Origin of the sequence: Mesorhizobium sp. KR9-304 (assembly GCF_040049215.1) — a bacterium.
GTDB lineage: Bacteria > Pseudomonadota > Alphaproteobacteria > Rhizobiales > Rhizobiaceae > Mesorhizobium_K.
In genome coordinates, this window is sequence record NZ_JBDZDN010000005.1 from 114,511 (window position 1) to 278,555 (window position 164,045).

Genomic DNA, 164,045 nt, shown 5'->3' on the forward strand with positions numbered 1-164,045 from the left:
CCGAACCCCGTCTGCAGGATCTCGCGAGCAACCGCATCACGATCTCGACCATCGAACGACACATGCCCAATCGTGACGTTGAAGACGGCGACGTCCCGGCTGTCGGCGCGATTGTCGAACAGGTGTTCCCATTCGCCGCGCAGGCCTGTCAGTCCATCCTTTCCAGAAATGCGCTCACCGCGCTCGTTCTCGACAGCGAGTTGCCCTTCGCGGGCAGCATAGCTGATCATGGCGCCAACGCGACCGCCGCCGCCATAAGAGGCGAGCTTGACCACGGCAGGCTGGCTGCCACGCGCCAGCGCCTCGAAGCGGCTACGCATCGGCCGACCCACCCCCTTGCCGGCCCGCAAGCCCGCCCGCCCGGCGCGGCGCCTGCCACCATCAACAGACGCTTCCGGCAGGCGCGATGCCCCTCCCCTTTTCCGCCAGTCCCAGTCGAACTCCGACGTCTGCCCCATCTGGAGCTCGTGCAAGAGTGCCGCGCGGCGGCGCTCCCAATCGCGTTCGAAGGCTCCGAGAAAAAATTCCATCAGCCGGCCTCACCACGGCGAGCGGTGGCAGCGTTCCTCGTCATCATCGCCAGTTCGGCCGCGACAGTTGTCGCGATCGCCCGGGCGTCACCGACCGCTGCGACAAGATCGGCGCGTTCGACCGACCGACCGGTGTTAAGGGCACGTGCGACCTGGTTGAGGTTGTTGCCGACGGCGCGCATGTCCTGACCGAGCAGCTGGATGATTGCCCTATCGGCAGGGCTCAGGAAGGGTTTTTCGCCCGCGCCCTCCAGGGCAAGCGAGCGGACGAAGGCGGAAACAGACAGGCCGGTGCGGCTCGCAACCGCCTCGACCGCCGAGAACTCGTCCTCGGAAAAGCGGATGTGAGCGACCTTTTCGCGCCTGGTACGCCCTCTGGAAGCCGCTCCGTTCGACCCTGTCATCGTCCGTCTTCCCGGTGCTTGCGGCCGCAGGCCGCGGATCGAGGGCCTGTCCCTCGATCGTTAGGAAAAATGTATCACATTTTTCCGTATCCTGCCAAGCAAAAAGGTAACAATAGAGTCGTGATAGCCACATGTCACTTTCCAATTCATATCCAATGTGATTATATTTCTCCATGTTTATGTGATCGTGTGCTCGTGGGTTTCCACGGCTCTACGGCCACATGGACATGTGTGAGTAGACACACACAGTCATGGAGACATGTGTCATGCCGATCGTGATCGCGGCTATCAACGGCAAGGGCGGCGCGGGAAAGACCACCGCGCTGATGAACATCGCCGGTGAATACGCCCTGAGAGGTGGGACCGTCGCGATGCTCGACATCGATCCGCGCAACAATCTGATGAAATGGTGGAGCGACTGCCACGATAAGGACAACCAGGCCGAAGGTATCGATGTGTTCGGCCCGAAGGCGGGAAGAGCGATCGTTGCGTTCTTCGAGAAGCAGGCGGACGGATTCGACTATGTGCTCGTCGACACGCCCGGCGAGGACACTTCGATCATCGATCCGGTTGTCGCCCATGCCGATCTGGTGATCTCGCCGGTGCAGCCATCGAAGCGAGAGGTCGTCGGCGCAATCGAGTGCTTCGAGTCGGTGCAACGCATCAACGATGCGCATCGACGCCTGTGCCGGCATGGCGTGCTGAAGACACGCATCACCATGCCGGTGCGACATACTGAACTCTACCGCAAGATCCGCCCCATCATCGTCGACCAGGCGGGGACCTATCTGTTCCGGACCGAGGTCCATGAGCGCAACGTCTACAAAGACATCCATAGCGGGCTCGGGACACTCCAGATGCAGGAGGTGACACCCGCCGTTGCCAAGGCACGGCGGGAGACTGTTGCGCTGGTCGAGGAGATCGACGGCTTGCTGGCGAGGGAAGAGGAATTCATGGGATGATGCGAGGGGAGAAACTGACGCTGGATGAATTCGTCACCGCGCCCAGAAAGGCGGGAGCACCGCGACCGGCCTCGCCTGCTGCCGATAGGCCACAGGCTGACGACAGTGCGAAAGACGAGGCGGTCGTCATGCCATCAGAGCAGCCAGAAACCGCGAACTCTCAGGAGACGCGCACGGATGCGCGCAAAGCGCTGCGGCGATTGAAGCGCGAGCGGATGCAGGGTGTGCAGAGTTTCGTCAACGTCCATCTCGATCGTGGGACCAAGAAGCGGCTGAAGCTCGCTTCGTTCACATCCGAGGTTTCCATGCAGTCGCTGATGGAAACCGCGATCCGAAAATTCCTCGACGACAACGGTTTTTGATGAGCCGAATGCCGTTGTTACCGCATTGGCTATAAAAAGGGTCGTCGCAACGACAATTTCGGCGATTCTTGGAATGATTCCGATATGCGTCTATAAGGGCCGGTGGGACAGAAAAGGGCGGACGCACCGGGCAGGGACAGGACCTGAAAATTTCTGGTCCGGAGAAGCGCCGTGGCGTACCGGGGTATTCGATGGCCGACAAGGATGATGATGCGTATCGCGTGAAGCGCGGTTTGGTGGAGACGACCGAGCCGGATTTCGAGCGGCCGTTGTGGCGCAAGCCCAGTTTCGACGGCGTCGTCTCGCTAGACGACATGGACAAGGCGCTGAGCGAGTTTCTGGGGACGACGCGCCGCAAGGTGGGGTTGAATCGCGAGCAGCTTGCCGAGTTGCTCGGAATTTCCGCTCAGGTCTATGGTCGCTATGAGCGGGCGGAGTCGAAGCTCAACGTCACACGGCTGGTCCACCTCTCGGAGATTCTGGGCTTTGCCCCGATTGAGATGATCTACGCGGCCGCGCCGCATCTGTTCGGAAAGACGCCGAAGGAGAGCGAAAACCGGATCAGGCTGATGCGGCTGATGTCGCGCATGCGCCCGGAGGCGGTCGACTCGCTGCTCACGCTCGTCGGCGAATTGTCGGGCGACAACGAGGTCTCGTCGGGCGTGTCCTGAAGCGGAACGCCCACGTTTCAGGCAAGTGACGCGCCGGTGGTCACGGCTGCGAGAGGATCGTCACCCGAATGGGCGGAGACCGCGTAGCGGGCTCCGTGAGCGGAGCGTCAGCGAAGCGAGTAGAGCCGCCCGGCGCAGCCGGCTCGCCCAAAGTCCTTGCGCCGCGGCCGACCTGCAGAAGCTCGATCGAACATAAGCGCCATGAATCGGTCGAGCTGGATCGATTCACCGAACTTGTTGGACGTGACATGGCTGCATCGGCAATTCTGCCATCATGCAAATGACCGCCCGACATGAATGTCAGCTCCGTCGCATCGACCCGGCGAGAAACATGGCGCGGTTCTACCTGGTGTCGGTGGGACGCAGTCTGTTCGGGGATTTTTCGGTTATGCGGGAATGGGGCCGGATCGGCACGATCGGGCGCATGCGGATCGATCTCTTCGAGGACGAGCACGCCGCGCGGGGTGCGGTCGAAGCTATCGGGGGCGGCAAGCGCAAACGTGGCTATCAGGATGTCTAGGACCTGGCCTGATGAGCTGCAGGCGGCGTTCGTGAGCCTGGCGACGTACAAGAAAGAAGGCCGGCGACGGATGGCTCCGTCGCCGGCCTCTGTTTCGTTCGTCCTGGTTCGTTCGTCTATTCGGATCGGATTCGTAGCAGCAAGTCTTCGAGAGGAGCTGGGAGACGGCCGTCTTCGCGGGCCTTGTCAGCGGCGAGTTGCTCGGCGACGCCGGCGGGCAGGGCCACGAAGTCGTAGCCTTCGGCGAGTGCCGCGCGGTGGAGTTGGTCCAGCGCCTCGAACTCGTGATCGTAGGTGCCAAGCCACAGCGCCGGGTCGTCGGTCACTTCGTGGGGGAACGCCTGCACGAATAAAGTTCGAAGCGGCGGGTCGTAGCCGATGATCGCGTCCGGGTCCGTGCGGCCTTGGCCGGTGACGGTGATCGTGTAGCGGCTCATTGCATCCTCCTTTCTTGGGGAAGCCGGCCCCTTGCGGGGCCGGCCACCGATCGCTCACTGCGGGTTGTTCCAGAGGATGACCTTCTTGTTCTCCTCGCCGCCGGGGGCCGGAGCGACGTTGCCGAAGATCACGCCGATCTCGGGCGCCTCGAGCTTGACGGAGAGGTACTCCTCGCCCGACCGCTGCGACCTGCGATACCAGCCCGCGCCGATCTCGAAGCCAGTGCGCTTGTTGAGGATGCGGTAGTCAGGCGCTTCCTCGCTGGCCTTGTTGGGGTTCGGGACGACGGTGATCGGGGCGTTGACCCGGAGCGTGGCGAAGACGCCTTCCATCGAGCCGTCTGCCTTGGTGGTGAGGTTAGCGATCGTGGTAGCCATGGTGATGTCTCCTTCGGTTGCATCGGGAACCATTCCCGATGGCGTCGAAGGAGAGGGCCGTCCTGCTGCGGTCATCTCGGCGCAAATTCTGGAAAATTCTATTTTCTAAGAGACCGCGGGCAGGCCCTTCGCCTGCCTGCAAACAAAAAATCGAAATCGAATTTTCCTGAATTTTCGTCGAGAGTACCCCGTCAGGGGTTGACCGCAAAAGCAGGCGGTCCTCTACAAAGGCGACATGAAAAGGGAATGGCTCGCGTTGCAACCGAAGCCGGGACGAACATCGGTGGCCGCCTCGATCGCGACCCACTGATCACCAGCCAGCGGCCGCTGGAAGCTACTTGCCAACTCCCGTCGTCGCGTCCTCACCACCCGACATCAGCCCCTTCAGCGAGAACGCTCTGGCTCCGCAGCCTTGGCAAGCACGGCCTTCAGGATCAGGGGCGGCTGACGCACAAGCCGTCGCATTGGAGCAGAGAGGCGGCTCCGCCAAGCGCGGGTGGCCGCGTGATCGTTCTTCAGGAATGCCGCCCGGCTCCGGGCGAGGACAACAAGAAGGTCATCTTGGTGAGGTGCGACGTGAGCGTCGTGCCCGTCTCCGCAAGGGGCTGGCCTCCTGCCAATGTCAGAGGGGCAGTGAGGCTACCTCCGAGCTGATCGCCAAGCGCCATTCGCCGTGAAGGCGCAGCCCACGTCTAGCGTCACGCTGCCAGCACTTCCCGTTCGTCCGGCGTCATCCGGGCGATGACCTGGCGCGCGACGTCTGTGCCAACGTGGTCAAGCATGGCGCGCCAATCAGCTATGTTGTAGGTGGTCGCCACCCTGCCCCGCATCGTGTCGTAGACAACGCATGGCGAGGCGACGAGGGCGAGGCGCAGCACGTTGAGGAAGGTGCCGGGTGACGCGCCGTCCCAGATCATCAGGCCGTAGTCGGCTCGCCGCGCCATTTCCCGGTCCTTCACGGCGTGAACGGCGAAGCCTCGGGCGCCGGGAGGCGGGGGGACATGATAAGCGGCCCAGTCGCCGAGGTTGTGGCGGGGTTCCTTGCCGGCATGGAACACGCCGACATGCTCATAGCCATAGCCAGCGAGCACACCTTGCACCTCGGCATCGGCTCCCGGCGCGTCGCCGATCAAAACGCCGTGCTCGTGCGAAACTATCGAGCTGATCCGTTCGATCGCGGGTTCGGGCAAGTCGACGATGTCCCGCGAGCCGCCGATGAATACCATCGCCATGGTGTCTCTCCTTCTCTCCAACAGAAACCACCTCGCTCCCGCCTTCCTCTCCCCTCCTGGCACATGCAACGACGTGGCGGATGGCATCGAGCTCGCAGGTGCGACAGGCCGCGAGCGGCGCGTCGCTGATGAAACCGACGCTCACGCGCCGTCCTCCGTGAAGCGCCAGACCGGGATGCCGAAGCGGCGAGCCTTGTCAGCCAGGTTTTCGGTGATGCCGGAGCCGGGGAAGACGATTAGCCCATAGGGCATCACGGACAGGAGCTGGTCGTTGCGGCGGAAGGGTGCGGCCTTGGCGTGCCGGTTCCAGTCCGGCTTGAAGGCGATCTGCGTCACCTTACGGTTCTCGGCCCAGCAGGCGGCGATGCGCTCGGCGCCGCGTGGGCTTCCTCCGTGGAGCAGCACCATGTCGGGGTGCTTCTCGCGGGCCTTGTCGAGCGCATCCCAGACCCGCTCGTGATCGTTGAAGTCGAGCCCGCCCGCGAAGGCGATCTTCGTGCCGGCCGGGATGAGCACTTCGGTCTCGGCTCGGCGGCGTGCGGCGAGGAAGTCGCGAGAGTCGATCACCGCGGCGGTCATCGCCTGATGGTTCACCTTGGAGCCGGTGCGCGGCCGCCAGGCCGACCCGGTCTGCGCCTCGTAGAGGTCGGCCGCCTCGTCGCGCATGATTTCGAAGGCGTTGCGGCGCTCGATATAGGTAATGCCCTCGGCCGTGAGCCGTTCCAGCTCGACGGACTTCACCTCGGAGCCATCCTGCTCGCTCTGGCTCGAGCGCTGGGCATGCTCGTTGCGGTCGAGGTCGCGTGCGATGCGCTCGGCCGCGCGATGGAAGACGTTGGCGAAGCTCCAGAGCAGGTCGTCGAGGTCGGGTTCGAGCCTGGTGTCGCCGAGCATGCCGGCGAAGGTCTCGACGATCCCGGCGAGGCCGGCGCGGATCACCTCGTCGTCGGGCAGCGGGCGAGGATCGGGCTCGTCCTGATGCGGGCGATGGCCGTACATCTGCAGTTCGAGGATGACGCGGTCGGTCGGCGAGGAGGCGTGGTAGGGCTCGTAGCCGTCGTCGAAGGGAAGCTCGTAGGTCATGGCGTGTCTCCGTCGGTTGTTGCCGCGCCCATCGCGGCCTGACAGCGAAACCCGGCCGCGCCCCGGGCGCGGCCGCACCGAAGGCCGGAGCGAAGCGGAGGACGGCGCAGCCGTTGCGGCCGTGACCGGGGGGTGGCAGGGATCGCCTCTCAGGCAGGCCGCGGGCGCGGCCTCTCCGGCGGACCGCCGCCATGCCTGCGAGACTTCCGGTGACGCCGGCTCTGCCCGCCTGCCGGCCAGGGGCCGCTCATCCGGACGGCAGGAAAAGGCCGGCATCCTCCGGGACGAGCTGATCGCCGAGCCATGCGGCGAGATGGGTCGGGCCGAGATGGCGCAGATCGTCGTTGAAGTCGCCAAGCTGCGGCCGCAGCGACAGAGCGAGAATCCCGGCTTCCCCTGCGCGCTGGCTGAGACGCTTGATGCCGTGCCGGCCGGCGGCGTCCGCATCGGCCGCGATGTAGAGGCGACGGCAGCCAGGCGGGAAGCACAGGCCGGCGAGGTGATTGGCCGAGGTGGCAGCGGCCACCGGCAGCGCCGGCATCACCGTGCGGAGCGAGGCCATCGTCTCAAAACCCTCGCCGGCGGCCATGACCGGGATGGGTGTGCCGGGATCCAGGCCGAGCCAGATGCCGTTGCCAAGGAGGTGACCGAGTGAGCGTCGGGGATCGGCGACCTGCGCCTTGCTGGCGCCACCGGGGTCGAGCCAAGTCCTCTGCAGGCCGGTGATGCGCCCGTCGAGGTCGGTGACGGCAGCGATCAGAGCGGGCAGGGTCAGCGTCTCCCCCGTTGGGAGATCGCGATAGTAGCAGCCCGGGTGGAAGCGCAGGGTGCGCTCGGGGCGGGCCAGCAGGATGCCGCGGTCCGCGAGGTAGCGTTCGGCGACCGTGCCGGCGATCGGCTTCGACATCGCGAAGAGGCGACGCGCGGCATCGGGCGAGCCGCGTGCCGCGGCGGGCTCGCGCTTCGCGCCAGATGTGAGGGACTGGGTTTCCGGCCGCGGCATGGCCAGAAAGCGCCGGGCCTCGTCGGCGACCTCGCGGAACTCGGTCAGTCCGCAGCTCGCCTCGATGACGTCGAGGAGGTCACCATGCTCGCCGGTCGATTCGTCGGTCTTATGTTGAACTGCACATAAGGTCGAATATGTTGCGGCGAGGGTTATGTTGCGCCCCCGCGATTGGGCGCTGTCCCACAGACGATCGACGGCCTTTACGCAACATAACGTCATCGCGCGGGAGGTTTCGTGATGTCCCGCGGCGCTTCCGAACTGTCTCGCCGCCTGTCTCGCCATGCCGAAGCGGTCTGCCGGCACTATCTGTCCAACGGGCGGCGCCAGGGCCGCTACTGGACGGTGGGCGATGTGCGCAACACGCCCGGCCGATCGATGTTCGTCCGGCTCAGCGGGCCGGAATCCGGTCCCGGCGCGGCCGGACATTGGACCGATGCCGCCTCGGCCGAATATGGCGATCTCCTCGACGTGATCCGTGAGAGCTGCAGTTTCATCGACTTTCGCGATGTCGCCGAGGAGGCACGTCGGTTCCTGAGTCTGCCGCGTCCCGAACCGCGGCGAACCCCAAAGCCCGTTCGCACACCCGTCCCCGCCGGATCGCCGGAACCGGCGCGGCGGCTCTTCGCCATGTCGCGACCGATCAGCGGGACGCTGGTCGCCACCTATTTGCGCAACCGTGGCATCAGGAACTTGCGCGGCACGGGCAGTCTGCGATTCCATCCATGCTGCTACTATCGACCTGAGGATCATGGCCCGACCGAGACATGGCCAGCGATGGTCGGCGCTGTCACCGATCTCGAAGGGAGGATCACCGGCGCGCATCGCACCTGGCTTGCCTGCGACGGTTCAGGCAAGGCGCCGGTCGACACGCCGCGCCGGGCCATGGGCGGTCTCCTCGGCCATGCCGTCCGCTTTGGTGCTGCCGACAACGTCCTCGCGGTCGGCGAAGGCATCGAGACGATGCTGTCTCTGCGCTGTGCGCTGCCTGCCATGCCGATGGCGGCCGCGCTCTCGGCCAATCACCTTGCAGCCCTTCTGCTCCCGCCAGCGCTGCGTCGGCTCTACATCGCCCGCGATGCCGACGCCGCAGGCGAAACGGCGCTCGCGGCATTGACCGAACGCGCCGAAGCAGCAGGCATTGAGGCGCTTGCCCTGTCTCCACGGATGGGCGACTTCAACGAGGATCTGCGTGCGTTCGGCCTCCCCGCGCTGCGAGCGACACTGCGCATCCAACTCATCCCGCAGGATGTCGTTCGCTTCACGCCCGAAGAACGGCCAAGACAGGGTGACGGCGCATCTGCCGCTTCCTAAAAGCAGACCTCGCCGACGGCGAAGCTGGAGGCCGAGGTGCACAGACTGCTGACATTGCTCGGGGCAAAGCAAAGTCGCGTTTCGGCCGGTTGCAGGACCTACGGGGGTGGCAACTAGTGGTCCAAGATACGGCAAAGATGGATCCTTTGTTGCGGCATGGCCTATTGGGGCCTTGCCGTGTCTCCATTGCTTCCTCCGTGTGGTGTCTTTCTCTCATCCGGCTATCGCCACCTGTATGGCGTTCGAAAACATCGATCGTTCCAACGGTTTGAGCAGGTATGCAGCCGCGCCTGCCTCGAAGCACTTTTCGCGCATGCCGGGCTGGTCCAAGGCGGTGATGATGATAACGGGCAGGTTCATGCCTCTCAACCGTACGCGAACGAGCACCTCCAGGCCTTGCAGGCCGGGCATGTGGAGATCCAGCACGGCGCAGCTGGGCTCAAGTTCACCAAGGCTCGCAAGGAACTCTTCGCCCGAGGAAAAGCCGACCGGCCGATAGGTGAGAGAAAGGACGAGGCGGCACAGCGCGCGACGAACCAATTCGTCATCATCGACAATCGCGACCACTGCGCCCGTGTCTCCCATCGGCATGTTCTACAGCAATGGGTGATCATCGCGTAGTTGGCCTAGGGTCCAACCCCCGTGGGCGGCTCTGGCCGGGACGGCTTGCCTTGCCAAGCGTTCACGGACGAGACCAGCCGAACGAGGTCAGCCACCGTGCGGACGCCCATTTTTGCCATCATCCGGCCGCGATGGACCTTGACCGTCTTCTCGACGGTTCCCAGGTCGGCGGCGATCTGCTTGTTGAGCCGCCCTGCCGCGACATGCGTCAGGACCTCGCGCTCGCGCGGCGTGAGGCTAGCGAGCCGCTTCTCGATCGATTGCCGCCGCTCGCCTTCGCGACGAGCCTCCAGGTCCCGATCCATGGCATGAGAGACTGCGGCCAGAAGCACCGACGCCTCGACCGGCTTGGTCAGGAAGTCGACGGCACCAGCCTTCATCGCCTTGACGCTGACCGGGATATCGCCCCGCCCGGAAAGGAATATCACCGGACGATGGACCGCACCCGACAAGAGGGACTGCTGGATGCCCAAGCCATCCATCCCCGGAAGCATCAGGTCGACTATGGCGCAGCCGGGAACGGCGGGGTCGTGATGGCTGAGGAAATCCTCGGCGCTAGAATGAGGCTTTACCAGATACCCAGTCGAGGAAAGCAGTCTCGCCAGGGCCACGCGCACGCGTTCGTCGTCATCGACCAGGTACACGGTGGAAGCGACGTTTCGCATGTCGGGCCCTCAGAATGGCGGCAGTGTCAGAACCGCCCTCGCGCCGGTATTGTAGCCGTCGTCGAAGATGAGCGTGCCGCCATGAGCCACTGCGATCGAACGGCAAATAGCCAACCCTAATCCTAGCCCGGTCTCCTTGGTCGTCACGAACGGCTTGAAGGCGCTCAGCTTCAGTTCGGCCGAGAATCCCGGGCCACAGTCCGACACCGACATCTCACGACACCCATCATCCCGCTTTCGCGTCTCTATTTCAACTCGCCTGTCGACGGCGGCCAGGTGCGCCATCGCCTCGGCAGCATTCAGCACGAGATTGAGAACGAGCTGCTGAAGCTGGGTGACGTTGCCTCGAACCTTCAGTTCCGTTTGCGAGGGGTTGAAACTCACCTTCGTCTGGCGAGCGACGAGTTCGCTGTGCGCCAGTGCCAATGTCGCTACGATCGCGTGGTTGAGATCCACCGGATCGAGCTTCGCCTCACCCTTGACCATCAAACTGCGCAGTTGCGCGATGATCGTCGTGGCGCGCTTGTCGTCCGAAATGATGTCGTCGAGGATTTCTGCCAGTTCCTGCTTGTCGGTGGGGTTCTGCTCAAGCAAGCGGGCTCCAGCCTCGGCGTTCGCAAGGATCGACGTCAGCGGCTGGGTCAGCTCGTGCGCAAACGAGCCGGAGAGCTCGCCGAGCTGGCTGACCCGCGCAAGGTGAGCGAGCTCGAGGCGCTCCAGGGCAAGCTCTTGCGTGATCCTCCTGCGGCGCCTGTACTGAACGATCAACGCCGCGATGGTCGATGTCTGAATGGCTAGCACCGCAGCGATAGCTAAGATCTGCAGCTGGTACTGTTCCCATGCGGACGGCTCGTAATAGCGAATGTCGGAGCTCTGCGGCAGTAGTCCGCGGTCGATGCCCCACCGCACCATTTGACGCCAGTCCACGATCGGCAGCGCCGACGAGACGACAACCTTGCGGGCGGTCACGTTTCCGGCCATTGCCTCGACCGCAAGTTTGCCCATGTCCAGGCCGACCGAGCGGAAGCTCTCGATGTTTCCGCCGAGGATGCCGAAGCCTATCAGAGTACTGTAGACGCCGTACGAAGGCGCGCCCGATACGGCTGCAAGCTGGCTGGCGACATCGCGCGCGACGAATCTTTTGCCGCCGGCGTCCTCGACCAAAGACAGCATCAGCAGGATCGTGTCCGGGGAAAGTTCCCGCACCCTGGCCGTAAAGCCGTCTATCGTGAGATCGGACAGGTATTCGACCTTCATCACCGGCGGCAGGTCAGCCAATTCCGAACGTGCGGTCGCCTCCCAGCTCCGATCGAAGACGCTCGACCCGGTGAGGACGACGATGGTTCTTGCGTCCGGCTGCAGCTGTCGCGCGAGATCGATCGTTCCCTTCACATCGAAATGGCTGACGACCCCCATTATGTCGGGAGGTAGTGTCTCGCGCTTCACCGTTACGTCTCGCACTCCGCCGAATATCGGGCGCGCCTTCGGAGCGATCTCGTCTCGATGATCGAGGATGAACTTCAAGGCCGCAGGACCGACTGCAATGACGACATCAAAGGAAAGCCCTGCATATTTGGCAGTCAGGTTTGCCACGTTGCGCTGGATATTGCCCGGGTCCGAAAAACGCTGAAGGTCGAGATATTCGCTATAGATCTCGAACCTGGTCGTGATTCCCTCCTCCAGCGCGGTTCTCAGGCCTTCCGCGATCTCGATGGCCGCGGGAGACGTGCTGTCGTTTTCCCAGACGATCAGGATCCGGTGGGCCGCGGGATCTGCGCCGGCCTCGGCCGCACCGGCCAGCGACGCTACGGCGAACCACGGCGTCACGGCCAGCCAGCCGAAAGCGAGCAGGCGACCAGCCAGTTGCAGAACCCTGAACAAACAGCTTCGAGAGCTGCGCCCGCTATTGTTCCACGACACCATTGCCGACCCCGCGCGTCCATTGGTCTAGCGGGCGATCGCGTCGTCGTTCATATCGACTGATGATCGCCTCGACCTCGACCCCTCTATAGGCCCTTGGTCCAACTATCCCAGCGTCAATCTTCGATGAACAATTGAGCGGTTCGCGGTCACTTTTTCTTCAGACCAGTGCCACGGATACCATCGCCACGACCATAGATTCCGTGAGGGCAACGATGACAAACAGACGAAGCTTTCTCCTGGCCGCTTCCACTATTGCACTTGCATCCGGATCGGCCAAACCCGATTCCGCTCAAGCGGCCGAGGAAATGGCCGACTTCCTGTTCGTTCAGACAGCAAGCGCGATGACCTTCGACAAGACGACGAGCAAGCTGACGCTCGAAGGCATCGGCGCCACGACCTTGTTTTTCGCCGACCGTCCCGAGCGCATTGCCGGGAACATGAAGACGACGGCTTTCGTGCCGTTCTGGAGCACGGGCAAGGACAGCTTCCTTTCCGATCCGCCGAATGCCGACCTGTCGATCCTCGAGGGGGATAAGCTCCGGCAGGTCGTGGTCGTTCTGGAGAATCCGGAACTGAATGGCACCAGCCTGACCTACACGGTGAAGGTGGTTGGCGGCGAGATGCCGGAGAAGGGCTCCGAGCTTTCTGTGTTCATCGACATCATCGGCATGCCGCTGACGCCGCTCTCCTATGCGGGCGTGGCCAGGCGCGGCTTCCGGCGGGCGGTTCTCTACTAGCATCCGCCCCAACGCGAAGCGCCTCCGTACTGCCGGCCGGCGAAGGGACATGGCAGCCGCCCGGTATCAATGTGGCGCAATGGTTATCTGCACCACGCTGACAGGTGGCCCCGGATGGGGCGCCGCGTAGAATTGCAACAAAGGATGTTCACCATGAAACGCTTCCTGAAATTAGCCGGCGCCACCGCGTTTGCTGCCCTCGCCCTACCCTCCGTCGCTGCGATCGCGCAGGTGTCACAAGAGATCGTTAGATCTCTTGGCGCTCCCGACAGGATCGAGACGAGCATTGGCACGCTGGAGTTCAAGGACGGCGCTCCGAGCGCCGAGACCGCGAAAAAGGTGTTGGACGCGCTCGAGTTCACCAACGCGCTCAACGTCTACAACAACAGCTTCCGCGGTGCTTCGGCCCTCGGGTTCCACAAGGGCCTCCAGAGCGTTGGCGCTGATTACAATGACGTCGTCATAACATCCGAACTGGCGGACTCGGCGAACCTGTTCCTGACCGGAAACGCCGACACAGTCTATTACATCTCGGTCATCGACCTCTCGAAGGGGCCGATGGTGATCGAACAGCCGTCCGACGGCTTGGGCACCATCAACGACATGTGGTTCTCGTGGATCATTGACGTCGGATTCCCCGGCCCGGATCGCGGGCAGGGCGGCAAATACCTGATCGTCGGCCCTGACTACAATGGACCACTGCCCGAGGACGGATATTTCGTCGCCCATTCGAAGACCAACCATGCGCTCTATGCCTCGCGCGCCTATCTGGTGAAGGACGATCCAAAGCCTACGGTCGCGAACATCAAGACGAACCTGAAGATCTATCCCTACGCGGCGGGCGGTTACGGTACGAGCATCGCCCAGGCGCTGACCGGCGTGGTGCGCCTCGGGGAAAATGCGAAGATCCCCGACACCAAATTCGTCGAGATCAGTGGCGTGTCGATGAACACCATCCCGCCCAGCGATTTCGGTTTCTACGAGTGGATCAACGAGAACGTCCAGGCCGAGCCCGCGACCAGCTATGATGTGGAGCTTTCCGGCCAGCTTGCCGCCATCGGCATAGTCAAGGGCCAGGAATTCGCGCCCGACGAGCGCATGAAGAAGATCCTCACCGACGCCGCCGCCGTCGGCCAGGCGGCCGGCCGGGTGCTGAACTGGCGCCCCGACGCGGCCCACCCGGACTGGGCCTACTATCCCGATTCGATGTGGGGAAACATGCTCTGGGAGGGCGGCGCCTTCTTCGAAACCCCGCCACCCATCTTCAAGGACGGCGAATTCAAACCACTGCCGCCGACCGGTGCCCGCACCCTCGATTCGCGCACGGCCTTCTACTACGGCTATACGCTCGACAGCCCTGGCATGATCATGAACATCCCCGGCGTGGGATCGCAGTACCTGCTAGGCTACCTCGATTCCGATCGAAACCCGTATGATGGCGCAAAGACCTACAAGGTGACCTTGCCCAAGGACATTCCCGCCAAGGCGTTCTGGTCCTTCACGCTCTACGACAACCAGACGCGCTCGATGCTGCAGACGCCGCAGAAATATCCGCGCGCCGGCAGCCAGAGCTATCCCTCTCCCGCCGCCGAGGCCGCCGCCGACGGCACGACCACGGTTTATTTCGGTCCGACCCAGCCCGAAGGCGTGGCACGTGGCAACTGGATCCAGACCGACCCCGGGAAGGGCTGGTTCACGGTCCTGCGCCTCTACAGCCCGTTGCCGTCGTTCTTCGACAAGAGCTGGCGGCCGAGCGAGATCGAGTTGGTGCAAGGATAGAACTGGTTAGCGCAGTGCCGGCGGCGGACGCCTGCGCCGCGCCGGCGGTTCTGCCGATGGCCTGCAATTGCAGGCCGACGAAAAACATAGGAGGTTGAAAAATGAAGCCCTCGAGCAATCCTTTCACGGAAAGCAGATCATTCGCAAAGAAACTCGGAGGAGCCTTGGTGGCTTCAGCCCTTGTCGCCGTGGGCTCGCCGGAGTTGGCGGCAGCGGATGTCACGAAAGCGGAACTTGAGTCGATCTCGATCCCCGACAAGGTCGACACTTCGATCGGCACGTTGGAGTTCTTCGACGGCATGCCGATCGGCAACACTGTCCAATCCGTTTACGACAACCTCGACAGAATGCGTGCCACCGACGTCTTTCTTGACAATCTGGGTGCCGTGTCGATCAACAGCGTTCTCGACGGATTTGCCAGAGAAGGCGCGGACGCGCCGAACAAGATCGCGGTATTCGAGCAGTTGATGGATTCAGCGACCCTTGTCGTTACCGCGAACACCTCGACCCTTTATGCGTATTCGGGGACGGACCTCGCCAAGGACGGACCGACGGTCATCGAAGTACCGCCGGGGATGCTTGGCTTTCTCGATGATTCCTGGCAGAGATTTGTCGGCAATATCGGCGTCACCGGCCCGGACAAGGGCAAGGGCGGCAAGTACCTCGTGCTGCCGCCGGGCTACGAAGGTGACGTGCCTGACGGATATTTCCTGCTGAAGCCTTCGACCAACAGGAATTTCCTCTTCCTGCGCGGCTTTATCAACGACGGCCTGGAGCCGGCAGTCCAGAACATCACCTCGGGCCTCAAGATCTACCCGCTCAAGGACGCTGCCAACCCAGCGCCGACGGAGTACGTCAATGTATCGGGGAAGTCTTTCAACACCGTTTTCCCGAACGACCTGAAATACTTCGAGATCCTTGACGCGATCATCCAGCGCGAGCCGATCGATGCGATCGGGCCAGAAGTCCGCGGCGAGATCGCTTCGATCGGTATCGTCAAGGGTCAGAAGTTCGAGCCCGACGACCGGATGAAGAAGCTGTTGGCCGAAGCGGGCACGCTCGGCAACGCAACCGCGCGCGTCATCACCACTTATCCGCGCATCGAAGGGGTCCAGATCTATCCCGACACCGACAGTTCCTGGATCATGGGATTTGCAAACAAGAATACCTCGTTCGAGGCGGATGGAGCCATGGACCTCAGTGCGAGGGTTCTGTTCTACTTCAATGCCGGCGGCGTGACCCCTTCCATGGCGGTCACAAAAGCCGGGGAGGGGTCGGATTACGCCATGGCCAGTATCGATGCCGACAAGAAGCCGTTTGACGGGTCCAAGACCTATAGGCTGCATCTGCCGCCGAACGTGCCGGTGAACGATTTCTGGGCCGTCACGATGTATGATACGCAGACCCGATCGCAACTCCAGACGAGCCAGAAGTTCCCTACGATCGGTAGCCAGACCGAGGGAATGGCGAAGAACGCGGACGGGTCCTACGACATCTATTTTGCTCCGAATGCGCCGGAAGGCAAGGAGGGCAACTGGCTTCAGACTGTTGCCGGTAAGAGCTGGTTCCCGCTCCTGCGGATGTACGGGCCATTGGAGCCCTGGATCAACAAGACCTGGCGGCCGAGCGAAATCGAGCTGGTGAGGTAAAATGGAAGGCGCGGCTGAGATGCGGATCGAGTCGGGTCGGCGGCTTGCTGCGCCCTCGTACGCCAGCCGCGCCGCGGCAGGGGTATCGTGCGCTGGGCGTCGACTACAGCGAGGATGGTTTCCTGTTCGACGTAGTGCAGCAGGGACCAATCGCGGGACTGACGATCCGATTTTGACTTCCGGCGGATGCGCTGGTGAGACATGGGGCCAAACGTGAGAAACATCGCAGCGGCTGTGATTCTGACTAGAGTGAACCCGGACCTAATGCCTGCTCGGACAAATGTCCTGAGCCCGGAGCAGGTTCAAAAGTGAAATGTGAGGGAATCATGCGGAAATCTTACAGAACCACGGTCTTGCTCGCTTCAGCAGCATCGTTGCTGATCTGTGCGTCGGCGAACTCTCAAGAAAGGCAGGCATTTTTTGGCGAGACGCATGTCCATACGGGCTGGTCGTTCGACGCCTACATCTTCGGCAACACCAAGACCTCGCCCGCCGACGCCTACAAATACGCCAAGGGGCAGACCATCAAGCACCCGCTCGGCTACGACATCAAAATCGATACACCGCTCGATTGGATGGGTGTCACCGATCATTCCGAGTATGTCGGCACCGTCGCTCTGGCCAACACGCCGGGCTCGTCTATCGCCAAACTGCCGATTGCAGAGAAGCTGATCGTTCACTCGCCGGCCGATATCCAGCGCATCTACCTATGGCTCGGTGGCACGATCATCGACAAGAAGCCGATCGAAGAGCTGATCTCGCCCGAAGTGGCGGGCTCCGTCTGGAAGCAGAATGTCGACATCGCCGACGCAGCCAACGAGCCGGGCAAATTCACGGCCTTTTGCTCCTATGAATGGACGTCGACCCCGAACAACCGCAACATGCACCGGAACGTCTTCTTCAAGGACTGCGCCAAAGTTCCGGTTGCGCCCTTCAGCTCGATTGATTCCAGCGATCCGTCGGACCTCTGGAATTGGATGGACGGACAGCGCAAGGACGGCAATGAGCTCCTGGCGATCTCGCACAACGCCAACCTCTCCGACGGACACATGTTCCCGACCGACGTCGATGAGAAAGGGCGCCCAATCGACGCCGCCTGGGCAGCATCGCGCGACCGGAACGAGCGGCTGACAGAAATCAAGCAGATCAAAGGCGCCTCGGAAACCCATCCGACACTGTCGCCCAATGACGAGTTCGCCAATTTCGAGATTCTGACCTATCTGCTCGGCGACCCGGCGGGGCGCTTCCCCCAGGTCTCCGGCAGTTATGTCAGACAGGCCTTGAAGGATGGTCTCTCGATGAACGAGGCCCGGGGGTACAACCCTTATAAGCCCGGCTTCGTCGGCGGATCGGATTCTCACAACACCGGCGTGCCGTATCGCCAGGACAATTTTTATGGCGGCCACGGGTTGAATGATGGCGACATAAAGCAGCGCATGTCGGGCTACGTCTTTGCCGGCCTAGACGTTCGGCTGGAGAATCCGGCAGGACTGACGGGCATATGGGCTGAAGAAAACACCCGTGCCTCGCTGTTCGACGGTATGGCCCGCAAGGAAACCTTCGCCACCAGCGGACCGCACATCAAGGTTCGCCTTTTCGGTGGCGCCGACCTCGCCGCTGCCGCCGACCAGGAAGACTGGGTGAAGGCAGCGTATGCCGGCGGTGTGCCGATGGGCGGAGACCTGCAGCCGCTCGGCGATGCCAAGGCGCCGTCCTTCATCGTTTGGGCGCTGAAGGACCCGACTTCGGGCAATCTCGACCGTATCCAGATCGTCAAGGGCTGGAGCAAGAACGGTCAGAGCTTCGAAAAGATCTTCGACGTCACCTGGGCCGGAAACCGGACGCCCGACCCGTTCACAGGCGTTGTGCCGCCGATCGGCAGTACGGTGAACATATCGGATGCCAGCTATACCAATACGATCGGCGGCGTCGAATTGAAGGGGACATGGACGGACCCCGAATTCGATCCCAGCCTCGACGCGTTCTACTACGCGCGAACCCTTGAGATTCCTACGCCGCGCTGGACAACGATCCAGGCCAAGGAGCTTGGCATCGCGCCTCCGGACAACGTCGCGGCGACAATCCAGGAGCGCGCCTGGAGTTCGCCGATCTGGTACACCGCAACCCAGGAGTTGAGAGCGGCGACCAAAGGGACCACGGTCGCCGATCTGAAGTCGCAGGGCGCCACTGCATTGGACGACAAGGCGCTCACGGATCTGATCGTCGGCAAGTCAAGCTGGGTGCGCAACAACGTAACCGGCGATGTCTTCAGTATCGCGTGGACCGCCTCGGGACAGCGTCTGATTGCCAACATCAACGGCGAAGTTCCGAAGCCAAGCGAGATTGGCGACGTGCTGCATGGCGGCCTGACCGGCCAGGGAACCGCATATGCGATCAAGGATGGAACCATCGTGACCACCCTTGGCAACTTGCCGTACGAGGCGACCGTCTACAAGCTCGGCGACAAGTACTTTGCTGCGCGTAGCAACGAGTTCGGTTACGCCAACTATGAGGTTGTTCCGACGCCGCAAATGCTCGACCCGGTGGGTCAGCAGAAATCGCCGTTCTGAGAAGTCCCGGCGAGCGGTCAGGGCCATCGCCCGACCGCTCCCGACGGAGGACTGGCCTATGCTGTCGAGTTGGCGATATACGCGAATCCTGGGCCTCTTGCTCGGCCTCGGAGCCTCGATGGCTCTTGCCGTCGGCGAAGGGCGGGCCTGCGCGATCTGTTTCTCCGGGACCATAGTCACCCCTGGACAGAAACTTGATTCCGCCGATCAGGCAGTTCTTGCCGTTGCGGCGGCCAGCGAGGGCCAGTTCCACGTCATCGCGGTCGTCAAGGGCGGTGTCGGAGTTGGTGAGGTCATTGCGGATTCCGTTGTGACGCCTGGTGCCGCAGAAATCGCAATGTCCATGGACGGCCAGACTGCAACGCCGAAAGTATCGTCTGCGGCAGTCGGTGAGCCATTGTTGCTCGTCCGCAGCAGGACATCCGAGACCTGGACCAGCATCGGAACGATCGGGGCGGAATACGCCGGCTGGTTGCGGCAGCTGGCGGCGACCAAGCACGGCGACGACAATCAACCAGCACGGCTGTGGCCGTCGAAAGTCATGGCGTGGTCGCCCCTGACGGATGCCGAATGGCGGGAACGTCTTGCACTCGTCTGGCCCCATCTGGAAGACAGCCAGGCGCTGGCGGCGGAGATTGCCTACGGCGAACTGATGCGAGCGCCCTATGGAGCGATGCGCACGCTGAAGCCAAGGCTCGAAGCGGAAACGCTCAGAAACTGGATCGCCGATCCGAATCTGGCATCCCGGCGGTCGGTGTATACGCTGCTGCTCGGTATCGGCGGGGACCAGAATGACGCTGCCGAGCTCGAGAAACTGATCGACCAGGCGCTGCTGGCGCGAGACACAGCGAACCTTTCAGCGATGCTTGCCGCCGATCTGGAATTGCGAGGACCAGCGCGCCTCGACTGGCTTCAGGCGGCGTTTTTTGACGATCGCCAGCGCACGCTGCCTGAGATCGATGCGGCGCTGCTCGCGCTGAGCGTACACGGAGCAGCAGACGCAACGGTGCCACGCGAAAGAGTGGTCGAAGCCTATCGCTCCTTCATCAAAGCGCGAAAGCCGATGGCCGGCTTCGTTGCGATGGAGCTGGCTAACTGGAAGGCGTGGGATGCAACGGCGGACTATGTCGACATCATAAGGTCGAAGGCCGTGAAGGACCCCGCCGGGCAATTTGCGATTCTGAGCTACCTGAAGAGCAGTCCTCTGACCGTCGGGCAGGCGGCGCTGTTGCCAGCTGAATGACGCCTATGGCCACTTAATCAACGGACAGATCGCTGCACAAAGCGCTTCCAATGGGGACGACGGGTAACATCATGCCAAGACATGGATTGCGGCAGATTCTGAGCGAGCCGCTGCTGCATTTTTTCGTCGTCGGAGTTCTCCTCTTCGGTGGCTACCGCTTGTTCTTCGCCGAGCCGGAACAGGCAGCCGACCCGCAGCGCATAGAATTGACTGCCGACGACATCCGCCAGCTCGCGCTGACCTGGCTTGCGCAAGGGCGGCCGGAGCCGAGCCCGGATGAAATGCGCAGCCTCGTGGAGCAGAAGGTTACGGAGGAGATCCTGTTCCGGGAAGCGATCGCGCTGGGCCTCGATCAGGATGATCAGATCATCAAGCGGCGCCTGGCGCAGAAGATGGATTTCCTGGCGGCCGATCTGGCAGCCCTGGAAGAGCCGACAGATGCCCAATTGGCGGATTGGTATTCGAAACATTCCGACCGCTTCGCGCTGCCCCCGCATGCCAGCTACCGGCACCTCTATTTCTCTCCGGACAAACGCGGGGAGAACGCACGCAACGATGCGGCCGCGGCACTTGCCGTCCTGGCCGGCAAACCCGCGGATGCGCCTGAAGGAAAAGCGCTGGCCGATACATTCATGCTGCGCAACTACTATGGCGACACCACGCCGGAACAGACTGCCAAAGAGTTCGGCCCGGCTTTTGCGGATGCGCTGTTTGGCCTGAAGCCCGGTGCGTGGCAGGTGCCGCTCCAATCCGGTTATGGCTGGCACCTCGTCTGGTTGGATTCCATCGAGCCCGGCCGCGTTCCGCTCTATGAGGAGGTCAAGCCCGATGTGAAAGCGGCGTGGCTCGATGACCGCTATCAAGAGGTCAAGCGCACGGCGCTTGAAGAGATGCGTTCCCGCTACACGGTGGTGGTCGCTCCGCTCGATGCAATCGACCTGCGCGACATGAAAAGTCCAGTGCCGACCGGGGCGACCCTGGACGCTGCATCCCAATGACGGCGCAGCATTTACACAGCGCAGGCCTTCGCCTCGCCATAGCGGTAGCGATGCTGGTACTGGCGTTGGCCGGCACAGCGGGCGCGCATGAGATACGGCCGGCCTACCTTCAGATCGATCAGGTCGGAACAAGCCGTTTCAGCGTGCTGTGGCGGACCCCGCTGCTGTCGGGCATGCGCTTGCCGGTCGTCCTGCAATTCTCGGACCGCGTCGAGAACGTCACCGAACCGACGGACCGCCAGCTCCCCGACTCGATCGTAGAGCGGCGGATCGTTGACGCCGCCGGCGGCCTGCCGGGCCAGCGGATCGATTTTGTCGGACTTCAAGCGACGATAACGGACGTACTGGTGCGTGTGAAACTGGAGGACGGAACGGTAACCACGACGCTTGTCCGGCCGTCTCAGCCCTGGATCGATATCCAGGCACGGCAAAGCTCGTTGCAGGTGGTGAAAGTGTTCGTCGTCAGCGGCATCGAACATATTCTGTTCGGCTTCGACCATCTGCTGTTCGTGGCGGCGCTGATGCTGATCGTCCGCCGTTGGGGCATGCTGCTGAAGACGGTAACCGCCTTCACCGTCGCTCATTCGATTACGCTCACCTGCGCCACGTTGGGTTGGGTCAACCTCCCGTCGGGACCTGTCGAGATAATGATCGCCTTCAGCATTGTGCTCGTCGGTGCGGAGATCATCAGGATGGAGCGCGGCGGAACGAGCATGGCCATAGAATGGCCGTGGATCGTGGCGTTTTTCTTCGGGCTGCTCCACGGTTTCGGTTTTGCAGGAGCGCTTGCCGATTTTGGGCTGCCTCAGGGCGACATTCCGCTCGCCCTGTTCTCGTTCAACGTCGGTGTCGAACTCGGGCAGCTGATGTTCATTGCGGCGATCCTCTTGGCAGTCAGCGCGCTGCGCAGGATCGTTGAAGTGCCGCGAGGCACTATCGTCGCATCCGCCTACGTCATCGGCATAGTGGCCGCGTTCTGGACCATTGAACGTCTGCACTCGACTTTTGCGTGACCGCTGGCGCAGTCCAACCATTGAAATTCAACGCGCGCCCGTTGCTCCCGCCACGGCGCGGCCTTGCGCTTTGGAAACGCACGTGGCTGTGACGATGAGAACATCAATTTCGATCCAATGCTTACAGTGGGGGTGTAGGTGCGTCGCCAATGGCAACTCGGCTTTGTGCTGTCGGGAGTTGGCTGAAGGGGAAAGGCTCATGCTGCCCGGCAGTTCTTGACGCGTCTCGCGAGGGAATCCGCCGGCGGGCATGCCGGACAAAACCGCGCCGATCTTCTAGAGGGCGATCGCTGCGCCGCGTCCACCACCCAGAGCAGGAGATCTCGGCGGAGGACGCCACAACACAACCCCCTGACTCACAACGATTTCAAAAAGGCCATGAGATCTTTATCCTCCTTCCACGAGCGAGCGGGGTGTGCCTGACCGACTTCGCAAAGAGCTACAGCGTTGGCTTTCAGCGTGAGGTCTATTTCGGCATAGATGTTGGTGGTGCTGATCGAGACATGGCCGAGCCAGGCGCGGATGGTATTGATGTCCACGCCGGCGAGAACGAGGTGGCAGGCCGTCGTGTGCCGGATCACATGCGGGGTTATCGCCCTTTCAGCCAATTTCGGCACTCGGGCCGCGCAACGCCCGATAAGGCGATAGACCCCGAAGCGGGTAAAAGGCGTTCCTAGCCTGCTGACAAATACGGCGTCATCGACCGAGCGATAGAGAACCTCGTCTGCCAGAACTCGTTCGGTTTCCGGCCACAGTGGGCACTGGCGCGTCTTGCCGCCTTTCCCGTGCAGCGCAGCAATATCGTGACCGCCATTCCCGCCCCCGATTTGCAGATCGCGCACCCTCAATTGCGTAGCCTCGGAGACACGCGCCCCGGCGTTATAGAGAAAGAGGAGAAGGGCGTATTCGCTGCGGCCGCGCTTGGTCTTGCGGTCGGGCACGGCGAGCATGGCCTCCACTTCCGCCCGGGTCAGCCATCCGACCGGTGGTGGCATGGATTTCTTCGACTCGATGGCCCGGATGTGACCGCACCATTCGACATGCGCCGGATCCCGGCTGCCGATGAAGCGAGCAAATGCCCGGATGGCGGAGAGCCTTTGGTTGCGCGTCCGGGCAGAGCATCCGCGATCTTCCTCGAGATGTGCGAGGAACTGCAGCACCAGCCGGGAGGTGAGATCACGGACGGCCAGCCGGTCCACGGGCTTGCGCAGCTTGCGGCTGACAAACGGTAGGAGAAGGCTGAAGGTGTCCCGGTAGCTCTTGCGGGTGTTCCGAGCCAGATTGCGTTCAGTGACGATAAATTCGCACAGGAAGCGTCGGAGCCATGGGCCAAGTGTTACCTGCTCAGGCATCCTGGCCTCCCTGCACGTAGCGAGCAAAACGCAGCGACGCCTGCTGCAGAAGCTCCGGCGTCATCGACAGATAGACCTTCGTGCCCTCCAGATCGGAATGACCGAGATAGGTGGAGAGAACGGGCAGCAAACGTTGCACATCAGCACCTTGGCGATACCAGGCGGTCAGGCTGTGAACCGCGAAGCTGTGCCGAAGGTCGTGCATGCGCGGGATCTGTCGCCCGCCTGCCATGCCATGGATCGCGGCGATGCGCCGCAGCGCGTCGAATGCGGTCTGGACGGTGCTGCTAGCGAGCCGGGTGCCGTCCTGGTTCGTCAAAAGGAAGGAAGTCTCGCCGTGCGCAAGCTCGCCGTACCGCCGCCGGGGCATGTAGTTCGCCAGCACCGTTCCAAGCTGGGGTCCGATCGGAACCAGACGGCTCTTATAGAACTTCGTGGCGCGTATGGTCAGAACGCGTTCCGCCAGATCGACGTCCGCGAGTGTGAGACCTGTCGCTTCACAGAAGCGTAATCCAGCTCCGTACAGCAGAAGAAGCAGAGTCCGGAACGTCGCCGCGTCGAACTGAACCGCACCGAGCCGGCTGCGCTCCAAAGCCGCAGGGTCAAGGAGCCGTCGCAACTCATTATGCGAGTAGATATACGGCGGCGTCCGGGGCGGCGATTTCGGTTCGTTGGTCGGGAGCGGTGAGCGCGTCGCATCGCCACGGCTGATCGCATGGCGCCAGAAGCCGGCAATGGCGTAATACTTGTTCTCACGATGTCGGGACAGTGACCTCCTACCTGCCAGAAAGGCCAGCACCTGTGTCGTGGTGACCGCGTCGCAGGTGCCATCTCCATCGGCATATCGGAGGAAGTGACGCAGGAGGTTCGCCCCGGTCGTGAACTTGGCGCCATGGGCCTGTCGCCAGAGGACGTATTGCTCGATAGCGTCGCGCAACGTCATGCCAGCCCCTCCAGATCGAGGGCCGCCACCTCGCGAAGTGCCGTGAGATTGACCTTTGCGTAAATAGCGGTGGAGGATGGGTCGCGGTGCCCGAGAAAGTCCCCAATCACCTTCATCGACATGCCCTGATCCAGAAGATGCTGGGCTGCAGCATGGCGCAAGGCATGTGTGCCGCGTCGGCCTGAGACGATGCCAATGCCGGCCAGCCGATCACGGACCATCTTGCCTAAGGCCGCTCTGCCAAGCGGTCGGATGGGAGCGTGCGCTGTGAAGAAGAGGTTGCGCCCGAAGCCGGTAGGCCGCGCCTCCCGTACATACCGCAAGATGGCATGTCCGACCTGATGCGACAGAGGCCAGAGATGGGTCCGACCGGGCTTCGGGCAGCGGACACGGAGCCTATCGTTCTCCCAGTCCAGATCGTCCAGTTGCAGGCCACGGACTTCCCCGGCTCGCAGTCCATAAGCGATGAGAAGCATCAGGATCGCCGTGTCGCGCTTGTCGACCGCACGATCCCCCACAACAGAAGCGAGCAGGTGCAGAACATCCGCGCGCCCGAGGCCCTTCGGCACGCTCTCATCGGCCATAAACCGGGGCGCCATGATTCCCGCAGCCAGCCCCGCTCGGCACCAACCGCGCGCTTCGGCAAACAGAAAGAAGGCCCTCAGACGCTGAGCGTAGTCATGTTTCGTTCGACGGCTCCAGGCTCCTCGCCTGTGCTCGGCCGCAATGACGTCGTCGATGTTGGTTATCCGGATGTCGTTGAGGGCGACATCTTTTCCAGCCAACCGGCAGAAGAAGTGGTCCGCGGCGGCGCAGTAGGCTTGTATGGTCGCCGTGGAGAGGCCACGTTCCTGGCGCAGCCATTTTTTGAAGATCGCGACCTCTGCGCCGTACAGATGGCGCTGGTGTTCAGGTTCATCGAGCCATCCCAGGAAGCGCAGCCATTGTATTCCGCGACTGACAAAGTGTGCTTTCGCCTTGGGCGAAGCTGTCCCAGCATATCTGTGACCCTTTGGCAGAGCCCAGATTGCTGCTGCGGCTTCTATTTGGGGAACGCTGACTCCGTCGCCTTCTCGCAAATGCAGTAGTCGAACGAGACTGAGTTGATCGTTCGCATTCTTGCGTAATGTTGTTCGGCGAGCACCCAGTTCATTCAGGTGTCGAAGGTACTGAGCGCGTTGCTCAGACAGGGGCGTTGCTCGATATCTCGCAGCGGTTTGAGGAAAGAAGATTGCTTCAAACATACTCGTGCCTCCATGTTGGTGGAGGCTCAAGCTTCCGCACCGCGCACCTTGACGAAAGCTCTGTTGCGTAGAAGGTGCTCAATTATCTGTAAGTAAAGCAGCAATCCTGCGGCGCGAGTTGGATGCGCAGTGTCGTTCGCAGCGCGCGGATGCCTAATGTGCGCAGGTCCTCGTTAAAGTCGCCCATCCGCGGAGACAGGGCAAGCGCCTCAATGCCTGCTGCTTCGGCGCGTTCGGTCAATGCCGCGAGCGCCGTGTCGCCAGCGGCGTCGGCGTCGCGGGCGATGTAGAGCCGACGCAGCGTCGGCGGGAGCAGAAGGGCTGCAAGGTGGTTGGCCGAGAGCGCGGCCGCCATCGGCATGGCCGGCAGCGCACAGTGCAGCGACAGCATCGTCTCGATGCCTTCGCCGACCGCGAGGACGTTGTCGGCAGCACCAAAGCGGACGGCATGGCCGAGGAGACCGCCCATGGCCCGGCGCGGCGTGTCGACCGGCGCCTTGCCTGAACCGTCGCAGGCAAGCCAGGTGCGATGCGCGCCGGTGATCCTCCCTTCGAGATCGGTGACAGCGCCGACCATCGCTGGCCATGTCTCGGTCGGGCCATGATCCTCAGGTCGATAGTAGCAGCATGGATGGAATCGCAGACTGCCCGTGCCGCGCAAGTTCCTGATGCCACGGTTGCGCAAATAGGTGGCGACCAGCGTGCCGCTGATCGATAGCGACACGGCGAAGAGGCGCTGCGCCGCTTCGGGCGATCCGGCGGGAACAGGTGTGCGAACAGATGTTGGGGCCCGGCGGAGTTCGGGCTGCGGCAGGCTCAGAAAGCGCCGCGCCTCATCGGCGACATCGCGAAAGTCGATGAGACCGCAGCTCTCGCGGATGATGTCGAGGAGATCGCCATATTCGGCCGTTGCGGCATCGCTCCAATGCCCGGCGGCGCCGGGACCGGATTCCGGCCCGCTGAGCCGGACGAACATCGATCGGCCGGGCGTATTGCGAACGTCGCCCACCGTCCAGTAGCGGCCTTGGCGCCGCCCGTTGGACAGATAATGGCGGCATACCGCCTCGGCATGGCGAGCCAGGCGGCGCGCCAGTTCGGAAGCGTCGCGGGGCATCACGACACCTCCCGCGCGCTGATATTATGTTGAGTAGAGGCCGTCGATCGCCTGTGGGACAGCGCCCAATCGCGGGAGCGCAACATAACCCTCCGCGCAACATATTCGACCCATTTGCCGGCCCGACCCTTGGCGTTCTCCTTCAGCCGGACATGCATGGAGCGGCCGCGCGAATTGCGGACATCGCCAACGATCCAGTGGTTGCCGGACCGATGGCCGTTGGAGAGATATTCGCGGCACACTGCCTCGGCATCTTCGCCAAGGCGGCGTGCCAGCTCGGAGGCCGAGCCCGTCATGATCCCCTCCCTTATGCCGAGGCCGAACGATCGGTGACGCCGATGAGCGGGTGGCGATCCAGCAGCATCGCGAGGATGGAGGACCCGTCGGCGCCGGTCGGGATGAACAGGCGCAGCTTCCAGGAGATGATCTCCGAGATCAGGCCGAGAGCCTTCAGCCGGGGAACAATAGCGTCAGTGAAGCCGATGATTTCGATCCGGTGATCGTTCATGACACGGCTGCGGCGAAGGATCAGTCCGTCGGCGAGCTGCAACCCGATGCGCCCGTCGATGAGGCCGGCCCACGCATCGTCCACGGACAGCGAAGGAACATGGTCTATGCCGAGGTTGCGGAACATGGTCGCCACGAGTGCTGGCGCGATGTGGCGGCCAATGATGCGTTCGCCGGCATCGGTCTGGATGCGGTAGACACGGCAGTCATGGTCGGGCAGCCGCCGCCAGATAGGCAGCAGCAGGCCGGTGACGATGTGGAACGTGCTCGTGACCAGCTCCGGGACTGAAGCGACCTCCGTCTCCCAGAGTTCGCAGAAGATTTTCCGGTCGGCCGGTTGCCAGTGAGTCTCGGCAAGGGCGTCGAGGCCGAAGCGCAGCTCGTCGGTCGGTCGCAGGAGGCGTACGCGGTGCTCTATCGCCCCGTCGTCGAGCATTAGGCTCGCGGTCGGCAGCTGTATCGCCGCGCGAGTTGAACGCGTGTTCACCAGCAGGACCGATTGCGGCTCCGCGCGGACAATGTCGAGCGCGTCGACCAGTCCGAGTGGGCGGATGCGGTCCTTGCGCGCAACCGTGACGACATGCGACTGCGCACCCGAGACCGGATGCGTGTAGACGGTGCGGCGCTCGGTGACGACGATGCTCTCTGCCGTGATCGTCTCCAGACCCTTGTCGTAATTGCCGGCGGCGATGGCGCCCTCGACCTTCGCCGTCATCAACTGCTCGAACGCCTCGAACAGCAGGTTCTGGGTCTCGATGCGGAGCGCCAGCAGGCGGTTGAGCCAGGTCGTGATCGGCGGCAGCTCGTCGCGGAGACCACCCTCGTCTTTCGTCAACGACAGGCCGGTGACCGCCTCGAAAGTCGTGAGCGAGCAGCCCTCGATCCTGGCGTGATGGAGCAGATGATAGAACTGCCTCAGTGCCGCGCGCGCATAGGGGCTTTCCAGATTGTCTTCCGCGCGAAACAGCCCTGCCCCGCCGGTCTGGCGCTGCCCGCGCGTGATCGCACCCAGCGTGTCGAGCCGCCGGGCGATCGTTGACAGGAAGCGCTTGCCCGCTTTCACATTGGCGGCCATCGGCCGGAACAACGGCGGTTGGCGCTGATTGGTGCGGTGGGATCGGCCGAGACCCTGGATGGCGTTGTCGGCGCGCCAGCCGGCTTCGAGCAGATAGTGCTTGCGAAGCCTCTGGTTCTTCACGCCGAGATCGGCGTGATAGGAGCGGCCGGTTCCGCCGGCGTCGCTGAAGACCAGAACGCCCTTGTCATCATCCATGAAACTCTGGGTCTCGGCGAGATTGGCCGAAGCGGGGCGGTTCTCGACGGCGAGCCGGTCGATCCTATTGCTGCCTGTCTTCTTGACGATGCGGCGCGAGCGGCCCGTCACCTCGGCGACGATCTCCGTGCCGAAGTGATGGATGATCTGGTCGAGCGCGCTGCCCACGGGCGGCAGCGAGGCGAGCTTCTCGATCATCTGATCGCGTCGGCGAACCGCCTCCCTGCACTGGACCGGGTTGCCGTTCTCGTCGTGGACGGGGCGCGAATAGACATTTCCCTCGGCGTCTGAGTATTCCTCGAACAGCTGCGTCGGGAAGGAGTGGGAAAGATACCCAAGGACGTACTCGCGCGGGGTCACGTCGACATGCAGGTCCGACCATTCCTCGGTCGGGATCTCGGCGAGCCGACGCTCCATCAGCGCCTCGCCGGTCGACACGATCTGCACGACCGCCGAATGGCCGTCGGCAAGGTCCTGTCCGATCGCACCGATCAGCGTCGGCGTCATCATTGACGTGATCAGATGGCCGAAGAAGCGCTGCTTGGTGCTCTCGAAGGCCGACCGCGCGGCCGACTTGGCGTTGCGGTTCAACGTGGCCGAGTCGCTGGTGATGTTGGCCGCCTCGAGCGCCGCGTTTAGATTGTTGTGAATGACTTGGAAGGCGTCGGCATAGGCATTGTAGATGCGGATCTGCTCATCGGTCAGCTCGTGCTCGAGCAGGTCGTATTCGACGCCGTCATAGGAGAGCGAGCGCGACATATAGAGGCCGAGCGATTTGAGGTCGCGGGCCAGAACCTCCATCGCCGCCACCCCACCGTCCTCGATTGCCGCGACGAACTCGGCCCGGTTGGCGAAGGGGAAGTCCTCGCTGCCCCAGATGCCGAGCCTCTGGGCGTAGGCGAGGTTTTCCACCGCGGTCGCGCCGGTCGCGGACACGTAGACGATGCGGGCGTCGGGCAGAGCGTGCTGCAGGCGCAGCCCAGCCTTGCCCTGCTGCGACGGAGCGACGTCACCACGCTCGCCCTTGCCCCCGGCTGCGTTGGCCATGGCGTGCGCCTCGTCGAAGACGATGACACCATCGAAATCCTTCCCGACCCAGTCTATGATTTGGGCGATGCGGGACTTCTTGCCCTCACGCTCCTGCGAGCGCAGGGTGGCGTAGGTGGTGAAGAGGATGCCTTCGGCAAGCCGGATGGGGGTACCCTGCCGATAGCGGGAGAGTGGTTGCACCAGGAGCTTCTCCTGACCGAGAGCCGACCAGTCGCGTTGCGCGTCCTCCAACAGCTTGTCCGACTTGGAGATCCAGACGGCGCGTCGGCGGCCCTGCAGCCAGTTGTCGAGGATGACGCCGGCGACCTGCCGGCCCTTGCCGCAACCGGTTCCGTCGCCGAGAAACCATCCGCGACGGAAGCGGACAGCGTTCGCAGCACCTTCTGGCGCGGCCGAGACGACATCGCAGGTCTCGTCGACGGTCCAGGCGCCGGTGAGATGGCCGGAATGGGCCTCTCCAGCATAGATGACGCTTTCGAGCTGGGCGTCCGACAGCAGGCCCTCGTCGATGATCGCATCAGGAAGAAACGGTCGATAGGAAGGCTTCGGCGGCGCGACGGCGGCCATTGCAGCCGACTGCACGAGCGGCGTCGGATGCGGTTTTGCGCGGGGAATGTCGATCGACTGGAGCGCGTATGGTTCGTAGATCGTGTCGGTGAGCTGGCCGCTCTCCTCCGGCATCCAGTCGCGCAGCTCATAGGCGAGGGGAACGGCAGGCGTGGCGTCTGCCACGACCGGTCGGGTGGGCTTCGCCCGGGCAACCGGACGGGCCGGCCGGATGGTCTTCGCGACAGACGCCGCAAGTGTGATTGGTGCGGCACCCGGAGCGGATCGTGCGGCCATCTGCATGGCGGCATTGCGCAGGATGCCGGTCGAAAAGGCGCCGATCCAGTCCGGAAAGTCGCCCGGTGTGCGGGGCGGCAGGTCGGATATCCAGGCGAGCAGCGTTTCAACATCAAAAGCCTTGCCCGGCGACGAAATGAATCCGGACGGGTCGGTCGCAGGAATCTTGTCGATGATCGTCAGGCGGGTTTCGGCGGTCGTGCCGTGGCGGGCATAGACGCGGCCGTCGATCGCAGCGGTGAACATGATCCTGCCCTGCTGCTGGAGACGCTCGAAGGCGGGTCGCCATTTCGGGTTTTCGGGGGAAAGGCCGGCGCCGGTGATGGCGACCAGGCGGCCGCCGGGACGCAGGCGGGCAAAGGCGGACGACACATGCCGCCATGCTGCATCGGCGACATGGCCGTCGACATAGGCGCCGACGGTGAAGGGCGGATTCATCAGCACGACGGACGGCTCGATCGCGGCATCGAGGTGATCGTCGATATGGGCAGCGTCGTGCCGCGAGACGGCGACACGCGGAAACAGCAGGCCGAGGAGATCGGCACGCGTCGCGGCAAGCTCGTTGAGCGCGAGCGAGGCCCGGGCAACTTCGGCATGGACGGCAAGCAGGCCTGTACCGGCGGACGGTTCGAGAACGAGGTCGGAAGAGGCGATCGCCGCGACGTGAGCCGCGACGAAGGCAAGCGGCTGCGGCGTCGAAAGCTGCTGCATTGCCTGGCTCTCATCAGAGCGCCGTGTGTGGGTGGGAAGAAGTTCGGCGATCCGCTTCATCATCGCCAGCGTCGCCTGCGGCGTGGTCGACCGGGACAGGATCGCTGGTCCGAACCGGCGCAGAAACAGCACTTGGGCAACCTCGAGTGCCTCGTAAGCGTCCTTCCAGACCCAGAACCCTTGCGCATCGCTGCCGCCAAAGCTGTCCGTCATGGCAACGCGCAGTTCCGCGGTGGTGACGGGCTTGCCCTGTTCAAGGGAAGGCAGCAGCTGCATTGCCGCCTGATGGATCGCCTGGGCGGTGTCGATGGCGTCGGATGCCAGCGCGACATGGGGATCGGCCGTCCGGACGACGGCCGATGTGGTCGTAACAATGTTCATGGCGATGTCCTTCGCGAGAGGGGAGTGGCCCCGCGCCGGCACTCTCTCAGCGCCAGCCGGGCGCATTCCTCCCGGCCCCGCTCTGCCTCTGGGGCTGACGCACCAAACGGGTTGCGCTCTGCGCAAAGCCATGACTCAATGCGCGGACAGGGATGCGGCGGCGACCTGGAGCTGCGGAGGTGATGCGACGATTCAGAATTGGAATTGAGGTTTACGAGGAGGGGGCGCCTGACCTGCAGGCGGCGCTGGCGAACGCCTATGCCCGCAGGGAGCGTCCACTATGCCTCTGCCGCGAGCCGGGCTGCCCGATGTACATCGCCCGGATCGGCGACCTTCATCTGATCAAGCGCATGCCGCTGAGCGGCGGCGGACATGATCCGTCCTGCAATTCCTATGAGTCACCCTACGAACTGTCCGGGCTCGGTGCCCTGTTGGGCAGCGCGATCCAGCTTGATCCACAAAGCGGCATGGCGGCGTTGAAGCTCGATTTCAGCCTGTCGAAGACGGGCAGTCGGGCCGCGTCCGTACCCGCAGGGCAGAGTTCCGTCAGCGTGACCGGCGATCCCAGGAGGATGTCGCTGCGTGGCCTCCTTCATTATCTCTGGCACGAAGCCGAATTGACGGTCTGGACATCCCGATGGGCTGGCAAGCGACATTGGTGGAATGTCCGTTGGCACCTTCTCGAGGCTGCCGGGCAAATGACGGTGAGGGGCGGACCGCTCGCGGACATCCTGTTTGTGCCCGAGCCGTTTCGGGCCGAGAACAAGGAAGCGATCGAGCAGCGTCGCAACGTAGTTCTCGTTGCGGCGCTACCGCCGAAATCCGGTCCACGAAAGCTGCTGGTGCTGGTCGGCGAAGTGAAGGAGATCGTGCCCGCCCGATCCGGTCAGAAACTTGTCATCAGAAACCTGCCCGGATTTCCGTTCATCGTCGATGATTCATTGCACCGGCGTTTGCAGGCACGATTCGAGCGGGAACTGTCGCTGTGGGAAGCGGATTCGAGTTCACATCTCATGGCGATCGCAACCTTCGGACTGAACCCGGCCGGTCTCGCCATAATCGAGGAAATCGCGTTGATGGTCGTGTCCGAGAACTGGATTCCCTACGAGACGGTCCCGGAGAAAAGGCTTGTCGATGCACTTGCTCGTCTGCGCGAGAAGAGCGTGAAGGGGCTGCGCTACGATCTGCAACCCGACCAGCCGATCGCCAATGCATTGCTTCAGAACAGGGCGGTGCCAACCGCGCTCTTCGTCGTCCCGGCCGGAGCGGACGAAGCGTTCAAGGCTTCGCTGCAGGACATGATTGCGAACCGGGCGGAGATGGATGCGTGGACCTGGCGGGTCGGTGACGGGGAGATGCCGGCCCTTCCATAGGCTGGGAACAACATCTCAGATTTCCATCAATGTCGTGAATCGATTGGCGGCCATCGAGTCAGACAATGCGTTGGACAAGAATCCCCGCTGTCTTGGACCATGACGGTATGGTGAGGGGTGACCAGCGACAGTCTTTTTCGGTGAGTATGCTGCGGATTTGCGAAGATCCGCGGCGCGAGGACAGTGGGCGCCTAGTCGTTGTCAGCGTTGAACTCGGCATGCCATTTTACTTGTCCGAACCCCGCATTGCATCGGCGAGCGAAACGCTGGAAAGCTGGCTTTCGCATCGGCGTCCGTCCGGGGCGGCACCGCGGTCGATGGTTGCTGCGGGTGGACGACAAGCATGGGCCAGCGTAGACGTGACCTGATCCGGCAAGCGGATCGATTCCCATCCTAAGGTAGTTCAATAATGAAGCGGCAGAGCCGACCCTTCATCGTCGAGGTGAAGAAGAAGCGCGGTGAGTCCGCGCGGCAGCATTCGATCTGGGGAAATCTCGATCTCGCAGCGATTGGCGCGGAGACGGCGTGGGAACTGACGAAGATCGAGGCGCCTGTGGTGCCTGTCACGGCGATCGACGCCACCCCGAAACCGGATTTTTCGCAGCCCTCGACGTCGTCCCAGCCGCTTTCTGTATCGGAGATCATCCCCGACGCCGGTCTGTCGGGCGTCGAACCCGAACCTGCGGCCCCTCTTATGGCTGAAGAGCCGCCGCGGAACCAATTGTCTCGAAGGCGTCGAATGAGCGCAGAGCACCTTCCGCGTGGGGAGCGATGGAAGCGTCGACTGCCCAAAGTGCTTCGGAAGGGCAAATAAATCTTGCGACCCGCCCTTGTGGGGGATGTTAGCTGTTATGGCGAGTCATCCGGCGGGTCGCGGCTTTCTTCGATAATCGCCCTGGCCTTCTCGACCGCCGCGATCGCCTTCGGCAGCCAGCTCTCGAAGTCTACTTTGGAAAGGCCCATCGGCTGGGCGACAGAAGCAAGCTGGTCGAGCATCTCACGGAAGTGGTCGACCATGCGGTGCGTCGTGTCCCGGCAGTGCGACGGCACTGCGATTTCTTCGCCCGCATAGGCAGTATCCGCTCCTTTCCAGATGCCCGTGATGTAGGTCGGGCCGGCGCATTCATAGTCGGCCAACTCGCTTTCCCAATCGTCGTCCTCGATGGCACGGCGGCAAGCTTCTTCAACGGTCGCGGCATCGTACGTGCGCTGTCGGTAGTAGGGCATGCGATACGTCGCTTCGACGGTGAATTTGGGCATGGCGTCTCTCCTGTTCGGGAAATGAGGTCGGGGTCGTCCACCGTGTGCCCGGTGACAGGCACTGGGGTTCAGGCTTGCTCAGGCCGCCGATCGTGCGTCGAGTGCGTTGTCGCCGCCCCGGAGCTGGTCAGCCAAGGCCGCCGCTGGGCTTCGATCCAGGCCGGGTGGGGCGGAGAAGCATTCGGCCCGGACTTGGCGCCGCCGTGTCGGGATCGGCAGTGGGAGCGGCCTTTCGATGCTGTTCGAACCAGGCGTCGAATTCGGCCTTGCGGCGCGCGTGTCTGCCGGGCCAGTTCGGGAAGTTTGCGTGTGGGAATATCGGCAAGCCGCTCGGCCGCGGCTTCGATGGTGGAGAGGCTGAGATAGCGCTGGAGATTGGCCGCGAGGCGGGTATTCTTCCGCGAGCGGCGCAGGATCGCGGTTGCGACCTCGTCGCCGTCATAGTTTTCGAAGCAATTGTCGAAGGCGCGGGTCGGGCGTCGCCCATGGGCGATGACCTGGGCCGCATAGTTGACGCGACCGCGGAAGTTCTCTGGATCGTTGAGGCGTGACATGGGATTTCTCCTTGGCTGGCGAGCCGCTTGCGCAGGCCCAAGAAATGCGAAAGCCAGCCGGGCCGTGCATTGCGAGGTAGCTTCGAGAATGTGGGGGAACAGACCAGCGTCAGATCTGCTGATCGTTCGAGGACTGGTTGATCATGTCATCGAGCCAGTCCGCGGCGGCCTGTGCAGCCCTTTCGGCATCGGCGCCGTTCTCGCGTCGGGCGGAACTCCCGGCATTGATCGCGCGGCAGGCCGCGGCAGGAATCGCGAGGATGGCGTTCATCATTTCATGGGCCGCATCTCTCGAGACGAAGTCACCGATCGCGGTGGTGGTGCTGCGGTCCACGCCATACAGCGACCAGAAAGCGCGGAACTCCCTGCCCCCTTTCCGCGATCGGACGAGGTCTGCTTCGAACTCATCCTCGTCACGATAGGAGGTCACCTGACGATCGCGCTCGATGCAGGGCCTCACCTCGTAATATTCGAAGGCGAGCGTATCGCGTATCGTCGGCGAAAGATGGTCACGGAACGATGGACTGCGATTGGCGGGCGGTGTCGCAAGGCCTCCTTTCGACACGTTGAGATCGGCGCCGCAATCGGCGCAGATGTCGTCGCCCCGGTTCCAATGGTTCGAAGGGCAGCTTTCCGGCCCATGTGCAAAGCTTGGGCTGTGCCCTGGTTTTTCGTCGAGGAGATAATCGACCGTGAGCGGGCCGTGCTGGCGATGATCGGCGATCAGGTCCTCGGCGGAGTTCCAGACGATGATGCTCGACACGCCGGGCTGTTCGCCGAAACTCGACTGGGCGAGGTCGGCGGCGACAAAGTCGCGATCGACCGGACCGGGCTCGGGTGTGTAGGCGTCTTCATCGATGACGAAGGCCACGAAGAAGGCTTTTCTGGCCATGGCGGTTTCCTTTCCAGAATGGATTTCGCGCGTGTTCGCGATCGCCGACGGATGGGCGAGCGGTATGGCGTCGCAGGTTGGTGATGTTGCGCCAGCAATCCGGCGGCAGCGCGCCGGACTAGGGTCGATCTACGTCGTAGCGCGGGGCACAGCCCGCCTCGCCCGGATAGCGGCCATTTTCGTCGCAGACCATGATCTGCAGAACACTGTAGCGGTCATGACCGAGATATTGGTCGACCTGGATAGTGTAGCGCGAATGAGCTCGCGCACCGGTCTGGCGGATCTTGACCGGAATTGACCATCCGATATCGACGAGGCCTGTGGCGAGCGGCTTGCCGTCTTCCCGCATCTTGGCACCGAGTTCATTGAGCAGACCCGCGGCTATGTGGGACGGGAAGTCGCCGATCAACAGAAGCTCGGGCAGACCGCGGTCGGTATTGCCGATCGTGTAGGTGAAGCCCGGATCGGGCCTGTCCCCGAACACCTGGAACAGATGTTGTCCGAATGCCTCGATGTTCTGCCTGACTTCTCGCATGCGACCTGATGCTATCATCGGTTCCTCCTCCAATTGGGATGGTCTCAACTTGCCGTCGAGTCTGCGTTCACGCCTGCAATCCTGATCGGCGGTGCGCCTACATGATCAGAATTGTTCTGGACTGCTGGGCTTGCACCGATCGGGCACGGCCGACGACGAAGACCTCGTCCGTGTTGGCCTCGAACAGCATCAGGATGCGGTCGCCGATGGCGACACATTCGTTGATCCAGTGACGATCGGAACCGCGGTACTTTGTTGCCCGGTTGGGCGGCACGTAGACGATGGTGAAGTGCGACAGCGTCTCGTCCGTCGGAGCGACATAGAAATATCCCTTCACCTCGATCACGACACCACCAGTGCTGTAGGAGGTAGCGACCGTATCGCCGGGACGTACGAGATCTGCGACGGTTGGCGCCCTTGGCGGTGTGCGCCGATATCGGCGGCGATCCGGGACACCCAGGCCGGCGGTATAGTTCGAGTGCGCCTCATAGGTGCGCCCGTCCGCCAGTGGCGGCTGCTTACGAGGGGTCCGCATCGTTGCCCCCTCTCCTCTTGGCATGTGCACGTATACCTGCCATGCGGCTGTTGATCTCGTCGTCTGACAGGTCCTCGAGCAGTTTCAGGATCGTGCCGTTGCCACCGTTGTTGACGAGAACGACGCGTTTGCCACGGTGCTCCGCGGGCCAGGCGGCAGGATCGATTTCGCCGGCAATTCCCTTGAAGTCGGGATGCGTCGCGTTCCAGATCGCCTCGAGCTTTTCCGCGCGGGTCATGCTGTCGCTCGCGCCGGTCTCGTGGGCGATGATGGCGGCGCGCATCTTGTCTGGGGACTGCCGATCCGTGAGGTCGCAAAAGCCGTGAAACCAGCGTTCGCGGCCCCGGATCCGGATCGCGAAGAATACGCTGGTCACATTGCCGGCCTTGAACTCCGACATGCCGAACATGCCGGTGCGCATGAAGAGCGGCGGCAGCAAATCGAGCATGAAGTGGTATTCTGACGCGGTGATCGCAAACCACTCGCCTGAATAGGGAGTGCCGGAAAGCGGATCGATGCCGGGAGTGTCTTTGTGTCGGCTGAACAGTTGGAACATCTGCTCGCGGGTGGCGACGCCGTCGAGCACCTTCCTGAAGGGTGGATGTGCGGTCATGGGGTTCTCCTGAACGCAGGTCGGCCACGCGCGGCATGAACCGCGTCGTCGCAACTGGCTTGGTATTGTTTTGGCTGTCGACTTGCCGAGCCTGCGGCCGGCGCGTACACCGGCGATGATGGGGTTTGCAGGGTTCAGGCGGCGCGTCGCTCGGAGGAACGTGAAGCGTCTCGACCAACCCCAGTGATGGCGCGGACGGCGGCGGCGAGCGCCGGGATGTCGTCGAGCATACCGAGCGCGACGAAGTGGTTGGCTCCGCCGGTAAAATCCTTGCGGCCCTTGCAAGTGCGGATCAGGATTCCGTGACCCGAGGACATCCCGAACTGGCCGACCTGGATGTAGGCGCGCTGATGGTGCAGGGTAATCTCACCGGAAACGGCAATTCCCGCCTTGTTTGAGCGCAGGTCATAGCTTCCGTGCGGCAGTGCAAGTTCGGCGGCGAGTTTCTTCAGCCGTGAGCGGGCTGTCGTGTGAAAACGTCTCTTCTGCTGCTCGTCATAGGAGCAGCTTCTGTTCCAGTCGAACATGTCGATCTCCATGAAATGAAACGGGCCCAGGATCGCTCGCGCGGTCCTGGGCCCGTCGTCGGGGTGGTTCTATGGGGTGAAGCGATCAGGCCGCCGTGCGGCCCTCGATAACATCGGCGCCGACCTCGTCGGCGGAGACTTCCTCGAGATAGGCCCGACCATACTGGTTGTTGGCGAGCCAGCGTTCGGCTGCCTCTCGGTTCTGGGCAAGATGCAGGAGTTCCGGGCTGTCGCCGAGTTCCTGCAGGACGCGGACCATGCCGATCGAGGGACGCTCGACGATCTCGAAACGCAGGTCACTCTCGACGGACCAGGTGCGCCTGACCGAGACGATGATGATGCCGCCCTGCCCGAAATCGCCCTCATGCAGGGTGAAATGGACGGGCGAGCTATAGGTCGCCCGCTCGCGCGGCGGTTCCTTCTCGACCAGGCGACCGACGCCGTTGCGACTCTCCCACGCAGCGAGTTTCTTGGTGAAGCGAGCCGGCGGTTTCGCGGTGCCGTCGCTGTACTGGATAACGCTCCCCAGAGGAGCGGATTCGTACACGATATGCGCGGACATACGGATTTCTCCATGCGGAAAACGAAAAAGGGCCCGGCGGGAATGCCGGGCCCGGTGCGAAGCGGGAGGCCGATTACTCGGCGGCCTGGAGGTGGTCCGCCTCGTCGCCGTCGATGGTCACCGGCTCATCGGAGGACGGATCCGCATCGTCGGCGAGGAAGGCCGGCAGCTCGGTGACATCGCCGTCGAGAGCCGCCTCGTCCGACATGTCGCCGGCGACCACGTCGCCAGCATCGGTAGCCACTTCATCGACCTCGAGGCGCAGCGGCTCGGGCAGCCAGTTCGATCCTTCGAGAAGACGGGCGGCTTCACGGGCCATGATGTCCTTCTTCATGTGGTCGATCAGCTGCGCGGAGTCTGCGCCACGAGCTTCACGGACAGCCTGTAGAATCCGCGCCTTGGTGAGACGCCCGAGGAACTCGACCGTCGGCGTCCAGCCGGCGTCGACCATGTCGAACTGGAGCGAACGGCCGAGCACGTCTGCATGCTCGAGCGCCTTCGGTCGCCTGTTCCAGGGTTCGACCACCGCATTGAGGGTCAGCGAGACGCAGTGCGCGAACAGCGCCTTGCGGCTTGCCTCGTCGAGACCGAGAAGGAAGTCCCACAGGTCTTCCGCTTCATCGGGCAAATCGCGGTCCCAGGCTTCGTGCCGCTCGGCTATCTCCTTGGCCCAGGACGTCTCGGCAAGACCCTCGACCTGGCTGAAGCTGCCGCTCTTCAGGCTGATCTCCAGGCACGTGTCCGGCGCGAAGCGATAAAAGACCTGCAGGACGAAGGCATGGAGTGCCGCGACAAAGGCGATGTCGGCGTCATCGGCGAGCGCGTTGCGCAGAGCCAGCGTGCGCTGCGCGGTCAGGTCGAAGACGAGCCGATCGGGCAGCGGCTTGATGCCGTCGTCCTCGCCGTCGTCGCCAGAGGTGTCGTTCACCGGCTTGCCGTTGACGACAACACCATCGCCATCGTCGTCGCCATTGGATCGGGTTCCGCCGTCGGCGCCCCCTTCCTCGCCCTCATCGACGTCGCCGGTTTCGGTCCGCGGCTCGTCCTCGAACCGCACGAAACCGGCGTCGACCTGGAGCTTGCCGTTCGCGGCAAGCGTAACGAACACACCGGCAATGGCCTTCTGGGCGGGATCGTAGCTTTGAGGACGGTCATCGATCGCATCGAGCTCGGCGCCCAGCAGGTCGAGCTTCGCCTCGATTGCTTCGTCGGCATCCTCGGCCTGGGCATAGTCCGCATCCAGCTTGTCGTATTCCGCCTTCAGCGCGTCGTAGCGTTCGATCTCCTCGGCGCTGAGTTCCTGCGCCTCGGCATAGACGCGCCGCATGCCGGAGGTGTGGCCATAGGGAAAGCTGATCGCCGCCTCGACCCATTTCCAGCCTTCGGCGCGGATCGCCTCGGCATCCACCTTCAGCCTGTCGAAGACAAGCTGCTCGAGAAGTGCCGCATCCTGGAACCAGCCGCCGGAATCCTGCTCAAAGAGATCGCGCAGGATGACGCCGCCGGCAGCCTCATAGGCTTCGGCGCCGATATAGACGGCCCGGCGATCGTCGGCCCGGACCGTCGTCTCCGTCAGCAGGCGCCTGATGTAGTAGGGCTCCTGCATGTGCGAGCTGGAAATCCGCTCCCAGACCTGCTCCTGGCGCGCATGATCGTCCGAGATCGAGAAGGCCATGATCTGTTCGAGCCGGATTTCATCCTTCTCGTAGAGATCGAGCAGCTGCGGCGACACCGAGGCGAGCCGCAGGCGCTGCTTCACCGTCGCCGGCGACACGAAGAAGCGCGCGGCGATCTCTTCGACGTCGAGACCCTGGTCGCTCAGCGTCTTGAACGCCCGGAACTGGTCGAGCGGATGCAGGTTTTCGCGGTGGACGTTCTCGGCCAGCGAATCCTCTTCCGCCGATGTCGCCGTGCTGCGATTGACGATGCACGGGATCGGCTCGTTCTTTGCCAGCCGCTTCTGCTTGATGAGCATGCCAAGCGCGAGATAGCGGCGGCCGCCGGCGGGCACTTCGAACGTGCCGGTTTCCTCGCCGCTTTCTTCAAGAACAGGACGGACGTTCAGGCTCTGAAGCAGCCTGCGTCTGCCGATGTCCTCGGCGAGTTGCTCTATGGATACGCCGTCCTTCACCCGCCGGACATTCTTCTGCGACAGCATGAGCTTGTCGTAGGGAATGTTCTCCGCGGCGTTCATTGCGATCTTCTGAATGGCCTTTGCCATGGTCAGGGTCTCCATGACGGGCGGCCCGGGGCCACTCCCCGGACCTCCAAGCCCGTCAGAAAACCTCCCCTCCCCCCTCTGCCTCTTCCGGCCTCGCGCCAGCGCACGCCGGCTGCGGCAATGACATGATGGTCTGTGGGACGGCGGCGCGGACTTATGATCCCGGCTCACGGGGCTCGGTTCGACCCAGCCTGCCATTTCCGCCCAGCGTGTCGGTGTGATCCATGAGGATGTGGATCAGCGCGTGGTCAACAAGAGCCATCGGGCTCTGGGTAGAAAATCACATAAGTGTGGCACCGCGACGGGCGGCAGCAAGCCTTCGTTGCAACCCTGAAACCGTCACAAAAAGAAGGCGCCGTTCTCGTGTTTCGGAGAACAGCGCCAGAAAGTGACAGGTCGCCGGTGTCTGCAACGTGTTTCCGCATGGCTGGCGTGATGTAGATCAGGCGCTGAGATCGAGGAGCTTCTTGGCCTTGCCTTCCATTTCCAGGCGGATATCCTGGTGATGCTTGTCGCGGGCGACCCGCGTGATGCCCTGCACGAAGTCGAAAACCGATTCCGGCGGCCGGCCCTCCTCAGCCAACACGATATCGATAATCTTCGTGGTTTCAGCCTTGGAGAAACCGCGCCTGCGCAGGAAGCTCTGGCGGTCCTCATCGTCGCGGGCGACGATCCGCTCCCGCGCGGCCTTGATGCCATTGACGAACGGCAGGGGCGAGGATTCGGCGAACCGGATCAGCGCCGGCTCCGCTTCGGCGGCGAAGCGGGAGGCGGCATATTTGGAATGGCGGATGGTGATCTCCTCAAAATCTTCCACGCCCCAGAGGTTCCGATTCTGGCACACTGCACGAAGATAGAAGCTCGCGATTCCAAGTGTCCTGGCGCCGACTTCAGAGTTCCAGCAGTAGAAGCCGCGGAAGAAAATATCCGGATCGCCGTTCGGCAGCTTTCCGGCCTCGATGGGGTTGAGGTCGTCAACCAGAAAGAGAAAGACGTCACGGTCGGACGCATAGAGCGTCGTGGTATCCTTCGAGATATCGACGTTGGGGTTGTAGATTCCCGTCGACCAGTCGAGTACGCCGGGTACCTTCCATCGCGTGTCGCCGGTGCCGTTGCCGGCAATCTTCTGCACCGCTTCCACGAGTTCGCGGTCGAAAATTCTCCCGTAATCTGGCCCTGTCACGGCTCGAAGCTCAAGACGGCCGTTCTCGATTTCCAGCGTCTTGACCTGTTCTGCGCGGCGCGTGGAAAGGCCATATTGCAGATTGATGCCTGCGAGCGCGGCCGGGAGCTGGCGCAGATAGGTGGCCGGCGCGCCGACCAGACTGGCGAGCTGACCGAAACTCCAGTGCGTTGGGGCGACAGGCGCATGCGCGCCTGGAAGCATCAAGGTCAACCGTTGGGGATTGTCGCGGGAGGCTTCGACGCGGATGGCTTCGCTTTCCACGATGCGAGTCTTGCTACGCTCGGATCGCCGCTTCACGGAAGTGTGGAGATCGGTGAGCGAGAGAAAGCGTTCGTCGTCTGGCCTGTTGAACCATTCCGACGACACGCGGCCGATGCGCTGGCCGCGGCTGACGTCGACCTTATAGCCGTTTGGCGCGATGCGCGTTGGCGCCTGGATTTCCATATGGGTCATGGTCGTTCTCCGCGACGGGCGCCGGGAGCCTCTCTCCTGGCCTCGACCCGCCACCGCATCCCGGCCTACCCTTTGCCTCTAGCCACGCCAGCCGCGCGCGAAGCACGCGATGCGGCAGCGCCCCCGCGTCAGAGATCGTACGCAGGGGGAGGAGGCCGGCCTCCGTCCAGATCGCTGTGAAGCATTGCTTGCCCTCGAATGTCCGCAGGGTTGCTTCGCAGTTGAAACCGTGAATCAATGAAGACAGGGGATGCGGCGGCGTCCGGATCGATGGAGGCGATGCGACGTTTCAGGCTGGCTGACCGGCTTATTGAGGAAACAGCCCCGGATTTGCACGACGCGCTTGCCAATGCATATCGGCATCGGATCCGGCCTTTGTGCCTGTGCAAGGAACCCGGCCTTGCGATGTACATTGCGCAGATTGGCGACCAATTTATGGTCAAACGGATGCCGCTTTCGGGAAGCGAAACATGATCCGGCATGCGCTTCCTATGATCCGCCCGGCGAATTGTCCGGGCTCGGTGTCCTCATGGGCAGCGCCATTCAGGTCGATCCAGAGAGCGGCCTGTCAGCGCTCAAGGTTGGTTTCAGCCTGACGAAGGTGGGCGCCCGCCAAGCCCCCGGTTGCTGGGGCGAACAGCGCGCAAAACGTGGCTGGCGACACGAAGAAATTGTCGCTGCGCAGCCTCCTGCATTATCTCTGGCATCAGGCCGAACTGACAGCCTGGACGTCGCGATGGACGGGCAAGCGCCATTGGTGGAACATTCGCTGGCATTTGATCGAGGCTGCGCTGCAGATGACGGTAAAGGGCAGCATGCTGAGCGATGTGCTGTTCGTGCCCGAACCGTTTCGCGCTTCGGACAAGGCGGCGATAAAGCAACGTTGGGCCGCGGCGCTGGCGCCTGCATTGCCGCCAAGAAGCGGGCCTCGGAAACTGATGGTCCTGGTAGGCGAGGTTAAGGACATCTCGCCGGCCCGAACGGGTTACCGACTGATTATCAAGCACATGCCTAACTTCCCGTTCATGCTGGATGAGGGGTCCCACCGCAGGCTTCGGGCACGCTTCGAAAACGAAATGATGCTGTGGAACGCTGACGAAGCTTCGCATCTGACGGCGATCGCGATCTTCGGGCTCACGCCGACTGGGCTGGCCGTCATAGAAGAAATGGCCTTGATGGTGGTTTCGGAGAACTGGATCCCATACGATTCCGTATATGAAAAGAAGCTCGTCGATTCACTCGCCAAGCGGAACGCGCGAAGCGTAAAGAGCCTCCGCTACAGCTTACCTTTAGAGCGGCCGAGTGCAGCAGCCATGCTGCAGCGTCAGCCAGGTCCGGTTGCGCTCTACATTGTTCCGCCAACAGTGGACCGATCCTACGAGGAAGCGCTCGAAGTGCTCATTGCGGCGCGCCCGGAAGTCGATGCATGGACGTGGCGGGTGGCCGAAGGGGAAATGCCGCCTCTCATGAGACGGTAGAAATTTATCTGCGCAATAGAGCGCACTTCAAATAATCGGTGAAATTGCCAGAATGGGTCAGTAAGCGTACGTAGCCGTGATAAATGGAGATGGCCGAGTTCGCTGCCGATTTCAGCTGGATGTGGGCGCGAACTCACGGTCGAAGACCTCCGCCGATGATCATCCCCCTGCACCACATCCTGTGACCGATTTTTACATGTATCCTGCGTCCACCCGCTTCACTCTCAACAAATCGATCCGCATCCGCTAAACCGGAACGGGGGACGATTTCCCGTCATACCGAACAGCACATGAAACCTGGCCGGCCGGGTTTCAGGAGGAGATGCCGGCCATGGACCTGCGGCAACTGAGGTATTTCACGCAAGTTGTCGAAAGCGGCTCCTTCTCCAAGGCCGCCAACACGCTGCATGTGGCGCAGCCGGCGCTGAGCCAGCATGTGCGCCACATGGAAGAAGAACTGGGCGTCGCCTTGCTCTACCGCAACGCTCAAGGGGTGACCGCGACGGAAGCCGGCGGCCGGCTGCTGCGCCACGCCAAGCAGATCCTGGCCGAATTCGCCGAAATTCCCGACAGCGTGCGTGGCGAAGCCGTGGCGCCGCGCGGCGATGTGCGCTTCGGCATGCCGGGAACGGTCAGCGAATTGCTTGCGGCACCGCTGATCGAGGCCGTGCGTGAACGTTATCCGCAGGTCCGCATTCGCGTCGTCGAAGCCATGAGCGGCTATATCCTCGGCTGGCTGCGGCGTGGCGACGTCGACCTTGCCATGCTCTACTCGACCTCCGATCCTAGTGGACTGGCCGTGCATCACGGCCTGTCGGAAGAGATCTTCCTGTTTGCCGCCGCCAACACCAGCGACGGACCGGCCGGCGACGCGGCAAGCGTCGTACAGGCGGCCAGCATGCCGTTGGTGATACCGGGACCGGGTCACGGCTTGCGCGAACTGGTCGAGGAAGCAGCGCTGACGGCGGGCGTGCCACTGACGCCTGCTATAGAGATCGATTCCTACAGCCAGATCAAGAAAGTGGTGATGCGGGGGCTCGGCTTTGGCATCCTGCCGTTGATGGCCATAAACCGAGAAGTCGAGGAAGGCGTCTTCCGCAAATGGCGCCTGCAAGAGCCCAGTATAACGCGCAAGGTCTACCTCGCCTATTCGACGGAACGCCCGCTGCTCAACGCGCCGCGCGCCGTCGGCCAGTTGGCATGGGAAATCCTGCGTCAACTGGTTAAGGATCGTGCCTGGATCGCCGAACTCTCGGATGAAAGCCAGCGCCCCGACCTGTTCCGCTGAACGGGCCATCCTTCGCGGCGATGCCATCACGCAAAACGCTATACCCGCCATTACTTATTCATATTTGACTTCACACCCCCCTCGGCGACAGTTCGACCCATCTTGAAGAAGCAAGGACGGGTCATGAGCGGCGAGCTGGAGGGAACGATCGTTGTCGCGCTGGAACAGGCGGTGGCAGCGCCACTGGCAACCTCCCGGCTGGCCGACGCCGGCGCGCGTGTCATCAAGCTGGAGCGTCCCGAGGGCGATTTCGCACGCGGCTATGACGACTATGTGCTCGGCCAGTCGTCGTATTTCGTGTGGAACAACCGCGGCAAGGAATCCTGCACGGTCGACCTCAGGCAACTGGAGGACCTGGCGCTGGTGGAGAGGATGATCGCGGGTGCGGACGTGTTCGTGCAGAACCTCGCGCCCGGCGCGACCGAAAGGCTGGGCATCGGCAGTGCCGCGCTGCGCCTGCGCCACCCTCGCCTGACCGTCTGCGAGATCATCGGCTTCGCCACCGGCACGCCCGACGAGCAGCGCAAGGCCTACGACCTGCTGATCCAGGCCGAGACGGGGCTTTCCGGCATCACCGGCTCCGGCCTGTCGGGGCCGACGCGGGTCGGCATCTCGATCTGTGACATCGCCACCGGCCAGGCGGCCTATGCCGCGATCCTGCAGGCCCTGCTCAAGCGCGAGAAGACCGGCCAGGGCTCGCATATCCAAGTGTCGCTGTTCGACACCATCGCCGAATATCTCAACGTGCCTTATCTCGGCCGCCGCTATGGCGGGCGCGAGCCGCAGCGCCTCGGCCTCGCCCACCCTTCCATCGCACCCTACGGCGTGTTCAGCGCCAGTGATGGCGACGTGCTGATCGCGATCCAGAACGAGCGCGAGTGGAAGCTGTTTTGCGAGCACGTGCTTGGCAATGCCGGCCTTGCCGACGACCCCCGCTTCGATCGCAACATGATGCGAGTGCAAAACAGGATCGAACTCGACCGCAACGTGCAGGCGGCGGTGGCGCGGCGCACCGTGGAGGGACTATGCCGCCTGCTCGACAAGGTGCGCATCGCCTATGGACGGATCTCGACCATGGAGGATTTGATGGCGCATCGAAGTGCAACGACAGCCTCCGTGCAGACTCCGGCCGGACCAGTCGAACTGCTGGCGCCGCCGGTCGTCCTCAATGGCCGCCGGCCGGTGCTTGGCAGGGTGCCGGCACTGGGCGAGCACAGCCAGTCGCTGCGCACCGAATTCGGCGGCGCCGGCAATGGCCGCGAGACGCTCGCGGGAGCGGTCGAATCATGAGCCTGACTCGAGACCTGATCCGCCTCATTCGCGCCAAACCGCGCGACAGGCTGGACCTCGACCAGGCGGCGCTCTTCGTGCTCGACACGCTGGCCTGCGCGCTCGGAGCGCTGAACACCGAGCCGGCCCGCATTCTCAAAGCAATCGCGCCGTTGGAGACCGCCGACACGCCACGCAGCGCTTTCTATTTCGGCGGGCTTTCGCACATCCTCGAAATGGATGATCTGCATCGCGACTCCGTCACCCATCCGGGCTGCGTCGTCATCCCGGCAGCACTTGCCGTCGCCGCGCGCGACGATCTCGGCGGGGTCGCCTTCCTGGAAGCGGTGCTGGCTGGCTACGAAGCCTGTTGCCGCGTCGGCATGGCCGCCGGCAAGGCGCATTACCGGGTCTGGCACGCCACATCGACCTGCGGGCCGTTCGGCTCCGCCATGGCGGTGGCCGACCTCATCGGCCTGTCCGAGGACCAGGCCGTATGGGCGCTGGGCAATGCCGGCACGCAATCCTCCGGCCTGTGGCAATTCCTCGAATCGGGCGCCATGAGCAAGCATCTGCACACAGCCCGCGCCGCCGAATCCGGCGTACTCGCCTCGCTGATGGCGGCGCAGGGTTTTACTGGGCCTGACGAGATCCTGGAGGGCAAGAAAGGCTTCTTCGTCGGGCTCTGCCCGGACCCGCTTCCCGAAGCGGTGACGGCCGGGCCGGAGCGGCCTTGGGAATTGACGCGAACCTCGATCAAACCCTGGCCCTGCTGCCGCCACACGCATCCCTCGATCGATGCAGCGCTTTCCCTGCACGATGAGATCGGTGGCGCTGAAATCGCGAAAGTCACGATCGGCGCCCATCAGGCCGCACTCGACGTCTGCGACCGTCATCAGCCGCAGGATCCCTATAGCGCCAAGTTCTCGCTCCAGCATTGCGTGGCGGCGGCGCTGACCGACGGCGCGGTCGTGCAGTCGAGCTTCGACACGAGCGCCCGCACCCGGCTGGCCTCTGCCCGCGCCAAAGTTGAGGTCGGGCTCGCCGCCGGCATCGACGCCGCTTATCCAGCCTCCTGGGGCACGGAATTGAGCGTCGAAACCAATGATGGGCGCCGCTTCACCACAGCACGTCGCGACGCCAAGGGCGATCCGGAAAATCCGGTCACCGCGCTGGAGCTCTCCGCCAAGGCGCGCGCGGTGTTGGCAGACGGCGGCATCGGAGAGAACCGCGCCGAGGCGTTGATCGCCGCCGTGCTGGCGTTGCCGGACGACGCGCCGGTCCGAGCGCTCGACCTGTTCCCCAACGACAAGGGCGGGCCCGACGCCCGGTATCAGTGATGTCCGAAGCGCAAGACCACAAGGATATCCGCGACGCGGTGCACAAGCTGTGCGAGCGGTTTCCGGGAGAGTACTGGCGCAAGCTCGATGCCGAGCGCGCCTATCCGGCCGAGTTCGTCGACGCGCTCACCGAAGCCGGCTATCTGGCGACGCTGATCCCGGAAGAATATGGCGGTGCCGGCTTGACGCTTTCGGCCGCCGCGGCGGTGCTTGAGGAGATCCAGCGCTCCGGAGGCAATGGCGGCGCCTGTCACGCGCAGATGTATGTCATGGGCACGTTGCTGCGGCACGGCAACGAAGCGCAGAAGCAGCGCTATCTGCCGAAGGTGGCGAGCGGCGAATTGCGGCTGCAGGCATTCGGCGTGACGGAACCCGGCAGCGGCACCGACACGAGCTCTTTGCGCACCTTCGCGCGGCGCGACGGCAACCACTATGTCGTCAGCGGCCAGAAGATATGGACGAGCCGGGCTGAGTATTCCGATCTGATGCTGCTTCTGGCGCGCACCACGCCGCGTGACCAGGTGGCCAAGCGTACTGACGGCCTCTCGGTCTTCATCCTCGACATGCGCGAGGCGACCGGTAACGGGCTGACCATCCGGCCGATCCGCACGATGATGAACCACGCCACCACCGAGGTCTTCTTCGACGATGTGCGCGTGCCGGCGGAGAACCTCGTCGGCGAGGAAGGCAACGGTTTCCGCTACATCCTCTCCGGCATGAATGCCGAGCGCATCCTGATCGCAGCCGAATGCGTGGGCGACGCCAAGTGGCTGATCGAAAAGGCGTCCCGCTATGCCGGCGAGCGCAACGTCTTCGGCCGGCCGATCGGCGCCAACCAGGGCATCCAGTTTCCCATCGCGCGCGCCTACGCCAATATGCGCGCGGCCGAGCTGATGGTGCGGGAAGCAACGCTCCTCTACGAGCAGGGCAAGGATTGCGGTGCCGAGGCCAACATGGCCAAGATGCTCGCCGCCGATGCCTCCAACGAGGCAGCCAATGCCTGCATCCAGACGCATGGCGGCTTTGGCTTCGCCGAGGAATACGACATCGAGCGCAAGTTCCGCGAGACGAGGCTCTATCAGGTCGCTCCGATCTCCACCAATCTCATCCTTTCCTTCCTTTCCGAGCATGTGCTCGGAATGCCCCGCTCCTACTGACGACATCGGAGACCACAGCGATGTCCGATCATTTGCCTGGCCAGCTCGCAGACTGGATCGGCCGCACCAGCCGGTCGCAGGACGTCGTCACCGAGCGGCTGGATGCAAGCTTCAGGGCCGTGCTGGCCCCCTATTTCGCTCCGGTCTCCGACGGACAGGTCCCTCTCGGCCTGCACTGGTGTCTTTGCCCTGCAATAGCTGAGATGACCGAGCTTGGCTCCGACGGGCACCCGGCCAAGAACCGCGACCTGCCGCCGGTTCCGCTGCCGCGCCGCATGTGGGCCGGCGGCATGATTGAGACGTTCGACGCGCTGCGCGTCGGCGACGCAGTCACGCGCATCTCTACCATCAGCGACGTCACGCACAAACAAGGACGCAGCGGTGAACTCTGGTTCGTCACCGTAACCCACCAATACGAGACCGTTCGCGGGATCGCGATCCGGGACAGGCAGGATATCGTCTATCGCGGTGCGGCAGACCAGAGCCCGGCAAAGGCCAGCGCACCTATCGCTCCACCCTCACCCAGTCCAAGCAACCGGCACTGGACCATGCAGACCTCGCCGGTGCTGCTGTTCCGCTATTCGGCCATCACCTTCAACGGCCACCGCATCCACTACGACCATCCTTATGCCACCGGCGTAGAGGGTTACGACGGCTTGGTCGTGCACGGACCGATGCAAGCGACATTGCTCTTGAACCTTGCTGCGGTGGAAACCGGCCGGACGCCACAACGCTTCAGCTATCGCGGCGTCGCGCCAGCCATCGCCGGCGCCGAGTTGATGGTCTGCCGCGATGCCAACAATGCGCAGGACTACTGGACCGAGAGCGACGGCAAGCTGCACATGAAAGCGAAAGCCGAATTGTCATGACACCGGCCAGCCAAGGGCGGATGCACGGACTTGCCGCAGTGGTGGCTCCGTTGTTCGTGCCGGCAAGCCGGCCCGACCGTTTCGCCAAGGCGGCGACCTCGGGAGCCGATGCGATCATCGTCGATCTCGAAGATGCGGTGCCGGCGAACCTGAAGGACGAGGCGCGTGCCAATCTCGGCACGATTTTCGGGCTTGCCGTTCCGGCTTTCGTACGCATCAATGCCGAGGGAACGCCCTGGCACGAGGCCTACCTTGACGCGCTCAGCGCGCTTGGCATCAGACGCATTTGCGTTCCCAAGGTCGAAGACGCCGACGTTCTCGGTCGCATCGCTCAGATCGAGACGGCCGCAGGCCTTGAAGGCGCGCAGGCGATCGCGCGACATCCGCAGGTGTCGCAACTGGCATTCGGGCCGGCCGACTTCTTTCTCGACATGGGCATGCTTGCTTCTGCCGAAATGACGCGGCACGTCCTGTGCCGGCTTGCCATCGCCAGCCGTGCCGCCGGCATCGCGGCCCCGCTTGACGGCCCCGCCTTCACGATGGGCGACGCTGCCGTGCTGGCAACGGAATGCCTGACAGCGGTTGCCTGCGGCGCTGGTGGCAAATTGTGCATCCATCCCGCGCAGCCGGGCGCCGTTCTCGAGCATTTCCTGCCCGGTGCATCGGAAGTCGAGTGGGCTCGGCGTATCGTCAGTGAGGGCGGCGACGACGGCGCGCGGGTCGTGCAAGGCCAGATGATCGACGCGCCGCTAATCGCAAGGGCGCAACTTGTCTTGCAGCGCAGCCGTGGACGCGGCACCCAGATGGCACGGCACAATCAGGAGATCCGGACATGAATGACAAAACCAGCCAGGCGCCGGTGCAGAAGGCGAAAGGCGTGTTCATCGACAATCAGTGGCGACCAGCCAAATCGGGCCGCGTTATCGATGTCTATGCACCGGCCGAAGGCGCGGTGTTCGCGCAGATCGCGGCGGGCGGCGCCGAGGACATCGACGCTGCCGTACAAGCTGCCCGTCGGGCCCATGAAGGCGCCTGGGGCCGGCTGACGGCGGTCGATCGCGGTCGCCTGCTGTCGAAGCTTGGGCAGTTGATCCTCGACCACGTCGACGAACTCACCCTGATCGAGGCGCGCGACACCTCCAAGCCCTTGCGGCAGGCTCACGCCGACATCCTTGCCTGTGCGCGCTACTTCGAATTCTTCGGTGGCGCGGCCGACAAGTTCCATGGCGAAACGATCCCGTTCATGAACGGCTATTTCGTCGCCACCGAGCGCGAGCCGCATGGCGTGACCGGCCACATCATCCCGTGGAATTACCCGGCGCAGATGTTTGGCCGCACGCTGGCGCCGGCACTGGCGACCGGCAACGCCACTGTGCTCAAGCCGGCCGAGGACGCCTGCCTGACTCCGCTGCGCATTGCCGAACTCGCCGCCGAGGCCGGCTTGCCCGAGGGCGCGCTGAACATCGTGCCGGGCATTGGCAGCGAAGCCGGCGCTGCCTTGATCTCGCATCCGGGCGTCGATTTCCTGTCCTTCACCGGCAGCCCGGAGGTCGGTGTCATGGTGCAGACCGAAGCCGCCAAGAACCATATCACCTGCACGCTGGAACTCGGTGGAAAATCACCGCAGATCGTCTTCGACGATGTCGACCTCGACGCTGCTTTGCCCAGCCTGGTCAACGCCATCGTGCAGAATGCCGGCCAGACATGCTCGGCCGGCTCCCGCCTGCTGGTGGAGAAGAAGGCCTATGACCGCGTGGTCGAAGCGGTCATCGCGCGCTTTTCGACGCTGAAGGCCGGGACGCCGGAGATGGACCTCGACCTCGGCGCGCTGATCAATCCGCGCCAGAAGAAGCGGGTCGAAAGCTTCTGTGCCAGGGCCGCCGATGATGGCATTCCGCTGCTCGCGCAAGGCAGTGTCGCCGACGGCGCACCGCAAGCCGGCTATTTCGTCGCGCCGAAGCTCTACGGGCCGGTGCCGCGCGCCAACACGCTGGCACGTGACGAAGTGTTCGGACCGGTGCTGTCGGTGATCCCCTTCGACGACGAAGCCGACGCGATCGCCACCGCCAACGGCACGGATTTCGGCCTGATCGCCGGCGTCTGGACGCAGGACGCGAAACGCGCCACGCGTGTCGCCCGCAAGGTTCGCGCCGGCCAGGTCTATGTCAACGCCTATGGCGCCGGCGGCGGCATCGAGCTGCCCTTCGGCGGCGTGCGCAAGTCCGGCCATGGCCGCGAGAAGGGCTTTGCCGCCCTGCACGACTTCACCACGATGAAGACCATCATCGTCAAGCACGACTGACAGACACCAAAAAAGTGAGGAGACGACAATGAGACTGAACGGCAAGAGTGCATTGGTGACCGGAGCAGCGTCTGGTTTCGGCGTCGAGATCGCGGCGACCTTCGCGCGCGAAGGGGCGAAGGTCGTCATCATGGACCTCAACGGCGATGGTGCCGAAGCGACTGCCAAGTCGATCGGCGCGTCGGCGCGCGCCATCAAGGGCGACGTCACCAAGGCGGCCGACATCAATGCCGCCGTCGCGGCGACGATCGACTTCGGCGGCAAGATCGACATCGTCGTCAACAATGCCGGCTGGACCCACCGCAACAAGCCGATGCTGGAGGTCACCGAAGAAGAGTTCGAGCGCGTCTACGACATCAATGTGCGCTCGATCTTCCACATGTCGCGCGCGGTGGTGCCGCCGATGCAGAAGCAGCGCGGCGGCGTCATCATCAACATCGGCTCGGTGGCCGGCATCCGCCCTCGCCCCGGCCTCAGCTGGTACAACTCCACCAAGGGCGCGGTGAACCTGTTGTCGCGCTCGATGGCGGTGGAGTTCGCGCCTAACAACATCCGCGTCAACTGCGTCGCACCGGTGATGGCCGCGACCGGCCTGATCGAGCAGTTCATGGGCGTTCCCGACACCCCGGAAAACCGCGCCCGCTTCATCGCCACCATTCCGCTCGGCCGCTTTTCGACGCCGCGCGACATTGCCAATGCCTGCCTCTATCTGGCATCGGACGAAGCCGACTTCGTCACCGGCGTGGTGCTGGAGGTCGATGGCGGCCGCACCGTCTGATCCGGTTCGAAAGGCCAATGCAAAACCCCCGGATCGATCATCCGGGGGTTCCTTTTTGGAAGGCGGTGCACGGCAAATGTCGGCGGCGACATGATGTGCCGGCGCCGTTGGAATCCGGTCAGTGCACGGCGGCGTACATCAGCTTTTCCTCTGTCGCCTCGATCGGCGAGAACTCCTCCACCACCTTGCCCTGGCGCGCCACCAGCAGGCGATCGGAAAGCTGCATCACTTCAGGCAGGTAGGATGAGATCACCACCACGGCCTTGCCCTCGTCGGCGAGCCGATTGATGATCTGGTGAATCTCGGCGATGGCGCCGACATCGACGCCGCGCGTCGGCTCATCGAAGATGATCAGCTCCGGCTCCTGCACCAGCGACTTGGCGATGACCGCCTTCTGCTGGTTGCCGCCTGACAGTTCGATGACGCGCGCACCCTTGCTGACGGCGCGCACCTGCAGCGATTTCACCCATTTGTCGCCGACCTTATCGACCTCGCTGCCCTTCAGCCAGAACTTGCCGCGCAGTTTGGCGAGCAGGCCGATGAAGATGTTCGACTTGATCGACATGGTCTCGAAGAAACCTTCGATCTTGCGGTCCTCGGTGATGTAGGCGACGCCATCGCGCACGCTTTGCGCCGGCACGCGGTAGCGCACGCGCTTGCCTTCCAGGAACACCTCGCCGCCATTGGTGTAGTCGCGCTTGATCGCGCCGGCGACAACCTTGAAGGTCTCGGTGCGGCCCGAGCCGACCAGCCCGAAAATGCCGGTGATCTGGCCGGCGAAGACGGACAGCGAATTGTTCTTCACCACATTGCCGACACGCAGGTTGCTGACGCTGAGCACACGCCGACCGGCCGGCCGTACGGTGGTCTTGCGAGTGCCGTAGAGTTCCTGCGACAGGGTGCGGCCGACCATCGCCTGGACGATGCGGGCGCGGTCGAAATTCGCTGTCTGGTCGGTCACCACCAGCCTGCCGTCGCGCAGGATGGTGATGCGGTCGGAGATCGACAGAGCCTCCTCCAGCGCATGCGAGATGAAGATGACGGAGACGCCACGCTGCTTCAACGTGTTAACGAGTTCAAAGAAGTGGGCCTTCTCTTCCGGCGTCAGCGTGGCGGTCGGCTCGTCGAAGACGACAATGCGTGCCTTAAGCAGCATGGCGCGGGCGATCTCGACCATCTGCTTCTTGGCCGCGCCCAGCGAGCCCACCAGCACGGTCGGATCGACCTGGAAGCTCAGCGACTGCATGAACTGCTGGGCGGCGATGTTGATGCCGCGCACGCGGTTGAAGAAGCGCTCATTGCCGAGGAAGAGGTTCTGCGCCACCGTCATCGACGGCACCAGGCTGGTTTCCTGGAACACCATGGCAATACCAGCCGACAATGCTTCGGACGGCGTGCGCAATGCAATGTCCTTGCCGTCGAGCAGGATCGTTCCCGATGTCGGCGCGACAACGCCTGCGATCATCTTGGTGAGCGTCGACTTGCCGGCGCCATTCTCGCCGAGCAAGGCGTGGACCTCGCCCTTCATCAGGGCGAAATCGATGCTCTCGACAGCGGCGACGCGTGCATAGACCTTGGTCAGTTGGCGCAGTTCGAGGATCGGGCTCATTCGTTCGTCCCCTTCGCCCATGCCGATTGGATGTCCGACGCCGAAAGCCGCAGCACGCGGCCGGCGCCCTTCGACAGCAGGAACAAATCATCGCCGCGCTGCACGACGGCGACAATGCCGTGATTGCGGCCGCCGGTGCGGCTGTGAACGGAATAGAGCGGCAGGAAATCGGCATTGAAGCGCACCGCCAGTCCATAGGAACGCGGCGGCGCCCATGGCTTGAGGATGCCCATCTGCTTGACGCTGCCGCCCTGCAGCGGTTCCATGTAGTCGTCGCCGGAGCTGAGCGCCGGAGCGACCCAGTATTTCGGCTCGATGCTACGCATCATCTCATGCCGGTAGTCGTCCTCCTGCAGAACGAATTCGACGAGCTGCGTACGGCAGGAAAACAGCGTCAGCCAGAAGCCGCCATCCTGCGTCGGCGCGAGCCGCGACGGATAGCCCGGCAGCGCTGGAACGGCGACGCGGGCGCGGCCGTTTTCGATGACGCTCAACCGATGCCGCCAGCTTTCGCTGACCAGGATACGTCCCCGCGCATCGGCCATCGCGCCGAAGGCATAACCAAGACCGGAGCCCAGCGTCGTGGTGCGGCCGGAAGCAGTGTCATGGCGCAGCAGCCGTCCTGTCCGGCCGCCTTCCATCAGATCGTGGCTCCACTGGGCGTACGGGCGGCTGGCCGAGCCATCGGCTATCAGCAATCCACCATCCGGCGTGGCGGACAGCGCATTGACGGAGACGAACGACTTGCCGTCGGCGCTGTCCAGCGTGCGCCCGCCGATGACGACCGCATTGCTGAGGCCAGCCGCCAGCTCACCGCTGGAGGTGAAGGCAAGCGCCGTCACCGGTTGGTCGAAATGCGCCGCCACGGTGAAGTCGCCGGCGTCCGATAGCTTCAGCACGTCCTGGCCGCAGGCCGCGTAGAGCGTGTTGTCGGGACCCAATGCCAGATCTTCGAGACCCTGGCGCTCGGCAACGATCGTGGCGATCTCGATCATGTTGTTCGGCTTCAGAGCGCCGTCGAGGATCGGCACCGAGAGGCTGGAGCCACGGCTGAAGACTGACGAGATCAGAGAGGAGACAGCATCAAACATGGTAGCGCCCGCTCGACATGAATTCGGGATCGGCGCCATCCACCTTGACCCTGCCGATGCGGTTGTTGGAAATGCCGCCTATGTACAGATAGCCCTTATGCTCGCGCATGGAGGTGATCATCGGGTGGTTGGCGCCGCCGAGGTCCCACAGGGCGTCGAGTATTTCGCCTTTCTCGTTGAACTTGACGATGCAGCCGGTGTTGATGTTGGGCGCCAGCCACTCGTCGCCGGGCAGGCGCTTGGACATGCGGCGGCGGAAGGCCGGCTTGCGCATGGCGAGATCGAAGGCGGGGCTGCGCATGCCCATCAGCGCCAGCCAGTAATTACCGTCGGAGGCCAGGTTGATGTTGTCGGGGTAACCGGGCAGGCTGGCGATGACGGTTTCTGTCTTGCCTGCCTTGGGCCCGTCGAACCAGTAGCGCTTGATCGAACAGTTCCAGCTCTCGGCGAAGATGATCGACTGCTTGTCCGACGCCAGCACGACACCGTTCGGGAAGATCAGGTGCCGGAGCACGGTGTGCGTCTTGTTGGTGCGTGGGTCGTAGCAGATGATGCGGCCATTGCCGCGACCTTCCAGGCTGTCGGTTGGCCATTCATGCATCTCGTAGCGGATCGTCGCCTCGGAGAAATAGACGCGGCCGTCGGGCGCGATGTCTAAGTCGTCGGCGAGGCGCAAACGGCTGTCGTCGACCACCGACAGCAGCGACCGGTTGGTCTCGTCGGTGACTTTTTCGACCGTGCGATCGGGCCTGACACGATAGAGGCCCATGCCGCCGATGCAGACATAGAGCGTGCCGCCGGCATCGAAGGCCATGCCGAGCGGCTGGCCGCCGATGCGCGCATAGACCTCCCGGCGTTTGTAGTCGGGCGCGAAGAAACGGATGATCTCGCCGTGGCGGCTGCCGCAATAAAGGTTGTCATCCTTGTCGAGGATGACGTCTTCCGGCGACTCGACCTCGCCAAGGCCGATGGTCTCGACATTGCGCAGCCTGTCGTTGAGCGCGAAGGGCGAAGCGGCATCCGTTGGCGGCGACTTCGGCAGTTCCAGATAGGAGGGGCTGACATACAACTCCTGCACCGCCTTGTGGCGGTTCTTGAACCAGCGGATGTCGAGCATGGCGGCCAGCAGCAGGATCGTCGCCAGAATGACGCGCGAGGAGCCTGCGGGCGTGGCGAGCCGCAGTAACCCGTTGCTGATGATCAGGATGATGAGCGTGCCGAGCACCGCCTTGGTGACCGAGCCCTTGCCGCCGCCAAGCCGGATGCCGCCTAGGATCGCCGCGGTGAGCACGGTGATCTCGAGACCCTTGCCGGTGTCGGCGCCGGGGCTGGCGAGACGCGAGGCGTAGAAGATCGCCGAAATCGCGGCGAAGACGCCCGACGCGACATAGGACATGGCAACGACGCGGTTAACCGGCAGGCCGATATTGTAGGCCGAGCGGCGGTTGCCACCGATGGCCATCACATACCAGCCGGGGCGCAGGCGGGTCAGGAAGATGTGACTGGCAATGGCAATCACGGCGAAGACCCAGACCACAGCGGGGATCGACAGGAAATCGCCATTGCCGAGAAAATCCCAGGCGGGCACGTCGGGGATGACGGACGAAATCGCCACCGCGAGCTGGAAGTTCAGGAGGTCGTGGATCGCCTTGTAGACAATCAGCGTCACCATGGTGGTGAGGAAGGCGCGCATCCTCATATAGCCGATCAGCACGCCATTGACGGCGCCGAGCACGGCGCCAAGAAGAAGCGTGATCGCGATGGCTGCAGGGGCCGGCAGGCCGAGCACATTGATGCAATAGAGCGCGGTCAGATTGCACAGCGCAAAGATCGAGGCGACGGACAGGTCGATGCCGCCGACAATCAGCACCAGCGACATGCCGAGCACGACGAAGCCCAGTTCGCTGGCCTGCCGCAGCGTGTCGGACAGGTTGGCGGGCGAGATGAAATTATCGATGCGCGAGCTGAAGAAGGCGATCGTCAGCAACAGCACCAGCAGCGGCACCGCCGTCTCCATCCACTGTTTCTGCAGCAGTTCGCCGAAGACATGGTCGGGCCAGTAACGGTACCGCAGTTTGGTAAGGGTATTGGACATGAAGGGGAAACGCCGTCTGCTTTGCGTGAACGAAAGACCCAGGTCGGGTGTTCCAGACGAGGGGCGCCATTGACGCCCCTCATCTGCGCGGTTGGCCTAGCGGATCGTGTCCAAGGTCCAGCAGAACTGGTTCTTGATGTTGGCCTTGTTGTAGATGACCAGCGGCGTGTAGAGGATGGTCTTGGTGGAGCCGACAGGGTTCTTGTCCTGCAGCGAAGACAGGATCAGATTGTTGAGGTCGCGCGCCTGGCCAGGCACGTCATAGCTGACATAGTGCTGCCACATGCCTTCCTCAATGCCCTTGCAGGCCAGCTCGCCGCCACCGCCAGAGGAGGAGACGAAGACCTGGTCGCTCTTGCCAGCTTCCTTGATGGCGGCCGCTGTGCCGACATCGGTGTTGTCCCAGACGCCGAGCACGCCGCAGAGATCGGGATGCTGCTGCAGCACGACCTGGGTGATCGACTTGGCCTTGGCGGATTCGTAGTCGCCGGTCGACTGGACGGACACCACCTTCACCTCGGGCGATTTGGTAAGGATGTTCTCATAGCCCTTCAGCATGTAGGCGGAGAATGGGCTGGAGGGCGGGCCAGCCAGCACCAGCACCTTGCCTGAGGTACCGCTGCCGCAATGGGCGACGACTTCCTTGGCCTGCAGCTCGCCAAGCTGCTCGACATCGGCGCCGACGAAGCCGGTGGTCAGCACATTGGTTTTCATGTTGAGCTGGATGACATGGATACCGGCCTGCTCGGCCTTGGCCAGCAGCCTGGCGTAGGACTGCACGTCGGGGTTCTGCACCACGATGACATCAGGCTTTTCGGTGATCAGCGATGTCAGCGTCTGCGCACCGGCAGCGGTGTTGAAATTGGAGTTGCGGACCTCGTATTTGTAGCCCAGCGCATCGGCTTGCCGCGACATCATCTTGGACCAGCCCTCGGTCAGGTCCAGCCCCATGAAGACCGGCACGAAGACGACGCGCTTGCCCTTGAGGTTTTCGTAATAGGCGGCGCGCGCCGGGTCGCTCATGCTGTTTTGTGCCTGTGCGGCACCAGTGAGCATGCTTGCCGCCATTGCGACGGCCAGCCCGATTTTCTTAAGTCCGATCATAGTCTCCTCCTTATGGTGTTTATTGGTGGATGTTCCCGGCTGAGCGCGTCAGCGACGCGTCAGATATCTCCCTGCTGGGCCGTCTCCTCGTTGCGCGGGTTGACGATGCTGTCGATGGAAAGGGCCGCCAGCAGAACCATGCCCTTGATCAGGTTCTGCATCTCGAACGACACGTTCATGATGGTCATGCCATTGACGATGGTGCCGATCAGCAGTGTGCCGATCACGACGTTGAGGACGCCGCCGCGGCCGCCGGAAAGGCCGATGCCGCCGAGCACGACGACGAGGATGACGTCGTAGATCCAGGTCAGGTTGAAGATGCGGGTGTCCATGCCGGCGGACGAGGCCGAAAGCACCAGTCCGGCGAACATGCCCACGACGCTGGCGATGATGTATTGCAGCACCAGGATGGGGCGCACCGAAATGCCGGCGATACGGGCGGCGTTGGGGTTGTCGCCGCTGGCGTAGATGAAGGCGCCAAGCCGCGTCCTGCGCATGAAGATGCCGACGATGATGGCCGCCACGATAAAGGCCAGCACCGAATAGGGAACGCCGAACAGGCTGCCCTGCCCGATCCAGCTGATGGCGGCAAGCTGCGCCGGCCAGGGCACGATCTCGTATTCGAACAGGCCGCTCTGGCCGATGCCGGCGACGCCGATGCCGACCGCCAGCGTGGTGAACAGCGACGGGATTTCGGCGTAGGCGATGAGGAAGCCGTTCAGCACGCCGATGGCGACGGCCAGTGTCAGGCCGCAGAGAAGCGAGGTTGCAATGCCGTAGTCCTTCGAAGCCAGCATCAGCACCACGGCGGAAGGCACGGCGAGCGAGGCGATCATCGAGAGATCGATACCGCGTCCGATGACGACCACCGCCATGCCAAGGCCGAGGATGCCGAGCACCGAGACCGTGCGCATGAGCGTCAGCAAATTGCCGAAGGTGAAGAAGCCCTTGAGCAGAATGCTGAAGGCTAGGAAGATGACGGCAAAAAGCAGCAGCACGATCATCTGCTGATCGAAGACGACGCCCTTGAGAAAGGATGAAGGGCTGCGGCCAGGTCCGGCCCCGACCGGCGCCTGCGCCTGACCGCTGTCGTTGAGTTCGGCTCCGCTCATCTCTCGCCTGCCCTGTCGTACCAAAAGAACGGTTCGCCGCGCACCTTGCCCCGGCTCGTCAGCTTTGCTGAGTGTGCCGTGCTTGCCCGGAAAGTTCCCGTTGACGGTGGCATGTCGGCAAAAGCCGATGATCTGGTCACGCTTCCACCCCTCTTTCCGGCCGTTTTTTCCTGAATTGTCCTGGCCACATGACGCGAACCGGCAATCTGTTGGCGAAACTGTCGCGAAGAACGCTGTGCAGATCAAAGACTGTGTTGGTTTGGCCGGTATAAGGAAACGTTCTGGCGACGGCGCCACAAGCCGTGCGTTCGTACAAGGCGGCAGCCTGAAGCGCTCGGGACGAGCCTCCTCGCGACTGGTGCGACGATGCCTGAAAGCCGGTAGCGGCCCGATGAAAGCTCATCCGACGCTCCTCCCGGGCGGTGACAAGATTTCAAAAACAGTAGCAGTGGCTCGGTTGGCGGTCAACAAAATTGACTGGTGATTCATAAACCAACCTTTTTTCGCTGATTGTACCGACATCACCGCTCTTGGAATTGCCGGCATATTGTTATCCGCGCGATCAGCTGTGGCACTCCGGCTGCCATATGTGGCCTCCTTGCGCCAACCCTGGTTCAAAATCGATCCATCGCCTCCAACCGGATCGATGGCGATAACGAAATCCGGCTTGACACGAAACTGCCAATTATTGACTATCGGTGCAATATTCAAAAATATCGCATGGGAGGAAACCTTGCGTCTGTTCGAACCCGCGACATCGGCGCCCTCTCCTTGCGAGGCTGCCCATTCCCTCGCCATACCGAGGGACCGGCCATGAGCCACCCTGTCGTCGTGGTCACCGGCGGTGCCAGCGGTATCGGCGCCGCATGCAGCAATGTTCTTTCCAGCGCCGGCTTCCATGTCATCGTTGCCGACGTCAACGAAGCGGCAGGCCAGCAGGTGGCGGCCGAGGTCGGCGGCGACTTTGTCGCCATCGATGTCGGTGATGCCAGCGGGGTCGATGCCGCGGCCGAGGCTATCGAGGCGCGCTTTGGCGCGGTGTCGGGGCTGGTGACCAGCGCCGGCGTCATCCAGGCGCCGCTGAGGCCCGAGGAACTCGGCCTCGATCTGTGGGACCGCGTCGTCCATATCGACCAGCGCGGCACCTATGTGACCTGCCTGGCCTTCGGCCGCCGCATGGCCGCGCGCAGCACCGGCGGCGCCATCGTCAACATCGCCTCCGTCGCCGGCTCGCGCTCGATGCCGCTGCACTCCTACGCGCCGGCCAAGGCCGCCGTCATCAGCATGACCGCCTGCCTGGCTTCCGCCTGGGGACGCGACGGCGTGCGGGTCAACTCCGTTTCGCCCGGCTATACCGCGACACCCGGCCTGCAGACCGAAATCGATGCCGGCCGTCGCGACGTGTCGCGGCTTACCGGCAACGCCCCTCTCGGACGCCTGGTTCAACCTTCCGAGATCGGCCAGGCGGTCGCCTTCCTGCTTTCGCCTGCGGCGTCCGCCATCTCCGGCGTCGACCTGCCGGTCGATTGCGGCTGGCTGGCCGGCTCGACCTGGGCGACCTATGGCGGGCTGCCGTCACTGCACCAGGATCGCGCCGGATGAAGCGGCCGGCGGCAGACAAGCATATTGGCGGCAATTCGCGACTGCTCGACCTCCACCGCACCATGCTTTTGGTGCGGGCGGCGGAAACGGCGCTGTCGAAACTGTTCGCCGATGGCGAGATCCCCGGCTTCATCCATTTGTCGCTCGGCCAGGAGGCGGTCGCCGCCGGCGTCTGCTCGGCGCTTGCCGCCGGCGACACGATGGCCACCACCCATCGCGGCCATGGCCATGTCATCGCGCGCGGCATCGATCTCGACGGTTTCTTCAAGGAGCTGATGGGACGTGAAGGCGGGCAGTGCAAAGGCCGCTCCGGCTCCATGCATGTCGCCGATATGAACCTTGGCATTCTCGGCGCCAACGGCATCGTCGGCGCCAGCGTGCCGCTGGCGCTTGGCAGCGCGCTGGCTCATCAGACCCGGCAGACCGGACATGTCGCGGTCGCCTTTTTCGGCGACGGCGCGATGGCCGAAGGGGCGTTGTACGAAGCGTTGAACATGGCCGCGCTGTGGTCGCTGCCGCTTGTCTCCGTCTGCGAAAATAATGGCTGGTCCGAATTCTCGCCGACGGCCCGGCAGTTCAAGGGCAGACTGGTCGATCTCGCCGGCGCTTTCGGTATCAGGCACATCCTGGCCGATGGCAACGATGCCGAAGTAACAGCGGAGGCAGCGCAAGAGGCGGTCGATCATGCCCGCGCGGCCGGGCCGGTCGTGCTGGAATGCATCACCACGCGTTGGCGCGGCCATTTCGAAGGCGACCCGCAGAAATATCGCGACGCCGACGAGATGGCGACGATGGCCGCCGGCGACCCCATCGGGCGCAGCCGCGCCAGGCTGGCCGAGATCGGCATCGCGGCATCGCACCTGGACATGATGGCCGCCGAAGCGGAAGCGTTGGTGACTGGCTGCGTCGATGCCTCGCGTGCCGATCCACTGCCGGATTTCGACGCCACCCTAGCGGATGTCTACACGCCGTTGGGGGCGCATTGACATGGCCGACAGCCGCTACGTCCGTGCCATCAACAAGGCCCTCTCTGACGCCATGGCGGCCGATGAGAGCGTCATCCTCATGGGTGAGGACATCGCCGATGCTGGTGGTTCGTTCAAGGCAACACGCGGCCTGCTCGAGCAGTTCGGCCCGATGCGAGTGCGCGACACGCCGATCAGCGAGAACGCCATCGTCGGCGCCGCGGTCGGTGCTGCGCTGAGCGGACTGAAACCGGTGGTCGAAATCATGTTCATGGACTTCGTCACACTGGCGATGGACGCGCTGGTCAACCAGGCCGCCAAGTCGCGCTTCATGTTCGGCGGCCAGGCCAGTGTGCCGATGGTGGTGCGGCTGCCGCATGGCGGCGGATTGAACGCCGGTCCGCAGCATTCGCAATGCCTGGAGGCGTGGTTTGCCCACATACCCGGCCTCAAGGTCCTGTGCCCGGCAACGGTGGAAGACGCCTACAGCCTGCTGCGGGCAGCGATAGACGATCCCGACCCGGTCGTCTTCGTCGAGAACAAGGCGCTTTACGCGATGGCCGGCGATCTGCCGGACCAGCCGGGCAAAGCCATGATCGGCCAGGCCCGCGTGGCGCGCGAAGGAAGCGACGTGACCGTGGTGACCTATGGCGCGACGCTGTTCAGCTGCCTGAAGGCGGCCGACGAACTTGTCGGCCATGGTATCTCGACGGAGGTCATTGACCTGCGTTCGCTGCAGCCCTGGGACAAGGAAACGGTGCTCGCTTCCGTTGCCAAAACCCATCGCGCCGTGGTGGCGCATGAGGCGGTGCGCAGCTTCGGCATCGGCGCCGAGATCGCCGCCGTGATCGGCGAAGAAGGGTTCGACGACCTCGATGCACCGGTCGGGCGCGTCGGCGCGCCGTTCATGCCAGTGCCCTTCGCCCGCTCGCTGGAAAGCCGCTTCATCCCCGACGCAGCCGCCATCCGGACGGCCGTCCAGGCCTGTCTCGTCTAGGAGCCGCCAATGCCCGAACCCACGATATTGCGAAGCACAAAGGGCCCGGTGGGCACGCTGACCATCAACCGGCCGCAAGCGCTCAACGCACTGGACATCGACACGCTGTTGGCCTTGGAGCGGGAACTGACGGCACTGGAAGCGGATGCCTCGGTGCGCGTCATCGTCTTCACCGGAGCCGGCGACAAGGCCTTCATCGCCGGCGGCGATATTGCCGACCTCAACTCCCGGCAGGGACTGGCCCACTATCTCGAATTCGCCGAGATCGTGCACCGGGTGTTCCGCCGCATCGAGCTCTGCGACAAGCCGACGCTCTGCGCCATCAGTGGCTGGGCGCTGGGCGGCGGCACCGAACTGCTGCTGGCCACAGACATTCGCATCGCCGCCGATCATGCCAGGCTCGGCCTGCCGGAGATCACGCTCGGCCTGTTCCCTGGTGCGGGCGGCTCGCAACGCCTCATCCGGCAGGTTTCGCCGTGCAAGGCGAAGGAACTGATGTTCATCGGCGACCGCATCACCGCCGCCGAGGCGCTCCAGCTTGGCCTGATCAACCGCGTCGTCGAGAAGGAACGGCTACTGGAGGAGACGATGGCGCTGGCCGAACGCATCGCAGAGAAGTCTCCGCTGGTGCTGAAACTGCTCAAGCGCACATTGGCCAACGGCGCCGACATGCCGCTGCCCGCGGCACTGGCGCATGAGCAGGCGATGATCGGCTTGGTGCTCGACACGCGGGATGCGCATGAAGGCTGCGCCGCATTCCTTGAAAAGCGGCAACCAACCTTCGAAGGCAGGTAGGCGCGGCATGGCCACCGACCTGCTGATGCCAAAGCTCGGCCTGACGATGACGGAAGGCGTGCTGCTGGAATGGAAGGCACGGCCGGGCGACGCAGTGGCCAAGGGCCAACTGCTCTATGTCGTCGAGACAGACAAGATCGCCACCGAGGTCGAGGCCGAGGCCGACGGCATTCTGGAAGCGCAGCTGGTGGCCGACGGTGAAACGGTCCCGGTGGGCGCAGTGGTCGGACGGTTGGCCGGCGCAGGCGAAGCCGGCACCACATCGCGCCAGGCAATGCCAGCTACAGCCGAGGCACCGATTGCGAAGTCGGCGGTGGCGCCGGGCCTTATCAAGGCAGCTGATCTGCCCAGCCAACAAAGCCGGAACTCGGAGCGCATCGTTGCGACGCCGCTGGCACGGCGCATCGCCAAGACAAATTCCGTCGACCTCGCGGGCCTCGCCGGCAGCGGACCGCGCGGCCGCATCAAAGCCATCGACGTCGAGCAGGCACTAAGCGCCCGGCCAGCGTCGATGCCGGCCACCGTAGCGGGCATCACGCGCTCAAAACCGTCCGCCACACAGGCGGCGATGGCGCGGCGGCTGGTCGAGGTGAAGCAGGGCGTGCCGCATTTCTACCTGTCCACCGAAATCGAGGTCACAGCACTTCTTGCGCTGCGGCAAACGCTCAACGCCGACACGGAGGCGGCGCGCCTGACGCTCAATCATTTCGTGCTCGCCGCCACCGGTCGGGCGCTGCGCGACAATCCGAACATCAACCGGGTCTGGGCGGATGGCGACTTGGTCGCCTTCGCCGATACGGACGTGTCGATGGCGATCGAAACCGAACGTGGGCTGCTGGTGCCGGTGATCCGCAATGCCGGCTCGCGCCCCTTCGACGCGATTGCGGCTGACGCGCGGGCGCTAGTGGAGCGCGCCCGCTCCGGCCGCCTCTCCGCCGCCGACATGGAAGGTGGCGCGCTCGCCGTCTCCAATGCCGGCATGCATGACGTGACCTGGGTGACCTCGATCATCAATCCCGGCCAGTCGGCCATTCTCGGTGTAGGCAGCGTGCGCAGCCTGTTCCGGCCGGATGGCGACGGCAGACCTGAGCTGCGGCGCGAATTGGGCATCGTGCTGTCGGCCGACCATCGCGTCCACACCGGCGTCGAGGGGCTCGCCTTCCTGTCCAGCCTGAAAGCCTATCTCGAAACCCCGATGCGGCTTTTGCGCCAAACATGATCCAGGAAACACGATGACCGTTGAACTCACCGAAGACCAGAGCATGATCGTGGAAACCGCCGGCAAGGTGGGCGCCAAGTTCGGCCTGGACTACTGGCGCGACAAGGACAAAAGCAAGGAATTCCCGACAGAGGCCTGGAAGGCGATCTGCGAGGCGGGCCTGTGCGGCGTGGCGCTGCCGGAGGCCTGTGGCGGTTCCGGGCGCGGCATGCTCGATATGGCGCTGATCATCGAGACGCTTTCCGCCACCGGCGCCGGCTCGACCGTTGGGCAACTCTTCATGTGCAACCCGATCTTCGGCGGCGTGGCCATCGTCAAATACGGCTCGGAGCGGATGAGGACCGAATTGTTGCCAAAGCTGATTTCAGGCGAGCTGCAGTTCTGCATGGCGTTGACCGAGCCGGATGCCGGCTCCAACACGCTGGAGATGCGCGCCTACGCCGCGCCGGACGGCAATGGCTTCCGGCTCAACGGGCAGAAGATCTGGATCACCAACGTGCCTGAAAGCGGCAAGATGCTGGTGGTGGCGCGCACCATGAAATATAGCGAGGCCGCGCGCCGCAGCGACGGCATCTCCATCTTCCTCATCGACACCGGCCGCGTCGGCATCAGTCATGCCAGGATCGATAAGCTCGGCACCAACACGCTCGCCTCCTCCACCGTGTTCTTCGAGGATGTGCGCATCGAAGGCGACGAGCTGATCGGCACGCTGCACAACGGCTGGCCGGAGCTTCTCGACATCCTCAACGCCGAGCGCATCGCGACCACGGCCGGCCTTGTCGGCACCGTGGACCTCGCGATCAAGTTGGCGACCGACTATGCACGCGAGCGGAAGGTGTTTAGGGGCAAGCCGATATCATCCTATCAGGGCCTGCAGTTTCCGCTGGCGCAGGCCTATGCCGAGATGGAATGCGCGCGGCTGATGAACCGGCAAGCGGCCACCCTGTTCGACCAGGGCAAGCCGTTCGGCACGCAGTCGAACATCGCCAAGCTGATCGCGGCGCAAGCCTGTTCGGCGGCCACGGAGCGCGCCATGCAGACGATGGGCGGCATGGGCTATGCAACGGAATTCCATGTCGAGCGGCTGTGGCGCGACTGTCGCCTCTTTCGCTTCGCGCCGGTCTCGGAGGAGATGATCCTCAACTATATTGCGGTGCATCAGCTCGGCATGATGCGCTCCTACTAGCCTAAAACAGCACGGCCGCCTTCTGGGAGGAACATGTGGTCAATCTGAGCTCGTTCATTTATTTCCACGCTCTGCGGCAGGCGGACAAGCCGGCGCTTGTCTATGCCGGCGCTCCTGTCAGCTATGGCGAACTGGACCGCAGGATCGTGCGCGCGGCAGCCTTCCTCGCATCCAAGGTCATTGGCGCGGACGACATCGTGGCGGTGTTCATGAAGAACAGCGCCGCCTTCGTCGAGATCGCTTTCGCCACCAGTCATCTCGGCGCCGTGTTCCTGCCGGTGAACTTCCGCCTGTCTGGCGAAGAGTGCAGCTACATCGTTGCCCATGCCGGCGCCAAGCTGCTGCTGGCCGACGAGGAATTCGCCACCACGGTGGCCGGCATCGACAACGTCGTCTTGCTCGATGTCGCGGCACAATCTGATTCCAGCCGGCTCGCCGCACCCGGCCTACCCGCACCGGGTTCGCATCCGCGCAAGCCGGAAGACCTGTTTCGGCTGATGTACACGTCGGGCACCACCGACCGGCCGAAAGGCGTGATGCACAGCTACGAGAATTTCTACTGGAAATGCATGGACCATGTCATTGCGCTGGGAATGAGCGAAGCCGACAGGCTGCTGGCGGTTGGGCCGCTCTACCATGTCGGCGCCTTCGACCTGCCTGGCATCGCCATATTGTGGGTGGGCGGGACGCTGGTCGTGCAACGCCAGTTCGACGAGACCGAGACGCTGGCGTTGATCGAGGCCGAGCGTGTCACCTGCGCCTGGTTCGCGCCGATGATGGTGGGCCGCATGCTGGCCCTGGAAGGGGCGGAACGGTACGATCTTTCCTCGTTCAAATGGTGCATTGCCGGAGGCGAGAAGACGCCGGAAAACCGCATCCGCGACTTCACCCGGCTATTCAGGGCTGCACGCTTCATCGATGGCTACGGCCTCACCGAAACCTGTTCCGGCGACACGCTGATGGAGGCGGGCAAGGAGATCGAGAAGATCGGCTCGACGGGCCGCGCGCTCGCCCATGTCGAGATCACCATCCGAGACGACGAAGGCGAACTGCTGCCTACGCGAACGGAAGGCGAGATATGCCTGCGTGGACCGAAGGTGACGAAAGGCTATTGGCGCGATCCGAAGAAGACCGAGCAGAGTTTCTACAGTGATTGGTTCCGCAGCGGCGATGTCGGCTACCTCGACGAGGACGGCTTTCTTTTCATCACCGACCGCAAGAAGGACATGATCATTTCGGGCGGCGAGAACATCGCCTCCTCCGAGATCGAGCGAGTGATCTACCAGATGAGCGAAGTGGCCGATTGTGCGGTCATCGGCCTGCCGGACCCGAAATGGGGCGAGCGACCGGCGGCGATCATCGTGGCGCGGGCCGGGCAGGTTCTTTCGGTGGAAGAGGTTCAATCCCGCTGCCGCGCGGCCCTGGCCGGCTTTAAGGTGCCAAGCCGCATCTTCTTCCGCGACGCGCTGCCCAGGAACCCTTCCGGAAAGGTGCTGAAACGCGTGCTGCGCGACGAGCTTGCCGGCGGCATCGAAAGCGAGGCCAAGTCATGACCAAGGAAATCGCGACACTGTCGCAGCGCATCGGCGCCTTCGTCGCCGGCCTGTCCCTGGAAACCCTGCCGGCCGAGGTCACGGAGAAAGCGCGTGTCTGCCTGCTCAATGGTTATGGCATCGGGCTGGGTTGCCATTCGACGCCCTATGCTGGCGTGGCTCGTCACGCTGCGCTGGGCTTCGACGGCGAGCGCCCGGACGGCGCGACGCTGCTGGGCGACGGCCGCAAGGTCGCCGTCAACGCTGCCGCTGTCGCCAACTCCGCTTTGTTCCACGGCCGGGCCCAGGAAGACACCTGTGGCGCTGCCCATCTCGGCGCCATCATGATTCCGTTGCTGACGGCCCTGCTTGAAGCCAAGAAACTGCCAACGGAGCGTCTCATCCCGGCGCTCGTTGCCGGTTATGAAGCCGGCGGCCTGCTCGAAAAGGCCTTTTCGCCTGTCACCACGCCGCGCGGCCTGCGGTCGTCGCCGCTCTACGGCACCATCGCCGCTGCCGCGGCCTCCGCCAGATCGATGGGGCTAGACGCCGCAAAGACGGCAGCCGCGATCGACTATGCCGCCTCCTTCACCGGCGGCATCCTGCAGAGTTTCTCAGAAGGCACCGACGAATGGCGCTACCAGGTCGGCGTCGCCGGCCAGACTGGATTGACCGCCACGCTGCTCGCCGCCAATGGCGCGGTTTCGGCGCCTCACTCGCTCGAGGGCCGCTTCGGCTTCGCCCGTGCCTTCGCCGGAGCGGATTGTGACGTCGAGGACCTCGCCGGCAGGCTTGGCCGGCACTGGGCAATCCGGCGCGTGACGTTCAAGCCCTACCCTGTCTGCGCCTTCAACCAGACGCCTGTCATTGCGGCCCTTGCGCTGAAACAGAAGGTCGGTCAACGCGAGTTCTCAAGGATTAAGGTGCGGATGAACCCCCTGGAGACGGGCTATGCCGGCATGGATTCGAGCGGCCCGTTCCACACCGTCTCCGGCACGCTGATGAGCATTCCCTTCTGCATCGCGCTGACCCTGGTGCGCGGCGAGCCGACGCTGAAGATGATGACGACCTATGATGACGAAACGGTCAACGCGCTGATGTCTAATGTCGAGCTTGTGCCCGACCAAGGCGTGGCGCGGCTCTGCTGCACCATCGAGGCCGAGCTTGCCGACGGCAAGCGGATCGATATCGAGCAGGTCATGACGACGGAAAATTTCAACTACGATCGCTCCACCGTCTCGCAGCTGGTGCGCCGCATCGGCGTGGAGCAGGACGTGCCGGCGAAGGCCTACGATCTGATCGAGGACTTCGCCTTCGGCCTGCCGGGCAAAGGCGTAGAACAGGTTCTTACGGCCTTTGGACTCTGTCCACGCCCTGCGTGAGCCATAACGGCGGATGTCGTCGCGAATCAACGGAATCTGCTAAGATTCTCCCGGCCAGAGCAGCGAACCGACGAGCCCAGGGGAAATGACTGAAACCGAAAAGGGACAGCCAGTGGTGGTGAGACGGGCGCGCAGCCATAAGCCCAAGCGAGAGGAGAATGCGGAGGCAAAGTTCAACGCGCTCCTGCATGCGGCATCCGAAATCGTCGGCGAACACGGTTATGTCGATGCCAGCATTTCGCGCATCACCGAGCGTGCCGGCGTCGCGCAAGGCACGTTCTACAGCTATTTCGAGAGCCGGCAGGATCTGTTCGACCAGTTGCTGCCCAAGCTTGGCGCCGAGATGCTGGCCTTCATCAAGGAGCGCACGCGCGGCGTCACCGACGTTTCGGAACGGGAGCGAAAAGGCTTCATGGCCTTCTTCGACTTCATCGTGCAGAATCCCGACTTCCTGCGCATCCTGAACGAGGCCGAACAGCTGGCGCCGAAAGGGCATGAAGCGCATTTCCAGCTTGTCGTCGCTGGCTACCTCGCCAATCTGCACCGAGATTGGGCGCGTGGCGAATATCCCGGCTACGAGGAACGCGAGTTGGAGGTGATCGTGTACATGCTGCTGGCGGCGCGATCCTATCTGGCGCTGCGCTACGCCAAGGACAAGGACGGCATCAGGCCAATCCCCGGCTGGGTCACCGACACCTATATGAAATTCATCACCTACGGGCTGAAGGGAGAGAGTCAAAATCCGTGAGGTATTAGCTGCGGTACCGTCGCCTTCTGTGGTTGCCTCCCGTTATGCAACAGGTTTCTGACCTTTTGAACGTGTGATCGAGTGCGGTCTTCTGTCAGGCCTTGGTTTGCGGCACTTCCAAAAGCGGCTGGCCGGTATGGTGATCTGCGGATCGGGTCCAAATCTTAACTCCGAGCTTCAATACTCAAAGGCGACGGCTGGTTTTCCCTGTCCTGATCGGTTCGATCATGCGCCCATTCAGGTCATCGACTTCTCACACCCCCTTACCGGCGATGGCCTCCGATGAGCAGCGTCAAACTCACGCCGCCATGGCCAGTGCCGGATCTCGATAATCTTCCTGCTTCGTCAGCATGGCCCAGATTTTCCGGGCCATCTTGTTCGCCAGAGCGATTGCGACCAGCATTCGCGGCTTCTTCGCCAGCATCCGGGCCAGCCACGATCCCTGCACCGGAGGTTTTCGGCTGGCCCAGTTCACACGCGCCATCGCGCCAATGATTAGCAGCCTGCGGATGTCGGCCTGCCCCGCCTTCGACACTCGACCGAGCCTTTCCTTGCCGCCAGATGAGAACTGTCGGGGCACAAGTCCGAGCCAAGCTGCAAAATCACGACCGCCCCGGAAGGTGTTCATGTCGGGCGCAAAAGCCTCGACGGCCATCGCTGTCATCGGCCCAATACCCGGCACGAGGCAGGTCTTCGCCTACGTGGCAGCCTGACATTATGGGTCACGCCGGAAGCCTGGCCGGGTGGCACGCTCCCCGACGCAAGACCCGGGGAGGCCAAGCCCGGTATTCCGATCTTGCTATCGAGACGACCCTGACGCTTGGAACTGTTTTTGGAATGCGGCTGCGCCAGACCGTGGGATTGCTACACTCGCTGCTGGGTCTCATGGGGCTGAATGTGCCTATCCCCGATCATACGACGCTGAGCCGTCGGGCGCTGAAGTGGGAGCCATCAGCCAGACGAAACCAGCCTCTGCCGGACGCCCGCTGCACGTGCTGGTCGACAGCACGGGATTGAAAATATACGGCGCCGGGCAATGGCTGGAGGAGAAACATGGTGCCAGATCACGCCGTCACTGGCGCAAGCTCCATCTGGCAGTGGATGCCAATAATAGCGAGATCATTGCCTATAATCTGACGAATCAGGACACGGATGGTCCTTCCCAGGTGGAGCCGTTGCTCGATCAGATCGCCGGCGAGATTGACCAGTTCACAGCCGACGGGGCCTATGATGGCAAGCCAACCTATCAGATGATCCTGCAGCATAGCAGCACCGCGAACGTCGTCATTCCACCTCGGTCGACGGCAGTGGAAAGCGGTGATACCGGACCGCCTGGTCAACGCGACAAGCATTATCGCGATCGCAAGCGACGGTCGGCTGCGATGGCAGGCTGTTACCGGCTATGGTAAGCGGGCTCTGGTCGAAACCGCCATCGGGCGGTACAAGGCACTGATCGGACGACGCTTGCGGGCTCGTTCGTTCGCCGCTCAGCAGACCGAGGTTGCCATGGAGAGCAGCAGGCGATCGCGGCCTTCCCATTTCGAGTCGTCGGGCCGGTAGTTCATGGCGCGGAAATAGAGCACCGACAGCACGTCGGCGAGGCCGAGCGCCTGAGCGATGTAGCCCTGCCCCTGCACGGCAGCCATCCTGACCGCATTGACCCGGATCCGCCGCGCGTGTTCGGCAAGAGCTGCGAGCGCGGCCTGGCTGTTCGATATGGGTTTGGATGTCATTTCATTGTCTCAGGCGCCGCCCAGCAGGAGTAGCGGGACGCCGCGCCTTGGTTAAGCCGAAGACTGGCTAAACTTGTCAGCCTTGTCTTGGCGAGTCAGTTCGTTGCCGCCTCCAGCAGTTCGGCATACAGGGCGGCATCAACGGTCGGCAAGTACTTTTCCACCACCGGCCTGGTCGCCTGGACGAGCGCATCGTGGAATTCCGGCGACACTTCGGTGATTTCGAGGCCGGCCGCCTTCATTCCTTCGAGTGCTGCGGCGTCCCGTTCCTTGAGCGCCTGGCGCATCGTCTGGACTATCACGTCGGCGCCTTCCTGGAAAAGCTGCTGCTGCTCGGGCGTCAGGCCTTCATAGAAGGTCTTGCCGACGAGGAAGATGTTGGTGTCGTAGATGTGGCCGTCGAGCGTAACGAATTTCTGCACCTCGTGCAGCTTGCTGGCGTAAATGTTGTTGAGCGGGTTCTCCTGTCCGTCCATGACGCCCTGCTGCAACGCCGAGAACAACTCGGCGAAGGACAGCGGCGCGGGATTGGCGCCGAGCGCGCGGAAAATGTCTAGGTGCAGGGGGTTTGGCTGCATGCGGATCTTCAAGCCCTTGAAATCGTCGAGCGACTTGATGGCATGCTTGCTGTTTGTCGTCTGGCGGAACCCGCTGTCGACGATGGCGAGCCCCTTGTAGCCATAATTGTCGAGCCGCGCGAGCAGCTTGTCACCCCACTGGCCGTCCGTCACGCGGTTTGCCGTTTCCTGGCTGGAGAACAGGAAAGGGAAGTTCATGATGTTGAAGTTCTTGTCGATATTGCCGAGGTCGGCCGGGCTCGGGAAGATGCCGTCGACGGCGCCGATCTTGACCGAATCGAGCATCGCCTTGTTGTCGCCCAGTTGGGCGCCCGGATAGATCTCGACCTTGATCGCGCCGTTGGTCTTTTCCTCGATGAATTTCTTGAACGCTTCCGACCCGGTGTTCTGGATGTGCGTCGCTGCCGTCGCCAGACCGATGCGCATGGTCTTGGTGTCTTGCGCATGCGCAGCGCTGAAATAGAGCATCGGTCCCAGCACCAACACCATTCCTGCAATCACTAGATTCTTCATGTGTACTTCCTCCCTGTAACGAGCGGCCTCTTGCCGCCTTTCCGGTTCAGTTCAAGTCTGTGGTGAACTCTTCTCGGCGGCGAGGCGCTCGGCCCGGTCCCAGTTGCCTTTCGGATGCTGGACGGAAAACTTGCCGCCGCTGATCTCGAGTGCGGCGCCGCTGATGTAGCCGGCCTTGGCCGACGCCAGGAATACGACCGGCGCCGCCACCTCCTCGACCGTTCCGGGGCGGTTGAGCGCGATCTGCGACATTGCCAGCGCGCCGCTCTTGGCGATGGTTTCGGCATTCATGGCGGTGGCGATGAAACCCGGCACATAAGCGTTGACGCGGATGCTCCACGGCGCAAATTCTGCCGCCATGCTGCGCGTCATGTTGACGACCGCGGCTTTGGTCGCGCTGTAGAATCCATAAGGGATAGGCGGGAATGACAGATGCGAAAGACGCGGCATTGAGGATGACGCCGCCGGCGTCCTGCCTGCTCATGCGTTCGAAGGCCGCTTGCGCACAGAGATAGACGCTCTTCAGGTTCATGTTGACGGTGTCGTCCCACCGATCCTCGTCAAGCACGGTGAAATCGCTGGCTTCGTGGATTGCGGCGTTGTTGACGCAGACATCGAGCCTGCCCCACAAGCGGTCGACCTCGGCGAACAGGCGTCTCGTACCCTCGACGCTGGCGATATTGGTGTAGAAAGACGCAATGCGCATGTCGGGCGTCTGCAGATTTTTCTCGGCCTGCGCGAGCCGCGCAGTGTCGACGCCATTCAGGAGCACACGCGCGCCCTCGTCGAGGAAAGCTTTCGCGATGGCATAGCCGATGCCGCGGCTGGAGCCTGTGATGACGACCCTTTTGTCCTTCAGTCCGAGATCCATGTCCGCTTCCGATCAGGCCCAGCCGGCGCCGCCGGCAGTCACGCCGCCGTCGATGATGATCGCCTGACCGGTTACGTAGCTCGATGCCTTGGACGACAGATAGATCGCCATGCCGAGCAGTTCTTCCGGCTCGCCTGGACGCTGCAGGGCGATGCGCTCGGACATCCAGCGTCGCTTCTTCTCGTCGGCCCAGACAGCCGCCGAAAGCGGCGTGCGCATGAAGCCGGGGATGATGCAGTTGACTTGGATATTGCGGCTCGCCCACTCGACGGCCATCACTTTAGTGAGCTGCTTCACCGCGCCCTTGGTCGCACCGTAGACGGAAACGTGCGCGAGGCCGATCTCGGAATTGATCGAGCCGATGTTGACGATCTTGCCGCCGCTTGCCGGCATCATCGGGACGATGGCCTGCGACAATTGATAGAGACCGCGCAGATTGACGGCCATGATGCGCTCGTAGGTGCTTTCATCGACGTCGAGGATCGGCTGGCGCTTGTTGATGGCGGCGCAGTGACGAGAATGTCGACGCGACCGAAGGACGATGCGAGTTGGTCGCGCAACGATAGGATCGACGCCTGCGAGGCGAGATCGACGAAGAAGCCTTCAGCCGAACCGCCGCTGTTCTCGATGGTTGCGATAACAGGGTTGAGCGCGTCATGCTGTATGTCGCAGAGCGCCATCGTCGCACCGGCGCGCGCGAGCCCTGTGGCGAAGGTTTGGCCGACGCCGCCGGCCGCACCCGTCACCAGCGCGACCTTGCCCTTTAGCGAGAACATCTCGTCGAGGATTGTAGCCTGGCTTTTCATGGACAGCGGGGGGCTAGAATACGGAATGAAAAATGAGAGGACGGGGACAATGTCCAAGCCCGCAGGGCGACCGCTGTTGATTGTTCCGATGGCAACCTGCTTTTCCTCCCCGACGGCGGCTGCTTTCATCGAAGCGCGCCTTGCGGGAAGACTGATCTTATAGGATAGTGCGCAAATAGCACAACTGTTGTCAAGCATGATGGTATGAAAGGTCTGTCGTTTTGAGGCGCTCCCCGGTAGCGCGCGAAGCGAGAAGGGGATTTCGGCTGGAGAGGATTAGCCGAGATGTGGACCGCGTACCGTCAATCGGGAGGATATTCATGCAAGTGAACCATCCGGCCTCGTCCGTCGAGGAGATGGCGCAGGCCTTCGAGGAGGATGCAGCGCCGCCGGCGGACCTGTCGCGGTACGCCTTCGAGGACTGGCTGACGCTCGCCGTCTTCTGGATGATGGCCGGGTCGGTGTTCCTGCAGTTCTTTACCCGCTACGCGCTGAACAACAGCCTGTCGTGGACCGAGGAGGTCGCCACCAACCTCCTGATGATCGTGGTTTTCATGGGCGCGGCGATGTGCGTGCGGACCTCGCGCCATATCCATGTCGACGTGCTCTACCACTTCCTTCCCAAGGTAGCCGGCCGCGTCCTCGCGCTTGCAGTCGATGTCCTCGTCATAGGCTTCTTCGCCTACATGTCACTTCTCATCTGGCGCTTCGTCGACATTGTCGCGGACCAGCGCATGATCTCGATAGACGTGCCCCGCTCTTTCCTCTTCTACACGCTGTTTGCAGCCTTTTTCCTGATGCTTTTAAGGTCGATCCAGGTTTTCGTCGCCGACGTCAGGCGCGGCTACACGGTGCTCGAAAGTCCAGAAGCTTTCGACGGCCTCGGAGAATGACATGCTCGTTCTGATCGGTTCCTTTCTCGCCCTCATGCTCATCGGCGTGCCGGTTGCGGTGTCGATGGCGGGCTCCTCGCTGCTCTACCTTGCTGTCTACGGGCTGGCGCCCGACATCATCGTGGCGCAGCGCATGCTGAATGGCGTCGAGAGCTTCCCGCTGCTCGCAGTGCCCTTCTTCATCTTCGCCGGCAACCTGATGAATATCGCCGGCGTCACCGGCCGCATCTATACGTTCGCGCTGGCCGTCGCCGGCTGGATGAAGGGCGGGCTGGCGCAGGTCAACATCGTCGGCTCGGTGATCTTCTCAGGCATGTCGGGCACAGCGATCGCCGATGCGGCCGGCATCGGCACGATCGAGATCAAGGCGATGAAGGACCACGGCTATCCGGTCGAGGCGACGGTCGGCGTCACCGCAGCGTCCGCGACGCTTGGGCCGATCTTCCCGCCCTCGCTGCCCTTCGTCATCTACGGCACGATGGCCAACGTCTCGATCGGCGCGCTGTTCATGGCCGGCATCCTGCCGGGCTTGGTGATGACGCTTTTGATGATGATCACCGTCGCGGTCTTCGCTCATCTGAAGGGATGGGGTTCCGATACGCCATTCAGCCTGGCAAAACTCGGCGCCGCGGGCATCGAGATTCTGGTGGTCATAGGCTTCCCGGTACTCGTCTATTTCCTGGTGCTCGTGGGACTGTCGCTCAACCTCGCGGTGGGCATCGCGCTCGTGGCGCTGATTGCGCTCGACTGGTATTTCGACTTTTCAGCCGTGATGGCGCTGATGACGCCGGTGATCCTGATCGGCGGCATGACCATGGGCTGGTTCACGCCGACCGAGGCCGCTATCGGCGCAGTGGTGTGGTCGCTGTTCCTTGGCCTCGTGCGCTATCGCTCGATGACGTTGCGCAACCTCGTCAAGGCAAGCTTCGACACGATCGAGACGACTGCCTCGGTGCTGTTCATCGTAACGGCTGCGTCGATCTTCGCCTGGCTACTTTCGGTGAGTCAGGCCGCGCAACTGTTGTCAGATGCGATCCTAACCGTCACCGACAATCCGTGGATATTGCTGGTCCTGGTCAACCTGCTGGTGCTATTCATTGGCTGCTTCCTCGACACGACCGCGGCGATCACCATCCTAGTGCCGATCCTGCTGCCGATCGCACAGCGGCTCGGAATCGATCCCGTGCATTTTGGCGTGATCATGGTCTTGAACCTGATGATCGGCCTCCTGCACCCGCCGCTCGGCATGGTGCTGTTCGTGCTGTCGCGGGTGGCGAAGCTCTCAATCGAGCGCACGACCATGGCGATCCTTCCCTGGCTGGTGCCGCTCTTCATGGCGTTGATCGCGATCACCTTCATTCCCGAGATCACGCTCTGGCTGCCGAAGCAGTTTGGCCTGATCCAGTAGCGGCCGAGTTTCAGGCGGAGAGCAGGGCAGTCCTGTAAGGCGGCAGGTCGAGCCGACCGGTCTTTTCGGTTGCTGACCATGCCGCGTGGGACTGGAGCAGCCGGGCCTTGCCTAGTCCGATCGGGAGGGAGGAGATCGCCTCGCTGGTCAGGTTGGCGACGAGCGCACGAAGGCTTTGATCGGAACCGTAGGCGACGCCGTAGATTCCGGGTATGCCAATGGCAAGTGCATGACCTTGCGAACCGGCGGCGGAGGTAAGCTCTGCGACGATGGCTTTGATGGGACGAGGCGAGCCGTCCCCGTTCATGATGCCGAACGGTCCGACAGGCGAGCCGAGGATGACCGCCTCGACGCCCGACGCCGATGCATGTGCGGCAGCCGCGACCGCATAAGCGGCGGCGAAGAGCGCGGACTGGCGCGGGTCAATGGTGGCGGACGGCACGCGGCCGTTCGACGGATTGGGTTGGGTGGCGGAACCATACGGATTGTGCCTGACGCCGATCGTGCACGGCCCCAGCCAGACGGGTTTTCCGGGACAGAGCGCGCGAGCGCTCTCGACCAGCGTCGGATAGACCGAGAGCGTCTCGGCGACCGAAGTGTCGTCCGCCGCATGGACAATTGCGGCGACGCTGAAGAAGACGAAATCGCCAGCTTTGCCGGGCGGATTGCGGTTGAACTCAGTGAAATACGACGGCGTGCCCGCGCCGATCTTTCCCGCAAAGCCCGCATGTTTGAGCGCTGCGACCAGTTCGTCGATCGGCGCTTCGCCGTCGGGAAGCGTATTGCTCGGCCGCGTCTTGAACTCGCAGCGCGGCGAGACAAGCAGGGCTGTGGGTTTCAGGCCGGCGGATTTCATCAGGCGTAGAGCCTCGGCGGCTTCAGCTTCCGGATTTTTGGCCGGAAGCACGAGTTCAACGGCGACGGAGGCGCGGCCTTGCTTAGCGAAGGCGGCGATGCGCGACAGTTCGGTGGCGGCGCCAGCTTTCTCCGGATCGAGCCGCGCGACCAGGATTTGCGGGGCGTCGTCAGGCGACAACGTACCGATGCCGGAGTCGTCGACGCACAACGCGATGGCGGGCATGCGTCCGACCGGCGCGCCGAGCGTGAGGCTGGAACAATCTTGATCCAAGGAACCGCGCGACGAAGGCTGGCCTTCGACGCTGACGACGATGCGCTGGCGATCGGAAGCACCCTTGGCGATGACATAGGGGCGCGGCTTGGAGAGCGGACGCACATAGGTCTTGAACGAGGCGTCGGCCCAGTTGCGCTGGTCTTCCATCTCGAAGGCGTCGCCCTCCATCTCTACGGTGCAGGTGACCCCCGGCGCGGCCTCGTGAGTGATCGCTGTTATGTCGAAGGCGGGCTGGTCGGCGCTGATGCGCAGCGGGAAGAAGGTTTCTTCGCGTGTGCCGTCGCTGTGAATGAGGCTCATGCGCGCGCCAGCGGCTTCCGCCGCATGCAGGATGACGAAACCGGTACGGTTGGTGAGAAAATCGGCAAGGGCGACGCCGTCCGCCTCCATTGCAAGCCGGCCGGACGGCTCGCCGCGGATGCGCATTGTGTAGGAAAAACCCGCTCCCGGCTCGCCGCAGAGCCCGTCATAGTCGACGGCGAAGCTGGTCTCGCCTTGCGCGATGCGCAAATTGGAGAGGGCAGGCTTGAACGTGCCCCAGGATGCGTCTCGGGCGAGATAGTTGATGGCGCGCACGATTTCGACACCGCCGAAGCGTATGTCGCGCAGATTGCCGTCCTCGAGCATCGCCGACAACGGTCCCGCGACGAGGCGGTGGCGCTCGGCAGGCGGTTCCTCCGTGCCGAACAGTTCCAACGGACCGACAGTGCCGGCGCTGCTCATCTCAGGCCTTGGCGTTCTGGTCGACGGTGAAGGCGTTTACCGTCTTCTTCCGTACCAGCGTGCGGGTCTGCTCGTCAAAGCTCTTGAAATGGGCGGAGGCGAGATGGACGTCGAAAGCGGCCTGGTCGGTATAGATCTCGTACAGGAAAACCTCGTGTGTGTGAGCCACCGGAAATAGCACGTCGAAGCGAATGCAGCCGGGTTCGAGCGCAACCGACTGGCGTGCGTTCTCGGCGACGAGGCGGTGGAATTTTTCGGCGGCGCCGTCCTCCAGCTCGAAGGTGACGGTGATGGCGTAGCCGTTCGCTGCCGAATTTTCGCGTTCCATTGATGGCTGCTGCAACGTCGTCACCGAGCGCCTCCAGGGCAACGCATCGTCAGCTCCACCGAACTAGCTCCACCGAACGGGCGCGACCGCGCGGTGTTCCGCCGCCGCCTTGTAGGCGGCGTCGACCAGCGCGTAGGTCTTCAAATTGTCCTCGCCGCGCGTCTCGGCGGGCACGCCGCGCTGCAGGCAGTCGAGGAAATGGCGGCAGGCGCCCATCGCGCCTTCCTGGCTGACATGCCAGGGATGCGAGGTCCAGGAAAGCAGCGGCGCGCCGATGTCGCTTGTCGTGGCCTTGCCGTCGCTGGTCAGCTTCATTTTGCAGCCGGCCGTCACGATGATCGAGCCGCGCGGACCCTCGATCTCCAAAAGCGTTTCGGGGAACCAGTCGTCGGCGCGGCGCGCCTCGTAGGTGGCTTCGACCACGCTGACGGCACCGCTCTCGTGGCGGAGCAGCATGGTGGCGGTATCGTCCTCGGCCTTGACCCTGGGATTGCGGCGCTGGATCTCGCAGGAGATGCGCGAGACATCGCCGAGCAGGAAGCGTGACACGTCGAGCACATGGACGCCGACATCGGCGATGACGAGCTTCTCCTCGTCGAGGAAATAGGGCTGGGTCTTGTAGACGTCGAAGCCGGTGCGAAAGGTGATGCGCGCCCAACTCGGCTCGCCGATGGCGCCCGAGTCGATCACCTTGCGCACGGCGCGCAGCGGCGCCTGGAAGCGAAAATTCTCGTGCACGGCGAGCCAGACGCCGGCCTTTCTTGCCGCGTCGACGATGGCCGTGGCGTCCTCCCAGGTCGGCGCGAAGGGTTTCTGGACAATGGTCGAGACGCCATGCGCGATTGTGGTCTCGGCGATCGCGCGATGCGTGTCCTGGCGCGTCACGATGTCGACCGCGTCGAGCTTTTCCGTGGCGAGCATTGCCTTCACGTCGGTGTACCAGGGCACGCCGAACGTTTCGCCGGCGGCTTTCGCCTTGGCCGGATCGACATCGCAGACCGCGGTGAGCGCGGCGCCAAACGGGGCGAGGTCGCGCCAGGCGTTGAGATGGTTCTGCGCGTAGAAGCCGCAGCCGATGACGCCAATGCGGATGGTCGTGCCCATAAGATCAGCCGGCGACGATCGGCGTTCTGAGGATGCCAATGCCGGCCGCCTCGATCTCGACCACGTCGCCGGCCTTCATGAAGATTTGCGGGTTCTGGAAGACGCCGACGCCGGCCGGCGTGCCGGTGGTGACGATATCGCCGGGTTCCAGCGGCATGAAGCCGGAGAGGAAGGAGATGAGCTGAGGCAGCGGAAACAGCCAGTCGGACGTGCTGCCGTCCTGCAGCGTGCGGCCGTTGAGGCGGGTTTTCAGCGCCACATTGTCCGGCCGGGTCAGCTCATCCGATGTAACGATGCAGGGCCCGATCGGCGCGTAGCCGGCGAGGTTCTTGCCGATGGTGATCTGGTTGTCCTTGAACTGCACATCGCGCGCCGAGATGTCGTTGAGCAGCGTGTAGCCGAAGATCGCCGGCATCACGTCGGCCTCCTTTGCCTTGAACAGGCGCTTGCCGATGACGGCGGAGAACTCGACCTCGTAGTCCATCTGGCTGGTGCGGTCGGTTTTCTCGACCGGTGTCTCGGGGCCGACGACGGAGCTCGGCAGCTTGGCGAAGAAGAAGGGTTCGGTGGGCATCTTGGCGTTGGGATTCTCCAGCGCATGGCCTTTGTAGTTGATGCCCGAGCAGAGAACTTTTCCCGGCCGGATCGGCGCTTCGAGCTTGACGTCCGACAGCGAATAGCGCGGCGCCTTGGCGAGACCGGCGCGCACCTTGTCCAGCGCAGATTTGCCGCCGTCGATGACCTCCAGCACACTGTTGGTTATGCCGGCTTCCGTGAGGCAGGCGACCTGATCGCCCTCCAGCACGCCGGCGTGAAAATTTCCGCCCGAGCGGTGCGAGAATGTGACGAGTTTCATGCGGCCCTACCAATGAGATGCGTTTCGACGCCTGCCTTTTCGTGACGGTCTAATTGACCGATCATGGTTGAAGGCAGGGGACCGGGGATGGCTATCATGCTGGCCGCCCTTGATGGCTCCGGAGGCAGAACCACCCGGTCCCGACGCCCGCCCCGACCGCTGATTAGGCTCTGCGGATCATCGCTGTGTAGGGCGAGGACGGCGTGGGAGGGTTGCCGAACGGAGGACACATCAGGGAGGAGATCGTGAAGCTTTATGTCGGCGTGGATGCCGCCAAGGATACTCACTGGGCCTGTGTGATCGACGGCGACGCCAGGCCTGTCTTCAGCCATGCTGTCGCCAACGATCCGGAAGGCATCGAGGCGCTGGTTGGCGAACTTTCGATACTGGAGGCCGACGCCACGACGGTCGCGCTCGATCTGCTCGGCGGCTCGGCGACGCTGTTGTGCGCGATGCTGGCCGAGGCCGGCTTGCGGGTCGTCCACACGCCCGGCCTTGCGGTCAACCGCGCCCGGCAGGGCATGCGCGGCGGCGAGAACAAGTCTGACCCCAGGGATGCGGCCACCATCGCCGATCTCGCCCGCACCCGCACCGATCTGCGCCCTGTCGAGGTCGAAACTGAGATCGATGTCGACATCCGCCTGCTGGTCGGCCGCAGGCGCGAGGTCGTCGTCGACCAGACCCGCCGTCTTTCCCGGCTGCGTGACCTGCTCTCCTCGCTCTTCCCGGCGCTGGAGCGACGCATCGACGTCAAGACCAAGACCGGCCTCGTCTTCCTGAGCCTGTTCGCCGCGCCACACGAGCTGCGCAGCGCCAAGTCCGACCGCATCGTCCGCCAGATCGCAAAGGCGGCTCCTCACATGCGCGGCGTCGAACTCATGGCCCGCGACGCCATCGCGCTGGCAAAGGCCCAGACCATCGATGTTCCCGGCGCCGCCACCCGTGCCAGACTGGTCAAGGACCTCGCCGCCGAAGCGCTCGCCGCCAGGGCGCAGCGCGACCCTGACGCAGCCCTCATCCGCAGCCTGCCGGGGATGGGGGCCGTGCTGACGGCAGACATCGCATGCGTCGGCACCGGACGCCGCTTCCGATCCGCAGACGCTCTCGCCGCCGCCGCAGGCCTCAATCCTGTCTTGCGCCAGTCCGGAAAGTCCCGCGCCATCCGACGCTCCACAAGCGGCGACAAGAACCTCAAGCGCGTCTTCTTCCAGTCCGCCTTCAATGCCCTCGCAGACCCCGAAAGCTGTGCCTTCTACCAACGAAAGCGCGCCGAAAGGAAACGCCACAACCAAGCCGTCATCGCACTGGCTCGTCGGCGCGTGAACGTCGTCTGGGCTATCCTCCAAACCAGAACCCCATTCACCCCAAACTTCAAAAATGCAGCTTGACTGATCCATTAGGCTGCCTCCGGTATGAAGACGGCCTTGTGCAGGGCCATCGGATTGTCTGCGAGTTTTGCGAAGATCGCCGGCGCTTCGCCGAGCGCGAAGGAACTGGCGATCTTCGGATAGTGGATTTTTCCCGAGGCAAGCAGGTCGAGCGCCTCGGGGAAACAGTCGACCGAGGCGCGCGATCCGTAGATCGTCACCTCCTTGCGGGTGAAGTCGAGGCCGGGCAGCGTGATGCCTTGCCCCTTCTTGACGAGGCCGAGGATGACGATGCGCCCACCTGCGGCGACGAGGTCCATCGTCTGCTCCATGGCGGCGATAGCGCCTGTGGCTTCGACGACGACCGGCATGCCCTCGCCATTGGTCAGTTCCAGCACGCGCTCGATGAGGCCGGCGCCGCCGGCGATGGGAGTCGCGCCGAGATCGGCCGCGGTGGAGAGGCGTTCGGCCGAGAGGTCGGTCGCGTAGACTTTGGCGCCGCGCGCGCGGGCCACCTCGACAACGGCAAGCCCGATCGGGCCGGCGCCGAGAACGAAAACGGTGTCCTCGGCGGTGACCTCGCCGCGGCGGCAGCCTTGCACGCCGATGGCGACCGGCTCGGCGAAGGCCGCCTCGAAGTCGGTGAGGCTGTCGGGCACCACGTTGAGGTTGGATGCCGGGGCGGCAACGTAGTCGGCAAAACCGCCTTCGCGGTGGACGCCGATGATGGTGAGGTTGGCGCAGCAATTGCGCTTGCCGATGCGGCACGGGTAGCACTTGCCGCAGCCGATGAAGGGATCGACGACGACGCGCGTGCCGACGGCGGGTCCGGCAGCACCGGGACCGTAGGCCTCGACCACGCCTGCGATCTCGTGGCAGCCGATGCGCGGATAGCTCACATAGGGGTTCTTGCCGGTGTAGATATAGAGGTCGCCGGCGCAGAGTCCGGCGGCCTTCACCTTGACCAGCACTTCGCCGGGTCCGGGGGTTGGCTTGGCGACATCGGCCATACGGATGGCCTGCGGCGCATCGAAGATCGCGGCGCGCATCAGGCCGCAGCCTTTGCGGGGCGGAGCACCTTGCCGGCCGCGTCGAACTCGATCCACTCGCCAGATTTCAAGAGATAGGGGTCGGCGATTTTGCTTCCACGCGTCTTCGCTTCGCGATGGTGCTTCATGTATTCGGCGACGTCGCTGTCGCCGTCGAGCGTGATGTAGTGGCAGGGCAGCACGGTCTCGAGGCCGAGCCACTGCGTCGCGAGCACGCCTTCATAGGGGCTCATCTCGCCGGTCAGCATCTCACCCGGCATGGGATTGAGGTGCAGGATCTCCTGCGGGTTGGCGATGCCGATGCAGCCGACATTCGGCTTGTAGAGCTCGCCCTGCAGCTTGAGATCGGTGAAGATCGCGGTGTCGCCATAATGGTAGAAGCGCAGGCCGTCGGCATAGACGATGAAGGCCATCGGCACGCCGGAGATGAAGCTGCCGTCCTTCAGCCTGATCTGCGACCAGTGATGGCATTCGAGCGGCTGGATCTCGATGCCGGCGACCTTGACGCGGATGCCCCAGGTTGTGGCGCGGATCTGATTGGCCGGAATGCCGCGATCCATCAGCCAGGCCTTGACCTCACCGCCGCAGACGACCGGGCAGCCGTATTTGGTGGCGATCTTGTCGGTGTCGCCGAGATGGTCGAAGGCCGCGTGGCTGACCACCACGAGATCGACCTTGTCGAAATCGCCCGACTTGGTGAGCGCACCCGGGTTCTGGTCGAGGAACGGATCGCACAGGATGCGCATGCCCGAACTGGTGATGATCTCGAAGGCGGCGACGCCGTGGAAGCGTATGCGGGTGGCGGGCGCGGTGGTCATGGTTGTTTCGTCTTCTTTTCAACAAGCAAAGGCAGGCTCGCGAGGCCGTGGCGGTCGCCGCGTGTCTTGAGGCGTGGCGCCTCGTCGGGATCGGGCGCGAGGCTTACCCCGGTTTCGACCAGCATGCGCAGCGTCGCACCCATCTCCATGCGCGCTACCGCGGCGCCGGCGCAAAGATGCGGCCCCGCGCCGAAAGTCAGATGCCGGTTCGGCTGGCGGTCGAGGTGCATCTCCTCGGGAGCGTCGAACACGGCCGGGTCGTGATTGGCCGCGCCGAAGCCGAGCGCAACGATGTCACCGACCGCGATGTCGCGGCCATGCAGACACATATCTTTGGTCGCGTTGCGACCGAAAATCTGGATCGGCGAGGAGTGTCGCAGGAATTCCTCGACCGCCAGCGGGATCGATTCGGGGTCGGCGAGCTGCGTCAACGCGTCAGGGTGGTCGGCGATCCACTGCAGCATCAGGGACAGCGCGTCGGCAGTGGTCTCAAACCCGGCGCCGAAGACCACGGTCAGGAACGAACGGATCTGGATGTCGTCGAGCCGTTCGCCGTCGATTTCGGCCGTGATCAGGGTACTGATGAAATCGTCTTGCGGCCGCAAGCGGCGCTCGGCGATGAGGACGTCGACATAGGCCACGAGTTCCCTGCTCGCCGCAGCACCTCGCTCCGGATCGGTGACGTCGAACATGCGGGTAATCCACTCCACCCAGCGCTCCGAATCGGCCAGCGGAATGTCGGTGAAGGCCGCCAGCGCGGTAATCGCGACGGGGACACAAAATTCCGCGACGGCGTCGACGCTGCCCTTGGCCGACATCGCCTCCAGCCTGTCCCGGATAAAGGCTTCGATACGGGGAGTGATAGCCACGACGCGTGCGGGAGCGAAGACGGGATTGACCAGCGCACGGTAGCGCGAGTGCTGCGGCGGATCGATCTCGATCGGCAGTTGCGGCTGCGTGCGCGGCGTGATGACAGGTATCGCGGTGACACCGACGACGCTCGATGTGAAGCCGCGCCAGTCGAGCGCGGCGGAGCGCACGTCGTCATAGCGGGTGAGCAGCCAGAAGCCGCCATGCTTGCTCGAATGCGCGACCGGGCATTCGCGGCGCAGGCGCTCGAAAGCGCCGAACGGATCGGCGACGAAGGCGCGATCGTGGATGTCCACGTCGTCCATCTGTGCTGCTTTTCGCGTGTCAATCATGACCGGCTCTTGAAATCCGTTTTCCAAAGGGCCTCCGGCGACAGGGAGTCACCGCCGGAGGCTGGGCGAGGAATATCCTCGCCCAGTGAGAGTCTTACTTCACGTTGAGTGCAGTCAGCACCTTGTCGACATTGTCCTTGGTGACAAGGAGAACGCCGGTGTCGACGGTATCAGGGATCGGACGGCCACCGTCAGCGGAACCGAGACCGGCCGACTTCAACGTGTTGGTGTTGTAGTCGTGCAGCAGCTTCACCGCATAGTAGATGAAGAGCTCGCGGTTCTGCACGACAATGCCGTCGACCCAGCCTTCCTTGGCCGTATTGAAGAAGTCGGGCGTCTGCTCCATCGCCGTGACCTTGATGTCGCCCGGGTTCTTGCCGGCTTCACGCAGCGCCGTGACGATGCCCGCGCCGGATTCGGAATCGAACCCGGCAAGGCCGGCGATGTCGGGGTTGGCCGCCATGATCGCGGCGGTGACCTGCGCCGCCTTTTGGGCGTCGCCGCCATCGTCCTCGTTGGCGACGATGTTGTACTTGCCGCCGCCATTGGCCTCGATGTATGCGGTGAAGCCGGCCACGGCCTCGCGCATGTTTCCGGCGTTGATGATCGACATCATGCCGAGTTTGCCGCCGTCGGGCAGCATTTCCATCATCTTCTTCGCCTGGGCGACGCCGACCTGGGTCCAGTTCGTGCCGATATAGGCGAGACGGCCGGAGTCCGGCAGGTCGCCGTCATCGACGACGGTCGGCACGCCCTGCTCCATGCACTTCTTGACCGATTCAGTCAGCGACGGGTCCCAGCCGCCGACGACCGAGACGCCGGACGGCTTCTGCGCGCAGACCTGGTCGACCGCGGCGATGAAGCCCGGCACGTCGAAATCGGTCGGGCCGGCGACGACCACGCGAACGCCGAGCTCCTCGGCGATGCGCTTCATGCCGACATAGTCGTACTGGACGAACAGCGGCAGGTTCGCCTTGTTGGAAATCCAGTAGTAGGTGTATTTCGCGTCGGCCGGACCGTATTCCGATTCCTGCGCCGAAGCAGGAGCCGAGAAGCCGGCCGCCGAGACTGCAAGTGCCGCGGCTGCGAGCACTGATTTCATCATCGTTCTCATTTCATTTCCTCCACAGAACAAGCATTCCCAGTTGCAGTTCCTCCCGGTTGCCCGGACCTAGTTGAGCATCGGACGATGCTCTCCGACCCCTGTGGGGATCGACTTCACACACGGCCGCTTGACTTGAAGCGGTCGAGCGAGACTGCGAACAGCAGGACGAGGCCGACAACCATGCCCTGCCAGAAGACGCCGATGGCGTTGATGATCATGGCGTTCTCGATGAGCGCGATGAACAGGACGCCGAGTATGCCGCCGATGATCGTGCCTTCGCCGCCCTTGAGGCTGGCGCCGCCGAGCACAGTCGCGGTGATGACCTTGAGCTCGATGCCGACGCCGGCATTGACGACGGCGCTGTTCAACCGCGCGGCGCCGAAGACACCTGCGATGCCCGCCAGCGCGCCCATGATTATGAAGGCGACCAGCGTCAGGCGGTCGACACGGATGCCGGAAAGCTGGGCGGCGCGTGGATTGCCGCCGACGAAATAGAACTGGCGGAAGAAGCGCGTGCGCGACACCAGCCAGCTGCCGACCAGCACGATGACCAGCATCACCCAGAACGGCGACTGGATGCGCAGGAAAGGATCGGAGGCGCGACCATAGGCGGCGAAGGCGTCCGAGATCGGCGTGACGCCGGTGCCGGCGGTGACGTAGGTGAGGCTGCGATAGATGGTGAGCGTGCCCAGCGTGGCGATCAGCGCGTTGATGCCGATGCGCGTGACGATGAGACCGTTGACGAGACCCGCCAGCGCGCCGACGGTGATGCCGACGAGGATCGCGATCTCGGCCGGCCAGCCCCACCATCCGGCCACCACGCCGGCCCAGACGCCTGTTAGCGCAAGCGTCGAGCCGCAGGAGAGGTCGAAGCTGCCGGCGATCATCAGCAGCATCATGCCGCAGACGAGGATGCCGACCGGAGCGAGGTTGAGCAGCACCGCACGCAAATTGGGCGCGGTCGGGAAGTTGTTCGGATAGACGACGCTCATGACGATGGCGAGCGCAGCGACAAGGATCAGCAGCGTCAACTCGCGGGAATCGGCGAAGCGACGCACCAGGCGCATGAGCAGCGATTCGCGCTGTTCCGCGGCCTCCTGGGTCTGAACGGCCTGCGTCATTTCTAAACCTCCGCAGCAGCCGCTTCGCGCCGCGCTTCGGCGACGGAGGCGGTATATTTCGTGGCGAGTCTCAAGACCTGCTCTTCGGTCGCCGTGTCGCCCGGCAGTTCGCCGACCGTGTTGCCTTCCGCCATCACGATGATGCGGTCGGCCAGGGCCAACACCTCGGGCAGGTCGGACGAGACGACGACCAGCGCGACGCCGCGCGTGGCGAGGGCGCGAAGCAGGCGATAGATTTCCGAGCGGGCGCCGACGTCGACGCCGCGCGTCGGTTCGTCGACGATCAGAAGCTTCGGCTCGACCGCCAGCCATTTGGCGAGCAGCACCTTCTGCTGGTTGCCGCCCGAAAGATTGCCGACAAGCTGGTGCACGCTCGGCGTGGCGATCCTGAGTTCGTCGATGAATGTCGTTGCGAGCGCTTCGGCTTTGAGCTGCGAGAAGCGCATACCGGTCGAGACCTTGCGCATCACGGTGGCCGAGATGTTGCTGACGACGTCCATCGCGGGAAAAAGTCCGGACCGCTTGCGATCCTCCGGCACCATGCCGATGCCAGCCGCCTTGCCGTCCCATGGGCCTGTCGGATCGAACGGCCTGCCGCCGATCCTGATCTCGCCGGAACGGCGGCGGCGGGCGCCGAATATGGTCTCGCAGAATTCCGTGCGACCGGCGCCGATGAGGCCGGCGAGACAGACGATCTCGCCCGACCGGACGGTCATCGAAGCCGACTGGACAAAAGGCGGCGCGCTGACGTTCTTTGCTTCCAGAACGACGTCGCCAAACCGGCGCTGCTGGTCTTCGCGCTTGATGTGGACCTCTCGGCCGACCATCAGGCGGATGAGCTCTTCGGTGGAGGTTTCCGAAACCTTGCGCACGCCGGCAAACTTGCCGTCCTTGAGCACGGTGACCGAATGGCAAAGCGCAAAGATTTCCGCCAGCCGATGCGAGACATAGATGATCGAGACGCCGCCTGCGGCGAGTTTTCGCACAACCGCGAACAGCTTCTCGGTCTCGGTAAGCGTCAGCGCCGCGGTCGGCTCGTCGAGGATAAGCACGCGCAGGTCGCGCGAAAGCGCCTTGGCGATCTCGACGATCTGCGCCTGGGCGGGAGAGAGCGATGCGACCTTGAGCTTCGGGTCGATGGCGACGCCGAGCTCGGCGATCAGCCTTGCGGCGCGCTCGCGCATGATGCGCTTGTCGACCTGGCCGAGCCAGGTGGTGGGCTGACGACCGGCGAAGATGTTCTCCGCCACGGAGAGCTGCGGCACCAGCGAACCTTCTTGGTGGACGATGCCGATGCCGAGGTTCCCGGCCGCGCGCTCGTCGATGTCGCCGACTTCCGTGCCGTCGAACAGCACGGTGCCGCTGCTGCGCGAATAGACGCCGGCGACGATCTTGCCGAGGGTGGATTTGCCCGCGCCGTTCTCGCCGAGCAGCGCGCGGATCTCGCCGGGCTCGACCGTCATCGAGACATCATCAAGCGCGCGCACGCCGGGAAAGGTCTTCGTCAGGTTGCGGACTTCGACGCGCGGGGCCACGGCCCTCAGCCTTCTGCAGGCAGGCGGCGAATGCAGCCGGCCTGGCAAACGGAGGTTTCGGTGCGGCCGGACACCGCTAGTTGGCCTTCGCCTTGAGGTAATGCTGCTCGGCGGCCTGCACCATCCAGACCATCGCCTGATTGTGCGGGGTGGCGATGCCGACGCGTTTGCCCGCCTCGACGATGGCGCCGTTGATCACCTCTATCTCGGTCTGGCGCTTTGCCTCGACGTCCTGCAGCATCGACGCCTTGCCGCCGATCGCCTTTTCCAGCAGGCTTGTGATCGCGTTCCAGCGTTCGGCGTAATCGAGCGCGATACCTTGGGTATTGGCGACTTCGACGACCTCGCTGAGGATCGCGGCCATTTCGAGCTGGGCCGGCTCGAATGCGACGAGTTCATGCGCGAAGAAGCGCAGCAATGCCGAGGTGGGCAGCGTGCAGGCGTTGAGCGCCAGCTTCTTCCAAACCTCGTCGAGGATGCGTTCGGAAATCGTCACGTCGAAGGAAGCTTCGCGGAAGGTTTCGGCGACGGTTTCGAGGCGCTTCGACGGCTTGCCGCCGAGCTCGCCGATATAGGTCATGCCGACGCCCGGATGCTTGACCTTGCCCGGCGCGAGAAGCGTGGCGCTGTGATAGGTGAGGCCGACCAGAACCCGGTCCTCGCCGACGATCGAGGCGATGCGCGGCGCGTTGCCCCAGCCATTCTGCAGGCTGAGCACGGCAGTATCGGCGCCGATCATAGGTGCCGCCGATTTGATCGCCGCCTCTGTGTGGTAGCACTTGACGAAATTGACCACGAGGTCGACCGGGCCGACGCTTTTCGGGTCGTCGCTTGCGCGCACGGCAAAGCTCGGCTGGCTGCCGTCCTTCTCCTCGATGGTCAGCTTGTTGTCGTTGATGGCGCCGATCGCCGCCTTGGAGACGTCAATCAGGGTGACGTCGTTTCCGGCGCGCGCGAGATAGCCGCCGAACAGGCCGCCCATAGCTCCGCCGCCGCCCAGAATGGCGATCCGCATGCGATTTTCCTCCACCAGCTTGGTCTTGGTCGGCCGTTTTGTTCGGACGGGCACACGGCAAAGCTGTGGAGTCGGAACCCCCGCTCTTGCCATCCGAACCGTCTTGGTATTTGATCCTTGCAAGCTATTGCATCATTGTCAAGCATGATGGTATGAAAGGTCTATGGTCGATTCAATCATTATAGAGCGCAAGAAACTGTTCGAGCACGTCGCGGCTCATCTGGAGGCCCAGATTCTGGCCGGCAAGCTGCGCCCCGGCGATCAGCTTCCGCCGGAGCGGGACCTGCAGACCTCGTTCGGCGTCGGACGCCCGGCCATACGCGAGGCGCTGATCTCGCTGCAGAAGGCAGGGCTGGTTGAACTGAGCAATGGCGCCCGCGCCCGCGTGCTGATGCCGACGGCGAGCCACATCTTCACCGGCATGGCGCCGGCGGTGCGCCAGATGCTGTCGAAGGCCGAGGGGCAGCGGCATTTCCAGGGTGCGCGGCTGTTTTTCGAGGTCGGGCTGGCGCGCGAGGCTGCCAAGGCCGCGACGGAAGACGATCTTGCCGCACTGAAGCGAGCGCTCAACGCCAACAGGAAGGCGATCGGCGATCGGGAGCAGTTCACCGCGACCGACATCGCCTTCCATTTCGAGCTGGCCAAGATCGCGCGCAACCCGATCTTCATCGCGCTGCACGACCAGATATCGGACTGGCTGACCGAACAGCGTGTGGTAACCCTGACGGCGAGCGGGCAGGAGCGCACTGCATACAACGCACACAAAGCGATCTACGAGGCGATTGCCGCGCGCGACGCCGACGGCGCGGAAGCGGCAATACGCAACCATCTGGAGCAGCTGGCCAGCACGTTCTGGCAACAGCGGGGTGAAGGCGGATAGAATGAGCGGACTGATAGGAATGAGCTTCTGACTGCTTCAGCGGTCAATTTCGACAACGCTCCGCCCGCATAGGCAACGTCCATGCTCCTTGGTGCGATAGCCGACGATTTCACCGGTGCCAGCGACCTCGCCAACACGCTTGCAAAAGGCGGCATGGCGACGACGCAGTTTGTCGGCGTACCAAAAGGCGGCGCGACTACCGATTGCGAGGCGGGCGTTGTTGCCCTGAAGACCCGCTCCATTCCGGCGGCAGAAGCGGTCCGACAATCGATCGAGGCCGCAGACTGGCTGAAGGCGCAGGGCTGCGAACAGTTCTTGTTCAAATACTGCTCGACCTTCGATTCGACGCCGAAGGGCAATATCGGACCGGTGGCGGAAGCCTTGCTCGAGCGACTCGGCGCTGATCTCGCCGTGGTCTGCCCAGTCTTTCCGGCAACCGGCCGACGGCTGTACATGGGCCACCTTTTCGTCGGCGAGAAACTGCTGTCGGAATCGGGCATGGAAAAGCATCCGCTGACCCCGATGACGGATCCGAATATCCGCCGCTGGCTGCGCCTGCAGACCAAGGGCGAGGTCGGGTTGATTACCCTCGACACGGTGCGCGCGGGGCCTGAAGCTTTGGCAGATGCGTTCGAGGCCGAGCGCAAGAAAGGCGTGCGTCTCGTCGTCACCGATGCCGTCGCCGACAGCGATCTGATGGCGCTGGGTGCATCACTCGCCGGCTACAGGCTGGTGACCGGCGGATCCGGCGTCGCGCTTGGCCTGCCCGAAAACTTCCGCCACGCCGGCAAGCTTGCCGGAAAGTCTAAAGCGAAGACTGTCGCCAGGGGACCGGCCGTGGTGCTGTCAGGCTCGTGCTCCACAGCCTCGCAGCGCCAGGTCGGGGTGTATCTGAAGTCGCATCCAGGGCTGGCGATCGATCCGCATGAACTGATGGATGGTTCGATGACGATCGACAAAGCAGCCACTTGGATCGCCGGCCAGAACGGCGCCGTGCCGATCGTGTATTCGACCGCCGATCCCGCTTCCGTCGCAAAGGCCCAGCAGAATTTCGGTCGTGCCGAGCTCGCCGCGAAGGTCGAGCATTTCTTCGCCGGCCTTGTGAAGCGGCTGGTGGATTCAGGCGTTCGACGCGTTGTGGTGGGCGGTGGTGAGACCTCCGGGGCTATCGTGGAAGCGCTCGGCATCACCAGCATGAGCATCGGAGAGGAGATCGACCCAGGCGTGCCGGCGCTGGTCGCCGAGCGGAACGGCCCGCTCGGCCTGGCGCTGAAGAGCGGCAATTTCGGCAACGACGACTTCTTCGAGAAGGCGGTGGAGCGGATCGGCACGGCATGAGCGAACGGGACTGTCAGGAATTCCGTGTGCGGGCAGGCATAATGGGTAAAAAGGATTCCCACTATGACCCGACGCAAAGAACCTGCGATACCAAATGATTTACTCGACCAGCTTCTGGCAGGAGGCGCAGCCAGTGCTGCCTTCGAACAGGGCGGCCTGCTAGATTCGCTCAAGAAGGCTCTGACCGAGCGCGCACTAAACGCGGAGATGGACCATCATCTGGCGAGCGGCGAAGACGCTGGCAATACGCGTAACGGCTACGGCCGCAAGACCGTGACGACGGAGACCGGCAAGCTGGAGATCGACATACCGCGTGATCGCCAGGCCAGTTTCGATCCGCAGCTGATCGCCAAGTATCAGCGTCGCTTCCCCGGCTTCGACGAAAAGATCGTGTCAATGTATGCGCGCGGCATGAGCACCCGGGAGATCACCGGGCACCTGCATGATCTGTATGGCGTCGACGTGTCGCCGGATCTGATCAGCACGGTGACGGACGCCGTGCTCGATGAAGTCGCCACTTGGCAACAGCGCCCGCTCGATCCGGTTTATCCGCTCATTTTCTTCGACGCGATCCGGATCAAGATCAGGGACGAAGGCTTCGTTCGCAACAAAGCTATCTACATCGCGCTCGGCATCCTGCCCGATGGCACCAAGGAGATTCTCGGCATCTGGATCGAGCAGACCGAGGGCGCCAAGTTCTGGCTGCGCGTCACGAACGAACTGAAGAACCGTGGCGCTGGCGACATCCTGATCGCCGTCGTCGACGGGCTGAAGGGCTTCCCCGAGGCGATTAACGCCGTCTTCCCGCAGACCGTGGTCCAGCTACTCCTGTGACGACGAGCAAGTGGCGGAAGGGATTGTCTGCTACGGCGCTTCGGTTCCGGATTCCCAGAACCGGCCCATAGCGGGTGTTGCCGTCAGCTTGCTTGCAGAAAAACTGTCGGAAGCCGACACCAAGCGCATCATCGGAAACGTGCAGCGCATAGCGGCCCGGCTGTCCCAACGAATGGGCGCCGATCTTAGTGTCGCTACCCGAGGTGCCCACAAGATGTTTGAGGGCGCCTGATAAATCAACTGCAGGAACCGATCCAGAATCCTTGCCTGCAGAGGTATGGATCTAAGAGCCCAACCGAAAATTAAGTTGAGTGATTTCACTGGAAAATGCCTTGCAGAGCATGGATGGGCCGACCATCGAGATCGTCAAGCGGCCCAATGGGGCAACGGGCATCGCCGTCCACCTGCATCGCCGTACTGCGATCGCACATTGGAAGGCCATTGCGGGTGTGGCCGAATGATCCAAGCTCATCTGTCCATAATGCTCTCGGCGAATTTAACCTGACATCACCGTCCCGCTCGCTGCGAGGCATCAGTCAGTGACGAAGTTATTGACCGGCTCGTCCGAAACAATGCCGATCGATCACTTCATCTGATTGGCCGGCGAGACACTCGTCGCCGCTCGACGCGCTCCGGTTGCTAGTCGCGCTCCAATTCGCTTCTGCAGAACGTCGAGAAGCACCGCAATGATGATGATCAACCCGGTCGCAAAGTCCTGCCAGAAAAGATCAATTCGAGCCAAGTTCATGAAGTTCCTTATCAGAACAATCACAAACACACCGACAATCGTGCGAAGGATATTTCCGTGGCCTCCTGTCAAACTCGTGCCGCCGATTACCACGGCCGCAATCACCTCGAATTCGAGCCCGCGCGCCGTATCCGCTTGAATTGCGCCGATGCGGGCGAGAAGCACGTTACCCGCGATCGACGCCGTCAGGCCGACAAGGACGAAGGCCGCGATTTTCACCGCATCGACGCTGATGCCGGACAACCGCGCCACCTGATGGTTCGCGCCGACGGCATACACCTTCTTGCCAAACGGCGACCGCGTCAGCAGGACCCAGCCGATGATGAAAACGCCCACCGCCAAAACGAACGAGACGGGAATCCCCGCCAGCCGTGCACCGCCAAACCCGGTGAATGAATCCGGCAAGCCCGAGATCACTTTTCCTTTCGTCACCACGAATGCCAAGCTTCGTGCCATCATCATCGTACCAAGGGTCGCAATGAATGATGGGATCTTGCCTTTGGTCACGATCAACCCGTTAATGATCCCGATGGCTGGCCCGACCACCATGGAGAGCGCTACACCCGCAAGCCCCCCGTATTGCGTCGTGACCACGGCGCAAATCGCCGCCGTCAGCGCGACGGCCGAGCCGATGGAGATGTCAAATTCCCCGGCAATCATCACCACGGTCATGCCCGCCGCGACGATGAGCATCGGCGCCATCTGCGCCATGAGATTGGTGATGTTCACCCATGACAGAAACGCCGGGTTGATGAGCGTAATGGCCACGGCCAAGGCAATCAGGACGGCAAGAGATTGAATCAGTCCATACGACCCGCTCAGGACAGTGGCGAGCCGTTCAGGCCGGCTGGCGCTTGCGGCGTGGCGTTCAAACTCGGCCATATCTAATCTTTTCCTGCCGTGCTGCGATGGAGAAGGGACTGCTTGTCGATAGCCGCGCCCGCGAATATTTCGACGATGGTCCCCCGAAACAGCACGATCACCCGGTGACAGAGCTGAACCAATTCGTCCAGTTCGCTGGTGAACAGAATGACGCCAACGCCGCCCGATGCGATACGCGCAATTGTGTTGCGGATCTCATGCTTGGCGCCGATATCGATCCCGATCGTCGGCTCGTCCAGCAGCATGACCTGCGGCGTTGTCGCCAGCCATTTTCCAAGCAGCACCTTTTGCTGGTTTCCGCCGCTGAGCGACTTCATCGCCGACATCGCCGAGACCGCGCGAACCTTCATCTGGCGCACAACCATATCCCCTGACTCCCGCATTGCGGGCCGATCGAGCAGTTGCAAAGGTCCCGTCGCGTATTCATTCAGCCGTGGAAGGCATACGTTGTCGACGATCGAGAAGTCGGGAAGGATGCCTTCGCGTAAGCGATCATTGGTCAGCAGGGCAACGCCGCGTTGCAGGCTGTCCAGAGGGCTGCGCAGCGACGCTTTGGTTCCACTAACGAAGAACTCCCCTGTCTGGCGCGTGCCACCGGCACCAAATATCGCTCTTGCCAGATCCGACGCGCCGGAGCCTGACAGTCCGGTTACGCCCAAAATCTCCCCCGCTCCCAGATCGAAGCTGATATCCACCAGCCTGCCGGGAACGCTCAGTTTACGGACCGACAATGCCGGCGCCTCCACCCCCTCGGCGGTAAACGGCGCGGGCCGCTGCATGTCGCTAACGAGTTCCTGCCCAAGCATGGCCGTTACGATTTCATTCGCGCTGGTCGAGTGCTGCTGGTATTCCGCAACCCTGGCGCCATCGAGCAGTACGGTCGTTCTATCGCAGACAGCAAATATCTCGTTGAGGTAATGCGATATGAAAATAATCCCGATGCCCTCTTTGGCGAGCGATCGGATCAATTTGAGAACGATTTCGACCTCGCCTTGCGTCAGGGCCGCCGTCGGTTCGTCGAGCAGCAAGACGTCGAGTTCGTGACTCGCCGCCTTGATGATCTGCACCATCTTGCGTTCGTCATAGGTCAGTTCGGCCACTAGCGTGTTGGGTGACACGTCCAGTTCGTATCTGTCCAGCAGTTCCGTAATGCTTGCATGGGTCTCCTTGCGCCGTATCAATCCCCAATGCCGATGCACGAGCTCATTGTTGAGCCGGATGTTGTCGGCAACCGAAAGTGTCGGGATCAGGTTGATGTCCTGATGGACCGTAACGATACGCCGGCGCAGCGCGTCGGCGGGGCTCCTGAAGGCAACCGCCTCACCGTTGAGCAGCATGCGGCCGGCATCGGGACGTTCATATCCGGCGATGATCTTCGCCAGGGTGCTTTTGCCCGCCCCGTTGGCGCCGACCAGACCATGCACCTCGCCACGGCGGAGTGAGAAATCGACCCCCTTCAGCGCCTGAACGCCCGGGAAGCCTTTCGCAATCTGGATGCAATCGAGAAGAACGCCACTCATGCTTCGCGCCTTATGTCATACGTGCCCAGACGCGCGCCACGCCTGGGCACATAGCGGGAGGAGCCTAGTTCGAGCCGGCGATCTGCGGATTCTGGGCGAAGTCCGCGGCATTCTCTCTCGTCAGCTTCACGGGAAGAATTTCCAGTTTCGGCTCGGGAACACCTCCTGTCAGCTTGGTGAGGACTGCATTCATGCCTTCATAACCCATCCTGAAGGGATCCTGCACAACTGCGCCCTGTATCGCGCCATCCTTGATGGCCGCGTAGGACACGGGGTCGATATCGAAGGTAACGAGCTTCACATCTGTCCTATTGCTTGACGCGAGCGCCGACGCCGCGCCAAGCGCGATGACTTGATTGCCGGAATAAGCGCCAGCCAGGTCGGGCATTGACGTCAGGGCGTCTTCCATCGCCCGGCGGCCGTTTTCGAGGCTCAACGTCAACGAGATCTCAGGCTGCACGCTCAAGCCGAGTTCCCGGGCCCGGTCTTCGAACCCGCGCTGGCGGTCGACCAGCGCCTGAATACCCGGGCTGTGATTGAAGGAGACGACCTTGGCGCCCGGTGGCAATGCGCCGGCAAGAATTTCCGCGGCCATCTGTCCGCCCTTGTAGTTGTCGGTCACGATAAAGGTTTCGACAACCCCTGAATTCAACCCCACGTCAGTGATGACCACCGGCTTGGCGCTAGGGTTGTAAAGGTCTTTCACTGGCTTCGCCAAAATGCTGCTGTCGCCGGGAAACATGATCAGGCCGTCGACACCCTGCGCGTAAAGGTCTTCCACGTCGGCAACCTGCTTGGTCGGATCGGTGTCGCCGCCATTGGTGACGATCAGGTCGACATTCACGCCCTTGGCCTCCCACTCGGAGATCGCCTTCCTGGCCCCATCCGTCATCGTGATGAGAAAGGGGTTCGTTCCCCAGAACTGCGAATAACCAATGGTGAATTCTTCCGATATCGCAGGCGTCGCCAAGCTCGCCAGTGCACCGATGAGGACTGCACTCAGGATTGATTTTATAGGCTTCATTGTCTCCTCCAGAGCGGCCATTTCCAAGGGCACCGACCGGCCAACTCGGCGCCGCCATTATACCTAATCCAGCACTTGGTACAAGACATCGATCATGAATGATTGATGATCTTGACTAGCGTGGCACAGCCACGACGCGGCCCACAACCACCGAAGCGCCGTGAGGTATGGGAAACGGCCCCCAGCTTGCAGGAGGCCATTTTGGCTTGCGTTGCGCTGCTGCAGGCGGCGAAGTCGTCGGGTCTTGCCGGACTCTTCTTAGTAGGTTGCCCGGCCGCCGGAGAGATCGAACACCGCCCCGGTCGTGAACGAATTGTCTGCGGAGACCAGCCAGCCGACCATATTGGCGACTTCACCCACCTCGAGGAAACGTCCTCTCGGAATCTTCGACAGCATGTATTCCACATGCTCTTTGGACATCTGATCGAAGATTCGCGTGCGGGCAGCTGCCGGGGTGATGCAATTCACGGCTATGTTGAATGCTGCGGTTTCCTTGCCCACGGACTTGGTAAGGGCGATCACCCCAGCCTTGGACGCGGAATAGGCCGACGCATTGGGATTGCCTTCTTTCCCGGCAATTGAGGCGACATTGACGATGCGGCCATAGTTGCGTTGCTTCATGCTTGGCAGGACTGCGCGGTTGACGTGGAACGTCCCCAGCAGGTTGATGTCGATTGTTCGTCGCCACTCTAAGGGATCATACTCCTCGAGCGCGGCATTAGGGCCGGCAATGCCGGCGGAGTGAACCAGGATCGAGACGGGCCCAACGCGCTTCTGGGTTTGGGCGAGAGCTGCCTCGACACTGGGGAGGTCGGCGACGTCGACTTTCTCCGCTATCGCCCCGAGGGTGGCGGCCGAAGCATGCGCCAATTCTTCGTCGATATCCCAGATGGCGACACGCGCGCCGCAAGCGATCAGCCTGCTTGCAATTCCAAAGCCCAGTCCCTGGGCGCCGCCCGTTACCAGCGCCACCTGTCCGGCATGATCATTGTTCATGCGAATTCTTCCTGTTTGCGGGGTTTTCGGGCGAAGATGCCGCAGACTGGAACCGCGACAACAATTCCGCTCTCGTTATATTACGACGGAAGTAATGCTCAAAGATCGCGCCCGCCCGACTCTGGAATGTCGGATATTGGGCTGATGTCGGGCGTATCCATGCCCGCTCGAGGCTCGCTCTCGTCGAAGAAAAATATCCACCATATTGCTGATCGAGATGCGCGTCGTCCCATGCTTTGGTGAGCGCGGGTTGACCATGATGGGCTGGGATTATCGTTCCCTGGGCCTCCTCGCTCATCGCGAATTCCACGAAGGACAGCGCTTCCGAGGGGTGCGCGCTGAAGGCGGAGACCCCAAGGCCGGCGCCGCCAAGCATGCTGCCGGCATGGCCCTCATTCGGTCCGAAGAAGCTTCCGAAGGACAGCCTGCTGACGATATTGTTCTCGGCGTAAGTGGCGTATCCGAAAACCCACGGGCAAAAAGCATACTGATCGGATTGGACCATCGCGTCATGCACGCCGATGGAGTTCAGCTCGCAACTGCGCGGATCGCAAAACGAGAAGACCTCGTCCATCACATCGAGCATCTCGCTCAGCACGGTGGGCTCATAGGCAAACCCGGCGGCGTCTTCGGCAATGGGATGCCCCAGATTTGCCATTAGGCTCGCCGCGGTGGTGAAGGCGTGGGGCGAGGCCAACGGCATCACAATCCTGCCCGATGCATGCCGGCCAAGCTGAAGCAGTTCGTTCAGGGTCGAGGGCATGGAATATCCAAGGCGATCCAGCAGGTCCATTCGCGCTGCGGAATGCACGCAGGCCGCATCAATCGGCGCGACCCATAGCGCGTTCGACCGCCGATAGGATCGCAAGGACGGACCGCAATAGAGGGCGTCCGCGCCGCTGCCCAGGCAGCGGGGTAGGTGTTGGTCCAGTGGAACGAACAGCGCCTCCTCCACGATCTGCCCACTGAACGGATGATCCACGATGAGAAGATCAAACGCCCTTGCCACCTCGGACAAAGGCTGGTCTTCGAAAGCCGTCAGCGGTCGGATCGTCCAATCTATCGAAACATGGGGATGAAGGAGCGAGAAGCGGCTGCTGAGCGGCGCCAGTGGGCCGGTTGCCCGGCGATGCCCCCATCCCAATCCCTTCAAGGCGATGGTGCTCATTCCTTGCGCGCCCTGAATTTGGATGGCCCTTCGCCATAGGCGCCCATGGCCATGGCGAACCCCATCAATTCCCGTTCCATGGCCAGCCCGTTTGTGAGGCCACCCTCCATAGCGGCGCGTATACCCGCCTTGTTGGTCATGAGCGCGATTTCCGAATTGGCCGCCATATCCTTTGCCAGGGCCAGCGCGGTCTCGAGCTCGGCGCCCTCTTCCACCAGGATCTCAACCACACCGATCCGATGGGCGTCGGCCGCATCGATGGGCTGCCCGGTGAACAAGATCCGCGAGGCGTGCCCGTAGCCGACGAGCCTGGTCAGTCGCTGGGAGAAGCCTCCCGCGCCCAGCCAGCCATGCTTCACCTCGGGCGCTGCGAACCGCGCCGATGGCGAGGAGACGCGAATATCGCAGTTCAGCGCGATCTCGAAGCCGCCGCCATAGACCCAGCCTTTCAGCGCGCAGACGATGGGCTTCTCGAAGGCGTCGAACTCCCTCGCGTAGTTGATGGCATTGCGAAACCCCCAGGGACTGCCGAAGCCATCCAGGGAATTGAGGTCGGTGCCGGCGCAGAACGCCTTTTCCCCGGCGCCCCGAACCACGACCACCCTGACGTTTTCGTCCGCCGCCAATCGCTGGAGGCCGTCGCGGATGGCAGCGGCCATGTCCGGGGTGATCGCGTTGTGCTTGTTGGGCCTGTTGAGGACCAGATGGGCGACGCGATCCGCCCCAATTTCGATGAGGATGTCGGAACTCATGCCACGACCTTCCGTTTCCTCAGGCTGGCAAGCTCCTCCTGCGAGAGGCCGGCGCCAAGAAGGATTTCGGATGTGTGCTCACCCAGCGAGGGCGCGCCAACGATCTTGGGTTCGGGGTGCGTGGAAAACCATACCGTGGGTGCCGTGGTCGTGATCTTGCCGGCCCGCTTATGCTCATAGGACTGAAAATAGCCTTCGAACTGCGGATGCCCCTTGATCGCCTGGTAGTCGAGCACCGGGCCGGACCACACGCCTTTGTCGGTGAAGGCCGCGACGGCTTCACCCACCGTCAGCTTCTCCATCGCGTCGGCCAGGATGGGATAGATTTGGTCGCGCCACTGCGCCAGCGTGTCATTCGAACCGGCGACCTCGGGACGAGACCGCGCGAGCGCGTCCAAGGCAGGGGACGCGATAATCTCCGCGATCACGCCCAAGTCGGACTGGGCCACCGCCAGCCACCCGTCCCTGGCCTTGTAGACGCCGTAAGGGGGCTCCATCCATGTCGACGCATAGGGCTGCTTGCCGCGGGGCGCCGTATGACCGGTCGTAAGATAGGTCGAGATTTCCTGGATCTGAACCTCGAGGGCCGCACCGAGCAGGGAGACCTTGATTTCGGCGCCCTTGCCGGTGCGCGCCTTCTGCAGCAGGCCCGCCAGAACCCCTTCCGTTGCCAGATGGGACGCCATCACGTCGACCATGTAGACAGGCGAGGGATGCGGCGCCCCCCCTTCCTGGCCGGCATTCCAGGTGAGGCCCGAAAACGCCTGGACCAACAGGTCCTGCCCTGGTCTTTCGACCATCGGGCCGGTGTCGCCATATCCTGATATCGACACATAGACGAGCGCCGGATTTATCCGTTGCAGCGAAGCGAAATCGATGCCTAGCCGGGCGGCTACCCCCGGACGGAAGTTCTGCACCACCGCATCGGCGGACTTGACCAGCCGGTGGATGGCGGCAATCCCGTCGGCCGTCTTGAGGTCGATGGCGACGGACTTCTTGTTACGATTGAGCGTGAGATAGGGGGTCGTTTCACCGCCGATGAAGATCCTGTTCATCGGCGCCGCGCGCGTGAAGTCGGGTCTGGTCGGCCCCTCGATCTTGATGATCTCGCAGCCCATGTCGCCCAGCCTCTGCGTCGCCAGCGGCCCCGCCATGGCCAACGTCAGATCGACAATGCGCAATCCCTCAAGCGGCCCCGAAGACGCTTCCTGCTCCGACATGATATTCTCCATTGATTATTGGTGATCGTCATGGAACGTCTTTGCTCCCGACGATCAGACCCGGCCCTCGATCGGCGGATAGTTGAAAGAGGGTTCCGGATATTCATCGACCGGCTGTTGTTGCACTCGCCCGATCCGGCCGGCGCAGGCCGCGATTTCCGCGGCGCCGTTCAGCACGGAGAATGTCGTTTCATAACGACGCTCCTCGCCATGCTCGAGCCAGATCAATTCGTTGCGTTTACGCGCCTCGAGATTGCCAGTGACATGGTTGGTCGAAGGCTCAAAGCCCAGCGCATAGAGCCCTTCCTGCAGATTCTGCCACTCATAGTGGCAGGGAAATTGCGACTTGACCGTCGTTAGCTCGAGGCCGATGCCGATACGGTCGTTGACGAGGGCAACAGAGACGTGACCGGTTTCGTCGGCGGCGAGTTCGTGCTCCCAGACCTGCTCGTGGAATGCGGTCTGTGGCGCGGCCTGCCTGTGGTATCCCACCCCTCGGCTGCGATAATTCTCGCCCGCATGGGCGGCCCAGACAACGTCGCGGATCGGCGCGATATAACGCGATCCCTCATCGAGGATCGGAAAGCCGAGATTGATATGATAGCAGTACATATGCGGCGTACGGTAGAAACCATGATTGACCACGCGGTCGATCAGGCGAATATCCTGCCCGTCGACATCGGCCTCTATCCGGCGGATAAGATGCAAGTCCTCGCCGAACACCGTCGCCTGCACGACGATGCCTTCCGCCCATAGGACGATTTTGTCGTCCACCTTGGTTTCGCCATATCCAACCAGCCGGGCGGGGATATTGGCCACGCGGCCGTGCAGGGAATGGTGCACGCTGTTGCGCGGACCATAGACGTAATTGTCCGCGGGCACCTCGTTCATATACAGAATATGGTCTAGGCCGCAGGTCACGAGCAGCCCGGAAAACGAGCGCACCCAAGATAGTCCGTCCTCGCCCTCATATTCGTGCAGGCCCGGATTTCTGAAGCCGGTCGGAGAGTGCCATCCGATCGGAATGCCTTTGAATTCGCAGTCGCCAATGTCAAAGGCGCGATCCACCAGCACAGTGAACATCAGCCCGGCGGCGGTTCGAAACGCCAGCATGCGTATGCCGCGCTCGACGCCATCGCCCAGCGTCATCAGGCGAACGCCGGCAAATTGTGAAAGAGCCCCTGCGCGGCGGGCCAGTTCCCTTTCGTCCATCTCCTGATCGAAAATCTTCATTTTGCTGAGTCCCTTAGCTTGAGCCATGTACCTACACCGAATGGACGGCCGCTACATCTTGATGACATGGTCGGTAAGCTCTCGAAGCGTCGTGTCCTTCTTGTCCACCTCCAGGACCTTGCGTCCATGGCTCAGCACGACAAAGCGATCGCAAACTTCGAAGGCATGGTAGAGATTGTGGGTCACAAGCACGCTGGCGACCCCTTCGTCCCGGAGGCGCCGAACATAGTCAAGCAACGCATCCGTTTCCCGAACCGAAAGCGCGCTGGTGGGCTCATCGAGGAGCAGCAGTCTGCGCTTAAAGTACACGGCGCGGGCAATCGCGACCGATTGCTTCTGACCCCCGGACAACGTCCCCACTTCCTGATCGGGATCGCGAATGCCGCTTATGCTCACGGCGTTCGTCAGGATCTCTCGGGAAATCCTGCGCATCTCGCCAAGCTTCAGCAGCCCGATTGGATTGGCGATCTCTCTGGACAGAAACAAGTTCCTGACGATGGACAACTGGTCGATGAGCGCGGCTTCCTGGTAAATGGTCTCGATGCCGCAGTTCTCGGAGTCCCTCCGCGAGCGCAGGGCGACCTCCTTTCCATCCAGGTAGATCGCACCTGAGGTTATCCGCTCCGTTCCGGACATCAGCTTGATCGTCGTGGACTTGCCCGCGCCGTTGTCGCCAAGCAGACCAACGACCTCGCCACGAGAAATCTCGAAGTCAAGATTTCTGACCGCTTCGTAGCGCCCGTAGGACACGCTCACGTTCTCCAGTCTGAAGAAGCTCTCGGAGGGCGACGTCATGTCCTGCCCCTTACCGCACGATTGCCAATCACAGCTGCAACCAACACCGCGCCGATGAAGACATCGAGATAAAAACCGGGCGCGCGCAGTAGAAGCAGAACATCCTGGATGGTGAAAACCAGCCAAGTGCCCACGATCATGCCAAGGACAGAGCCACGTCCTCCGGTGAGAGCGACCCCGCCGATGACGCAGGCGGCTATTGCCTGAAGCTCCAGGCCACCACCCTGCCCCGGCTGGGCCTGATGAATCCGCGCGGTTGCCAAGACGCCCGCAAATGCGGCGCAACCGCCGGCTATGGCGAAGGCAATCAGCTTGGTCCTGGTCGGCTGGACGCCGATCGCAACCGCGGCGTTCCGATTGCCACCCACCGCGAGCAAGTGGTTTCCGTACCGATGTAGGTGCACAAGCGTACCGAGCACGACACCGATGATCAGGAGCCAGAACACGCCGGCGCTGATCTGAATATCCCCCAGCAGAATCCCATCCGAGAAGACGGCGTTGAATGGCCCCTCGGGGCGGAACGGCTCGCTGGAGGGGCCATTATAGTATAGCACGCCGCCCCGCCACACCAGCATGGCGCCCAAGGTGACGATGAAGCTTGGAATGTCGAAGGTGAGGGCCACCACCCCGTTCAGCAGGCCGATTGCCGTTCCAGCCAGGATCGCCAGGGCCACCGAGAGGAACGGATCGAGGCCGCTATTGAATGCGGACGCCATGACGACGGCGGAGAAGGTGTAGTTCGACCCCACCGAGAGATCGAACTCCCCCGCAAGCATCAGCACTCCCACCCCCATCGCCATTATGGCTAGGGGCGGGATGGCGCGCAGCGCGACATTGATATTGGAGGCGCTGAGATAGCGAAACGAATCCGGCGCAACCAAAGCCCAGATGACCAAGACGAGCTGAAGCGCCACGAACATCGAAACAACGCTGTGTTCCCGAATGGTGTGCGGCAGCCAACTCACGATCCTAATCCCTCGGGCGCGGGAATTGGGGCCCAGGGCCTCAATTCAGAACAGCCGGTCCTGCCGGTCATCGATACACGCCCAGCAGGCTGTCGATATCGATCCCCTCCACGCTGGCGCGGTCGGTGAGGCCCTTGCCGCCGGTGGAAATCGTGGCGGGATAGAGGCCGTACCGGGAGTAGTTGACGATCTGAACCACGGGGTAGAACCCCTGCTCATAGGGCTGCTGATCCGCCGCCGCGATGATCCGGCCGGACTTGATGCCGTCCATGATCTCGGTGGACATGTCGAAGACCGCAACCGGCACCTTCGACAGCCCCACCTCGTCAAGCGCCTGCACGATGGTCCGCCCGGTAACCGAGCCCAGGGTCACGGCCGCAGCGATGTCGCTGTGACCCAGCAGGTATTGCACCTGCCCGTCGAGGACGCCCGAGGGGTCGAGCCCAAGCCCGATCATGTCCGAGGTCGCCCCGACTTCCGCCAGCGCCCGGTCCACACCCTGGCGCCGCAACGTCGCATAGGATGCCTCGGCGAACTCGACCGACAGGAAAACCCGGTCCCCCGATTTCAGCCCGGCTTCTTCCACCAGGCGCTTGCCCAAGGCATAGCCGGCGGGCTCGAAGTCCTGGCCAACGAAGGAGAAGCGGCAATTGCCATTCCCGCCTTCCGGATCGTCGATATTGAAGGCGATGACGGGAATCCCGGCCTTGACGGCGTTACATACGGATTCGTCATAGGCATCGGGCTCCGGCAGCACGACCGCGATGCCATCATACCCCGAGGTGATCGCCGTCTCGATGAGATTGTTGATCTTCACCGGATCGCTGTCGCCCCATTGAAAGTCGACATCGGCGTCGAGCAGGTCGGCGGCGTCCTGGGCTCCCTTCACAATGATGCTGAAGAGAAGGTCGCCGGGGGCGATGTAGCTGATGAACGCGATGCGCTCCCTGGCAATTGCGGGGGCCGCCAGGCCCGACGCAAGCAGGGCTGCGGCCGACAGGACTCCTAATCTATTCATTTCTTCCTCCCTTTGGCTCAATCTTAGATAACTGATCATCAATGATCATTGATTGCATCGGTATGGTTGTCAACCCCGGTGAAAGTAGGTAACAGTCATCATCGATCATCAGTGGCTTATCGTGTTCCGTGGAGAAAAGCTTGGCCGGTCGCGCATCGCTCCCCAAAATCTCCACGGAGAGTATTGCGGAGCAGGTCTATCTCAATGTGCGGACCGGAATCATGGACGGCCGCTTCAAGGCTTCCGAGCGCATTGTCATCGACCACATCTCACGGGAGATGCAGGTTAGCCTCGGCCCGATTCGCGAAGCCCTAGCCCGGCTCGCGAGCGAGCGTCTCGTACAGCTCGAGAATAACAAGGGTTACCGCGTCGCCCCGCAGCTGACACCGGAGGATCTGAGGATGTGGCGCGAGGCGCGCCTCATTCTGGAATGCGATGTCTGTGAGATCGCCGCCGGGCTGGCGGCCAAGCGCGATATTGCCCGCCTCAGAAGCATCAACAACCAGATCATAAAGCGGGAATTCGGGCCCGGCGCCGCCAACGTATTGGCGTATATGTCGATAAACGACGCCTTCCATAGGCAGCTAGTGGTGATCACGCGGAATACGGTTCTGCTGCGCATGTACGACGCGATGCACTATGGGCCGCAGGTCACCCGAGATCAGGCCGATGAAGGCGTGACAGACGCGCAGCAGATATTCGTCGAACACCAGGCGATCATAGACGCCATCGAGGGGCGCGACGCCAAGGCCGCTGCTGAGGCGATGCGGGTTCACATCATTGACGGGATGACGCGAGCCGAATTGCGCGCCGTCAGTCACGCCCAGAGGACTTAGGAGCGGCGCATGAATCGAGCGCGAATTGCGGTTATCGGAGCGGGGTGGTGGGCGGCTCAATCGCATTTGCCGCATCTGCGCATGCGGCAAGAGGCTGTGGAGATCGTGGGGGTCTCGCGTCTGGGTCGCGATGAACTGCAGCGGGTGCAGGAAAGGTTCGCGATTCCGCTGGCGGCCGAAGATTTCATGGAAGTGCTCCAACGGACGAAGCCAGACGGAGTCATCATTTCGTCACCCCATGTGGACCACTTCGATCACGCCGCCGCGGCGCTGAACCTGGGCGCCCATGTCATGATCGAGAAGCCGATGACCACCACCGCCCGCGATGCGCGCAAGCTCGTCGAACTGGCGCGGTCCGCAGGCAGGAAAATTATCATCCCGCATGGTTGGAACTTCACCCACTACACGCGCAAAGCCGCCTCGCTCTACGCGGCTGGTGCGATTGGCGAGTTACGTCACGCCACATTGCAGATGGGCTCGGCACTGACCGATCTCTTCGGCGGCGATCAGCTGTCCGAGACGGCCGGTCACTTCTTCAGGCCAAGCAGCTCGACCTGGGCGGATCCCAAGCGCGCCGGAGGCTATGGGTGGGGTCAGCTGGTTCACGCCCTTGGCCTGTTCTTTCGCATTGTGCCGCTTGATCCGACGGAGATCTATGGCCGCCTTGGGCGGTCAGCTGTCAACGTAGACTACTACGACTCCACCATCGTTACGCTTGGTAACGGAGCCACCTGTGTGATCTCCGGCTGTGCGACACTCCCAAAACACCTAGGCTATCACATTGATTTGCGCTTGTTCGGTGATAAAGGAACCATGCTGTTGGACCTTGAGCGTGAACGGCTGGAGGTGCACCAACATAGCGGAGAGCGGATCGTTCATCCCATTGGACCGGGCGAGGGAACTGCAACTTACTCGATCACACCTGCCATCGACCAGTTTATTGACGTGTGCCAAGGACGTGATGTTGAGGTTGATGCTGATGGACTCGTTGGACTTCGGAGCGTAAAGGTATTAGAAGGGATGTACCGATCCGCAGAGGTCGGCGTACCTGTCGCAATTTCGCGCGATTTTTGAGACAGAGTTCACAAGAAGTATTCGTCCGCACACGGTTCCGTCCGGAATGTGGTTGGAATTCGCCGCGGGAACATGAAGTGTAATGGTGATGTCGGGTTAAATTCGCCGAGAGCATTATGGACAGATGAGCTTGGATCATTCGGCCACATGTTGATTTCCGCTGAGAGCTGACCCGGGATGTTCGCCGAGAAGTGACCCGCCTTCATGTATGGTTTGGGTCTCAGGTTTTGGTCAAGGGCGCGGCTTTCTCCTTCCTTTTGGCTGGGGCCTGGGCGGAACTGTTTTTGAAGCGGAAGCTGTCGTTTCCGGTCTCCAGGATGTGGCAGTGATGGGTCAGCCGATCGAGCAGCGCGGTTGTCATCTTGGCGTCACCGACGACTTCATGATGCCTTCCTCCTCGATCGTCTATTGCGTTGTGCGCGGATACGCAGAGTTTCGATCAGTTCGTCCGTGAGCTCGATTTGCCACGGTTGTCCCTTCGCCAGCTGCCGGCCTTCAACCAGGCCACGGGCCCGGTATTTGAAGATGGTCTGTGGCGTGACGCCGAGAGCGGCGGCAGCCCCTTGGACGGAATAGGTTCCGTCCGGCCATCGATCAGGGTTGGCACTCATGCCGTTGATTTTGACCGTGGGAACGCCCCAACGTCTCCGCAACAGCCAGACATTGTCACCCTTGAAGGCGCAGTTCCGCGCCGCGATGAAGCCTTCCGCGTTCAGCCTCGACGCAATTTCCTTGTCCATCTTGCCGGCGGCGTTCAGCTCCGTCACCCGCGCGCGCAGCCTGTCGATATCGATGTAGTGGCTATAGGTGTGAACGCATCTCTGGAGAGAGTGCTCGCTTGTCGCTCCCGTTTGCCACAGGATCTTGAGCCAGACCTACCCCTGCAGGCGCTTTTGGTCGAGGACGACCTCGCAGATAATGAGGCGCAGGATGCTCTTGCGCTCGGCCGCCGTCGTCGACGAGGAATGCCAGATGCCGGGCAGATCTTCGCCCAGCTCCAGCAAACCGTCGCGGTCCGCCTCGCTCAGGACCAGGGGCTCGTCAGACCGCCACCTTTCGTAATCCTGTTCGACCGCCTCGGCAGCACGCAGCTTCTCTTCCCAGCCGCGCTCCAGCGAACGCGCCACCAAACGGTTTTCGGGTTCGACCGCGTCATACTGGCGTCGCGCCCTTCCCGCCTCGTAGCGCGCCCGTTCGCGTCGCAAGGCCCACTGCCGCTCGAGTTGATGCGTTTCCTCCTCGATGTGGCCGAGTGCGGCGACGGCGATCGCGATCCTGTCCGGCGTCAGGGCTTCGAGCAGGATGTTTTCGACCTTTGCGTCGACCGGCAGCGCGCGCACTTCCTGGCATAGCGGCCCACCGTCGTGGCTGCGGTCGGCGCGGCATGTGTAGACGGGATAGTTCCCCGCGGGACCGCTGTAGCGCAGACTCATCCGGCGACCGCACCGCCCGCAGACTGCGATGCCCTGCAGCAGCGCGGCACCTTTGCGCGGCGCACCCGAATGGCCGGCTTCGTAGCGGTTGATATTGTTCGCCAATCGCCTCTGGTTCTCCATGAACTCCTCCCAGTTAATGTAACCAGGATGGGCGGCTTCAAGACAGACCTCCCAGTCCGCGATCGGGACCTTGGTCGTCCGCGGGTGATAAACGCCATGGCGAAGCCGCCCGCCTGTCAGTCGCCGCCGGCCATAGACATAGGCCCCAGCATAGCCGGGATTGTGGAGAATGCTGAGCACCCGCGGATTGCTTGCCTCACGCCAGACCACTTCGTGTGGTGCCGGACCGAGAAGGGGGCGCATCGGCAGCGGCAAATTCTCGTTTCGCAGATAGCGCATCACCGCCCGCGCGCTCCCAAGCTCGCGGAATTTGCTGAAGATCAAGCCGAGCCTCGCCTGCACCTCCTCATCGGGATTGAGGATGATCTGGCCTGAACGGTCATGAGCCAATCCAGCGGGGAGGCAAAGGCGCAGCTCGCCGCGCGCCGCTTTCTGGCGCTCACCCTGATGAAGGCGCTGCTTGATCTGATGCAGCTCCGCTTCGCTCATGATGCCGGACAATCCGAGCAACAGGCGGTCGTGGTAAGCGCAGGGATCGTAAAGCCGTTCGCCATCGGCGATGATGACGCCGAACAGCGAGCACAAATCGAGGAGTTGATGCCAGTCGCGGTTGTTGCGGGCGAGCCGGGATGCGTCAAGGCTGATGACCAGTCCGGCGTTTCCCAGTCCGATCTCGGCGATCAGCTTCTTGAAGCCCGCTCGCTCGACGGCGCCGGCCCCGGATTTGCCGAGATCTTCATCGATGACGTGCACGCGCTCATGTGGCCAACCGAGAGCGACGGCGCGATCGACAAGACGATACTGCAACTCCGTGCTTTCCTGATGATGACGTACCTGGTTCACGGAAGATTGGCGGACATAGATGTAGACGAGCTTGCCGCGATGCTCGGCCGTGACGCGCTCGTCTGGACTATTCGACGCTCTCAACATGCCGATCCGCCTTCGTCGGGGCGCGGGTCGGCCGCATCCGCAAGAGCAGTTGCGCGAGGCTCTGCACGATCTGTTTCCGCGTTTCCGCCGACAGATCGAGCCACGGACGCGGGAGTGTCGTGCTCGGGTTCAGAAGCTTTGTGAGGGACTGGGACGCCACGCGGTACGGATTCGATTGCACGTTCATCGCGAATCACCTCCTTGGAACGGGAGGCAACCGTGCTGTTCAAATGGCGCATCAATGTGAGCAGCGTTCGAACGCTGACGCGAGACGCAGACTTTGATGCGTTCCGCTCTTCCGGGGACGGGACCGCAAGGTCGGTCGCCGAGCGGCGAATTGAACGGCGGCGCCCGTCAGGTAAACGAACGACGACGAAGGCCGGACCGCGCCCCGACCGGCTAGATACGAGTTCGAGACGCTGACCCGCAAGCCCGTGGCGCGGATCGACGACCGTTAAATGAGACACCACCCCGTCGAGAATGGCGGCAGCCTGTGATGCTTGGTTCGCCAAAGACGGTAGCCCATTCGCTGAAGCTGAGGTTGGTGGTGATGACGACGCTGGTGCGCTCGTAGAGGGTGCTCAGCAGATGGAACAGCAGCGCTCCGCCTGATGCGCTGAAGGGCAGGTATCCGAGTTCGTCGAGGATGACGAGATCGGAATGAGCGAGGCGATTGGCGATCTGACCTGCTCTGCCTTGGGCCTTCTCCTGTTCGAGCACGTTAACGAGTTCGACGGTGGAGAAGAAGCGGACGCGCTTGCGATGATGCTCGACCGCCTGCACGCCGAGAGCTGTGGCGATATGGGTCTTTCCGGTGCCTGGGCCTCCGACAAGCACTACGTTGTTGGCATCCTCCATGAACTCGCAGCGATGGAGCTGGCGCACGAGGGCTTCATTGATCTCACTGCTGGCGAAGTCGAAGCCGGCCAGGTCGCGATAGACGGGGAAGCGGGCTGCCTTGAGCTGATAGGCGGTGGATCTGACCTCCCGTTCTGCCATCTCGGCCTTCAGCAGTTGCGACAGGATCGGGATGGCGGCCTCGAAGGCGGGAGCGGCCTGTTCGGTGAGCTCGGCGACGGCCTGCGCCATGCCGTGCATCTTCAGGCTTCTGAGCATGATGACGATGGCGCCGCTGGCGGGATCATGACGCATGGCGCACCTCCCTGGCCTGGCGCAGCGCATCGTAGCGCTCGACATTGGCCTGCGGCTCCTTGGCCAGGCTCAGCGCCTGCGGTGCATCCACGACAGGTGTCGAGAGCGGCCTGCCATCGACCAGCCTGTGCAGCAGATTGAGGATATGGACCTTGGTGGGGACGCCGGCCTCGAGTGCCATCTCCACTGCCGCCAGCACGGCCTGCTCGTCATGCTGCAGGACAAGGGCCAGGATCTCGACCATCTCCCGGTCGCCACCGGGCTTCCTGAGCAGGTGCTGCTGCAGCCGTTTGAAGGCTTCGGGCAGTTCTGTGAAGGGCGCGCCGTTGCGCAAGGCTCCCGGCTTGCGCTGGATGACCGCCAGATAATGCCGCCAATCGTAGACGGTCTGGCCAAGACGGTCGTGCGACCGCTCGATGATACGGCGGTGCTCGCAAATGAGCTGCCCTTCGGCGGCAACAACAATCCGTTCCGGATAGACCCGGAGGCTGACAGGCCGGTTGGCGAAGGATGCCGGCACGCTGTAGCGGTTGCGCTCCAGATGAACCAGGCAGGTCGGAGAGACCCGCTTGGTGTATTCGACGAAGCCTTCGAAGAGGCGAGGCATCGGCATCAGGAACTGAGCCTCCTCGGCCCGGATGTCCTCGACCGTTCCGGGTCTGAGGCCATGGGAATCTGTTGCCACAGTTCCCGACACCGCTGCTCCAGCCAGTCGTTCAGCGCCTCCAGCGATGGAAAGCGCGGCATCGGTTGCCATAGCCGGTGGCGGGCGTCCTGGACGTGCTTCTCGACCTGTCCCTTCTCCCAGCCCGAGGCCGGATTGCAGAACTCGGCCTCGAACAGATAGTGGCTGGCCATGGCCGAGAAGCGGGCATTGACCTGTCGTTACTTGCCGCGGCCGATCCTGTCGACCGCCGTGCGCATGTTGTCATAGATCCCGCGCCGGGGAACGCCGCCCAGAACCCGGAAGGCGTGGTTGTGTGCATCGAACAGCATCTCGTGCGTTTGCAGCGGATACGCCCGCACCATGAAGGCACGGCTGTAGCTGAGCTTGAAGTGCGCAACCTGCAGCTTGGTGCGCTCGCCGCCGGAACCGCCCAGTCCTCCGACCAGTCGAACTGGAACGCCTCGCCGGGGTCGAACGCCAGCGGCACGAAGGTGCCGCGCCCGCTCGTTTGCATCTCGCGTTGACGATCCGCTTTCCAGGCACGCGCAAAGGCGGCAACCCGGCCGTAGGAGCCCTCATAGCCGAGGCTCATCAGGTCGGCATGCAACTGCTTGATCGTGCGCTTCTGCTTGCGCGGCCTGTTCGCTTCCGTCCTCAGCCAGGCAGATAGCCGCTCGGCATAGGCATCGAGCTTGCTCGGCCGCTCCGGCACCCGAAAGCGGGGCTCTATCTCACCCGATCGCAGGTATTTGCGGATCGTGTTCCGCGACAGTCCCGTGCGCCGCGCAATCTCCCGGATCGAAAGTCCATCCCGCAAATGCCAGCGCCGGATAACGCTCAGTAACGCCATGTCTATCACTCCAATGTCCCCTGCGATCATCAAGCAGGGGTGGGTTCAAACATGGGTCACTTCTCGATGGAAAAATCCCTCAATCCCGGGTCAGTTCTCGGCGGAAATCAACAACCTGTTCGCGAACCGCTGGCTATGGGCTGCCGTCGGCCTGTCGCTCGCCCTCCATACGGCCGTGATCTACCTACCTTTCCTGCAGGAGGCCTTTTCAACCGTGGAGATGGATCCGGAAGACTGGGTTCTTTGCGCGGCTACCGCGAGTACGGTGCTATGGTTGCGAGAGCTGAGCAAACTCGTCGACCGGCTTCTGTGGCGCCGTCAGACACTGGAGAAGACATGATGATCTCGAGGGAGATGACGCCTGCGGAATGTATCGATGTCCTCGGCGCATCGCGGCTTGCCCGGCTGGCCTGCGCGCGGGACGCGCCAGCCCCCTATCTGGTTCCCATCCACTATGCCTACGCGGCGAGGGCCTCCCGGCTGTTGAAGCGACCAATCTGCCTCCAGACGTTACCCTCGCCAATACGCCGCTGCAGCACCCACCGGTCGCCATCGCTACTGACGACAACAGCCCACTCGCGATTCAGGCGTACGACCATCTGCTCTTCGGTGCTGAAGTCTTCGAGAGGCTCCACCGACTCTTCGGTGCCCTGGTCGCGGTAACGCGTACGGCCGAGCAGTGACAGCATCGCGTGCAGTTCAATCCAGGCGTCTTCGGTGCAGTCCTCGTCATGGAGGTTCTTGACGACCACCGGGGCGAGGCGACCGGTCAGCCACGCTTCCACGATCGCCTTCGCGGTGGAAAGGTCCGCGCGGTAACCCATCGCCTCGATGTCGTTCGGTGAGACGGAGTCGCTGCCCATCACAGCTTCCCATCGCACCCGGTAATCGCTCGACCAGTGCGGTCCCCGGTCCACAACGTTGGCGAGCTCCTTCTTGCCATTGACCAGCTTGTGCGTGACCGAGTTGACCTCGACCCACTTGGCCTTCCAGGCTGCGAGCGGTGTGCCCTGAGGGAAGCCATGCTTCTCCTGCAGCCGGTCGACGGTCGCTACCGGGTCGGTGATGCGCCGAGTCCCGCCGACCTGGTTGCGGTGAGCCTCGGACCTGCAGACAGGCGAGCAATACAGGGCGCGCCTAGTCCGGGCATAGAAAGGCTCGGCCTGCCGTGGGCAGGTGGGGTTGGCGCAGACAACGGATGGCATGAGGTGACTCCTTCGGAACCAATGCTCCCTTGGTTCGCGCTGGGTAGTCAACTCGACAACACGGTGATGGACTCATCGGCCGGTGCGGTCCGCACCAACGCCACAGCCGTATCGGAATCGCACCGCAGCGTGGACGGGGCGCTGACAGCGATGTGCGGGCAACGTCGGGGCCGTGTTGGGCTCTGTCGCCCTCGTCAGCCCCGACGGTCGAGCACCGGCCGGACCGCATGCGCCACAGAGCCCATCGGTTCAGCGCCTCTCCAGCACCGGCAAGCAGACGTCCAGGTCGTTGGTCGCGAGGTGCGCATACCGCATTGTCATCTGCAGTGTCTGATGGCCCAGCCAAGTCTGCACGCGCCGCAGGTCCACGCCGCCTTGGACGAGTCGCGATGCGCAGGTGTGACGCAGGACGTGGGGCACCACATCGGCATCGTCACCCAGACCAACTTCTGCCTTGGCCTCGTGCCAGACGATCCGAAACTTGTATTGCTTCACGCCGATGAACGGACCCGCCGTCCGACCACCCTGCGCCTGGACTGCTGCCTTGGCGCGCTGCGTCAACGGGACGGTTCGGCTGCGGCCGGACTTGGTCAGCCAGAATGTCGCCCTACCAGCGTTGATGTCGTTCCATCGCAGGCCGATAGCCTCACCGAGCCGTGCGCCTGAGTCGACTAAGAAGACGGCAAGATTCGCATACGATTGGGACCGAGTTCGAATCGCATCGAGCAGCTGGTCCTCTTCCCCGTGCTCCATGAACCGGATTCGCCCTGCCCGCTCCTTCAGGCGTGGGAACTCAGGGAGCGATTGAACGTCGCCCATCTTGAAGGCCTTCTTGAGCAGCTTGCTCAGCGCGGCCAGCTTTCGGTTGATGGTCCCGTTGCTGTTACCCCGGGAGCGTAGCTCGCCGATGAGTGCGTCGAGGCGGTCTTGAGGGAGGTGGGTGAGGCGTTCAGAGTTGAAGATTTCATCCAACTCTCGGATGAAGCCCGCCACGCAGTAGGCGTGGAAGTTCTGCTCCCACAGGATGTGGCAATAGCGGCGATGCAGTTCGAGGAGTGAGTACGCTGGTCTCGGAGGAGATTCGGTCTCGCCTACTTGGGTCGCTGTTTGCATTCGTCACTCCCGGTCTGGTGGGAATGGCAATGCTTCCTTCCTGGACGAAGGCAACCAGCTTAGCGGCCGACCACGCTTTCTCCAGTGGATTCAAAGGCCTCGGCGACTCGGCGCAACGGCCCTCTTAACAAATGAGAGCGCCCCATGTCTCTCGACACGGGGCGCTTCAAGTCCCGCAGCTAGCTGATTATCAGCCGCCGAAGTTCGCCTGAAGGCGGAGGAAACCACCCCATGCATCGGCGTCATCGTCATCCGAGTCGAAGTTGTCGGTGTAGATAACTTCGGGAATGATGTGGAAGTTTCGAACCAGCTCGTAATCGACGTTGACAACGGTCGAGAAATTATCAGCGTCGTCGTAGCCGATTTCGAGGTTACCCGTGGCCTGCTCGGTGAACTTCCAAGCGCCGCCGGCCCAAAAGGCCCAGTCGCCGCCCCACTGGGCGTAGTAATTGAACGGCGTACCGTCGTCCTCGTTGCTTTTCCAGCCAGCCATCGCGAAGAGTGTGACGGCGTCCATCGCGTTGAAGTCGACGCGACCCTTGACGGCGAACTCTTCCCACACAGAGTCGTAGCCGACGACGCCCGACACGCCGCCCCAGCCGCCGGTGTAGCCGAGGCCACCGACCACGTGAGGCATGTAGGAGTCGATCGCATAGATGTCTGCGGAGACCAAGCCCACCGGAGTGCTAATCAGACCGCTGATATCAGACCAGCCCGTGCCCGTTTCCAAGGCAACACCGGCGGTGAAGCCGTTGCCGCCGTTGAAGGTGTAGGACAACTGATGGGTCTGGAACGGACCGTAAGGGATGATACCGTCGTTCGAGACGCCCGACGAGTAACCGGTGAAGGTCGAGAAGTAGGAGTCCGTCACGCCAGCACGGAAGCCACCCAGCTCCAAATAACCATGCTCAAGAACAACATAGTTGCTCGAAGTGCTTACGCCGCCGAACGAAGGGTCGAGACCGCTCAGGTCGGGCTGCAAGCCCAGGAGAGCAACACCGTCGGTCTGGGTGTCATAGTTGAAGTTGACCTGGGCGTAGACGCGCAGGGTGCCCAGCTCGGTCTCGGAACGAGCGTCAACGCGGAGAGCGAAGCGGGCGCGCTTGAAGTAGGTGTCGTTGGTGTCGAGATCGTCGAAATCGTCGTTTATAACCGCGTCATAAAAGTCGCTCTTGTCGATCACGTTGTTGAGACCGTTTGTGTCACCCACGCCCACGTCGTAACGCAGGTAGCCGGAAACCTTCAAGCAGGTCTCGGTGCCAGGGATGTAGTAGAAGCCGACGCCGTACGTGTCGCAGATGCGCACATATTCCATTGGTTCCGGCTCGGCGATGACGACAGCGTCGGCAGCGCGCGCACCGGAGACTGCGACGAGGGCCGCAGCGGAGCCGAGAAGCAGGCTCTTGATGTTCATTTTCTGACCTCCAGTCAAAAGTTAAAAAGCGGGTCTGGGTATTTTTTGCTGAAGGACAGCGTTCCCTGCCCCATCCCCAATTACCGAAAAAGAGGCGCACCGCGCTGCTTCTTCAGAATCGACATTACTCATTTGATCGAGTCGTTCAACTCTGCGGGAGTGTCTGAAGGGGTTCTGGTGATCAGTAAGTGGGTCAGTGTTGCCGAAACAGCACATCACAGGCGAGCGCGCTAACGTTTCGGCAGTTTATACTAACTAACGCCGTTGGGTGTGGTGTGGTGGCAAAATTCTGAAAAGCCACGTACGGCCGCCGCCATCGCACCTGCTCGCGGCTGGAAGAAGCGTGGAACGGATCGACGAACTCATACAAAGTCTGGTTCCGCGAGCGAAAGACCAACGATACGTGCGCATTTCGCAACGCCTGGCGCGCTCATCAGAAGGCGACAGACGGAGATCTAACGATTGCCAGGATGACTTTGTTGTACGTAGTAATCTGCTCGTCCAGTTGCCCCTACGTCGTCAGAATGGGCGCTACGGCATCTGCAGGTCAGCAGTAGACCCGTACGGGTTCGATCGCTTTACATACACGAAAACAGTACCGCCTCTCCGGACGATTGGGGCGAGCCCCTCTGGCGCCGCTACGAGACCGCATTGTCGTCGAGCGAAGGAGCCTGCGCGTGCGTCGGGACGGCTTCGAGAGCTATTGCCTTCGTCGAAGCGTTTCGAAAACACCTTTGGTCGAATTCGAGGGTCTCAGCCAATTCCAGCTGGCTCGTATTCTGTCGTGCGAACCAATGACGCTTGTCAGTATCCTCGACCGGCTCGAGGCCGGCATATGACGGGGAACCTGGACCGTGCGCCGAACATTTAGGGGTAGGCCCGGGGCTCTGGGACTATCATACTCACCGGAAGTGGACGTTCTTCGATGCGTTTTCTCTCTCGCGTTCTCGTCTCTGGATTGTTATTCGGATCTCTTGTGTCTGCCTCCGCTCAGGACAAAGACCCCCAATCGAAGTTGCCGCCACCGGACGGCATCAGGCTTTCGACTGTGATCGAGCAAGTTGAAGGACGGCCGGGTTTCTATGGCATCGAAAGCATATCGTTTGCTGAGGGTGAGTACCGTATCGTTTACTTCATGGCGGATGGCGCGGAAGTGCGCATCAACTACGATGCGAAAACGGGCACCAGCCGGCCGCCGCGGCGCGGCCTGTTCGGCAACTAGGTGTGCGTTTCAGTAGGTTGTCCATTCGGACCGGACCGAGGAGACTGGAGTTACCAAGCTTCAACATCCACCGGAGGGTCCGAATGAACATCCCCAAGAATGCTCGTCTCACGCCGTTGCGTCGAGAGGAAATGGCGCAGGCGGTGATCGAAGGTCATCTTTCGCAAGCCCAAGCAGGGTTGAAATTCGCGGTGACGGCGAAGGTCGTGAAGCGATGGTTCGAGCGCTACAAGGCCGAAGGCCGTTCCGGCATGGTCGACCGCTCGTCGCGGCCCAGATACAGTCCGCATGCGACCGAATGGGCTGTGGCCGATCGGATCTGCGGCGCCAGCGCTTCACCGGCGGCACATTGCCCGCGAGGCTGGTGTCTCGCCGGCCACCGTCAGCCGGGTGCTCAAGCGCGCCGGCCTGTCGCGGATAAGGGACATCGATCTGGGCGAGCCCGTCACGCGATACGAGCGCGCCCATCCCGACGAGATGATCCACATCGATATCAAGAAGCTCGGCCGTTTCGACCGCATCGGCCACCGCATCACCGGTGATCGCACCGGCCAAAGCAATGACCAGATGTCCCGTAAAGGCGGCGCAGGCTGGGAGTTCGCCCACGTCTGCATTGACGATGCCTACCGCATCGTCAATGCAGACGTGGGCGAAAAAGGAAGGCGCGGTCGCCTTTCTCAGGGCTGCCATCGCCTACTATGCCAGCCTCGGCGTCACCATCACACGGGTCATGACCGATAACGGCGGCTGCTATAAAAGCCGCTCCTTCCGCGCCACCTGCAATGCCCTCGGCCTCAAACACATCCGAACCAAGCCCTACACACACCCAAGACACACTGATGTGATCGAGAAGAGCTTTCTGATCGATTTTGCGATATTCTCCTGTTGCGCATTGGTGACTGCGGGGCGACGAGCAGGATCCGAGGTGAGAGCCCTGCCGCGCAGCCTTTATCGTCGCACCTCATTTGCGGCATCCGTGCGCGCCTTCTTCGGCCCTCGTTGGTTCCAGCCGGAGACGAAACGAGCGTAAGCGCCCTCGGCCTGCTCCACCCAACGCCGCTCTTCTTCCCGGCGGCTCTTGATGTTGTAGGCGTTTGATCTGTCCGCACTGGCTCGACGATCTGCTTCCTGAGCTGTAGCGGCTTCGCCGTCCGGCCCGCTTCAGCTTGTCGCGCATCGCCTTGGCGAGCGGTCCGGTGATGGTTCGCTTCGCTTGTCGACGCGGATGACCATTCTCTGGCTGTCGATGCCGTGGGCTTCAGCTGAACCGCTTCCGAGATGCGCAAGCCGGCGGCATAGCACGTGGTCAGGATGGCATGGCATGGCGTGGTCTCCAATCCGCGCTCCAACGCCAGATGATTCGAGGTTGATCACCCCCGGAGACTACGCCAACCTCATTTTCAAACCAAATCCCGGACGGCACCTGCCGGGGCAGTGGGCACGAGACTGGTGTCGGGCGCCGTAGCAAGGTGCCTGCGCGAGATCAGCGTATAGAACATCGGCACAACGAAGAGCGTGAAGAGCGTGCCGATCAGGATGCCGGAGAAGATGACCAGGCCCATTGAATATCGGGCGGCGGCGCCCGCGCCCTGCGCGGCAATCAGCGGCACGACGCCGAGCGCCATCGCAGCCGTGGTCATCAGGATCGGCCGCAGTCTCACCCTCGCCGAGGCAATGATCGCCTCCATCTGGGAGAGGCCGTGCTCCTCGCGCTGCTGGTTGGCGAACTCGACCATCAGGATGCCGTGTTTGGTGATCAGGCCGATCAGCGTGATCAGGCCGACCTGCGTGTAGATGTTCAGCGTTCCTAGCCCGAGATTGAGCGGCAGGAGCGCGCCGAAAATCGACAGCGGCACCGACATCATGATGATCAGCGGATCGCGGAAGCTCTCGAACTGGGCGGCGAGCACGAGATAGATGACGACGACCGCCAGGACGAAAGCGATGGCAATAGTATTGCCCTGCTCCTTCTCCAGACGCGACTGGCCGGAATAATCGATGAAGAAGCCGGCCGGCAGCAGCGGCCGCGCGATATCCTCGATGGTTTGCAGTCCGTCGCCGGTGGTGACGCCCGGCACCGGCAGCGCCGAGATGGTCGCAGAGTTCAACTGGTTGAACTGCTCGATCGCCGCCGGCGAGGCATTGGTCGAGACGGAAACCACCGCCGACAGCGGCACCATGTCCCCTGTGACCGACCGCACGTAGTAGCTGCCGAGATGCTCCGGGTTGCCGCGCAGCTTTTCCGGCACCTGCATAATGATGTCGTAGCTGTTCGAATCACGGTCGAACTGCGCGACCGCGCCGCCGCCGACGAGCAGGCTCAGCGTCGAGCCTATCTCGCTGATCGGCAGGTTGAGCGCCGCCGCGCGGTCGCGGTCGATGCTCAGCGTGACCTGCGGCGCGTCGAAGGCCAGCGTGTTCTGCACGACGATGAAGCGGCCAGATTCCTGGGCCTTTTGCTTGACCTGCTCGGCGATCTCGTAGACTTGGCTGGGATCGCTGGTCGACTGGATCACCATCGAGATCGGCAGACCGCCGCCGGCCCCCGGCAGCGAGGGCGGCGCGAAGACGAGCGCCTGGACGCCGGCCACCTTCGAGAGCCGGCCCTGGATGTCCTGCTGCAGTTCCTTCTGAGAACGTTCCCGGTCCCCCCAGTCCTTGAAGGCCCAGAGTGCGATGCCGCTGTTGGTCTGGCCGCCGAAGCCAACGACGGTGAAATACGCCCTGAGTTCCTCGATCTCCTTGGTCAGTTCCATCATCTGGTCGGCATAGAGCGAGGTATATTCGGTGGTCGCGTAGCGCGGTGCCGTCACCAGCGAGAAGAGCGCGCCGGAATCCTCTTCCGGCGCGAGCTCGCTCGACGTCTTCACGAACATGAAGCCGGTCACGGCGACCAGCGCGACGACGATCATCAGCGTCACAGGCCGGTATTTCAGCGAGCCCGAGACGAGACGTTCATAGCGGCCGGCGACCGTGTCGAAGGTGCGGTCGACGATACGCTGGAAGCGGCCGTGCTCGCCGCCCTTCAGGATACGCGCGGCCATCATCGGCGTGATGGACACGGCGACAAGGCCGGAGATTACGACGGCTCCCGCCAGCGTCAGCGCGAATTCGCGGAAGAGCGACCCGGTGAGGCCGCCGGTGAAGGCGAGCGGCGCGAAGACGGCAGCAAGCGTGATCGTCATGGCGATGACGGGCGAAAAGATTTCGCGCATGCCCTGGAACGCCGCCTGCATCGGCGACATGCCTTCCTCAATGTGACGCTGGATGTTCTCGACCACGACGATGGCGTCGTCGACCACAAGGCCGATCGCCAGCACCATGGCGAGCAGCGTCAGGAGGTTGATCGAATACCCCATCAAAAAGAGGATGAACAACACGCCGATCAGCGACAGCGGTATGGTCACGATCGGCATCAGCACCGAACGGAAGGAGCCGAGGAACAACAGGATGATGACGACGACGATGGCGACCGCCTCGGCGATCGTCTTGAACACTTCCTCGATCGAGGCGCTGATCGTTTCGGTGGAGTCGTAGACGAGCGTGATGGTCATGCCCTCGGGCAGCGAGGCCTGAACGGCCGGTAGTTCCGCGATCACGGCAGAGGCCGTGTCGAGCGGATTGGCCGATGGCGTCGGGAAGATGCCGATGAAGGTACCGGGCTCGCCGTTGAACTTGACGACGGTGTCGGTGCTCTCGGCGGCCAGTTCGACATCCGCCACCTCGCGCAGGCGCACGATCTTGCCGTCCGCAGATTTCAGCGGCAGCGCGCCGAAACTTTCCGGCGTCTGCAGCGTCGACTGCATGGTGACGGAATAGGTGACGTACTCGTTCTTCGTCTTGCCCGGCGCGGACAGAAAGTTGGCCGATTTGAGCGAGGCCAGCACCTCGGACGCGGTGATGCCGCGCGCGGCCAGCTTGATAGGATCGATCCAGATGCGCATCGAGTAGTTGGCGGCGCCCAGTATCTGCACCTCGGCGACGCCCTCGACGGTCGAGAGACGCGGCCGGATGACGCGTTCGATATATTCCGTCAGCTGCTCTGCCGTCATGTTCGGATTCTGCATCGCGAGATACATGATCGCGAACTGCCGGCCGGTGCCCTTGACAATGGTCGGGTCCTCGGCGTCCGGCGGGAGCTGGCTGCGCACCTGCTGCACCTTGGACATGACTTCCGTCAGCGCCGCGTCGGGATCTGAACCGAGCTGCATCTGCACCGTCACGACGCTGGCCGAGGGACGGCTCTGCGAGGTCACGTAGTCGATGTTCTCGGTGGTGGCGACGGCTGCCGCGATAGGCGCGGTGATGAAGCCCTGGATGAGGTCGGCCGCGGCGCCCGGATAGGGCGTCGTGATGGTGACGACGGTCTCCTCGACCTCCGGGTACTGGCGCACCGTCAGATTGAACAGCCCCTGGAACCCGAGCAGCAGGATCATCAAGGCAAGGACCGTCGACAGCACTGGCCGACGGATGAAGATATCGGACGGGCTCATGGCAGCATCGCAGCCTGTGTCGCGCGCGTCGTCGGGTCGATCGTGTTGTCGATGACGACGACAGCGCCGTTGGACAGGCGGTTCTGGCCGGCGGTGACGACCTCGTCGCCCGGCTTCACGCCTTCGGTGACCTCGACCCGGCCCTGGTTCCTACGGCCCGGCTTCACGAAGATCTGCCGCGCGACGAGCACGGGAGCCTGCTCACCGTCGGCCTTCTCCGGCGCAGCCTGCCCTTCCTGCGCAGCCTCCTGCCCGGCGGCCTGTCCGGCCGATCCGGCGGGAGCTGTCTCCTCCTTGGGGTGGACGACATAGATGTAGTCGCCGTAGAGGCTGCTCACCAAGGCGGTCTGCGGCAATGCGATCACGTCGCTCTCGACGGGCAGCTCAACGCGAACCTGCACATACTGGCCGGGGCTGAGAAGCCCCTCTGGATTAGTGATCTCGGCCCGGACGGCCACCAGCCTGGTCGCCGGATCGACCTTGGGGTCGATGCCGACGATTGAGCCCGTGAAAGGCATGTCGTTGGATGTCACGCCGAAACGCACCGGCTGGCCCATCTTCAGCAGGGAAAGCTGCTGCTCCGGCACGGAGAAGTCGGCGCGCATCGTGTCGAGGTCCTGGAGCGTCGCCACGACCTGCGAAGGCGAGAGGTACTGGCCGACCTCGATGCGCGGAATGCCGATCGTGCCGCTGAACGGCGCCTTAAGCTGGCGCTGGTCGAGCACCGCCTGGAGCTTCGCCACCTGCGACTTCGAAGCCGAGGACGCGGCCCGCGCCTCGTCGACGGCGACGTCGGAGCCGACGCGCCTCTTCTGCAGTTCGATGGCCCGATCGAGCCGTTGCTGGTCGAGCGCGGCCTGTGTCCTGGCCGCCTCGAGGTCCGCACGTTGCACGGCGTCGTCGAGTTGCACGAGCACGTCGCCCTGCGTCACCTTCTGGTTGGACTTGAAGCGGATTTCCTTGACGATGCCGGCAGCCTCGACCGTCAGGTCGACTCCGTGCGCCGCATTGACCGTGCCGATGGCCTCTATGCCTGGAGTCCACTCGATCGGCTCGACCTTGACCGTCGAGACAGTGATCGGCGTGACTGGCATGTTGGCGAAAAAGTCCTGGATCGCCTGGTCGCGGAACATATTGAAGCCGACGATGCCGCCGCAGACCACGACAACGAGAACAAATGCAATGACTAAGCGGAGGATCATGATTCCGGCCGACGCACCCGACGTTGCGGTTGTAGAATTGCTTAGGGTGCCTCCTGCGGAGCTTCCCGCCAAGCGTCGGCCACCTGCTGACATTACTGTACCGTCTGGACGGCAATGTCAATCGAGACTACAGTTGGCCTTCGGAGGAAAACAATGACAACAGCGATATTGGGCAGGCCGAATTCGCGCGGCAAAATTATTGCGGCAGCCGTCGAACTGGCCAAGGAGGTAGGGCCGGGACATGTGTCGCTCGATGCCGTCGCTCATCGCGCGGGCGTCTCGAAGGGCGGCCTTCTGTACAATTTCCCCTCCAAGAAGAAGCTGCTTGAGGCAATCGTTGCCTATCATCTCGATAAGTTCGAGAATGGTTTGCTCGAAAAGACGGAGATGAAGCAGGGCAAGCCGGACAGCGTCATCGCAGCCTGCGTCGAGCTCTACGAGACGGATTGCAGGGAGGGGCTGCCGCCGGCATCGGGTTTCTTGACGGCTCTGGTTGAAAATCCCGACCTTTTGCTTCCTGTCCGGCAGTTCAGCCGCCGGCTGGTCGACAAGATTCGCTGCAACGCTTCTGATGAATGTTCTGCGCTCGTCGTATTCCTGGCGCTCGAGGGGCTGCGTTGCCTCTCTCTGCTCGACATCGACGTGCTGACCGAGGAAGAACGATACTTGGTCGTCGGTAAGCTTCACGATATGGCGAGACAAGGCTGAGTCGTTTCCGCTTGAGCGTGTCGTCCAGATGAGGTGGGCGCACACAACCGTGTCTTTGATGTCGGCTGTCATGCCGTGCCTGGGGGACAGCGGACGGACCGCGGGCGGGCGCAGTCGAGCATGCAGTTGAGAGCGGCGCAGCCGATAGCGACCTCGGTCTGCTGGGCCGAAAGGGAACGGGCCCGCAGGCGGCGGCCGATCAGCCCTTTGTAACGCCCGATGGCGGTCTCGATCAGAGCGCGCTTGCCATAGCCGGTGGACGCCTGCCATTTCAATACTCCGTCATTTGTGATCGCCCTGATGTGACCATTCCTCTAACCGGGTGGTCCGGTAGCACCCCCCGTCCCCGCCGTGATACGGGGCGGAATTACAATCCTTGCGGCAGCACTGTGTTTCTGGACGGCACCGTAGGTGGGAACGCCGTCATAGGCTACGTCGGCCGTGAACTGTCCGATCTCTGCATCAATCCGATCGAGCAGCGGCTCGACCTGCGAGGGATCGTCGGTACCCTGATCGGGCCTCGTTGCGTTATTGGGCTTTCCAGGTGGGGGGAACTTGAAGTCCGCGAAATGGCGCTCGGTGGCGCCGATTTGTGGTCGGAAGGATTAGAGTTTGGTCTCTGTGCGGGATTTCGGGCGCAATACGGCCCTGGATCAGGCTGCGATCGTGACCCAGCGGCGCATGTTGAAGGCCATCGCGGCGACGAGAACCTGTGCGGCCGCTTTGGCCAGCCCGCGGTAGCGGATGACACAAAGCCGCATGCGATTCTTCCAGGTGGCGAAGGTGGTCTCGACGGCGAAGCGCTGCGTTGCGATCAGCCGGTTGAAGCGCTTCAGGCGCACCGGCAATTGCGGATGATGCTTGTTGGGCCGGCGCATCAGCCGCGCCTTGATGCCGCGCTCTTTCAGCGCCAGTTCGCGCGCCTTGGTGTGATAGGCGGCATCCGCCAGCACCGCGCCCTCGTCGCCGCAGATCAGGCCGTCCGCCTCGACCGTGTCGTTGACGGCCGTCGTGCTGACCCTGCGGATCAAGCCGGAACCCTGGTCGACACCGACATGCGCCTTGTAGCCGTAGGAGAAGCCTGCCTTGCCCTGTCGGCGCGTGAAGCCGGCATCGGGATCGCCCCGAGGTCGTCCTCTCATCCGCCGCTCCACCGGGCGGCCGCGCCGCCGCCGTCTCGATCACCGTGGCGTCCAGCATCGTGCCGCGCCGCAGGATCAGGCCGGCCTGATCCAATTGACGGTCCAGTTCGCCGAACAGCTTCTCCAGCAGTCCAGCCTCGACGAGAAGATTGCGGAAGCGGTTGAGCGTGGTGTGGTCGGGTACCCTCTCCTCGAGCGCAAGCCCGACAAAGCGGCGGAACGACAGCCGATCGGCGAGTGCGTCTTCCAACTCGCTGTCCGACAGTCCGTAGAGCGATTGCAGCAGCAGCGCCTTGAACATCACCAGCACGCTGGCCGGCCCGGCGCATTGGGCTGGCGCAGCCGAGCCAGGACCTTCTCGAACCGATACCACGTCACCAGCAACGACAGCCGATCCAGCCGGCCATTCCGGCCTACGCCCTGCGGCAGCAGCGCCTCCACGAAACTGAATTGACCCTTGGCTTCGTCGTCATCGCGAAATCCCCATTACAAAAACTGGGAATCACAACCCGCCAATTTTGCAAAAAGGCCCGAGATCGGTCAGGCTGTGAGCGATGATTTCGCCACTGTCGGCATTGAGCGCCAGATGCAGCTTGTGCCAGGTCCGGAACGATTTGGTGCTATGCTTCTCCTCCCACCATTGGCCGGCGCCATAGACTTTCAACGCGGTGCTGTCGACCACGACATACAGCGGCCGTCCTCGGGATGCCGCTGCCGTTTGGCCGATGGCTCCATCTCTGCGCCCTGCGGCTCAGCGTCGTATGATCGGGAACCGGCAGATCAAGACCCATCAGATCGAGCAGCGAGAGCATCAATCCCTCGCTCTGGCGCAGACGAAGCCCGAACATGCAGCCCAGCGTGAGCACCGTCTCGATGGCGAGATCGGAATAGCAGAGCTGACCGCCGCGGGTTTTTCGTCGTGGTGCCCCCCACGCGGCCAAGGCTTCCGGCGGCACCCACAATGTCAGGCTGCCGCGAGGGCGAAGCCCCGCCTCGTACTGCGGCCAGTTCGTCACCTTGTACTTCATCTTCGGTATTCGGTGACGGCGACACGCATTGTGTTTGAAAGGCATCAGGCGACGATCGTCTCGTTGGTGATCGCACCGGCCTATCGGTAAATCCTTAAAATGCGATCCATGCACCAAAGCCGCTTAAATAGTTAAAATCGTCACCACGGCCTAGGCAAAATACAGGTGCGCTGAGTGAACACCAATCTTGTTAACAACGTATCAACCAGCGCACGATCAGACCGCCTGGACACTCTGGCGAGATACTTCATAAGGAGCAACAAGCTTTTTGAAGCCCTTCGCCTGGAGTTCGTTCAATGATCTCTCGCGAGTCGAGATCCGCATTCCCTTCAACGGTCAATTCGAGTTGGCCCCGGGTGTGAGGCCTCTCAACCGGATAATCACCACCGCTCTCGATTCCATTTTCGGACTTGTTGTGCTAGCAAATCTTTAGGCTCCCGTGGCTACGATCGGTCTGAACGTCGACTTCACATCGACGCCCCGCCAGGGCAATCTGTCGTCTGCCACGCAAAATACGGCGCATTGTCTGATCAGGTAGCTCAGTGCGTAGGCATGCTGGAGGAGAGGAACCCGGGATGATATTCGAGTTAGGAAGTGAGACGTTCATGGTCGGTACGCGCGGACCGCAATCAATCCGTATCATGAGCTCAAAGTTGTCTTCCACAGCCGGCGAGCCCAAAAGTGAAAGTCCCCTCGTTGGTCAAATTTCTGGCCATTCCGCCTTTTGCCCGGTTCCTGAACATTGAGCCCCGGATTGCCGCCGATCGCGTCATCCTGAAGCTTTGCTTTGCCGAGCATCACATTGGAAATCCGATGATAGGGGCGCCGCACGGCGCCATCGTCGCCAGTCTCTGCGAACTTTCGGCGCTAAGGTTGCTCGCCTTCAAGGCGCGGACGGCCTCCTTGCCGCCGCGATCGCGGAGTGGGTTAGTCCAAGGCGTATTGTGACGACCATTGCTCGATTGAGCTTTGTGTGAAAATCCGGATTTTTTTTCGAAATATAAAACGCCTGTAAATAGTTGTTTCACTCATTCTTGTCGTAGAGTTCACGACTGCGCTGTATGTCAGGCCAGTTGGCTTCCAGCCAACCGATCAGCGTGCGGACCGGAATGAGAAAGCTCTTTCCTCTTTCGGTCAGCTCATACTCGACCCGAGGGGGAACTTCCGCGAACACTTCACGGATGACAAGCCCGTCGCGCTCGAGGTTGCGGAGAGTCGTCGTCAGCATGCGCTGCGATACCCCTCCAACAGCGCGCATCAATTTTGAGAACCGCAGTCGACTCCCCGGTGCCTCAGCCAATCGTGCGATCACGAGAAGGCTCCACTTGTCAGCCATCCGGTCCAGTAGCGGTCGCACCGGACAGAGGTCGGGAGCGATGGGGCCGGCGGCATCGATCGAGATCTCAACGTTCACGGCTTCACCTTCATGGTTACACGCAGGTAACATACTTATCCGCACGTGCCTACTTCCCATGGCGTTGATTACGAATAGGATGAAAGTATCAAAAACGCACTATGGAGGAAAGCGATGTCGGCAAGAAACTTGAATATCTCGTTGTGGGCCGCCCAGATCCTGCTCGCCATGGTGTTCGGGGCGGCCGGCTTCATGAAGGTGACCATGCCTCTACCCGACCTTGCGGCGATGCTGACCTGGCCGGGCAATGTTCCGTCATGGCTGGTCCGGTTTATCGGTACGGCGGAGCTGGCCGGTGCGATCGGTATTCTCGTGCCTGCCTTGACCCGCATACAGCCATTGCTCACGCCGCTGGCGGCGCTGGGATTTGCTATCATTCAAATCCTGGCGGTGCCCGTTCACATATCGCAAGGCGATATCGCAATGGTCGGGCCAATCAACGCCATTTTGCTGGCGCTGGCGCTGTTTGTTGTCTGGGGCCGCTATCGCAAGCTTCCGATCCAGCCGAAAGCAGCGCTGACGTGAGCAGGATGCCCACCCTGTTCATCCCGCATGGTGGCGGACCATGTTTCTTCATGGACTGGGATCCTCCGCACACCTGGGACCGGATGGCGCGCTTTCTGCGCGGGGTACAGGCCAGCCTGCCGGAAAAGCCCAAAGCCGCGCTGGTAATTTCGGGCCATTGGGAGGAAGCGCAGGTCACGGTGCAGACCGGCACCAAGCCGCAGCTGCTGTTCGACTATTACGGATTTCCGGCACATACTTATCAGTTGAGCTTTCCCGCACCCGGATCACCGGATCTGGCGGCGCGGGTCATGGATCTGGTTGGGTCGGCGGGGTTTTCGGTGCGAGGCGACGCCGCGCGGGGTTATGATCACGGGGTATTCATCCCGCTGAAGCTGGTATTTCCCGAGGCGGACGTGCCGGTGGTGCAACTGTCGCTGCGTGCCGATTACGACCCGGCGGCGCATCTGGCGATGGGAGCCGCCCTGGAGCCCCTGCGTGACGAGGGCGTGCTGATCCTGGGCAGCGGCATGAGCTATCACAACATGGGCGTGCTGATGAAGAGGATGCGCGGCGGGACGCAGGACGTGGAGCCGGCTTCGCAGGTCTTTGACGACTGGCTGACCGGGGCGGTGACCGACCCGGATCCGAGCGCGCGCAATGCGGCGCTGATGGACTGGACGCGCGCGTCCGCTGCCCGCGATGCCCACCCGCGAGAGGAACATTTCCTGCCGCTGCATGTGGTGGCGGGAGCCGCCGGAGCCGATATCGGCGTCAAGGTGCTGAACGATGTGGTGATGGGCGCGGTCGAATCCGCATTCCGTTTTGGCTGATGCGACTCCAATTCAAATCTGAACCTCAAGGAGCAAGATCATGACAGCAATGCAGAACGGGCCGTTTCTGGTCACCGGGGCCTCGGGCCAGCTAGGCCGCCGGGTTGTGGAACTGCTGCTGGAGGGCGGAGCCGGACCGGTGATCGCTACGACGCGGTCGGTGGATAAACTGACGCGGCTGGCCGCGCAGGGCATCGAGGTGCGCAGCGCCGATTTCAGTAATCCGGTGGGCCTCAAGAATGCTTTCGCCGGAGCCAAGCGGTTGCTGATCATCAGCACCGACGCCCTGGAGCCCGGAAAGCGCCTGGTTGCTCACAACGGAGCGATCGAGGCCGCGGTGGCCGCTGGCGTTGAGCACATCGTCTACACGTCGCTTACCAACCCTGGCCCGGACTCGCCGATCACATTTGCCGTTGATCACCGGGAAACCGAGGCTCTCTTGGTTGAAAGCGGCATCCCACATACCATCCTGCGCAACAACCTCTACACCGATCTGTTCCTGATGAGCGCACCGCAAGCCATCACATCTGGCCAACTGTTTGCCGCTACGGGCCAGGGCCGAGCGGGCTATGTCACCCGCGAAGATTGCGCGAGGGCGGCAGCGGCCGCTTTGATGCACGAAACCGAAACAAAAACCTACGACGTCACCGGTCCGGACCTCGTCTCACAGGCCGATCTCGCTGCGATACTGTCGGACCTATCCGGCAAGACGATCACCTATGTCCCGATTACCGTGGATGACCTTCGTGCCGGGATGATCGCCAATGGATTGCCGCCGTCCATGGCGGAGGCCTTCGCGTCCTTTGACGAAGCAATTGCAAAAGGCCATATGGCCGTCAGCACCAATGCGGTGAAAGATCTCACCGGGAAAGCGCCTGCCAGCGTGCGCGATTTCCTCGGCAAGAACGCCGCGTCGCTGCTGGAACCGGGCGCCGCTTGAGAGCCTGGACGCAAAATGCGAGGCTCGCCATCTCGGGCCTTGCTGACTGACTTTTCAGTCACTATAGTCTTTCTATGGCTGAGAAATTTCGAGCGGCACGTTCCGACGAGGAACGGCAAGCACGGCTCCAATCGATATTGAACGCGGCTCTGGACGCCTTCGCCGAGAAAGGTCTTGGCGCAACGCGTCTTGAGGATATCGCGACCCGGGCGGGCATCGCCAAAGGCACGATCTATCTCTACTTCCCCTCGAAGCAGGCGGTATTCGAAGAGCTGATACGGTCCACTATCGTGCTGCCTGTCGATATCTTGCGAACTGAATTGCTGGCGCAGGATCTATCGGCGCAAACGGTATTTGGTCTCCTTTCCCACTGGGTGCGAAACGAATTTCTCGGTACGAATCGCGAGGTGATCGCGCGGCTTATCCTGTCGGAGGTCGGCCGATTTCCGGAGATTGCGGCGTTCTGTCACCGGGAACTCGTGCATCCTGTCATGGAGTTCCTGAAGCAAATCGCGCAGCGCGCGTGTGAGCGGGGCGAATTCGGATCGGATGTCCTGGTTCGCTTTCCACAGCTTGCGGTCGCATCCGTCCTGGTGGCTATAACCTGGAACGATCTGTTCCAGGACGTCGAGCCCCTCGATTTGGGAGCCATGATTGAATCCCATCTCGACCTGCTGCAGCGAGCCATGCGATCGGATCTATGATAATGCGTCGGGCCGGCCTTGTGATGATAGCAGCAGGAGTGGTGTTGCCAGCCCTCTTTCTGACGAATCCGAGAAGCGATGCGTCGCTGTTCCGATTCCAAGGTTATGTCGAGGGTCAGACGATCTATGTTTCCGCGGAAGAAGCGGGAGCGATCTTTCGGATGCACGTAGATTCTGGCGATGACGTTCAACGGAATCAGACGTTGTTTAGACAGGATACTGCTCTCAAGGAGATACAACTTCAGCAGGCAGAAGCTCGTTTGCGCGAGGCGCAAGCAAGATTGCGGAACGTCGAGGCTCCCCAACAGAGGCCTGAAGAGATCGAGGTTCTCAGGGCGTCGGAGCGCCGCGCCGCAACGGCAAGTCAGCTCTCCGCCATCGAACTCGACCGTCAGCGCGAACTCTTCCGCAAGGGGGTAGCGTCGAAGGCTCTTGTCGAACAGGCCGAAGCGGCACATCAACAGAATAGCGCTGCCCAGGAGGAAATTCGGCGGCAGATTGTTGCAGCCGGGCTCGGTGGCCGTGACAACGATATTCGCGCGGCCAAAGCCGCTGTCGACGCGGCAAAAGCCGCGCTGGCAGAGGCGTCAGAACGGATCGCCAAAGCGGAAGTCAAGGCCCCTGAAGTGGGCCGTGTGGAGGATGTCTTCTACCGCGCCGGCGAGGTCGTCGCGGCAGGCACCCCTGTGCTGGCCCTGTTGCCTGACGGCAATCTGCGGATTCGTTTTTTTGTGCCCGAGCCCGCTCTTTCTGCCCTTTCGCTCGGCGGCGCTATCCTGGTGAGCTGTGACGGATGTGCGCCCGACATCGAAGGCCGCATTACTTTTATCGCCAGGGAAGCCGAGTTCACGCCGCCAGTCATTTTCAGCGAGGAAGAACGTTCCAAACTTGTATTCAAGGTAGAAGCACGCCTCATCGACAATGAGCATGCCCTGCCCGTCGGACTTCCGGTCACCGTAGCTCCAACAACTGATGCGGTAGCGGTGAAGAGATAATCATGGACTCCCACCCCCGGTCTCCACAACAAATCAAAGCCTCCGAGGCGTTTCCGGAAGACATCGTCATCGAAGTTTCCGGCCTGACGAAATCGTTCAACGGCCGAACCGTCGTCTCTGACCTTGGCATGGAGGTCCGTCGCGGCCTCATCTACGGGTTCCTAGGCCCGAACGGCAGCGGCAAGACGACGACGATACGCATGCTTTGTGGCCTGCTTACTCCCGACGCTGGCCGTGGGACGTGCTTGGGATACGATATCCTCACTCAATCGGATGAGATCAAGCGCCATGTCGGCTACATGACGCAGCGCTTCTCGCTTTATGAGGATCTTTCGATCCGTGAGAACCTCGAATTTGTGGCCCGCATTCATGGGCTGGACGATCCGAGGGGAGCGGCGGGAGATGCCTTGCATCACCTCGGTCTGGAGAACCGGGCGCATCAGCTTGCTGGGGAGCTGTCTGGCGGCTGGAAGCAGCGTGTCGCTCTTGGCGCCAGTATTTTGCCAGGTCCGCAACTTCTTCTTCTGGACGAACCGACCGCTGGTGTCGACCCGAAAGCGAGACGCGACTTTTGGGACGAAATCCATCGTCTTGCGGGAGAGGGCCTGACAGTGCTCGTTTCGACGCACTACATGGACGAGGCCGAGCGCTGCCACGAGATAGCCTATATCGCCTACGGCCGCCTGCTTGCCGAGGGAACAGTGGCTGAGGTCGTTGCGCAGTCGGGTCTTGAGATGTGGACCGTGACCGGCATAGACTTGCGTCAACTTGCCGAGACGCTTCGAGAGCGGCCCGGGGTCGACATTGTCGCGCCCTTCGGTTCGGCGCTGCATGTGGCGGGGAGAGACCCCGCGCTGCTCATGCGCGCCACTGAGGCGGCAAGAGCTGACGAACGCTACAGCTGGCGTCGCGACCAGCCGACGCTCGAAGACGTATTTATCGACCTGATGGAGCGCGGCCGCGACAACTTCGAATGACCTCGCCGCTGACATATCCGCGAACCACGCGGGGACCCGTGGCGGCATGGCGGCGCTTTGTGGCGGTCCTTGTCAAGGAATTCATCCAGTTGCGACGCGATCGGGTGACGCTGATTTCGATGATTTTCATCTCTCTGGTCCAGCTCCTTCTTTTCGGGTATGCGATCAACACCGATCCGAAGGAACTTCGAACAGCCGTGCTGGCGCGGGACGAAAGCGTCTTCACACGGTCTTTCCTCGGCGCGATGCGGACGACCGGCTATTTCGACATTCGCGAGAGGGTGGCGAGTGAAAGCGAACTTGACGACTTGATCCTGTCTGGTGCCGTCCAGTTCGGAGTTCAAATACCATCCGACTTTGGTCGCCAGCTCGTTCGCGGCGAGCGTCCCGCGCTTCTCGTCATCGCCGATGCCACGGACCCTTCCGCCACGGTGAACGCTGTCGGGGCTCTGGAAGGGATCGCAGCGCGGGCTTTCGAACGCGATCTCATCGGACCAACCGCGGCTCTCGCCTCGACGCCTCCGCCCTACGAGATCCGAATTCATCGACGGTACAATCCGGTCGGGGACACGCACCTCAACATCGTTCCAGGGCTAATGGGCACGATCCTGTCCATGACGATGCTCATCTTCACCGCGCTTTCAGTCACGCGCGAGATCGAGCGCTCGACCATGGAGAGCCTTCTGGCGATGCCGATCAGGCCGGTCGAGATCATGTTTGGAAAGATCGCCCCCTACGTTCTTGTCGGTGCATTCCAGATGGTGCTCATCCTGTCGGCGGCCTGGCTGCTGTTCGACGTTCCGATCGTCGGAAGTCTTGCACTGCTGTTGGCGCTCACGACGCTCTTCGTCATCGCAAATCTTGCCGTCGGCTACACGTTTTCCACCGTGGCCGAGAACCAGTTGCAGGCCGTTCAGATGTCCTTCTTTTTCTTTCTGCCCAACATACTCCTCTCGGGCTTCATGTTTCCTTTCAATGGCATGCCCGACTGGGCCCAATGGATTGGCGAGACGCTGCCAATGACCCATTACCTCAGGATCGTTCGCGGCATCATGTTGAAAGGGGCAGACCTGTCGCATCTGGCAATACCCGTCGGCGCGCTAGGCCTGTTCACGCTGGTCGCGATGGCGGTGGCTGTCAACCGGTTCCGGCAAACGTTGGACTGAGCGGGACTCGCCGCTCTCCTTGGGCAGGTGGGAAACGAGGGCGCTCGTAGCCGACCGGAGACCTCGAACCACGCTGGTTCTCGGACCTTGGACACGCGTTGAGAGCAACGAGCGCTGACCGGTGCCCCATTCCGCATTCACCGGCTTAAGAGACCGCTGAATTTCGGCGGCTTTTCCCAGCGGCTAAGGTAAAGAACCCGACTGCCATGGGCATCACGTCATCGCAGTGTCGCCTGGCCAATCTTGCTCGGCGCCGTTTCCGCCCGGCCTCGGCCGTCAATAATCCCTGCGAAATTATTGTCTCGATCATGAGCACGCGAGAATAGGGTTGTGATCGCGGTCATACAGATGTCAAACTTGCTGCCCGATCGGCAGTGTGATTCGGGGGAATTCGATGAGCGATATCAAAACCAGCCTCAGTGCAGCCCTTGCTGATGGCGTCAGTGAGCGTAGCCCATGCGGGCGAAAGCGCCCCCTTCATCTATCTCGCGACGCAAGACCCGTTCGTCAGCCCTGAAGCGCCAAACGCGAAGGACGATATCCATGTCTTCAGCGGCGTCTTTGCCGGCGGCTCTTTCGGCAGCGTCGTCCAATTCTGGGACACCGACTACACCGACAATTTCATGATCGGCGGCATCTACGGCCGCGATTTAAAAGATCTCGGGACACAGAGGGCTGTTCGGCAATTAGTCTTGCTAGTTATGGCCGGCGAACTGAGAAATTGACTCCTAAGTCCCACCGGAGAATGTTACCAAGCGTGGTGCCGCCGATATGATCCGCGCAACTCATCCAGTCGCCGTGGAGGATCATCCGCTCGGCGCTGCCGGTGCGTCCCGTGCTTCGTAGCGCCAAAGGGATGTGGTGTGGCGCCAAGCCGATAGCCACGAGTGCTCAGCATTTTTTCAAAATCCTGCCAATGCTGGAGCGTATTGTCTATGGCCGCAGGCGGGTGGAAGGCGGGCTGCGGTGTGCTGCGGATGCGGGACTTTCCTGGCCGCTTGCCGAGGATGTCAGCGACGCGGCTCCGGAGGCCGCCCTCTACAAGGCGGCAGCCACGAAGACCGGCCATCGCCGCGCCGGAGCCGGACTGGTCGGAGGCCTACCGGGAGCTGAAGCGTAAAACATGTGACGCTGCAGGCGCCAGCCGGTCAGTTACCGCTGCAGCCATTTCTGAGATCTCTACCGTGGCTGGGGAGCTCTAATCTGCCTGTTACGATGCGGCAGGATCATGATTCCGGGGGAGAAGCTGTTCATCGACTACGGCGGCGGCACAGTCCCGGTGGCAATTTGACCGGCGGCAAGACGCGGGCGGCACATATCTTTGTCTTCGAGCCTGTCCTATGCGAAGGCACGCTGGGGAAATCAGAAGGCGTTGTTGGACGGATGAAGGGACTAGGACACCTCTCACCCGCAGCAATGGTGTTCGCGGACCGCGGCCTCGGGAATAGTGCCGGCACGACCCATGCCCGCAACTGAACTTGTTTCGGCCCGGGAAGGTATGAGAATCGCACTATCCGCAAGCAGAGACACCGCTAGCGGACGGACCAAAAATCGAAGGCGCGGCCGGAAAAGTCGATCGATCGGATAGGCCACCTTTCGCGTCACCACCACCGTCTTCTCGGCTGTCGTGCGCCTCATTTGAAGCCTTCCTAGCCAGCGGCAGCCACAGTGACCTGATGGGGTTGACGGCCTCCGCTCCCGGCATCGAGGTGCCATAGTGTGGCTGTCGAAAGTCACGTGAGGGAGAGCCGTCCATGGAAAAGATTACCACAATCGGTCTGGATATTGCCAAGTGGATACGTCAAACTACCGGCCTTTGGAGACCGGTCGGGACCCGATGGGGTGCGGCACGTCCTGATGGGTGGTGATCGCTTCGGTTTCAGCCGCCGGGGCCGGTGCAGGGCGCCGGGTTTCGGCGACGCGGTGGCGGTTAGGCATATGTCGCTCAAGGATATTGTCGTTTTGTTGATTCGGCACCGGCGAGCACAAGTCGTCTACGAATCGCCGTCGATCTGGCGCAACGCTACGCGGCCCACCTGATCGGCGTTTATGTCGTGCCCGCTATCAGTCATGTTCATGACGGATTTGTGCGTGGCGAAGCGGCAATTCGCGCCGTCGGAGAACGCTGGCGCCTGGAGGAGGAACGTTCGGTTCTCGGGATTGGACGACATTTTGCCGATATTTCAAGGTGCAACGACCTTCCGGCAGAGTTCAGGCTCATCCTGAACAGCCAGGACGATCGGAATGTTGTCCTCAATTCGCTGTACGCGGATCTCGTGATCGTCGCTAAGACGGAGCCGCACGACCTGCCGCCACATTGGCTTCCCGATCGCCTCCTGCTCACGAGTGGGTTCCGGTGCTGGTCGTGCCGACGGGTTGGGCTTCGGACACGGTCGGGGATCCGATTGTGATCACCTGGAATGCCAGCAAGGAAGCGCGCCGGGCGATCACGGATGCATTGCCGCTGCTGTCGACTGCCCATTCCGTGAAAATCCTGATTGTCGATGCTGCCGTCACCGCCGACCGCCATGGCGAAGAGGCCGGCGCCAACATCGCGGGTCATCTGGCGCGACATGGCGCCAAAGTTGAGATTGAGCAACTCAGTTCAAACGGCACCCCTGTTGCCCAGACCATCCCGAACGCTGCTGCTCATCACCGGGCTGACCTGATCGTCATGGGCGCCCAGAGCCACAGCAGGTCGCGGCAATTGCTGTTCGGCGGCGTGACGCGGGCAATCCTGAAGGAGACTTCCGTTCCCGCGATGACGTCGCACTGAATTCGGCGACGCGGCAGCACAGAAGTGCGGCCGAAATTGCAAGACACGAGTGACCAAGCACATGACGGAATGAGGATCGTGAGGCTGCGTATAACGGAGATGATAAAGCGGGTGATCGCACGCCAGCGCCGACACAGCACAAACCGCTTTGCGGGCGAGAGTGACGGCTCCAGGCTTGTGGCGTTGGGTATTCTGCTCGTCACATTCGGCGCGCTGACACTTGCGAGTACATTGGCGATCATGCCGCTTCCGGGTCACTTTGGTGGGAGCTCGGCCTTGTTTGGCGGCATTGCGATCATCCTTTTCGTCGTAAGAACCGGAACCGGTGCCATCTACTTCGACTGGATTGTCTTGGCGGTATCCTCCATAGGCGTGGGCATAGTCTTGTACTTCGACGAGCAGATTGCCGACACCCTCTCGTTGATCCTTGTGTGCACCTTTCTTGGATCGTCTGTTGCTGCTCGGCTATGGATCGGCTCAACGGCCTTCCCGCGTAAGGCCGCGAGCTGGATTCTCGCCTCTGGCTGCTTGGGCGCGATCAGCGGACTGTGCGTCGTTGCAGTGTGGGTCTTTCGCATGCCGCCGGCGTCATCGGTTATACTCGCCCTGGATGGACTGTTTCAGGGCCTTGCTATCATTGGATTTGGCGCCTCCCTTAGAGAAACTCGATGAGGCAGCAGGCGCAGCGGCTCCCAAGATCTACGTCCCAGAGCTACGCTGTGGCTGGATTGATGATTTCTTCGACGACCTAGAGGCAACAGAGGGGCGCAACCATCCGCGACCCGCCGTCTCGGAGTCACCCACTTACAAACCCGACAAGGAAGGCGGTTTGGCTGAGGCTGATCGTAGCTTCGCCGACAATCCAACACAGGTGGTCCCGCCCGGTGAGACAGCTTGGCGCTTGGCTAACGTGGATCCGGGTTGTTTCTACGCCGCAATGGGTTTCCTCGAAATCGCCTATCGCAACCGCGACGCGACATCCTCAACACCAACGCGACTACTCTTCAGCCGGCTTAGCCAAGCCCAGTCCAGCAACATCTTCCCTCAGCATGCGCAGTATCGACCTTACCGGGGCAAGCGAACGCATCGAACGGCGATAGGTGACCCCGCTCCTGATCGTCCACTCGTAGCCGCGCACCTTCAGCGCCGACAGATCTGTATTGATGTCCAGGTGGAGGAGCGGCCGAGGCAAGCTTGTAAGGAAGCCGTCTCGCCGCACGAGTTCCAGGGCCAGTTCGAGCGATTCGGTGGACACGACGGATTTCGGACCGACAATCCCTCTTGATTTGAAAAGCCGGTCAACCTGCTCCCTAGCGATGCTGTCGTAACTGAGCATTACCCAAGGACGCCGCGCGAGTTCCTGCAACTGGACTTCGGCTTGCGCGGCGAGCGGAGCGGTGCTCGATGCCACGATGCAGTTCGGCTGGTCGTAGAGAAAGAGTTCCTCTAGCGTTTCGCCACTCGCCTCGTCCGGCTTCCGCAAGCCGCCCGCGTAGAGGCTGATCTCGCCGGCCTGCAGCGCCGGGATCAGCAGGGTTCCCACCCCCGTCCGAACCGAGACGCGCAGATTGGGATAGTCGCGTGTAAGCCGGGCCAATAGGCGTGGCATAAACACCACCGCGTAAGTCGGGCCTATGCCGATCCGCAGTTCCCCCTGCGCTCCGTCACGCGTCGCGCCGAGTTCAATCAAGGATCCGTCCCATTCGGCCTGGATATTGCGGGCGCGCCGGTAAAAGACCTGCCCCATCTCGGTGAGAACGACGCCGCGTGCCGACCGGTCGAAAAGTGGCGTGCGCAGATGCTCCTCCAACAGGCGCAGCGATTTCGACAGCGCCGGCTGGCTGATGTTGAGGCTGCGCGCCGCGCTCTGGACGCTGCCGAACTCGGCCACTGCCAGGAAATGCCGAATACGCCCGATCTGGTCCATCGATTTCAGTTATACCTGATATATCGAGAACTATTACCCTCTCCGCTCCGGCACGTCTAGCATGGACGCGAATGGGAGGAACTCTATGCGGGCGATCTTCGTGCTCTTCGATTCGCTCAACCGCACCGCACTCGGCTGCTATGGTGGCGAGCAGGTTGCAACGCCGAATTTCGATCGCTTTGCGCGCCGTGCCGTGACCTTCGACAAGCACTATGCCGGCTCGCTTCCCTGCATGCCGGCGCGCCGCGACATTCACACCGGACGTCTGAACTTCATGCACCGGTCTTGGGGTCCGCTCGAGCCTTTCGACAATTCAATGCCGGAAATCCTTAAATCGTCCGGCATCTACACTCACCTCATCAGCGATCATTTCCACTATTTCGAGGACGGCGGCGCGACCTATCATAGCCGGTATCGGTCCTGGGAATTCATCCGCGGCCAGGAGTACGACCCGTGGATCGCCATGGTCGAGCATCCCATTAAGCGCTTCAAGGAGATGTATTCGGATAAGCACTACAACGTGCCGACCGAACCCAAGCGACGCCAGCACCAGGTCAACCGCGAGAAGGTCACGCTGGAAGAAGAGTTTCCCGGCCCGCAATGCTTCGAGCGGACGTTCCGCTTTCTCGACGACAATCGCGGCGCCGATAACTGGATGCTGCATCTGGAGTGCTTCGATCCGCACGAACCCTTCCACGCACCCGACCGATACAAGGACGCCTATCGCACCGCCTACAACGGCCCGATCCTCGACTGGCCGAAATATGCTCCCGTCCGAGAGAACGAGACCGAGATCGCCGAGATCAGGGCCAACTATGCCGCGCTGGTTGCCATGTGCGACGCCTATTTCGGAAAGCTGCTCGACTATTTCGACGAGCACGATCTGTGGAAGGATACCTGTCTCATCCTCACCACCGATCACGGGTTCCTGCTTTCCGAGCACGACTGGTGGGGCAAGAACCTGACTCCCTACTACGAGGAGATTTCGCATATCCCGCTGATCATGCATTACCCTCACTTCGCTGACCGCGCCGGCGCGCGCATTGATGCGTTGACGCAGACGACGGACCTGATGCCGACGCTTCTCGACATGTTCGACCGGGCCTGCCCGCCCGAGGTCACCGGCCGCTCGCTGCTGCCGCTGATCGCCGGCGCGCCGGGTCCAGAAGCCATCATATTCGGCATGTTCGGTGGGCCGATCGGCGTCACCGACGGCGAGTACAGCTATTTCCGCTATCCGGAGAACCTGTTCGACGAGCGGCTCGGAGAATACACGCTGATGCCGACCCACATGACCGGCTTCTTCAACGGCAACGAGATGATGACTGCCGCGCTGGCCGAACCGTTCGACTTCACCAAGGGCCAGAAGGTGCTGCGGTATGATGCGCTGAACGAGGCGCGGCGGCCACCCGGGCTGGACGGCACGAAGTTCGGTGCCTTCAAGTCCGCGATCTACCACAATGCGAGCGATCCAAATCAGCTCAATCCGATCCACGATCCGGCGGTGGAGGCACGGCTCCGTCGGGCGGCGATCCGCATCCTGCGCGAGCATGATGCGCCGCCGGAATATTTTGCCTGGATGTCGCTCGATACGGCCGCGGTGGAATAGTCGAACCCAAGGGAGGAAATCGCAATGCAACCTGTCATCCTAACATTCTCGCGTCGGAGCGTGCTGCACGCCTGTGCGGCGGCTTGCATCGTTGCGGCAGGCGCCGGCATAGCCCTTGCCCAGGGCCAGCCGCCGATCACGATGGCGATCAACCAGTCGCCATGGCTCAAATCGTTCGTTGCCATGGTCGACGAATACGAGAAGGAGACCGGGAACAAGGTCGAGCTCGATGTCACGCCATTCGGCGGGCTCCTTGAAAAAATCCGCAACTCCGTGCGAGGCGCGCAGGGCGCTTACGACATCGTCAACGTGAATTCGCTCTGGCTGTCCGAGATCTATTCGGGTGAGTTCCTCGCCCCCCTAGGCGACGTCCAGGCAGGCTATGCGCTGCCCGAGGGCGTGCTGACCTATGGCGACACGACAAACTGGGACGCCGCGGCCGGCACATTTGCCAGTGGCGGCGCGCTGATGGGCGTGCCGGTCAACGGCAACGTGCAGGTGCTCTACTACAACACTGACATCTACGCGAAGCTTGGCCTGCATCCGCCGATGACGTGGGACGAACTCCTCGCCAACGCACAGGCAATCCAGAAAGAAGGCGAGGCCTATGGCTTCGTGCCGCGGGCCGCTCGCGACTCGATCGTCTACAACTTCACTCCCTACCTCTTCAGCCACGACGCGGCCTTCTTTAAAATCACCGGCCCCGACGAGGCCGATGTCGTTGTCAACAGCCCCGAAGCCCTCACGGCGCTGGAAACCTATGCGAAGCTGGCCACGGAATCGGGCCCTCCCGGACCCGGCAACATCGCGCAGGGCGAACTGATCCAACTTCTCGCCACCGGTAAAGGCGCACAGGCGATTGCCGTCATCGCCGCCTGGGGACAACTCGAGGACCCCAATTCCTCACGCGTCGTCGGAAAGATCTCCGCCGCGCTGCTGCCCGCCGGCCCGGCCGGCACGGTCGCATCGAGCGCTGGCCACTGGGTGGCCGGCATCCCCAGGAATGTCGCGCCCGAGAAGCAGAAGGCGGCACTGGCGTTTCTCGACTGGTTCGCAGCCAAGGAGCGTCAGGTCGACTATGTGCGCGCCGGCGGTGTACCGGTCAGGGGCGACATAACCGGCGCGGATCTTGGCGACGAGGCGGCGTTCCGCTTCATCGACGCCTATTCGCAAAATGCCCAGCACGCGGTGATGGGCCTCCCCTTCGCGCAGGCCGCGGAAGCCTCCGACGCCATGGCGCTCAGTCTCAACCGCGCCGTCATCGGCGAGATGACGCCTGCCCAGGCGCTCAACCAGGCCGCCGCCGACCTGGCCGGCGTCCTGGAGCGCAACGGTTTCGCCGTCACGAGGCTTCCAAATCTGTGATGATGTGAAGCGACGCCGGCTACGACCGGCGTCACTCCCCCGGGCAGGATCGATGCGATGATTTCTCACGGGCCAAGCTACAAGGAGCGGCGCAACAAGCGCTGGATCGCGATCTCGCTGCTGCCTGCGGTCGCCCTGTTCATCGTTCTGACCGCGTTCCCGGTCGTCAATCTTCTGGCGTTGAGCTTCTTCCACGTCGAATGGCGCGATGCGACCTCGGCTTTCTCCTTCGTCGGCCTCGACAACTACCACCGGCTGTTTTCGACCGAAAAGGTGTTCTGGGACGGTGTGTGCAATACGGCCCTCTTCGCCGTGACCGCCGTGTCCTGCCAGATGGTGCTCGGTTTCTCCATGGCGCTCGCCGTCCGGGTCGCCGTATCCTACGGAAGCGCCGTGCTGACAGGCATCTTCCTGCTACCGATCGTCGTTCCGCCGATCGTCATCGGCACCATGTGGCGCCTCATCATGGGGCGTGAGTTCGGGCTCGCCAACATGCTTCTCGGGCTTCTGGGACTCGGGCCGGTCGACTGGCTCGGCAACCCCAGCATCGCGCTCGCCTCGGTCATCTTCGTCGACATTTGGCACTGGACGCCCTTCGTCTTCCTGCTGATGCTGGCCGGGCTCGAGTCGCTCGACGGCGAGGTCATCGAGGCCGCCCGGATGGACACGAGGAGCCGTTGGCAGCAGATCCGCCACGTCGTTCTGCCCATGATGATGCCGACCATCGTCGTCACGCTGCTGTTCCGCGTGATCTTGTCCTTCAAGGTCTTCGACGAGGTCTACCTGCTGACCTCCGGCGGCCCGGGCACCGCAACGGAAGTCGTCAACTTCTCGATCTACCGCACCTTCTTCCGCCAGGACCAGGTCGGATACGGCTCGGCGATGTCGATCGTCACGCTGTTTGCGATCAGCGTCGTCATCGTCCTTGCGCGCGGCTTTGCGCCGCGCCGCGCCGCGCGGCGGAGTGCTGCGTCATGAGGTTGCGTCTCGGGCTCGCCAACACCGTCGTGTGGGGCTATGCGCTGGTCATCCTCGGACCGACGCTCTGGGTGCTGTCCAACGCCTTCAAGTTCAAGATCGACATCATCACCGGCGCCACCATTTCTCCATTCACCTGGATCAATTTCAACGAACTGCTGTTCTCCCGCCAGTCTGATTTCCTCGCGAACCTCCTCAACAGCGCGGTGATCGGGATCGGCTCGACGGCGATCGTCATCGTCGTCGCGACAATGGCGGCGTTCACGCTGACCTGCCTCGACGTGCGTCCTTGGATGCGCTGGGCGCTGCTCGGCTGGGCGCTGCTGTTCCACATGCTGCCGACGCTCACGTTCGTGGGCTCCTGGTACCTCATGTTCTCGTTGGTCGGACTGCATGGCACCTACTTTGCCGTGATCATGACGCATGCCGTGCACAACCTGCCGATGGCGCTGTTCCTGATGATCAGCTTCGTCGGCGGCCTGCCGCGCGAACTGATCCAGGCGGCAAGGATGGATGGCTGCAGCTACGGGCAGGTGTTCTGGCGCATCGCCTTCCCGCTCGTGCGCGGCGGCATGATCGCCGCAACCGCGCTCACCTTCATCTTCTCGTGGAGCGACTTCGCCATCTCGCTGACCCTCACGTCGCGCGACACGATGACGGTGCCCGTGGCGATCGCCACCTTCGCGCAGGAATACGACATCCGCTACGGAGAGATGGCCGCCGGCACGCTGCTCTCGATCGTTCCTGCGCTGTTGCTCATTCTGCTCGGCCAGAACTTCATCGTGCGCGGCCTGCTTGCGGACGCCGTGAAATGAGCGTTTTGAAGCCGATGCGGCCCGGCGGGCGCGGGAGACATTGATGGCCGACGTCACTATCCAGGGATTCCAGAAATTCTACGGCAGCGTCGAAGTCATTCCACCGCTCGACCTTGAGGTCCGAACGGGCGAGTTCGTGGTGCTTGTGGGCCCGTCGGGAAGCGGCAAGTCAACGCTGCTGCGGATGATCGCTGGCCTGGAGAAGATCGACGGCGGAAAGCTCTCGATCGACGGCGAGGACATCACCGGCCGCGATCCCGGCGACCGCGACATGGCGATGGTGTTCCAGTCCTATGCGCTCTACCCTCACATGACGGTGGCGGAGAACATGACCTTTGCCCTGCGAATGCGCGGCACAGGGGACGCGGTGATCCGCGAGCGCTTGGCCGAGGCGCTGCGCATGCTCTCTCTCGAAGGCTACGAAAACAGGAAACCGGCGCAGCTTTCTGGCGGCCAACGCCAGCGCGTCGCCATGGGGCGCGCTATCGTGCGCCAACCGCGCGTTTTCCTATTCGACGAGCCGCTGTCGAACCTCGACGCCAAACTGCGCGCCCGCACGCGGCTGGAGCTACGCGAACTGCATGACCGGCTCGGCGCGACATCGATTTTCGTCACGCACGATCAGATCGAGGCGATGACGATGGCCGACCGCATCGTATTGCTCGACAGTGGACGCATCCAGCAGATCGGCTCCCCGCGCGAGATCTACGAGGAGCCGCGCAACCGTTTCGTCGCGAGCTTCATCGGCTTGCCCGAGATCAACCTGCTTGAGGGTGGCCTCCATGTCGACGGCGACACGATGCTCTTCAACGGTCTGACCCTGCCCGGAAGGAAAGCGGAGATGCCGACCGGCGGTGAATATACACTTGGCATTCGACCTGAAGCCTTCGACGTCTCGGCCACGCCGCTTGCCGGGACCGTGTCTCTGACGATCCGCGCGGTCGAATATACCGGCTCGGACGTCTTTGTCTTCGGAACCATCGATGCCGGACAGTTGACCGTCAAGCTGCCGGCCGAAGGGCATGCCCTGAGAGATGGCATCGGGGCCGGCGCCATCATCCATGTCAGGCCGACGGCCGAGGGGTGGCATCTCTTCGACAAATCGGGTCTGCGCGTGGGGAAGAAATAGAGCCGGTATCGATGACAGCCAAACGAACCGGGACACCTCTTTCGAAAAAGGCGCTGAGCGCGCTGGTCGGTGACTTGAGGCAGGTCGCCAGCGTCAGGCGGTTCCTCCTCTCGGACGGGTCCGAAGCAGGCATCGAGACGCTTGCCTTCTCGACCGGTGGGGGGCTCGATTTCTGGGTCACCGCGGGACGGGGGATGGACATCGCTACCCTGTCGTGGCGCGGCATTCAACTCGCCTGGCAGAGCCCGGCAGGTTTTCGGCTTCCGCCTGCCACGGCCGGGACAGGCGACCGGACGTTCAACCGCGCCTTCGGGGGCTTTCTCAATACTTGTGGGTTCGAGCACATCCGCCAGCCGGCCGAAGGAAATCCCCTGCATGGCTCGGCGCCCTTCACGCCGGCGCGCCTCAACAGCTACGGCGAGGATTGGAACACGGCTGAACCTCTCCTTTATTGCGAGGGCGAACTCGTCGTGTGGGCGTTTGGAGGCGGCGGCCATCGGCTTCATCGGCGCATCGAGGCCCCAATTGGCGGCTCGACGCTCCGCATCGTCGATGCAGTCGAGGTGATCGGGCCCGATCCGGCGCCGATCATGGCGCTCTATCACTTCAACCTCGGCTATCCGCTGCATCAGGAAGGCACCGAAATCAGCCTCGACGGCGTCGTGGTGACAGGCCCTCTGCCACGGCACGAGCCGGCCCCCGCGCAATCGACTCTGCACACGGCTTCTCCTGGGCGGGCAGTCTGCCGCGTCGACGGTGGCGGGGCGACCATCGCGTTCCACTGGTCGACCGATACCTTGCCCTGGCTTCAACTCTGGCGAGACCTGCGGCCTGGTTGCGGAGTGCTGTCCGTCGAGCCCTGCTCGATTGCCAGGTCGGAAGACGGTAGGTCCACGAGCACGCCCTGCATAGAACCGGGCCGGCCGGTTCGGTTCGAGATCGAAGTTATCCTCGCCGATGCAGTTCACGCCCGTACCCCGGTAACATTCAATGATCGCGAAAATTGCTCCAGGAGTTTGCGCGGCCTCCGCATGTGGCCCCGCGTGGCAATTGCAACGCGGGCGACACTGCGGCTGGCGGCGACGATCGTCGGGCGTGTGAAGGTTTGGCGCGCATCGTCTCACGGCTCGATCTGGAACGGAGGATCACGGAATGGATCAAGCAGACGCACGCCGCGGCCCTCGAAATCCTTGGTGTTGCGGGTCACGAGGACGAGACCGTGAACCCGCGCAGTCGCAGCGAGCGCCATGTCCCACCGGTCCTTGTTCTTGGCGCCGAGCATTCGCGTCCATTCCTCGACGATCGTGGCGTCGACGGGAATGATGCGGTCGATAAAGGCCTTTTCGGCGGCTGCGACGGCCTTGAGCAATTCCGCCGACCTCTACGGGTCGCGACGCTTCAGCGCTTCCGCGCCGCGGCGCTTCTCGAACAGGGTGACGACGCTCAGCCTCAGATCCGCATCGTCGACGGTGGCGAGCCATTTGCGCAAATTCGCATTGCCCCGCGCGCCGAATTCGCGGAGCACATTCTCATCGATCAGATAGGCGGTCACGGAATCCTGCGCGGCACGACCTCCGTCGTCGGCGCTTTGTCGTCGAATGCGCCAAGGTCGGCCAATTCAGCGAGAGCGCGCTTCAGGCTCCGGGGGGGATAGGGCCGTCCGCGCTTGGGATAGGCCTTCGCATATTCGATCGCGGATTCCACCTGCTCGGGAGTCAGCGATGGAAAGTCCGCCACGATCTCAGCGATAGACTGCGTGCGGGCCAAGGCCGCCACCATGTGAACGGGAATGGTAGTGCCCTTAATGAGCGGGTCGCCTCCGTCGTCGGCCTCCACCCACCGGCGGAGCTCCTCGAGGCGTCGGAGCCGGCTCTTGAGGTCGGCGTCGACTTTGCCGAGATCGAGTACGAGCTCTCCAAGCGTGAGGCGATGGGCATCGGCGGAAAGCTGACGGATTGCCTCGTAGAGGCGCCGCCGTCCGGCGGGCGTCAGATCCTTTTCGAGCCGGTCGGCAACCAGGAGGAAGCGCATCTCAGCGGGTCCCAGCAGGCGCTGCACGGCACTGCCGACCCGGCGCTGGCGCGCGCGGATGAGACCGGTATCGACGGCCTTGTTGAGCGCGGTGGTCGACCGATTGAGAACGTAGCCGGCCTCGGTAAGTGTGAACGCTTCGGCGGCGGACATGCCTGTCTCCTGTTCTAATCTATCCCCAGTATAGGGATTAATTAAATGAAGTGCAAGCCGACGGGTTCGCCCGTTCGCGAGACCGGAGATCATCGCGGCTCGAAGGCTCGGGCGATCGGGCTGTGCGGCACGACGAACCGCGCGGGCTCATCGACCCAGAGCTTGGCGATCTGCATGAGCTGCTTAGCCGCCGTGCCGGAGAACTGATGCTTCTTCACGATATCGGCGCTGAACCGCTTGCTCCCTGGCTGTCGGCCATCGCCGCCGCCGATCGGGTCTATGTCGACATAGAGACGCTCCGGCCCCCCTTTTCCCTTCAGCATAGCTGTATCTCTTCCCCGGCGACGCGCCACCTGAAAACTTGGCATCGCTCGTCGGCGAGCCCATCAACGTCGAGCGGATCAGGGCAAACTGGAATGACATCCTGCGTCTCGTCACGACGATCCGTTCCGGCCAGGTCCGGCCATCGACCTTGCTGGCGAAATTGTCCGCATTCCCGCGCCAAAACGGACTGGCGCTCGCGTTGCGCGACATTGGGCGCATCAATCGATCCATCTTCCTGCCGCAATGGTGGCAGAACCCTGAAATGCGCAGGAACGCCACCGCCGGCCTCAACAAGAGCGAGGCCCAGAACACTCTGGCCCGGGCGCTGTTCTTCAATCGTCTTGGAGAGCTGCGGGACAGAACCTTCGAGAGCCAGTTCTACAGGGCGTCCGGGCTGAACCTGCTCATCAACGCCATCGTCTATTGGAACACGCTCTATCTCGAGCCGGCGTTCGTCGAACTCAATCGCGAAGGCGTCACCACACCGCCGGACGTGATCAAACACATCACGCCGCTCGGATGGCAGCACATCAGCCTGACCGGCGATTACATCTGGACCCCGGCTGACAACCTCGACCTCAGGCCGCTTCGGCGAGAGACGTCGATGCTGGCCGCTTGATCACTATATGCTCTCAAATGTCGGACAGATTCACCACTTTCGTGTCGTGACGCCAACCTGCGCCGTTAAGAGGCCGCCGTCCGCCGAAAGTCAGGATCGCCGCTACTGTCGCTTGGCAGTCCCGTACCGGCTAGGGCAGCACCCTGACGCGTCCCCGGAGCTACCCCAATCGGCCAGCTCCGCGACTTTTGCATCGCTTCTGCCGCACCGTTTGAAATTGACATGTCGGGTATCTCACTTGCAGACACCGCAATGACGTTGCCATTCCAGGAATTCTCGTCAACTCCCGGAAGCACCGAAGGGCATCCGGCGCGCTTCGCGGCCGCAAGCGCGGTGTCGCAGCCCGTGTCGGCACCGGGCGTGATCTCTTCGGTCGCAAGGCGAGACATGGCAGCTGTGGTATCGCGACCCGGATCCGACCCTTCCCTGAGGGTATCGCTCATGAACGGCTCCGGCGCGTCCCATCCGCCGTGAGCCCCAGCCCGGAAAATCCTCCAGCCGGGCGGTCCTAAATCGGGGTGCACCTCAGTGATCGACGGACTCTCCCAAATCTGGAGGAAGTTCAGGGTCTCAGGTCCGATAGCTACTCTGTGTGCTTTTGACTTTGGTCAAGCCCCCGCGCGATTTCAATGACGGCGTTCGCTCGCCCCTCCAAAAGGGCGTCGAGAGGCGAGCTGCCGCCAAATGCCGGATGAGATTTCACTAGCCACTGCCAAGCAAGACGGCGATCGCGAAATATTTCGACGAGGTCTGCAATGCCTTGCACTGGTCTCCCGTCAATAAACTGCTTTAACGGGAATACCGGCTTACGACTGCTGCGGGTGTCAAGTGCGATGACTTCGTTCAGCTTTTGCCATCTATAAAGAGTAGATCGTGGTATGCCGAAATGCCTCTCGATCAGTGTGGGACCCGCAACAGGCCCAGCCCATTCGTCTGCCAAATGAAGCCGCCCTGCCGCGGGTGGGGGGGCTGCCACTTCAAATTTCCTAATCCGTTTATCGACGTCCTTTTTTGCCTCACTGGTCAATTGAGATACAAACTCCGTTCCAAATTCGGCAATGTCATCTTTGATGGTCAGTAGTGCCCGTTGCATTGATTGCGGTTGAGAAGCCAATTGCGACCCAATTACAGCCGCCAACTCCGCAATCAAGTGGACAGCGTTAGGATACAAGGTTGGATCATGCTCAACCAGTACTGAATGAATTGTAGTGTAAAGGCGTCTTTCAATATCTTCGCGACGGGCTAGCTTCAGTTTATGCCTCTCCCTGGAGAATTTGCGCTCGTCAGCCAAGGGATTTTCTCTCGTGGAACTTGCTGTCGACCCCGTGCAATCGGACAGGGCCAAGTTGGATTTGATCCGCGATGAACTCGCGGGGTGAACGATACTCAAGCGCCTTCTGCGGACAAAGGCGACCCCGATATCCGAACCACAAGGGCAGCTTTTGTATCACCGTTGTAGCGTCTGGCAAGGAGTGAAAGCGTACTATTCATGTTTCATTATCGATAATAAGGCCCGGCCACTCTCGGCTCCAGTCCAACGATGCGGGCCAAACCAGGGTTTATTATGCGATGTGGGCGAAACCATTCTCGGAGAGCCCCCCGATCTTTTCCGACAAGCGTTTGACTTTGGTCGAATCGACCCCGGCAGCGACGACGATGAGGTCGCGACTGCGTCGCCTTAGTGGCGACATGCGAAATAGCTTCACGCGGTTGCCGCAGTTGAGCGATAAGGCGGGCCCGACGCCAAAATCCCGTATCCGGTATTCGCGAAGCTGCTCGGCACCGGGTCGAGGACAGTCACTCTGGGACCCTATAGCTCGGTTTGAGTCTGTCGAACTCCGCGTCGGATACCTCCATTCGTCCGATCAGCATGCTGCAGTCGAGATGGTCGATGAGGTATGTGGCGACGGACCCTGACCACCAGCGCGCCAGGGTCCCGTGCTGGCGATGCCCGATAACGACCAGATCGGCGTTGATTTCCTTCGCGACGGCGCGAATTTCCGGGCCGGGATCGCCCATCGCAAGCCGCGTGTCGGGTTCAAATCCTATATCCCGCAACTGCCGTTCACCTTCGGCGAGGATGTTTTTATAGACCTCGCTCTGCTCGCCCACGACTCCGGGATAAACACCTTCGGCAACGACAATCCCGGTGGAAATCTGCACAACCGCCAGGAGACACACCTGGGCCTCGCAGAGCCGCGCCAAGCGTGCACCCTCGCGTAGTGCCAGACGACCTTCGACGGACCCGTCATAGGCGAGGAGAATGCGTCGATACATGCGTACCTGCGTTGCCACATTGCACCAGAACCAGAGTTGCGCTATGTCGTTAGCATACTATCAATAAGAAAGCTATCAAGTGGGCATCGGCCAGGAATTCGCCATGGAGCTTGCACGGGTTGGGCGTCGTTGGAGAACCGGCCTTGATGCGCGCGTGAAACATCTCGGATTGACGCAAGCGCGATGGATCGCGCTGCTGCATCTGCGGCGGGCGGGGGCGATGTCGCAAAGGAATCTCGCCGAGCAGATCGGGGTTGAGGGACCGACCCTGGTGCGTCTCCTGGATGCGCTCGAGCAGCGCGGTCTGATCGAGCGCGTCGATTCCGATGATGACCGGCGCGTCAAGAATATCCATCTCGCGGAAAGCGCCAAGCCGCTTATCGAGGAAATCACGCGCATTTCCGATGCGTTCAGGGAAGAACTGCTCGAAGGCGTTCCCGCGAATGATCTGGCGGCGGCGCACCGCGTGCTGGGACTCATCGGCGACAGGCTGGAAAGATCGTAGAATGAACATGGAAGCAAAGCCGTCGCAATTCTCCGGGGCGGCGCACTCAGCTGCTGGCACTGTCGAGACACCACCAGCTACGAAGAAAGGCGGGCTAGGGCGCAGGTTGGTTCGCACGACGGCGCTTTTCGCGGTGCTCGGCGTCGTCGCGTATTTCACCTATCCCTGGCTGGCAGCGCGGTGGACGCACGTCTTTCTCGACGATGCCCGGATCGCGGCAAATATGATCGCCGTCAGCAGCGAAGTGTCCGGCAGGATCATATCGCTCCCCGTTATTGCGGGCGACAAGGTCGTTCGTGGACAGGTTCTGGCTACCATCGATGCGGCATCCGCCTCACAGGAACTGAAGGGCCTGGAAGCACAGGTTACAGGCGTCAAATCCCAGCAGAACCAGCTGCGTGCCCAGCAGGGTTTCGTTCGAGGTCAGGTCGCGGCGAAGCTTCAGGCGGCCCAAGCCCAGATTGCCGCAGCTCAAGCCTCCCATGCCGCCGCCGAGGCCGCGCTTCAGAATGCGCAATCTCAATTCGGCCGTGTAAAGGCGCTCGCAGGTCGAAACGTTCTATCGGCCCAGCAGCTCGAAGACTCGGATGCCCGGTTGGCTGCCGCCACCCAGCAGGAACGGTTGACCGCGGCCGGGATTCTGACAGCCCGCGCCAATCTCGAAGTCGTGAAGGCTGAAGAGGCACAGCTTGGCGTCCTCGACCAGCAGATCGCGACCCTTGATTCGCAGGTCGAGGCACTTTCGGCGCAGATCGAACAGAAACGCATCGACCTCGGCCGCCGCGACATCAGGGCAGAGTTTGACGGCGTTATCGATAGCACCTTTATCGATGCGGGGGAGTACGTATCGCCCGGCACGCGGCTCCTGATCTACCACGACCCGAGCACAGTCTGGGTCGACGCCAACGTCAAGGAGACGGACTTCAGGCGGCTGACGGCCGGCGCGCCGGCGCAGATTACTATCGACGCGTATCCGGATCGGGAATTCCGCGGCGAAGTCGTCCGGATCGGCGAAGCCGCCACCAGCCAGTTCGCTCTGCTGCCGAGCCCCAATCCGAGTGGCAACTTTACCAAAGTCACTCAGCGCCTGCCGGTGCGGATATCCATCGAACAGCAGGATGGCCTCCTGCGCCCCGGAATGATGGTGGAAGTCAGCATCGATGTCGATTGAAGACCTGTTCGACAGCTACGGTCCGGCCTATCGCTGGCTCGCAACAGGCACTGTGATGATCTCGGCCATCGCCGTCGTTCTGTCGACGACCATCGTCAATGTCGCGATCCCCGGCGTCATGGGCGCTTTCGGCATCAGCCAGGTCGAGGCACAATGGATTTCGACCGGCTTCCTTGCAGCAATGACGGCGACCATGCTGCTTGCCGATTGGGCCAACAAGGCATTCGGCCAGCGAGCCAGCATGATAACGGCCCTCGCCCTGTTTGCCGCAGGGTCCGTTCTTGGCGGCGTCGCGCCGAACGAAACCGTTCTAACCATTGCAAGGGTTATCCAGGGCGCTGCCGCCGGCATCGTTCAGCCGCTCGCCATGGTCCTTCTGTTCCAGGTCTTTCCGGCAGACCAGCGCGGCGCCGCCATGGGTATATTCGGCATCGGCGTTGTGCTCGCGCCGGCGCTCGGCCCATGGATCGGCGGGATACTGATTGACGCTTTCAACTGGCGCTACGTCTTTTATCTCGGGATTCCGTTTGCCGCCCTCGGCATTTTCTTGTCAAATCTGTTTTTGCCGACTCGCGCCGACAAGGGTCCTCGTCCAGGATTCGACTGGTTCGGCGTGCTCCTTTTGAGCGTGTTCCTCGGTGTTCTCCTGAATGCGCTGACGAACGCTCAGCGAGAAGGCTGGACGTCCGATCCGATCCTCGCGCAATTCGCGATTGCTATGATCGCGGCCTCAAGCTTTATCTGGTGGGAGATAAGGGCGGCCAAGCCCATGCTCGACATGCGGCTTTTCAGGCAGCTACCGTTCGCCTCGGCTTGTCTGGTCGGCTTCATCATGGGTGCGGGTCTGTTCGGATCCACCTATCTGGTTCCGCTGTTCGTGCAGACGATTCAGGGTTTCACCCCTACCCAGGCCGGATTGCTTTTGATGCCGTCGGGATTTGTGCTGGTCTTTGTCTTCCCGATTGCCGGACGCATGTCTGATAAGCTCCCATCCGGCTGGTTGATCGGCTCCGGGATGGCCATTTTCGCCTATTCCTCCTACCTGACGGCCGACATCGACATCAACACCACCTTCTGGATGCTTGCCTGGCTCACCGTTCTTTCGCGCATTGGCCTCGGGCTGGTGTTTCCTTCTCTGACCTCTGCATCGCTTAAGGTTCTTCCAAGGGAACTGGTCGCGCAGGGATCAGGCGCGATCAATTTCATTCGCCAGCTTGGTGGCGCGTTCGGGGTCAACCTGTTAGCCGTGTTCATGGAACGGCGCACCGTCATGCACGCTGACGCGTTCGCCGCGACCCAAACCACCGACAACTCCGCCACGATGACGTTGCTGAGCCAGGTCGCTGCAATGGTCAAGACAGCGGGTGTCCCCGACTTCCAGCAATTGCCGACGGCCGCGTCGTTTCTGGCGCAAACCATCATCATTCAGGCCAACACCGCCGCGTTCCGGGATGGGTTTATTGTTGTGACGATCGTATTCCTGGTCGCTCTATGGCCGACGTGGCTGCTGCACCGTGCCGAAGCACGGCACCGGCTTCAATCCCACGCGGCGCCTGTGGAAGGCGGGGCGTAAAAACAACCATCCGGTCAAGTGCTTTTGCTGAAGGCGGAGGGCTACCCGGTGCGCAGTCCGTAGTAGCTTCTATGGAGAGGCGCAGTCTGGAGCCAAGCCGTTCGCAAAAAAGGCGTTAGCGTTAGCGGGACGGCGACGGACCGCGTAACAGAAAATGCAACCCTGCCATCGGCGCCACCAGAATTGTTTGGCGAAGGGGTCATATCTGTTGCTTCCAGTTCGCGCCACGCGCCTGAAGCGCCTGCCGGCCAATTGGGCGATTGAAGTCGCTTGCCACTCTCGGCACTGAACGAGCAAGCTGAGCATATCAATGCCGGTTCAGATCCACGCGCCCAGACTGGTCTAACCATAACTTCCGTAGGGCTCAGTACCCTCACAATTGCGATGTCCGTCGCCTTCGCACGGCGTGTCAATCGCCGGCCAGCGCTTTTCCAACGAGAACGAATGGGCTTGAGATTGTCGAACCAATTGATTTGAAGACGAAAGCGCCGGCCTGCCGTAGCGGTTGTCCGGCGTTCAAGTCTCCCGTTTCCTCGAGTTGCGCGTAAATCGAGGCAACAAGCGCATAGCGGTTGTGATTCAGGGGATCCAACGTGTCGAGAGACGAAATATCCACGAAGGCAATATTGGCTTGTCGCGCGGCTTCCTCGACGCGGGGATCGGTGACATCGAGAGCGCCCACGCGCTCGTGCTGCCCCGCCAGACGCTGCGAAACCAGAAGGGCTCGGTCGTCCGGCGAAACGAGTACGATCAACGGCATCTCCATCGGGCCAACGACGTTCATCTGGGCACGGAACACGTCAGCGTCAATGTCGGGTGCGGCGAGCACCACCTGAAGACGGTCGAGAACACGATCCTGGCCTGTCAGACGCAGTTGCCGCAGCGCCTCGACCGTCAGCAGGCCGCCCATCGAATGTGCGAAAAGATTGATCTTAAATACATTGCGATCGCGGGCAAGGGCGGCGAGCATCTCCACGAGATAGTCGCGCGAATAGATAACTGCGTCGCGGTCGGCAACATACCCTGCAACCGTGGCCTGCGAGGGCCATGCGAACAATATGGATGAAGTTTCCTGCTGGCTGTCCCCGACCATCTGCGCAAGCCGGAACAGCGCCTGCTGGAAATTCTGGTTGTAGCCATGCACAAAGAGGGAGACCTCGCCTTGCGTCGATCGCGCCGAGGCCGAGAGTCTCGCGAGAAACTCGCGCTCGTCCAAACCCTGCTGATCGACGACCGCGACCGTCCTTTGCGGGTCCGGTCGATTCCGTGGCCAGTCAATTTTCCCCGGCTGCCTGCCAGGCGGCAGCGAGATGTCGAAGGTGGCGTAATTCGTCTGCCGCGCGCGTTCGCCAGTGAACCGGGTGACGCCGGGCGCCTCCCTGGCGCGGGTGGTTGCTGTGTAGACGGTGACTGTCTGCGCTCCGTCGACCTGGGCTTGCACCGGCTCCAAAATTTCGGGACCCGGCCGGCTTGCACAGGCGGAAAGCGAGACGCCGACGGCAAGTAGCTGGAGGCCAAACACAACCTCGTGCAAGAGGCGCAGCAACGGAGCACGAAAATCTGCCCAGGATCCTTGCATGTTCGGGAAGACCTTCAGTCTGAACAAAATCTTTTCCTTTTCAGGAACGCGAACGTTTCTGCCTAGTCATCCTGGCCATAACAGCAACGATCCGTTCAAGATAGCTTGTCCTCGACGATATCGTCTTCTGGTTGTTCTTCACCGTTGTCCTCTCCGCTCGCCAACCCGACCGGAATATCTCCCGCCAGCAACTTTTCCTTCGACAGTAGCCCTGCGTCCTCGAGCGCCTCGAAATACGGCAGCTGGCGCAGCGTGTCGAGCCCGAACTCCAGCAGGAACTTTTCGTCGTGACGTAGGTGTAAGGCGCGCCAGGCGTCGGACTGCGCGGTCCGGAGGCGATCAGCTTTGCGCCGCGCAGATGGCCGATCAGGTCGCGAGAGATCTCTTTCCCAAAAAACGACGACAGTTCTCCACGCGTGATCGGTTGGAAATACGCGATGCACATCAGCACCAAAACCTCGGACTGCGTCAGCTCGGCCGTCTTCTCGCCTCCGCCAACCGCCTCACGGATGGCGTCGGCATAGGCAGGTCGGGTCAGGTGCCGAAAACCGCCGGCGACGGCGACCAGATCGTAGGGCCGGCCGCACAGCTCCTCGCGAATATCGTCGATCAACAGGTCGATGCTGCAGCTTTTTCCGACGATGCGGGCCAGCGTTTCGTGGCTGACCGGTTCGCTGGCGGCAAAGATCGATGCTTCGACGCGGTTCATCCATTCGCCCCAGCGCGCCTCCGGCGGCAGGTGATCCAGCTCCCGGTCAAACAGACGGTCATCTGACCGATGATCATCTGACCGGCCCTGCTCTCGCCTTTTGCGCGCCGTCCCGGTCATTGGTCTAGATCCCGTAGATGCGGAAGGCGGTGCGGCCCGACAGTTCACGCACGGCGCCGAGTTCTACCAGCCGGTCGAACAGGCGGCGCAGCCCGCGGTCGCTCATCCCTGCGATCTTTTGCGATGCCACGGTCGCATCGTCAGACAAAAGTTGCTCCACCACAGTGTCCGCCGCCTTGGCCCGGAGTTTTGGCGCGACAGCAAGCAGTTTTTCCGCGCGGCGCCAGAGCTCGGCGGAGAGGTCTATGGCCAAACCGGCCGAAGCTGCGAAATTGGCCAAGATGTGGAATGTTGCGCGAACGGATTGATCGGACCGGCTGGCTGGGGGTGTCTTTACCGCGAACTCCACAACGGCGGCAGGCAGATCATCGACACGCCTCTTAGGGGCGACATCATCGGCGTCAGGGCCGTCGACGGGCCGAACTACGCCACTCTGTCGGCGATATCGGAGCTGTCGCTCTTTGAAGTTCCGAAGTGGGCACTGGACCGTGCGATGCTCCTGCACCAAGCCATCGGTAATATGCTGACCCGCGCCATCGCGCGCCAGAATTCCATCTTAGCGGAACACCTGATCAATGCCGGGCGACGCAATGCGATAACCAGGACCGCCCACCTTTTATGGCCTGGCCGCCCGAGGGAGATTCGATTGCCCACTCACCCAGCAGGATCTTGCCGATATCCTTGGCCTCACGGCTGTTCATGTCAGCCGGACCTTTGGGGAGTTGCGGAAGGCCGATATCGCTTCGTTCAAGGCTGGATCTGTTGAGATCATCAACGGTACCACACTGATGAAACTGTCGAGCTTCGACAGCGAATATCTACGGCTGACATAGCTGGCCGGACTTTACTCGAACGATTTCACTTTCGAAGTGAGTCTGAGCCGAAATCTAATGTTTAGGAAATGGTGGCAAGCTACCCCCGAGCCAACGACTGGATGGCTCAGAGTTGTGCAGGACAAAGCAGTTTCAGGGCCCGGCGATTGTGTCAGATCGAATGCACCTCGATGCGCTGGACGATCCAGCGATCACTGCGGAAGTTGAGCGACTTCTAGCGCGCCGCACGCGTGACATCCGCCTCACAGGCGAGATCAACCGGCTGTTTCGAGCACGTGTCTGGTCGCAAACGGCGAAGATCATCCGCGCCTGGATGATTTGGGTGTCCTTCTTGGATGTGCTGACCTTGGCGCTCTACATGCTGCTGCTTCCAAGGGCGATCGCGCTATCCATGCTTCTGCCTGGAGCCATCATCCCGCCCGTCGTTATCGCCGTCGTCCTCATCTGGCGAAAGCCGCGTGCCCTCTGGCTCCAAGGGGCAACGCTGATCGCGGGCATGTTCCTCATCCTGTTGTCGGTCGCACTGGTCGGCGCAAGTGCCGGTGGCGAATTCTACGAGCGGCACCTGAGCATCATGCTGTTCGTCGCGATTACAGCCATCATCATCTTCAGCATCCCACTCGACTGGACGGTGACGCTCGCCACTTTGGCACTCGCACTCTATCTCGCTTTTCAGCTACAGAACCCGGGGCTCGAAATCGGGAGTGCGGTGGCTGCGACCCTATTTTTCGCCAGTGGCGTTTTTGCAACGGTTGCCGCGCGACGCACCATGACAATTCTCGCTCAGAAAACATTCCTTCTTGAGCTTCGTGACCGACGTAGGGTTGCCGAACTGGCGGCAGCGAACGACCAGTTGAAGCTTCTCGCGAGGACCGATCCGCTCACTGGCCTCGCCAACCGGCGCTGGATGACCGAAACCCTCGACCACCTCTGGGGCGGTCGCAGAAAAATCCCCGGCGGCGCCGCTATGCTCATGTGTGACATCGACGAGTTCAAAATGCTGAACGATCGCCTCGGCCATGCCGAGGGCGATCGTTGTCTGGTCAAAGTGGCGGGTATAATCCAAGCCAACGTAAGGTATGATCGAGATCACGTAGCGCGCTATGGCGGTGAAGAATTCCTCGTCCTTCTTCCTGGACTAAACGAGCAAGAGGCTATCGTGGTGGCCGAGCGGATTCGCGAGAGTGTCGAAGCCGCCGCGCTTCCCAACCCTTCTTCTCGGGCGTCCCGCCACGTCACCATCAGCATTGGAGTTGCGGTTCAGTCGCAGACTGAAGTGGACACCTCACCGGAGCAACTCCAGCGTCACGCGGATGCGGCGCTCTATCTTGCCAAGCAAGCCGGCCGCAACCGAGTCCTACTCCACAAACCGGAGACGTCGGTGCGCAAAAATGGCCCAGCGGCGCGCTGATGCCTTGAGTGCGTCTGCTTTGCCAGCCGACCAAAAGCCAGCATTCCCAGCGGCCCGCCCGAGGTTCGAATTGCGCGCCACAACACGAACACGACTTGCCGGTGAGCGGGCCATCCGTCCACACGGTATAGCGCTCTCCTGCCGGCAGGTCGCTGAAGATCAGTCAACGAGGGGCTGCGATTACCGGTAGTGGCGGCGTTACCCAGCCGCTGGAGCCGCTTCAGCCAACATCCTCATCGCCGGCTGGATCGTCGAGCGCCCCCGTCAAGTCTCCCGCCAGCAGCTTTTCCTTCGAAAGCAAGCCTGCGTCTTCGAGCGCTTCGACGTCGGGCAGGTCGCGCAGCGAATTGAACCCGAACTGCAGCAGGAACTGTTTCGTCGTCACATAGGTGTAGGGCGCGCCCGGCGTCGGGCTGCGGGGCCCCGAGGCGATGAAGTTTTGGCCGCGCAGCGTGCCGATCAGATCGCGGCTGATTTCCTTGCCGAAGAATGTGGAGAGCTCGCCACGGGTGATCGGCTGGAAATAGGCAATGCACATCAGCACCAGTACTTCTGACTGCGAGAGGTCTATTCCGCGCTCATCGGGGCCGACGGCCGTGCCAAATGCACTGCGAATGGCGTCGGCGTAGGTCGGCCGCGTCAGGTGCCGAAAACCGCCGCCGACGGCGGCCAGGTCGTACGGGCGGCCGGCGAGCTCGGCGCGGATGTCGTCGATGAGGAGGTCGAGATTGCATTCTTGCCCAACCACACGCGCCAGGACACTGCGTGTCACCGGCTCGCTGGCCGCGAAGATGGTCGCCTCGACGCGGTTCATCCATTCGCGCCACCGGACTTCCGGCGGCAGGTGGTCGAGCTCCCGGTCGAACAGGCGGTCATCTGATCGGCGGTCATCCGATCGGCCTTTTCCCCGTCGCGCACGCGCGCCCTCCCCCATCGGCTACAGCCCGTAGAGGCGGAAGGTGGTGCGGCCCGACAGCTCGCGCACGGCGCCGAGGTCGACAAGGCGGTCGAACAGGCGGCGCAGGCCACGATCGCTCATGCCGGTCTTTTTGTCCTCGCGCGAAGCCGCGAGTGCGTCGTCAAAGAGCAACCGCTCGACGACGGCGTCCGACCCTTTCGCCCGCAGCTTTGGCGCGACGGCCAGCAGACGCTCGGCGCGGCGGCCGAGCTCCGCCGCAAGATCCACCGCCTGCAGCGCTGCCCGGGCATAGCCGGCGAAGATGCGTTGCCGGGCTGCTTGCGGCGATTGCCGTTGTTCCATGGGCGACGATCGACCGCTGCCTGCCGCCGGTGACGGGTGAGTGCCGAGCAGAGGAACCGCGCGCGACCATCCGAGCTGATCGGCCAGAACGGCGTCGGCAAGCCACGGCCCAAGCGCGCGCGCAGCACGGCCGTCATGGCGCTCCAGCACGGCGATCGCGTCGGCCGCGGCGGCGAGCGCATTGCCGACCGCGCCGGCAAGCGGCCGGATGTCGTCGCCGATCTGGCCGGCCGCCGCCGCGTCGAGGGGGCCCCCCAGATCGGCGGCGACATCGGCCAGGACCGAGTCGCTGAGCAAAGACGCGACCGGACGCGATGCCAGCGTGCGCCAGGCCAGCAGTATGCGGCCGGCCGGACCGACCTCGTCGCCGGGACGGGTGAGCAGCAGCGCGTCGCGCAACGCCGCGGCGTCCTCGACCCGGCCGGCCCGCTTCGCCGTCACCGCGGCCGCCGCGAGTGCCAGGCGGTGCCGCCAGGCGCCGGCCGCTTTTTCTTTCCGGCGCACCACGGCGTCGAGGGTCGCCAGCGCCGCGGCGGCGGCAAAGGCAGCGTCTTCAAGCGATACGGGACCAGCGACCGCCGCGCGCAGCCAGCTCGGCACCGGCGCGGCCGGCGCCGCCGGGCCAGCACCGCTGACGGCTACTGGCGCATGGCCAAGCAATTTTGGGCGGAGAATCATCGCAAAGAGGATGAATCAGTGCGGCGCTTTTGGCAACGAAAATGGGACAAACCGCCGCGCCTGTCGACATTGTTTTATGTCCGGTAAGCTTCCATTATCGGACATATTCTGATAAGCTCCCAAATCATGCAAAATCCCCCGGAAAACACGCCCAAAATCGACGATGCGGCCGATGGCCACCAAGATGGCGTCACGACACGAAAGTGATGAATCTGTCCGACTTTTGAGAACATAGGGTGATCAAGCGGCCAGTATCGACATTTCGCGCCGAAGGGGCCTGAGATCGAGGCTGTCTGTCGGGGTCCAGATGTAATCTCCGGTAAGGCTGATATGTTGCCATCCAAGCGGGGTGATGTGCTTGATCACGTCGGCCGGCGTCGCAATGCCTTCGCGATTGAGCTCGGCGAAAGTCGGTTCGAGATAGAGCGTATTCCAGTAGACGATAGCGTTGATGAGCAGGTTCAGCCCGGACGCCCTGTAGAACTGGCTCTCGAAGGTTCTGTCCCGCAGCTCTCCAAGACGATTGAAGAACAGCGCCCGGGCCAGAGTATTCTGGGCCTCGCTCTTGTTGAGGCCGGCGGTGGCGTTCCTGCGCATTTCAGGGTTCTGCCACCACTGCGGCAGGAAGATTGATCGATTGATGCGTCCGATATCGCGCAATGCGAGCGCCAGTCCGTTTTGGCGCGGGAATGCGGACAGTTTCGCCAGCAAGGTCGAAGGCCGCACCTGGCCGGAACGGATCGTGGTAACGAGACGCAGGATGTCATTCCAGTTTGCCTTGATCCGCTCGACGTTGATGGGTTCGCCGAAGAGCGTGGCGAGGTTTTCGGGAGGCGTGTCGCCCGGGAAGAGATAGAGCCGGCGATCCTTGAGGCCGCGCAGCCGGGGCACGAGCTGGAAACCGACAAGATGGCAGAGAGCGAAGCTCATGTCGCTGACCCCGCCGGTATCGACATAATGGGTTTCGATGGCGAGGTCGCTGCCATGATAGAGCAGACCGTCGAGGTCATAAATGGCCTCGCTCGCATTGGCATTCATGGCGATGATGTGGAATGCGCCATACTGGTCCGAGGTGAAGCGATAAAACTTGGCGCCGGGGTTAGGGCCATAGCGGGCGTTAAGGTCGCCGATCGCCTCGGCGTGCCCTCCCGCTGGAAAATACTGCCCGTCCGAGGATGAGGTGGTTCCGTCGCCCCACAATTTCGTGAGAGGCAATTGTCTCTGGGCGTTGACAAGGATGGCATGCGTGCCGGTGTAACCCTCCTCCCGGATATGCCAGTCGTGCGCCCAGGCGAGCTGGCGCATCGTCAGCCCGGGGGAAACATCCGCCATTCTGGTGAGACCGAGATTGATGCCGTCCGCCAGAACGGCGGTAAGCAGGGCAAGCTTGTTGTCGGCCGTCCGCCCGGTGCGCAGATGGGTGAAGGCGTTGGAAAATCCCGTTCGGGCGTCCACCTCAAGCAGCAGGTCGGTGATCCGGATCGCAGGCAGGCGGCCTTCCACCTTCGGTTTCAGCGCCTTCGCGATGTCGGGAAACATGGCCTTATGCGGCGTGACGCTGAAACCCGCGCCGGTCAATTCGACATCGTCGAGCTCACCCGCTGCTGCCAGACGGGAAAGCGCGCTCAACCCGTCGTTCAAGGTCTGGCGCTGTTGCTTCAGATAAATTTCTACATCGGTATCGACTGCAACCGGAAGCGGACCTTCCTCGCGCATCAACTCGAATGTCGGCGCGGGAATGAGGAAGCTCTCGAAGGACTGGAAGCGCTTTGCGCCCTCCACCCAGACATCGCCGGCATCGAGGCGGCGTTTCAATTCGCTGAACAGGCTGAGTTCATAGGCCCTGCGATCGATCTTGCCATCCTGCAGGATCAGAGGCATCCAGCCTCTCGGTGCAAAGGATATGGGAGCCCTGTCGGGTATCGCTCTTTTCCCTTTGCGGTACAGATCGGCGACCATCGATAGCGCGCGCAGGAGATTCGCCGCCACGGCGTGGCCACGAAACACGAACGTCGACAGGAATTCCGGCGCCATTTTCCGGATTGTCGGATAGCGCTGGAGCATTTCGATCTTCCCATCGATGCTGTCCGGGGCGATCAGCGTGTCGATCGCCTGGACACTGGTCGCGAAGACCGGCCATTGAATGACCGCTTCGAGCGCCCTGCCGATATCCTCGCCTCTCTCCTTGGCCTCGATGATCGCGTGGCAAACTTTCGAAACGTCCTTGAGCGGCTTCTGAACCTCCCGGACGGAACGGGTGATGCGGGCGGTCGCCTGATTGTCGGCTCGCCGCGTCATGGCGCCGATCAGTTTCTTGAACACGTCGATTGCGCAGTCGGTCAAATGGCGAGAGAGGTGTAAAGCCGTCGCAGCCAGCACGGCGTGCCGGCGTTCGGCGTTGAGGTCGCGCAGATGCTGCGCGCTCATCCGCATCCCTTCCGCGGCGAGTTCATCAAAAACCTTGGCCGGAATGCGCTCCATCAATTCCATTGGCAGGTTCAGTGACCGAAGAAACTGCACGCGTTCGGCTATCCTGTCGAGATTGATGGCGGTAGGCGACAATGCCGGTGTTCTCGCCCACGCGAGGATGGTCACGTTCGTCCCCGCACGCGGGTCGAGAAGTTTGTCGAGGTCACGCTTCTGGCCCTCCGAAAGCCCGCCAGCCAGGGCCCGGTGAGCGATGCGGATGCCGCGCCGGATTGCAACGTGGATGATGGCTTCGAGTGCTCCGCGCGCCGGCAGGAGAATTCGCCGGCGTCGCAATTCCTCGACGACCATGTCCGCCAGAGCATCGGCCCGGCGCAGGGTTTGCGCAGCCGGCGTCAACCAGCCGGTCAGTGCGCGCACGTCCGAAGGCGCAAATGGGCACATCTTCATTTTCTCGAACAGCAGAGCGAGGTGCTCGCGGCGTGTCTGCGGGCGCTCGAAATATCGGTCGATCTCGCGATGATCGGCGCCGATCTGCCGGGCCAGGAACCGCAAGACGCCGGAAGGCAGGATCTCACCATCCGCGAGCGGCCTGCCTGGAAAACGCAAAATCGCCAAAACGCAGGCCAGACCCAGTCGGTTCGATGCACGATTCTGCCGCATGATCAGATCGAGCTCCGGCTGGTCCAGGGTGTAATGCTTGGCGATCTCCCTTTCGTCGTCGGGGATCGCTGTCGCCTGGCTCCACCATGTTTCGCTCAGCAGTGCTCTTCGCGCCATTCATCATCATCCATCTCTTCGCGGAGGCTGCACCGAAATGGAAAATGCATGTCCGGCAAACGACCGTTTCGCGGCTTCCACAGATTTTGTCCGCAAACCTTGCCACGCAACGGCAAATTGGACATTGTCCACCTTCAACGAGAAAACGGACAAATCATACCTCATGACTTCGATCGGCTACGCAAGGGTCTCCACCAGTGATCAGGATACGGCGCTGCAACTCGACGCATTGCGCAAAGCCGGCTGCGAGAAACTGTTCGAAGACAGGGCTTCGGGGGTCAAAACCGATCGGCCTGGTCTGGCGGAAGCCATTCGCTATGTCCGGGAAGGCGACTCGCTCACAGTCTGGAAACTCGACCGTCTCGGCCGATCGATGAAGCACCTCATCGAGATCATCACCGAACTGGAGGCCACAGGTGTCGGGTTCCGATCGATCACCGAAAATATCGACACCACGACATCCGGCGGCCGCCTGGTCTTTCATTTGTTTGGGGCCCTGGCCCAGTTCGAGCGTGATCTGATCCGGGAGAGAACCCGCGCCGGTCTCCAGGCTGCAGGGGAGCGAGGTCGACGCGGTGGCCGGCAAGCTGTCGTCACGCCGGAGAAGCTCGCCAAGGCTCGCCAGCATCTGGCCGCCGGCCTCAATGTTCGCGAAGCCGCCGCGCGCGTAAAAATCGGCAAGACCGCACTCTACCAAGCTCTGAAAGCCGACAAATCTGCCGCGTCCACCATCAAATAGGCAGAAGTTCTGGGTACGTTCTCAAATGTCGGACAGATTCAACACTTTCGTGTCGTGACGCCTAATGGCGATGCCGCCCCGTCCGCGCGGCGAAGGCGTGATCACGCGCCGCATGTGGGCCGGCATATTCTTCGTCGGCGCGGTCATGGCGACGGGAACGCTCGCCGTGTTCGACGCCTCGCTGCCGGGCGGCATGATCCCGGGAAACGGCAGCATCGACTATGCGCGCACCATGGCGTTCACGACGCTGACGCTGTTCCAGCTCTTCAATGTCTTCAACGCGCGTTCCGACGAGCGAAGCGCATTTTCGGACCTGTTCGCGAACCGCTGGCTATGGGCTGCCGTCGGCCTGTCGCTCGCCCTCCATACGGCCGTGATCTACCTACCTTTCCTGCAGGAGGCCTTTTCAACCGTGGAGATGGATCCGGAAGACTGGGTTCTTTGCGCGGCTACCGCGAGT

143 protein-coding genes and 18 pseudogenes (1 of these 161 running past the window's edge) are annotated in these 164,045 nt (G+C 62.5%); 71 read left to right on the plus strand and 90 right to left on the minus strand.

Annotated elements, in window-relative coordinates; all coding sequences use genetic code 11:
• Both ABLE71_RS22405 and mobC read right to left on the minus strand, forming a co-directional pair.
• A protein-coding gene (locus ABLE71_RS22405) for a hypothetical protein (RefSeq protein ID WP_348785703.1) crosses the window boundary here: on the minus strand, positions 1-530 show its start. 1,870 nt of this gene lie to the left of the window's left edge; the window shows 530 of its 2,400 coding nt (coding positions 1-530); the start codon lies at positions 528-530; the stop codon falls past the left edge of the window.
• Complete coding sequence (mobC, locus tag ABLE71_RS22410) at positions 530-934, minus strand: plasmid mobilization relaxosome protein MobC (RefSeq protein ID WP_348785704.1); 405 nt, start codon at positions 932-934, stop codon at positions 530-532. Before mobC ends, ABLE71_RS22405 begins: the two co-directional genes overlap by 1 nt.
• A 266-nt stretch (positions 935-1,200) precedes the next feature.
• Between mobC and ABLE71_RS22415 the strand changes: the two genes are divergently transcribed.
• From ABLE71_RS22415 to ABLE71_RS22430, 4 genes are all read left to right on the plus strand, one after another.
• Positions 1,201-1,896 (plus strand): AAA family ATPase, encoded by a 696-nt coding sequence (locus ABLE71_RS22415; protein WP_348785705.1) that lies wholly within the window; start codon positions 1,201-1,203, stop codon positions 1,894-1,896.
• Positions 1,893-2,258, plus strand: coding sequence for a hypothetical protein (locus tag ABLE71_RS22420; RefSeq protein WP_348785706.1), 366 nt, complete (start codon positions 1,893-1,895; stop codon positions 2,256-2,258). Before ABLE71_RS22415 ends, ABLE71_RS22420 begins: the two co-directional genes overlap by 4 nt.
• A 191-nt stretch (positions 2,259-2,449) precedes the next feature.
• Positions 2,450-2,929 carry a helix-turn-helix domain-containing protein gene (locus tag ABLE71_RS22425; RefSeq protein WP_348785707.1) on the plus strand — a complete coding sequence of 160 codons (480 nt, stop codon included), beginning with the start codon at positions 2,450-2,452 and terminating at the stop codon, positions 2,927-2,929.
• 280 nt (positions 2,930-3,209) lie between these two features.
• Positions 3,210-3,449 (plus strand): WGR domain-containing protein, encoded by a 240-nt coding sequence (locus tag ABLE71_RS22430; RefSeq protein ID WP_348785849.1) that lies wholly within the window; start codon positions 3,210-3,212, stop codon positions 3,447-3,449.
• A gap of 116 nt (positions 3,450-3,565) precedes the next feature.
• Here ABLE71_RS22430 and ABLE71_RS22435 read toward each other — a convergent pair whose 3' ends face one another.
• The 5 genes from ABLE71_RS22435 to ABLE71_RS22455 form a co-directional block, all read right to left on the minus strand.
• Positions 3,566-3,886: a hypothetical protein gene (locus ABLE71_RS22435; protein WP_348785708.1), complete on the minus strand. Its 321-nt coding sequence runs from the start codon at positions 3,884-3,886 to the stop codon at positions 3,566-3,568.
• A 54-nt stretch (positions 3,887-3,940) separates the two neighbouring features.
• The gene (locus tag ABLE71_RS22440) at positions 3,941-4,264 is read right to left on the minus strand and encodes a DUF736 family protein (RefSeq protein ID WP_348785709.1); all 324 of its coding nucleotides are present in this window, start codon (positions 4,262-4,264) and stop codon (positions 3,941-3,943) included.
• A gap of 698 nt (positions 4,265-4,962) precedes the next feature.
• A complete protein-coding gene (locus ABLE71_RS22445; protein WP_348785710.1) occupies positions 4,963-5,496 on the minus strand; it encodes a hypothetical protein in 534 nt (177 codons plus the stop codon).
• A gap of 141 nt (positions 5,497-5,637) precedes the next feature.
• The gene (locus tag ABLE71_RS22450; protein WP_348785711.1) at positions 5,638-6,579 is read right to left on the minus strand and encodes a DUF2493 domain-containing protein; all 942 of its coding nucleotides are present in this window, start codon (positions 6,577-6,579) and stop codon (positions 5,638-5,640) included.
• A gap of 247 nt (positions 6,580-6,826) precedes the next feature.
• The gene (locus tag ABLE71_RS22455; RefSeq protein WP_348785712.1) at positions 6,827-7,804 is read right to left on the minus strand and encodes a toprim domain-containing protein; all 978 of its coding nucleotides are present in this window, start codon (positions 7,802-7,804) and stop codon (positions 6,827-6,829) included.
• Positions 7,805-7,822: 18 nt separating this feature from the next.
• On the opposite strand from ABLE71_RS22455, the gene ABLE71_RS22460 reads away from it, so the two are divergent.
• Positions 7,823-8,896: a toprim domain-containing protein gene (locus tag ABLE71_RS22460; RefSeq protein ID WP_348785713.1), complete on the plus strand. Its 1,074-nt coding sequence runs from the start codon at positions 7,823-7,825 to the stop codon at positions 8,894-8,896.
• A gap of 213 nt (positions 8,897-9,109) precedes the next feature.
• Here the strand turns inward: ABLE71_RS22460 and ABLE71_RS22465 are convergent, their stop codons facing one another.
• From ABLE71_RS22465 to ABLE71_RS22475, 3 genes are read right to left on the minus strand one after another with little or no spacing between them, the layout of a single operon-like run.
• Positions 9,110-9,481, minus strand: coding sequence for a response regulator (locus ABLE71_RS22465; protein WP_348785714.1), 372 nt, complete (start codon positions 9,479-9,481; stop codon positions 9,110-9,112).
• 41 nt (positions 9,482-9,522) lie between these two features.
• On the minus strand, positions 9,523-10,182 hold the full coding sequence (locus tag ABLE71_RS22470; RefSeq protein WP_348785715.1) for a response regulator: 660 nt from the start codon (positions 10,180-10,182) through the stop codon (positions 9,523-9,525).
• A 9-nt stretch (positions 10,183-10,191) separates the two neighbouring features.
• Positions 10,192-12,063: an ATP-binding protein gene (locus tag ABLE71_RS22475; RefSeq protein ID WP_348785716.1), complete on the minus strand. Its 1,872-nt coding sequence runs from the start codon at positions 12,061-12,063 to the stop codon at positions 10,192-10,194.
• 254 nt (positions 12,064-12,317) lie between these two features.
• Here ABLE71_RS22475 and ABLE71_RS22480 point away from each other — a divergent pair, with 254 nt between their 5' ends.
• From ABLE71_RS22480 to ABLE71_RS22510, 7 genes are all read left to right on the plus strand, one after another.
• The gene (locus ABLE71_RS22480; RefSeq protein WP_348785717.1) at positions 12,318-12,842 is read left to right on the plus strand and encodes a hypothetical protein; all 525 of its coding nucleotides are present in this window, start codon (positions 12,318-12,320) and stop codon (positions 12,840-12,842) included.
• Between the two features lie 153 nt (positions 12,843-12,995).
• Entirely contained in the window at positions 12,996-14,621 is a 1,626-nt protein-coding gene (locus ABLE71_RS22485; RefSeq protein WP_348785718.1) for a DUF1254 domain-containing protein, read from the plus strand.
• 167 nt (positions 14,622-14,788) lie between these two features.
• Entirely contained in the window at positions 14,789-16,270 is a 1,482-nt protein-coding gene (locus tag ABLE71_RS22490; RefSeq protein ID WP_348785719.1) for a DUF1254 domain-containing protein, read from the plus strand.
• 326 nt (positions 16,271-16,596) lie between these two features.
• On the plus strand, positions 16,597-18,840 hold the full coding sequence (locus ABLE71_RS22495) for a DUF3604 domain-containing protein (protein ID WP_348785720.1): 2,244 nt from the start codon (positions 16,597-16,599) through the stop codon (positions 18,838-18,840).
• 118 nt (positions 18,841-18,958) lie between these two features.
• Positions 18,959-20,083, plus strand: coding sequence for a hypothetical protein (locus tag ABLE71_RS22500; protein ID WP_348785721.1), 1,125 nt, complete (start codon positions 18,959-18,961; stop codon positions 20,081-20,083).
• A gap of 50 nt (positions 20,084-20,133) precedes the next feature.
• Positions 20,134-21,081: a peptidylprolyl isomerase gene (locus tag ABLE71_RS22505; RefSeq protein ID WP_348785722.1), complete on the plus strand. Its 948-nt coding sequence runs from the start codon at positions 20,134-20,136 to the stop codon at positions 21,079-21,081.
• A complete protein-coding gene (locus tag ABLE71_RS22510) occupies positions 21,078-22,094 on the plus strand; it encodes a HupE/UreJ family protein (RefSeq protein ID WP_348785723.1) in 1,017 nt (338 codons plus the stop codon). The genes ABLE71_RS22505 and ABLE71_RS22510 overlap by 4 nt, the downstream gene beginning before the upstream one ends.
• Before the next feature lie 356 nt (positions 22,095-22,450).
• Here the strand turns inward: ABLE71_RS22510 and ABLE71_RS22515 are convergent, their stop codons facing one another.
• The 6 genes and pseudogenes from ABLE71_RS22515 to ABLE71_RS22540 form a co-directional block, all read right to left on the minus strand.
• Entirely contained in the window at positions 22,451-23,446 is a 996-nt protein-coding gene (locus tag ABLE71_RS22515) for a tyrosine-type recombinase/integrase (protein WP_348785724.1), read from the minus strand.
• Positions 23,439-24,389: a tyrosine-type recombinase/integrase gene (locus tag ABLE71_RS22520; protein ID WP_348785725.1), complete on the minus strand. Its 951-nt coding sequence runs from the start codon at positions 24,387-24,389 to the stop codon at positions 23,439-23,441. The genes ABLE71_RS22515 and ABLE71_RS22520 overlap by 8 nt, the downstream gene beginning before the upstream one ends.
• Positions 24,386-25,633, minus strand: a complete 1,248-nt coding sequence (locus ABLE71_RS22525) for a tyrosine-type recombinase/integrase (protein WP_348785726.1) — start codon at positions 25,631-25,633, stop codon at positions 24,386-24,388. Before ABLE71_RS22525 ends, ABLE71_RS22520 begins: the two co-directional genes overlap by 4 nt.
• A gap of 82 nt (positions 25,634-25,715) precedes the next feature.
• Entirely contained in the window at positions 25,716-26,747 is a 1,032-nt protein-coding gene (locus ABLE71_RS22530; protein WP_348785727.1) for a toprim domain-containing protein, read from the minus strand.
• Between the two features lie 104 nt (positions 26,748-26,851).
• Positions 26,852-27,043 (minus strand): annotated as a pseudogene (locus tag ABLE71_RS22535) (DNA primase); the annotation flags it as partial.
• Between the two features lie 11 nt (positions 27,044-27,054).
• Positions 27,055-31,512 (minus strand): strawberry notch-like NTP hydrolase domain-containing protein, encoded by a 4,458-nt coding sequence (locus ABLE71_RS22540; protein WP_348785728.1) that lies wholly within the window; start codon positions 31,510-31,512, stop codon positions 27,055-27,057.
• A 182-nt stretch (positions 31,513-31,694) separates the two neighbouring features.
• Here ABLE71_RS22540 and ABLE71_RS22545 point away from each other — a divergent pair, with 182 nt between their 5' ends.
• Both ABLE71_RS22545 and ABLE71_RS22550 read left to right on the plus strand, forming a co-directional pair.
• Complete coding sequence (locus ABLE71_RS22545) at positions 31,695-32,885, plus strand: DUF1173 domain-containing protein (RefSeq protein ID WP_348785729.1); 1,191 nt, start codon at positions 31,695-31,697, stop codon at positions 32,883-32,885.
• 409 nt (positions 32,886-33,294) lie between these two features.
• The gene (locus ABLE71_RS22550; RefSeq protein ID WP_348785730.1) at positions 33,295-33,699 is read left to right on the plus strand and encodes a hypothetical protein; all 405 of its coding nucleotides are present in this window, start codon (positions 33,295-33,297) and stop codon (positions 33,697-33,699) included.
• Between the two features lie 35 nt (positions 33,700-33,734).
• Here the strand turns inward: ABLE71_RS22550 and ABLE71_RS22555 are convergent, their stop codons facing one another.
• The 10 genes from ABLE71_RS22555 to ABLE71_RS22600 form a co-directional block, all read right to left on the minus strand.
• Complete coding sequence (locus tag ABLE71_RS22555) at positions 33,735-34,145, minus strand: hypothetical protein (protein ID WP_348785731.1); 411 nt, start codon at positions 34,143-34,145, stop codon at positions 33,735-33,737.
• Between the two features lie 68 nt (positions 34,146-34,213).
• Positions 34,214-34,699 (minus strand): hypothetical protein, encoded by a 486-nt coding sequence (locus tag ABLE71_RS22560; RefSeq protein WP_348785732.1) that lies wholly within the window; start codon positions 34,697-34,699, stop codon positions 34,214-34,216.
• 109 nt (positions 34,700-34,808) lie between these two features.
• Positions 34,809-35,591 carry a hypothetical protein gene (locus tag ABLE71_RS22565; protein WP_348785733.1) on the minus strand — a complete coding sequence of 261 codons (783 nt, stop codon included), beginning with the start codon at positions 35,589-35,591 and terminating at the stop codon, positions 34,809-34,811.
• 118 nt (positions 35,592-35,709) lie between these two features.
• On the minus strand, positions 35,710-36,144 hold the full coding sequence (locus ABLE71_RS22570; protein WP_348785734.1) for a DUF4262 domain-containing protein: 435 nt from the start codon (positions 36,142-36,144) through the stop codon (positions 35,710-35,712).
• Positions 36,145-36,223: 79 nt separating this feature from the next.
• Complete coding sequence (locus ABLE71_RS22575) at positions 36,224-36,661, minus strand: hypothetical protein (RefSeq protein ID WP_348785735.1); 438 nt, start codon at positions 36,659-36,661, stop codon at positions 36,224-36,226.
• Positions 36,645-37,274, minus strand: coding sequence for a DUF1419 domain-containing protein (locus ABLE71_RS22580; RefSeq protein ID WP_348785736.1), 630 nt, complete (start codon positions 37,272-37,274; stop codon positions 36,645-36,647). Before ABLE71_RS22580 ends, ABLE71_RS22575 begins: the two co-directional genes overlap by 17 nt.
• Positions 37,275-37,408: 134 nt before the next feature.
• Entirely contained in the window at positions 37,409-37,801 is a 393-nt protein-coding gene (locus tag ABLE71_RS22585) for a hypothetical protein (protein WP_348785737.1), read from the minus strand.
• Between the two features lie 85 nt (positions 37,802-37,886).
• Positions 37,887-38,363, minus strand: a complete 477-nt coding sequence (locus ABLE71_RS22590) for a hypothetical protein (protein WP_348785738.1) — start codon at positions 38,361-38,363, stop codon at positions 37,887-37,889.
• Between the two features lie 73 nt (positions 38,364-38,436).
• Positions 38,437-40,584, minus strand: a complete 2,148-nt coding sequence (locus tag ABLE71_RS22595) for a ParB/RepB/Spo0J family partition protein (RefSeq protein WP_348785739.1) — start codon at positions 40,582-40,584, stop codon at positions 38,437-38,439.
• Positions 40,585-41,026: 442 nt separating this feature from the next.
• Positions 41,027-42,223, minus strand: coding sequence for a DUF932 domain-containing protein (locus ABLE71_RS22600; protein WP_348785740.1), 1,197 nt, complete (start codon positions 42,221-42,223; stop codon positions 41,027-41,029).
• A gap of 279 nt (positions 42,224-42,502) precedes the next feature.
• Between ABLE71_RS22600 and ABLE71_RS22605 the strand changes: the two are divergent.
• The 9 genes and pseudogenes from ABLE71_RS22605 (at position 42,503) to ABLE71_RS22645 (ending at position 52,704) form a co-directional block, all read left to right on the plus strand.
• Positions 42,503-43,701 (plus strand): annotated as a pseudogene (locus tag ABLE71_RS22605) (DUF1173 domain-containing protein).
• Between the two features lie 331 nt (positions 43,702-44,032).
• Positions 44,033-44,989, plus strand: coding sequence for a LysR family transcriptional regulator (locus ABLE71_RS22610; protein WP_348785741.1), 957 nt, complete (start codon positions 44,033-44,035; stop codon positions 44,987-44,989).
• Between the two features lie 123 nt (positions 44,990-45,112).
• On the plus strand, positions 45,113-46,279 hold the full coding sequence (locus ABLE71_RS22615) for a CaiB/BaiF CoA-transferase family protein (RefSeq protein ID WP_348785742.1): 1,167 nt from the start codon (positions 45,113-45,115) through the stop codon (positions 46,277-46,279).
• Positions 46,276-47,598 carry an MmgE/PrpD family protein gene (locus tag ABLE71_RS22620; RefSeq protein WP_348785743.1) on the plus strand — a complete coding sequence of 441 codons (1,323 nt, stop codon included), beginning with the start codon at positions 46,276-46,278 and terminating at the stop codon, positions 47,596-47,598. Before ABLE71_RS22615 ends, ABLE71_RS22620 begins: the two co-directional genes overlap by 4 nt.
• Positions 47,598-48,755 (plus strand): acyl-CoA dehydrogenase family protein, encoded by a 1,158-nt coding sequence (locus tag ABLE71_RS22625; protein WP_348785744.1) that lies wholly within the window; start codon positions 47,598-47,600, stop codon positions 48,753-48,755. The genes ABLE71_RS22620 and ABLE71_RS22625 overlap by 1 nt, the downstream gene beginning before the upstream one ends.
• Before the next feature lie 20 nt (positions 48,756-48,775).
• Positions 48,776-49,624: a MaoC family dehydratase N-terminal domain-containing protein gene (locus tag ABLE71_RS22630; protein WP_348785745.1), complete on the plus strand. Its 849-nt coding sequence runs from the start codon at positions 48,776-48,778 to the stop codon at positions 49,622-49,624.
• Positions 49,621-50,460: a CoA ester lyase gene (locus ABLE71_RS22635; protein ID WP_348785746.1), complete on the plus strand. Its 840-nt coding sequence runs from the start codon at positions 49,621-49,623 to the stop codon at positions 50,458-50,460. Before ABLE71_RS22630 ends, ABLE71_RS22635 begins: the two co-directional genes overlap by 4 nt.
• Positions 50,457-51,926, plus strand: coding sequence for an aldehyde dehydrogenase family protein (locus ABLE71_RS22640; RefSeq protein ID WP_348785747.1), 1,470 nt, complete (start codon positions 50,457-50,459; stop codon positions 51,924-51,926). Before ABLE71_RS22635 ends, ABLE71_RS22640 begins: the two co-directional genes overlap by 4 nt.
• Positions 51,927-51,954: 28 nt before the next feature.
• On the plus strand, positions 51,955-52,704 hold the full coding sequence (locus tag ABLE71_RS22645) for a glucose 1-dehydrogenase (protein ID WP_348785748.1): 750 nt from the start codon (positions 51,955-51,957) through the stop codon (positions 52,702-52,704).
• A 118-nt stretch (positions 52,705-52,822) separates the two neighbouring features.
• Here the strand turns inward: ABLE71_RS22645 and ABLE71_RS22650 are convergent, their stop codons facing one another.
• The 6 genes from ABLE71_RS22650 to ABLE71_RS22675 form a co-directional block, all read right to left on the minus strand.
• Positions 52,823-54,313, minus strand: coding sequence for a sugar ABC transporter ATP-binding protein (locus ABLE71_RS22650; RefSeq protein ID WP_348785749.1), 1,491 nt, complete (start codon positions 54,311-54,313; stop codon positions 52,823-52,825).
• On the minus strand, positions 54,310-55,404 hold the full coding sequence (locus tag ABLE71_RS22655; protein ID WP_348785750.1) for a hypothetical protein: 1,095 nt from the start codon (positions 55,402-55,404) through the stop codon (positions 54,310-54,312). The genes ABLE71_RS22650 and ABLE71_RS22655 overlap by 4 nt, the downstream gene beginning before the upstream one ends.
• Complete coding sequence (locus tag ABLE71_RS22660; protein WP_348785751.1) at positions 55,397-57,499, minus strand: SMP-30/gluconolactonase/LRE family protein; 2,103 nt, start codon at positions 57,497-57,499, stop codon at positions 55,397-55,399. The genes ABLE71_RS22655 and ABLE71_RS22660 overlap by 8 nt, the downstream gene beginning before the upstream one ends.
• 96 nt (positions 57,500-57,595) lie before the next feature.
• Complete coding sequence (locus ABLE71_RS22665; protein WP_348785752.1) at positions 57,596-58,603, minus strand: sugar ABC transporter substrate-binding protein; 1,008 nt, start codon at positions 58,601-58,603, stop codon at positions 57,596-57,598.
• A 59-nt stretch (positions 58,604-58,662) separates the two neighbouring features.
• Positions 58,663-59,607 (minus strand): ABC transporter permease, encoded by a 945-nt coding sequence (locus ABLE71_RS22670; protein ID WP_348785850.1) that lies wholly within the window; start codon positions 59,605-59,607, stop codon positions 58,663-58,665.
• A gap of 507 nt (positions 59,608-60,114) precedes the next feature.
• Positions 60,115-60,513 carry a hypothetical protein gene (locus ABLE71_RS22675; RefSeq protein ID WP_348785753.1) on the minus strand — a complete coding sequence of 133 codons (399 nt, stop codon included), beginning with the start codon at positions 60,511-60,513 and terminating at the stop codon, positions 60,115-60,117.
• Positions 60,514-60,528: 15 nt separating this feature from the next.
• Here ABLE71_RS22675 and ABLE71_RS22680 point away from each other — a divergent pair, with 15 nt between their 5' ends.
• From ABLE71_RS22680 to ABLE71_RS22720, 9 genes are all read left to right on the plus strand, one after another.
• Positions 60,529-61,317: an SDR family oxidoreductase gene (locus ABLE71_RS22680; protein WP_348785754.1), complete on the plus strand. Its 789-nt coding sequence runs from the start codon at positions 60,529-60,531 to the stop codon at positions 61,315-61,317.
• Complete coding sequence (locus ABLE71_RS22685) at positions 61,314-62,303, plus strand: thiamine pyrophosphate-dependent dehydrogenase E1 component subunit alpha (protein ID WP_348785755.1); 990 nt, start codon at positions 61,314-61,316, stop codon at positions 62,301-62,303. The genes ABLE71_RS22680 and ABLE71_RS22685 overlap by 4 nt, the downstream gene beginning before the upstream one ends.
• Position 62,304: 1 nt before the next feature.
• Positions 62,305-63,279 carry an alpha-ketoacid dehydrogenase subunit beta gene (locus ABLE71_RS22690; RefSeq protein WP_348785756.1) on the plus strand — a complete coding sequence of 325 codons (975 nt, stop codon included), beginning with the start codon at positions 62,305-62,307 and terminating at the stop codon, positions 63,277-63,279.
• Positions 63,280-63,288: 9 nt separating this feature from the next.
• Positions 63,289-64,074, plus strand: coding sequence for an enoyl-CoA hydratase-related protein (locus tag ABLE71_RS22695; protein ID WP_348785757.1), 786 nt, complete (start codon positions 63,289-63,291; stop codon positions 64,072-64,074).
• A gap of 7 nt (positions 64,075-64,081) precedes the next feature.
• Entirely contained in the window at positions 64,082-65,293 is a 1,212-nt protein-coding gene (locus ABLE71_RS22700; protein ID WP_348785758.1) for a dihydrolipoamide acetyltransferase family protein, read from the plus strand.
• 13 nt (positions 65,294-65,306) lie between these two features.
• Positions 65,307-66,479: an acyl-CoA dehydrogenase family protein gene (locus ABLE71_RS22705; RefSeq protein WP_348785759.1), complete on the plus strand. Its 1,173-nt coding sequence runs from the start codon at positions 65,307-65,309 to the stop codon at positions 66,477-66,479.
• A 35-nt stretch (positions 66,480-66,514) separates the two neighbouring features.
• Complete coding sequence (locus ABLE71_RS22710) at positions 66,515-68,032, plus strand: AMP-binding protein (RefSeq protein WP_348785760.1); 1,518 nt, start codon at positions 66,515-66,517, stop codon at positions 68,030-68,032.
• A complete protein-coding gene (locus ABLE71_RS22715; RefSeq protein ID WP_348785761.1) occupies positions 68,029-69,393 on the plus strand; it encodes an MmgE/PrpD family protein in 1,365 nt (454 codons plus the stop codon). Before ABLE71_RS22710 ends, ABLE71_RS22715 begins: the two co-directional genes overlap by 4 nt.
• 85 nt (positions 69,394-69,478) lie before the next feature.
• Complete coding sequence (locus tag ABLE71_RS22720) at positions 69,479-70,141, plus strand: TetR/AcrR family transcriptional regulator (protein WP_348785762.1); 663 nt, start codon at positions 69,479-69,481, stop codon at positions 70,139-70,141.
• Between the two features lie 298 nt (positions 70,142-70,439).
• Here ABLE71_RS22720 and ABLE71_RS22725 read toward each other — a convergent pair.
• Positions 70,440-70,823 (minus strand): annotated as a pseudogene (locus tag ABLE71_RS22725) (transposase); the annotation flags it as partial.
• Between the two features lie 27 nt (positions 70,824-70,850).
• Here ABLE71_RS22725 and ABLE71_RS22730 point away from each other — a divergent pair.
• Positions 70,851-71,650: pseudogene (locus ABLE71_RS22730) on the plus strand (IS5 family transposase); the annotation flags it as partial.
• Here ABLE71_RS22730 and ABLE71_RS22735 read toward each other — a convergent pair.
• The 5 genes and pseudogenes from ABLE71_RS22735 to ABLE71_RS22755 all read right to left on the minus strand — a co-directional run.
• Positions 71,647-71,874 (minus strand): annotated as a pseudogene (locus ABLE71_RS22735) (transketolase); the annotation flags it as partial. The pseudogenes ABLE71_RS22730 and ABLE71_RS22735 overlap by 4 nt on opposite strands.
• A 95-nt stretch (positions 71,875-71,969) precedes the next feature.
• Positions 71,970-72,965 (minus strand): TRAP transporter substrate-binding protein, encoded by a 996-nt coding sequence (locus tag ABLE71_RS22740; protein WP_348785763.1) that lies wholly within the window; start codon positions 72,963-72,965, stop codon positions 71,970-71,972.
• 46 nt (positions 72,966-73,011) lie between these two features.
• Positions 73,012-73,836 (minus strand): SDR family NAD(P)-dependent oxidoreductase, encoded by an 825-nt coding sequence (locus tag ABLE71_RS22745; protein WP_348785764.1) that lies wholly within the window; start codon positions 73,834-73,836, stop codon positions 73,012-73,014.
• A gap of 12 nt (positions 73,837-73,848) precedes the next feature.
• Positions 73,849-74,337 carry an SDR family oxidoreductase gene (locus tag ABLE71_RS22750; RefSeq protein WP_348785851.1) on the minus strand — a complete coding sequence of 163 codons (489 nt, stop codon included), beginning with the start codon at positions 74,335-74,337 and terminating at the stop codon, positions 73,849-73,851.
• The gene (locus ABLE71_RS22755; RefSeq protein WP_348785765.1) at positions 74,229-74,642 is read right to left on the minus strand and encodes an SDR family NAD(P)-dependent oxidoreductase; all 414 of its coding nucleotides are present in this window, start codon (positions 74,640-74,642) and stop codon (positions 74,229-74,231) included. The genes ABLE71_RS22750 and ABLE71_RS22755 overlap by 109 nt, the downstream gene beginning before the upstream one ends.
• A 320-nt stretch (positions 74,643-74,962) precedes the next feature.
• On the opposite strand from ABLE71_RS22755, the gene ABLE71_RS22760 reads away from it, so the two are divergent.
• Entirely contained in the window at positions 74,963-75,535 is a 573-nt protein-coding gene (locus tag ABLE71_RS22760) for a TRAP transporter small permease (protein WP_348785766.1), read from the plus strand.
• 1 nt (position 75,536) lies between these two features.
• Positions 75,537-76,943: a TRAP transporter large permease gene (locus ABLE71_RS22765; RefSeq protein ID WP_348785767.1), complete on the plus strand. Its 1,407-nt coding sequence runs from the start codon at positions 75,537-75,539 to the stop codon at positions 76,941-76,943.
• Between the two features lie 10 nt (positions 76,944-76,953).
• Here the strand turns inward: ABLE71_RS22765 and ABLE71_RS22770 are convergent, their stop codons facing one another.
• From ABLE71_RS22770 to ABLE71_RS22785, 4 genes are all read right to left on the minus strand, one after another.
• Positions 76,954-78,798: a hypothetical protein gene (locus tag ABLE71_RS22770; protein WP_348785768.1), complete on the minus strand. Its 1,845-nt coding sequence runs from the start codon at positions 78,796-78,798 to the stop codon at positions 76,954-76,956.
• Between the two features lies 1 nt (position 78,799).
• Positions 78,800-79,126 carry a putative quinol monooxygenase gene (locus ABLE71_RS22775; protein ID WP_348785769.1) on the minus strand — a complete coding sequence of 109 codons (327 nt, stop codon included), beginning with the start codon at positions 79,124-79,126 and terminating at the stop codon, positions 78,800-78,802.
• Between the two features lie 63 nt (positions 79,127-79,189).
• On the minus strand, positions 79,190-80,230 hold the full coding sequence (locus tag ABLE71_RS22780) for a Gfo/Idh/MocA family oxidoreductase (protein ID WP_348785770.1): 1,041 nt from the start codon (positions 80,228-80,230) through the stop codon (positions 79,190-79,192).
• Between the two features lie 4 nt (positions 80,231-80,234).
• On the minus strand, positions 80,235-81,086 hold the full coding sequence (locus tag ABLE71_RS22785; RefSeq protein WP_348785771.1) for a fumarylacetoacetate hydrolase family protein: 852 nt from the start codon (positions 81,084-81,086) through the stop codon (positions 80,235-80,237).
• A gap of 245 nt (positions 81,087-81,331) precedes the next feature.
• Between ABLE71_RS22785 and ABLE71_RS22790 the strand changes: the two genes are divergently transcribed.
• Entirely contained in the window at positions 81,332-82,474 is a 1,143-nt protein-coding gene (locus ABLE71_RS22790; RefSeq protein WP_348785772.1) for an IS110 family transposase, read from the plus strand.
• Positions 82,475-82,482: 8 nt separating this feature from the next.
• Here ABLE71_RS22790 and ABLE71_RS22795 read toward each other — a convergent pair whose 3' ends face one another.
• The 7 genes from ABLE71_RS22795 to ABLE71_RS22825 form a co-directional block, all read right to left on the minus strand.
• Complete coding sequence (locus ABLE71_RS22795) at positions 82,483-83,502, minus strand: zinc-binding alcohol dehydrogenase family protein (protein WP_348785773.1); 1,020 nt, start codon at positions 83,500-83,502, stop codon at positions 82,483-82,485.
• Positions 83,502-84,320 carry an MBL fold metallo-hydrolase gene (locus tag ABLE71_RS22800; RefSeq protein WP_348785774.1) on the minus strand — a complete coding sequence of 273 codons (819 nt, stop codon included), beginning with the start codon at positions 84,318-84,320 and terminating at the stop codon, positions 83,502-83,504. The genes ABLE71_RS22795 and ABLE71_RS22800 overlap by 1 nt, the downstream gene beginning before the upstream one ends.
• Positions 84,317-85,522 carry a cytochrome P450 gene (locus tag ABLE71_RS22805; protein ID WP_348785775.1) on the minus strand — a complete coding sequence of 402 codons (1,206 nt, stop codon included), beginning with the start codon at positions 85,520-85,522 and terminating at the stop codon, positions 84,317-84,319. Before ABLE71_RS22805 ends, ABLE71_RS22800 begins: the two co-directional genes overlap by 4 nt.
• Positions 85,523-85,616: 94 nt before the next feature.
• On the minus strand, positions 85,617-86,636 hold the full coding sequence (locus ABLE71_RS22810) for a substrate-binding domain-containing protein (protein ID WP_348785776.1): 1,020 nt from the start codon (positions 86,634-86,636) through the stop codon (positions 85,617-85,619).
• Positions 86,637-86,740: 104 nt separating this feature from the next.
• Complete coding sequence (locus ABLE71_RS22815) at positions 86,741-87,748, minus strand: ABC transporter permease (protein WP_348785777.1); 1,008 nt, start codon at positions 87,746-87,748, stop codon at positions 86,741-86,743.
• Positions 87,749-87,750: 2 nt separating this feature from the next.
• Positions 87,751-89,283 (minus strand): sugar ABC transporter ATP-binding protein, encoded by a 1,533-nt coding sequence (locus tag ABLE71_RS22820; protein WP_348785778.1) that lies wholly within the window; start codon positions 89,281-89,283, stop codon positions 87,751-87,753.
• Between the two features lie 76 nt (positions 89,284-89,359).
• On the minus strand, positions 89,360-90,298 hold the full coding sequence (locus tag ABLE71_RS22825; protein ID WP_348785779.1) for a 2-dehydropantoate 2-reductase: 939 nt from the start codon (positions 90,296-90,298) through the stop codon (positions 89,360-89,362).
• 163 nt (positions 90,299-90,461) lie between these two features.
• Between ABLE71_RS22825 and nanR the strand changes: the two genes are divergently transcribed.
• The 4 genes and pseudogenes from nanR (at position 90,462) to ABLE71_RS22845 (ending at position 93,811) form a co-directional block, all read left to right on the plus strand.
• Positions 90,462-91,178, plus strand: a complete 717-nt coding sequence (gene nanR, locus ABLE71_RS22830; protein ID WP_348785780.1) for a transcriptional regulator NanR — start codon at positions 90,462-90,464, stop codon at positions 91,176-91,178.
• Positions 91,179-91,259: 81 nt separating this feature from the next.
• Positions 91,260-92,516: a 3-oxo-tetronate kinase gene (gene otnK, locus ABLE71_RS22835; RefSeq protein ID WP_348785781.1), complete on the plus strand. Its 1,257-nt coding sequence runs from the start codon at positions 91,260-91,262 to the stop codon at positions 92,514-92,516.
• A 63-nt stretch (positions 92,517-92,579) separates the two neighbouring features.
• Positions 92,580-93,338: pseudogene (locus ABLE71_RS22840) on the plus strand (IS256 family transposase); the annotation flags it as partial.
• Positions 93,339-93,682: 344 nt separating this feature from the next.
• On the plus strand, positions 93,683-93,811 hold the full coding sequence (locus ABLE71_RS22845; RefSeq protein WP_348785782.1) for a hypothetical protein: 129 nt from the start codon (positions 93,683-93,685) through the stop codon (positions 93,809-93,811).
• Between the two features lie 122 nt (positions 93,812-93,933).
• Here the strand turns inward: ABLE71_RS22845 and ABLE71_RS22850 are convergent, their stop codons facing one another.
• From ABLE71_RS22850 to ABLE71_RS22900, 11 genes are all read right to left on the minus strand, one after another.
• The gene (locus ABLE71_RS22850) at positions 93,934-94,980 is read right to left on the minus strand and encodes an ABC transporter permease (RefSeq protein ID WP_348785783.1); all 1,047 of its coding nucleotides are present in this window, start codon (positions 94,978-94,980) and stop codon (positions 93,934-93,936) included.
• Positions 94,981-94,982: 2 nt separating this feature from the next.
• Complete coding sequence (locus ABLE71_RS22855; RefSeq protein ID WP_348785784.1) at positions 94,983-96,500, minus strand: sugar ABC transporter ATP-binding protein; 1,518 nt, start codon at positions 96,498-96,500, stop codon at positions 94,983-94,985.
• Positions 96,501-96,564: 64 nt separating this feature from the next.
• A complete protein-coding gene (locus ABLE71_RS22860; protein ID WP_348785785.1) occupies positions 96,565-97,524 on the minus strand; it encodes a substrate-binding domain-containing protein in 960 nt (319 codons plus the stop codon).
• Between the two features lie 258 nt (positions 97,525-97,782).
• Complete coding sequence (locus ABLE71_RS22865) at positions 97,783-98,520, minus strand: SDR family NAD(P)-dependent oxidoreductase (RefSeq protein ID WP_348785786.1); 738 nt, start codon at positions 98,518-98,520, stop codon at positions 97,783-97,785.
• A complete protein-coding gene (locus tag ABLE71_RS22870; RefSeq protein ID WP_348785787.1) occupies positions 98,510-99,688 on the minus strand; it encodes an ABC transporter substrate-binding protein in 1,179 nt (392 codons plus the stop codon). The genes ABLE71_RS22865 and ABLE71_RS22870 overlap by 11 nt, the downstream gene beginning before the upstream one ends.
• A complete protein-coding gene (locus ABLE71_RS22875; protein ID WP_348785788.1) occupies positions 99,685-100,440 on the minus strand; it encodes an enoyl-CoA hydratase/isomerase family protein in 756 nt (251 codons plus the stop codon). Before ABLE71_RS22875 ends, ABLE71_RS22870 begins: the two co-directional genes overlap by 4 nt.
• A complete protein-coding gene (locus tag ABLE71_RS22880) occupies positions 100,437-101,660 on the minus strand; it encodes a CaiB/BaiF CoA-transferase family protein (protein ID WP_348785789.1) in 1,224 nt (407 codons plus the stop codon). Before ABLE71_RS22880 ends, ABLE71_RS22875 begins: the two co-directional genes overlap by 4 nt.
• 54 nt (positions 101,661-101,714) lie before the next feature.
• Entirely contained in the window at positions 101,715-102,920 is a 1,206-nt protein-coding gene (locus tag ABLE71_RS22885; RefSeq protein ID WP_348785790.1) for an aldose 1-epimerase family protein, read from the minus strand.
• Between the two features lie 24 nt (positions 102,921-102,944).
• Entirely contained in the window at positions 102,945-103,688 is a 744-nt protein-coding gene (locus tag ABLE71_RS22890; protein WP_348785791.1) for an ATP-binding cassette domain-containing protein, read from the minus strand.
• Positions 103,685-104,653 (minus strand): ABC transporter permease, encoded by a 969-nt coding sequence (locus ABLE71_RS22895; RefSeq protein ID WP_348785792.1) that lies wholly within the window; start codon positions 104,651-104,653, stop codon positions 103,685-103,687. Before ABLE71_RS22895 ends, ABLE71_RS22890 begins: the two co-directional genes overlap by 4 nt.
• 67 nt (positions 104,654-104,720) lie before the next feature.
• Positions 104,721-105,671, minus strand: a complete 951-nt coding sequence (locus ABLE71_RS22900) for a substrate-binding domain-containing protein (RefSeq protein WP_348785793.1) — start codon at positions 105,669-105,671, stop codon at positions 104,721-104,723.
• 140 nt (positions 105,672-105,811) lie between these two features.
• On the opposite strand from ABLE71_RS22900, the gene ABLE71_RS22905 reads away from it, so the two are divergent.
• Positions 105,812-106,507 (plus strand): GntR family transcriptional regulator, encoded by a 696-nt coding sequence (locus tag ABLE71_RS22905; RefSeq protein ID WP_348785794.1) that lies wholly within the window; start codon positions 105,812-105,814, stop codon positions 106,505-106,507.
• Positions 106,508-106,516: 9 nt separating this feature from the next.
• A complete protein-coding gene (locus ABLE71_RS22910) occupies positions 106,517-107,581 on the plus strand; it encodes a Gfo/Idh/MocA family oxidoreductase (RefSeq protein WP_348785795.1) in 1,065 nt (354 codons plus the stop codon).
• 220 nt (positions 107,582-107,801) lie between these two features.
• Here the strand turns inward: ABLE71_RS22910 and ABLE71_RS22915 are convergent.
• The 6 genes and pseudogenes from ABLE71_RS22915 to istA form a co-directional block, all read right to left on the minus strand.
• Positions 107,802-107,960: pseudogene (locus ABLE71_RS22915) on the minus strand (ATP-binding protein); the annotation flags it as partial.
• A 1-nt stretch (position 107,961) separates the two neighbouring features.
• A complete protein-coding gene (locus tag ABLE71_RS22920) occupies positions 107,962-108,348 on the minus strand; it encodes a hypothetical protein (RefSeq protein WP_348785796.1) in 387 nt (128 codons plus the stop codon).
• Between the two features lie 108 nt (positions 108,349-108,456).
• The gene (locus tag ABLE71_RS22925; protein ID WP_348785797.1) at positions 108,457-110,067 is read right to left on the minus strand and encodes a recombinase family protein; all 1,611 of its coding nucleotides are present in this window, start codon (positions 110,065-110,067) and stop codon (positions 108,457-108,459) included.
• The gene (locus tag ABLE71_RS22930; RefSeq protein ID WP_348785854.1) at positions 110,048-110,254 is read right to left on the minus strand and encodes a hypothetical protein; all 207 of its coding nucleotides are present in this window, start codon (positions 110,252-110,254) and stop codon (positions 110,048-110,050) included. The genes ABLE71_RS22925 and ABLE71_RS22930 overlap by 20 nt, the downstream gene beginning before the upstream one ends.
• Positions 110,255-110,571: 317 nt before the next feature.
• Positions 110,572-111,219: pseudogene (istB, locus tag ABLE71_RS22935) on the minus strand (IS21-like element helper ATPase IstB); the annotation flags it as partial.
• Positions 111,209-112,736: pseudogene (gene istA, locus ABLE71_RS22940) on the minus strand (IS21 family transposase). The pseudogenes istA and istB, both read right to left, overlap by 11 nt.
• On the opposite strand from istA, the gene ABLE71_RS22945 reads away from it, so the two are divergent.
• Positions 112,645-113,076, plus strand: a complete 432-nt coding sequence (locus ABLE71_RS22945) for a cation-translocating P-type ATPase C-terminal domain-containing protein (protein ID WP_348785798.1) — start codon at positions 112,645-112,647, stop codon at positions 113,074-113,076. The pseudogene istA and the gene ABLE71_RS22945 overlap by 92 nt on opposite strands.
• 118 nt (positions 113,077-113,194) lie before the next feature.
• Here ABLE71_RS22945 and ABLE71_RS22950 read toward each other — a convergent pair whose 3' ends face one another.
• From ABLE71_RS22950 to ABLE71_RS22960, 3 genes are all read right to left on the minus strand, one after another.
• Entirely contained in the window at positions 113,195-113,941 is a 747-nt protein-coding gene (locus tag ABLE71_RS22950) for a hypothetical protein (RefSeq protein WP_348785799.1), read from the minus strand.
• A 249-nt stretch (positions 113,942-114,190) separates the two neighbouring features.
• Positions 114,191-115,054 (minus strand): site-specific integrase, encoded by an 864-nt coding sequence (locus ABLE71_RS22955; RefSeq protein ID WP_348785800.1) that lies wholly within the window; start codon positions 115,052-115,054, stop codon positions 114,191-114,193.
• Positions 115,055-115,244: 190 nt separating this feature from the next.
• Positions 115,245-116,468 carry a porin gene (locus ABLE71_RS22960; RefSeq protein WP_348785801.1) on the minus strand — a complete coding sequence of 408 codons (1,224 nt, stop codon included), beginning with the start codon at positions 116,466-116,468 and terminating at the stop codon, positions 115,245-115,247.
• Between the two features lie 925 nt (positions 116,469-117,393).
• On the opposite strand from ABLE71_RS22960, the gene ABLE71_RS22965 reads away from it, so the two are divergent.
• Entirely contained in the window at positions 117,394-117,690 is a 297-nt protein-coding gene (locus tag ABLE71_RS22965) for a hypothetical protein (RefSeq protein WP_348785802.1), read from the plus strand.
• Between the two features lie 83 nt (positions 117,691-117,773).
• A pseudogene (locus tag ABLE71_RS22970) lies at positions 117,774-118,522 on the plus strand (leucine zipper domain-containing protein); the annotation flags it as partial.
• 383 nt (positions 118,523-118,905) lie between these two features.
• Here the strand turns inward: ABLE71_RS22970 and ABLE71_RS22975 are convergent.
• The 3 genes and pseudogenes from ABLE71_RS22975 to ABLE71_RS22985 form a co-directional block, all read right to left on the minus strand.
• Positions 118,906-119,009: pseudogene (locus ABLE71_RS22975) on the minus strand (integrase); the annotation flags it as partial.
• An 81-nt stretch (positions 119,010-119,090) separates the two neighbouring features.
• Entirely contained in the window at positions 119,091-122,183 is a 3,093-nt protein-coding gene (locus tag ABLE71_RS22980; RefSeq protein ID WP_348785803.1) for an efflux RND transporter permease subunit, read from the minus strand.
• Complete coding sequence (locus ABLE71_RS22985) at positions 122,180-123,385, minus strand: efflux RND transporter periplasmic adaptor subunit (protein ID WP_348785804.1); 1,206 nt, start codon at positions 123,383-123,385, stop codon at positions 122,180-122,182. The genes ABLE71_RS22980 and ABLE71_RS22985 overlap by 4 nt, the downstream gene beginning before the upstream one ends.
• Positions 123,386-123,538: 153 nt before the next feature.
• Here ABLE71_RS22985 and ABLE71_RS22990 point away from each other — a divergent pair, with 153 nt between their 5' ends.
• Positions 123,539-124,093, plus strand: coding sequence for a TetR/AcrR family transcriptional regulator (locus tag ABLE71_RS22990; RefSeq protein WP_348785805.1), 555 nt, complete (start codon positions 123,539-123,541; stop codon positions 124,091-124,093).
• A 68-nt stretch (positions 124,094-124,161) separates the two neighbouring features.
• On the opposite strand, the pseudogene ABLE71_RS22995 reads toward ABLE71_RS22990, so the two are convergent.
• The 3 pseudogenes from ABLE71_RS22995 to ABLE71_RS23005 all read right to left on the minus strand — a co-directional run.
• A pseudogene (locus ABLE71_RS22995) lies at positions 124,162-124,593 on the minus strand (transposase); the annotation flags it as partial.
• Positions 124,594-124,746: 153 nt separating this feature from the next.
• Positions 124,747-125,676, minus strand: a pseudogene (locus ABLE71_RS23000) (IS5 family transposase).
• Positions 125,677-125,770: 94 nt separating this feature from the next.
• Positions 125,771-126,308, minus strand: a pseudogene (locus ABLE71_RS23005) (IS5 family transposase); the annotation flags it as partial.
• Positions 126,309-126,959: 651 nt separating this feature from the next.
• Here ABLE71_RS23005 and ABLE71_RS23010 point away from each other — a divergent pair.
• Positions 126,960-127,211 carry a hypothetical protein gene (locus ABLE71_RS23010; RefSeq protein WP_348785806.1) on the plus strand — a complete coding sequence of 84 codons (252 nt, stop codon included), beginning with the start codon at positions 126,960-126,962 and terminating at the stop codon, positions 127,209-127,211.
• 76 nt (positions 127,212-127,287) lie between these two features.
• On the opposite strand, the gene ABLE71_RS23015 is transcribed toward ABLE71_RS23010, so the two are convergent.
• Positions 127,288-127,677 (minus strand): helix-turn-helix domain-containing protein, encoded by a 390-nt coding sequence (locus tag ABLE71_RS23015; protein ID WP_348785807.1) that lies wholly within the window; start codon positions 127,675-127,677, stop codon positions 127,288-127,290.
• 114 nt (positions 127,678-127,791) lie between these two features.
• Between ABLE71_RS23015 and ABLE71_RS23020 the strand changes: the two genes are divergently transcribed.
• The 9 genes and pseudogenes from ABLE71_RS23020 to ABLE71_RS23060 form a co-directional block, all read left to right on the plus strand.
• Positions 127,792-128,202, plus strand: coding sequence for a DoxX family protein (locus ABLE71_RS23020; RefSeq protein ID WP_348785808.1), 411 nt, complete (start codon positions 127,792-127,794; stop codon positions 128,200-128,202).
• A complete protein-coding gene (locus tag ABLE71_RS23025; protein WP_348785809.1) occupies positions 128,199-129,014 on the plus strand; it encodes a class III extradiol ring-cleavage dioxygenase in 816 nt (271 codons plus the stop codon). Before ABLE71_RS23020 ends, ABLE71_RS23025 begins: the two co-directional genes overlap by 4 nt.
• A gap of 40 nt (positions 129,015-129,054) precedes the next feature.
• Positions 129,055-129,954 (plus strand): SDR family oxidoreductase, encoded by a 900-nt coding sequence (locus tag ABLE71_RS23030; RefSeq protein ID WP_348785810.1) that lies wholly within the window; start codon positions 129,055-129,057, stop codon positions 129,952-129,954.
• 74 nt (positions 129,955-130,028) lie between these two features.
• The gene (locus ABLE71_RS23035; RefSeq protein WP_348785811.1) at positions 130,029-130,658 is read left to right on the plus strand and encodes a TetR/AcrR family transcriptional regulator; all 630 of its coding nucleotides are present in this window, start codon (positions 130,029-130,031) and stop codon (positions 130,656-130,658) included.
• A gap of 44 nt (positions 130,659-130,702) precedes the next feature.
• Complete coding sequence (locus ABLE71_RS23040) at positions 130,703-131,653, plus strand: HlyD family efflux transporter periplasmic adaptor subunit (protein WP_348785812.1); 951 nt, start codon at positions 130,703-130,705, stop codon at positions 131,651-131,653.
• A gap of 2 nt (positions 131,654-131,655) precedes the next feature.
• Complete coding sequence (locus tag ABLE71_RS23045) at positions 131,656-132,630, plus strand: ABC transporter ATP-binding protein (RefSeq protein ID WP_348785813.1); 975 nt, start codon at positions 131,656-131,658, stop codon at positions 132,628-132,630.
• The gene (locus ABLE71_RS23050) at positions 132,627-133,796 is read left to right on the plus strand and encodes an ABC transporter permease (RefSeq protein ID WP_348785814.1); all 1,170 of its coding nucleotides are present in this window, start codon (positions 132,627-132,629) and stop codon (positions 133,794-133,796) included. The genes ABLE71_RS23045 and ABLE71_RS23050 overlap by 4 nt, the downstream gene beginning before the upstream one ends.
• Positions 133,797-134,239: 443 nt before the next feature.
• The gene (locus ABLE71_RS23055; protein WP_348785815.1) at positions 134,240-134,521 is read left to right on the plus strand and encodes a hypothetical protein; all 282 of its coding nucleotides are present in this window, start codon (positions 134,240-134,242) and stop codon (positions 134,519-134,521) included.
• A 254-nt stretch (positions 134,522-134,775) separates the two neighbouring features.
• Positions 134,776-135,084, plus strand: a pseudogene (locus ABLE71_RS23060) (IS21 family transposase); the annotation flags it as partial.
• Positions 135,085-135,790: 706 nt separating this feature from the next.
• On the opposite strand, the gene ABLE71_RS23065 reads toward ABLE71_RS23060, so the two are convergent.
• Positions 135,791-135,967: a hypothetical protein gene (locus ABLE71_RS23065; protein ID WP_348785816.1), complete on the minus strand. Its 177-nt coding sequence runs from the start codon at positions 135,965-135,967 to the stop codon at positions 135,791-135,793.
• Positions 135,968-136,152: 185 nt separating this feature from the next.
• On the opposite strand from ABLE71_RS23065, the gene ABLE71_RS23070 reads away from it, so the two are divergent.
• Positions 136,153-136,572, plus strand: a complete 420-nt coding sequence (locus tag ABLE71_RS23070; protein WP_348785817.1) for a universal stress protein — start codon at positions 136,153-136,155, stop codon at positions 136,570-136,572.
• A 111-nt stretch (positions 136,573-136,683) separates the two neighbouring features.
• Positions 136,684-137,244: a hypothetical protein gene (locus ABLE71_RS23075; RefSeq protein WP_348785818.1), complete on the plus strand. Its 561-nt coding sequence runs from the start codon at positions 136,684-136,686 to the stop codon at positions 137,242-137,244.
• A gap of 325 nt (positions 137,245-137,569) precedes the next feature.
• On the opposite strand, the gene ABLE71_RS23080 is transcribed toward ABLE71_RS23075, so the two are convergent.
• Entirely contained in the window at positions 137,570-138,499 is a 930-nt protein-coding gene (locus tag ABLE71_RS23080; RefSeq protein WP_348785819.1) for a LysR family transcriptional regulator, read from the minus strand.
• Positions 138,500-138,584: 85 nt separating this feature from the next.
• Here ABLE71_RS23080 and ABLE71_RS23085 point away from each other — a divergent pair, with 85 nt between their 5' ends.
• From ABLE71_RS23085 to ugpC, 5 genes are read left to right on the plus strand one after another with little or no spacing between them, the layout of a single operon-like run.
• Positions 138,585-140,108: a sulfatase gene (locus tag ABLE71_RS23085; RefSeq protein ID WP_348785820.1), complete on the plus strand. Its 1,524-nt coding sequence runs from the start codon at positions 138,585-138,587 to the stop codon at positions 140,106-140,108.
• 24 nt (positions 140,109-140,132) lie between these two features.
• Positions 140,133-141,473, plus strand: a complete 1,341-nt coding sequence (locus ABLE71_RS23090; RefSeq protein ID WP_348785821.1) for an extracellular solute-binding protein — start codon at positions 140,133-140,135, stop codon at positions 141,471-141,473.
• A gap of 57 nt (positions 141,474-141,530) precedes the next feature.
• The gene (locus ABLE71_RS23095; RefSeq protein ID WP_348785822.1) at positions 141,531-142,451 is read left to right on the plus strand and encodes a sugar ABC transporter permease; all 921 of its coding nucleotides are present in this window, start codon (positions 141,531-141,533) and stop codon (positions 142,449-142,451) included.
• Complete coding sequence (locus ABLE71_RS23100; RefSeq protein WP_348785823.1) at positions 142,448-143,266, plus strand: carbohydrate ABC transporter permease; 819 nt, start codon at positions 142,448-142,450, stop codon at positions 143,264-143,266. Before ABLE71_RS23095 ends, ABLE71_RS23100 begins: the two co-directional genes overlap by 4 nt.
• Positions 143,267-143,309: 43 nt before the next feature.
• Positions 143,310-144,395 (plus strand): sn-glycerol-3-phosphate ABC transporter ATP-binding protein UgpC, encoded by a 1,086-nt coding sequence (ugpC, locus tag ABLE71_RS23105; protein ID WP_348785824.1) that lies wholly within the window; start codon positions 143,310-143,312, stop codon positions 144,393-144,395.
• A 1,120-nt stretch (positions 144,396-145,515) separates the two neighbouring features.
• Here ugpC and ABLE71_RS23110 read toward each other — a convergent pair.
• The 4 genes from ABLE71_RS23110 to ABLE71_RS23125 form a co-directional block, all read right to left on the minus strand.
• On the minus strand, positions 145,516-145,764 hold the full coding sequence (locus tag ABLE71_RS23110) for a hypothetical protein (RefSeq protein ID WP_348785825.1): 249 nt from the start codon (positions 145,762-145,764) through the stop codon (positions 145,516-145,518).
• A gap of 12 nt (positions 145,765-145,776) precedes the next feature.
• Entirely contained in the window at positions 145,777-145,947 is a 171-nt protein-coding gene (locus ABLE71_RS23115; protein ID WP_348785826.1) for a hypothetical protein, read from the minus strand.
• Complete coding sequence (locus ABLE71_RS23120) at positions 145,944-146,579, minus strand: DUF433 domain-containing protein (RefSeq protein ID WP_348785827.1); 636 nt, start codon at positions 146,577-146,579, stop codon at positions 145,944-145,946. Before ABLE71_RS23120 ends, ABLE71_RS23115 begins: the two co-directional genes overlap by 4 nt.
• 89 nt (positions 146,580-146,668) lie before the next feature.
• Complete coding sequence (locus ABLE71_RS23125) at positions 146,669-146,902, minus strand: hypothetical protein (protein ID WP_348785828.1); 234 nt, start codon at positions 146,900-146,902, stop codon at positions 146,669-146,671.
• Between the two features lie 2 nt (positions 146,903-146,904).
• Between ABLE71_RS23125 and ABLE71_RS23130 the strand changes: the two are divergent.
• Positions 146,905-147,522, plus strand: a pseudogene (locus ABLE71_RS23130) (Tn3 family transposase); the annotation flags it as partial.
• Positions 147,523-148,105: 583 nt separating this feature from the next.
• Here ABLE71_RS23130 and ABLE71_RS23135 read toward each other — a convergent pair.
• On the minus strand, positions 148,106-148,813 hold the full coding sequence (locus ABLE71_RS23135) for a hypothetical protein (RefSeq protein ID WP_348785829.1): 708 nt from the start codon (positions 148,811-148,813) through the stop codon (positions 148,106-148,108).
• Between the two features lie 506 nt (positions 148,814-149,319).
• On the minus strand, positions 149,320-149,799 hold the full coding sequence (locus ABLE71_RS23140; RefSeq protein WP_348785830.1) for a universal stress protein: 480 nt from the start codon (positions 149,797-149,799) through the stop codon (positions 149,320-149,322).
• A gap of 79 nt (positions 149,800-149,878) precedes the next feature.
• Between ABLE71_RS23140 and ABLE71_RS23145 the strand changes: the two genes are divergently transcribed.
• The 3 genes from ABLE71_RS23145 to ABLE71_RS23155 are packed head-to-tail and all read left to right on the plus strand — an operon-like array spanning position 149,879 to position 153,048.
• A complete protein-coding gene (locus ABLE71_RS23145) occupies positions 149,879-150,304 on the plus strand; it encodes a MarR family transcriptional regulator (RefSeq protein ID WP_348785831.1) in 426 nt (141 codons plus the stop codon).
• A 1-nt stretch (position 150,305) separates the two neighbouring features.
• Entirely contained in the window at positions 150,306-151,475 is a 1,170-nt protein-coding gene (locus ABLE71_RS23150) for an HlyD family secretion protein (protein WP_348785832.1), read from the plus strand.
• Positions 151,465-153,048, plus strand: coding sequence for a DHA2 family efflux MFS transporter permease subunit (locus tag ABLE71_RS23155; RefSeq protein ID WP_348785833.1), 1,584 nt, complete (start codon positions 151,465-151,467; stop codon positions 153,046-153,048). Before ABLE71_RS23150 ends, ABLE71_RS23155 begins: the two co-directional genes overlap by 11 nt.
• Positions 153,049-153,457: 409 nt before the next feature.
• Here ABLE71_RS23155 and ABLE71_RS23160 read toward each other — a convergent pair whose 3' ends face one another.
• The 3 genes and pseudogenes from ABLE71_RS23160 to ABLE71_RS23170 all read right to left on the minus strand — a co-directional run.
• Entirely contained in the window at positions 153,458-154,654 is a 1,197-nt protein-coding gene (locus ABLE71_RS23160; RefSeq protein ID WP_348785834.1) for an alpha/beta hydrolase, read from the minus strand.
• A 68-nt stretch (positions 154,655-154,722) separates the two neighbouring features.
• A pseudogene (locus tag ABLE71_RS23165) lies at positions 154,723-155,456 on the minus strand (SMC-Scp complex subunit ScpB).
• A 4-nt stretch (positions 155,457-155,460) separates the two neighbouring features.
• Positions 155,461-155,739 (minus strand): annotated as a pseudogene (locus tag ABLE71_RS23170) (DUF1403 family protein); the annotation flags it as partial.
• A 394-nt stretch (positions 155,740-156,133) separates the two neighbouring features.
• Between ABLE71_RS23170 and ABLE71_RS23175 the strand changes: the two are divergent.
• A complete protein-coding gene (locus ABLE71_RS23175; RefSeq protein ID WP_348785852.1) occupies positions 156,134-156,289 on the plus strand; it encodes a hypothetical protein in 156 nt (51 codons plus the stop codon).
• Between the two features lie 160 nt (positions 156,290-156,449).
• Entirely contained in the window at positions 156,450-157,700 is a 1,251-nt protein-coding gene (locus ABLE71_RS23180) for a GGDEF domain-containing protein (RefSeq protein WP_348785835.1), read from the plus strand.
• Between the two features lie 220 nt (positions 157,701-157,920).
• Here ABLE71_RS23180 and ABLE71_RS23185 read toward each other — a convergent pair whose 3' ends face one another.
• The 3 genes from ABLE71_RS23185 to ABLE71_RS23195 all read right to left on the minus strand — a co-directional run bounded on the left by ABLE71_RS23185 (position 157,921) and on the right by ABLE71_RS23195 (position 162,846).
• Complete coding sequence (locus tag ABLE71_RS23185; RefSeq protein WP_348785836.1) at positions 157,921-158,634, minus strand: SMC-Scp complex subunit ScpB; 714 nt, start codon at positions 158,632-158,634, stop codon at positions 157,921-157,923.
• A 3-nt stretch (positions 158,635-158,637) separates the two neighbouring features.
• Positions 158,638-159,561, minus strand: a complete 924-nt coding sequence (locus ABLE71_RS23190; RefSeq protein WP_348785837.1) for a DUF1403 family protein — start codon at positions 159,559-159,561, stop codon at positions 158,638-158,640.
• 318 nt (positions 159,562-159,879) lie between these two features.
• Positions 159,880-162,846, minus strand: coding sequence for a Tn3 family transposase (locus tag ABLE71_RS23195; protein ID WP_348785838.1), 2,967 nt, complete (start codon positions 162,844-162,846; stop codon positions 159,880-159,882).
• Between the two features lie 163 nt (positions 162,847-163,009).
• On the opposite strand from ABLE71_RS23195, the gene ABLE71_RS23200 reads away from it, so the two are divergent.
• Positions 163,010-163,585: a recombinase family protein gene (locus ABLE71_RS23200; RefSeq protein WP_348785853.1), complete on the plus strand. Its 576-nt coding sequence runs from the start codon at positions 163,010-163,012 to the stop codon at positions 163,583-163,585.
• 64 nt (positions 163,586-163,649) lie between these two features.
• Positions 163,650-164,045 (plus strand): cation-translocating P-type ATPase C-terminal domain-containing protein (locus tag ABLE71_RS23205; RefSeq protein WP_348785839.1); only part of this gene is annotated, 396 nt, incomplete at its 3' end.

Excerpts from the sequence above, each read along its gene's own strand:
- ABLE71_RS22515 (WP_348785724.1), bottom strand. The coding sequence starts at position 23,446 with ATGCCTGAGCAGGTAACACTTGGCCCATGGCTCCGACGCTTCCTGTGC.
- ABLE71_RS22555 (WP_348785731.1), bottom strand. The coding sequence starts at position 34,145 with ATGCCCAAATTCACCGTCGAAGCGACGTATCGCATGCCCTACTACCGA.
- ABLE71_RS22440 (WP_348785709.1), bottom strand. The coding sequence starts at position 4,264 with ATGGCTACCACGATCGCTAACCTCACCACCAAGGCAGACGGCTCGATG.
- ABLE71_RS22450 (WP_348785711.1), bottom strand. The coding sequence starts at position 6,579 with ATGACCTACGAGCTTCCCTTCGACGACGGCTACGAGCCCTACCACGCC.
- ABLE71_RS23065 (WP_348785816.1), bottom strand. The coding sequence starts at position 135,967 with ATGTCGTCCAATCCCGAGAACCGAACGTTCCTCCTCCAGGCGCCAGCG.
- ABLE71_RS22865 (WP_348785786.1), bottom strand. The coding sequence starts at position 98,520 with ATGAACAATGATCATGCCGGACAGGTGGCGCTGGTAACGGGCGGCGCC.
- ABLE71_RS22875 (WP_348785788.1), bottom strand. The coding sequence starts at position 100,440 with ATGAGTTCCGACATCCTCATCGAAATTGGGGCGGATCGCGTCGCCCAT.
- ABLE71_RS22815 (WP_348785777.1), bottom strand. The coding sequence starts at position 87,748 with ATGACGCAGGCCGTTCAGACCCAGGAGGCCGCGGAACAGCGCGAATCG.
- ABLE71_RS23155 (WP_348785833.1), top strand. The coding sequence starts at position 151,465 with ATGTCGATTGAAGACCTGTTCGACAGCTACGGTCCGGCCTATCGCTGG.
- ABLE71_RS22415 (WP_348785705.1), top strand. The coding sequence starts at position 1,201 with ATGCCGATCGTGATCGCGGCTATCAACGGCAAGGGCGGCGCGGGAAAG.
- ABLE71_RS22470 (WP_348785715.1), bottom strand. The coding sequence starts at position 10,182 with ATGCGAAACGTCGCTTCCACCGTGTACCTGGTCGATGACGACGAACGC.
- ABLE71_RS23125 (WP_348785828.1), bottom strand. The coding sequence starts at position 146,902 with ATGCTGAAGGGAAAAGGGGGGCCGGAGCGTCTCTATGTCGACATAGAC.
- ABLE71_RS22610 (WP_348785741.1), top strand. The coding sequence starts at position 44,033 with ATGGACCTGCGGCAACTGAGGTATTTCACGCAAGTTGTCGAAAGCGGC.
- ABLE71_RS22590 (WP_348785738.1), bottom strand. The coding sequence starts at position 38,363 with ATGTCCGCGCATATCGTGTACGAATCCGCTCCTCTGGGGAGCGTTATC.
- ABLE71_RS22670 (WP_348785850.1), bottom strand. The coding sequence starts at position 59,607 with ATGATCGTGCTGCTGCTTTTTGCCGTCATCTTCCTAGCCTTCAGCATT.
- ABLE71_RS22740 (WP_348785763.1), bottom strand. The coding sequence starts at position 72,965 with ATGAAGAATCTAGTGATTGCAGGAATGGTGTTGGTGCTGGGACCGATG.
- ABLE71_RS22985 (WP_348785804.1), bottom strand. The coding sequence starts at position 123,385 with ATGATCCTCCGCTTAGTCATTGCATTTGTTCTCGTTGTCGTGGTCTGC.
- ABLE71_RS22860 (WP_348785785.1), bottom strand. The coding sequence starts at position 97,524 with ATGAAGCCTATAAAATCAATCCTGAGTGCAGTCCTCATCGGTGCACTG.
- ABLE71_RS22595 (WP_348785739.1), bottom strand. The coding sequence starts at position 40,584 with ATGGCAAAGGCCATTCAGAAGATCGCAATGAACGCCGCGGAGAACATT.
- ABLE71_RS23200 (WP_348785853.1), top strand. The coding sequence starts at position 163,010 with ATGACTTCGATCGGCTACGCAAGGGTCTCCACCAGTGATCAGGATACG.
- ABLE71_RS22480 (WP_348785717.1), top strand. The coding sequence starts at position 12,318 with ATGACAAACAGACGAAGCTTTCTCCTGGCCGCTTCCACTATTGCACTT.
- ABLE71_RS22630 (WP_348785745.1), top strand. The coding sequence starts at position 48,776 with ATGTCCGATCATTTGCCTGGCCAGCTCGCAGACTGGATCGGCCGCACC.
- ABLE71_RS22460 (WP_348785713.1), top strand. The coding sequence starts at position 7,823 with ATGTCCCGCGGCGCTTCCGAACTGTCTCGCCGCCTGTCTCGCCATGCC.
- ABLE71_RS22785 (WP_348785771.1), bottom strand. The coding sequence starts at position 81,086 with ATGAAACTCGTCACATTCTCGCACCGCTCGGGCGGAAATTTTCACGCC.
- ABLE71_RS22980 (WP_348785803.1), bottom strand. The coding sequence starts at position 122,183 with ATGAGCCCGTCCGATATCTTCATCCGTCGGCCAGTGCTGTCGACGGTC.
- ABLE71_RS22600 (WP_348785740.1), bottom strand. The coding sequence starts at position 42,223 with ATGACCCATATGGAAATCCAGGCGCCAACGCGCATCGCGCCAAACGGC.
- ABLE71_RS22800 (WP_348785774.1), bottom strand. The coding sequence starts at position 84,320 with ATGACCACCGCGCCCGCCACCCGCATACGCTTCCACGGCGTCGCCGCC.
- ABLE71_RS22950 (WP_348785799.1), bottom strand. The coding sequence starts at position 113,941 with ATGCCATCCGTTGTCTGCGCCAACCCCACCTGCCCACGGCAGGCCGAG.
- ABLE71_RS22720 (WP_348785762.1), top strand. The coding sequence starts at position 69,479 with ATGACTGAAACCGAAAAGGGACAGCCAGTGGTGGTGAGACGGGCGCGC.
- ABLE71_RS22640 (WP_348785747.1), top strand. The coding sequence starts at position 50,457 with ATGAATGACAAAACCAGCCAGGCGCCGGTGCAGAAGGCGAAAGGCGTG.
- ABLE71_RS23185 (WP_348785836.1), bottom strand. The coding sequence starts at position 158,634 with ATGGGGGAGGGCGCGCGTGCGCGACGGGGAAAAGGCCGATCGGATGAC.
- ABLE71_RS23020 (WP_348785808.1), top strand. The coding sequence starts at position 127,792 with ATGTCGGCAAGAAACTTGAATATCTCGTTGTGGGCCGCCCAGATCCTG.
- ABLE71_RS22955 (WP_348785800.1), bottom strand. The coding sequence starts at position 115,054 with ATGCAAACAGCGACCCAAGTAGGCGAGACCGAATCTCCTCCGAGACCA.
- ABLE71_RS22520 (WP_348785725.1), bottom strand. The coding sequence starts at position 24,389 with ATGACGTTGCGCGACGCTATCGAGCAATACGTCCTCTGGCGACAGGCC.
- ABLE71_RS22965 (WP_348785802.1), top strand. The coding sequence starts at position 117,394 with ATGCGTTTTCTCTCTCGCGTTCTCGTCTCTGGATTGTTATTCGGATCT.
- ABLE71_RS22625 (WP_348785744.1), top strand. The coding sequence starts at position 47,598 with ATGTCCGAAGCGCAAGACCACAAGGATATCCGCGACGCGGTGCACAAG.
- ABLE71_RS22675 (WP_348785753.1), bottom strand. The coding sequence starts at position 60,513 with ATGGCGAGGGAATGGGCAGCCTCGCAAGGAGAGGGCGCCGATGTCGCG.
- ABLE71_RS22425 (WP_348785707.1), top strand. The coding sequence starts at position 2,450 with ATGGCCGACAAGGATGATGATGCGTATCGCGTGAAGCGCGGTTTGGTG.
- ABLE71_RS22665 (WP_348785752.1), bottom strand. The coding sequence starts at position 58,603 with ATGATCGGACTTAAGAAAATCGGGCTGGCCGTCGCAATGGCGGCAAGC.
- ABLE71_RS22655 (WP_348785750.1), bottom strand. The coding sequence starts at position 55,404 with ATGTTTGATGCTGTCTCCTCTCTGATCTCGTCAGTCTTCAGCCGTGGC.
- ugpC (WP_348785824.1), top strand. The coding sequence starts at position 143,310 with ATGGCCGACGTCACTATCCAGGGATTCCAGAAATTCTACGGCAGCGTC.
- ABLE71_RS22690 (WP_348785756.1), top strand. The coding sequence starts at position 62,305 with ATGGCCGACAGCCGCTACGTCCGTGCCATCAACAAGGCCCTCTCTGAC.
- ABLE71_RS22565 (WP_348785733.1), bottom strand. The coding sequence starts at position 35,591 with ATGGCCAGAAAAGCCTTCTTCGTGGCCTTCGTCATCGATGAAGACGCC.
- ABLE71_RS22585 (WP_348785737.1), bottom strand. The coding sequence starts at position 37,801 with ATGTTCGACTGGAACAGAAGCTGCTCCTATGACGAGCAGCAGAAGAGA.
- ABLE71_RS22560 (WP_348785732.1), bottom strand. The coding sequence starts at position 34,699 with ATGTCACGCCTCAACGATCCAGAGAACTTCCGCGGTCGCGTCAACTAT.
- ABLE71_RS22435 (WP_348785708.1), bottom strand. The coding sequence starts at position 3,886 with ATGAGCCGCTACACGATCACCGTCACCGGCCAAGGCCGCACGGACCCG.
- ABLE71_RS22500 (WP_348785721.1), top strand. The coding sequence starts at position 18,959 with ATGGCTCTTGCCGTCGGCGAAGGGCGGGCCTGCGCGATCTGTTTCTCC.
- ABLE71_RS22530 (WP_348785727.1), bottom strand. The coding sequence starts at position 26,747 with ATGCCCCGCGACGCTTCCGAACTGGCGCGCCGCCTGGCTCGCCATGCC.
- ABLE71_RS22570 (WP_348785734.1), bottom strand. The coding sequence starts at position 36,144 with ATGATAGCATCAGGTCGCATGCGAGAAGTCAGGCAGAACATCGAGGCA.
- ABLE71_RS22420 (WP_348785706.1), top strand. The coding sequence starts at position 1,893 with ATGATGCGAGGGGAGAAACTGACGCTGGATGAATTCGTCACCGCGCCC.
- ABLE71_RS22990 (WP_348785805.1), top strand. The coding sequence starts at position 123,539 with ATGACAACAGCGATATTGGGCAGGCCGAATTCGCGCGGCAAAATTATT.
- otnK (WP_348785781.1), top strand. The coding sequence starts at position 91,260 with ATGCTCCTTGGTGCGATAGCCGACGATTTCACCGGTGCCAGCGACCTC.
- ABLE71_RS22505 (WP_348785722.1), top strand. The coding sequence starts at position 20,134 with ATGGGGACGACGGGTAACATCATGCCAAGACATGGATTGCGGCAGATT.
- ABLE71_RS22880 (WP_348785789.1), bottom strand. The coding sequence starts at position 101,660 with ATGTCGGAGCAGGAAGCGTCTTCGGGGCCGCTTGAGGGATTGCGCATT.
- ABLE71_RS22660 (WP_348785751.1), bottom strand. The coding sequence starts at position 57,499 with ATGTCCAATACCCTTACCAAACTGCGGTACCGTTACTGGCCCGACCAT.
- ABLE71_RS22770 (WP_348785768.1), bottom strand. The coding sequence starts at position 78,798 with ATGAGCAGCGCCGGCACTGTCGGTCCGTTGGAACTGTTCGGCACGGAG.
- ABLE71_RS22550 (WP_348785730.1), top strand. The coding sequence starts at position 33,295 with ATGAAGCGGCAGAGCCGACCCTTCATCGTCGAGGTGAAGAAGAAGCGC.
- ABLE71_RS22930 (WP_348785854.1), bottom strand. The coding sequence starts at position 110,254 with ATGAACGTGCAATCGAATCCGTACCGCGTGGCGTCCCAGTCCCTCACA.
- ABLE71_RS22745 (WP_348785764.1), bottom strand. The coding sequence starts at position 73,836 with ATGGATCTCGGACTGAAGGACAAAAGGGTCGTCATCACAGGCTCCAGC.
- ABLE71_RS22620 (WP_348785743.1), top strand. The coding sequence starts at position 46,276 with ATGAGCCTGACTCGAGACCTGATCCGCCTCATTCGCGCCAAACCGCGC.
- ABLE71_RS23195 (WP_348785838.1), bottom strand. The coding sequence starts at position 162,846 with ATGGCGCGAAGAGCACTGCTGAGCGAAACATGGTGGAGCCAGGCGACA.
- ABLE71_RS22685 (WP_348785755.1), top strand. The coding sequence starts at position 61,314 with ATGAAGCGGCCGGCGGCAGACAAGCATATTGGCGGCAATTCGCGACTG.
- ABLE71_RS23090 (WP_348785821.1), top strand. The coding sequence starts at position 140,133 with ATGCAACCTGTCATCCTAACATTCTCGCGTCGGAGCGTGCTGCACGCC.
- ABLE71_RS23050 (WP_348785814.1), top strand. The coding sequence starts at position 132,627 with ATGACCTCGCCGCTGACATATCCGCGAACCACGCGGGGACCCGTGGCG.
- ABLE71_RS22715 (WP_348785761.1), top strand. The coding sequence starts at position 68,029 with ATGACCAAGGAAATCGCGACACTGTCGCAGCGCATCGGCGCCTTCGTC.
- ABLE71_RS22615 (WP_348785742.1), top strand. The coding sequence starts at position 45,113 with ATGAGCGGCGAGCTGGAGGGAACGATCGTTGTCGCGCTGGAACAGGCG.
- ABLE71_RS22510 (WP_348785723.1), top strand. The coding sequence starts at position 21,078 with ATGACGGCGCAGCATTTACACAGCGCAGGCCTTCGCCTCGCCATAGCG.
- ABLE71_RS22545 (WP_348785729.1), top strand. The coding sequence starts at position 31,695 with ATGCGACGATTCAGAATTGGAATTGAGGTTTACGAGGAGGGGGCGCCT.
- ABLE71_RS22705 (WP_348785759.1), top strand. The coding sequence starts at position 65,307 with ATGACCGTTGAACTCACCGAAGACCAGAGCATGATCGTGGAAACCGCC.
- ABLE71_RS22870 (WP_348785787.1), bottom strand. The coding sequence starts at position 99,688 with ATGAGCACCATCGCCTTGAAGGGATTGGGATGGGGGCATCGCCGGGCA.
- ABLE71_RS22890 (WP_348785791.1), bottom strand. The coding sequence starts at position 103,688 with ATGACGTCGCCCTCCGAGAGCTTCTTCAGACTGGAGAACGTGAGCGTG.
- ABLE71_RS22695 (WP_348785757.1), top strand. The coding sequence starts at position 63,289 with ATGCCCGAACCCACGATATTGCGAAGCACAAAGGGCCCGGTGGGCACG.
- mobC (WP_348785704.1), bottom strand. The coding sequence starts at position 934 with ATGACAGGGTCGAACGGAGCGGCTTCCAGAGGGCGTACCAGGCGCGAA.
- ABLE71_RS23030 (WP_348785810.1), top strand. The coding sequence starts at position 129,055 with ATGACAGCAATGCAGAACGGGCCGTTTCTGGTCACCGGGGCCTCGGGC.
- ABLE71_RS22455 (WP_348785712.1), bottom strand. The coding sequence starts at position 7,804 with ATGACGTTATGTTGCGTAAAGGCCGTCGATCGTCTGTGGGACAGCGCC.
- ABLE71_RS22885 (WP_348785790.1), bottom strand. The coding sequence starts at position 102,920 with ATGGCTCAAGCTAAGGGACTCAGCAAAATGAAGATTTTCGATCAGGAG.
- ABLE71_RS22900 (WP_348785793.1), bottom strand. The coding sequence starts at position 105,671 with ATGAATAGATTAGGAGTCCTGTCGGCCGCAGCCCTGCTTGCGTCGGGC.
- ABLE71_RS23150 (WP_348785832.1), top strand. The coding sequence starts at position 150,306 with ATGAACATGGAAGCAAAGCCGTCGCAATTCTCCGGGGCGGCGCACTCA.
- ABLE71_RS22635 (WP_348785746.1), top strand. The coding sequence starts at position 49,621 with ATGACACCGGCCAGCCAAGGGCGGATGCACGGACTTGCCGCAGTGGTG.
- ABLE71_RS22805 (WP_348785775.1), bottom strand. The coding sequence starts at position 85,522 with ATGATTGACACGCGAAAAGCAGCACAGATGGACGACGTGGACATCCAC.
- ABLE71_RS22650 (WP_348785749.1), bottom strand. The coding sequence starts at position 54,313 with ATGAGCCCGATCCTCGAACTGCGCCAACTGACCAAGGTCTATGCACGC.
- ABLE71_RS22795 (WP_348785773.1), bottom strand. The coding sequence starts at position 83,502 with ATGCGCGCCGCGATCTTCGATGCGCCGCAGGCCATCCGTATGGCCGAT.
- ABLE71_RS22540 (WP_348785728.1), bottom strand. The coding sequence starts at position 31,512 with ATGAACATTGTTACGACCACATCGGCCGTCGTCCGGACGGCCGATCCC.
- ABLE71_RS22810 (WP_348785776.1), bottom strand. The coding sequence starts at position 86,636 with ATGAGAACGATGATGAAATCAGTGCTCGCAGCCGCGGCACTTGCAGTC.
- ABLE71_RS22780 (WP_348785770.1), bottom strand. The coding sequence starts at position 80,230 with ATGGGCACGACCATCCGCATTGGCGTCATCGGCTGCGGCTTCTACGCG.
- ABLE71_RS22910 (WP_348785795.1), top strand. The coding sequence starts at position 106,517 with ATGAATCGAGCGCGAATTGCGGTTATCGGAGCGGGGTGGTGGGCGGCT.
- ABLE71_RS22850 (WP_348785783.1), bottom strand. The coding sequence starts at position 94,980 with ATGGCCGAGTTTGAACGCCACGCCGCAAGCGCCAGCCGGCCTGAACGG.
- ABLE71_RS23100 (WP_348785823.1), top strand. The coding sequence starts at position 142,448 with ATGAGGTTGCGTCTCGGGCTCGCCAACACCGTCGTGTGGGGCTATGCG.
- ABLE71_RS22765 (WP_348785767.1), top strand. The coding sequence starts at position 75,537 with ATGCTCGTTCTGATCGGTTCCTTTCTCGCCCTCATGCTCATCGGCGTG.
- nanR (WP_348785780.1), top strand. The coding sequence starts at position 90,462 with ATGGTCGATTCAATCATTATAGAGCGCAAGAAACTGTTCGAGCACGTC.
- ABLE71_RS22445 (WP_348785710.1), bottom strand. The coding sequence starts at position 5,496 with ATGGCGATGGTATTCATCGGCGGCTCGCGGGACATCGTCGACTTGCCC.
- ABLE71_RS22495 (WP_348785720.1), top strand. The coding sequence starts at position 16,597 with ATGCGGAAATCTTACAGAACCACGGTCTTGCTCGCTTCAGCAGCATCG.
- ABLE71_RS22575 (WP_348785735.1), bottom strand. The coding sequence starts at position 36,661 with ATGCGGACCCCTCGTAAGCAGCCGCCACTGGCGGACGGGCGCACCTAT.
- ABLE71_RS23045 (WP_348785813.1), top strand. The coding sequence starts at position 131,656 with ATGGACTCCCACCCCCGGTCTCCACAACAAATCAAAGCCTCCGAGGCG.
- ABLE71_RS23180 (WP_348785835.1), top strand. The coding sequence starts at position 156,450 with ATGCACCTCGATGCGCTGGACGATCCAGCGATCACTGCGGAAGTTGAG.
- ABLE71_RS22485 (WP_348785718.1), top strand. The coding sequence starts at position 12,996 with ATGAAACGCTTCCTGAAATTAGCCGGCGCCACCGCGTTTGCTGCCCTC.
- ABLE71_RS22825 (WP_348785779.1), bottom strand. The coding sequence starts at position 90,298 with ATGCGGATCGCCATTCTGGGCGGCGGCGGAGCTATGGGCGGCCTGTTC.
- ABLE71_RS22960 (WP_348785801.1), bottom strand. The coding sequence starts at position 116,468 with ATGAACATCAAGAGCCTGCTTCTCGGCTCCGCTGCGGCCCTCGTCGCA.
- ABLE71_RS22855 (WP_348785784.1), bottom strand. The coding sequence starts at position 96,500 with ATGAGTGGCGTTCTTCTCGATTGCATCCAGATTGCGAAAGGCTTCCCG.
- ABLE71_RS22645 (WP_348785748.1), top strand. The coding sequence starts at position 51,955 with ATGAGACTGAACGGCAAGAGTGCATTGGTGACCGGAGCAGCGTCTGGT.
- ABLE71_RS22925 (WP_348785797.1), bottom strand. The coding sequence starts at position 110,067 with ATGTTGAGAGCGTCGAATAGTCCAGACGAGCGCGTCACGGCCGAGCAT.
- ABLE71_RS22580 (WP_348785736.1), bottom strand. The coding sequence starts at position 37,274 with ATGACCGCACATCCACCCTTCAGGAAGGTGCTCGACGGCGTCGCCACC.
- ABLE71_RS22680 (WP_348785754.1), top strand. The coding sequence starts at position 60,529 with ATGAGCCACCCTGTCGTCGTGGTCACCGGCGGTGCCAGCGGTATCGGC.
- ABLE71_RS22465 (WP_348785714.1), bottom strand. The coding sequence starts at position 9,481 with ATGGGAGACACGGGCGCAGTGGTCGCGATTGTCGATGATGACGAATTG.
- ABLE71_RS23120 (WP_348785827.1), bottom strand. The coding sequence starts at position 146,579 with ATGTCCGCCGCCGAAGCGTTCACACTTACCGAGGCCGGCTACGTTCTC.
- ABLE71_RS23080 (WP_348785819.1), bottom strand. The coding sequence starts at position 138,499 with ATGGACCAGATCGGGCGTATTCGGCATTTCCTGGCAGTGGCCGAGTTC.
- ABLE71_RS23095 (WP_348785822.1), top strand. The coding sequence starts at position 141,531 with ATGATTTCTCACGGGCCAAGCTACAAGGAGCGGCGCAACAAGCGCTGG.
- ABLE71_RS22700 (WP_348785758.1), top strand. The coding sequence starts at position 64,082 with ATGGCCACCGACCTGCTGATGCCAAAGCTCGGCCTGACGATGACGGAA.
- ABLE71_RS22755 (WP_348785765.1), bottom strand. The coding sequence starts at position 74,642 with ATGAAAAGCCAGGCTACAATCCTCGACGAGATGTTCTCGCTAAAGGGC.
- ABLE71_RS22430 (WP_348785849.1), top strand. The coding sequence starts at position 3,210 with ATGACCGCCCGACATGAATGTCAGCTCCGTCGCATCGACCCGGCGAGA.
- ABLE71_RS22760 (WP_348785766.1), top strand. The coding sequence starts at position 74,963 with ATGCAAGTGAACCATCCGGCCTCGTCCGTCGAGGAGATGGCGCAGGCC.
- ABLE71_RS22525 (WP_348785726.1), bottom strand. The coding sequence starts at position 25,633 with ATGTTTGAAGCAATCTTCTTTCCTCAAACCGCTGCGAGATATCGAGCA.
- ABLE71_RS22775 (WP_348785769.1), bottom strand. The coding sequence starts at position 79,126 with ATGGAACGCGAAAATTCGGCAGCGAACGGCTACGCCATCACCGTCACC.
- ABLE71_RS23035 (WP_348785811.1), top strand. The coding sequence starts at position 130,029 with ATGGCTGAGAAATTTCGAGCGGCACGTTCCGACGAGGAACGGCAAGCA.
- ABLE71_RS23140 (WP_348785830.1), bottom strand. The coding sequence starts at position 149,799 with ATGTATCGACGCATTCTCCTCGCCTATGACGGGTCCGTCGAAGGTCGT.
- ABLE71_RS23085 (WP_348785820.1), top strand. The coding sequence starts at position 138,585 with ATGCGGGCGATCTTCGTGCTCTTCGATTCGCTCAACCGCACCGCACTC.